This is a genomic window from Actinoplanes sp. NPDC051405, from assembly GCF_055586185.1.
Genome location: NZ_JBVJIR010000018.1, coordinates 1 through 224,941, shown reverse-complemented (window position 1 = coordinate 224,941; position 224,941 = coordinate 1). Strand labels below are relative to the sequence as shown.

The 224,941-nt window shown below is 71.6% G+C and carries 211 protein-coding genes, 2 tRNA genes and 3 pseudogenes (1 of these 216 cut by a window edge); 76 read left to right on the top strand and 140 right to left on the bottom strand.

The features are described from left to right. From ACZ6S4_RS33935 to rimP, 5 genes are all read right to left on the bottom strand, one after another. Positions 1–719, bottom strand: the 5' portion of a protein-coding gene (locus tag ACZ6S4_RS33935; protein ID WP_465478812.1) for a TRM11 family methyltransferase. 307 nt of this gene lie to the left of the window's left edge; 719 of the gene's 1,026 nt are visible here — the first part of the coding sequence; it begins with the start codon at positions 717–719; the stop codon falls past the left edge of the window. Positions 720–782: 63 nt separating this feature from the next. Continuing rightward, on the bottom strand, positions 783–3,866 hold the full coding sequence (gene infB / locus ACZ6S4_RS33930) for a translation initiation factor IF-2 (RefSeq protein WP_465478811.1): 3,084 nt from the start codon (positions 3,864–3,866) through the stop codon (positions 783–785). Between the two features lie 120 nt (positions 3,867–3,986). Then, the gene (locus tag ACZ6S4_RS33925) at positions 3,987–4,346 is read right to left on the bottom strand and encodes a YlxR family protein (RefSeq protein WP_465478810.1); all 360 of its coding nucleotides are present in this window, start codon (positions 4,344–4,346) and stop codon (positions 3,987–3,989) included. Then, a complete protein-coding gene (gene nusA / locus ACZ6S4_RS33920; RefSeq protein WP_212990454.1) occupies positions 4,324–5,343 on the bottom strand; it encodes a transcription termination factor NusA in 1,020 nt (339 codons plus the stop codon). The genes ACZ6S4_RS33925 and nusA overlap by 23 nt, the downstream gene beginning before the upstream one ends. After that, positions 5,340–6,011: a ribosome maturation factor RimP gene (gene rimP, locus ACZ6S4_RS33915; protein ID WP_465478809.1), complete on the bottom strand. Its 672-nt coding sequence runs from the start codon at positions 6,009–6,011 to the stop codon at positions 5,340–5,342. Before rimP ends, nusA begins: the two co-directional genes overlap by 4 nt. Before the next feature lie 207 nt (positions 6,012–6,218). Here rimP and ACZ6S4_RS33910 point away from each other — a divergent pair, with 207 nt between their 5' ends. The 3 genes from ACZ6S4_RS33910 to ACZ6S4_RS33900 all read left to right on the top strand — a co-directional run bounded on the left by ACZ6S4_RS33910 (position 6,219) and on the right by ACZ6S4_RS33900 (position 7,933). Next, on the top strand, positions 6,219–6,674 hold the full coding sequence (locus ACZ6S4_RS33910) for a hypothetical protein (protein ID WP_465478808.1): 456 nt from the start codon (positions 6,219–6,221) through the stop codon (positions 6,672–6,674). A gap of 85 nt (positions 6,675–6,759) precedes the next feature. After that, positions 6,760–7,182, top strand: a complete 423-nt coding sequence (locus tag ACZ6S4_RS33905; RefSeq protein ID WP_360549818.1) for a ferritin-like domain-containing protein — start codon at positions 6,760–6,762, stop codon at positions 7,180–7,182. Positions 7,183–7,222: 40 nt separating this feature from the next. Beyond that, entirely contained in the window at positions 7,223–7,933 is a 711-nt protein-coding gene (locus ACZ6S4_RS33900; RefSeq protein ID WP_465478807.1) for a nucleotidyltransferase domain-containing protein, read from the top strand. Between the two features lie 6 nt (positions 7,934–7,939). On the opposite strand, the gene ACZ6S4_RS33895 is transcribed toward ACZ6S4_RS33900, so the two are convergent. Beyond that, entirely contained in the window at positions 7,940–8,635 is a 696-nt protein-coding gene (locus ACZ6S4_RS33895; RefSeq protein WP_465478806.1) for a VIT1/CCC1 transporter family protein, read from the bottom strand. Continuing rightward, entirely contained in the window at positions 8,632–9,489 is an 858-nt protein-coding gene (gene map / locus ACZ6S4_RS33890) for a type I methionyl aminopeptidase (RefSeq protein WP_465478805.1), read from the bottom strand. The genes ACZ6S4_RS33895 and map overlap by 4 nt, the downstream gene beginning before the upstream one ends. A gap of 119 nt (positions 9,490–9,608) precedes the next feature. On the opposite strand from map, the gene ACZ6S4_RS33885 reads away from it, so the two are divergent. Next, positions 9,609–9,932 (top strand): STAS domain-containing protein, encoded by a 324-nt coding sequence (locus tag ACZ6S4_RS33885; RefSeq protein ID WP_465478804.1) that lies wholly within the window; start codon positions 9,609–9,611, stop codon positions 9,930–9,932. A gap of 33 nt (positions 9,933–9,965) precedes the next feature. Here ACZ6S4_RS33885 and ACZ6S4_RS33880 read toward each other — a convergent pair whose 3' ends face one another. Then, positions 9,966–13,607: a SpoIIE family protein phosphatase gene (locus ACZ6S4_RS33880; RefSeq protein WP_465478803.1), complete on the bottom strand. Its 3,642-nt coding sequence runs from the start codon at positions 13,605–13,607 to the stop codon at positions 9,966–9,968. A gap of 87 nt (positions 13,608–13,694) precedes the next feature. On the opposite strand from ACZ6S4_RS33880, the gene ACZ6S4_RS33875 reads away from it, so the two are divergent. Further along, the gene (locus tag ACZ6S4_RS33875; protein ID WP_465478802.1) at positions 13,695–14,267 is read left to right on the top strand and encodes an HD domain-containing protein; all 573 of its coding nucleotides are present in this window, start codon (positions 13,695–13,697) and stop codon (positions 14,265–14,267) included. Between the two features lie 3 nt (positions 14,268–14,270). On the opposite strand, the gene ACZ6S4_RS33870 is transcribed toward ACZ6S4_RS33875, so the two are convergent. The 6 genes from ACZ6S4_RS33870 to ACZ6S4_RS33845 form a co-directional block, all read right to left on the bottom strand. Next, complete coding sequence (locus tag ACZ6S4_RS33870) at positions 14,271–15,020, bottom strand: gamma-glutamyl-gamma-aminobutyrate hydrolase family protein (RefSeq protein ID WP_465478801.1); 750 nt, start codon at positions 15,018–15,020, stop codon at positions 14,271–14,273. A 58-nt stretch (positions 15,021–15,078) separates the two neighbouring features. After that, a complete protein-coding gene (locus tag ACZ6S4_RS33865; RefSeq protein ID WP_465478800.1) occupies positions 15,079–15,762 on the bottom strand; it encodes a gamma-glutamyl-gamma-aminobutyrate hydrolase family protein in 684 nt (227 codons plus the stop codon). A 240-nt stretch (positions 15,763–16,002) separates the two neighbouring features. After that, positions 16,003–16,767: a 3-oxoacyl-ACP reductase gene (locus tag ACZ6S4_RS33860; protein WP_465478799.1), complete on the bottom strand. Its 765-nt coding sequence runs from the start codon at positions 16,765–16,767 to the stop codon at positions 16,003–16,005. A gap of 10 nt (positions 16,768–16,777) precedes the next feature. Beyond that, entirely contained in the window at positions 16,778–18,133 is a 1,356-nt protein-coding gene (locus ACZ6S4_RS33855; RefSeq protein ID WP_465478798.1) for an aldehyde dehydrogenase family protein, read from the bottom strand. Then, positions 18,130–19,476: a glutamine synthetase family protein gene (locus ACZ6S4_RS33850; protein ID WP_465478797.1), complete on the bottom strand. Its 1,347-nt coding sequence runs from the start codon at positions 19,474–19,476 to the stop codon at positions 18,130–18,132. The genes ACZ6S4_RS33855 and ACZ6S4_RS33850 overlap by 4 nt, the downstream gene beginning before the upstream one ends. 60 nt (positions 19,477–19,536) lie before the next feature. Continuing rightward, positions 19,537–21,060 carry an amino acid permease gene (locus ACZ6S4_RS33845; RefSeq protein ID WP_465478796.1) on the bottom strand — a complete coding sequence of 508 codons (1,524 nt, stop codon included), beginning with the start codon at positions 21,058–21,060 and terminating at the stop codon, positions 19,537–19,539. A 649-nt stretch (positions 21,061–21,709) separates the two neighbouring features. Here ACZ6S4_RS33845 and ACZ6S4_RS33840 point away from each other — a divergent pair. After that, positions 21,710–22,108, top strand: coding sequence for a helix-turn-helix domain-containing protein (locus tag ACZ6S4_RS33840; protein ID WP_465478795.1), 399 nt, complete (start codon positions 21,710–21,712; stop codon positions 22,106–22,108). Here ACZ6S4_RS33840 and ACZ6S4_RS33835 read toward each other — a convergent pair. After that, positions 22,066–22,896, bottom strand: coding sequence for an SDR family NAD(P)-dependent oxidoreductase (locus ACZ6S4_RS33835; protein ID WP_465478832.1), 831 nt, complete (start codon positions 22,894–22,896; stop codon positions 22,066–22,068). The two genes, ACZ6S4_RS33840 and ACZ6S4_RS33835, sit on opposite strands and share 43 nt — an antisense overlap. Before the next feature lie 67 nt (positions 22,897–22,963). On the opposite strand from ACZ6S4_RS33835, the gene ACZ6S4_RS33830 reads away from it, so the two are divergent. From ACZ6S4_RS33830 to ACZ6S4_RS33810, 5 genes are all read left to right on the top strand, one after another. Further along, positions 22,964–23,626: a DUF998 domain-containing protein gene (locus ACZ6S4_RS33830; RefSeq protein ID WP_465478794.1), complete on the top strand. Its 663-nt coding sequence runs from the start codon at positions 22,964–22,966 to the stop codon at positions 23,624–23,626. Continuing rightward, positions 23,623–24,897 carry a sensor histidine kinase gene (locus ACZ6S4_RS33825; RefSeq protein WP_465478793.1) on the top strand — a complete coding sequence of 425 codons (1,275 nt, stop codon included), beginning with the start codon at positions 23,623–23,625 and terminating at the stop codon, positions 24,895–24,897. Before ACZ6S4_RS33830 ends, ACZ6S4_RS33825 begins: the two co-directional genes overlap by 4 nt. Beyond that, on the top strand, positions 24,894–25,550 hold the full coding sequence (locus ACZ6S4_RS33820) for a response regulator (protein WP_465478792.1): 657 nt from the start codon (positions 24,894–24,896) through the stop codon (positions 25,548–25,550). Before ACZ6S4_RS33825 ends, ACZ6S4_RS33820 begins: the two co-directional genes overlap by 4 nt. Before the next feature lie 67 nt (positions 25,551–25,617). After that, positions 25,618–26,511, top strand: a complete 894-nt coding sequence (locus ACZ6S4_RS33815) for an ABC transporter ATP-binding protein (protein WP_465478791.1) — start codon at positions 25,618–25,620, stop codon at positions 26,509–26,511. Then, positions 26,508–27,575, top strand: coding sequence for an ABC transporter permease (locus ACZ6S4_RS33810; RefSeq protein ID WP_465478790.1), 1,068 nt, complete (start codon positions 26,508–26,510; stop codon positions 27,573–27,575). Before ACZ6S4_RS33815 ends, ACZ6S4_RS33810 begins: the two co-directional genes overlap by 4 nt. Before the next feature lie 22 nt (positions 27,576–27,597). Here ACZ6S4_RS33810 and ACZ6S4_RS33805 read toward each other — a convergent pair whose 3' ends face one another. From ACZ6S4_RS33805 to ACZ6S4_RS33795, 3 genes are read right to left on the bottom strand one after another with little or no spacing between them, the layout of a single operon-like run. Beyond that, a complete protein-coding gene (locus ACZ6S4_RS33805) occupies positions 27,598–28,185 on the bottom strand; it encodes a TetR/AcrR family transcriptional regulator (protein WP_433732238.1) in 588 nt (195 codons plus the stop codon). 2 nt (positions 28,186–28,187) lie between these two features. Beyond that, on the bottom strand, positions 28,188–30,332 hold the full coding sequence (locus ACZ6S4_RS33800; protein WP_465478789.1) for a YhgE/Pip family protein: 2,145 nt from the start codon (positions 30,330–30,332) through the stop codon (positions 28,188–28,190). Further along, the gene (locus ACZ6S4_RS33795) at positions 30,329–30,994 is read right to left on the bottom strand and encodes an ABC transporter ATP-binding protein (RefSeq protein WP_465478788.1); all 666 of its coding nucleotides are present in this window, start codon (positions 30,992–30,994) and stop codon (positions 30,329–30,331) included. The genes ACZ6S4_RS33800 and ACZ6S4_RS33795 overlap by 4 nt, the downstream gene beginning before the upstream one ends. Before the next feature lie 111 nt (positions 30,995–31,105). Here ACZ6S4_RS33795 and ACZ6S4_RS33790 point away from each other — a divergent pair, with 111 nt between their 5' ends. Both ACZ6S4_RS33790 and ACZ6S4_RS33785 read left to right on the top strand, forming a co-directional pair. After that, entirely contained in the window at positions 31,106–32,089 is a 984-nt protein-coding gene (locus tag ACZ6S4_RS33790; RefSeq protein ID WP_465478787.1) for an LLM class F420-dependent oxidoreductase, read from the top strand. Positions 32,090–32,190: 101 nt separating this feature from the next. Beyond that, a pseudogene (locus ACZ6S4_RS33785) lies at positions 32,191–33,161 on the top strand (IS481 family transposase). On the opposite strand, the gene ACZ6S4_RS33780 reads toward ACZ6S4_RS33785, so the two are convergent. Next, complete coding sequence (locus tag ACZ6S4_RS33780; protein ID WP_465478786.1) at positions 33,158–33,997, bottom strand: GNAT family N-acetyltransferase; 840 nt, start codon at positions 33,995–33,997, stop codon at positions 33,158–33,160. The pseudogene ACZ6S4_RS33785 and the gene ACZ6S4_RS33780 sit on opposite strands and share 4 nt — an antisense overlap. 124 nt (positions 33,998–34,121) lie before the next feature. Here ACZ6S4_RS33780 and ACZ6S4_RS33775 point away from each other — a divergent pair, with 124 nt between their 5' ends. Then, complete coding sequence (locus tag ACZ6S4_RS33775) at positions 34,122–34,739, top strand: PadR family transcriptional regulator (RefSeq protein WP_465478785.1); 618 nt, start codon at positions 34,122–34,124, stop codon at positions 34,737–34,739. 224 nt (positions 34,740–34,963) lie between these two features. Here the strand turns inward: ACZ6S4_RS33775 and ACZ6S4_RS33770 are convergent, their stop codons facing one another. Together ACZ6S4_RS33770 and ACZ6S4_RS33765 are read right to left on the bottom strand one after the other, a co-directional pair. Then, positions 34,964–35,320 (bottom strand): hypothetical protein, encoded by a 357-nt coding sequence (locus ACZ6S4_RS33770; RefSeq protein ID WP_465478784.1) that lies wholly within the window; start codon positions 35,318–35,320, stop codon positions 34,964–34,966. Between the two features lie 16 nt (positions 35,321–35,336). Continuing rightward, positions 35,337–35,960, bottom strand: a complete 624-nt coding sequence (locus tag ACZ6S4_RS33765) for a class I SAM-dependent methyltransferase (RefSeq protein WP_465478783.1) — start codon at positions 35,958–35,960, stop codon at positions 35,337–35,339. A gap of 48 nt (positions 35,961–36,008) precedes the next feature. On the opposite strand from ACZ6S4_RS33765, the gene ACZ6S4_RS33760 reads away from it, so the two are divergent. After that, positions 36,009–36,998 (top strand): helix-turn-helix transcriptional regulator, encoded by a 990-nt coding sequence (locus tag ACZ6S4_RS33760; protein WP_465478782.1) that lies wholly within the window; start codon positions 36,009–36,011, stop codon positions 36,996–36,998. Positions 36,999–37,026: 28 nt separating this feature from the next. On the opposite strand, the gene ispG is transcribed toward ACZ6S4_RS33760, so the two are convergent. The 3 genes from ispG to dxr are packed head-to-tail and all read right to left on the bottom strand — an operon-like array spanning position 37,027 to position 40,677. Next, positions 37,027–38,199 carry a flavodoxin-dependent (E)-4-hydroxy-3-methylbut-2-enyl-diphosphate synthase gene (ispG, locus tag ACZ6S4_RS33755; RefSeq protein WP_465478781.1) on the bottom strand — a complete coding sequence of 391 codons (1,173 nt, stop codon included), beginning with the start codon at positions 38,197–38,199 and terminating at the stop codon, positions 37,027–37,029. Positions 38,200–38,209: 10 nt separating this feature from the next. Next, entirely contained in the window at positions 38,210–39,466 is a 1,257-nt protein-coding gene (locus tag ACZ6S4_RS33750; protein WP_465478780.1) for a M50 family metallopeptidase, read from the bottom strand. After that, a complete protein-coding gene (dxr, locus tag ACZ6S4_RS33745) occupies positions 39,466–40,677 on the bottom strand; it encodes a 1-deoxy-D-xylulose-5-phosphate reductoisomerase (RefSeq protein ID WP_465478779.1) in 1,212 nt (403 codons plus the stop codon). The genes ACZ6S4_RS33750 and dxr overlap by 1 nt, the downstream gene beginning before the upstream one ends. A gap of 64 nt (positions 40,678–40,741) precedes the next feature. On the opposite strand from dxr, the pseudogene ACZ6S4_RS33740 reads away from it, so the two are divergent. Beyond that, positions 40,742–41,557: pseudogene (locus ACZ6S4_RS33740) on the top strand (YhjD/YihY/BrkB family envelope integrity protein); the annotation flags it as partial. Here ACZ6S4_RS33740 and ACZ6S4_RS33735 read toward each other — a convergent pair. Then, positions 41,553–43,706: an MMPL family transporter gene (locus tag ACZ6S4_RS33735; protein ID WP_465478778.1), complete on the bottom strand. Its 2,154-nt coding sequence runs from the start codon at positions 43,704–43,706 to the stop codon at positions 41,553–41,555. The pseudogene ACZ6S4_RS33740 and the gene ACZ6S4_RS33735 sit on opposite strands and share 5 nt — an antisense overlap. A gap of 108 nt (positions 43,707–43,814) precedes the next feature. Between ACZ6S4_RS33735 and ACZ6S4_RS33730 the strand changes: the two genes are divergently transcribed. Further along, the gene (locus ACZ6S4_RS33730) at positions 43,815–44,483 is read left to right on the top strand and encodes a TetR/AcrR family transcriptional regulator (RefSeq protein WP_465478777.1); all 669 of its coding nucleotides are present in this window, start codon (positions 43,815–43,817) and stop codon (positions 44,481–44,483) included. A gap of 11 nt (positions 44,484–44,494) precedes the next feature. Further along, positions 44,495–46,090: a phytoene desaturase family protein gene (locus tag ACZ6S4_RS33725; RefSeq protein WP_465478776.1), complete on the top strand. Its 1,596-nt coding sequence runs from the start codon at positions 44,495–44,497 to the stop codon at positions 46,088–46,090. On the opposite strand, the gene ACZ6S4_RS33720 is transcribed toward ACZ6S4_RS33725, so the two are convergent. Both ACZ6S4_RS33720 and ACZ6S4_RS33715 read right to left on the bottom strand, forming a co-directional pair. Further along, positions 46,071–46,418, bottom strand: a complete 348-nt coding sequence (locus tag ACZ6S4_RS33720; protein ID WP_465478775.1) for an STAS domain-containing protein — start codon at positions 46,416–46,418, stop codon at positions 46,071–46,073. The two genes, ACZ6S4_RS33725 and ACZ6S4_RS33720, sit on opposite strands and share 20 nt — an antisense overlap. 65 nt (positions 46,419–46,483) lie before the next feature. Beyond that, positions 46,484–48,046, bottom strand: a complete 1,563-nt coding sequence (locus ACZ6S4_RS33715; RefSeq protein WP_465478831.1) for a Rieske 2Fe-2S domain-containing protein — start codon at positions 48,044–48,046, stop codon at positions 46,484–46,486. A 132-nt stretch (positions 48,047–48,178) separates the two neighbouring features. On the opposite strand from ACZ6S4_RS33715, the gene ACZ6S4_RS33710 reads away from it, so the two are divergent. Next, positions 48,179–48,412 (top strand): DUF2631 domain-containing protein, encoded by a 234-nt coding sequence (locus ACZ6S4_RS33710; protein WP_465478774.1) that lies wholly within the window; start codon positions 48,179–48,181, stop codon positions 48,410–48,412. A gap of 58 nt (positions 48,413–48,470) precedes the next feature. On the opposite strand, the gene ACZ6S4_RS33705 is transcribed toward ACZ6S4_RS33710, so the two are convergent. The 8 genes from ACZ6S4_RS33705 to ACZ6S4_RS33670 all read right to left on the bottom strand — a co-directional run bounded on the left by ACZ6S4_RS33705 (position 48,471) and on the right by ACZ6S4_RS33670 (position 56,369). Further along, positions 48,471–49,526: a DivIVA domain-containing protein gene (locus ACZ6S4_RS33705; protein WP_465478773.1), complete on the bottom strand. Its 1,056-nt coding sequence runs from the start codon at positions 49,524–49,526 to the stop codon at positions 48,471–48,473. A gap of 40 nt (positions 49,527–49,566) precedes the next feature. After that, the gene (gene rlmN / locus ACZ6S4_RS33700; RefSeq protein WP_465478772.1) at positions 49,567–50,745 is read right to left on the bottom strand and encodes a dual-specificity RNA methyltransferase RlmN; all 1,179 of its coding nucleotides are present in this window, start codon (positions 50,743–50,745) and stop codon (positions 49,567–49,569) included. 34 nt (positions 50,746–50,779) lie between these two features. Further along, on the bottom strand, positions 50,780–51,931 hold the full coding sequence (locus ACZ6S4_RS33695; protein ID WP_465478771.1) for a phosphatidate cytidylyltransferase: 1,152 nt from the start codon (positions 51,929–51,931) through the stop codon (positions 50,780–50,782). Further along, a complete protein-coding gene (gene frr, locus ACZ6S4_RS33690) occupies positions 51,931–52,488 on the bottom strand; it encodes a ribosome recycling factor (protein ID WP_360549888.1) in 558 nt (185 codons plus the stop codon). Before frr ends, ACZ6S4_RS33695 begins: the two co-directional genes overlap by 1 nt. 70 nt (positions 52,489–52,558) lie before the next feature. Next, positions 52,559–53,293, bottom strand: a complete 735-nt coding sequence (pyrH, locus tag ACZ6S4_RS33685) for a UMP kinase (RefSeq protein WP_465478830.1) — start codon at positions 53,291–53,293, stop codon at positions 52,559–52,561. Positions 53,294–53,426: 133 nt separating this feature from the next. Beyond that, positions 53,427–54,257 carry a translation elongation factor Ts gene (gene tsf / locus ACZ6S4_RS33680; protein ID WP_212990418.1) on the bottom strand — a complete coding sequence of 277 codons (831 nt, stop codon included), beginning with the start codon at positions 54,255–54,257 and terminating at the stop codon, positions 53,427–53,429. A gap of 79 nt (positions 54,258–54,336) precedes the next feature. Beyond that, a complete protein-coding gene (rpsB, locus tag ACZ6S4_RS33675; RefSeq protein ID WP_465478770.1) occupies positions 54,337–55,308 on the bottom strand; it encodes a 30S ribosomal protein S2 in 972 nt (323 codons plus the stop codon). Between the two features lie 290 nt (positions 55,309–55,598). After that, positions 55,599–56,369, bottom strand: coding sequence for a hypothetical protein (locus ACZ6S4_RS33670; protein ID WP_465478769.1), 771 nt, complete (start codon positions 56,367–56,369; stop codon positions 55,599–55,601). 146 nt (positions 56,370–56,515) lie between these two features. Here ACZ6S4_RS33670 and ACZ6S4_RS33665 point away from each other — a divergent pair, with 146 nt between their 5' ends. From ACZ6S4_RS33665 to dprA, 3 genes are all read left to right on the top strand, one after another. Further along, positions 56,516–56,875, top strand: a complete 360-nt coding sequence (locus tag ACZ6S4_RS33665; protein ID WP_465478768.1) for a YraN family protein — start codon at positions 56,516–56,518, stop codon at positions 56,873–56,875. Continuing rightward, positions 56,876–58,414, top strand: a complete 1,539-nt coding sequence (locus ACZ6S4_RS33660; protein WP_465478767.1) for a YifB family Mg chelatase-like AAA ATPase — start codon at positions 56,876–56,878, stop codon at positions 58,412–58,414. Positions 58,415–58,798: 384 nt separating this feature from the next. After that, complete coding sequence (gene dprA, locus ACZ6S4_RS33655) at positions 58,799–60,001, top strand: DNA-processing protein DprA (protein WP_465478766.1); 1,203 nt, start codon at positions 58,799–58,801, stop codon at positions 59,999–60,001. A 9-nt stretch (positions 60,002–60,010) separates the two neighbouring features. Here the strand turns inward: dprA and ACZ6S4_RS33650 are convergent, their stop codons facing one another. Further along, the gene (locus ACZ6S4_RS33650) at positions 60,011–60,196 is read right to left on the bottom strand and encodes a DNA-binding protein (RefSeq protein WP_360550559.1); all 186 of its coding nucleotides are present in this window, start codon (positions 60,194–60,196) and stop codon (positions 60,011–60,013) included. 883 nt (positions 60,197–61,079) lie between these two features. On the opposite strand from ACZ6S4_RS33650, the gene ACZ6S4_RS33645 reads away from it, so the two are divergent. The 6 genes from ACZ6S4_RS33645 to ACZ6S4_RS33620 all read left to right on the top strand — a co-directional run bounded on the left by ACZ6S4_RS33645 (position 61,080) and on the right by ACZ6S4_RS33620 (position 66,413). Beyond that, positions 61,080–61,889, top strand: coding sequence for a GOLPH3/VPS74 family protein (locus tag ACZ6S4_RS33645; RefSeq protein WP_465478765.1), 810 nt, complete (start codon positions 61,080–61,082; stop codon positions 61,887–61,889). Between the two features lie 51 nt (positions 61,890–61,940). Continuing rightward, on the top strand, positions 61,941–63,428 hold the full coding sequence (locus ACZ6S4_RS33640; protein ID WP_465478764.1) for an APC family permease: 1,488 nt from the start codon (positions 61,941–61,943) through the stop codon (positions 63,426–63,428). A gap of 18 nt (positions 63,429–63,446) precedes the next feature. Further along, positions 63,447–64,058, top strand: a complete 612-nt coding sequence (locus tag ACZ6S4_RS33635) for a GNAT family N-acetyltransferase (RefSeq protein WP_465478763.1) — start codon at positions 63,447–63,449, stop codon at positions 64,056–64,058. Positions 64,059–64,112: 54 nt separating this feature from the next. Then, a complete protein-coding gene (locus tag ACZ6S4_RS33630; RefSeq protein WP_465478762.1) occupies positions 64,113–65,000 on the top strand; it encodes an SAM-dependent methyltransferase in 888 nt (295 codons plus the stop codon). Positions 65,001–65,110: 110 nt separating this feature from the next. After that, on the top strand, positions 65,111–65,410 hold the full coding sequence (locus tag ACZ6S4_RS33625) for a hypothetical protein (protein ID WP_465478761.1): 300 nt from the start codon (positions 65,111–65,113) through the stop codon (positions 65,408–65,410). Positions 65,411–65,519: 109 nt separating this feature from the next. Further along, the gene (locus ACZ6S4_RS33620) at positions 65,520–66,413 is read left to right on the top strand and encodes a helix-turn-helix domain-containing protein (RefSeq protein ID WP_465478760.1); all 894 of its coding nucleotides are present in this window, start codon (positions 65,520–65,522) and stop codon (positions 66,411–66,413) included. Positions 66,414–66,462: 49 nt separating this feature from the next. Here the strand turns inward: ACZ6S4_RS33620 and ACZ6S4_RS33615 are convergent, their stop codons facing one another. Then, complete coding sequence (locus tag ACZ6S4_RS33615) at positions 66,463–66,807, bottom strand: GNAT family N-acetyltransferase (RefSeq protein WP_465478829.1); 345 nt, start codon at positions 66,805–66,807, stop codon at positions 66,463–66,465. A gap of 113 nt (positions 66,808–66,920) precedes the next feature. Between ACZ6S4_RS33615 and ACZ6S4_RS33610 the strand changes: the two genes are divergently transcribed. Then, entirely contained in the window at positions 66,921–67,325 is a 405-nt protein-coding gene (locus tag ACZ6S4_RS33610) for a winged helix-turn-helix domain-containing protein (RefSeq protein ID WP_465478759.1), read from the top strand. A 15-nt stretch (positions 67,326–67,340) separates the two neighbouring features. Here the strand turns inward: ACZ6S4_RS33610 and ACZ6S4_RS33605 are convergent, their stop codons facing one another. Both ACZ6S4_RS33605 and ACZ6S4_RS33600 read right to left on the bottom strand, forming a co-directional pair. Then, positions 67,341–67,802, bottom strand: a complete 462-nt coding sequence (locus ACZ6S4_RS33605; protein WP_465478758.1) for a pyridoxamine 5'-phosphate oxidase family protein — start codon at positions 67,800–67,802, stop codon at positions 67,341–67,343. Between the two features lie 33 nt (positions 67,803–67,835). After that, positions 67,836–68,366, bottom strand: a complete 531-nt coding sequence (locus ACZ6S4_RS33600) for a DUF6636 domain-containing protein (protein WP_465478757.1) — start codon at positions 68,364–68,366, stop codon at positions 67,836–67,838. A gap of 83 nt (positions 68,367–68,449) precedes the next feature. Here ACZ6S4_RS33600 and ACZ6S4_RS33595 point away from each other — a divergent pair, with 83 nt between their 5' ends. Together ACZ6S4_RS33595 and ACZ6S4_RS33590 are read left to right on the top strand one after the other, a co-directional pair. Then, complete coding sequence (locus tag ACZ6S4_RS33595) at positions 68,450–69,328, top strand: tyrosine recombinase XerC (protein ID WP_465478828.1); 879 nt, start codon at positions 68,450–68,452, stop codon at positions 69,326–69,328. 322 nt (positions 69,329–69,650) lie between these two features. After that, positions 69,651–70,838 (top strand): aminotransferase class V-fold PLP-dependent enzyme, encoded by a 1,188-nt coding sequence (locus ACZ6S4_RS33590; RefSeq protein WP_465478756.1) that lies wholly within the window; start codon positions 69,651–69,653, stop codon positions 70,836–70,838. 2 nt (positions 70,839–70,840) lie between these two features. On the opposite strand, the gene ACZ6S4_RS33585 is transcribed toward ACZ6S4_RS33590, so the two are convergent. The 13 genes from ACZ6S4_RS33585 to proS form a co-directional block, all read right to left on the bottom strand. Beyond that, positions 70,841–71,317, bottom strand: a complete 477-nt coding sequence (locus ACZ6S4_RS33585; RefSeq protein WP_465478755.1) for a murein hydrolase activator EnvC family protein — start codon at positions 71,315–71,317, stop codon at positions 70,841–70,843. Positions 71,318–71,383: 66 nt separating this feature from the next. Beyond that, positions 71,384–71,710 carry a DUF2469 domain-containing protein gene (locus ACZ6S4_RS33580; protein ID WP_023561849.1) on the bottom strand — a complete coding sequence of 109 codons (327 nt, stop codon included), beginning with the start codon at positions 71,708–71,710 and terminating at the stop codon, positions 71,384–71,386. Continuing rightward, positions 71,707–72,525: a ribonuclease HII gene (locus ACZ6S4_RS33575; RefSeq protein WP_360549921.1), complete on the bottom strand. Its 819-nt coding sequence runs from the start codon at positions 72,523–72,525 to the stop codon at positions 71,707–71,709. The genes ACZ6S4_RS33580 and ACZ6S4_RS33575 overlap by 4 nt, the downstream gene beginning before the upstream one ends. Continuing rightward, on the bottom strand, positions 72,525–72,971 hold the full coding sequence (locus ACZ6S4_RS33570; RefSeq protein ID WP_465478754.1) for an NUDIX hydrolase: 447 nt from the start codon (positions 72,969–72,971) through the stop codon (positions 72,525–72,527). Before ACZ6S4_RS33570 ends, ACZ6S4_RS33575 begins: the two co-directional genes overlap by 1 nt. A gap of 79 nt (positions 72,972–73,050) precedes the next feature. After that, complete coding sequence (gene lepB, locus ACZ6S4_RS33565) at positions 73,051–73,704, bottom strand: signal peptidase I (protein WP_465478753.1); 654 nt, start codon at positions 73,702–73,704, stop codon at positions 73,051–73,053. Beyond that, positions 73,701–74,585, bottom strand: a complete 885-nt coding sequence (gene lepB, locus ACZ6S4_RS33560; protein ID WP_465478752.1) for a signal peptidase I — start codon at positions 74,583–74,585, stop codon at positions 73,701–73,703. The genes lepB (ACZ6S4_RS33565) and lepB (ACZ6S4_RS33560) overlap by 4 nt, the downstream gene beginning before the upstream one ends. Positions 74,586–74,787: 202 nt before the next feature. Next, positions 74,788–75,147 carry a 50S ribosomal protein L19 gene (rplS, locus tag ACZ6S4_RS33555; protein ID WP_360549929.1) on the bottom strand — a complete coding sequence of 120 codons (360 nt, stop codon included), beginning with the start codon at positions 75,145–75,147 and terminating at the stop codon, positions 74,788–74,790. Between the two features lie 130 nt (positions 75,148–75,277). Further along, positions 75,278–76,042 carry a tRNA (guanosine(37)-N1)-methyltransferase TrmD gene (trmD, locus tag ACZ6S4_RS33550; RefSeq protein ID WP_465478751.1) on the bottom strand — a complete coding sequence of 255 codons (765 nt, stop codon included), beginning with the start codon at positions 76,040–76,042 and terminating at the stop codon, positions 75,278–75,280. Beyond that, positions 76,042–76,605, bottom strand: coding sequence for a ribosome maturation factor RimM (gene rimM, locus ACZ6S4_RS33545; RefSeq protein ID WP_465478827.1), 564 nt, complete (start codon positions 76,603–76,605; stop codon positions 76,042–76,044). Before rimM ends, trmD begins: the two co-directional genes overlap by 1 nt. A 14-nt stretch (positions 76,606–76,619) precedes the next feature. After that, positions 76,620–76,877 carry an RNA-binding protein gene (locus ACZ6S4_RS33540; protein ID WP_023561857.1) on the bottom strand — a complete coding sequence of 86 codons (258 nt, stop codon included), beginning with the start codon at positions 76,875–76,877 and terminating at the stop codon, positions 76,620–76,622. Continuing rightward, entirely contained in the window at positions 76,855–77,418 is a 564-nt protein-coding gene (gene rpsP / locus ACZ6S4_RS33535) for a 30S ribosomal protein S16 (protein ID WP_465478750.1), read from the bottom strand. Before rpsP ends, ACZ6S4_RS33540 begins: the two co-directional genes overlap by 23 nt. 632 nt (positions 77,419–78,050) lie before the next feature. Then, the gene (locus ACZ6S4_RS33530; protein WP_465478749.1) at positions 78,051–78,710 is read right to left on the bottom strand and encodes a ribonuclease FAU-1 family protein; all 660 of its coding nucleotides are present in this window, start codon (positions 78,708–78,710) and stop codon (positions 78,051–78,053) included. 2 nt (positions 78,711–78,712) lie between these two features. After that, a complete protein-coding gene (gene proS / locus ACZ6S4_RS33525) occupies positions 78,713–80,119 on the bottom strand; it encodes a proline--tRNA ligase (RefSeq protein ID WP_465478748.1) in 1,407 nt (468 codons plus the stop codon). A 76-nt stretch (positions 80,120–80,195) separates the two neighbouring features. Between proS and ACZ6S4_RS33520 the strand changes: the two genes are divergently transcribed. Together ACZ6S4_RS33520 and ACZ6S4_RS33515 are read left to right on the top strand one after the other, a co-directional pair. After that, on the top strand, positions 80,196–80,726 hold the full coding sequence (locus tag ACZ6S4_RS33520; RefSeq protein ID WP_465478747.1) for a SigE family RNA polymerase sigma factor: 531 nt from the start codon (positions 80,196–80,198) through the stop codon (positions 80,724–80,726). Next, positions 80,716–82,128, top strand: a complete 1,413-nt coding sequence (locus ACZ6S4_RS33515) for an outer membrane protein assembly factor BamB family protein (RefSeq protein ID WP_465478746.1) — start codon at positions 80,716–80,718, stop codon at positions 82,126–82,128. The genes ACZ6S4_RS33520 and ACZ6S4_RS33515 overlap by 11 nt, the downstream gene beginning before the upstream one ends. Here ACZ6S4_RS33515 and ACZ6S4_RS33510 read toward each other — a convergent pair. From ACZ6S4_RS33510 to ACZ6S4_RS33495, 4 genes are all read right to left on the bottom strand, one after another. After that, positions 82,118–83,194 (bottom strand): amidohydrolase family protein, encoded by a 1,077-nt coding sequence (locus ACZ6S4_RS33510; RefSeq protein ID WP_465478745.1) that lies wholly within the window; start codon positions 83,192–83,194, stop codon positions 82,118–82,120. The two genes, ACZ6S4_RS33515 and ACZ6S4_RS33510, sit on opposite strands and share 11 nt — an antisense overlap. A 25-nt stretch (positions 83,195–83,219) precedes the next feature. Beyond that, positions 83,220–83,513, bottom strand: coding sequence for a hypothetical protein (locus ACZ6S4_RS33505; protein ID WP_465478744.1), 294 nt, complete (start codon positions 83,511–83,513; stop codon positions 83,220–83,222). Positions 83,514–83,680: 167 nt separating this feature from the next. Continuing rightward, positions 83,681–85,240, bottom strand: a complete 1,560-nt coding sequence (gene ffh, locus ACZ6S4_RS33500; protein WP_360820868.1) for a signal recognition particle protein — start codon at positions 85,238–85,240, stop codon at positions 83,681–83,683. 64 nt (positions 85,241–85,304) lie between these two features. Next, positions 85,305–85,544 (bottom strand): hypothetical protein, encoded by a 240-nt coding sequence (locus ACZ6S4_RS33495; RefSeq protein WP_360549946.1) that lies wholly within the window; start codon positions 85,542–85,544, stop codon positions 85,305–85,307. Between the two features lie 279 nt (positions 85,545–85,823). Between ACZ6S4_RS33495 and ACZ6S4_RS33490 the strand changes: the two genes are divergently transcribed. From ACZ6S4_RS33490 to ACZ6S4_RS33475, 4 genes are all read left to right on the top strand, one after another. Beyond that, entirely contained in the window at positions 85,824–87,671 is a 1,848-nt protein-coding gene (locus ACZ6S4_RS33490) for a stealth family protein (protein WP_465478743.1), read from the top strand. Positions 87,672–87,699: 28 nt separating this feature from the next. Then, positions 87,700–88,962 (top strand): nucleotide sugar dehydrogenase, encoded by a 1,263-nt coding sequence (locus tag ACZ6S4_RS33485; protein WP_465478742.1) that lies wholly within the window; start codon positions 87,700–87,702, stop codon positions 88,960–88,962. A gap of 5 nt (positions 88,963–88,967) precedes the next feature. Further along, the gene (locus ACZ6S4_RS33480; RefSeq protein ID WP_465478741.1) at positions 88,968–91,040 is read left to right on the top strand and encodes an acyltransferase family protein; all 2,073 of its coding nucleotides are present in this window, start codon (positions 88,968–88,970) and stop codon (positions 91,038–91,040) included. Positions 91,041–91,224: 184 nt separating this feature from the next. After that, a complete protein-coding gene (locus ACZ6S4_RS33475; RefSeq protein WP_360549954.1) occupies positions 91,225–91,713 on the top strand; it encodes a CAP domain-containing protein in 489 nt (162 codons plus the stop codon). A gap of 77 nt (positions 91,714–91,790) precedes the next feature. On the opposite strand, the gene ACZ6S4_RS33470 is transcribed toward ACZ6S4_RS33475, so the two are convergent. From ACZ6S4_RS33470 to ftsY, 7 genes are all read right to left on the bottom strand, one after another. Beyond that, complete coding sequence (locus tag ACZ6S4_RS33470) at positions 91,791–92,828, bottom strand: class I SAM-dependent methyltransferase (protein WP_465478740.1); 1,038 nt, start codon at positions 92,826–92,828, stop codon at positions 91,791–91,793. 78 nt (positions 92,829–92,906) lie between these two features. Beyond that, complete coding sequence (locus tag ACZ6S4_RS33465; RefSeq protein WP_465478739.1) at positions 92,907–95,408, bottom strand: glycosyltransferase; 2,502 nt, start codon at positions 95,406–95,408, stop codon at positions 92,907–92,909. A gap of 127 nt (positions 95,409–95,535) precedes the next feature. Next, positions 95,536–97,761, bottom strand: coding sequence for a [protein-PII] uridylyltransferase (locus tag ACZ6S4_RS33460; protein WP_465478826.1), 2,226 nt, complete (start codon positions 97,759–97,761; stop codon positions 95,536–95,538). 81 nt (positions 97,762–97,842) lie between these two features. Beyond that, a complete protein-coding gene (locus ACZ6S4_RS33455; RefSeq protein WP_199752384.1) occupies positions 97,843–98,181 on the bottom strand; it encodes a P-II family nitrogen regulator in 339 nt (112 codons plus the stop codon). A 33-nt stretch (positions 98,182–98,214) separates the two neighbouring features. Then, positions 98,215–99,591 (bottom strand): ammonium transporter, encoded by a 1,377-nt coding sequence (locus ACZ6S4_RS33450; protein WP_465478738.1) that lies wholly within the window; start codon positions 99,589–99,591, stop codon positions 98,215–98,217. Positions 99,592–99,805: 214 nt separating this feature from the next. After that, positions 99,806–100,606: a phosphotransferase gene (locus ACZ6S4_RS33445; RefSeq protein ID WP_212992098.1), complete on the bottom strand. Its 801-nt coding sequence runs from the start codon at positions 100,604–100,606 to the stop codon at positions 99,806–99,808. 51 nt (positions 100,607–100,657) lie between these two features. Next, entirely contained in the window at positions 100,658–101,809 is a 1,152-nt protein-coding gene (gene ftsY, locus ACZ6S4_RS33440; RefSeq protein ID WP_465478737.1) for a signal recognition particle-docking protein FtsY, read from the bottom strand. A gap of 152 nt (positions 101,810–101,961) precedes the next feature. Here ftsY and ACZ6S4_RS33435 point away from each other — a divergent pair, with 152 nt between their 5' ends. Beyond that, positions 101,962–103,656 (top strand): alkaline phosphatase D family protein, encoded by a 1,695-nt coding sequence (locus tag ACZ6S4_RS33435; RefSeq protein ID WP_465478736.1) that lies wholly within the window; start codon positions 101,962–101,964, stop codon positions 103,654–103,656. Positions 103,657–103,726: 70 nt separating this feature from the next. Then, a complete protein-coding gene (locus ACZ6S4_RS33430; protein ID WP_465478825.1) occupies positions 103,727–104,182 on the top strand; it encodes a DinB family protein in 456 nt (151 codons plus the stop codon). A gap of 6 nt (positions 104,183–104,188) precedes the next feature. On the opposite strand, the gene ACZ6S4_RS33425 is transcribed toward ACZ6S4_RS33430, so the two are convergent. The 4 genes from ACZ6S4_RS33425 to ACZ6S4_RS33410 all read right to left on the bottom strand — a co-directional run bounded on the left by ACZ6S4_RS33425 (position 104,189) and on the right by ACZ6S4_RS33410 (position 109,538). Continuing rightward, entirely contained in the window at positions 104,189–104,830 is a 642-nt protein-coding gene (locus ACZ6S4_RS33425) for a hypothetical protein (protein WP_465478735.1), read from the bottom strand. A gap of 44 nt (positions 104,831–104,874) precedes the next feature. Further along, positions 104,875–105,498: an HAD family hydrolase gene (locus ACZ6S4_RS33420; protein WP_465478734.1), complete on the bottom strand. Its 624-nt coding sequence runs from the start codon at positions 105,496–105,498 to the stop codon at positions 104,875–104,877. A 6-nt stretch (positions 105,499–105,504) separates the two neighbouring features. After that, positions 105,505–109,086 (bottom strand): chromosome segregation protein SMC, encoded by a 3,582-nt coding sequence (gene smc, locus ACZ6S4_RS33415; protein WP_465478733.1) that lies wholly within the window; start codon positions 109,084–109,086, stop codon positions 105,505–105,507. A gap of 257 nt (positions 109,087–109,343) precedes the next feature. Continuing rightward, positions 109,344–109,538, bottom strand: a complete 195-nt coding sequence (locus tag ACZ6S4_RS33410; protein ID WP_125804837.1) for a hypothetical protein — start codon at positions 109,536–109,538, stop codon at positions 109,344–109,346. 443 nt (positions 109,539–109,981) lie between these two features. Between ACZ6S4_RS33410 and ACZ6S4_RS33405 the strand changes: the two genes are divergently transcribed. The 4 genes from ACZ6S4_RS33405 (at position 109,982) to ACZ6S4_RS33390 (ending at position 114,089) form a co-directional block, all read left to right on the top strand. Continuing rightward, a complete protein-coding gene (locus ACZ6S4_RS33405) occupies positions 109,982–110,701 on the top strand; it encodes a CAP domain-containing protein (RefSeq protein ID WP_465478732.1) in 720 nt (239 codons plus the stop codon). A 132-nt stretch (positions 110,702–110,833) separates the two neighbouring features. Then, positions 110,834–112,327, top strand: coding sequence for a DUF3492 domain-containing protein (locus tag ACZ6S4_RS33400; protein ID WP_465478731.1), 1,494 nt, complete (start codon positions 110,834–110,836; stop codon positions 112,325–112,327). Then, entirely contained in the window at positions 112,324–113,505 is a 1,182-nt protein-coding gene (locus ACZ6S4_RS33395; RefSeq protein WP_465478730.1) for a hypothetical protein, read from the top strand. Before ACZ6S4_RS33400 ends, ACZ6S4_RS33395 begins: the two co-directional genes overlap by 4 nt. Continuing rightward, positions 113,502–114,089, top strand: a complete 588-nt coding sequence (locus ACZ6S4_RS33390) for a Spherulin-4 (protein ID WP_360549979.1) — start codon at positions 113,502–113,504, stop codon at positions 114,087–114,089. Before ACZ6S4_RS33395 ends, ACZ6S4_RS33390 begins: the two co-directional genes overlap by 4 nt. Here ACZ6S4_RS33390 and mutM read toward each other — a convergent pair. The 9 genes from mutM to rsmD all read right to left on the bottom strand — a co-directional run bounded on the left by mutM (position 114,025) and on the right by rsmD (position 120,761). Continuing rightward, positions 114,025–114,879 carry a bifunctional DNA-formamidopyrimidine glycosylase/DNA-(apurinic or apyrimidinic site) lyase gene (mutM, locus tag ACZ6S4_RS33385; protein WP_360835177.1) on the bottom strand — a complete coding sequence of 285 codons (855 nt, stop codon included), beginning with the start codon at positions 114,877–114,879 and terminating at the stop codon, positions 114,025–114,027. The two genes, ACZ6S4_RS33390 and mutM, sit on opposite strands and share 65 nt — an antisense overlap. Positions 114,880–114,900: 21 nt before the next feature. Continuing rightward, positions 114,901–116,079, bottom strand: coding sequence for a hypothetical protein (locus ACZ6S4_RS33380; protein WP_465478729.1), 1,179 nt, complete (start codon positions 116,077–116,079; stop codon positions 114,901–114,903). Between the two features lie 2 nt (positions 116,080–116,081). Beyond that, positions 116,082–116,939: a ribonuclease III gene (gene rnc / locus ACZ6S4_RS33375; RefSeq protein ID WP_465478728.1), complete on the bottom strand. Its 858-nt coding sequence runs from the start codon at positions 116,937–116,939 to the stop codon at positions 116,082–116,084. Then, the gene (locus tag ACZ6S4_RS33370; protein ID WP_465478824.1) at positions 116,936–118,120 is read right to left on the bottom strand and encodes a phosphate acyltransferase PlsX; all 1,185 of its coding nucleotides are present in this window, start codon (positions 118,118–118,120) and stop codon (positions 116,936–116,938) included. Before ACZ6S4_RS33370 ends, rnc begins: the two co-directional genes overlap by 4 nt. A gap of 91 nt (positions 118,121–118,211) precedes the next feature. After that, on the bottom strand, positions 118,212–118,385 hold the full coding sequence (rpmF, locus tag ACZ6S4_RS33365) for a 50S ribosomal protein L32 (protein ID WP_097318372.1): 174 nt from the start codon (positions 118,383–118,385) through the stop codon (positions 118,212–118,214). Positions 118,386–118,435: 50 nt separating this feature from the next. After that, on the bottom strand, positions 118,436–119,029 hold the full coding sequence (locus ACZ6S4_RS33360; protein WP_465478727.1) for a YceD family protein: 594 nt from the start codon (positions 119,027–119,029) through the stop codon (positions 118,436–118,438). A 90-nt stretch (positions 119,030–119,119) separates the two neighbouring features. Continuing rightward, complete coding sequence (locus ACZ6S4_RS33355; RefSeq protein WP_212992111.1) at positions 119,120–119,617, bottom strand: SPFH domain-containing protein; 498 nt, start codon at positions 119,615–119,617, stop codon at positions 119,120–119,122. A gap of 92 nt (positions 119,618–119,709) precedes the next feature. Then, positions 119,710–120,189, bottom strand: coding sequence for a pantetheine-phosphate adenylyltransferase (gene coaD / locus ACZ6S4_RS33350; RefSeq protein ID WP_465478726.1), 480 nt, complete (start codon positions 120,187–120,189; stop codon positions 119,710–119,712). Then, positions 120,186–120,761 (bottom strand): 16S rRNA (guanine(966)-N(2))-methyltransferase RsmD, encoded by a 576-nt coding sequence (gene rsmD, locus ACZ6S4_RS33345; protein ID WP_465478725.1) that lies wholly within the window; start codon positions 120,759–120,761, stop codon positions 120,186–120,188. Before rsmD ends, coaD begins: the two co-directional genes overlap by 4 nt. A gap of 352 nt (positions 120,762–121,113) precedes the next feature. Between rsmD and ACZ6S4_RS33340 the strand changes: the two genes are divergently transcribed. From ACZ6S4_RS33340 to ACZ6S4_RS33330, 3 genes are all read left to right on the top strand, one after another. After that, positions 121,114–122,025 carry an LPXTG cell wall anchor domain-containing protein gene (locus tag ACZ6S4_RS33340; RefSeq protein WP_465478724.1) on the top strand — a complete coding sequence of 304 codons (912 nt, stop codon included), beginning with the start codon at positions 121,114–121,116 and terminating at the stop codon, positions 122,023–122,025. A 342-nt stretch (positions 122,026–122,367) separates the two neighbouring features. Further along, a complete protein-coding gene (locus ACZ6S4_RS33335; protein ID WP_465478723.1) occupies positions 122,368–123,864 on the top strand; it encodes a cupredoxin domain-containing protein in 1,497 nt (498 codons plus the stop codon). 81 nt (positions 123,865–123,945) lie between these two features. Then, positions 123,946–125,331, top strand: coding sequence for a hypothetical protein (locus ACZ6S4_RS33330; RefSeq protein ID WP_465478722.1), 1,386 nt, complete (start codon positions 123,946–123,948; stop codon positions 125,329–125,331). A gap of 428 nt (positions 125,332–125,759) precedes the next feature. Here ACZ6S4_RS33330 and ACZ6S4_RS33325 read toward each other — a convergent pair whose 3' ends face one another. The 3 genes from ACZ6S4_RS33325 to ACZ6S4_RS33315 are packed head-to-tail and all read right to left on the bottom strand — an operon-like array spanning position 125,760 to position 130,767. Then, on the bottom strand, positions 125,760–126,104 hold the full coding sequence (locus ACZ6S4_RS33325) for a DUF952 domain-containing protein (protein ID WP_465478721.1): 345 nt from the start codon (positions 126,102–126,104) through the stop codon (positions 125,760–125,762). Then, entirely contained in the window at positions 126,101–128,302 is a 2,202-nt protein-coding gene (recG, locus tag ACZ6S4_RS33320; RefSeq protein ID WP_465478720.1) for an ATP-dependent DNA helicase RecG, read from the bottom strand. Before recG ends, ACZ6S4_RS33325 begins: the two co-directional genes overlap by 4 nt. Continuing rightward, the gene (locus ACZ6S4_RS33315; protein WP_465478719.1) at positions 128,299–130,767 is read right to left on the bottom strand and encodes a DAK2 domain-containing protein; all 2,469 of its coding nucleotides are present in this window, start codon (positions 130,765–130,767) and stop codon (positions 128,299–128,301) included. Before ACZ6S4_RS33315 ends, recG begins: the two co-directional genes overlap by 4 nt. A 168-nt stretch (positions 130,768–130,935) precedes the next feature. On the opposite strand from ACZ6S4_RS33315, the gene rpmB reads away from it, so the two are divergent. After that, positions 130,936–131,127: a 50S ribosomal protein L28 gene (rpmB, locus tag ACZ6S4_RS33310; protein WP_023561910.1), complete on the top strand. Its 192-nt coding sequence runs from the start codon at positions 130,936–130,938 to the stop codon at positions 131,125–131,127. Between the two features lie 70 nt (positions 131,128–131,197). Here the strand turns inward: rpmB and ACZ6S4_RS33305 are convergent, their stop codons facing one another. After that, the gene (locus ACZ6S4_RS33305) at positions 131,198–131,725 is read right to left on the bottom strand and encodes a GNAT family N-acetyltransferase (protein WP_465478718.1); all 528 of its coding nucleotides are present in this window, start codon (positions 131,723–131,725) and stop codon (positions 131,198–131,200) included. A 21-nt stretch (positions 131,726–131,746) separates the two neighbouring features. Continuing rightward, positions 131,747–132,685, bottom strand: coding sequence for a thiamine-phosphate kinase (locus ACZ6S4_RS33300; RefSeq protein ID WP_465478717.1), 939 nt, complete (start codon positions 132,683–132,685; stop codon positions 131,747–131,749). Positions 132,686–132,795: 110 nt separating this feature from the next. Here ACZ6S4_RS33300 and ACZ6S4_RS33295 point away from each other — a divergent pair, with 110 nt between their 5' ends. Both ACZ6S4_RS33295 and ACZ6S4_RS33290 read left to right on the top strand, forming a co-directional pair. After that, positions 132,796–133,029 carry an Lrp/AsnC ligand binding domain-containing protein gene (locus ACZ6S4_RS33295; RefSeq protein ID WP_125810437.1) on the top strand — a complete coding sequence of 78 codons (234 nt, stop codon included), beginning with the start codon at positions 132,796–132,798 and terminating at the stop codon, positions 133,027–133,029. 2 nt (positions 133,030–133,031) lie between these two features. Next, the gene (locus ACZ6S4_RS33290) at positions 133,032–133,673 is read left to right on the top strand and encodes a DUF3515 family protein (RefSeq protein ID WP_465478716.1); all 642 of its coding nucleotides are present in this window, start codon (positions 133,032–133,034) and stop codon (positions 133,671–133,673) included. A gap of 8 nt (positions 133,674–133,681) precedes the next feature. Here the strand turns inward: ACZ6S4_RS33290 and ACZ6S4_RS33285 are convergent, their stop codons facing one another. Beyond that, complete coding sequence (locus ACZ6S4_RS33285) at positions 133,682–134,785, bottom strand: D-alanine--D-alanine ligase family protein (RefSeq protein WP_465478715.1); 1,104 nt, start codon at positions 134,783–134,785, stop codon at positions 133,682–133,684. A gap of 144 nt (positions 134,786–134,929) precedes the next feature. On the opposite strand from ACZ6S4_RS33285, the gene ACZ6S4_RS33280 reads away from it, so the two are divergent. Beyond that, positions 134,930–135,439, top strand: coding sequence for a protein-tyrosine phosphatase family protein (locus ACZ6S4_RS33280; protein ID WP_360550009.1), 510 nt, complete (start codon positions 134,930–134,932; stop codon positions 135,437–135,439). 49 nt (positions 135,440–135,488) lie between these two features. On the opposite strand, the gene ACZ6S4_RS33275 is transcribed toward ACZ6S4_RS33280, so the two are convergent. The 7 genes from ACZ6S4_RS33275 to ACZ6S4_RS33245 all read right to left on the bottom strand — a co-directional run bounded on the left by ACZ6S4_RS33275 (position 135,489) and on the right by ACZ6S4_RS33245 (position 140,747). Continuing rightward, on the bottom strand, positions 135,489–136,181 hold the full coding sequence (locus ACZ6S4_RS33275; protein ID WP_465478714.1) for a hypothetical protein: 693 nt from the start codon (positions 136,179–136,181) through the stop codon (positions 135,489–135,491). After that, positions 136,178–137,071, bottom strand: a complete 894-nt coding sequence (locus ACZ6S4_RS33270; protein WP_465478713.1) for an ATP-binding cassette domain-containing protein — start codon at positions 137,069–137,071, stop codon at positions 136,178–136,180. The genes ACZ6S4_RS33275 and ACZ6S4_RS33270 overlap by 4 nt, the downstream gene beginning before the upstream one ends. Beyond that, positions 137,068–137,424, bottom strand: a complete 357-nt coding sequence (locus ACZ6S4_RS33265; RefSeq protein WP_360550015.1) for a GntR family transcriptional regulator — start codon at positions 137,422–137,424, stop codon at positions 137,068–137,070. The genes ACZ6S4_RS33270 and ACZ6S4_RS33265 overlap by 4 nt, the downstream gene beginning before the upstream one ends. Before the next feature lie 83 nt (positions 137,425–137,507). After that, positions 137,508–137,867, bottom strand: a complete 360-nt coding sequence (locus tag ACZ6S4_RS33260; protein WP_465478712.1) for a hypothetical protein — start codon at positions 137,865–137,867, stop codon at positions 137,508–137,510. A gap of 5 nt (positions 137,868–137,872) precedes the next feature. Then, the gene (locus tag ACZ6S4_RS33255; RefSeq protein WP_465478711.1) at positions 137,873–138,976 is read right to left on the bottom strand and encodes a cystathionine gamma-lyase; all 1,104 of its coding nucleotides are present in this window, start codon (positions 138,974–138,976) and stop codon (positions 137,873–137,875) included. Next, on the bottom strand, positions 138,973–139,968 hold the full coding sequence (locus tag ACZ6S4_RS33250) for an NAD(P)H-dependent glycerol-3-phosphate dehydrogenase (RefSeq protein ID WP_465478710.1): 996 nt from the start codon (positions 139,966–139,968) through the stop codon (positions 138,973–138,975). The genes ACZ6S4_RS33255 and ACZ6S4_RS33250 overlap by 4 nt, the downstream gene beginning before the upstream one ends. After that, complete coding sequence (locus ACZ6S4_RS33245) at positions 139,965–140,747, bottom strand: lysophospholipid acyltransferase family protein (RefSeq protein WP_465478709.1); 783 nt, start codon at positions 140,745–140,747, stop codon at positions 139,965–139,967. The genes ACZ6S4_RS33250 and ACZ6S4_RS33245 overlap by 4 nt, the downstream gene beginning before the upstream one ends. 129 nt (positions 140,748–140,876) lie before the next feature. On the opposite strand from ACZ6S4_RS33245, the gene cofC reads away from it, so the two are divergent. From cofC to ACZ6S4_RS33225, 4 genes are read left to right on the top strand one after another with little or no spacing between them, the layout of a single operon-like run. Beyond that, positions 140,877–141,548, top strand: a complete 672-nt coding sequence (gene cofC / locus ACZ6S4_RS33240; RefSeq protein ID WP_465478708.1) for a 2-phospho-L-lactate guanylyltransferase — start codon at positions 140,877–140,879, stop codon at positions 141,546–141,548. A 10-nt stretch (positions 141,549–141,558) separates the two neighbouring features. After that, positions 141,559–141,756: a cold-shock protein gene (locus ACZ6S4_RS33235; protein WP_360823390.1), complete on the top strand. Its 198-nt coding sequence runs from the start codon at positions 141,559–141,561 to the stop codon at positions 141,754–141,756. A gap of 45 nt (positions 141,757–141,801) precedes the next feature. Then, complete coding sequence (locus tag ACZ6S4_RS33230) at positions 141,802–144,057, top strand: RNA degradosome polyphosphate kinase (protein ID WP_465478707.1); 2,256 nt, start codon at positions 141,802–141,804, stop codon at positions 144,055–144,057. Between the two features lies 1 nt (position 144,058). Continuing rightward, complete coding sequence (locus tag ACZ6S4_RS33225) at positions 144,059–144,943, top strand: NUDIX hydrolase (RefSeq protein ID WP_465478706.1); 885 nt, start codon at positions 144,059–144,061, stop codon at positions 144,941–144,943. On the opposite strand, the gene ACZ6S4_RS33220 is transcribed toward ACZ6S4_RS33225, so the two are convergent. The 4 genes from ACZ6S4_RS33220 to leuC all read right to left on the bottom strand — a co-directional run bounded on the left by ACZ6S4_RS33220 (position 144,900) and on the right by leuC (position 148,619). Further along, entirely contained in the window at positions 144,900–145,376 is a 477-nt protein-coding gene (locus ACZ6S4_RS33220; RefSeq protein WP_465478705.1) for a hypothetical protein, read from the bottom strand. The two genes, ACZ6S4_RS33225 and ACZ6S4_RS33220, sit on opposite strands and share 44 nt — an antisense overlap. Positions 145,377–145,497: 121 nt before the next feature. After that, positions 145,498–146,385, bottom strand: a complete 888-nt coding sequence (locus tag ACZ6S4_RS33215) for an HU family DNA-binding protein (protein WP_465478704.1) — start codon at positions 146,383–146,385, stop codon at positions 145,498–145,500. A 176-nt stretch (positions 146,386–146,561) separates the two neighbouring features. Next, complete coding sequence (gene leuD, locus ACZ6S4_RS33210) at positions 146,562–147,149, bottom strand: 3-isopropylmalate dehydratase small subunit (RefSeq protein ID WP_360823379.1); 588 nt, start codon at positions 147,147–147,149, stop codon at positions 146,562–146,564. 15 nt (positions 147,150–147,164) lie between these two features. Next, positions 147,165–148,619 (bottom strand): 3-isopropylmalate dehydratase large subunit, encoded by a 1,455-nt coding sequence (leuC, locus tag ACZ6S4_RS33205; RefSeq protein ID WP_465478703.1) that lies wholly within the window; start codon positions 148,617–148,619, stop codon positions 147,165–147,167. A gap of 49 nt (positions 148,620–148,668) precedes the next feature. Between leuC and ACZ6S4_RS33200 the strand changes: the two genes are divergently transcribed. After that, the gene (locus ACZ6S4_RS33200; protein WP_465478702.1) at positions 148,669–149,355 is read left to right on the top strand and encodes an IclR family transcriptional regulator; all 687 of its coding nucleotides are present in this window, start codon (positions 148,669–148,671) and stop codon (positions 149,353–149,355) included. A gap of 227 nt (positions 149,356–149,582) precedes the next feature. On the opposite strand, the gene ACZ6S4_RS33195 is transcribed toward ACZ6S4_RS33200, so the two are convergent. The 4 genes from ACZ6S4_RS33195 to ACZ6S4_RS33180 all read right to left on the bottom strand — a co-directional run bounded on the left by ACZ6S4_RS33195 (position 149,583) and on the right by ACZ6S4_RS33180 (position 151,567). Further along, a complete protein-coding gene (locus tag ACZ6S4_RS33195) occupies positions 149,583–150,275 on the bottom strand; it encodes an N-acyl homoserine lactonase family protein (protein WP_465478701.1) in 693 nt (230 codons plus the stop codon). A gap of 118 nt (positions 150,276–150,393) precedes the next feature. Beyond that, a tRNA-Glu gene (locus ACZ6S4_RS33190) sits at positions 150,394–150,466 on the bottom strand. 132 nt (positions 150,467–150,598) lie between these two features. Next, a tRNA-Gln gene (locus tag ACZ6S4_RS33185) sits at positions 150,599–150,670 on the bottom strand. Positions 150,671–150,763: 93 nt separating this feature from the next. Continuing rightward, on the bottom strand, positions 150,764–151,567 hold the full coding sequence (locus ACZ6S4_RS33180) for an SDR family oxidoreductase (protein WP_465478700.1): 804 nt from the start codon (positions 151,565–151,567) through the stop codon (positions 150,764–150,766). A 55-nt stretch (positions 151,568–151,622) separates the two neighbouring features. On the opposite strand from ACZ6S4_RS33180, the gene ACZ6S4_RS33175 reads away from it, so the two are divergent. Continuing rightward, positions 151,623–152,429, top strand: coding sequence for a TetR/AcrR family transcriptional regulator (locus ACZ6S4_RS33175; RefSeq protein WP_465478699.1), 807 nt, complete (start codon positions 151,623–151,625; stop codon positions 152,427–152,429). On the opposite strand, the gene ACZ6S4_RS33170 is transcribed toward ACZ6S4_RS33175, so the two are convergent. Genes ACZ6S4_RS33170 through ACZ6S4_RS33155 form a run of 4 tightly spaced genes read right to left on the bottom strand, consistent with a single transcriptional unit; the run spans position 152,384 to position 155,293 of the window. Continuing rightward, a complete protein-coding gene (locus ACZ6S4_RS33170; protein WP_433721573.1) occupies positions 152,384–153,187 on the bottom strand; it encodes a fumarylacetoacetate hydrolase family protein in 804 nt (267 codons plus the stop codon). The genes ACZ6S4_RS33175 and ACZ6S4_RS33170 overlap by 46 nt on opposite strands. Before the next feature lie 42 nt (positions 153,188–153,229). Then, positions 153,230–153,478, bottom strand: coding sequence for a helix-turn-helix transcriptional regulator (locus tag ACZ6S4_RS33165; RefSeq protein ID WP_465478698.1), 249 nt, complete (start codon positions 153,476–153,478; stop codon positions 153,230–153,232). A 10-nt stretch (positions 153,479–153,488) separates the two neighbouring features. Next, positions 153,489–154,337 carry an ABC transporter permease gene (locus tag ACZ6S4_RS33160; RefSeq protein WP_465478697.1) on the bottom strand — a complete coding sequence of 283 codons (849 nt, stop codon included), beginning with the start codon at positions 154,335–154,337 and terminating at the stop codon, positions 153,489–153,491. After that, entirely contained in the window at positions 154,334–155,293 is a 960-nt protein-coding gene (locus tag ACZ6S4_RS33155) for an ABC transporter ATP-binding protein (RefSeq protein ID WP_465478696.1), read from the bottom strand. Before ACZ6S4_RS33155 ends, ACZ6S4_RS33160 begins: the two co-directional genes overlap by 4 nt. 47 nt (positions 155,294–155,340) lie before the next feature. On the opposite strand from ACZ6S4_RS33155, the gene ACZ6S4_RS33150 reads away from it, so the two are divergent. Both ACZ6S4_RS33150 and ACZ6S4_RS33145 read left to right on the top strand, forming a co-directional pair. Next, a complete protein-coding gene (locus ACZ6S4_RS33150) occupies positions 155,341–156,165 on the top strand; it encodes an alpha/beta fold hydrolase (protein ID WP_465478695.1) in 825 nt (274 codons plus the stop codon). A gap of 28 nt (positions 156,166–156,193) precedes the next feature. Further along, positions 156,194–157,132 carry a 3-methyladenine DNA glycosylase gene (locus tag ACZ6S4_RS33145; protein ID WP_465478694.1) on the top strand — a complete coding sequence of 313 codons (939 nt, stop codon included), beginning with the start codon at positions 156,194–156,196 and terminating at the stop codon, positions 157,130–157,132. 4 nt (positions 157,133–157,136) lie between these two features. Here ACZ6S4_RS33145 and arfB read toward each other — a convergent pair whose 3' ends face one another. From arfB to ACZ6S4_RS33105, 8 genes are read right to left on the bottom strand one after another with little or no spacing between them, the layout of a single operon-like run. Further along, positions 157,137–157,562: an alternative ribosome rescue aminoacyl-tRNA hydrolase ArfB gene (arfB, locus tag ACZ6S4_RS33140; RefSeq protein ID WP_465478693.1), complete on the bottom strand. Its 426-nt coding sequence runs from the start codon at positions 157,560–157,562 to the stop codon at positions 157,137–157,139. 45 nt (positions 157,563–157,607) lie between these two features. Further along, positions 157,608–158,714, bottom strand: a complete 1,107-nt coding sequence (locus tag ACZ6S4_RS33135) for a hypothetical protein (protein WP_465478692.1) — start codon at positions 158,712–158,714, stop codon at positions 157,608–157,610. A gap of 39 nt (positions 158,715–158,753) precedes the next feature. Next, entirely contained in the window at positions 158,754–159,950 is a 1,197-nt protein-coding gene (locus ACZ6S4_RS33130) for a sensor histidine kinase (RefSeq protein ID WP_465478691.1), read from the bottom strand. Next, positions 159,947–160,630 (bottom strand): response regulator transcription factor, encoded by a 684-nt coding sequence (locus ACZ6S4_RS33125; protein WP_465478690.1) that lies wholly within the window; start codon positions 160,628–160,630, stop codon positions 159,947–159,949. The genes ACZ6S4_RS33130 and ACZ6S4_RS33125 overlap by 4 nt, the downstream gene beginning before the upstream one ends. 7 nt (positions 160,631–160,637) lie before the next feature. Continuing rightward, positions 160,638–161,513, bottom strand: a complete 876-nt coding sequence (locus tag ACZ6S4_RS33120) for a S1C family serine protease (protein WP_465478689.1) — start codon at positions 161,511–161,513, stop codon at positions 160,638–160,640. Positions 161,514–161,525: 12 nt separating this feature from the next. Then, positions 161,526–162,506 (bottom strand): VWA domain-containing protein, encoded by a 981-nt coding sequence (locus tag ACZ6S4_RS33115; protein ID WP_465478688.1) that lies wholly within the window; start codon positions 162,504–162,506, stop codon positions 161,526–161,528. Continuing rightward, on the bottom strand, positions 162,503–163,468 hold the full coding sequence (locus tag ACZ6S4_RS33110) for a DUF58 domain-containing protein (RefSeq protein ID WP_465478687.1): 966 nt from the start codon (positions 163,466–163,468) through the stop codon (positions 162,503–162,505). The genes ACZ6S4_RS33115 and ACZ6S4_RS33110 overlap by 4 nt, the downstream gene beginning before the upstream one ends. Further along, complete coding sequence (locus tag ACZ6S4_RS33105; RefSeq protein WP_465478686.1) at positions 163,465–164,484, bottom strand: AAA family ATPase; 1,020 nt, start codon at positions 164,482–164,484, stop codon at positions 163,465–163,467. The genes ACZ6S4_RS33110 and ACZ6S4_RS33105 overlap by 4 nt, the downstream gene beginning before the upstream one ends. Positions 164,485–164,671: 187 nt before the next feature. Between ACZ6S4_RS33105 and ACZ6S4_RS33100 the strand changes: the two genes are divergently transcribed. The 4 genes from ACZ6S4_RS33100 to ACZ6S4_RS33085 all read left to right on the top strand — a co-directional run bounded on the left by ACZ6S4_RS33100 (position 164,672) and on the right by ACZ6S4_RS33085 (position 169,968). Further along, entirely contained in the window at positions 164,672–165,988 is a 1,317-nt protein-coding gene (locus ACZ6S4_RS33100; RefSeq protein ID WP_465478685.1) for a M16 family metallopeptidase, read from the top strand. After that, positions 165,985–167,331, top strand: coding sequence for a M16 family metallopeptidase (locus ACZ6S4_RS33095; protein WP_465478684.1), 1,347 nt, complete (start codon positions 165,985–165,987; stop codon positions 167,329–167,331). Before ACZ6S4_RS33100 ends, ACZ6S4_RS33095 begins: the two co-directional genes overlap by 4 nt. A 125-nt stretch (positions 167,332–167,456) precedes the next feature. Next, complete coding sequence (locus ACZ6S4_RS33090; protein WP_465478683.1) at positions 167,457–168,911, top strand: hypothetical protein; 1,455 nt, start codon at positions 167,457–167,459, stop codon at positions 168,909–168,911. Positions 168,912–168,969: 58 nt separating this feature from the next. Next, positions 168,970–169,968, top strand: a complete 999-nt coding sequence (locus ACZ6S4_RS33085; protein WP_465478682.1) for an endonuclease/exonuclease/phosphatase family protein — start codon at positions 168,970–168,972, stop codon at positions 169,966–169,968. On the opposite strand, the gene ACZ6S4_RS33080 is transcribed toward ACZ6S4_RS33085, so the two are convergent. Then, positions 169,937–170,290, bottom strand: coding sequence for a hypothetical protein (locus ACZ6S4_RS33080; RefSeq protein ID WP_465478681.1), 354 nt, complete (start codon positions 170,288–170,290; stop codon positions 169,937–169,939). The two genes, ACZ6S4_RS33085 and ACZ6S4_RS33080, sit on opposite strands and share 32 nt — an antisense overlap. Before the next feature lie 161 nt (positions 170,291–170,451). Between ACZ6S4_RS33080 and ACZ6S4_RS33075 the strand changes: the two genes are divergently transcribed. Both ACZ6S4_RS33075 and ACZ6S4_RS33070 read left to right on the top strand, forming a co-directional pair. Next, the gene (locus ACZ6S4_RS33075) at positions 170,452–171,357 is read left to right on the top strand and encodes an ABC transporter ATP-binding protein (protein WP_465478680.1); all 906 of its coding nucleotides are present in this window, start codon (positions 170,452–170,454) and stop codon (positions 171,355–171,357) included. After that, the gene (locus ACZ6S4_RS33070; protein WP_465478679.1) at positions 171,338–172,075 is read left to right on the top strand and encodes an ABC transporter permease; all 738 of its coding nucleotides are present in this window, start codon (positions 171,338–171,340) and stop codon (positions 172,073–172,075) included. The genes ACZ6S4_RS33075 and ACZ6S4_RS33070 overlap by 20 nt, the downstream gene beginning before the upstream one ends. A gap of 5 nt (positions 172,076–172,080) precedes the next feature. Here ACZ6S4_RS33070 and cimA read toward each other — a convergent pair whose 3' ends face one another. Further along, positions 172,081–173,688 (bottom strand): citramalate synthase, encoded by a 1,608-nt coding sequence (cimA, locus tag ACZ6S4_RS33065; RefSeq protein ID WP_465478678.1) that lies wholly within the window; start codon positions 173,686–173,688, stop codon positions 172,081–172,083. Between the two features lie 232 nt (positions 173,689–173,920). On the opposite strand from cimA, the gene ACZ6S4_RS33060 reads away from it, so the two are divergent. From ACZ6S4_RS33060 to ACZ6S4_RS33050, 3 genes are read left to right on the top strand one after another with little or no spacing between them, the layout of a single operon-like run. Continuing rightward, a complete protein-coding gene (locus ACZ6S4_RS33060) occupies positions 173,921–174,157 on the top strand; it encodes a hypothetical protein (RefSeq protein WP_465478677.1) in 237 nt (78 codons plus the stop codon). A 22-nt stretch (positions 174,158–174,179) separates the two neighbouring features. Then, positions 174,180–174,926, top strand: a complete 747-nt coding sequence (locus ACZ6S4_RS33055; RefSeq protein WP_465478676.1) for a tyrosine-protein phosphatase — start codon at positions 174,180–174,182, stop codon at positions 174,924–174,926. A 37-nt stretch (positions 174,927–174,963) separates the two neighbouring features. After that, positions 174,964–176,115 (top strand): glycosyltransferase, encoded by a 1,152-nt coding sequence (locus tag ACZ6S4_RS33050; protein ID WP_465478675.1) that lies wholly within the window; start codon positions 174,964–174,966, stop codon positions 176,113–176,115. A 58-nt stretch (positions 176,116–176,173) separates the two neighbouring features. On the opposite strand, the gene ACZ6S4_RS33045 is transcribed toward ACZ6S4_RS33050, so the two are convergent. The 3 genes from ACZ6S4_RS33045 to ACZ6S4_RS33035 form a co-directional block, all read right to left on the bottom strand. Continuing rightward, positions 176,174–176,923, bottom strand: coding sequence for a P-loop NTPase (locus ACZ6S4_RS33045; protein ID WP_465478674.1), 750 nt, complete (start codon positions 176,921–176,923; stop codon positions 176,174–176,176). A gap of 58 nt (positions 176,924–176,981) precedes the next feature. Further along, a complete protein-coding gene (locus tag ACZ6S4_RS33040) occupies positions 176,982–178,079 on the bottom strand; it encodes a branched-chain amino acid aminotransferase (protein WP_360829333.1) in 1,098 nt (365 codons plus the stop codon). 194 nt (positions 178,080–178,273) lie between these two features. Then, on the bottom strand, positions 178,274–179,305 hold the full coding sequence (locus ACZ6S4_RS33035) for a 3-isopropylmalate dehydrogenase (protein WP_465478823.1): 1,032 nt from the start codon (positions 179,303–179,305) through the stop codon (positions 178,274–178,276). A gap of 382 nt (positions 179,306–179,687) precedes the next feature. Here ACZ6S4_RS33035 and ACZ6S4_RS33030 point away from each other — a divergent pair, with 382 nt between their 5' ends. Next, positions 179,688–180,023 carry a hypothetical protein gene (locus tag ACZ6S4_RS33030; RefSeq protein ID WP_451913167.1) on the top strand — a complete coding sequence of 112 codons (336 nt, stop codon included), beginning with the start codon at positions 179,688–179,690 and terminating at the stop codon, positions 180,021–180,023. Positions 180,024–180,109: 86 nt separating this feature from the next. On the opposite strand, the gene serA is transcribed toward ACZ6S4_RS33030, so the two are convergent. Further along, on the bottom strand, positions 180,110–181,711 hold the full coding sequence (gene serA, locus ACZ6S4_RS33025) for a phosphoglycerate dehydrogenase (protein ID WP_465478673.1): 1,602 nt from the start codon (positions 181,709–181,711) through the stop codon (positions 180,110–180,112). 162 nt (positions 181,712–181,873) lie between these two features. On the opposite strand from serA, the gene ACZ6S4_RS33020 reads away from it, so the two are divergent. Continuing rightward, the gene (locus ACZ6S4_RS33020; RefSeq protein WP_465478672.1) at positions 181,874–182,848 is read left to right on the top strand and encodes a hypothetical protein; all 975 of its coding nucleotides are present in this window, start codon (positions 181,874–181,876) and stop codon (positions 182,846–182,848) included. A 228-nt stretch (positions 182,849–183,076) separates the two neighbouring features. On the opposite strand, the gene mpgS is transcribed toward ACZ6S4_RS33020, so the two are convergent. From mpgS to ACZ6S4_RS32995, 5 genes are all read right to left on the bottom strand, one after another. Further along, entirely contained in the window at positions 183,077–184,327 is a 1,251-nt protein-coding gene (gene mpgS / locus ACZ6S4_RS33015) for a mannosyl-3-phosphoglycerate synthase (RefSeq protein WP_465478671.1), read from the bottom strand. A gap of 180 nt (positions 184,328–184,507) precedes the next feature. Next, positions 184,508–185,521, bottom strand: coding sequence for a ketol-acid reductoisomerase (gene ilvC / locus ACZ6S4_RS33010; protein WP_433721600.1), 1,014 nt, complete (start codon positions 185,519–185,521; stop codon positions 184,508–184,510). Positions 185,522–185,539: 18 nt separating this feature from the next. Continuing rightward, positions 185,540–186,055 carry an acetolactate synthase small subunit gene (gene ilvN / locus ACZ6S4_RS33005; protein WP_023561968.1) on the bottom strand — a complete coding sequence of 172 codons (516 nt, stop codon included), beginning with the start codon at positions 186,053–186,055 and terminating at the stop codon, positions 185,540–185,542. A 5-nt stretch (positions 186,056–186,060) separates the two neighbouring features. Next, on the bottom strand, positions 186,061–187,893 hold the full coding sequence (locus tag ACZ6S4_RS33000; RefSeq protein ID WP_465478670.1) for an acetolactate synthase large subunit: 1,833 nt from the start codon (positions 187,891–187,893) through the stop codon (positions 186,061–186,063). Between the two features lie 157 nt (positions 187,894–188,050). Next, a complete protein-coding gene (locus ACZ6S4_RS32995; RefSeq protein WP_465478669.1) occupies positions 188,051–190,435 on the bottom strand; it encodes a putative bifunctional diguanylate cyclase/phosphodiesterase in 2,385 nt (794 codons plus the stop codon). A 145-nt stretch (positions 190,436–190,580) separates the two neighbouring features. Here ACZ6S4_RS32995 and ilvD point away from each other — a divergent pair, with 145 nt between their 5' ends. Then, positions 190,581–192,428: a dihydroxy-acid dehydratase gene (gene ilvD / locus ACZ6S4_RS32990; protein ID WP_465478668.1), complete on the top strand. Its 1,848-nt coding sequence runs from the start codon at positions 190,581–190,583 to the stop codon at positions 192,426–192,428. A 97-nt stretch (positions 192,429–192,525) separates the two neighbouring features. On the opposite strand, the gene ACZ6S4_RS32985 is transcribed toward ilvD, so the two are convergent. Then, complete coding sequence (locus tag ACZ6S4_RS32985; protein ID WP_465478667.1) at positions 192,526–192,984, bottom strand: hypothetical protein; 459 nt, start codon at positions 192,982–192,984, stop codon at positions 192,526–192,528. Beyond that, on the bottom strand, positions 192,984–193,673 hold the full coding sequence (locus ACZ6S4_RS32980; RefSeq protein WP_465478666.1) for an aggregation-promoting factor C-terminal-like domain-containing protein: 690 nt from the start codon (positions 193,671–193,673) through the stop codon (positions 192,984–192,986). The genes ACZ6S4_RS32985 and ACZ6S4_RS32980 overlap by 1 nt, the downstream gene beginning before the upstream one ends. Positions 193,674–193,967: 294 nt before the next feature. Here ACZ6S4_RS32980 and ACZ6S4_RS32975 point away from each other — a divergent pair, with 294 nt between their 5' ends. Further along, positions 193,968–195,383 (top strand): methionine--tRNA ligase, encoded by a 1,416-nt coding sequence (locus ACZ6S4_RS32975; RefSeq protein ID WP_465478665.1) that lies wholly within the window; start codon positions 193,968–193,970, stop codon positions 195,381–195,383. Here ACZ6S4_RS32975 and ACZ6S4_RS32970 read toward each other — a convergent pair. Genes ACZ6S4_RS32970 through ACZ6S4_RS32955 form a run of 4 tightly spaced genes read right to left on the bottom strand, consistent with a single transcriptional unit; the run spans position 195,367 to position 201,025 of the window. Then, positions 195,367–197,769 carry a glycoside hydrolase family 2 protein gene (locus ACZ6S4_RS32970; RefSeq protein WP_465478664.1) on the bottom strand — a complete coding sequence of 801 codons (2,403 nt, stop codon included), beginning with the start codon at positions 197,767–197,769 and terminating at the stop codon, positions 195,367–195,369. The genes ACZ6S4_RS32975 and ACZ6S4_RS32970 overlap by 17 nt on opposite strands. Before the next feature lie 23 nt (positions 197,770–197,792). Beyond that, positions 197,793–198,680: a carbohydrate ABC transporter permease gene (locus ACZ6S4_RS32965; protein WP_465478663.1), complete on the bottom strand. Its 888-nt coding sequence runs from the start codon at positions 198,678–198,680 to the stop codon at positions 197,793–197,795. After that, positions 198,677–199,675 carry a carbohydrate ABC transporter permease gene (locus ACZ6S4_RS32960; protein ID WP_433721609.1) on the bottom strand — a complete coding sequence of 333 codons (999 nt, stop codon included), beginning with the start codon at positions 199,673–199,675 and terminating at the stop codon, positions 198,677–198,679. Before ACZ6S4_RS32960 ends, ACZ6S4_RS32965 begins: the two co-directional genes overlap by 4 nt. Positions 199,676–199,735: 60 nt before the next feature. Continuing rightward, positions 199,736–201,025 carry an ABC transporter substrate-binding protein gene (locus ACZ6S4_RS32955; RefSeq protein WP_465478662.1) on the bottom strand — a complete coding sequence of 430 codons (1,290 nt, stop codon included), beginning with the start codon at positions 201,023–201,025 and terminating at the stop codon, positions 199,736–199,738. Between the two features lie 304 nt (positions 201,026–201,329). Between ACZ6S4_RS32955 and ACZ6S4_RS32950 the strand changes: the two genes are divergently transcribed. Beyond that, complete coding sequence (locus tag ACZ6S4_RS32950; RefSeq protein WP_465478661.1) at positions 201,330–202,349, top strand: LacI family DNA-binding transcriptional regulator; 1,020 nt, start codon at positions 201,330–201,332, stop codon at positions 202,347–202,349. A 176-nt stretch (positions 202,350–202,525) separates the two neighbouring features. Here ACZ6S4_RS32950 and ACZ6S4_RS32945 read toward each other — a convergent pair whose 3' ends face one another. The 3 genes from ACZ6S4_RS32945 to ACZ6S4_RS32935 form a co-directional block, all read right to left on the bottom strand. After that, the gene (locus tag ACZ6S4_RS32945; RefSeq protein WP_465478660.1) at positions 202,526–205,147 is read right to left on the bottom strand and encodes a putative bifunctional diguanylate cyclase/phosphodiesterase; all 2,622 of its coding nucleotides are present in this window, start codon (positions 205,145–205,147) and stop codon (positions 202,526–202,528) included. A 442-nt stretch (positions 205,148–205,589) separates the two neighbouring features. Further along, the gene (locus tag ACZ6S4_RS32940; RefSeq protein WP_465478659.1) at positions 205,590–205,865 is read right to left on the bottom strand and encodes a ubiquitin-like small modifier protein 1; all 276 of its coding nucleotides are present in this window, start codon (positions 205,863–205,865) and stop codon (positions 205,590–205,592) included. Further along, positions 205,865–206,941: a WD40/YVTN/BNR-like repeat-containing protein gene (locus ACZ6S4_RS32935; RefSeq protein WP_465478658.1), complete on the bottom strand. Its 1,077-nt coding sequence runs from the start codon at positions 206,939–206,941 to the stop codon at positions 205,865–205,867. Before ACZ6S4_RS32935 ends, ACZ6S4_RS32940 begins: the two co-directional genes overlap by 1 nt. A gap of 64 nt (positions 206,942–207,005) precedes the next feature. Here ACZ6S4_RS32935 and ACZ6S4_RS32930 point away from each other — a divergent pair, with 64 nt between their 5' ends. Beyond that, entirely contained in the window at positions 207,006–207,428 is a 423-nt protein-coding gene (locus tag ACZ6S4_RS32930; RefSeq protein WP_465478657.1) for a PH domain-containing protein, read from the top strand. Here ACZ6S4_RS32930 and ACZ6S4_RS32925 read toward each other — a convergent pair. Further along, positions 207,372–208,298 carry a 2-hydroxyacid dehydrogenase gene (locus ACZ6S4_RS32925; RefSeq protein WP_465478656.1) on the bottom strand — a complete coding sequence of 309 codons (927 nt, stop codon included), beginning with the start codon at positions 208,296–208,298 and terminating at the stop codon, positions 207,372–207,374. The two genes, ACZ6S4_RS32930 and ACZ6S4_RS32925, sit on opposite strands and share 57 nt — an antisense overlap. Positions 208,299–208,405: 107 nt before the next feature. Here ACZ6S4_RS32925 and ACZ6S4_RS32920 point away from each other — a divergent pair, with 107 nt between their 5' ends. Continuing rightward, positions 208,406–209,575, top strand: coding sequence for a PQQ-dependent sugar dehydrogenase (locus ACZ6S4_RS32920; RefSeq protein WP_465478655.1), 1,170 nt, complete (start codon positions 208,406–208,408; stop codon positions 209,573–209,575). Between the two features lie 51 nt (positions 209,576–209,626). Continuing rightward, on the top strand, positions 209,627–211,249 hold the full coding sequence (locus ACZ6S4_RS32915) for a metallophosphoesterase family protein (protein ID WP_465478654.1): 1,623 nt from the start codon (positions 209,627–209,629) through the stop codon (positions 211,247–211,249). A 135-nt stretch (positions 211,250–211,384) separates the two neighbouring features. Here ACZ6S4_RS32915 and gatB read toward each other — a convergent pair whose 3' ends face one another. The 6 genes from gatB to ligA form a co-directional block, all read right to left on the bottom strand. Next, positions 211,385–212,878, bottom strand: a complete 1,494-nt coding sequence (gene gatB, locus ACZ6S4_RS32910; protein WP_465478822.1) for an Asp-tRNA(Asn)/Glu-tRNA(Gln) amidotransferase subunit GatB — start codon at positions 212,876–212,878, stop codon at positions 211,385–211,387. Positions 212,879–212,880: 2 nt separating this feature from the next. Beyond that, complete coding sequence (gene gatA / locus ACZ6S4_RS32905; RefSeq protein WP_465478653.1) at positions 212,881–214,362, bottom strand: Asp-tRNA(Asn)/Glu-tRNA(Gln) amidotransferase subunit GatA; 1,482 nt, start codon at positions 214,360–214,362, stop codon at positions 212,881–212,883. Positions 214,363–214,367: 5 nt separating this feature from the next. Then, positions 214,368–214,667 (bottom strand): Asp-tRNA(Asn)/Glu-tRNA(Gln) amidotransferase subunit GatC, encoded by a 300-nt coding sequence (gatC, locus tag ACZ6S4_RS32900; RefSeq protein ID WP_360550146.1) that lies wholly within the window; start codon positions 214,665–214,667, stop codon positions 214,368–214,370. Between the two features lie 183 nt (positions 214,668–214,850). After that, complete coding sequence (locus tag ACZ6S4_RS32895) at positions 214,851–215,327, bottom strand: GNAT family N-acetyltransferase (protein ID WP_465478652.1); 477 nt, start codon at positions 215,325–215,327, stop codon at positions 214,851–214,853. Between the two features lie 8 nt (positions 215,328–215,335). Continuing rightward, positions 215,336–217,249 (bottom strand): putative bifunctional diguanylate cyclase/phosphodiesterase, encoded by a 1,914-nt coding sequence (locus tag ACZ6S4_RS32890; protein ID WP_465478651.1) that lies wholly within the window; start codon positions 217,247–217,249, stop codon positions 215,336–215,338. 657 nt (positions 217,250–217,906) lie between these two features. Further along, positions 217,907–220,183, bottom strand: a complete 2,277-nt coding sequence (ligA, locus tag ACZ6S4_RS32885) for an NAD-dependent DNA ligase LigA (RefSeq protein WP_465478650.1) — start codon at positions 220,181–220,183, stop codon at positions 217,907–217,909. Positions 220,184–220,286: 103 nt separating this feature from the next. On the opposite strand from ligA, the gene ACZ6S4_RS32880 reads away from it, so the two are divergent. After that, a complete protein-coding gene (locus ACZ6S4_RS32880) occupies positions 220,287–220,688 on the top strand; it encodes a type II toxin-antitoxin system PemK/MazF family toxin (protein ID WP_465478649.1) in 402 nt (133 codons plus the stop codon). A 9-nt stretch (positions 220,689–220,697) separates the two neighbouring features. On the opposite strand, the gene ACZ6S4_RS32875 is transcribed toward ACZ6S4_RS32880, so the two are convergent. The 4 genes and pseudogenes from ACZ6S4_RS32875 to ACZ6S4_RS32860 all read right to left on the bottom strand — a co-directional run. Next, positions 220,698–221,696, bottom strand: coding sequence for a uroporphyrinogen decarboxylase/cobalamine-independent methonine synthase family protein (locus ACZ6S4_RS32875; protein WP_465478648.1), 999 nt, complete (start codon positions 221,694–221,696; stop codon positions 220,698–220,700). Continuing rightward, positions 221,689–222,909 carry a tRNA 2-thiouridine(34) synthase MnmA gene (gene mnmA / locus ACZ6S4_RS32870; RefSeq protein WP_465478647.1) on the bottom strand — a complete coding sequence of 407 codons (1,221 nt, stop codon included), beginning with the start codon at positions 222,907–222,909 and terminating at the stop codon, positions 221,689–221,691. Before mnmA ends, ACZ6S4_RS32875 begins: the two co-directional genes overlap by 8 nt. Positions 222,910–223,505: 596 nt before the next feature. Beyond that, positions 223,506–224,681 (bottom strand): cysteine desulfurase family protein, encoded by a 1,176-nt coding sequence (locus ACZ6S4_RS32865; RefSeq protein WP_465478646.1) that lies wholly within the window; start codon positions 224,679–224,681, stop codon positions 223,506–223,508. A 101-nt stretch (positions 224,682–224,782) separates the two neighbouring features. Then, a pseudogene (locus ACZ6S4_RS32860) lies at positions 224,783–224,941 on the bottom strand (electron transfer flavoprotein subunit alpha/FixB family protein); the annotation flags it as partial.

Sequence of the window (224,941 nt, the reverse complement as noted above, 5' to 3'; positions counted from 1 at the left end):
CGGAGCAGGCCGTCGAGCTGGGTGGTGTCCGCGTTCAGCATGATCACCTTCTGCACCGCACCGGCCTTGTGGTCCTCCTTGCTCGCCGCCATGGTGATCTCCATCCGGCGGGCGGCCTTGCGGCCCTGCCGGCGGACCGGGTTGAGCTCGGCGCTGTGCTTGAGGCGCTTGCGCTTGAGCCAGGTCTGCAGGAACAGCTTGTACGCCTCGACGTCCTTGCCGTCGAGCTCCACGCCGATGGCGTCGTAGCCGTACATGAGCGCCTGGTTGAGCGTGGTGCCGCGGCCGGCCAGGAAGTCACCGACGATCACGTGACCGTCGAGCATCCGGCGGGCCGAGGCCGACGCCAGCAGCGTCAGGTTGAGCAGCAGCTTGGTGAACTGCTCGTTGGTCTTGCCGGCGTACTTCGGGATGGTGATCAGGTCGCTGTCGTAGCGGGCCAGCGGGGTCAGCTCCAGCGGCCGCAGCAGGTCGTCACCGGCCCGCTCGAACAGGGCGTAGGCGGCCGACATGTTCGACAGGTAGGCGATGTCACGGGGCTGCAGGTCCGCGGTGAACGTCAGGTACTCCACGCCGCCGATCCGGGTGGCGTCGACCTCCGCCACCTCCGAGGAGAGCACGGGCCGGAAGGCAGCCAGTTCCGCGCGGGAGAGGCGTCCAGCCTGGTCGGCGTAGACGCGGTTGGCGGAGGGGGCGAGGAGCAGGGCGTAGCGAGACATTCCAGTAGTAAAGACAACGGCCCCCGGCGCCTGAGCGCCGGGGGCCGTCATCAACCGGGACTGTTACGCCCGCGGCTTCTCACGCATCTCGAAGGTCTCGATCACGTCGCCGGGCTGCGGCGAACCGAAACCGTTCAGGGTCAGACCACACTCGAAGCCCTCGCGGACCTCGGTGGCGTCGTCCTTGAACCGCTTCAGCGAGCTGATCGTGACGTTGTCCGCCACCACGGTGCCCTCGCGCAGGATGCGCGCCTTGGCGTTGCGGCGGATGAGACCCGAGCGGACCATACAGCCGGCGATGAGACCGATCTTGGACGAGCGGAACACCTCGCGGATCTCCGCCGCGCCCTGCTCGACCTCCTCGTACTCCGGCTTGAGCAGGCCCTTGAGCGCTGCCTCGATCTCCTCGATGGCCTGGTAGATCACGCTGTAGTAGCGGATCTCCACGCCGGCGCGGTCGGCCATCTCCTTGACCTTGTTGCTGGCCCGGACATTGAAGCCGATGATCGTGGCGGTCTGGTCCGAGGACGCCGACGCCAGGTTGACGTCGCTCTCGGTGATCGCACCGACGCCGCGGTGGATGACCTTGAGCTGCACCTCGTCCGGAATCTCGATCTTGAACAGCGCGTCCTCGAGAGCCTCGACGGAACCCGAGCCGTCGCCCTTGAGCACCAGGGTGAGCGAGGTCTTCTCGCCCTCCTTGAGCTGCTCCATGAGCGTCTCGAGCGTCGCCTTGCCCTTCGAGTTGGCGAAGCTCGCCGCACGACGGCGGGCCTGCCGCTGCTCGGCGATCTGCCGGACCGTGCGGTCGTCCTCGGCGGCGAGGAACGTGTCGCCCGCGCCGGGCACCGAGGTCAGACCCAGGACGAGCACCGGCCGGGCCGGACCCGCCTCGGTGACCTGCTGGCCGTTCTCGTCGAGCATGGCCCGGACGCGACCGTGCGCGCCACCCGCCACGATCGAGTCGCCGGCCCGCAGCGTGCCCCGCTGCACCAGGACGGTCGCGACAGCGCCGCGGCCCTTGTCGAGGTGGGCTTCCACCGCGACACCCTGCGCCGGCCCGTCGATCGGAGCGGTGAGCTCCAGCGACGCGTCGGCGGTCAGCAGGACGGCCTCGAGCAGGTCGTCGATGCCGAGACCCGGCTTGGCGGCCACGTTGACGAACATCGTGTCGCCGCCGTACTCCTCGGCGAGCAGGCCGTAGTCCGTCAGCTGCTGGCGGACCTTGTCCGGGTTGGCGTCCGGCTTGTCGACCTTGTTGACCGCGACCACGATCGGCACCTCGGCCGCCTTGGCGTGGTTCAACGCCTCGACCGTCTGCGGCATGACGCCGTCGTCGGCCGCGACCACCAGGATCACGATGTCGGTCACCTGGGCACCACGGGCACGCATGGCGGTGAACGCCTCGTGGCCCGGGGTGTCGATGAAGGTGATCGCGCGCTCTTCACCCTGGTGCGGGACGACGACCTGGTAGGCACCGATGTGCTGGGTGATGCCACCCGCCTCGCCGGCGACCACGTTGGTCTTGCGGATCGCGTCGAGCAGCTTCGTCTTGCCGTGGTCGACGTGACCCATGACGGTCACGACCGGCGGCCGGGTGACGAGGCGGTCCTCGGCGATCTCGGCGTCGAGGTCGATGTTGAACCGCGACAGCAGCTCGCGGTCCTCGTCCTCGGGGCTGACGATCTGCACGTCGAAGCCCAGGTGCTCGCCCAGCAGCAGCAGCGTGTCGTCGGAGCACGACTGCGTCGCCGTCACCATCTCGCCCAGGTTGAACATCTCCTGGACCAGCGAGCCGGGGTTGGCGTTGATCTTGTCGGCGAAGTCGGAGAGCGACGCACCACGCGAGAGCCGGACCTCCTGGCCCGAGCCGCGGGGCGCACCCGACGACATCTGCGGAGCCGACAGGTTGTCGAACTCCTGACGCCGCTGCTTCTTCGACTTGCGGCCCCGCGTGGGCCGGCCACCGGGACGCCCGAAGGCACCCGCGGCACCGCCGCCACGACCGCGACCGCCACCACCGGGACGACCGGGGGCACCGCCGACGGGACCGCCGCCACCGGGGCGGAAACCGCCACCGGCACCAGCGCCGCCGCCACCGGGGCCACCGCGGTAGCCACCGCCGCCACCGGCTCCGGCACCACCGCCGCGGTAACCGCCGCCACCGGCTCCGGCACCGCCACCGGGGCGGAAACCGCCACCGGCGCCGCCGCCCGGGCCGCCACGACCGCCACCGGGACCGCCGGGACGGCCGGCGCCACCGCCGGGACCGCCACGACCGCCGCCGGGACCGGCGGGACGCTGCGAGGGCATGGACGCGGGACTGGGCCGCGGCGGCATCGAGGCCGGGCTCGGCCGCGGGGGCATGCCCGGCTGGTTGGGCCGGGGCATCGCCGACGGGGTCGGCCGCTGGCTGCCACCGGAGACACCGAACGGGTTGTTACCGGGACCGCGGGCCGGCGGGCGCGGCGAGCCGCCCGGGCCGGGACGGCCGGTAGTGGGCGCGCCCGGGGCTCCGGGACGCGTTGCGGCGGGAGAGCCGGGACGCGGCGGCACCGTGCCGGGGCCCGGGGGCCGCGGACGGGTGGTGCCGTCGGCCGGAGGCTGCTGCGCCCGGCGCTCGGCGTCCCGCGTGCGGGCCGCCTGGGCAGCCTTGACGGAGGCCTCCTGCTCGGCCTTCAGCGCCGAGGCGCGGGCCTCGGCGGCCGCCACCTCGATGTCGTGGGCACTCGCCGGCTTGGCGACCGGACCGGGCACCGGGCCCGGACGGCCGGGGACCGGCGGCTTGGGCCGCACCATCGAGCCGGGCGACGGCGCCGAGGACGTCGGGGCGCCGGTGGGCGCTCCGGTCGTCGGCGCAGTGGGCCGGCGCGGCGGCTGCGGCCGCATGGCCGATGGGTTGGCCCGGGGGGCGCTGGGCGCACTCGTGGAACTCGGCGCGGCGGGCGCGGGAGCTGCCGGAGCAGCACCGCCCGGGGCGTCGAGGGCACCACGAAGTCGCCGGGCCACCGGGGCCTCGACCGTGCTGGATGCGGATTTGACGAACTCGCCCATCTCCTTGAGCTTGGCGAGAACGGTCTTGCTGTCGACCCCGAGCTCTTTGGCGAGCTCGTGAACGCGGGCCTTGCCTGGCACTGCACTCCTCATCTCGAGGTCGTACGAGCAGCGCCCGCCGACCTCACTCGTGCACTAGAAGCCTGGTCATTTCAGGGACTTCATCGTGTGCTCATCTGGGTCGTCCTACCTTGCTGGACATGGATGGGGCACTTACGCCACATCATCGGTGGTTCCGGACGGCACGGTGACCGCTCGGATGTGCTCGGCAAGCAATCCGGTGTCAGCAACACCGGTGAGTCGCAGCGCACGCCCGAAGGCGCGACGCCGCTCCGCCTGCGCGAAGCAGGCCGGATCAGGATGCACATGTGCTCCCCGGCCCGGCAGCCGGCGGCCCGGATCGGGCTGGAGCCGGAGGTGACCCTCCGCTCCGACCGCGACGAACCGCAGTAATTCGGTGGCCGGCACGCGTGAGCGACAACCAACACAGGTGCGTGTCGGACCGGCCACCCGAAAGTCTACCCCGCGTGCCTCGTGCTCGGGTATCCGGTCAGCTCCCGGTCTCGGCGGCATCGCGCTCGGAGGCCGGATCCGGCTGCTCGTTGTCCGGACGGATGTCGATGCGCCAGCCGGTCAGCCGGGCGGCCAGCCGGGCGTTCTGCCCCTCGCGACCGATCGCCAGCGACAGCTGGAAGTCGGGCACGGTGACCCGGGCGGTGCGGGTGGCCGCGTCGACCACCTCGACCCGCAGGGCCTTGGCCGGGGAGAGCGCGTTGCCGACGAACTGCGCCGGGTCGTCGGAGTAGTCGATGATGTCGATCTTCTCGCCGTGCAGCTCGCTCATCACCGCCCGGACCCGCTGGCCCATCGGGCCGATGCAGGCGCCCTTGGCGTTGACCCCGGCCACCCGCGAGTGCACCGCGATCTTCGAACGGTGACCAGCCTCACGTGCGATGGCGGCGATCTCCACCGTGCCGTCGGCGATCTCCGGCACCTCGAGCGCGAACAGCTTCTTGACCAGCGCCGGGTGGGTGCGCGACAGGGTGATCTGCGGGCCGCGGAAGCCCTTGGCCACGTGCACCACGACGCAGCGGATCCGCGAGCCGTGCTCGTACGTCTCCCCCGGCACCTGCTCGGCCTGCGGCAGGACAGCCTCGAGCTTGCCCAGGTCGACGATGACGATGCCCTTCTCGGCGCGCGCCGCGTCGGCCTGCACGATGCCGGTGACCAGGTCACCGTCGCGGCCCGCGTACTCGCCGAAGTGCACCTCGTCGGTGGCCTCGCGCAGCCGCTGCAGGATGACCTGCTTGGCGGTCATCGCGGCGATCCGGCCGAAGTCGTGCGGGGTGTCGTCCCACTCCCGGACCAGGGAACCGTCGGCGTCCAGTTCCTGGGCGAAGACCTGGGCCGCGCCGTTCTTGCGGTCGATCTGCACCCGGGCGTGGCTCTCGGCCCCGTCGGTGTGCCGGTACGCGGTCAGCAGTGCCGTCTCGATCGCCGCGAGGATCGTGTCGAACGGGATCTCCCGCTCGCGCTCCAGGGCGCGCAGCGCCGCGAGGTCGATGTTCACTTGTCCTCGCCCTCCCCATCCTCGTCGTCATCTTCATCGTCCTCGTCCTCGTCCTCGTCGCCCTCGTCGGGCTCGTCGGGGAAGACGGCTTCGTCCAGCCGCTTGAACTCGATCTGGACCTTGCCCGGCCCCAGATCGGCGTACGGGATCTCCGTGCTCTTGCCGTCGACGTCGAGCACGACGCCGGTCTCGTCGGCCGCCGTGACCCGGCCGGTCAGCGACCGGCCCGCGACGGTGACGGCGACCAGCCGGCTGACGTTGCGCCGCCAGTGCCGGGGCAGGGTCAGCGGCCGGTCCACGCCGGGCGAGCCGACCTCGAGCTGATATTCACCCGCCAGCACCTCGCCCTGGTTCTCCTCGGCCGTGTCGAGCGCCTGGGAGATCTCCCGGGAGACGACCGCGACGTCGTCGAGGCTGATGCCCCCGTCGGCGTCGACCAGGACCCGGAGAACGTGCCGGCGGCCCGCGCGGGAGAGGTTGACGTCCTCGAGGTCGAACCCCGCGGCGACCACGACCGGCTCGATCACCGCGCGCACGCGGGCCTTCGCGGCCACCAGGTCGATGCGCGGAGCAGCGGGCTGACGCGTCTCTTCGGCTGCCTCTCGGCTCCGGCCCCCGCCGGAGCGGCGGTTCGCCGGCCGGGCGCCGCCGCGACCACGCTGCGTCATCGGGCCCAACCCTTCTGCTCGAATGCGGCGCACGGCAAACGCTCCGTGCGCCGTTCGCCGGCAACACCGGCATGCCACCGGGGCTGAAAATCCCCGGCGGCTGACGCAGAGCGTAACGCGCCGGCGGCGCGGGCCGGCCGCCGCCGCTCCGATTCGGCGCCCGGTGCAGGTCAGCGACGCCTGGTGCGGATGGTGTTGACTGACCGGGTGAAAAGACGTCACCTGATCGGCGTGGCTGCCGGTGGGGCGCTGAGCGCGACGGCACTGGGCGGCTGCGGGCTCTTCTCCGATGATCCAGAGCCCGCTCCGGCGCCGGACGCCATGCAGCCCGTGCTCGACGAGGCCCTGGCCCTGGCGGCGGCTTACGACCGGGCCGTGCTGGCCGAGCCCGGCCTCGCGAAGAGGCTGGCCCCGCTCGCCGCCGACCACCGCACGCACGCGGCCGAGCTGTCGCGCGTCATCGGCAAGGCGGTCCCGTCGGGGGCGCCCGCGTCCAGCGCTCCGAGCGGCGACGCGGCCGACTCGGTGGCGGCGTTGCGCAAGGCGGAGCAGGCGGCGCAGAAGACTGCGGTCGCGGCCTGCCGCACGGCCCCCGCCGACCGGGCCGGGCTGGCCGGCTCGATCGCCGCTGCCCGGGCCGCCCACGCGGAGGCGCTGCGATGAGCGCGACGTCCGCGCCGCGCCCGGCGACGGTCGCCGCCGAGGGAATGGCCGCCGCAGAGGCGACAGTCGCCGCGGAGGGGACGGTATGAGCGCCCAGCTGGCGGCCGCGCTGGCCGCGGAGGAGGCGGCGATCTACGCGTACGGGGTCCTCGGGGTGAAGCTGACCGGTGAGGGTGACCGCGCCGAGGCCCGCGCCGCCGAGGCGATTCACCGCGGTCGCCGGGACGTGCTGGTCAGCCGGTTGTCGGCGTTGCAGGCGAGCACCGCCCCGGCGCCGGCGGGCTACGACCTGCCGTTCGACGTCACCGACCGGGCCAGTGCGCTGAAGCTGGCCATCCAGGTCGAGGACGGGGTCGCGCAGGCCTGGCGGGCCGTTTTGCCGGTGACCACCGGGGCCGATCGGGCCACCGGGCTGAACGCGCTGGTCGACGCGGCGGTCCGGGCGACCCGCTGGCGCCGGCTGGGCGAGGTGACCCCGGTGACGATGGCCTGGCCCGGGCGCGCCTGAGGACCTTTCCCGCCGCGGGTCCATGCCCGACAATGACGCAGTGTCGCAGGACGAGTACGACCTGGCCAATCCGCGCTGGCACCTGGCCACCCGGCTCCGTGACGTGATCCTGCGGCGCTGGTCGGCCGAGGTGCGCGCGATCGGTGTGCACGGCTCCCTGGCCCACGGCGACGACACCGGCAGCAGCGATCTCAACCTGCACGTGGTCACGTACCGTCCGAACGCCGGTCCCCGGGCCGCCCTGCGCCGGGTCGACGGCATCCTGGTCGATCTCAGCGTCGGCACCGCCGACGACGGTCTGCGCCGGGCCCGGGAGCTGACCCCGCGCTGGCCGCTGGAGGCCGACCGCTACCTGAGCACCCGGGATCTGTTCGATCCGGGCGGCTGGTTCGCCGGCCAGCGCGACGCCCACCTGGGCAAGCTCGCCGAGACCCGGCCGGGCGAGTTCAGCGGCCTGGCCCGGCGCAACTGGTGTGTGGCCTCGGCGGCGCACGCCCGGGCGGTCCGGCTGGCCGAGTGGTACGAGACCGACGCGGCCCTGGTCCTGCTGGCCGAGGCGAGGCTGCACGCCGCCATGGTCACCGGGCTGCTCAGCCGCACGTATTTCCGCAACCGGGCCGACGCGGTGAAACGCACGGGCCTGGCCGGGGCGGACATGACCGAGCTGGCCACGGTGCTGAAGACCCAGGCCGACGACCTCACCGCCCGGGGCCGCCCGGTCGACGGCCCGCTGAGCGCCCTCTTCGAGTGACGCCGGTCAGGAGACGCCGACGCCGATCAGCGTGCCGATGAGGTAGGTCGCCCCGGCCGCCGCCGCGCCGAGCAGGAGCTGCCAGAGGCCGCTGCGCCACCACGGGCGGGCGGTGAAGCGGGCGATGACCGCGCCGGCCGCGAACAGCCCGGCGCCGCCGACGACGAGCGCCGCGAGCAGGCTGTCGAAGCCCAGCAGATAGGTCAGCAGCGGCACGACCGCCCCGATCGCGAAGCACACGAACGAGGACACCGCCGCCGTCCACGGGCTGGGCAGCTCGTCCGGGACGACGCCGAGCTCCTCCTGGGCGTGCACCCGCAGCGCCTGCTCCGGGTGGGCCTTGAGCACGTCGGCCACCTGGCGGGCGAGCGGGACGGGCAGCCCCCGGGCGGTCCACATGGCGACCAGTTCGTCGGCCTCCCCCTCCGGGTTGAGCCTCAGCTCGCGCAGCTCCTTGGCCAGTTCGGCGGCGACCTGGTCGTTCTGGGTGCGGACGCTGGTGAACTCGCCGAGGCCCATGGAGATGGCCCCGGCGACCAGGCCGGCCACCCCGGTCAGGATCAGGGTGTGCCGGCTGACCCCGCCGCCGCCGACCCCGGCGATCAGGGCGATGTTGGTGACCAGGCCGTCCATCGCGCCGAAGGTGGCCGCGCGCAGCCAGCCGCCCGAGACGTCCGCGTGGTGGTGCTCGGGGACCGTCACGGCAGGGTCAGGATCTCGTACCCGTCCTCGGTCACCACCAGCGTGTGCTCGAACTGGGCGGTCCACTTGCGGTCCTTGGTCACGACCGTCCAGCCGTCGTCCCACATCTCGTACTCGTGGGTGCCCAGGGTGATCATCGGCTCGATGGTGAAGGTCATGCCGGGCTCCATCACCGTGTCGAGCCGCGGGTTGTCGTAGTGCGGGATGTAGAGCCCGCTGTGGAACGTCTCGCCGATGCCGTGGCCGGTGAAGTCGCGCACCACGCCGTAACCGAAGCGGCGGGCGTACGCCTCGATCACGCGGCCGATCGCGTTGATCGGCCGGCCCGGGGCGACGGCGCGGATGCCGCGCATCATCGCCTCGTGGGTGCGCTCGACCAGCAGCCGGGCCTCGTCGCTGACGTCGCCGACGCAGAACGTCGCGTCGGTGTCACCGTGCACACCGTCGAGGTACGCGGTCACGTCGACGTTGACGATGTCGCCGTCGGCCAGCACGGTCGTGTCCGGGATGCCGTGGCAGATGACCTCGTTGAGGGAGGTGCAGCAGGACTTCGGGAAGCCCTTGTAGCCCAGCGTCGACGGGTACGCCCCGTTGTCGATCAGGAACTCGTGCACCACCCGGTCGATCTCGTCGGTGCTGACGCCCGGCTTGCAGTGCTCCCCGGCGAGCTGGGTGGCCTGGGCCGCGATCCGCCCGGCGACCCGCATCCTGTCGATGGTCTCGGGGGTCTGCACGTGCGACCCGCGCCACTCTTTCGGGCGCTTCTTGCCGACGTATTCAGGACGGATGATCTGCGGCGGCACCGCCCGCCAGGGGGAGAGCTTTCCTGGAACGAGAGGGGCACGAACGCTCATCGACCCAGCTTATCGCCGCGCCCGCCGGGCACCCGCGGACCGTGACGGTAGATCACAGCTCGGTTGACCCTTACCGGCCCGTTGTTGCCGCCCCCGGGAGCCTGTGTAATCGTGTCAGCGTGGATCAAGACGGCGCCGGGACGGACTTCTCGGCCAGTTCCTCGGTGGCGGACGACCGCACCACCGTGGTGGTGCGCGGCGAGGTGGACATGTCCACCGCCGACGCGATGTACCGGGCAGCCACCGGTGACGGCGCCCGTAGCGCGACCCTGGACCTGCGCGGCGTGACGTTCTTCGATTCGGCCGCCATCCACGCGCTGATCCGGCTCGCGGAGCGCTTCCCGGACGGCTTCGAGGTGATCCCGTCGGCCCCGGTCCGCCGGGTCCTCGACATCTCCGGCCTGAGCAGCCAGCGCTGGCTGGTCCAGGGCGAGCCCGGCTGATCCTCGGCTGAGCTCCGGCGGCGCCCCGGGCGCTCAGGAGGGGCTCAGCGCCCGCCGCAGCGTCACTGCTGTGCCGGATCCGGTCCTGGCCACCGACAGCTCCGACAGCGCACCGATCAGCGCCAGGCCGCGCCCGCGGAAGCCGGCTTCACCGGCCGGACGCCAGTTCCCGGTATCGCGGACGGTCGCCAGCACCGAGCCCTCGTCCACCGCCACCTCGACGGTGATCACCGGCTCGGCCGGCTCGACGGGATGCTCGATCGCGTTCGCGGCAGCCTCGGAGATCGCCACTGTGAGGTCGAAGACGTCGTTGTCCGGCACGGCGTGGGCCGTCAGGAAGTCCTCGAGCCGCCGGCGCAGCACACTCAGCCGGGTCGGGTCGGCGGGCAGCCGCAGCTCGAACTTGCGCGGCTCGGTGGCCTGCAGAGCGAGCAGCGCGATGTCGTCGCGGCGGGTCTGCCGGGCCGCCTTGGCGAGCAGCCTGTCCAGCATGTCCTCGACGTGCTCGGCCGGCTCGGCGAGCTCCGCGCTGACCTCGGCCAGGCCGCGGTCGATGCCCACCCGGCGGTCCTCGACCAGGCCGTCGGTGTAGAGCAGCAGCCGGTGGCCGGGGTCGAGGACCGCGGTCAGCGTCGGGTACGTCACGTCCTTGAGCGCGCCGATCGGCGGGCCGAGCGCGCTGGAGTAGAGCAGGTCGCCCTTCTCCCCCGGCGCGGCGAGCATCGGGGACGGGTGCCCGGCCGACGAGTAGTGCAGCTCCCGGTTGCGGGTGTCGAAGCGGACGCAGACCACGGTGGCGAACTGACGCCGGCCCAGATTGTCGACCAGCCGGTTCAGCCGGGTCAGCGCCTCACCGCAGTCGAAGCCCTCCAGGATGTACGCCCGCAGCGCGTTCCGCAGCTGCCCCATCACCGCCGCGGCCTGCACCCCCTTGCCCACCACGTCCCCGATGACCAGCACGAGCTGGTCGTCCGGGGCGAGGATGACGTCGTACCAGTCGCCGCCGACCTCGGCCTCGGTGCTGCCCGGCAGGTAGCGGCTCGCCACGATCGCGCCGGGCACCCGGGGCAGCGACTGCGGCAGCAGGCTGTGCTGCAGCGTGCTGGCGATGCGGTGCTCGGCCTCGTAGAGCCGGGCGTTGCCCAGCCGCAGCCCGACCAGGCGGGCCAGCTGGGTGAGCAGCACCGGCTCGGCGGGACCGTCCGGTCCGGACCAGACGCTCAGCTCACCGAGGGGCGCGCCGGAGGTGTCCGGCAGCGGCAGCACGACGTCCGGGGCGGCCGAGCCGCCGGCGCCGCCGTCCACCTCGGCCCGGGCGCCGGGAGCGGTCAGCACGACCCGGCCGGCCGACGTCATCGCCTGGACGTGCCGGGCGGCGACGGCGAGCACCTCGGCGGTGGTGCTGACCGCGTTGATCGACGCGGCCGCGTCGACCAGGCCACGCAGCCGGCTGATGATCTGCCGGCGGGTCTGCCCGAGCTCCAGGTTGGACCGGACCCGGGCGGTCAGGTCGCGTACCGAGAACGGCTTGACCAGGTAGTCGTCGGCGCCCGCGGCCAGGCCTTCGACCGAGGCCTCCTCACCGGCGCGGGCGGAGAGGACCACGATCGGCACGTCCCGGGTGCGCTCGTCCGCGCGCAGCGCCCGGATCAGGCCGAAGCCGTCCATCCGCGGCATCATCATGTCGGTCAGCACGAGGTCGAACTGCTCGGTGCGGGCCAGGTCCAGCGCCTCCAGGCCGTCCGCCACGCTGGTGACGTCGAAGGACGGCCGCAGCAGCCGGGAGACGTGGTCGCGCAGGTCGGCGTTGTCGTCGGCGAGCAGCACCCGGCCCCGCCGGCCGTCCTGCACCTCGCCCGGTGCGATCGGGGCCGGCGCGGTGTCACCCATCCACCAGTGCGCTTCTTCGACGTAGAGCCGGGACTGCTCCTCGGGCCGGTCGGCCGGTCCTTCGTCGATGATCCGATCCGCGGGCAGGTGGGCCGTGCCGAGCGGGGCGGTCACCGAGAACGTGCTGCCCACGCCGAGCTCGCTGCGCGCGGTCGCCGTGCCGCCGTGCAGCTCGGCCAGCTCACGGACCAGGGCCAGGCCGATGCCGGTGCCCTCGTGGCTGCGCGCCCAGGCGCCGGTGACCCGGTGGAAGCGGTCGAAGAGGAGCCGCTGCTCCTCCTCGGACACGCCGACGCCGGTGTCGGTCACCTCCAGCACCGCGGCCCGGTCGCGTTCCCGGATGCGCACGGTGATCCCACCGGTGGGCGTGTACTTCACCGCGTTGGAGAGCAGGTTGAAGACGATCTTCTCCCACATCTCGCGGTCCACGTGGACGGGCGCCGGCAGCGGCGGGCACTGGATGTCGAGCCGCAGCCCGGCCCGTTCCGCCGCCGAGCGGAAGGTGCTGGCCAGCCGGGCGGTGTAGTCGGCCAGATCGGTCGGCCGGTAGGCGGCGCGCAGCCGGCCGGACTCCAGCCGGGAGAAGTCCAGCACCGTGTTGACGAGTTTCAGCAGCCGCAGGCCGTTGCGCTGCATCGGCACGAGCCGCTCGCGCAGGTCGCCGGCCAGCTTGTCGTCGCCGAGCAGCTCCTCCAGCGGACCGAGGATCAAGGTCAACGGGGTACGGAACTCGTGGCTGACGTTCGAGAAGAAGTTGGTCTTGGCGGTGTCCAGCGCGGCCAGCTCGGCCGCCCGGCGCCGTTCCTGCTGGTAGGCCCGCACGTTCGCCACCGCGCGGGAGATCTGGGCCGTGGCGAGCTCGAGGAAGTCGCGGTAGCCGCGATCCAGCGCGAGGAACCGGCTGACCCCCACCACCAGCGCCCCGGCACTGCTGGTGCCGGCGCCGATGGGCAGCACCAGGGCCTGGTCGGCGGCCGACGAGGGCGGCGGATCGGCCACGTCCGTCGCGGCGACGGTCTGCTCGTGGTCGGACCGCATGACGGCCGCGACGACCTCGCGGATCCCCGGGTCGAGCGGCCGGCAGGCGGTCGGCTCGAGGCCGCACACCCCGGCCAAGGCCGGCTCGCCACCGCCGGCCGGGTCGTCCAGGTAGAGAACGGCGAACGGGACGTCGGCGTCGTTCTCGCCGAGGACCTGCGCGACCTGGGTGCCGAGGGCGGCCTGGTCCGGCGAGTCGGCCAGCCGGGAGCCGAGGGCGCTGAGGGTACGGACGCGGCGGTCGGCCAGCACCCGGCCTGTGGTGTCGCTCACGATGCAGAAGATGCCGCCCACGGTGCCGTCGGCCGTCCGGATCGGGTCATAGGAGACGTCGAAGTAGGTCTCCTCGAGAAAGCCGAAGCGTTCGAGCATGAAGAGCAGGTCGGCGGCCCAGAACGACTCGTCCCGCTCCTTCACCCCGTCGAACAGCTCCTGCAGCACCGACCAGGTCTCGGGCCACATCTCCCGGCCCGGCCGGCCCAGGTGCCCGGGGTGCTTGCTGCCCATCGTCGGGATGTACGCGTCGTTGTAGAGCGCGCAGTAGTCGGCACCCCAGAAGATCACCATCTGGGCCTTGGAGGCGAGCATCGTGGCGACGACGTCGGCGAGTTCCTTGGGCCAGCCGGCCGGTGCGCCGAGCGGGGTCGCCGCCCAGTCGAGCTCGAGCATGCGCCGGCCCATCTCACCACCGCGCTCGAACGCCGTCCGCAACCGCTGCGGCAGAGCATCGTCCGCGCTGGCGCCCATACGTCCTCCCGCGGATGTCTCCGGCCCGACAGGGCTGCACCGTAACACCGACGGCCACGGCTTTCAGCCGTGGCTAACCTTGCCCGCGTGACATCGGCCGCGCTTCATCGAGCCCTGACCGAATCGACCCTGCGGCCGCTGCCCGGTCCGGCCGCTGAGCTGCTGCGGGCGCTGGACGCACCGCCGCGGCTCGGTGCGCATCTGCGGGCGGTGCACGACGTCGCCTGGTCGCTGACCGACGTGCTGGGGCGACGCCGGCCGGATCTGGAGTTCGACACCACCGCCGTGCTCTTCGGTGCGGCGACCCACGACATCGGCAAGGTCGTGCACGTGGCCGAGCTGTCCGCGCCCGGTCACCGGCACGAGGAGGCCGGCCGGGACCTGCTGCTGCGCTACGGCGTGCCCGCGCACCTGGCCCGTTTCGCGGGCAGCCACGGCAGCTGGGACGCGCCGGAGATCACCCTGGACGACCTGCTGGTCAGCCTGGCGGACAAGGTGTGGAAGGGCGCCCGGATCACCGGGCTGGAGGATCGGGTGGGCGCTCACCTGGGCGGCGCGCCCTGGGAGGCGTTCCTGGTGCTGGACGATGTGCTGCAGAGCCTGGCGGCCGGGGCGGACGAGCGGCTGGCGTTCCAGGCGGCACATCCGGTCGCGGTCTGAGCCTCAGGCGGCCAGTGCCGTCCGGCCCAGCCCGGAGCCACCCGCGGCGGCCTCCACCAGCGCGGCGAAGACCCGCAGGTCACCGGTGCGCTCGGGGTGCCACTGCACGCCCAGGGCGAACGGCCGGTCGGGGTCCTCGATGATCTCGATGACCCGGTCGTCGGGGCACCGGCCGACCACCGTGAAACTGCCCGGGTCGTCGATGGCCTGGTGGTGGAACGAGTTCACGGTGAGCCGGGGGCCGAGCAACGACCGCGCCGCCGAGCCGGAGGTGAGCACCACGTCGTGCCGCCCGAACGCCGAGGAGTCCACCGCCAGCGGATCGGTGCCCGCCGCGGCCCGGTGCCGGTCGTGGCCGACCAGGTCGGGCAGGTGCTGGTGCAGCGAACCGCCGGTGGCCACGGCCATCACCTGCAGGCCCCGGCAGACGCCGAGCACGGGCAGGTCGGCGTCGAGGGCGGCGCGCATGAGGAGCAGCTCGGAGGCGTCGCGGACCGGGTCGGAGTCGGTGGCCGGGTGCGGCTCGGCACCCCAGTTGGCCGGGTCGACGTCGCCGCCACCGGCGAAGACGATGCCGTCGAGCGACTCGAGCACGTCGGTGCCGGGATCGTCCGGGGTGATCAGGACCGCCCGTCCCCCGGTCGCGTGGACCGCCCGGACGTAGGACATCGGCAGCATCCCGACGACCTGTTCGTTGCTGCCGTACTGGACCTGTTGCGCGTACGCGGTCAGTCCGATCAAGGGCCTGCGCATGCTGGTGCGATCCTCCTTCGTTCGTAGAACCTGCGTATCGGCGGTTGCGCCGGATGTCTTAGGCCGCCGCCGCGACCAGGGCCCCGAACAGCCGTTTGTCCCTGGTCACCTCGGGGTGCCACTGCACGCCCAGCACGAACCGGTGCGCCGGGTCCTCGACCGCCTCGATGGTCCCGTCCTCGGCCCGGCCGGTGACCGTCAGCGTGCCCGGGTCGTCGACGCCCTGGTGGTGGAAGCAGTGCACCCGGGTGTCCTCGCCCATCAGGCCGGCGATCCGGCTGCCGCGGGTGAAGCCGGCCTCGTGCTCGCCGTAGACGCCGGGGGCCGGGCGGTGCCGGTCGTGTCCGAGCACTTCGGGCAGGTGCTGGTGCAGGGTGCCGCCGGCGGCGACGGCGAGCAGCTGCATGCCCCGGCAGACCCCGAGCACCGGCAGGTCCCGGGTGAGGGCCGCGCGGGCGAGCAGCATCTCGGCGGCGTCGCGCTCGGGCCGGGTGACCGTCTGCGGGGCGGTCTCGGCGCCGTACAGCTCCGGGCCGAGGTCGGCGCCGCCGCTGAGCACCAGCCCGTCCAGGATGCGCAGCACGTCGGTGTCGAGATCGTCGGGCGGCAGCAGCACCGCGCGACCCCCGGCCCCGGTGACCGCGGCGACGTAGTCGTGCGGCACCAGCGTGGTGGGCAGGTTGTGCCAGACACCCCAGGTGGCGGGCTCCACATAGGTGGTGATGCCGATGACGGGTCGCATCTTGACCACGGTATCCACGTCCTGTTCGGATGACGTCGACCGAGTGGGTGATCCGCTCGCCGTACCGGACGAGCGCCGCGAATTAGTGAGCGGCGCCGACTCGGTGAGTCGGCGCCGCGCCCGGGCCCTTCGAACCACCCGTACAGCGATCGCAGCGTGCGCGGGCGGAGATTCGACCCCTGCGTCCGGCGTGAACTGGACGTACTTGTCTTCTCTCCGCTGTCCGGGGGTGCTAAACCGCTACAGCGGAGTTACATACGCACCGGTGATGCCACCGTCGACGACGAACTGGGACGCGGTCATGAACGACGCGTCGTCGCTGGCCAGGAACGCGACCGCGGCGGCGATCTCGGCCGGCTCGGCGAAGCGGCCCATCGGCACGTGCACCAGCCGGCGCGCGGCCCGCTCCGGATCCTTGGCGAAAAGGTCCATGAGCAGCGGCGTCGCGACCGGTCCGGGGCACAGGGCGTTGATCCGGATGCCCTCGCGGGCGAACTGAACGCCCAGCTCGCGGGTCATCGCCAGCACCCCGCCCTTGCTCGCGGTGTACGCGATCTGCGAGGTCGCCGCGCCCAGCAGCGCCACGAACGACGCGGTGTTGATGATCGACCCCTTGCCCTGGCGCTGCATGTGCGGGATCGCGTACTTGCAGCAGAAGAACACGCTCGTGGTGTTCACCCGCAGCACCCGTTCCCACGCGTCCAGGCCGGTGACCAGGATCGAGTCGTCGTCGGGGGGCGAGATCCCGGCGTTGTTGAACGCGATGTCGACCCGGCCGTGCCGTTCGGCGACCCCGTCGAACAGCGCCTTGACCGCTTCCTCGTCGCTCACGTCACAGGCGATGAACTCGCCGCCCACCTCGTCGGCGGCGGCCTTGCCCGCGTCCGGCGAGACGTCGACGCAGACGACCTTGGCCCCCTCGGCCGCGAACCGCCGGGCGGTGGCCAGTCCGATCCCGCTACCGGCACCGGTGATGACGGCGACCCGATCCTGCAAACGCTCCACAGCTGACCTCTCAGGCTTCCGTCGAGATGAACACGTTCTTGACGTCGGTGAACGACAGCAGCGCGTCGGGACCGAGCTCCCGGCCCAGGCCGGACTGCTTCATCCCGCCGAACGGCGTCCAGTAGCGCACCGACGAGTGCGAGTTGACGCTCAGGTTGCCGGTCTCGACCCCTCGCGAGACCCGCAGCGCCCGGCCCAGGTCGCGGGTCCAGATCGAACCGGAGAGGCCGTACTCGGTGTCGTTGGCCAGGCGGACCGCTTCCTCCTCGTCGCGGAAGGGCAGCACCGACAGCACCGGCCCGAAGACCTCCTCGCGCCAGTGCGGGTCCCCGATCGAGTGGGCGAGCAGCACGGTCGGCGGGAACCACCAGCCGGCACCGGCGGGTGCCTCCCCGGCGAACGCGACGTCGGCGTCCGCGGTGTACGACGCCACCTTGTCCCGGTGCCCGGCGGAGATCAGCGGGCCCATCTCGGCGGTCTCCAGTGCCGGGTCCTGGACCCGGAACGCCTTGACCGCCGGTTCCAGCAGGGCGAGGAACCGGTCGTACACCGACTCCTGGACCAGCAGCCGGGACCGGGAGCAGCAGTCCTGGCCGGCGTTGTCGAAGACCCCGCCGGGGGCCGCCGCGGCGGCGCGTTCCAGGTCGGCGTCGGCGAAGACGATGTTGGCGCTCTTGCCGCCGAGCTCCAGCGTCACCCGTTTCACCTGGTCGGCACAGCCCGCCATGATCGACTTCCCGACCCCGGTGGAGCCGGTGAAGCAGACCTTGCGGACCGCCGGATGGGTGACGAAGCGCTGCCCGACCACACTGCCCTTGCCCGGCAGCACGGTGAACACGCCCTCCGGCAGGCCGGCCTCCAGGGCCAGCTCACCGAGCCGGATGGCGGTCAGCGGGGTGAGCTCGGCCGGCTTGAGCACGACGGTGTTGCCGGCCGCCAGCGCCGGGGCGAAGCCCCAGCCGGCGATCGGCATCGGGAAATTCCACGGCACGATGATGCCGACCACGCCGAGCGGCTCGTGGAACGTCACGTCGAGCCCGCCGGCCACCGGGATCTGCCGGCCGGACAGGCGCTCCGGCGCCCCCGCGTAGTAGTTGAGGACGTCCCGGACGTTGCCGGCCTCCCAGCGGGCGTTGCCGATCGTGTGACCGGCGTTGCCGACCTCCAGCGCCGCGAGCTCCTCGAGGTGGTCGTCGACGAGCGCGGCGAAGCGCCGCAGCAGCCGCGCCCGGTCCCCGGGCGCCACCTGGCGCCACGATCCGAAAGCCTGGTGGGCCCGCTCGATCGCGGCGTCGGTCTCGGCCGCACCGAGCGACGGTACGGAGGTGAGCACAGTCCCCGTAGCCGGGTTGATCACATCTGTCACAGCCGTTCGAACCCTCGCTTCAGCTCCCAGTCGGTGACCGCGGCGTCGAAGGCGGCCAGCTCAATCTTGCCCATGTTCGCGTAGTGGGCGACCACCTCGGGCCCGAACGCCTCCGCTGCCACCGGGCTGAGCTCCCACAACTCCACCGCGTCACGCAGATGCCCGGGCACCCGGGGCGCGGTGGCGTCCTCGTAGGCGTTGCCCCGGAACTCGTCCTCCAGCTCCAGCTCGTTCTCCAGCCCGTGCAGCGCGCCCGCGATCAGCGCCGCGATGGCCAGGTACGGGTTCACGTCCCCGCCCGGCACCCTGTTCTCCACGCGCATGCCCTGGCCGTGCCCCGCCATCCGCAGTGAGCAGGTGCGGTTGTCGACGCCCCAGCGCAGGGCGGTCGGCGCGAACGAGCCGGGCTGGTAGCGCTTGTAGGAGTTGATGTTCGGCGCGAAGAGCAGGCTGAACTCGCGCATGGTGGCGAGCAGGCCGGCCAGCACCCGCTGCCCGGTCACGCTCAGGTGGGCCGGGCCGTCGCCGAGCATCGCCGACCGGCCGTCCTCGCCGCGCAGCGAGAAGTGGATGTGGCAGGAGTTGCCCTCGCGCTCGTTCGGCTTGGCCATGAAGGTCAGCGCCATGCCCTCCTGGGCGGCGATCTCCTTGGCCCCGTTCTTGTAGATCACGTGGTTGTCGGCGCAGGTCAACGCGTCGGCGTAGCGGAAGGCGATCTCGTGCTGGCCGAGGTTGCACTCGCCCTTGGCGCTCTCCGGGACCAGGCCGGCGCCGTACATCTCGTTGCGGATGCGGCGCAGCAGGGGCTCGACCCGGGAGGTGCCGAGCAGCGAATAATCCACGTTGTACTGGTTCGCCGGGGTCAGGTCGCGGTAGCTCTTGCTGAACGCCTGCTCGTAGGTGTCCTTGTAGAGCACGAACTCCAGCTCGGTGCCGGCGAACGCGGTCAGGCCGTGCTCGGCGAGCCGGTCGAGCTGGCGGCGCAGGATCTGCCGGGGCGAGGCGTAGACCGGCCCGCCCTCGGTGGTCTCCAGGTCGGCGAGGACCATGGCCGTGCCGGGCAACCACGGTACGGGCCGCAGCGTGCTGAAGTCGGGACGCATGACGAAGTCGCCGTAGCCGCTGTTCCACGACGACATCTCGTACCCGTCGACGGTGTTCATGTCGACGTCGACGGCGAGCAGATAGTTGCAGCCCTCGCTCGCCCCGGAGGCGACCTCGTCCATGAAGAACCGGCCGTGCAGCCGTTTGCCCTGGAGCCGTCCCTGCATGTCGGTGAGCGCGAGCAGCACGGTGTCGATGCTGCCGTTGGTGACGGCGACGTCCAGATCTTCGAGATCCATCCCGGTTCCCTCCAGGGGGTGTGGGGGCCGGGCAGGTGCCCGGCCCCGCCTACTAATAGATCACTCCCCGGTCGGCAACGTCGGCTCTCCGTGCGCGGCTTTCTCGATCAGGTTCTGCTTCGGACCCGTGAACCACTTGCGGGCGCTGATCAGCCACCACAGCGTGGCCCCGCCGACGACCACGAGGACGGCCACGATCGTGTAGTTGAAGTTCGCCGCGCTGATCGGGCCGGCCACCGGCAGGACGAACAGCACGCAGATGAACGCCACCCAGATGATCGCGATCCAGCCGATCGGGGCACTCCACCGGCCCAGGTTCCACGGCCCCGGCCGGAAGTCCGGATTGAGCCGGCGCAGCAGCACCGGGCCGACGTAGGCGATGTAGAGCCCGATGACCGCGATGGAGGTCGCCGCCGCGTACGCCGTGGTGTTCCACAGCGACGGCAGCACCAGCAGGGTGGACAGCGTCACGCAGAGCCAGATGGAGTTGGTCGGCGTACCGGTCCGCGCGTTGACCTGCTTCCACAGCCGGGAGCCGGGCAGCGCGCCGTCGCGGGCGAACGCGTACGACATCCGGGAGTTGGCCGTCACCGACGCCATGCCGCAGAAGAACTGGGCGACCACGCAGATGAACAGCAGGAAGGCGCCCAGGTTGTCACCGGCCGCGTCGATGAAGATCTGAGCCGGCGGCAGCCCGAGCTCGGTGGTGCGTTGCGCGTCGTAGTCCTGGATCGACCAGGTGATCGCGGTCAGCAGCAGGAAGCCGGCGATCACCGAGACCACGACCGAGAGCACGATGCCGCGCGGCGCGGCCCGGGCGGCGTCGTGGGTCTCCTCGGCCACGTGCGCCGAGGCGTCGTAGCCGGTGTAGGTGTACTGGGCCATCAGCAGGCCGATCAGGACCGCGTACACGGCCGCGCCGGTGAAGGTGAAGCCGGTCTCGTTGCGAACTTCGAAGAACACCTCCGAGATCGGCTTGTGCTGGTCCGGTACGACGGCGAGGACCACGACGATCACCGCGACGCCGACCAGGTGCCACCAGGCGCTGACGTCGGAGAGCAGCCGGACCAGGCTGACCCCGAAGGTGTTCAGCAGGCCGTGCGCGACGATCAGGACCAGGAAGATCAGGAACGTGCGGCCCTTGGTGACCTCCATGTCGAAGGTCAGGCTGAGGAACGCCGACGTGGTGATGGCCGCGCCGAAGTCGATCGCCGCGGTGACGGCCACCTCGCCGAGGAAGTTGAACCAGCCGATGAACCAGGCCCACGCGGCCTTGTTGCGTTTGGCGAGCGCGGCGGCCCACCAGTAGAGGGCGCCGGCGGTGGGATAGGCCGAGCAGACCTCGGCCATCGCCAGCGCCACGAAGGTGACCATGATGCCGACGAAGAGCCAGCCGAGCGTGATGGCCATCGGGCCACCGGCGTTCATGGCGATCCCGTACGAGGTGATCGCGCCGGCCAGGATGGAGATGATCGAGAAGGAGACCGCGAAGTTCGAGAAGCCGGACAGTCGGCGGTGCAGTTCTTGCTGGTAGCCGAGCTGGGCGAGGCGTTCTTCGTCGGTGCTGGGAGGCTCAACGCTCATAACGACTCCCTGGATCCGAGGGGCAGATGTGACCTGGGCCACCGCTGTTCGGTGATGATCTCGCCCCGGTGTTACGCCCGTCAATGAACGGCGTTAATTGCGTTGCCGGGCGCCGGAAGCAACCCGCACACTCGTAGACATGTCAGGGCAACTTCCCTGATGACGCCACGCGGCGCGCGAGCCCTCGGCAGGCATCGCGAAGACCCGGGGCAGCCTCCGGCTCCCCACCAGCGGCGGCGCGGGACGCGGTCACCTCTCTCTCGACACAGCATCGCGCTGTGCCACGCGCCCGTCCCGCGTCGCCGCCCCTTTCGCCCTAAAAATCTACAGCGGCGAGACTAGAAATATGCTCGTGGCAGGCCTAACATCACAGGGGTCGGCCACGCACAGCCGGCACGCAACTGGCAATGACTCTGAGTTGGTAAGGAGGACGAGATACCGCAGCAACGCGAACTCGCCAAGTCCCCGACCCGACAAGAGGTGATCGCAGCCGATGCCCATCACTCAGGCCGTCCGCTAGCGGCACGCGAGCAGATGAGCCTCGCCGACGACGGTCGGCCACAGAATTGAACAGCCAAGGCCCCGGTAACCCGCCGGGGCCTTGGACTGTGTCCAGACCCGCCCAGTCCAGACCAGCACGGAAGGCACCATGAGCACCGCGTTCGACGACGCCGACTTCCCGGCGTACACCATGGGCCGGGCCGCCGACATGATCGGCGTGACGCCGGCCTTCCTGCGCAGCCTGGGCACCGCCGGCCTGATCGAACCGGAACGCTCGCTGGGCGGGCACCGCCGCTACTCGCGGCACCAGTTGCAGCTCGCGGTCCGGGTCCGGCAGCTGTTGGACGAGGGCATGCTGCTCAGCGCGGCCTGCCGGATCGTGACCCTGGAGGACCGGCTGGCGGCGGCACACCGGCGCATCGTCGAGCTGGGCGGCACGCTGACCGCCGGCGACGACGCGGACCTGCCCACCCAGACCCGGCCGGACATCGCGACCACGCACTACTACGGCTCGCCGCGCGGCGACCGCTCCCCCTCCGCGCCGTAGACGGCGGCCAGGCTGGCCTCCCAGAGCTGCCGCGCCCGGACCGGATCGACGGAACGCCCGGTGGCGCCGAACGGCCGGCGCCACGCGAAGTAGCCGCCCGGGACCGCGGCGGCCGGATCGTCGGCCAGCCACAGCAGCGTGTCCGCGCCCTGCTCCGGGCTGCGGAAGACCAGCTTGCCGAGGGAGAAGAGCGGACTCTGCCGGCCGAAGCGGCTGCGGATCAGGCCGGGGAAGAAACAGGTCGGCACGATCCCGTATGGGCCCCAGCGGCGAGCCGCCTCGATCGTGAAGAGCAGGTTGGCCTGTTTGCTGGCGCCGTACGCGGTCCACCGGCTGAGCTGACGCCGTCCGGGCCGCCGCACGTCCAGCGTGCCCCACGCCTCGGCCGCGGAGCCGGTTGTGACGATCCGCGCCGGCGCCGCCGCCCGCAGCCGGTCCAGCAGCAGGTGGGCGAGCAGGAAACCGCCGAAGTGGTTGATCTGGACGCACGGGTCGAACCCGTCGGCGGTCAGCCGCCGGGCCGGCGCGAGCTGCCCGGCGTTGTTGACCAGCACGTCAACCCGTTCGTGGGCCGCCGCCAGCGCGGCAGCGGCCGAGCGCACCTCGGCCAGCACCGCGAAGTCGGCCCGGTACGCCGCCGGCGTGCGCCCGCCGGCCTCCCGCACCACCTCGACCGCGTGCCGCAGCCGGCCCGGATCGCGGCCCGGCAGCACCACCTCGTCGCCACCGCGGGCGAACGCGGCCGCCGCGGCCAGCCCGATGCCCGAACTACCACCGGTGACCACGATCGTGCGCCGCTCTCCCACACCCACCATTGGATCAGTCCGGGCGCACGGCCGGGCTACGGTGGAGATCATGGTTGCGCTCGGGTACCGCCACGACCGGGTCGCTGCCCTGGCCGGCGCGGCAGTCCTGGTGGGTGCGCTCACCATGCTCGCCGGGCTGGTCGCCGCGCCCGGCCCCTGGACCGAGGGCTACGTCAGCGAGGCCGGCACGACCGGCATGCCGCTGGCGGTCGCGTACCGCTGTGGGCTCGTCGGGCTGGCTGTGGGGGTGGCGCTGCTGGGCCGGGTCCTGGGACGCGACTCGCGGCCGGTGGCGACGCTGCTCGGCATCGCGGCGCTGCTGGCCGGCACGTCGGGCGTGGTGCCGTGCACCAGTGGCTGCCCGCTCCCGCCGTACGAGCCGACGACCGTGGCCGACGTCAGCCACACCGCGGCCAGCGTCATCGGCATGGTTCTGCTGGCCGGGACCATGGCGCTGGTGGCCCTCTCCGCACCCTTCGGGCCGGTGCTGCGCCGGCTGGCCACCACCGCCGTCGCGATCATCGTGCCGCTCGGTGCCACCCTCGGACTGACCATGCTGCTGTCCGGCCGCGGACCGCTGAGCGCCGGCCTCGAACGCGCGGCCCTGGTGGTAGCGGTGAGCTGGCTGGTCGGCACATCGATCGCCGCCGCCACGGTCCGCCGCACCCACCCTGCCCCCGAGCCCGGAAGCCGTGCGATCGTCGGGGGATGACGTCCCCGACCGTCGACGACGGGCCGCGCCCCGGACCGACACCCCGCCAGCGCCGCATCGACCTCGGCATCGCCCTGGCCGTCGCCACGGTCGCGGTCCTCAACGTCTTCCTGGCCCGCAGCTTCGGCCTGCTGTCCTCCCGCTCCGCACCGTCGGTGGCCGAGCAGATCGGGTGGTCGCTGGCGGTGACACTGCCGCTGATCTGGCGGCGCAGCCATCCGGACCTCATCGCCGTGCTGGTCGCGATCTTCTTCATCGGCGGCCAGGTCCGCGGCTCGCAGGAGCAGCAGCTGGTCTCCGGGGCGCTCTTCGTCGCGATCTACACGCTCGGCGCCTGGGGCCGGGACCGGCGCCGGAGCCGCCGGCTGCGCCTGGCCATCATCGCCGCGATGTTCGTCTGGCTGGGCGTCGCATGGTTCCTCGCCCACGACGAGATCCTGGCCGACGCGCCGCCCGGCGCCTCCGGCGAGCTACCCCCACTGCTGGCCGGCCTGCTGAACAGCATCATCGTCAACGCGGCGTTCTTCGGTTTCGCGTACGCCCTGGGCGAGGCGGCCCGGCGGCAGTGGCAGCTCGAACGGCGGACGGCCGAACTGCGGGCGGCGCAGGCGGTGGCCGGTGAGCGCGCGGTCATCGGCGAGCGGGTCCGGATCGCCCGGGAGCTGCACGACGTCGTCGCCCACCACGTGTCGGTGATGGGCATCCAGGCCTCGGCCTGCCGCCGGATGCTGGACAAGAACCCCGAGCGGGCCCGCACGGCCCTGACGGCTGTCGAGGACAGCGCCCGGACCGCCGTGGAGGAGCTGCGACGGATGCTGGGCGCACTGCGCGACACCGGCGGCGCCGGCGACCAGCCGCCGGCCGAGGCCACCCTGGAACGGGTCGACGAGCTGGTGGCCCGCGCCCGGGAGGCGGGCCTCACCGCGACCTGCAACGTGTACGGCGACCCGGTGCCGCTACCCGGTTCGGTGTCGCAGGCGGCGTACCGGATCATCCAGGAGGCCGTGACGAACACCCTGAAACACGCCCACGCGTCCACGGTGGACATAAGGATCCGGTACCTGGCCGGCGAGCTGGAGGTCGACGTGGCCGACGACGGCCGCGGCGCCGTCCCCGCTCCGGCCGGCGGACTCGGCCTGATCGGCATGCGGGAACGGGTCGCGGTGCACGAGGGCGTGCTGGAGAGCGGACCGCGCACCGGCGGCGGCTACCGCATCCGCGCGCGGTTGCCCCTGTCCCGGGCCCTGACCACCGCCGGGGAGCAGCGATGATCCGGGTGCTGCTGGCCGACGACCACCAGCTGGTCCGGACCGGCTTCCGGGCCATCCTGGAGAGCGAGGACGACATCGAGGTGGTCGGTGAGGCCGCCGACGGCATCCAGGCGGTCGCCCTGGCCGGCCGGCTGCGGCCCGACGTGATCCTGATGGACGTCGAGATGCCCGGCATGGACGGGCTGACGGCCACCCGGCGGGTCACCGCCCACGACGGCCCATCGGTGCTGATCCTGACCACCTTCGACCGCGACGACTACCTGTTCGCCGCGCTGCAGGCCGGGGCCAGCGGCTTCCTGCTCAAGAACGGCACCCCGGAGGCGCTGACCGAGGCGGTCCGGGTGCTGGCGGCGGGGGACGCGTTGCTGGCGCCCGCGATCACCCGCCGGGTCATCGAGACCTTCGCCAACCCGGCCCTGCGGCAGCCCGGCGCCGGGACCCGGCTGGCCGAGCTGACCCCGCGCGAGCACGAGGTGCTGGTGCTGATGGCCGGCGGGGCGACCAACGCCGAGATCGCCGGGCGGCTGCGGCTGGGTGAGACCACCGTCAAGACGCACGTGAGCCGGGTGCTCATGAAGATCGGGGCGCGGGACCGGACGCAGGCGGTCGTGCTCGCGTACGAGCTGGGCGTGGTGCGGCCGGGGTCCTCCTAGCGGAGGACCCCGGTGATCATCCTCGGGCCGGACTCGCGGGCGGCGGAAGCGCCCTAGCGTGGTCACCATGACCAACGTGCTGAAAGTGGAGGCCGTCAGTCGCAGCTTCGGGGACCGGCGGGTGCTCGAGGACGTCTCGTTCACTGTGGAGGCCGGGCGGATGACCGGCTTCGTCGGCGCGAACGGCGCCGGCAAGACCACGACGATGCGGATCATGCTCGGCGTGCTCGCGGCGGACGCCGGCGAGGTGACCTGGCAGGGCGTCCCGCTCACCCGGGAGCTGCGGCACCGCTTCGGCTACATGCCGGAGGAACGCGGCCTCTATCCGAAGATGACCATCAGTGACCAGATCGTCTATCTGGGCCGGCTGCACGGACTGAGCGCCGAGGCGGCCCGCCGCAACACCGCCGCTCTGCTGGAACGCCTCGGGCTGAGCGACCGCGCCGGCGAGCAGGTGGAGAAGCTGTCGCTCGGCAACCAGCAGCGGGTGCAGATCGCCGCCGCGCTGGTGCACGACCCCGAGGTGCTGGTGCTGGACGAGCCGTTCTCCGGCCTCGACCCGCTGGCCGTCGACGTGGTCGTCGGCGTGCTGCGTGAGCGTGCCGCCGCGGGCGCCCCGGTGCTCTTCTCCAGCCACCAGCTCGACGTGGTCGAGCGGCTCTGCGACGACCTGGTGATCATCGCGGGCGGCCGGATCCGGGCCTCGGGCAGCCGGGCCGAGCTGCGGGCCGGTTATGCGCTGCCCCGCTTCGCCGTCGAGGTCGACACCGACGCCGGCTGGCTGCGCGACCACCCGGGAGTGACGCTGATCGACCTGGACGGCGCCCGCGCGGTCTTCGACCTCGCCTCCGGCGCCGACGACCAGGAGGTGCTGCGCGCCGCGCTGGCCCGGGGCCCGGTCCGTTCCTTCGGTCCCGTCACGCCGTCGCTCGCCGAGATCTTCCGAGAGGTGAACCAGTGACCACCCTTGCCGCCGCCCGGCTCGTCGCCGCCCGCGAGATCCGGGTCAAGCTCCGGGACAAGACCTTCCTGATCAGTACGGCCTTCTTCCTGCTGATCGCCATCGCCAGCACCGTGCTGCCGGGGCTGCTCGACGGCGGTCCGGCCAAGGTGGCCACGACCGACCGCACCGTGGCCACGGCGCTGCAGCGGGCCGGGCTGGAGGTGCGTACGGTCGCCACCGACGCCGAGGCGGAACGGCTCGTGCGCGACGGTGATGTGGAGGCGGCCGTGGTCGGCGGCCCGACCGTGCTCGCCCTGGAGGAAGCGCCCGGTGAGGTGGTCGAGGCGCTCAGCACCGCGCCGCCGGTGCGGTTGCTCGACCCGGACGCCACCGACCCGTTCCTCGCCTTCGTCGTGCCGTTCGCGCTGGCCTTCCTGTTCTTCATGACCTCGTTCACCTTCGGGCTGCAGATCGCGATGAGCGTGACCGAGGAGAAGCAGACCCGGATCGTCGAGATCCTCGTGGCCAGCGTGCCGGTACGGGCACTGCTGGCCGGCAAGGTGGCGGCGATGACGTTGCTGGCGTTCGGGCAGATCGCCCTGATCGCGGTGGTCGCCCTGGTCGGGATGCGGATCGCCGGGGTGGACGCGGACGTGACCGCCCTGGTCGGGCCGACGATCGCCTGGTTCCTGCCGTTCTTCCTGATCGGCTTCGTCATGCTGGCCACGCTGTGGGCCGGGGTGGGCGCCCTCGCCGCGCGGCAGGAGGACATCAACGGCGCCTCGGCACCCCTGCAGCTCGCGGTGATGGGCCCGTTCTTCGCGGTCCTGTTCCTGCAGGAGAACGCCGCCGCGATGACGGCGCTGTCCTACATCCCGTTCTCCGCACCGATCGCGATGCCGGTGCGCCTGTTCACCGGGGACGCGGCGGGGTGGGAGCCGGTGGTGTCCCTGCTCGTGCTCGCGGTCTCCACGGTGGTGTTCCTCGCCGTCGGCGCCCGGGTCTACGAGGGTTCGCTGCTGCGCACCAACGGGCGGACGTCCTTCGCGACCGCCTGGCGCAGCCGCTCCACGGTCGGCTGAGCCTGATGTGCCGCCGGGTCGCTCAAGCGACCCGGCGGACGATCGACAGCAGGGACTGCTCGACGTCCTCGATGGACCGTTCCGGCTGGAACACCAGCCAGTCGACCGCCACGACCAGGCCCACCCCGAACAGCGCCGACGAGGCCACCCGCACGTCCAGATCCCCGGGCAGATCGCCGGAGTCGACCCCGGCCTGGACGGTCTCCGCGATCACCCCGATCGCCTGCTCCCGCAGCAGCACCAGCGTCTGCTGCCACTCCCGGTTGGTGCGCCACATCTCCGAGAGCAGCAGCTGCGCGAAGGCCCGGTACCGGCGGATGTACTCCAGCTGGGCCCGGATCAGAGCGTCGACCGCCTCCCGGGGCGGCAGGCCGGCGACCGCCGCCCGGAACTCGTCGGTGAGCAGCCCGATCCCGTGCCGCAGCAGCTCCTCGAAGAGAGCCGTCTTGGAGGCGAAGTTGTAGTAGACGGTGCCCTTGGCGACCTTGGCCCGCAGCGCGATGTCGTCGACCGTGGTCGCCGAGAAGCCCTGCTCGGCGATGAGCTCCACCGCCGCCTCGAACAGGCGCTGCCGGGTGTCCTCGCGCCTGCGGGTCCGTCCGTCCACGATTGTCAGATCACCAGCTCCGGATGCAGGTCGGACGGGGTCAGCCGCCGCGACCGGTGGGCCACCGCCACGGTCAGGGCCAGCGCCGTGAGCCCGTAGCCGAGCAGCGCCAGTGCGCCGGTGACCACCGTACCGGCCGGGCCGTCGTCGATCGCGTGGCGCAGGGCGTCCACGACGTAGGTCATCGGCAGCAGCGGGTGCACAGCCTGGAAGAAGTCCGGCGAGGTCTGCACCGGGTAGGTGCCACCCGACGACGTCAGCTGCAGCATCAGCAGGGCCAGCGCGGCGATCCGGCCGGCCGGGCCGAGCGCGGCGCCGAGCAACTGCATGATCGCCGCGAAGGCTGTCGCCGTCAGCATCAGCAGACCCAGGGTGAGCAGCGGGTGCACCGGGTTCAGGCCGAGACCGAAGACCACCACCGCGAACAGCAGCGACGCCTGGGTCAGCCCGATCGCCACCGCCGGCAACAGCCCGGCCAGCGCCACCCGGTACGCGGGCGCCCCGGACACCACGTACCGGCGGTTCAGCGGGCGCAGCACCATGTACGTGATCATGGCACCCACCCAGAGCGCCAGGGCCAGGAAGTACGGGGCGAAACCCACGCCGTACGTGGCGGCCGGGTGGCGCACCGTACGGTTCAGGGCGATCGGGTCGCTGAGCACGTCCGCGCGCTGGGACGGGTCGTCGCCGTACCCCGGCAGTTGCTCCGCCCCGTCGGCCAGTCCGGACGCCAGCTTGGCGGTACCGCTGCGCAGGTCGCCGAGGCCGGAGGCGAGCTGATGGCCGCCGGCCGTCAGCGAGTCGAGGCCGCCGTCCAGCTCACGCGCGCCGGACGCCAGCCGGAAGATCCCCCCGCGCAGGTCGTCGGCACCGGCCGCGGCATCGGCGGCACCGCTGTTCAGCCGCTGCGCCCCGGTGGCGAGCTCGCCGAGGCCGGCGGCGAGCCGGTCGACGCTGGTGCGGGCGGCGGCGACATCGTCGGCCAGGTGCGGCGCGGCCTCGGCGACCTGGCGGGCGGTCGCGGCGACCTCGTGCAGCCGGGCGCTCAGCGCATCCAGGTCGGCGGAGCGGACCGTGGACTGCATCCGCTCGGCCGCAGTGACGAGCTGCCGCGCGAGGTCCTTCATCTCGGCCAGCTGCGGGGTGTCCTCGGGCAACGCGTTGATGTACTTCTGGAGCTCCCGGGCCTGCTGCACGGCGTCCCCGGCCGCGTCGTCCAGCTTGTCGACGTTGCGGGCGAGCAGCTCGGCACCGTCGGCGACCTGGTCGGCGGCGTCGGCGATCAGTTCGGCGTTCTGCCGCAGCAACGGCTCGACCTTGCCGGCGGCGGTGTCGACCGCGGTTGCGAGCTGCCGGCCGCCGGCCGCCGCCTGCTGCGTACCGGTGGCCAGCTGGGCCGCCCCGGCCTGCAAGGTGGCCAGGCCGTCGGCGAGGTCGTCGGCGCCCTGCGCGGCACTGCCGAGACCGTTGGACAGCCGGCCGGCGCCGCGGTCGGCGTCGGTGAGGCCGCCGGCCAACCGGTCGGCGCCGCTGCTCGCGTCGCTCACGCCGTCCTCAAGCTTCGCGGCGCCGTCGGCGGCCCGCTCGGACTCCTTCTTCGCGTCGGTGAAACCGATCAGCATCTTGTCGAAGTAGCCGGCCTGGGCGCGCTGGGCGGCGGCGGCCTGAACCTCCTGGAATGCGGTCCGGGAAAAGACCCCGGAGAGGTAGTTGGTGGCGTCGTCGTTGATGACCACGAGCCGGGAGGACGTCGGGGTGGCGTCGGGATCCGGGCCAGTCGTGAGGTCCTTGGAGAAGTCCCGCGGGATGCGCAGGGCGAGCTGGTAGCTGCCGTCGGCGAGCCCGGCCTCGGCACCGCGCTCGTCGGTGACGTGCCAGTCGAAGACCTCCCGCTTGATCAGCTCGTCGGCCAGATCCTGCCCGGCGTGCACCTTGGTGCCGTCACTGGCGGTGGCGGTGACGTCCTCGACGACGAGGGCGGCGGGAATGTGGTTGAGCCGGCCGTAGGGGTCCCAGAAGGCGTAGAGGTAGAGGGCGCCGTAGAGCAGGGGGACCACGCAGAGGACTACGAGGGCGGCTGCGGGGAGGCGGCCGCGCAGGAAGCGGCGCAGCTCGAACCCGGCGAGCCGGACGCTGGACAAATCGGTCATGACTTCTCCTCCTGCTCGTCGCCGTCCGCAACGCCGTGATCAAGCTCTGCTGTCGGCTCCTGATCAACGACGGCCGGCGCCGACTCCGGCGACTGCACCGCTCCGAGCCGTACCACTGTGGACACCCGGCCCGGGTCGACCTCGCGGGCCGTCACCAGCACGGCGATGCCGTCCTCCGTGATCGACTCCAGCAGCGTCCACAACTCCCGCGTCTCGCCCTCGTCCAGCCCCTCATCCACCGCATCCAGCGCGATCACCCGAGGCCGTTCCAGCCGGGCCAGCACGAGCCCGAGCAACTGCCGCTGGAACGGGCTCAGCTCGTACCCCTTCGTCCGCGGATCGAGGCCGAGCAGTGGCACCTGCCCGGCCTCCCGCGGGGGTCGGCCGGTCAGCAGCAACCGCTCCCGGACGTGCTCGATCACCGTGAGCACCGGCTCGGGCGACGTCACGTCAGGCACCGAGCCCAGCGCGGCCGCGCCGGTGACCCGGCCGGCCGTGAGCCTGAAGCGGTGCGACAGCGCCAGCAGCACCGTCGTGCGCCCGCTGCCCGGTGGGCCGACGATCGCCACGATCTCTCCCGGCTCGACGCTCACGTCGAGGTCTTGGAAGAGCCACCGGCGGCGGTGGCGTACGCCCGCCCCGCAAGCCGTCAGAACCGGCATCACGACACCCACTTTTCGAACTGACTGGTCAGTACAAATAGTTGCTCGTGATGCCCGTCGATGGAAGTCACAGTGGTGGACCTCACCTCGATCACAGGGCAGGATCGGGACATGCCGACGCGATGGGGAATGACCGTACCGCTGGGCGGGGTGCCGCTGGCCGAGCACGCCGCAGTTTTCGCGGCCCTGGCCGACGCGGGTTTCACCGACCTCTGGTCGTCCGAGGTGGCCGGCACCGACGCCTTCACCCCGCTGACGCTGGCCGCCGCCTGGCAGCCGCAGGCCCGGCTCGGGACCGCCATCACCCCGGTCTTCACCCGCGGCCCGGCCCTGCTCGCGATGACCGCCGCCGCGCTGGCCGAGGCAGCGCCCGGCCGGTTCCAGCTCGGCATCGGCGCGTCGTCCCCTGTTGTCGTCGGCGACTGGAACGCGGCCGACTTCACCAAGCCGTTCGCCCGCAGCCGGGACATGCTGGAGTTCCTGCGCGCGGCGCTGGCCGGTGAGGTGGTCGACCGCGAGTTCGAGACCTTCCGGGTGCGCCGTTTCAAGCTCGAACGCCCGCCCGCGACCCCGCCGGCGGTGCTGCTCGCCGCCCTGCGTCCCGGCATGCTCCGGCTGGCCGCGTCCGCCGCCGACGGCGTGATCCTCAACTGGCTGGCGGCCACCGACGTGCCCCGCGCGCTGGCCGAGGCCAAGTCCGACCGGCCGGACTTCGACGTGGTGGCGCGCATCTTCGTGTGCCCGACCGAGGACGCGACCTACGCCCGTACGGTCGGCCGCCGGATGATCGCGGCCTACCTGACCGTCCCGGCGTACGCGGAGTTCCACCGCTGGCTCGGTCGCGAGCCGGTCCTGGCTCCGATGTGGACGGCGTGGGCGGCGGGCGACCGCAAGGGCGCGCTGGCGGCGATCCCGGACGAGGTGGTGGACGAGTTGATCGTGCACGGCTCACCGGCGCAGTGCCGCGAGCACGTGGCGCGTTACGCGGCGGCCGGCGTCGACGTCCCGGTGATGGCCCTGGTGCCGACGCCGGAACTGCAGCAGGGTGGAGCGGCGGCTCTCGGTGAGCTCATCACGGGGTTGGGCCGGCCCTAGATGTAGTGCCCATGAGCGTTGTTGACGGCGTGTCGGCTTGAGATGTGAGAAGACCTCCGGCGAGGTGGAAGTTGCGACGCTTCACCGAACCGGAGGTCTCTATGGCCCACCGTAACGCCCGCCTGACCCTGCACGGCCGACGGCTGCTCATCGCGCGTGTCGTCACCGATCGACGCCCGGTCGCCCATGTCGTCAAAGAACTCGGCGTGTCCCGCGCCACCGGCTACAAATGGCTGGCCCGATGGCGCGCCGAAGGCGACGCGGGACTGCATGATCGGCCCAGCACCGCCCATCGGCTGCCCGGCAAGACCAGCACCGAGCTGGAAGCGCGGATCTGCGCCCTGCGCACCGAGCTCAAACGCGGCCCACGCCGGCTGGCGCCGCTGCTGAACATGCCGGCCTCGACGGTGCACGCGGTGTTGACCCGTCATGGCCTGCACCGCCTGGCCTGGCTGGATCGCCCTACCGGCCAGCCGATCCGCCGCTATGAACGCGACCGGCCCGCGAACTCATCCATGTCGACGTCAAGAAGATCGGCCGGTTACGCGACGGCGGCGGCTGGCGGGTCCACGGCCGCGACAGCCTCGAACACCGCCGCACCCGATACGCCGCTCGCGTCGGCTACGAATACGTGCACGCGGCGATCGACGATCACACCCGCCTGGCCTACGCCGAGATCCACCCCGACGAAAAGACCGACACGTGCGCCGGCTTTCTGCGACGCGCCGCGCAACACTTCGCCCAGCTCGGGATACCACAGATCGAGCGCGTGATGACCGACAACGCCCTGGCCTACCGACGCGGCCACGCCTGGCGCGACGCCCTGGCCGACCTCGGCGCCCAGCCCCGCTTCACCCGCCGGTACCGGCCCCAGACCAATGGCAAAGCAGAACGCTTCAACCGCACCATGTGCGACGAATGGATCTACTCCCGACCCTTCACCAGCAACCAAGACCGCGCCGACGCCCTACCCGGCTGGCTACACACCTACAACCACCACCGCGCACACACCGCACACGGAGGCCAACCACCCATCACCCGCGTCAACAACGGTCCTGGTCCCTACACCTAGAAGAGGACGGTGGCGAAGCTGCCGTTCGGCACGAAGCCGCAGCGCGCGTAGACCCGGCGGGCGGGCGCGTTGTAGTCGTTGACGTACAGGCTCACAGTGGGCGCCACCCGGCGCAACGCGTCGCGCAGCACCGCCGCCATGGCTCCCGCGGCCATTCCGTGCCCCCGGAACTCCGGGTCGACCCAGACTCCCTGCACCTGCGTGGTGCGCCGGGTGACGATGGCCAGCTCGGCCTTGAACACGACCCGGTCGCCGACGAAGCGCGCGTAGGCCCGCTTCGAGCGCACCAGCTCGGAGATCCGCCGCTTGTAGCCGCGCCCGCCGTCGTCGACCAGCGGCGAGACGCCGACCTCTTCGGTGTACATCGCCACCGCGGCCGGGAAGAGCTGGTCCACCTCGCCGGGCTGCACCAGGCGCACCTCGGGGTCGGGCGCGATCGGCGCCTCCCGGTCGGCGACCAGCAGCGGCTGGTGCGGCCGCACGTCGCGGGCCGGACCCCAGTGCCCGCCGAGGCGCTCCCAGAGGTCGAGCACGGCTTCGGCCCGCCCGATGATCGACGAACAGATGCGCGGCTCGGCGCCGAGCAGGTCGGCGTAGGCGGCCACCGCGGCCGGCGTCGTGCACACCGGCACGAGGTGGGCCCCGGACCAGCAGAGGGATTCGATGCGGCGGCCCGTGCCGTACCCGTAGATCCGGCCGTCGGAGCGCCACCAGTTGAGCCCATGCGCCGCCACACGCTCGGCGATCTGAGCGCCGGCGTACGGGTCTTGGTCGAGGATCCGCTCGACCGTCGCCCGCTCGGACTCGCCGAGCTGGCGGATGGGCACCGTCAACACAGCTACCAGATTGCCAGATGGCCGCCCGGATACACCCGCGCCGCCCCCTCGGATCGGAGAAACCCTTGCACCTGACATGTTGCCGATATATCGTCTAACTATCGACAACAGATCGGAGAAGGTCATGCGACACCACCACATGCGCGAGGGACACGTCCACCCCGGCAGCCTGCGCGAGGGCCTCATGCGCGGCTTCGGCTTCCCGCCCGGATTCCCGTTCGGCCAGGGCGGCCCGGGCTTCGGCGGTCCTGGCGGCGGGTTCGGCCCCGGAGGGCCGGGCGGACGCGGCCATCGCCGCGGCGGCCGCGGCAGCCGGCCCAACGTGCGACCGGCCCTGCTGGCGCTGCTGCTCGAACGGCCCATGCACGGCTACGAGATGATCCAGGAGCTGGAGAGCCGCACCGGCGGCATCTGGCGCCCGAGCCCCGGCTCGGTCTACCCGACCCTGCAGCTGCTGGAGGACGAAGGCCTCATCGAGGCCGAGGCGGCCGGCGGCCGCAAGCGCTTCACCCTGACCGACGCGGGCCGCGAGGAGGCCACCGTCGCGGCGGAGAACCCGCCGTGGGCCCAGTTCAGCAACGACACCATGTCGCAGGTCCAGGACTTCCGCGATGCGGCGATCGGCATCATGGACGCGCTGCGCCAGGTGGGCTTCAACGGCACCCCGGAACAGCGCGACAAAGCCCTGGAAGTCCTGAACGAAACCAAGCGCAAGCTCTACGCGATTCTCGCCGACGAGTAAGCAGCCGGGGCGCATCCATTTCGGTGGGTGCGCCCCGTTCACTTCTTTTCCGCTACGGCGCCCGGAAGCCCACAACCGCAACACCGTCGTCCACCCGCACACAGGCGAGCCAGGCGGATCTCCGGGCTGATCACCCGCTGCCGGGCGATCCCGGTGGTCGCCCGGACACCCGCCGCGTCGCGCCGGCCTTCACGCGGTCGGACGCGCCCCGCGTCGGGTGCGCTTCAGGTGGGGCTGGTCACGACGGCGTTGACCGCGACCGCCCGGATGCGCGCGAAGCTGAACGCCACGACGGCGACGGCGAACAGGGCACTCGCCACGCCGGCGGCTGTCGCTGCCATGGCCGCGCCCAGGGACGTGTCCGCCCACAAGGCCGCCACCAAGGTCAGGCCCAGACACACGTACACCCACCAGGTCCAGCCGGCGCCCTCGGACAGGTACCGCGTTCCGGAGTACCACCATTCGTACCGGGGCGTGAGGCGGAACCAGGGCAGCAGATAACCGACGTGGTCAGCAGGACGCCGGTGATGATCGCGGCGTCCGGAGCCGGCTTTCTCATCGGCCGATCTTAAGGTGGACACACCACATCCGCGGCTGTCACATCTCGGCGCGGTAGAAGGCGTAGGCGCCGAAGCGGGCCCTGTCGCGGCCGTTCTCGGTGACGCCCGTCAGGCCCGCTTCCTCCATTGCGGCCAGGACGTGCTCGGGGACGCTTGCCGCTACCAGCGGGTGGCGGTGTGTTCTACCGGGCCGGCCGGATGGCGTGCCGTCGATGTCCACCACGTGGAACTCGCCGCCCGGGCGCAGGACGCGTCGGACCTCGCTCAATGCGCGCCCGCGTTCCTCCTCGTCGAGGTGGTGCAGCATGAACGAGGACAGGACCCGGTCGAAGCTCGCGTCGGGCAGGGGCAGGTTGCCGGCGAACGCCTGCTCGTACCGGATCGGCAGTTTGCGGCGGGCTGCCTTGCGCCGGGCCCGGCGCAGCGCCGCCGGGTCCGGGTCGATGCCCACGGCCTCGATGTCGGGCGTCCGCCGCCCGAGGGCCGTCAGCAGGTTGCCCGTGCCGCAGCCGATCTCCAGGACCCGCTGGCCGGGCCGGAGGTCCGCGCGATCGAGCAGCTGTCCGTGGATGCGGCTGACCCGGGCCAGCCGGGTGAACGGGTCGTAGAGGGGCAGCAACCACTGTTTGCCCATGGCGGGCAGATAGTGCTGGTCGGTCATGTCGCGCCCCTGTCGAGTCCGACGAAATTAAGTCGTACTCTCAGCGTCATGCGGGACAGGGAAAGGAACAACGACCGATCCGTGGCCGCGATGCGACGATCTTCGGTGCCGCTGCGGGGGCGGGCCCGGCGGGTGGGGGCGACCGGGCAGGGTGTTCCGGTCATCGCCTTCGGCCATGTTCCCGGTGTCGCCCCGATCGCGATCACCCGTCTCCCCGAGGATCCTGCGGCCGGCAACCCACCCGCGGGCGCGCACACCCACGACTTCCTGGTGCTCTTCTACGCACACCGGGCCGCCGGGACGATCGTGATCGACGACCGGGAGTGGCCGGTGACCGACGGCGACCTGTTCTTCGTCGCTCCCGGGCAGGTGGTGTCCTTCACCGGCCCGCACGAGGAGGTCGCCGCCGACGGCTGGGTGGTCTGGTTCCCCGCCGACGTGATCCGTCCCGGTACGCCCGGAGCCTATTCATCGTGGCGGTCGCACCCACTGCTGTTCCCGTTCGCCCGCGGGATCGACCGCGCGCAGCGCCTCAAGGTTGCCGCCGCTGACCGGGACCGCTGGATGTCCCGTTTCGCCGTACTGGAAGCCGAACTGCGGGCCCGGCGCGACGGCTACCAGGAAGCCGCGCTCGCCCACCTGACGCTGATGCTGGTGGCCGCGTCCCGGCTGTCCACCGACGTCGCCGGCCAGCTGCGTTCGTCCGACGAGCCGTTGCTCGCGGCCGTCTTCGAGGTCATCGAGCGGCGTTTCCACGAGCCCATCTCGCTGACCGATGTCGCCGCCGAGCTGGCCCTGACCACCGGTCATCTCACCACGGTGGTACGCCGCAAGACCGGCCGTACGGTACAGCAGTGGATCGCCCAGCGGCGGATGCAACAGGCCCGCGTGTTGCTGGGCGGGACCGATCTGACGGTGGCGGCGATCAGCCACCGGGTCGGGTATCCCGATGTCAGTTACTTCATCAAGCGGTTCCGCGCCGAGCACCAGGTGACGCCGGCGCAGTGGCGGCACGCCGACCGGCCCGGCCCACGCTGAGGTGCGGCCGAGCCGGACGTCGGAATGCTCAGTGGACGGTGACGGTGGGACCGGGCAGCAGCTCGCGGAGCTCGTCCGGGAGCTCGGCGCCCATCTGGTCGGCCAGCCGCAGGGCCTCTTCGACCAGCGTCTCCACGATGATCGATTCGGGGACCGTCTTGATGACCTGGCCCCGGACGAAGATCTGGCCCTTGCCGTTGCCCGATGCCACCCCGAGGTCGGCCTCGCGGGCCTCGCCCGGGCCGTTCACGACGCAGCCCATGACCGCCACCCGCAGCGGCACCGGGAAGCCCTCGAGCGCCGCGGTCACCTGCTCGGCCAGCGTGTAGACGTCCACCTGGGCCCGGCCGCAGGACGGGCAGGAGACGATCTCCAGGCCGCGTTCGCGCAGGCCCAGCGCCTCCAGGATGCCCTGGCCGACCTTGATCTCCTCGACCGGCGGGGCCGACAGCGACACCCGGATGGTGTCGCCGATGCCCTCGGCCAGCAGCGCGCCGAACGCGACGGCGCTCTTGATCGTGCCCTGGAACGCCGGGCCGGCCTCGGTGACGCCGAGGTGCAGCGGGTAGTCGCACTGCTCCGCGAGCTGGCGGTACGCGCGGATCATCACCACCGGGTCGTTGTGCTTGACCGAGATCTTGATGTCGCGGAAGCCGTGCTCCTCGAACAGCGAGCATTCCCACAGCGCCGACTCGACCAGCGCCTCGGCGGTGGCCTTGCCGTACTTCTGCATGATCCGCTTGTCCAGCGAGCCCGCGTTCACGCCGATCCGGATCGGCACCCGGGCGTCGCCCGCGGCCTTGGCGATCTCCTTGACCTTGTCGTCGAACTGGCGGATGTTGCCGGGGTTGACCCGGACCGCCGCGCAGCCGGCGTCGATCGCGGCGAAGACGTACCGCGGCTGGAAGTGGATGTCGGCGATGACCGGGATCTGCGACTTCTTGGCGATGGCCGGCAGCGCCTCGACGTCGTCCTGCGACGGCACGGCCACCCGGACGATCTGACAGCCGGAGGCGGTGAGCTCGGCGATCTGCTGCAGGGTCGCGTTGACGTCGGCGGTCAGCGTGGTCGTCATCGACTGCACGCTCACCGGCGCGCCCCCGCCGACCGGCACGTTGCCGACCATGATCTGGCGGCTCTGCCGGCGGGGGGCCAGCGGCGGCGGCGGTACGGCCGGCATACCGAGACTGACAGCGGTCATGTGCGCACTCTCACTTAGAGAAGATGGTAATCGGGTTGATCACGTCGGCCGTGGCGGTGAGCAGCGTGAACGCCCCACCGATCAGGATGACGGCATAGGTCAGCGGCATCAGCTTGAAGTAGTCGACGCGGCCGGGGTCAGGCTTGTGCAGCTTGCCGTAGACCCACGAGCGGGCCCGCTCGTACCAGGCGATGGCGATGTGGCCACCGTCCAGGGGCAGCAGCGGCAGCAGGTTGAAGATGCCGATGAAGACGTTCAGCGAGATGAAGATCAGCAGGAAGATCTCGGGCACGCCCCGCTCGATCGCCTCGCCGCCCAGCCGGCTCGCGCCGATGACGCTGATCGGGGTGTTCGGGTCGCGCTCCGAGCCGGTGATCGAGTTCCACAGCGCCGGGATCTTCTCCGGGATCCGCTTCATCGCCACGAACGAGCCCTCGACCAGGCTCCAGTCGTAGCGCAGGCTGGCCGGGACGGCGTCGAGCGGGCCGTAGGTGACCGTGCCGGGGATGTTGATGCTCTGGCCGATGCCGACCACCGAGACCTCGGTGACCTTGCCCTCCGGGTCGTCCAGCGGCGGGCGCTGCGCGGCGATCATGGTGACCGTCGCCGTGCCGGGCCGGCCGTCGCGGGTGTATTCGAAGACCGTGGGGCCGGGCTTGCTGCCGCGGATGGCGTCGGTGAGCTGGCCGTAGCTGGTGATCGGGGTGTTGCCGACCTTGGTGATGACGTCGCCCGTCTTGAGCCCCGCGGCAGCGGCCGGGCCGGCGACGTCGGTGCCCGCGCCGACCTTGCACTCGTTCTCGCTGAGCACGATCGGCACACAGTCGGCCACGGTGATCTGGGCCGGCAGGGCGACCTGCTGCTGGACGGTCTGCGGCACGTCGGGGTTGGGCAGGCCGACGAACACCGCGGCACACCAGGCGGCGACGATCGCGAGGGCGAAGTGGGTGAGGGAGCCGGCCGACATGACGACCGTGCGCTTCCACACCGGGAAGCGCCACATGGCCCGCGGCTGGTCCTGCTCCGAGACGTCGTCGTCCTGCGGCGTCATCCCGACGATCTTGCAGAAGCCGCCGAGCGGGATGGCCTTGAGGCCGTACTCCGTCTCGCCGCGGCGGAACGAGAAGATGGTCGGGCCGAAGCCGACGAAGTACTGGGTGACCTTCATCCCATAGCGCTTCGCCGTGATCATGTGGCCCAGCTCGTGCAGGCTCACCGAGATCAAGATAGCCAGCGCGAAGGCCGCCGTCCCCAACCAGTACAGCATCAGGCTCCTTCAGCCGCCGTAGCGATCATCCGCTGGGCCTGGGCACGCGCCCAGGCCTCCGCGGTCAGCACGTCCTCGACGGTACCCGGCTCGTCGAAATCGGGTGCCGCCGCAAGCACCGCCTCGAGGGTGTCGACGATGCCCAGAAAAGGTAGCCGACCGGACACGAACGCGGCCACACACTCCTCGTTCGCGGCGTTGTATATGGCCGGCCGGCACCGGCCCGCCGTACCGGCGGCCTTGGCCAGCCGGACGGCCGGGAACGCCTCGTCGTCCAGCGGGCGCAGCTCCCAGTTGTGCGCCAGCGTCCAGTCGACGGCCGCCGCGGCGTCGGGCACCCGCTCCGGCCAGGCCAGCGCGAGCGCGATCGGCAGCCGCATGTCCGGCGGGCTGGCCTGGGCCAGCGTGGAGCCGTCGCCGAACTCCACCAGCGAGTGCAGCACCGACTGGGGGTGCACCATCACCTCGATGGCGTCGTACGGCACGTCGAACAGCTCGTGCGCCTCGATCACCTCGAGGCCCTTGTTGACCATGGTCGCGGAGTTGATCGTCACGACCGGGCCCATGTCCCACGTCGGATGCTTGAGCGCTTCCTCGGGTGTGACGTTCGTCAGCTCCGCGCGCCGGCGGTCCCGGAACGCGCCCCCGCTGGCGGTCAGGATCAGCCGCCGGACCTCGGCGGCCGACCCGCCGCGCAGGCACTGGGCCAGCGCCGAGTGCTCCGAGTCGACCGGCACGATCTGCCCCGGCCGCGTCACCGCGGCCTTGACCAGCGGGCCGCCGGCGACGAGCGACTCCTTGTTGGCGAGCGCGAGGGTACGGCCACAGCGCAGCGCGGCCAGCGTCGGCGGCAGCCCGAGACTGCCCACGACCCCGTTGAGCACCACGTCACAGGGCCACTGGGCCAGCTCGGTCATCGCGTCCGGCCCGGCGACGATCTTCGGCAGTTTGAAGTCGCCGGTGGCCCAGCCGCGTTTCTGGGCCTCGGCGTAGAAGGCGAGCTGGAGGTCCTGCACGACACTGGAGCGGGCCACCCCCACCACGTCGACGGCGAGCTCCAGGGCCTGCGCGGCGAGCACCTCGACGTTGCCACCGCCGGCGCCGAGCGCGACCACCCGGAACCGGTCCGGATTGCGCCGGACGATGTCGATGGCCTGGGTGCCGATGGATCCGGTCGAGCCGAGCAGTACCAACTCACGCATGAGGTTCATCTTCCCCTGCCGGGTCCAGGCGCCGGCGGGTGGATCGTAGCGCCGCACTGGGTATGGGTGAGCCATGAGATCCCGGGTGGCGGACGTGCGCCGAAAACTGTCGGCGCCGTTCCGGCTGCTCCGTGGGCGTGACCTCGCCCTGTACTCGGCCGCGGTGACGTTCTACGCCGGGATCGCCGTGGTGCCGGTGGCGTTGCTGGCGATCTGGATCACCGGTCTGGTCGCCGGGGCCGACCGGGTCCGCCGGCTCACCGGGCGCACGATCGACGCGCTGCCCGATGCCATCGGGGCGCCCCGCGCGCTCGCCGCACTGATCGAGGCCGGTCTGCACCTGACACCGATGCTGGCCGTGGCCAGCCTGCTGCCCGCCACCCTGTACGGCGAGGGCCTGCGCCGCGCCTTCGTGTCCCTGCGCGAGCCGGGCGAGGCCCTGGTCGGCTGGCGCGGCCGGATCCTGTGGCTGCCGCTGCTGGCCGCCTCCCCCGCCCTGCTGCTGGCGCTGTTCCTGGCCCTGCCGGTGACCAGCGGTCTCTGGGTCCGCGGCGGCTGGTACGCGGTCGCCGGCGTGGTCCTGTCCTTCTTCGCCGCCTGGCTGGTCCTGACCCCCGTGGTGATCTGGGTCTACCGCGGGGTGGCCCCGGGCCGGCCGGAGTGGCTGGCCACGACGCTGGTCGGTTCCTTCACCGCGGCCAACCTCTCGGGCTTCCTGCACGGTTTCGTGCTTTTCTGCTCGCTGCCGCTGGACCTGGGCGTGCCGTTCGGCGGCTTCACCGAGATCGGCGGCGTGGTCGCCGTCGGACTCTGGCTCTACCTCTTCCACGTCATCCTGCTGGCCGGCTTCGCCGCGACCCAGAGCGCCAGCGCCTTCCAGCGGGCTAGACGGGTGCGGGCCGGCGATCCGGCTCCGGTGCGGCCGGCGGGTTCGGCGGAGCGGGGGTCTCGTGGATCCCGTAGCGGCCGTAGAAGCGGCTCAGCGGACCCGGTGCCCACCAGTTCCAGCGGCCCAGCAGCCGCATCGTCGCGGGGACCAGCAGCGCCCGGACCAGTGTCGCGTCCACGATGATGGCCACGATCATGCCGATGCCGATGGTCTTGATGACGGTCACCCCGCCGGTGGCGAAGCCGGCCACCACGGTGATCAGCAGCACCGCGGCGGCCGTGATGATGCCGCCGGTGTGCTGCAGCCCGGAGGCGACGGCCGTGGTGTTGTCCCCGCTCGCGTCCCACTCCTCGCGCACCCGGGAGAGCAGGAACACCTCGTAGTCGGTGGCCAGGCCGAAGAGCACGGCGAGCACCAGGATCATGTTGCTCGGCTCGATGAAGCCGGTGGACTCGAAGCGCAGCAGGCCTTCCAGGTGGCCCTCCTGGAAGATCCAGACGACCACGCCGAAGGACGCGCCGATCGAGACCAGGTTCATCAGCACCGCCTTGATCGGCAGCAGGATGGAGCCGAAGGCCAGGAAGAGCAGCAGCATCGTGGCCACCGCCATGATCAGGGCCATCCACGGCAGCCCGGCGGCGAGACTCTCCAGCAGGTCGAGGTCGATCGCGGGCCGGCCGCCGACGAGCACCTCGGCCCCGGCGGGCGCGGGCAGCTCCCGGATCCGCGAGACGATCTCGCGGGACTCCGCACGGGGCAGCTCAACCGGGTAGGTCACGGTGATCAGCGACGAGGCGCCGCGCTCGGCGGTGACGGTGGCGGCGGTGACGTCGGGCAGCCCGGCGATCCGCTCGGCCAGCCCGGTGGCCGGCGCCCCGGTCACCAGTACGGTGATCGGGTCCTCGCCACCGCCGGGGAAGCCACTGTCGAGCCGTTCGCCGACGATCCGGGCTGAGGTGCCGGGAGGCAGCACGCGCTCGTCGAAGCCGCCGAACTCCACCCGCAGGAACGGTGCCGCGAAGGCGGTCAGCACGACCAGCACGCCGACGACGTACAGCACCGGGCGGCGCATCACGCTGTGCGCGATGCGGGCCCAGCCGGCGCCCGGATGGGCACTGCTCGGCAGCGGGATGCGCAACTTGTCGATGCGGTGGCCGAGCAGGACCAGCGCCGCGGGCAGCACGGTCAGCGCGGCCAGCATCGCGATCAGCACGGCGGCCATGCCGCCGATGGCCAGGCCGCCCAGGAAGGGCTGCGGGAAGATCAGCAAGCTGGACAGGGCCAGCACGATCGTGAGGCCCGAGACCGCGACGGTACGGCCGGCAGTCGCCACAGTCGTCCGGATGGCGGCGCTGACGTCCTGCCCGTTCGCCAGCTCCTCACGGAAGCGGCTCACCACGAACAGCGAGTAGTCCACGGCCATGCCCAGCCCGAGCAGCGTGATGACGTTGATCGCGAAGACCGAGATGTCGGTCAGGTAGGTCAGCAGCCGTACCGCGACGAACGCCCCGAGGATCGCGATACCGCCGATGACCAGCGGTGACAGCGCCGCGATCAACCCTCGGAAGATCAGGACGAGCAGGATGAACAGGATCGGCAGCGAGAAGATCTCGGCCCGGGTGATGTCCTGCTTGGTCTGCGTGTTCGCCTGGTCGGTGAAGGCGACCACCCCGCCGACCTGCGTGGTCAGGCCGGGCGCGGCGAAGGCCGGCTCGATCCGGTGGTACGCGTCAGCCTGGCCGTCCTCGTCGGTGTCCCGCAGGTAGACCGCCGCGTAGGTGGATCGCCGGTCGGTGCTGACCAGAGCCGGTGGCGCGTTCTCGTCGGTGTACGCGGCGACCTGGGCGACGTCCGCTTCGGCCCGGATCCTGCCGACCGCCTCGCTCACCGCCGCCCGGAAGGCCGGGTCGGTCACGGTGCCGGTGGTGCTGGACCAGAGCACGAGCAGGTCGGGATCGCGCTGACCGAGCTGCGCGGCGATGCCCGCGGCTGCCCTGTTCGACTGACTGTTCGGGTCGTCGTAACCACCGCCGGTGAGCGAGCCGAAGACGCCGGCGCCCCAGGTCGCACCCACCACGACCAGCGCGAACGCGGCAGCGATGACCCACCAGCGCAGCCGGACGACCGCCCTGCCCCACCAGCCGAACATGTGTCTGCCTCCCGCACGGCCCGTTAGAGTCGCTTCAGATCTTGGCCATTGCAGTGAACGCCGTTTACCCTCGCAAACACCGTTCATCCTCGTCAACGGAGCCCGCATATGACGACGACCACGCCCGGCCGCCGCGAACGGCTGCGCGCGGAGACCGTCACCGAGATCAAGCACGCCGCCCGCCGTCTGCTCGTCGCCGGTGGCCCGGCCGCCATCTCGCTGCGTGCCATCGCCCGTGACCTCGGCATGACCGCCCCCGCCCTGTACCGGTACTTCGCCAGCCTTGATGCCCTGATTCTGGCCATCGTCACCGATCTGTTCGCCGATCTCCGGGCCGCGGTCGCCGACGCCGCCCTGGCCCACAGCGACGAGGAGCCCCTGGTCCGCGTCGGGCACATGGCCCGGGCCTTCCGCCGCTGGTCCCTCGACCGGCCGGCCGAGTTCGCGCTGATGTTCGGCATCCCGCTCAACGACGCCGGGGCGCGGTTCGGGGAGACGTTCTTCACGGTGCTGGGTGAGCACTACGCCCGGCACCCGTTCGGTGGTGAGGCGCCCGACCTGCCCGAACCGGCACTGCGCGAGCTGTTCAAGCCGTACCTGGACACCTTCGGTGACCGTTTCCCACTGCCCGTGATCTACCTCTTCGTGGCCGCCTGGACCCGGCTGTACGGCATCGTCGCGATGGAGGTTTTCGGCCATCTCAGGTGGGCCATGACGGACGTGGAGCCACTTTTCGAGGTCGAATTGGCCCGGACCATCAGCCGATTGGCGCGCTAGGCTCCGCTGCCATGAGCTCTCTGCCCGAACGCGCGGACGTGGTGATCATCGGGGCCGGCCACAACGGCCTGGTCTCCGCCGTGCTGCTGGCCCGCGCCGGACTGGACGTCGTGGTGCTCGAGGCCGCCGACGTGCTCGGCGGGGCCACCCGCACCGAGCGGCCGTTCCCGCGGGTGCCCGGCCTGGGCCAGTCCACCGGCTCGTACCTGCTCGGGCTGATGCCGCCGGAGCTGCTGCGCACGCTCGACGTGGACATCCCGGTGCTGCGCCGCGACCCGCACTACTTCCTGCCCACCCCGGGCGGCCCCGGCTCGCCGTACCTGTTGTTCGGCACGGACCGCGAGGCGACCCGGGCGCAGATGCAACGGTTCTTCTCGCCCCGCGACGTGGCCGCCGACGAGGCGATGCAGGTGGAGATCGCCGCCCTGCGGTCCGACCTGGCGCCGGCCTGGCTGCGCGAGCCCGGCACGGTCGAGGAGGTCGCCGACCGGCACATCCGCCCCCAGCTGCAGAGCACGTTCATCGACCTGGTCCGTGGCTCGGTCGCCGACTACCTGTCCCGGTTCGGCTTCAAGAGCGAACTGCTGATGAGCATGTACGCGGTGACCGACGGCCTGTCCGGGCTGAACGCCGGCCCCGACGACCCGGGCACCGGCCACAACTTCCTGGTGCACAACATGTGCCGGCTGCCGGGCTCGGACGGCACGTGGATGATCGCGGCAGGCGGGATGGGCACGGTCTCGCGCACGTTCGCCGATGCCGCCCGCGCCGCCGGTGCGTCGATCTTCACGAGCACCCCGGTCGCCGAGGTGACGGTCTCCCAGGGCGCTGCCACGGGCGTGGTCCTGGCCGACGGGCGGGCGATCTCGTCCCGGGTGGTGCTCGGCTCCTGTGACCCGTACAGGTTGATGAGCCTGGTCCCGGAGGGCGCGCTGCCCGCCGCCCTGACCGACCGGATGGCTGCGGTCCGCCGCCCCGGCACGACCCTGAAGGTCAACCTCGCGCTCAGCGGGCTGCCGCGCTTCTCCTGCCTGCCCGAGGACGCGGCGTCGCCGTTCGGCTCGACGATCCACCTGCTGCCCGGCTCGGCGGGCCTGGCCGGCCTGGCCGAGACGGACTCGCCGATGGCCGCGCTGCGCGCGATGTGGGCGGACGTGCAGGCCGGCCGGCTGCCGGCGGAACCGACCATCGAGTGGTACCTGCACACGACCGTCGACCCGTCGCTGCAGGACGAGGCGGGCCACCACTCGTCGGCCCTGTTCGTCCAGTCGGTGCCGTACGAGCTGGCGTCGTCCTCGTGGGACGCGGAGCTGCCCGGCTATGTCGAGCGCCTGCTGGCCATCGTCGACCGCTACGCACCGGGCACGTCGCAGCTGGTGGCGGACACGATGCCGCTGACCCCGCCCGGCATCGAGCAGCACTTCGGCATCACCGGCGGCCACATCCACCACGTCGACAACACGGTGGCCTTCGACGAGCGCATGCCGTACGCCACCGGGCTGGACGGTCTCTACGCCGGCTCAGCGGGCGCGCACCCGGCCGGCAGTGTGATCGGCGCCGCCGGTCACAACGCCGCCAGGCGCATCCTCACCGACCTGGGTCGCTGACCGCCGCCCCGCCGCCGGGGGCGAGCAGCGGCATGAGCCCGGTCATCTCCAGTACCTTCAGCGGCGTCTGGTGGGCCCGGACGAGGTGCAGCTCCCGGCCGGCCTCCCGGGCGGTGTTGAAGACCCGGACCAGGACGTTGATCGCGGACGAGTCCAGGAACTCGACGGCGTCCAGATCGATCTCCACGCACGAGATGCCGGGACGCGCCACTTCGGCCAGCAGGACCTCGGCCAGCTCGTCCTCCGCGCTCATGTCGACTTCGCCGGACAGGGTGACGAGGGACATTTCGCCCTGCCGGCTGACACGGTAAGCCCAGATGTCGTCCATGGGTCCCTCCCGGAGCGCTCTGACGATCAATGCCAGAGATAAGAGCGCTCCGGGACGGCCCGGCGTTACTCCGCTCGCGCGGCCGGCTCGGCAGCCGTCTTCTCGGCGCGGATCTTGTGGCCGACGCTGGTGAGGCACCTGCCCGTCGGCAGGTCGAACTTCCAGCCGTGCAACTGGCAGGTCAGCACGTTGCCGTCGACGATGCCGAAGCGGCTCAGGTCCGCCTTCAGGTGCGGGCAGCGGCGCTGCACCGTCCAGCCGCCCAGCTCGGTGTCCTCGGCGTCGACCGACTTCTCGTGCTCGTCGTACCAGCCCTCGGCGTACTGCAGGCGCTCCTCGGACAGGCACTTGAAGAACGCGTAGACGAACTCGTTGTACTGGCCGATCCGGGCCGCCGAGAAACGGCAGGACAGGAACAGCGAGTTCACCCAGTCGCCCTCGTCGATGAAGATCAGATGCTCGATGAGCTCCCGCTGGGTCTTGAAGCGGTAGCGGACCTTCTCGTCGGCGTACGGCCGGACCTGCTTTCCGGGGAAGTCGACCACGATCGACTCGACCGACTCGCCGTCGTAGTCGAGCAGGTCGAAGCGGACCGGACCACCGACCCCCTTGGCCAGGTAGATCGACTCCTCCAGCAGCGGCTCGATGCGCTTCTTCAGCTCACCCAGCACGTCGATCTCGGGGTGCCGCCAGGACGCCTTCTCCGCGGCGATGATCGGCGCCTTGCGCTCGCGCATCTCCTCGAGGTGGGCCTTCTTGTTGGCGAAGAACTCGTCCACGTCGGTGGGGTGCGTGGTCTCGATCGTCTCGGTGGTGAGCTCGGACACGCTGCCCGGCAGCAGCACGACGCCGTTGGTGCCGCCGACCTTGGCGTACTCGCTCATGAAGACCGACTGGTCCGGGAAGATGTTGCCTTCGTCACCGTGGATGTCGTTGAACTGCCACAGCTCGTCGTCCAGGAAGCACGGCGGGCCGGCGATCGGGAAGACGTGGTCGGCCTTCAGGTCGTCGATGTAGCGCCAGGTGCGGTCGAACTGCCGGTCGCGCTTCTGCTTGCCGAACGCCGTCTTGGCCGCCTGCGGCAGCTCGTAGACCATCGGATACCAGATCGCGCCGGAGAACTGCAGCATGTGCGCGTGCACGTGGCCCAGCTCGGCGAAGGTGGACAGGTCCGTCGGGCGGGCGTCGTTCTGGTTGAGCACCCGGACGCCGTCGTGCTCGATCCACAGCGACGAGTCGCCGATCGGGCCGTCGGTGGGGCTGATCAACGCCTGGATCATGACCTTGAGGCCGCCGTCGAGCTCGTGCACCTCGTTGCTCTTGGTCTTGAAGAAGCTGGTGAAGCCCAGCTCACGCAGCTCGTCCTCGAGCTGGCTGGTCGGATACTCCGGCAGCAGGACCGTGGCCTTCTTGCTGATGAAGCGCTTCAGGTGCTCGGCGTCGAAATGGTCGCGGTGCAGGTGCGAGACGTACAGGTAGTCGACGTCACCGAGACTCTCCCAGTCGAGCTGGGAGTTGTCCGGGAACGGGAACCACGACGCGAAATACGCCGGGTTGACCCATGGGTCGCACAGAATGCTGCCCGCGGCCGTGTCGATCCGCATGCTCGCGTGGCCAGTGCCCGTGATCCGCACCGTTCAGCTCCCTCGGTTCACCCATGTCCGACGGCATCGAAGGTACCGCCGGGTTGCCCGGATGCCCGCATCGGCCCCGTGTCAGACTGGACGGCAGACGTGTCCGTGCCTGAGGAGGAACCGACAGTGGCAGCCGAGAACGAGCCGGTTTACGCGCCCGACCAGCTCAAGCCGGGCAACCGCAAGGGCGCTCAGCGCGGCGCGATCGCTTCGGCGGTCGTCCTGCTGCTGTACCTGTGGGGCAACCACGAGGGCAACACCGAGAACATCTGGATCATCGGGATCGCGGTCGGGCTGATCGCCATCGTCGTCATCGACGTCGTGCTGCGCCGCAACGGCCTGCGGCCGAACGACCAGTAACCCCGGACGCAGCAAGGCCCGCTTCCCGGAAACGGGGGCGGGCCTTTGCCGTACGTGCTCAGCGGTGGCGCAGCAGGATGTCCTTGACCTCGCGCAGGGCCGCGTCGACCTCGGCCTCGAAGTAGCCACCCGGAACCAGCCCGAACTGCAGCGTGTCGAGCTCGTTCTCGGGGACGGGCATCGGGCCGCGGCCGGTCATGGCCTGCAGGATGCTCTCGAACAACCGGTCCACCTGCACCGGGTCGTAACCGCTGCCGAACCGGCGCGGCTGGAACGTGCGGCGCAGCTGGTCCACCCGGTAGAGCTCGGGGCTGCCGCCGGGGCCGCCGCCCATCGGGGGGCCACCCATCGGCGGACCACCCATGGGCGGGCCGCTCATCGGGGGCGCGCTCATCGGCGACGGGCCGCCGAAGCCGCCACGGTCCCGGTCGGGCATGCGGATCTCGGCCGTCATGTCGGTCTTGCCGTGCCGGCCCGGCTCGAAGCCGTCGTAGCTGCCCGTGTCGTAGCCGGCCGGAGCCGGAGGCCGCTGCTGTTGCTGCGGCTGACCGTACCCGGGCTCCTCATAGCGGCCGTACGGGTCCGGAGCGGGCATCTGGGGGCGCTGCGGGAGCTGCTGCGGCTGCATCCGGTCCTCGCGGCCGTACGGGTCCTCGCGGGCGAACTGGCTCTCGCGGGCGTACTGGTCGTCGCGGGCGAACTGGTCCTCGCGGGCGTACTGACGGTCGTCGCGGACCGGTGCGGGCAGGCGCTCGGTGGGCGGCGCGGACCGGCCCAGCGCCTGGCTCATCCGATCGCCCGGCATCCCGCCCCGCATCGGCTCCGGCTGCATCCGCTCCGGGGCCATCCGGGGATCGGCGGAACGCCCGCCGCGGTCCTCGAACTCGGCGAGCTGCCGCTCCACCCGGTCCAGGTGCAGGTCCACCTGCCACTCGTCGTAGCCGCCGAAGCGCACGCGGAAGACGACGTCGTGCACCTCCTGGGCACCGACGGGCGCGCCGGACTGCTCGCCGGCCAGGGTCGCCTCGACCCGGTCCAGGAAAGCGTCGACCTCGTCGACCTTGTAACCGCGGCGCAGCGCGCGCCGCCGGAAACGCTGTCCCTGACTCGTCACAACGTCTCCCAAATCAGCGTCCGCAGGGAACTGAGCCCCGTCATCGTGCCACCTCCGCGTCGGCGACGGCGCCCCCAGCGTCCACCACCGTCAGCTCACTTGCGGCCAATTGGCCGCATGCACCGTCGATCTCCCGCCCCCGGGTGTCTCGGACCGTGGTCGCCACGCCCGCGTCGCGCAGCCGGCGGACGAACTCCCGCTCGACCGGCTTGGGGCTGGCGTCCCACTTGCTGCCCGGCGTCGGGTTGAGCGGGATGAGATTCACATGCGCCAGCTTGCCGTGCAGGAGCCGGCCAAGCAGGTCGGCACGCCAGGGTTGATCGTTTACGTCCCTGATCAGGGCGTATTCGATGGAGATCCGACGACCGGTCTGCGCCGCGTAGCCGAACGCGGCATCGAGCACCTCGGCCACCTTCCAACGCTGGTTGACGGGCACAAGCTCATCGCGCAGATCATCATCGGGGGCGTGCAGGGACAGCGCAAGAGTCACGGACAACCCTTCGGCGATCAACCGGCGCATTGCGGGCACGAGGCCCACGGTGGAGACGGTGATGTGCCGTTGTGAGAGACCCAGGCCCTCGGGGGCCGGAGCCACCAGCCGGCGCACGGCCTCGATCACCCGCGGGTAGTTGGCCAGCGGCTCGCCCATGCCCATGAACACGACCCGGGACAGCCGCGGCGGCGACCCGGTGACCGCGCCGGAGGCGGCGACGCCGGCGAGATAGACGACCTGGTCGACGATCTCCGCGACGGAGAGGTTGCGGGTCAGGCCGGCCTGGCCGGTGGCGCAGAACGGGCAGGCCATGCCGCAACCGGCCTGGCTGGACACGCACGCGGTGATCCGGTCGGGATAGCCCATCAGGACGCTCTCGACCATGGCGTTGTCGTGCAACTTCCACAGCGTCTTGCGGGTGGCGCCGTCGTCACAGGCCAGCTCTCGCTGCGGGGTGAGCAGCATGGGCAGCAGGTCTTCGGTGAGCTTGGCGCGCGACGCGGCGGGCAGGTCGGTCATCGCGGCGGGGTCACGCACCAGCCGCCCGAAGTAGTGGGTGGAGAGCTGCTGGGCACGGAACGCGGGCTCGCCGAGCTCGGCGACGGCTGCGCGGCGGCCGGCCAGGTCGAGGTCGGCGAGGTGGCGCGGCGGCATCGCGGGGCGACGGCGGGTGACCACCGCGTCGGGGGTGTCGGGGCTGGTCGGGATGACCGGAAGAATCGTCATGGCGTATCCAGTCTCCCACGTCGGGCGCACATGCCTACCCCGGCGGCGCGATGAGCCAGAGCAGCAGGAAAGCCGTCGGCACCGCGAAGAGGATCGAGTCGAGCCGGTCCATCAGGCCGCCGTGACCCGGCAACAGGTTGCTCATGTCCTTGATGCCGATGTCGCGCTTGAGCATCGACTCCGCCAGATCGCCCAGCACGGCGACCACCGAGAGCACGGCACCGAACAGCAGGCCCCAGTAGAACGGGACGTCGAGCAGGAAGTACGCCAGCGCGGAGCTGCCGACCGCCGCCGCGGCCACCGAGCCGGCGAAGCCCTCCCAGGACTTCTTGGGGCTGATGGTGGGGGCCATCGGGCGCTTGCCGAAGAAGACGCCGGCCGCGTAACCGCCGGTGTCCGACAGCACCACCGCGAGCAGGGTGATGAGCACCCGGTAGTCGCCGTCGTCGGGCTTGGCCAGCAGCACGCCGAAGCTGAGCAGGAACGGCACGTAGACGGCGATCAGCGCGGTGGCGGCGAAGTCCTTGCCGAGACCCCTGGGTCCGTCGGCCAGCCGCCACAGCAGCGTGGCCAGGACGGTGACCACCAGGCCGAGGATCAGCGCGTCCGTGCTGCCGTACCAGGCCAGGCCGGTCATCAGCACGCCGCCGGCGACCAGCGGGATCAGCGGCGGCCGGGCGCCGGTGACCTTGAGCGCCCGGACCATCTCCCAGATGCCCAGGCCGGCGGCCAGCGCGATGACCCCGAGGAAGGCCTGCTTCCAGACGAACAGGGAAGCCAGCACGACCAGGATCATGCTGACCCCGACCGCGATGGCGGCGGGCAGATTGCGGCCCGCGCGGCCGGCCGGCTTCACCGGTGGCTTACCGGCACGCCCGGCCCGGCGCCGGCCCGGTCCACGGGATCCCTCCGCTTCGGTCGCGGTCAGCTCCCACTCGGCCTGGGACGTCGAGGTGGCGGCCACCGGCGGATCCCAGTGCGGGGCGACCGGCTCGGGGCCGGGCGTGAAGGCGTTCCACACCGGGCCGGTCTCGGCCGCCTCCTGGGCGGCCTGGCGGCGGTGCGCCGCGTACGGGTCGGGCTCCTCGGCGGGCACGTCGAGGCCGTACGGGGCCGGGACGTCGGGTTGCCCGGACGCCCGGCCACCGGAAGGGGTCTGCCCACCGCGGGGCTCGAGGTACGACATCAGACCTCGAGCAGCTCTGCTTCCTTGTTCTTGACCAGCTCGTCGACCACCGCGACATAGCGGTGCGTGACGTCGTCGAGCTCCTTCTCGGCGCGGCGGCCGTCGTCCTCGCCGGCCTCGCCGTCCTTGACCAGGCGGTCGAGCTGCTCCTTGGCCTTGCGGCGCACGTTGCGGATCGCCACGCGCCCCTCCTCGGCCTTGGTGCGGGCCACCTTGATCATCTCGCGGCGGCGTTCCTCGGTCATCTGCGGCAGGTTGATCCGCAGCTGCGTACCCTCGTTGTTGGGGTTGACCCCCAGATCCGAGTCGCGGATCGCGCGCTCGATCGGGCCCAGCTGCGACGCGTCGTACGGCTTGACGATCACCATGCGCGGCTCCGGCACGCCGACCGAGGCCATCTGGGTGATCGGGGTCAGGGCGCCGTAGTAGTCGACGACGATCTTGGAGAACATCGCCGGCGTGGCACGGCCCGTACGGATCGCGGCGAACTCCTCCTTGGCGTGCTCGACCGCGCTCTCCATCTTCTCTTCGGCCTCGAAGAGGGTCTCGTCGATCACCGCTCCGTCGCCTCCTTGTTCCTCGTGGTCGTTCCTCGTGGTCGTTGCGAAAGTGTGCGGTACGCGCGGATCACGCGGTGATCAGGGTGCCGATCTTCTCGCCGCTCACGGCCCGGACGATAGTGTCGTCGCCCTGGGCGCCGAAGACGAGCATCGGCAGGCCGTTCTCCTCGCAGAGGCTGAACGCGGCCTGGTCCGCGACGCGCAGGCCCTGCTGGAGCACGCTGGCGAAGGTGATGTGGTCGATCTTGCGGGCGTCCGGGTCGGTCCGCGGGTCGGCGGTGTAGACCCCGTCGACGCCGTTCTTGCTCATCAGCACGAGGTCGGCGTGGATCTCCAGCGCGCGCTGGGCGGTGACCGTGTCCGTGGAGAAGTACGGCATGCCGGCGCCGGCGCCGAAGATGACGACGCGGCCCTTCTCGAGGTGCCGGATGGCGCGCAGCGGGATGTACGGCTCGGCGACCTGGGCCATCGTGATCGCGGTCTGCACCCGCGTCTCGATGCCCTCCTTCTCGAGGAAGTCCTGCAGGGCCAGGCAGTTCATGACCGTGCCGAGCATGCCCATGTAGTCGGCCCGGTTGCGGTCCATGCCGCGCTTCTGCAGCTCGGCGCCGCGGAAGAAGTTGCCGCCACCGACGACGACCGCGATCTGCACGCCGCGGCGGGTGGCCGTGGCGATCTGCCGGGCGATGCCCTGCACGACGTCGGGGTCGACACCCACCGCGCCGCCGCCGAAGACCTCACCGGAGAGCTTCAGCACGACCCGCCGGGGCCGCTCGGCCCGGGGCGCCGTGACCTCGTCCATCACGACAGCCTGCTCGGTCACCATCGTCATGCCGGTCCGCCCTTTCCTTCGCTGACTCCGAGACCCTATGTGACGGGGAGGCCGGGCGCTTGTCTCGCGTCCCGGCCTCCCGCGCAGTGCGCTGGTGCCTGGATTACTCCTGGCCGACCTCGAACCGGACGAAGCGGGTGACTTCGATCCCGGAATCGGCGGTGACCTGCTTGACGGTCTTCTTGTTGTCGGTGACCGACGGCTGCTCCAGCAGGACGAAGTCCTTGAAGAAGGAGTTCACCCGGCCCTCGACGATCTTGGGCAGCGCCTGCTCGGGCTTGCCCTCCTCGCGTGCGGTCTGCTCGGCGATGCGACGCTCCGACTCCACGGTCTCGGCGGGCACCTCCTCGCGGGTGAGGAACTTCGGCCGCATGGCGGCGATCTGCATGCCGACCGCGCGGGCGTCGTCGGCGCCGGCCTCGTCGGTCTTGCCGGTGAACTCGACCAGCACGCCGACCTGCGGCGGCAGGTCCTGCGCCTTGCGGTGCAGGTAGACCGCGACGTTGCCGTCGAGGATGGCGAAGCGGTTGAGCACGATCTTCTCGCCGATCTTGGCGGAGAAGTCCTGGATCACGTCGGCCACGGCGCGGCCGTCGGCCAGCGTGGAGGCCAGCAGCGCGGCGGCGTCGGCCAGCTTGGCCTGCTCGCCGTGCTCGACCAGGGTCTGACCCAGCGCGACGAAGTCGGGGGTCTTGGCGACGAAGTCGGTCTCGCAGTTGAGCTCGAGCAGCGCCTTGCCGGAGTGCGCCACGATGCCGTTGGCGGCGGTCCGGCCGGCCCGCTTGCCGACGTCCTTGGCACCCTTGATGCGCAGGAACTCGACGGCCTGGTCGAAGTCACCGTCCGACTCGTCGAGCGCCTTCTTGCAGTCCATCATGCCGGCGCCGGTGAGGTCGCGGAGCTTCTTCACGTCCGCGGCGGTGTAGTTGGCCATGACTCTCTCTCGATGCTTGAGGTCCGGGATCTTCCGGGGCCGGCCGCCGCGGGGCGGCGGCCGGCTTCCTTGAAGTTTGTTACTCCGCGGTGGCGGCGACCTTCTGAGGGGCGTCCGGTACGGCGTCGACGGCCGGGGTGGCGTCGTTGCCCGCAACGGCGGGGGCAGCCTCGCCGGCGGGCGGCGCAGCTTCTCCGGTGACCGGCGCAGCTTCTCCGGCGGCCGGCGCAGCGGCGGTCTCGGTGTCAGCGGCCTTCTTGTCGGCGCCCTCGTAGAGGTCGCGCTCCCACTCGGGCAGCGGCTCACCGGCGGCGACGGTGCCCGGCTCGGGCTTGTCGTCGGCGTTGCCGCGGTTGCGGCCGGAGCGCTTGATCAGACCGTCCGCGACGGCGGCGGCGATGACCTTGGTCAGCAGCTCGGCCGAGCGGATCGCGTCGTCGTTGCCCGGGATCGGGAAGTCGACCTCGTCCGGGTCGCAGTTGGTGTCCAGCACCGCGATGACCGGGATGCCCAGCTTGCGGGCCTCGTCGACGGCGATGTGCTCCTTCTTGGTGTCGACGACCCAGATCGCCGACGGCACCTTCGTCATGTCCCGCAGACCACCGAGGGTCTTGGTGAGCTTGGTCTGCTCACGGAACAGCTGAAGGGTCTCCTTCTTGGTGTAGCCGGCGGCGGTACCGGTGAGGTCACCGATCGCCTCGAGCTCCTTCATGCGCTGGAGCCGCTTGTACACCGTCTGGAAGTTGGTCAGCATGCCACCGAGCCAGCGGTGGTTGACGTACGGCTGGCCCACGCGGGTCGCGTGCTCCGCGATCGCCTCCTGGGCCTGCTTCTTGGTGCCGACGAAGAGGATGTGGCCACCCTCGGCGACGGTGTCACGGACGTACGCGTAGGCCTTCTCGATGTAGTCGAGGGTCTGGCGCAGGTCGATGATGTAGATGCCGTTGCGCTCCGTCATGATGAATCGCTTCATCTTCGGATTCCAGCGCCGGGTCTGGTGCCCGAAGTGGACACCGCTCTCCAGCAGCTGACGCATGGTCACGACGGCCATGGTGAATTGCTCCCTGCTATTCCCTGGTTGTCACGCTCACCGGCGGTGTGCGTCCTGGCGCCCGGTCGCCGGCCCAGGCGGGCCCGAAAGGAATCGGGACCAGGGAGGACCGTCGCTGACGGCTCATGACCCCTCGCCGGAAGGTGCAGCCGGTGAGTGATCAATCGTGGCTCGTGCAGAAGGCGCGCGAAGTCGACCGCACGGGGCGGTCGCCGTGGACAAGCATACGCCGTGGGCGACGCGGCCCGCTTCCGGGCGGACGCCGCCCGAATTCCGGGCCTTTTGTCGGATTAGGCGACGGCGAGCGCGGCGGCCAGCAGCAGGACCAGACCGATCGGAAGGTACGCGAGCGGCGGCCGCAGCCAGGCGTCACGGGCACTCGTCCGGCCGCCACCGGCCAGCGAGTACAACCCGAAACCGGTCAGCGGGAGCCCGAGGGTCAGCAGGACCGCGGGCACGACGCCCCGGGCGGTGGCGTCGTCGACGAACGCGGCCCGGATCAGCAGCAACAGCGCCGGGATCAACAGGACGACGGTGACGGCGGCGAACACGACGGCCGAAACCGGACGGCGCGAGTGGTACACCGAGTCGGGAGCGCCGCCACCCGGCTTGGCCATGGGGACCATGCTCGTCGGCTCGTTGTAGGGGGACGCCGCCGGCGGCGGGGGCTCCGGCGCGGCGCCGTACGTGGTGGTCGTGGTGACCGTGGAAACGGCCGGGGCGTCGGCGAGCGACGTCGCACCGCTGCTCGGCCGGACCGCCGGATACTCGGGCCCGCGCACGGGGATCCGGATCGAGCCGGAATCGGCGGACGACAACGCGTGGCTGCCGGAGGTCGTCACCGGATCGGGTGACGCATAACCGGCCGGTGGTGCCGAGTACGGGTCGGCGGAGCGCTGGTCCGGCAAGCGGAACGCGCCACTGGGACGCTCGTGCACAGCCGAGTCGTAGGGGTTCGTCTCGGGCGGCTGAGCTGCGTACGGGCTCGGGACCTCGGTTGCCCGCTGCCCGGTGTACCAGCTGGGTTCCGGCTCTTCGGCGTACCGGCGATGTCCTTCCACGATTTCGCACCGTAGGTGACGCGGGGTCCGGATGCCACCGCTGGGGACCTATCAGATGCCGACGATGACGCTGCGGTTATCCACAATCGCGCTCTGTCCACAACCGGCCCCGCGCGAGGACCCCCGGATGCGCGACGGTCGCCGTCATGACAACGGAGAGAAGGGCGGTCGGCGCGTACGGCGAGCGACTGGCCGAGCGGCACCTGCGCGACCAGGGCCTGGTGGTGCTCGCCCGCAACTGGCGCTGCGCCGAGGGCGAGGTCGACCTGATCCTGCGCGACGGCGACGACGTCGTCTTCTGCGAGGTCAAAACCCGCCGCGGCGCCACCTTCGGCACGCCGGCCGAGGCGATCCGCCCGGCCAAGGTCCGCCGCCTGCGCCGGCTGGCGGCCCGCTGGCTCGAGCAGGCGGGAGTACGCCCCAGGGAGGTCCGTTTCGACGTCGTGGCGGTGCTCCCCCAGCCGCGCGGAGCGACCGTGGTCGAGCACGTCCGAGCGGCGTTCTAGGTGAGCTACGCACGGGTGCTGTGCGTCGGTCTCGTCGGCGTCGAAGGACACCTCGTCGAGGTGGAGGCGGACCTGTCGCCCGGCCTGCCGGCGGTGGTGCTCACCGGCCTGCCGGACACGGCGCTGCACGAGGCCCGCGACCGGGTGCGGGCCGCGGTGGTGAATTCAGGCCAGAGCTGGCCCAACCGGCGCATCACGGTGAACCTGCTGCCGGCCACAGTGCCCAAGCACGGCAGCGCGTTCGACCTGTCGATCGCATGCGCGCTGCTGGCCGGGGCGGGCGAGCTGCCACCGGCGCCGCTGGAGGGCGTGGTGGTGCTGGGCGAGCTAGGCCTCGACGGGGCAGTGCGACCGATCCGCGGGGTGCTGCCGATGGTGGCGGCTGCGGCGCGGGCGGGGATCAGCCGGGTGATCGTGCCGCTGGGCAACGCCCGCGAGGCATCGGTGGTGCCCGGGCTGACGGTGCGGGGGGTCGACTCGCTGCACCGGCTGGTCGCGTACGTCCGGGGCGAGGACCGCCTGCTGGAGCCGCCACCCGCCCAGCCACCGCAGGCATCCGGCGGACCGGACCTGGCCGACGTGGCCGGTCAGGAGCTGGGTCGCTATGCCCTCGAGGTGGCGGCGGCCGGCGGGCACCACCTCGCGCTGATCGGCCCGCCCGGCGCGGGAAAGACGATGCTGGCCGAACGCCTGCCATCACTCCTGCCCGAGCTGGACGACACGTCGGCCCTGGAAGTGACGGCACTGCAGTCGATCGCCGGCGTGCTCCCACCGGACGGCGGCCTGGTACGCCGCCCGCCGTTCCAGGCACCCCACCACAGCGCGAGCCTGGCGGCACTGGTCGGCGGAGGATCGGGCCTGGCCCGCCCGGGCGCGCTGTCGCTGGCGCACCGCGGAGTCCTGTTCCTGGACGAGGCACCGGAGTTCGCCAACGCGACTCTGCAGGCGCTGCGGCAGCCACTGGAGAGCGGGCGGGTGCGGCTGGCCCGGGCCCGGGGCAGCACCGAATATCCGGCCCGGGTCCAGGTGGTGCTGGCGGCGAACCCGTGCCCGTGCGCGAACCCGGCGGGAGACCAGTTCTGCGTGTGCCCGGCGACGGCCCGGCGCCGGTACCTGGCCAAGCTGTCCGGTCCCCTGCTGGACCGGATCGACATCCAGATCCGGATCCAGCCGTTGAGCGCCGCCCAGCTGATGACGACCGCCGGGCCGGCCGAGTCGTCCGCCGTGGTGGCGGAACGGGTGGCCGAGGCGCGGGCGGCGGCAGCTGAACGGTGGTCGGAGGCGGGATGGCGGGTGAACGCGGAGGTGCCGGGGTCGCACCTGCGGCGGCCGCCGTGGCGACTGGCGGCGCGGGACACGGCGGCGTTGCGGGCCGGGCTGGACCGGGGGTCGCTGTCGGCGCGGGGATTCGACCGGATCTTGCGGCTGGCGTGGTCGATCGCGGATCTGGACGGGCGGGGCCGGCCGACGGGCTCAGATGTCCACGAGGCGGCACAACTACGAATGGGAGAGGCCCATGACCAGAGAGACCAGACCTGACCAGCAGATCTCGCCGCGGGTTGCGCCTTTCCCGCAACGCGATGCCCTGCTGACCCCTCCGCCATCCTCGCCACGCGATGCTCTGCGATCCGCGGCGCCGGCCCCGCCGCGCGATGCCCTGCAATCTCCTTCGCTGTCCTTGCGGGGGGATGCCTTGCAATCCGCGGCGGTGGCCTCGCCGCGGGTTGTTGTGGAGTCTGTTGCGGCGCCGGATCCGGCGGCGGTGGGCGCGGAGCTGGCGCCGGTTGTCCCGCTGTGGCCGGATGGCCGCTCGGGTGCCGTGACCAGATGGCCGCTCGGCGGGCGGCACCGCCGCAGACGCCGGCCCTGGCCGGCCCTCACCTCACTGATCCCGTCCGGGGACGACGACGGCGGGAGGGCGGCATGAGCGGGTCGCAGCCCGGTGACGATGCCGACCGGATGGCGCGGGTGGCTCTCACCTGGCTGGCCGAGCCGGGCAACCGGGCCGTGTGGCAGCTCGTAGAGGCGGCAGGCGCCGAGGCCACTCTGAACCGGCTGCTGGACGGGGACGTCCCGGAGTCGACATTGCGCGCCGCGGTCATCTCCCGGTCGAGCGTCGGCGACCCGCGCAGGCTGGCCGAGGCGGCGCTACGTCGCGCCGACCGGCTGGGCGCTCGCGTGGTGGTCCCCGCCGATCCGGAGTGGCCGGCCGGAGTGGACACGCTCAGCACCCTCGAACTCGACGGCGGCGACCGGATCAACCGTGACGTCCGCCCGCCGCTGTGCCTGTGGGTCCGGGGTGCGCGGCGGCTCGATGAGGCGTTCGCTCGATCGGTCGCGGTGGTGGGTGCCCGCGCTGCGACCAGCTATGGCCTGCACGTGACGAACGAGCTCGCGTACGGGCTGGCCGAGCACGGCTGGACGGTGGTGTCCGGCGGGGCGTTCGGCATCGACGCGGCGGCGCACGGGGCGGCGCTGACGGCGGACGGGCTGACGGTTGCTGTGCTGGCGTGCGGGGTCGACCGGCCGTACCCGGTGGGGAACTCCGCCATGTTCGAGCAGATAGCCGAGAGCGGTCTGCTGATGAGCGAGTGGCCGCCGGGCTCGGACCCACTGAGGCACAGGTTCCTGATCCGCAACCGGGTCATCGCGGCGGCGACAGCGGGAACGGTCATCGTCGAGGCGGCCGCCCGCAGCGGCGCGGTGCAGACCTTGAGCAGGACGGTGGCGCTGGGGCGGCGGGCCATGGTCGTACCGGGGCCGGTGACGTCAGCGATGTCGGTGGGCTGTCATGAGCTGCTGCGCCGGCATCCCGAGACGGTCGTCGTGACCGGTACGGCCCAGGTGCTCGAAGAGGTCGGCCGGATCGGCGAATACCTGGCGGAGATACCGCGGGGCCGGGATCACGTCCGGGACGACCTGGACGAGGACTCCGCGCTGGTGCTGGAGGCGATCCCCCGCCGCGGAACGGTGGGCCCGGAGGAACTGGCGGCAAGGGCAGGGCTGGGCGTACGCACGGTGCTGCGCCGGCTCTCGCTGCTCGAGATGGCCGGCCTGGTGGTACGCCGGAGCGACGGCGTGGCACTGGCCCGCCCGACCAGGCGAGCGCCGCCCGGTCCGGTGTAGACGGCGGCGTCAGGCCTCGACGTCGTCGACGTCCCGCCGGTGCGCCTTCATCCAGGCCTCGACGTCCTCGGTCGCCCACACCTTGCCCTGGGCCAGATCAGCGACAGGCGCGGGAAAGTCCGCCCTGCTGGTGATCTGGTACGCGCGCTGACGACTGACCCCACCCAGGCGAAGGCGGATCTCGTGCGCGCCCATCAATCGAATCGGCTTGCTTCCCACATGATCGACCGTAGACGTATGACTATTAGTCATGGGTCAACTTCACGAACGACAGCTAGTCGCTGGTCAACTACGGTGGCCGCATGACTCCCCGGCCCCGCACGAGTTCCCGGCCGCGCACGGGCGCAGCCTCGAAAGCCAGTAGCCGGATGACCCTCCCCGACAAGCGGTCCCCGGAAAGGCGGCCGGATGAGTATTCGTCGCAGGCGGCGTCTTGACCCGGTCCCGCACGAGCCGTCCCACAGACGCCTCTGGCAGTCGTGGTGGCGACGTTGCTCGTGCGGACTCCGAGCCCCCTGCGTGGACCGCCTGGTCCCCGCACCGCGACTACCGTTCCCTCCCGCCCGGAACGAACGAAACGCACCGGGCACCGACCCGCGGCCGGACGGCGACACCAGAGACAGTGCCCGGCACCACCAGGCGGGCCGGCCAGCCGGCGCAAGGTCCGGGCGCGACGCCGCTCGGGAGTTCATCCGCCGCGCGCCGGCCTACCTGGCGCACCAGGGTGCCGGGCACGAGATCGCCCAGGCGGCGCGCAGGGCGAATGTCGAGGCACCCGCGCCCGGCAGTTGTGACAGCCGACCACAAGCGATCGGCGCCGCGGCTTCCGCAAACCCGGGTGTCACCACGCCGCTGCCCCACCCCGCCGCGCAGATCGGCGGGTTGTTCGACGGCCTGCTGCTGGTCGATCCCGGACCGGTGTCCCCGACGTGGTGGCGACCAGAACCGGACCTCGACCCAGGCGAGGACACCCGGCGGATGTGCGTCGCCCACTGAGCACTCGGCCCCGGTGCCGGCTCGGCCGGCATCGGTCGCGACTCCGCTACCGCGAACACCTCACGGAGGAAGGACCATCGTCATGCCGTCAGCGGAGCCGACGCGGCTCACCGACGACCTGTGGCTCGCCGCGCACGACGGCGTCAAAGGCGCTCGCTTGATCGGTGACTGGCCGCTCGGGGTCGGGCTGGCCACCGGGCTGCTGGCCGAGCTGATCCACGGCGGGTTTCTGGAACTGCGCGAGGGCGAACTGTTCCGCGCCCAGGATGCCGCGGCCGCCCTGCCGAGTGATCCTGCGCTGCGCCCGGTGCTGGTCACGATGCAGGCCGAAGAGCAGACCTGGCCTGCCCCGCCGGCTCCGGTGCAGGCGCGGGCGACAGCGCACGAGGAGCAGTGGGGGCCACGCGCCTGGGAGCGTGGTGCCTGGCCACCGCCGGTGCAGCAGGAGACCCGGCACCGCCGGCCCGGCCACCCGCTCAACGCGTGGATCTCCTACCTGGCTTACGACAGTCGCGCGGAGGCACGAGTTCTCGACCGGCTGTCCCGCACCGGCCTGGTCCAGCGCGAAGAGCACCGCCGGCTCTTCGGCGGCACCACGGTGCGATACCTGCCCTTCGACTCCTACGCCTCCGGGACACCGGCGAACACCATCACCCACGCCGTGCAGACCGGGCGAACGCTGCCCTGGGCCGACGTCATTCTCGCGGGTCTGTTCCTGGCTACCGGGCTGCACCACCACGCGCTGGCCACGCTGTCGCCGTACGAGCGGTCCTTGCTCACCCAGCAGATCCAGACCGGTCTGACCGACCCGGGCGGGTCCGGCATCAAGGCGATGTTGCGAGAGCTGCTGCACGCGGCGGACGCCGCGATCGGCGAGGCCGCCATGCGCTGATCACCCCATGCATTCCCTACCCCTCAACCCCTTTTGCAGGAGGAACCCCCGGTGTCCGCACCTCCCTCTGTCGTCCGGACCAGCGTCTCGTACGCGCTCGCGCGCAACCGGCTCGGCCCGTTCGCGATCGGCTCAGCCATCGCCTCGTCCGTGGCGCCGCTGACCGTCATCACCCTGGTTGTGCCCCTCGCCTTGGCGGCGACCGGCCTGCTCGGCTTCCCGATCGCGATCATCGCCGTCGCCGCGATCCTGATGATCTACGCCGTCGGTTACCTGGCGATGGCCCGGCACATCCCCAACGCCGGCGCGTTCTACGCCTACGTCGCCCACGGCATCGGCCGCCCGTTCGGCGTCGGCACCTCCTGGTTCGCCCTGGCCACCTACACCAGCTTCCAACTGTGCTGCTACGGCGCGTTCGGTGCCGCGATCGGCGCCCCGCTGCTCGGCGACTGGCTCGGTTTCGACGTGCACTGGTTCATCCCCGCTGTCCTCGCCTGGGCCCTGGTTGCCCTGCTCGGCGCGAACGAGGTCAAACTCTCCGGCTACGTCCTTGTCTTCCTGGTCGTCGCCGAAACCGTCCTGGTCGTGCTCTACAGCCTGGCGATCATGCTCGCCTCCGGCTTCGCGTTCTCCGGCGCCGCGATGAACATGAGCGACCTGTCCGGACCCAGCCTCGGCGTGCTGATCGTGCTCGGCGCCACCTCGTTCGCCGGTGTCGAACAGTCGGTGGTCTACATCGAGGAAAGCAAAGACCCACGACGCACCATCCCGACCGCCACCTACGTCACCATCGCCGTCATCGGCGCCGCCTACGCGCTCGCGTCGTGGGTGCAGATCTCCGCCGCCGGCCCCCAACCGATCGACCGGGCCGCCGCCGAGGGCGCTGATCTGTTCTTCAACGAAGCCACCGTCATGCTCGGCCACGCCGCGGTCACCGTCGGGAAGATCCTGCTCGGCACCGGCCTGATCGCCGCACTGCTGGCCTTCCACAACGCCATCGCCCGCTACACCTTCGCCCTCGGCCGCGAAGGCGTCCTCCCGCGACTGTTCGGCCGCACCACCATCAAAGGCGCACCCCGCAACGCCTCCCTCGCCCAGACCACCCTCGCCCTGGCCGTGCTGATCCTCTACGCCATCGCCGGCTGGGACCCGCTGGTGCAGTTGTTCTACTGGGGCTCCACCACCGGTGGCCTCGGCATCCTGCTGCTCTACACCCTGACCAGCATCGCCGTCATCGGCTTCTTCACCGGCAACACCCACGGCGAAAACCTGTGGCAACGCCGCATCGCACCCCTGCTCGCCACCGCCATCCTGCTGATCGTCGCCTACCTCGCGATCGACAACCTCGCCGGCCTCTACGGCGTCGCCCCCGGCACCGGCCCCGCCCGGACAGTGCCCATCGCCCTGCTGCTGATCTTCGCCGCCGGCACCGCCTGGGGACTGATCCTGCGACGCACCCGACCCGACGTCTACGAAGGCATCGGTCGCGGAGCCCGCAGCGCCACCGCCTCGACCTCCGGCCTGTCCGCCATCCTCTGACCGAAAGGGCCCACCCGCATGACCAGCACCGACACCACCCCGACGCTGCGCCTCGCCGGCCCGGACGACGTAGACACCGTGGCTGACATCGTCGCCGACGCGTTCGACCATCTGAAGGTCATCCACTATCTCGTCCCCGATGCGTCCCGCCGCCGGACGATCACCCGCGACTGGTACCGGCTCTCCATCGCCCACGCCATCAGCGGCGCAGGACAGGTCGTCGTGACCACAGACGCCGGCGCCGCCGCCGTCTGGTTCGACCGCACCCACGAGGCGCGCGAACCCGAGGGGTACGAGAAACACCTCGCAGATCTCGCCGATGAATATCTGCCCCGGTTCCAGCACCTTGATCTGCAGATGGAAGCCCACCACCCCACCGACCCGCACTGGCACCTGCTGTTCCTCGCCGTACGCCCGGAACGGTGGAGCCAAGGACTGGGCAGCCGGCTGATGGACCACACCCACAGCCGGCTCGACGCCGACGGCATCCCCGCCTACCTGGAGGCCACCGGCCTGCAGAACCGGGCCCTGTACCGGCGACACCGCTACCAGGACATGAACCCACCCACCATCACGGTCACCGGCGACACGGTGCTGTACCGCATGTGGAGACCTGCGCAGAACGGCTGACAACCCCCGGAACCCAGGCCCACGACCCACGTTCAACCAAGGACCCCGATCGCCATGACGAAACCCTCACCCGACTCGCGCGACCCTGACGCCCCGATCGCGGAGCGGCGACGTGACCTCGAACGTCACGTCGCCGCCTACGGCGAGAATCCGATCGACGTATCCCGCCCGTCGCCGGCCCGCCGCTACAACGACCTGCAGGGCGGCAAGGACAACTTCCAGGCCGACCGTGACTCCGCCGCGAAGTTGCAGAAAGCCTTGCCCAGCATCCGCCTGGCCGCCAAGGAACTTCGCCGGTGCATGGAGCGTCAGGTCGCCTACCTCGCCGAGCGGGGCGTACGGCAGTTCCTCGACCTCGGATGCGGGTTGCCGCAGGAACCGAACGTGCACGAGATCGCCCAGGCCGTCGACCCCAGCAGCCGCATCCTGTACGTCGACTGCGACGAGCTGGTCGGCTCCCACGCCCGCGCGTTGCTCATCGGTACGCCGGAGGGCACGATCCAGTTCCTGGACGGCGACCTGACCGACATCGGCACGCTCCTGGCTCACCCGATCACCCGTGAGGTGCTCGACTTCGACCAGCCGATCGCGGTGCTACTCCTGGCCGTGCTGCATTTCATCGTCGACGACGGGCAGGCCTACGCCGCCGTCGACCAGATCAAAGCCGCCCTGGCTCCCGGCTCATACGTAGCCCTGACCCATGTCACCTACGACCCGCTCGACCCCGGGACGGCCGCGCATCTCGCCGAGCTGGCGGCGAGCATGGAGCACGGACCGTTCAAGGCACGCACTCGCCAGGAGGTCGCAGCGTTCCTCACCGGATTGGAGCTCGTCGAGCCGGGCCTGGTGTCGACCGTCGAGTGGCTCCCGGAGCGCGACCCGAAGCCACAGGCCGCTCCGAACCAGGCCGTCGCGTATGCCGCGATCGGCCGCCTGCCGTGATCATCACCCCGCCACGCCGCGACCGCGGGACGGCATAGCCGGCAAGCACGCCGCAGTTAACCGTCATAGTCGGCCAAAGCGGACCAAGGGCGCCGCCCTACAGAGGAACCTTGCATCTGCACGTGCATGCACGCGTGCAGATGGCATTGCAGGGAGGCTTCCCGGACGGCACGATAACCGGCGTGGTCATGCCAGCAAACCGTTGTCGGCACCGGCCGGAGCGCCGACGCCAACTCATCACAAGGCGTCGCTCCGGCCGGCGTCTTGCCCTTCCGCTGCTCGTCAACCTTCTGCTGCTGGGCTTCTCGATCGTCGCTGCGCTCCTCGGGGAGTCCGCACTCGCGCTGGTCGCCGGAACCGGTGGCGTCGGCCTGTCCCGCGAGATAGCCCGGCGCATCCTGTCCACATAGGCCTGTCGGCGTCCACGAAGTCACTCGTCCAGGTGACAAAAGCTGTGCCGGTCATGCCCGGCCCCGGCCACCAACCGGCCGGCCCATCACCTCGAACCCGGAGAATCGAATGTCCACGATCCTGACGTCGCAACCCAGCGCCAAAGGACGTCCCGACGATGCACGCGAGGTGCTGGGCCGCCGGTTGCGGTCCCTGCGCGAGGCCAAGGACCTGACCCCGATCGAGGCGGGCCGGCACATCGGCGGCTCAGGATCGAAGATCAGCCGCATCGAATGGGGCCGGATCAAGGTCAAAGCCGACGACGTCTACCAACTGCTGATCCTGTACGGCGTCACGGACTCCCACGAACGCAAGGCCCTCCTCGAACTCGCCCGCCGGCTGGAGACCCGCCAGTGGTGGGACGCCTACGGCGATCTTCTCGACGGCTGGTTCTGCTCGTACCTCGTGCTGGAATCGATCGCCCAGCACATCCGCACCTACGAAGTGCGCTTCATCCCCGGCCTCCTGCAAACGCCCGCGTACGCCGAAGCGGTCATCCGACTCCACCACACCGACCCGGACCAGGTCCGCCGACGGGTCGACGTGCGTATGCAACGACAGCACGCCCTGCTCAACAACAAGACCCCGCAGCTGTGGGCGGTGATCGACAAAGCCGCCCTGGACGAAGCGGCCCTGCCGGACGGCATCGCCGGCCCGAAGGTCATGCGGGACCAGATCGCCTTTCTGCAAAAAGCGATCCAGCACCGCAACGTGAACATCCAGATCCTGCCGCCCGGCGCCGGCGGACGCGTCGGCGTCGCCACGTCGTTCTCCCTGCTGCGAAACAGGGGCCTACCGGACGTCGCCTACCTGGAACACATCGGTAGCGCCTTCTTCCTCGACGACCCGACGGTTTCGGAACCCTACGAGATCGCCATGAGCAGACTCGCCGTCGCGGCCGGCCACCCGGGAGACACCCCGCAAACCCTCACCGAGGCACTGAAGGCCATCAGCGGCGACTGACAACGGCGGCAGCGGGCGCGGCGGATTTCTGCCATCCGCGCGTACCGAGCTACCCGCCGTGCCGAGCCGAAGCCGCTCCCTGATCACGTCGGTAGTTGTCAACGATGAAGCCGCTGTACTCCGCCACGGTGTCGTACAGCGCCCGCCCCTCACTGTTGTCCAGAGTGGTGTTCCAGTACAAACGGGGCGCGTCGTGTGCTTCCGCGTCTCGCGCAACCCAGTGCAGAACGGCCGTCGCGACGCCCTGCCGCCGGGCCCGCGGAGCCACGAACAAATCGGCCAGATAACACCGGCCGGCTCCCCAAAGGCTGGTGTGGAAGTAGTAGTGGGCCAGCCCCACCATCACCCCATCAAGCCGGGCGGCGGCCCCGCGGATCTCATCGCGGGCGACCAGCCGTCGCCAGGTCCGGTCGTAGAGGGCATCGCTGATCTACATCTCCACCATCCCGCCCATCCTCACCGCAACCAACCGTCTGAACGTAAATACAATGACGTACCGTGGAAGTCATGATCGACCCCTCGGCCGACCGCGCGGTTTTCCGCCAGCTCGCCGATCTTCTGCGCGACCAGATCCAGTCGGGCGCGCTCGCGCCCGGCGAGCCGCTGCCCAGCGAGCTGCGGCTGGCCCAGGAGTACGGCATCAGCCGCACCACCGTGCGCCAGGCGATCGGTCAGCTCCGCACTGAGGGCCTGGTCACGGTCGACCGGCCACGAGGGACGTTCGTCCGCGTCCCGGAGCCGACCGAGCTCATCACCCTGCGCCGCGGCGATAAGGCCGGCGCCCGCATGCCGACCGACGCGGAACGCCGCGCCCACCGCCTCGCCGAAGGTGTCCCGGTCCTGGTGATCACGGCACCCGACGGCACCACAACCGTGCACCCGGCTGACCGGGTCCGGCTGACCCGTCCCTGAGCCCGGCGCAGCCCCCTACTTCCGGACCCGGCGGCGAAATCCGTGGGCCGCGTCCCACGACTCGATGACCAGGTGATCCGCGGGCACCCCGAGATACGTGAGGGACACCTCCGTCACGTCAATGCGGAAGTAGCCGGCCCCGGGCACCGACTCCTCCCCCGGCGCCGGCATCTCCACAGCTTTGCCGGCCAGCTTCGCATCGCCGGGCCACTGCTCCGGTGCGTCCGCCGGCGGCTCCAGGGTCGGGCTGTGCACCGCTATCCGTGGATCGCGCCGCACGTCGAGCAGCTTCATCGAGCCGCCCATCATGCCGAACGTCACTTCGCCGTCGGAGAACTTCAGCTCCGTCGCACTGATCCGCGGCGCACCGTCCCGGCGCAACGTCGCGATCGTCTTGTTGGTCCCCGCGTCGAACCGGGCCCGCACCTTCGCCGCGAACTCGGCGAACTCGTCTTCGATCTCCTGCCACCTCGCCATGGACCGACCCTATGAGCCGGGTCTGACAAAAACTCAGAACAGGTTGTACTGCTCGATCGCCACCGTGAATCCGTGACCGGACTCGGTGTTCTCGCAGCGCATCGCCTTGCTGTCGCTGCTGCACAGGAAGTCCCCGGCCCGCAGCGACTTGCCGTAGGCGAGCATCTCTTTTCCACCCAGCACAGTGTCACCGGCACACGTGAATGTCGCCTCTTCCGTCTGGTGCACGGAGATGCCCGACCCCCAGTCGAGGTCACAGTCAGCCGGTGCCGGCGGTGGCTGCCAGTTCTTGCGGACGATGTCGCAGCGGGCTCCCGACTTGTCCAGGTAGCAGCCGATGTTCCCGGACGGCGACACGAAGTTCGCCTCGCTGACCTCGTCCGGCGGCTCCGGGGACGGGGACGCCGCGCCGGGCGGCGGCGCGTCACCCAGCGCCGCATTCGTGGCCAAGGCCTGGGTGGTCGGTCGCGGCTCCACCGGATCCGGCGACGCCGAACATGCCGTCAGGGCCACCACCAGCGTGATCACCCCGCCCAGCCCGGCCCATCCGCGCGCTGCTGACACGTCACCTCCCAAAGGCGGAATGATAAGGGCGTGGAGCAAGAACAGTGAGCACCCGCGACGTCCACGCATCGCTGCCGCCCGCGATGCGTTCCGCGGTCGACGACTTCGCCGTGCACCTGGCCCGCGTCGACAACCGCTCCGCGCACACTGTGCGGGCATATGTCGGAGATGTCGTCTCGCTGCTCGACCATGCGGCGACTGCCGGCTGCGCCGCCCCGGCCGATCTGGACATCACGGTGCTGCGGGGCTGGCTCGCGCAGCGGATGACCGACGGCGCCGCGCGTACCTCTCAGGCACGTCGGGCCGCCGCGGCCCGGACCTTCACCGCCTGGGCGCACCGGTCCGGGCTCTGCCCGGCCGACGCCGGCGCGCAGCTGGCCAGCCCGCGGGCGCACCGCGACCTGCCGTCGGTGCTGCGCGCCGACCAGGCGGCGGACCTGGTCGTCACCACGGCCGACCCCCATGCGGTACGCGACCGAGCGGTCCTGGAACTGCTCTACGCAACCGGCGTACGGATCAGCGAGCTCTGCGGCCTCGACACAGCTGACATCGACGAGGGGCGCCGGGTGATCCGGGTCTTCGGCAAGGGCGCCAAGGAACGCATGGTCCCGTACGGCATCCCGGCCGAGAAGGCCCTCGACGACTGGCTGCGTCACGGCCGCCCGACCTTGGTCCGTCCCGGCAGCGGCGATGCCCTGTTCCTGGGCGCACGCGGCGGCCGGCTCCAGCAGACTGTGGTCCGCCGGATCGTGGCCGCGGCCGCCCAGGCCGCGGGCCTGCCCCACACCAGCCCGCACGACCTGCGCCACTCAGCGGCCACCCACCTGCTGGACGGTGGCGCGGACCTGCGCGCGGTCCAGGACCTCCTGGGCCACTCGTCACTGTCGAGCACCCAGATCTACACCCACGTCTCCACCGAACGCCTCCGCGCCGCCTTCAAACAAGCCCACCCCCGAGCGTGACCCCGGCCGGCGACGACCGCGAGCCCGGCAGCGACCCGGCGGCCGGCGCAGGCCGGCAGCGACCCGGCGGCCGGCGCAGGCCGGCAGCGACCCGGCGGCCGGCGCAGGCCGGCCGCGACGCGGCGACAACCACAGGCCCGGCGGCCAAGCCGGCGGCCGCAGGCGGGCCGCGACCCGGCGACAACCGCAGGGCCGCCGCAACCAAGCGGCCACCGCAGGCCCGCCCGCGACCCGGCAGTCACCGCAGCCGCGCCGCGACCGCCCGTCGCCCCGTCTGAGGAACGACCGCGACGGACCCGCTGGCACCACGTACGATCAGGGCGTGAGCGTCGGAGATCCGCCCCCGCCCATCCCGGGAGCGCGGCTCCTCTTCTCGCTCGACCCGGCCACCGCCTACCTCAACCATGGTTCGTTCGGTGCCGTCCCGATCGGCGTACAGCGCACCCAGCAGCGGCTGCGGGACGAGGTCGAGCGCAATCCGATGTCGTTCTTCGCTTCGCCGGGGCTGACCGACCGGATCGTCCATACCCGACGGCATCTGGCCGATTTTCTCGGCGCCGACCCGGACGGCAGCGCTCTGGTGCCGAACGCCACCGCCGCCGTCTCGCTGGTGCTGCAGTCGATCCGGCTGACCTCCGGTGACGAGGTGCTGCTCACCGACCACGGCTACGGCGCCAACGCGATCGCTGTGCGGCGGCAGTGCCGGCGGGACGGGGCCAGTGCGCGGACCGTCGCGCTGCCGCTTGATGCTTCCGATGCCGAGGTGGTGTCGCGGATTCGCGGGGCGTTGCGGCCGGGCAAGACCAAGCTGCTGATCATCGACCAGCTGACCTCGCCGACCGCGAAGGTGCTGCCGGTGCGCGCGATCGCCGCTGCCGCCCGGGAACACGAGATTCCGGTGCTGGTCGACGCCGCGCACGTGCCCGGCATGCTGCCCGTCCGGGTCGACCGGCTCGGCGCCGACTTCTGGGTGGGCAACCTGCACAAGTGGGCCTTCGCCCCGCGGGGCACCGCCCTGCTCGCCGTGGCCCCGGGCTGGCGCCGGCGGATCGAGCCGCTCGTCGTGTCCTGGGAGCATGACTCGGGCTTCCCGTTGTCGGTGGAGTCGCAGGGCACCATGGACTACTCGCCCTGGCTGGCCGCTCCCGCCGGGCTCTTCACCCTGCGCACGCTGGGCGTCGAGGCTGTGCGCCGGCACAACGCGGCGCTCGCGGCGTACGGTCAGCGGCTTGTCGGGGCGAGTCTCGGCCTGGCGCCCTCCGACCTGCCGGACCCCGGCGTGGCCGAGGCGGCCATGCGGATCCTGCCGCTGCCGTCGGGGGTCGCCACGACGCAGCCGGAGGCGCACGCCCTGCGTCAGCAGATCGCCGACAAGCTGGCGACCGAGGTCGCGGTGAACGCGTGGGGCGGCCGCGGCTGGCTGCGGCTCAGCGCCCAGGTCTACAACCGCCCGGAGGAATACGAGAACCTGGCGGAACGCCTGCCACCCCTGCTGGCATCCCTGCGCTGACATCACAGCGGCAGCAGCCGGACGCGCCCGAGACCGAGCAGCGTCAGCGGGTCCAGGTAGTCCGCGCCGCGGCGCAACCCCCAGTGCAGACAGGCCGCCGCCGGGCAGCCGGGATGATCAGCCGCCAGCGTGCCGAGCGCCTCCCCGGCCGCAACGGCGTCACCGGGCCGGCGCGTCCGGACATCCACCGGCTCATAGGTGGTCCGCAGGCCGCCGGGATGCGCCACGCTGACGACCCCGCGCCCCGCGACCTGCCCGGCGAACACGATCGTGCCCGCTCCGGCGGCCCGCACCACGGAGCCGCGAGCGGCAGCCAGATCCGTTCCGCGATGACCGGGCAGCCAGGGGCGCGGCGGCGGATCAAAACGCCGCACGACCCGGGCACCGTCGACCGGCCAGCCGAACCCCCCACCGGCCCGCTCAGGAGCCGCAACCGGAAGACCGGACAGGACCATGAGGGCTGAAAGCAAGAGCACCATGCCAGGCATGGTGCTCTTCTCCGAGATGAGCCGCGACCCGCCCTGTGGACAACCGCCGCCGCCCGGTCAGCTCCCGCCGAAACCGGCCTCGTCCGGCAGGGAGATGTCCGGCTTCTCCAGCTCCTCCACGTTGACGTCCTTGAACGTCATCACGCGGACGTTCTTGACGAAGCGGGCCGGCCGGTACATGTCCCAGACCCACGCGTCGTGCATCTCGACCTCGAAGTAGACCTCGCCGTCGGAGTTGCGGACATGCAGGTCCACCTGGTTCGCCAGGTAGAACCGGCGTTCCGTCTCCACCACGTACGAGAACTGTCGGACGATGTCGCGGTACTCCCGGTAGAGCTGCAGCTCCATCTCGGTCTCGTACTTCTCGAGATCCTCTGCGCTCATCGCTTCTCGCCCTCCATGGCCTCATCTTCCCCCACCGGCACCGGCGGCCGAGGCTGCTCGCCCGACGCCACGCCGACGGTACCCTCCACTGCTGGCCAGAGCATCAGCGGCTCGGCGTTGACCGGGGGCAGAACCGCGGGACGGCGGGCCCGAGGGGGCCGGTTGCCGCGCCCGGAGACGGCCGCCACGTTCACGTACGAGAAGCGGTGCTCCGCGCAGGGGCCGTGCCTGGTCAGCGCCGCGCTGTGCTCGTCGGTGATGTAGCCCTTGTGCACCGCGAAGCCGTAGTCCGGGAACCTGCCGTCCAGCTCCACCATCAGCCGGTCCCGGGTGACCTTGGCGAGCACGCTGGCCGCCGCCACACAGGCCGCCACCCGGTCGCCTTTCCACACCGCGAGGCCCGGTGCCCCCAGCCCGTCGACCGGGAAACCGTCGGTCAGGACGTACTCGGGGCGGGTCGTGAGCGACGCGAGCGCGCGGCGCATCGCGGCCAGGTTGCAGACGTGCAGGCCGCGGCCGTCCACCTCGGCCGGCGGGACGATCACCACCGACCAGGCCAGCGCCCGCGTGACCACCTCGTCGTAGACGCGTTCGCGGGCGGCCGCGGTGAGCAGCTTGGAGTCGGCCAGCTCGTCGATCTCGCCGCGCTTGCCCTCGGGCAGGATCGCCGCGGCGGCGACCAGCGGCCCCGCACAGGCGCCCCGGCCGGCCTCGTCGGCCCCGGCGACGTGCCGGAAGCCACGGCGCTGCAGCGCGCGCTCAAGGGCGTAGAGGCCGCCTTCGCGGCGCACCACCGTCCGGGGCGGACTGAGCATCAGAGGACCTTACGCAGCAGGTCGGCGAGCCCGATCGGGAAGATCTGCTCGGTCGAGGTGTCGAGCTCGGCCACGGACCACCAGCGGTGCGCGGTGATCGTGCGCTGCTCCTCGGGGTCGAAGCCGGTGGTGTCGACCTGCCACGAGTCCACCCGCAGCAGGAAGAAGTCCTGGTCCTGGCGGTACTGGCGGTTGTCGTAGCTGAACTCGGTGGTCTCGTGGTGCACCGGCTGGCCCAGCTCGGCGGGATCGACCCGCAGGCCGGTCTCCTCCAGCAGCTCGCGGGCCGCGCCCAGGGCGGGCGTCTCGCCCTCGTTCAGCCCACCGCCGGGCGTGAACCACCAGTGCTGGTCCGCGCGTGCCGGGTCACCGCCGTGCAGCAGCAGAACGCGCTCCGCGGCATCGATGAGAAGCACCCGGGCGGCCCGGCGGTCGATGAACGTCACGCCCCCAGCCTATTGCGCCAATGGTCGATCTTGACGCCGGGTCAGTCGCCCGGCGCCGCGTCAGTTGGCCGGTGCCGCGTCACTTGGCCGGTGCCGCGTCCGGGACGTCGTCGAACTCCTTGGGCACGGAGAGCCAGGTGGCCCGGGACACCGGCCAGAAGATCGTGAACGCCCGGCCGACGATCGAGTCGGTCTTGATCGTGGCGGCCTGAATGTCCTTGGTCTGCTCCCAGTGCTCCAGGGAGTCCCCGGACGCGGATCGGTGGTCACCCATGACCCAGAGCCGGCCGGCCGGCACGGTGATGTCGAACTTCTCGTCCGCCGCCGGGTCCTGCTGGCCGTCCGCGTCGGTGTAGATGAACGGCTCGTCCAGCGAGTGGCCGTTGATCATCAGGCGTTCCTGGTCGTCGCAGCAGACCACGTGGTCGCCGCTGACGCCGATGATGCGCTTGATGAAGTCCTCGCCCTCGGTGCCGCTCTGCCAGTCGGTCGGGGCCTTGAAGACCACGATCTCGCCCCGGCGCGGCTCGCGGAAGTCGTACACGAGCTTGTTGACCAGCACTCTGTCCCAGACGTTGAGCGTGTGCTCCATCGAGGGCGACGGGATGTAGAAGGTCTGCAGCACGAAGAAGCGCACCAGGACGGCGACGAGGATCGCCACTCCCAGCAAGATCGGTAGCTCGCGCCAGAACGAACCGCTGCGCTTGGTGGGCTCGGTGTGCTCGTCAATCACGATCGGAGCCTACGTCCCCGGGGCCGCAACCACAGTCCGGAACGCGCGGATACGCCGACACTTAAGAGGAACGGCAGCATAACGGCCGCGGTGGCGGGATCGGGGGCATGCCGGGGAGATTCACCGGCCGGGCCGGCCGCGATCGGGTGCGCCGCCGCGTACGACTTCCAGTTGTCCGGCACGGAAAGGCTGGTGAAGTGGCTGGTCGGCCACACCACCACGAAGGCCCGGCCGATGATGTTGTCGATGGGTACCGGACCCTGGCAGCGCGCGTCCTGCGACACCAGGCGGTGGTCGCCCATGACGAACATCTCACCCGCGGGGACGGTCACCTCGGCGAACCGGCGGCTGGTGCACTGCCGCGGATTCGGCGGCGCGTCCAGCGGCGAGTCCTCGAAGATGTACGGCTCGTCGATCGGCTCGCCGTTGACGGTGATCCGGCCCTGGTCGTCGCAGCAGGCGATCTTGTCGCCGGGCAGGCCGATCACCCGTTTGATGAAGTCGCGTTCGCCCGGACGACTGACCCCGACGAGGTCGCCGATGGTGCGGCCGAGCTTGGCGCCGAAGGTGTTGCTGATCGGCTCGGCCGGCTGCTCGGGCGCCCAGTTGTCGGTGCCGCGGAAGACCACGATCTCACCGCGCAGCGGGTCACGCATGTCGTAGACGACCTTGTTGACCAGGACGCGGTCCTTGATCGCGAGGGTGTTCTCCATCGAGCCGGACGGGATGTAGAACGCCTGCACGAGGAAGGTGCGGATCAGCACGGCCAGGCAGAAGGCCACCACCAGCAGCAGCGGCAACTCCTGCCAGAGGGGCATCTCCTTGCGCCGGATCACCCGCCCGCGGCGACGTCCGGAGGAGGAGGGTCGATACCCCTGCATCGGTTCCACGCTACGCATCTCCCGCCGCCGTCCGGTTGAACCGCCCCGGATACAGCACTACCGCCCGAGTTCCCCCGGTGGGGACATGACGGGCGGTAGTGCGAATGGTCCTGCTGAATTCCCATCCGTCACTCACGCAAGCGTAGTGCGCTGGCGCAGTAAACGTCAGTCCGAGTGAATACGGCCCGGACCGGTAGGGGGTTCAGCTGACCGTCTGCTTCTCGCGCAGCTCCTTGATCTTGGCCTTCTTGCCCCGGAGCTCACGCAGGTAGTAGAGCTTGGCGCGACGCACGTCACCGCGGGTCACGACCTCGATGCGGTCGAGCTGCGGGCTGTTGACCGGGTAGGTCCGCTCGACGCCGACGCCGAAGCTGATCTTCCGGACCTTGAAGGTCTCGCGGAGCCCGCCGCCCTGGCGGCTGATGACGACGCCCTGGAAGATCTGGACGCGGGAACGGTTGCCCTCGACGACCCGGACGTGCACCTTGACGGTGTCACCGGCCCGGAAGTCGGGGATGTCCGTGCGCCGCGACTGGGCGTCGAGCTGGTCCAGCGTGTTCATCGCTGCATCCTCGTCGTACTCAAAGCGCACCGGGAGTTCGATGCGCGATTGGGTGATTCTGACCCGCTGACATCGGTGCAGGGGGTCCTCGTCCGGCCGGCCACGGCGTGGGGCGCGAACGGCAACCTCACTACTTTGCCACACCCGGGGGCGGGATCTGAAATCCGGCCTCGTCCAGGGCGGCCCGGTCCTTCTTGTCCAGAAGATCAACCGGATAGGCGGCCAGCAGGTCCGGCCGCCGGGCTGCGGTGCGCAGCAACGATTCGGTACGCCGCCAGCGCGCGATCCGGCCATGATCACCGGACCGGAGCACCTCGGGCACCGCCCTGTCCCGCCAGACGGCCGGCTTGGTGTACACCGGCGCCTCCAGCAGGCCGGCGGCGTGTGACTCCTCGGTCAGCGAATCGGCGTTGCCCAGCACGCCGGGCAGCAGCCGGGTGACCGCTTCCATGATCACGATGACCGCGACCTCACCACCGAACAGCACGTAGTCACCGAGCGAGACCTCACGGACCGGCATCCGCGCGGCCGCGTCATCGAGGACGCGCTGGTCGATGCCCTCGTACCGGCCGCAGGCGAAAATCAGGTGATCCAGGGCGGCGAGCTCGTGGGCGTCCGCCTGGGTGAACGGCTTACCCACCGGCGACGGCACCACGAGAACGGACGAAGGACCGGCAACCGCATCCAGCGCCGCCGCCCACGGCTCCGGGCGCATGACCATGCCGGGACCACCGCCGTACGGGGAGTCGTCCACCGTGCGATGCACATCCGAGGTCCAGGTGCGCAGATCATGCACAGCGAGCTCGAGAATCCCGGCGCCGCGGGCCTTCCCGATCAGCGACAGCTCCAGCGGAGCGAAATACTCGGGGAAGATGGAAACGACGTCAACGCGCATCAGAGGTCGAGCAGACCCTCGGGCAGGTCGACGACGATCCGACCGCCGGCCAGATCGACCGTCGGCACCATCCGGCTGACGAACGGGATGAGCGCCGTGCCCCCGGCAGCCTTCTTCAAGACGATGAGATCAGAAGCAGGCGCGTGGTCGATCCGGTCGACCGTGCCCAGCACAGTGCCGTCGACCGACTCCACGGACAGGCCGGTGAGCTGATGATCGTTGAACTCGTCCGGATCGTCCGGCTCGGTGATCTCCGAGCTGTCGACCTGCAACAACACGCCACGCAGAGCCTCAGCGGTGTTGCGGTCGAGGACGCCCTCGAACTGGGCGATGCCCTTGCCCTGATGCCAGCGGATCGCCTCGAGGACAAGCTTCGCGGGCACCTGATAAGGCACCCCGGGGGCGGCGACCGCCGGGCCGGCACTCACCCGGCGGTCCCGAGGGACCTCCGTGGTGAACGCCGACCCGGCGGCGAATCTCGCCTCTGGATCATCGGTCCGCACCGTCACCAGCACTTCCCCACGAATCCCATGGGGCTTCCCGATCTGACCGACGACCAGCAACATCAGGCAGCAGCTCAGTACGCGTCGACGATGTCGACGCGGATGCCGCGCCCACCGATCGAACCGATGACCTGACGCAGCGCCTTGGCCGTACGCCCGCCCCGCCCGATGACCGTACCCAGGTCCTCAGGGTGCACGCGCACCTCGAGCCGCTTGCCGCGGCGCGAGTCGACCAGCCGGACCCGGACATCGTCCGGGTTGTCGACGATGCCCTTGACGAGGTGCTCCAGCGCAGGCCGGAGCGCCCCGTCAGTTCGCGTCGGCGCCGGCACCGGCCGGGTCCTTCGCGTCCGCGGCAACAGCCTCGCGGTTCGGCTCGGCCGGGTCGACAGCCTTGGTGTCACTCGGCCGCGTCTCGGCAACCTCCGGCGCGGCCGGGGTCTTGTCGGCAGCCTTGTCAGCGGACTTGTCGGCCGCCTTCTCGGTCGCGCGAGCCTTCTTGGCTGGCTTGGCAGCCGGAGTCTCGGCGACACCGGCGGCAGCCTTCGCCTCGGCCTCGTAGGTCGCCAGGCGGCTGACCTTCTCCGCCTTCATCAGCAGCGGCGGCGGGGCCGGCAGGCCCTTGAACTGCTGCCAGTCGCCGGTCTTCTCGAGCAGACGCTGCACGGCCTCGCTCGGCTGCGCGCCGACCGAGAGCCAGTACTGCACCCGCTCCGACTTCACCTCGATGATCGAGGGGTCTTCCTTGGGCTGGTAGATACCGACGTACTCGATGGCGCGGCCGTCACGCTTGGTGCGCGAGTCGGCGACGACGATGCGGTACTGCGGGTTGCGGATCTTGCCCATCCGCAGGAGCCGGATCTTTACGGCCACGGTCTTGTTCGCTCCTGTTGCGATGACGACCGGCCCGCCTGGGAGCCGGTACGTGGGTGAGAGAACGGAACCCACGTGGGGATATGGGACCGATGCCTCGAGGACTGGCGGTGCGTGGAGGAGTTAGAGGGCACCTCTACGCACGCCGGACCCGTCCATTCTGCCAGAGCTCCTCGGCTCGTCCCAATCGGGTCTGGTTTCCCTCGCTCTTGGAGATCTTTCCTGTCGTGCCTGGTTGCATGGCACTGACCGTCGCTCCCGCCGATTGCCTGGTGGTTGCATGGTTTTATCCGGCTGCGGCTGGGTGCTTGCTTGGTGGGGCTTTGGTTCCGCTGAGGGATATTCCGCGTGGCCCTGCCGACCCGGTCGGCCTTGGCGATCCCGGCATGCCCCCGGACGGCAGGCCCTCCGAATAAGCCGGGCCCGCGACGGCCGCTACCCGCTCTCTCAGCAGAATCGGCCCGTATCGCACCTCCTGCGTCATTCGCCCAGCCTCGGACCGCAGGCGAAGCGTCGAGGCACCGGTCTGCGAGGTCGCGGGTCACGGATTCGGGTCGGGGGTTTGGTTGGAGGTGGCGGGGTGGCAGGTGAGTGAGTTGCGCGGGCATGCAACCAGCAGAAGCAGAAGCACCTCAGGGCCGAGGCGCAGCGGCCCGATCCCAACCGGAAGGCAAAGAGGTGGGGACGGGCCAGGACGGGTCCGGCTGGTAGGTGGTCCAGGTGCCGTCGAAAGGGAAGTCGCCGGCCTCGATGGACTTGATTACGCGGAGGCCTTCGGCCCGGACCGCTGCGGAGTTGTGGACCCAGTAGTGGTCCGGGAAGGCGAGACGCTCGGAGAATTCGTCTTCGTCTTTCCACTGCCACGTACGGTCCGGGGCCACCACCACGTCCAGGTCCTGGTCGATCACGTCCACGCCTGCCACGTCGCCGTCGTCCCAGCGGATTGCTCGTTCTTCCAGGTTCACGTACCAGCCTGTGAAGTGGCCGGCGTCGTCGCGGAAGAACCAGATCGAGTGGTCGGCGTCCGGGGGGATGAATTTGAGCAGGCCGGGGCCTTGCCATGTGTCGGCGACGATCTTGGTGCGCAGGCCCGTCCATTCGGCGAACGGCATGTCGCGGATGCCTCGGCCGTCCTCCGCCACCTCGATCACCACCGCCGAGCCGCGGGCCAGCCAGAGCAGCAGCCCGCGGTCGTCGTCGGAGACCACGCGGCACGGGCGTACGGAGGCCAGCCGCGGCCCGTCGATGTTGCGGTAGAGGACCTCGCGGCCGGGCGTGAAACGGGCGGGCACGGTCAGTACGACCGGGCCAGGATCGCGATCAGGTCGGGCTCGTCGTCGCTGTCCGGCATCGAGCCGTCCGCGCGGAACAGGCAGCGCACGGTCACCGCCTTGCCGTTGGCCTCGGCCTCACCCTCGGTGCCCACCGCCGACCACGGCACCCGCGCCCAGCCGGTCTGCGCTGCTTCGATCGCGTCGCCCAGCGTCTTCACGTCGACCGTGTTGCTCTCGCGGAAGGCCAGCGCGTCGTCGTACATCCGCTGCTGGTCGGCCTGCAGGGCGGCCGTCACGGTCGCCGCCACCTCGGCCAGGGCCACCGGCGTCTTGGTGCCGTCGATGCGGCGGGCCACCACGGCGTTGCCCGCGCCCAGGTCGCGGGGGCCCACCTCGATGCGTACCGGAATGCCCTGGAGCTCGGCGTCGACGGCCCGGCGGCCGAACGGGATGTCGGCCCGGGCGTCGAGCTTGACGCGTACGCCGGCCGCCTTGAGCTCGTCGGTCAGCTTGGTGGCCGCTTCCAGGACGCCTTCGCCGGCCTTGACCACCATGACCTGCGCCTGGATCGGCGCGATGCGCGGCGGCAGCCGCAGGCCGTTGTCGTCGCCGTGCACCATGATCAGGCCGCCCATCATCCGGGTGGAGGTGCCCCAGGACGTGGTCCAGGCGTGCTCGACCTTGCCGGCCGCGGACGAGTAGGTGATGTCGAAGGCCTTGGCGAAGTTCTGCCCCAGCTCGTGCGACGTGCCCATCTGCAGGGCCTTCATGTCGCCCATCATGGCCTCGACGGTCATCGTGTTGGTCGCGCCGGCGAACCGCTCGCCCTTGGTCTTGCGACCGGGTACGACCGGGATGGCCAGCATGTTGACCATGAAGTCCTCGTACACGTGCTTGTGGATCTCCCGCGCGTGCTCGCGGGCGTCCTCCTCGGTCGCGTGCGCGGTGTGGCCCTCCTGCCAGAGGAACTCGGTGGTGCGCAGGAACGTGCGCGGGCGCAGCTCCCAGCGCACGACGTTGGCCCACTGGTTGAGCAGCAGCGGCAGGTCGCGGTACGAGTCGACCCACTTGGCCATGAACTCGCCGATGACGGTCTCGCTGGTCGGCCGCACGACCAGCGGCTCGGCGAGCTCCTTGCCGCCGGCGTGGGTGACCACGGCCAGTTCGGGCGAGAAGCCCTCGACGTGGTTGGCCTCGCGGCGCAGGTAGCTCTCCGGGATGAACAGCGGGAAGTACGCGTTCTGCACGCCCGCTTCCTTGATCCGGCGGTCCATGTCCGCCTGCATGTGCTCCCAGATGGCGTAGCCGGCCGGCCGGATCACCATCGTCCCGCGCACCGGGCCGTTGTCGGCGAGTTGCGCCTTGGCGATGAGGTCCTGGTACCAGCGGGGGAAGTCCTCCGCACGGGGAGTGAGCACGCGAGCCATGAGGCAGCATCCTAGCGAGACCCGTGCGCAACCGACCGGGCGGCCGTCCCGTGTCCTTCTGCGAGGGGCGGTGGAGATGACCGACGACTTCGACGCGTTCTACCGGGACACGTCCCGCAGGCTGGTCCGCTACGCCTACGGGCTCACCGGCGACCCGGCCGAGGCGCAGGACCTGGTGCAGGAGGCGTACGCCCGGGCGTGGCAGCGGTGGCGGCGGTTGTCCGGCTACGAGGAGCCGGAGGCGTGGTTGCGCCTGGTCGTCAGCCGGCTCTCCGCGGACCGGTGGCGCCGTCTGGGCGTACGCCGGTCGCGGGCCGCAGCCGATCCCCCGCCCGCACCTGCGGCACCACCGTCGGAGGACACGGTCCTGCTGGTCCGCGCGATGCGGACGCTGCCGGCGGCGCATCGCCGGGCACTGACCCTGTACTACCTGCTCGACCGGTCCGTCGGCGAGATCGCCGCCGAGACCGGGGCCTCCACCGGCACGGTGAAGTCCTGGCTGTCGCGGGGCCGGGCCGGTCTGGCCGCCACGCTCGGCACCCTGGAGCCCGCCGCCGACCCGGCGCTGGACGCGGGAGCCCGGAAAGGAGCCGGCCATGCCCATTGATCTCGACGACCTGTTCACCTCGCTGGGCCGGCACGCGGACGGCATACCGCTGGCCCAGGCCGAGCAGGCCCGGCACCGGGGGCGGCAGCGCACGCGGAACCGGGCCATGGTCGCAGCGGCTGCCGCGGTGTGCCTGATCGCCGCCGGCGTGGGTGTTGTCCTGGTGCGGCACGAGCGGCAGTCCGCGCCGGTGACGTCGAAGCGCACGTTGCCCGCGGTGGGGGCGCCGGTCGAGTTCGGTGACCAGGCCCGAGCCTCGACTGTGGCCGGCACGGACGGCCGGCTCTACACCGCCTGGCAGACCCTCAACGGCCAGATCAGCATGATCGCGGTGGAGCTGCGCACCGGCGCGGTCGCCTGGCCGGCCCGGCCGCTGGGCAGCCGCACCGATGAACTGCTCGCCGTCAACTTGCTGCCGCGGGCACTGGTGGTCACCCTGCGCCACGGTTCCGCCAACACGATGCACATCCTTGATCCCGCCGACGGCCGGGAGCGGTGGGCGTTGCCCTTCGAGGCCGGGGACGAGGTGGTCCGGCACGAGTCCGTGGTGGTCCGGGCTTCGGCGAACGGCCGTACGGAGGCGTTCGACTGGGTGAGCGGGGTCCGTCGCTGGCAGCAGCCGGCCCCGGCCGACCGGCCGGTGTACACCACGGGCACCTATCTGGACCGCAACGAGGACTTGTGGCTGGGCCGGCCGTTCTACTTCATCGACGACCGGCTGGTGCAGGTCACCCGCGCGGGCAAGGTCCAGGTGCGGGACATCACGACCGGCGAGCTGAAACGTACGGTCACAGCCGCGCCGCCGGACACCGATCCCCGCACCTACTTCGCGTACGACGGGTGGCTCTACAACGACGAGCACGAGTGCTGCGAGCAGAACGGCTTCCGGGTGCGGGCAACGGACCTGCGCTCCGCTCAGGGCAGTTCCAAGGTGGTGTTCACCCGCGGTCCCGGACATCAGCTCGACATGCTGCAGATGTGCGGTGAGCTGCGGGTCTGCGTGAGCGACCAGGACCGGAACGCCACGGGTACGGTCTCGATGCTTCAGGGGGCGACCGGCCGGCAGCTGTGGCAGGTGCCGGGGGCGAAGAACGGCAGTTCGGTCTCCACCGTGCACGGCTACACGCTGGTCGGCGGGTCCGGCGGTGAGCGGGTGGTCTACGACCGGGACGGCAAGCGGATCTTCTCGACGCCGGACGGCTCGGTGTCCTGGCTCGACACGGACGCTCTGCTGCTGCTGCCGAGCTTCGTCGCCGGTCCGGCCAGCAAGGTCACGCTGCCGGACGGGAAGGTAACCGTGCTGGGTGAGGTGCCGCCGGCATCCGACGCGTGCGCCTGGACGCCGGAGCGGCTGGCCTGCCCGGTCGGCACCAGCCTGCGGATCTGGGACATCAGCGGATGACCGCGCCGCGCAGCACGATCCGGCTCGGGGCGCGGACCACCCGCAGGTCCCGGCGGGGGTCGGCCTCGTAGACGACCAGGTCGGCGAGGCCACCCTCGTTCAGGCCGGGGAAGCCGAGCCAGGCCCGGGCCTTCCAGGAGGCGGCGGCCAGCACATCGGCGGCGGGGATGCCGGCCTCGTGCAGCAGCAGCATCTCCTCGGCGGCGAGGCCGTGCCGGATGCTGCCACCCGCGTCGGTGCCCACATAGATCGGCACGCCGGCCTCGTGGGCGGACACCACCACCTCGGGGAAGCCGTCGCGCAGGGCGAGCATGTGGTCGGCGTACCCGGGGAACTTGGCCCGGGCCTGATCGGCGATGCCACCGAAGGTCCGGATGTTGATCATCGTGGGGACCAGGGCGGTGCCGCGGCGGGCCATCTCGTCGATCAGCTCCAGCGACAGGCCGGTGCCGTGCTCGACCGAGTCGACGCCGGCCCGGACCATCTGCGCGACGCCCTCCTCGGAGAACGTGTGCACGGCGGCCCGGACGCCGGCGGCGTGGGCGGCCTCGACAGCGGCGGCCATGGTGGCGGGATCCCAGGACGGGGCGAGGTCGCCGACGGACCGGTCGATCCAGTCCCCGACCAGCTTCACCCAGCCGGTGCCGGCCTTGGCCTGCGCGGTGACGGTGGCGACCACGTCGGCGGCGTCGACCTCGACGCCGATGTCGCGCAGATAGCGCCGGGTGGGCGCGACGTGCCGGCCGGCGCGGACCAGGCGGGGGATGCCGGGCTCGTCGTCGAGCTCGGGATACGGGTACGGCGAACCGGCGTCCCGCAACGCGAGCACGCCGGCGTCACGGTCGGTGTGGGCGAGCTCGCGGGCCTGGTCGAGGCTCTCGATGGGCTTGGCGCCGTACTGGATGCCGAGGTGACAGTGGGCGTCGACCAGCCCGGGAACGACGTAGCCACCGTCACTGATGGTCTCGGCGCCGGCGACGGGCTCGAGGGTGATGCGGTCCCCCACCAGCCAGAGATCGCGGACCTCGTCATCGGGCAGCAGAACCCCACGCACATGCAACGCCATGCGTATGTCCTACCCGATGGGACCCTCAGGCCGACTGGCGGGCGTGCTTCCAGAAGGACTCACGACGCTTCCACAGCTGCGGTAGGTCGATCGTCACGGGGAACGGGGAGTCCGTGTGGAAGACCTTGTCGGTGCTCTCCGCGATTTCGTAACAGCCGCCGGGACCGAGCATCAACCGGGTGAGAACCATGCGTCCGTCATACCAAGGATCGATGATCCAGTACTCCGGGACGCCCGCGGCCGCATAGATCGTGGTCTTGGCGCAGCTGGCTGTGCTCGTCGACAGCCAGCGGAACGTAGTGCACCGCGAGATAGTCATCCGGACATCTCGACCCGAGGGCGTTCGTCACCGAGATGACGAGCTCGCTCTGCAGGGGAACGGTCCATCTGCGTGCGCTCGGCCCCTCCGGCCATGGGGTCATCGGCATCCTCCTCGACGGGATGCCGATGACCTTACTTTACGAGCGACTAGTTGTCATTGCGCTATCAGCGCTTGTCGTCGCCGGGCTTCTTGGGGTTGTTGAGCTTGTTGAAGTCGATCTTCGGGAGCTTGAAGCCCGGCGGCAGCCCCTGTGCCCCGCCCAGCGCGTTCGGGTCCAGGCCCGGGGGCAGCTGCGGCATTCCGCCCGGGAAGCCGCCCGGCATCCCGCCGCCCACGCGCGGCCGGTTGCCGCCCTTGGTGCCCTTGCGCTTGTTCTTCGGGCTCTTGGTGGCCTTGCGGCGCCCGCCGCCCGGCAGGCCCATCATGCCGCCCATCTGCTTCATCATCTTCTGCGCGTCGGTGAAGCGGTTGAGCAGCTGGTTGACGTCCATCACCGTCACGCCGGAGCCGTTGGCGATGCGGACGCGGCGGGAGCCGTTGATGATCTTCGGGTTGGTGCGCTCGCCCGGGGTCATCGAGCGGATGATCGCCGTGACGCGGTCGAAGTGGCTGTCGTCGAGCTCGGCGATCTGGTCCTTCATCTGGCCCATGCCGGGCATCATCGCCAGCACGTTGGCGATCGGGCCCATCCGCCGCACCGCGATCAGCTGGTCGAGGAAGTCCTCCAGGGTGAACTGCTCGCCACCGAGCAGCTTGGAGGTCATCTTCTCCTTCTGATCCTCGTCGAAGGCCTGCTCGGCCTGCTCGATGAGGGTCAGCACGTCGCCCATGCCGAGGATGCGGCTGGCCATCCGGTCGGGGTGGAAGACGTCGAAGTCCTCGAGCTTCTCGCCCGTGGACGCGAACAGGATCGGCTCGCCGGTGACGTGCCGCACCGACAGCGCCGCGCCGCCGCGGGCGTCGCCGTCGAGCTTGGAGAGGACCACGCCGGTGATGCCCACGCCGTCGCGGAACGCCTCGGCCGTGGTGACCGCGTCCTGGCCGACCATCGCGTCGATGACGAAGATGACCTCGTCCGGGTCGACGGCGTCGCGGATGTCGCGGGCCTGCTGCATCATCTCGGTGTCGATGCCGAGGCGACCGGCGGTGTCGACGATGACGATGTCCTTCGCCGTCCGCTTCGCGTGCTCGATCGAGTCCTTGGCCACCTGCACCGGGTTGCCGACGCCGTTGCCGGGCTCGGGGGCGTACACGTCGACGCCGGCCCGGCCGCCGAGGACCTGGAGCTGGTTGACCGCGTTGGGGCGCTGGAGGTCGGCCGCGACCAGCAGGACCTGGTGGTTCTGGCCCTTGAGCCAGCGGGACAGCTTGCCGGCCAGCGTGGTCTTACCGGAGCCCTGCAGACCGGCCAGCATGATCACCGTGGGCGGCTGCTTGGCGAACTGCAGCCGCCGGCCCTCGCCGCCGAGGACGGTGATGAGCTCCTCGTGGACGATCTTGATGATCTGCTGGGCCGGGTTGAGCGCCTGGGACACCTCGGCGCCGCGGGCCCGCTCCTTCAGATTGGCGATGAACGACTTGACCACCGGCAGCGCGACGTCCGCCTCGAGCAGCGCGAGACGGATCTCGCGCGCGGTGGCGTCGATGTCGGCGTCGGTGAGCTTGCCCTTGCCGCGGAGCTTGGTGAAGATCCCGGAGAGGCGGTCGCTCAAGGTGTCAAACACGGCGCAACTTCCCGTTGGTCAGAGGTGAGGAGATGACCGCAAGCCTAGCCGCCCGCTCGCACGCTCACCGGTTGCGCATCCGGTACGTCTTCGCCGCCGCCTCGATCCGCCGCTGGTTACGGGTGCCCGGGGCCAGCGAGCGCTTCGCCCGGCCGTACAGATAGACCCCGCCGCCGACCACGACCGCGCCGACGATCAGGTAGGCCAGCGCACCGACCAGCACCTGCAACAGCTGGATCGCGATCCAGCCCACCACGATGACGCCGGCGATCGTCGCCACCAGGTACGCGATTGCTTTGCCCATCTCAGCCTCCCGAAGTGATACCCACCCGTTGTCCACCATGCCTCGCCCACGCAAGCGGGCGCATCGGGGCGGACCCGTAGGGGTGGCCGGGCGGCGTTCGGCCCCGCCACCTGCATAAATCACGTATACCGCAGGTAACAGGCGCAACTTCTGACATAGCACAGATGTCCGAAAAGCCGACATCGACCGCAACCTTCTGATGAATCGGGCCGTTGAGGCACGAGGAACCGGGCGGCTGATCGATCGGCCCCGACGAACATCCGGCGGAAGGACTACGGCGTGCCCCTGCGGCGGATCCTGCGACTGGCGCCCTGGGGAGTCCGGGCGCGCATCCTGAGCACGGTCCAGCACCGGGTCCTGCCCCACGTCGCGCCGGAGCAGCGCCTCGGCATGGCGCGCCGGATCGTGCACCTGTCCGCGCCGCCCCGGCTGCCGCTGATGCGGACCGCGACCGACGCCCCGACGATGCGGGTCCGGGCCGGCCGCGGCTGGGTCACCGCACGCCGGGACCCGGCGGCCAGCCCCGCCGAGGTACGGCGGCAGAACCTCGACCGCGTCATCGCCGCCCTGGACGCGGCCGGCGTCGACTGGTTCCGGGTGCCCACCCGCGCGCTGCTGCACACCGCTGTGGCCGTACCGGTGCAGCACCGGGCCCTGGTGGTCCGCACGCTGGAGGAACTCACCGGGGGCGGCACCGGGATCCTGCAGGTCGTGCGGCCGCGCGGGCACCAGGGCCGCCGGGCCCGGCGCACCGCGGAGATCCTGCGGGTGTGCTGGCCGGTCACCGATCCGGGCGGCAGCCTGCTGCTCGGCCTCGACGTGGGCTGCGACATCGAGTTCTGGCGGCAGCAGGACGGCGTGCTGTCCGGGCCGCGGGCGAACCCGATCGCCGACGTGATCCCGGCCGACGAGCCGGTGGTCCGCGCCGGCGAGCCCGCGTTCGGCGCGTTCAGCGCACCGGACGATCCCGCCCGCTACCGCACCCGGGAGATCTTCACGACGCCGAGCCTGGACCGGATCAGCTTCCCGATCGACGCCGTCTACACCTGGGTCGACGGCGGCGACCCGGCCTGGCAGGCCCGCAAGGCCGCCGCGCTGGCCACCAACACCTGGCTGCACGGGGCCAGCAAGCTCGCCAACAACGACTCCCGGTACGCCTCCCGCGACGAGCTGCGGTACTCGCTGCGCGCCCTGCACTGCTTCGCCCCCTGGATCCGGCACGTCTTCCTGGTCACCGACGACCAGGTGCCGGCCTGGCTGGACACCACCCATCCGCGGATCACCGTGGTCAGCCACAAGGAGATCTTCGGCGAGACCGGCACCCTGCCGACGTTCAACTCGCAGGCCATCGAGTCCCGGCTGCACCGCATCCCCGGGCTCAGCGAGCACTTCCTCTACCTCAACGACGACGTGTTCCTGGGCCGGCCGGTCGGGCCCGAGCTGTTCTTCACGCCCGGCGGGCTGACCCGCTTCTTCCCGTCCACCGCGCTGGTCGACGCGGCGCCGCGCAGCCCGACCGACCCGCCGGCCGACTCGGCCGGCAAGAACAACCGGGAGCTGATCCGGGCCGCCTTCGGCCGGGTGCTGACCCGCAAGATGAAGCACACCCCGCACCCGTCGCGGCGCAGCGTCATCGCCGAGATCGAGGAACGCTTCGCCGAGTACGTCGAGGCCACCGCCAACCACCAGTTCCGCCACCCGGACGACATCTCGCTGCTGTCGTCCTTGCAGCAGTACTACGCCTACCTCACCGGGCGGGCGGTGCCGGGCACGATCCGGTTCCGCTACACCGACCTGGCCGCGCCGGTGACCCCGTTCAAGCTCGCCGACCTGCTGCGGCACCGCAACCTGGACGCGTTCTGCCTCAACGACATCGACTCCGACCCGGCCGTGGCGGCCGACCAGGAGGCGATGCTGGCCGACTTCCTGCCCGCGTACCTGCCGTTCGTCTCGCCGTACGAGCTGAACTCGCCGCGGCCCGCCACCGCCGCGCCGCCGGCCCCGCCCGCACTGCCGGGCCGTCAGGTCGGCCGCGCCATCACGGCGGTCACGGGCGCACTGCCCGCGCAGCACGACCGCAACCGCGGCACCGGAGAACAGACCTCCACCAACACGCCCGTCGCCTGACCGGCGCTCGATCAAGGAGAAGCATCCCGTGAGGTACGACGCCGTCATCCTCGGTCTCGGTTACGTCGGCCTGCCGCTGGCCCAGCAGGCCATCCGGTCGGGCCTGTCCGTGCTCGGCTTCGACGTCAACGCCGCGGTGGTCGACGCGCTCGGCGCGGGCCGCTCGCACGTCGACGACCTGTCCGAGGCCGACGTGGCCGAGATGCTCGCCGGCGGCTTCCGGACCACTGTGGACGAGAGCCTGATCGCCACCGCGGACGTCGCGGTGATCTGCGTGCCGACGCCGCTGTCCGACGGCGACGGGCCGGACCTGCGCGCGGTCACCGGCGCGACCGAGGCCATCGGGCGCAACCTGCGCCCGGGCATGCTGGTGGTGCTGGAGTCCACGACCTATCCCGGCACCACCGACGACGTGGTCCGGCCACTGCTGGAACGGCTCTCCGGCCTGGTCGCCGGGCGTGACTTCCACCTCGCGTTCTCGCCGGAGCGCATCGACCCGGGCAACGAGCAGTTCGGCCCGCGCAACACTCCGAAGGTGGTCGGTGGCTACACCGCCGGCTGCACCGAGCGGGTCGCGCAGTTCTACGGGCGGTTCATCGACACGGTGGTGCGCACCCGGGGCACCCGTGAGGCCGAGACGGCGAAGCTGCTGGAGAACACGTACCGGCACGTCAACATCGCGCTGGTCAACGAGATGGCGCGGTTCTGCCACGAGCTGGACATCGACCTGTGGGACGTCATCCACGCCGCATCGACCAAGCCGTTCGGCTTCCAGGCGTTCTACCCCGGGCCGGGCGTCGGCGGGCACTGCATCCCGATCGACCCGAACTACCTGAGCCACAACGTGCGCAGCAAGCTGGGTTACCCGTTCCGGTTCGTGGAGCTGGCCCAGGAGATCAACGCGACGATGCCGGCGTACGTGGCCCGGCGGGCGCAGAACCTGCTCAACGCCGACGGGCAGGCGGTGCACGGGGCGCGGGTGCTGCTGCTCGGGGTCACGTACAAGGCGAACATCGCCGACCAGCGAGAGTCGCCCGCCACCCCGCTGGCCCGGCAGCTCGCCGCGCTCGGCGCCAAACTCAGCTATCACGACCCGCACGTGCTGCGGTGGAGCGTCGGCGACGTGGAGGTGCCGCGCACGGACGACCTGGAGGGCGCCGCCGCGGCCGCCGATCTGGTGATCCTCGTGCAGCACCACCGCGAGTACGACGCCGACCACCTGGCCGGCATCGCCAAGCGGTTCTTCGACACCCGGGGCGTGACCCACGGCGCGGAGGCGCACCGACTGTGACCGAGATGAGCACCGCGCCGGTCACACCCGCGCCCCGGCGGCACCGGCCCGCCGGCTCCGGACCGAGCGTCACGCCGGCCCCGGAACCGGCCCGGCACCGGCGGGACATCGAGGGGCTGCGGGCGGTCGCGGTGCTGCTCGTGGTCGCGTACCACTGCGGTCTGCCGTTCATCGGCGGCGGTTACGTCGGCGTCGACGTCTTCTTCGTCATCTCCGGCTTCCTGATCACCGGGCTGCTGCTGCGCGAGGCGCAGCGCACCGGCCGGGTCTCGATCCCCCGGTTCTACGCCCGGCGGGCGCTGCGGCTGCTGCCGGCCTCGACCGTGGTGGTCGTCGCGACGGTGGCCGCGTCGGCGCTGTGGCTGCCGCCGCTGCGCTTGTCGGAGATCGTCTCGGACGCGCTGCACACCTCGATCTACGCGATGAACTGGCGGCTGGCCGCGATCGGCACCGACTACCTGAGCGCGGAGTCGGCCCCGTCGCCGTTGCAGCACTTCTGGTCGCTCGCCGTGGAGGAGCAGTTCTACCTGGTCTGGCCGCTGCTGCTGCTCCTCGTGGTGCGGCGCGGCGGACGCGGGCTGACCACGGTGCTGGCCGTGCTGACCGCCGGTTCGCTGGCGGTGTCGATCTGGCAGACGCGGCACAACGCCGGGTGGGCGTACTTCGGGGCGCACACCCGGGCCTGGGAGCTCGGCGCCGGTGCGCTGCTCGCCGTCGGGGCCGACCGGCTGCGGCGGCTGCCCCCACTGCCCGCGAAGCTGCTGATCGGCAGCGGGCTGGGCGCCGTGGTGGTCGCGGCGCTGAGCTTCACCGCGGCGACGCCGTTCCCCGGGTACGCCGCCCTGCTGCCCGTGCTCGGCACCGCGGCCGTCATCGCCGGTGGTTGCGCCCGCCCGGCCGGCCTGCTCGGCGTACCGGTGCTCCAGGTCATCGGCCGGCTCTCCTACTCCTGGTACCTGTGGCACTGGCCGGTGCTGCTCATTGCCCCGTTCGCCCTCGGCCGCCAGCTCACCGCCGCGGAGAACGTGCTGGTCGCCCTCGGCGCCCTGGTGCTCGCCGCGCTGACGTACGCGCTGGTGGAGAACCCGGTGCGGCACCTCGCCGCCCTGCGCGACCGGCCGTGGCGCGGCCTGACCGCCGGCGCGGCCGTCTCCCTGCTCGCCGCCGGGCTGTGTGTGCTGATCACTGTGCTCGTGGGCAGCACAGGCGGCACGGGTTACCGCGCCCCCGCCTTGACCGGCGTCGCCAAGCTCCAGCAGAACCTGGCCCTGGCCGCCGGGATGCCGGCGGTCCCGGCCAACCTCACCCCGGCGCTGGCCGCCGCGGCCAAGGACAAGCCCCGCCTGTACGCGGACAAGTGCTCCCCGGCGTTCGCGGACCCCGAGGTGAAGACCCCGTGCGCCTACGGTGACCTGTCCTCGCCCACCACGGTCGTGCTGTTCGGCGACTCGCACGCCGGCCACTGGTTCCCGGCGCTGGAGGCGATCGCCCGGCAGCGGCACTGGAAGCTCGTCGTGGTCACCAAGAGCGCCTGCTCGGCCGCGGACGTGGTCATCTACGAGGACGCGCTCAAGCGGCGCTTCACCGAGTGTGTGCAGTGGCGCCGGGCGGCCTGGCGCCACATCCGGTCGCTGCGGCCGGCGAAGGTCATCATGGCCTCGACCCTGCCGAACGCCCCGCTGCTGGACGTGACCGGCTCGCTGGACGACGCCTGGTCGGCCGCGTGGCGGCGCTCGCTCGACGCGGTCAAGGGCCCGGGCACCGAGGTGTATTACGTCAACGACACCCCGTGGCAGGCCCGCAACGTGCCCGACTGCCTGTCGGCGCATCTGGACAATCCCGCGGCGTGCGCCCGCAGCCGGGCCGACGCGGTCCAGTTCCGCAAGCGCCGGGCGCTGGTCGCCGGAGTGGCCCGGGCCGAGGGTGCGACAGTCATCGACCCGCTGCCGTGGTTCTGCACCGCGACGACGTGTCCGGTCATCGTGGGCAACCTGCTGGTCTACAAGGACCAGCACCACATCACCACGGCGTACAGCCGGTTGCTCGTACCGCTGCTCGCGGAGGCCTTGCGCCGATAAGGCTCCCGTCCCGCAACCGGCCGGCGCCGCGCGCGCAACCGCGGTACGGCAGGCAACTCGGCGGCAACTGAGCACTCACACCAAGGCACCTGAGGAGGCATCAGCGAACCCTGCGGGACTTCCGAAGGGAATGGCGTACCTGGCGAACAAGACGTCCAGGCGGTGTTCCTCGAAAGGTTGACCCGTGCAGAAGACCCTGGTCCGTCGCCTCGCCACCCTCGCGATGATCCCCGCCGCACTGCTCGGCATGGTCGCGATCGCCACCCCGGCGGAGGCCGCCACCGTCTCCTTCACCACGCTGCAGACCCAGGTCGTCAGCCTGTCGAACAAGGAGCGGGTCAAGGCCGGCTGCAAGGGCCTGCGGGTCAACGCGGAGCTGCTCTGGGCGGCCCGCGGCCACAGCAAGTACATGGCCACGACCGGCAAGTTCAGCCACACCGGCTCGGCCAGCTCGACGTTCGTCGCCCGGGCCAAGGCCGCCGGCTACACCGCCGCGCGCAGCGAGAACATCGCGTGGGGCTACCGCAGCGCCGCCGAGGTCGTCAACGCGTGGATGAAGAGCCCGGGCCACCGCCGCAACCTGCTCGACTGTGGCGCCAAGACGTTCGCCGTCGGCGTCGTGTACTCCGCCAACGGCACGCCGTACTACACCCAGGACTTCGGCAGCCGCTGACCGCGGCGCCACCCAGGCTTCACCCACCCCCCGAAAAGACCGGCCGGCATGCCCCCGCATGCCGGCCGGTCCCATCTTCAGACGGTGACGGGTGCCCCGGTACGCGAGTACGCCAGCACCGCATGCCGCCCGAGCAGCACCCGCTCCTCGGTCAGCCCCGGCACTTCCTCGGTCCACCGCCGTACGGCGGCCCGCTCGTCCTCACGGTTGGCGTCGTCCAGCACCACGGTGGCCGTACCCGCGAGCCGCCCGGCGAGCACCGACAGCGCCGGGTAGCGCGCGTCCGGGCCGGTGGCCGCGGGCGGGCCGTCGACCAGCAACAGGTCGATGCCGGTGAGGTCGGTCAGCTTGTCCGCGTCGTACCACTGGTAGGTCTTGCCGTTGACCGTGAGCTCACGCAGCGGGGCGTCGCGGACCTCGGCGACGGCGTTGAGGCCGTGGGCGGCGAGCATCGTGCGGGTCTGCCGGGCGTAGTCGGGGTCGTGGTCGAGGGAGACGAGCTTGCCGCCGTACTGTTCCAGGGCGTAGGCCAGCCACACCGACGAGGTGCCGCTGCCCAGCTCGACCACCAGCCGGGGCTGGCGCAGCCGGACCAGGTGCAGCAGTTCCAGCAGGTCGGTCGGGTTGAGCGCGAAGTCACCCGAGGACGGCATCGGCGCCCGCGGGGTGAACTGCTGGAAGAGCTGGACCAGCGCCTCGATCTCCCGGCTCTGCGCGCGCAGCAGCAGGTCGGTGCCGTGCCCGCTCTGCCGCAGGCCCCGGGTGACGGTCCGGGTCAGCTCCTGGTGGCGGTCGCCGGCGGTGAGCCGTTCCTTCTCCACCGTAGCGACGACCCGCCGCTGCAGCTGCTCCACGACCGTGCGCAGCTCGCGGTGCGCGTTCTGGTTGGCCCGGTAGACCCCGCCGATCCAGCGGGACAGGTGCAGGATCCCGAGCAGGACGGCCAGCAGCAGACCGGCCACGAACGACAGCGCGAGACCCTGGTTGCCCGACCCGGCCGACCACCAGACCCCGGCGCAGAGCGCCAGGATCACCATGAGGACCACTGCCTGGGGGCGTGTCAGGCTGCGCAGGCGCACCGCCAGCCGACCGCCGAACCGGACCAGGCTGCTCATCGAAGGACCTCCAGAGTCATGCGCGCCGGGCCCGGCGCGGGTCAACACGATCGCCTAACGCCCGCGACGACACCGCCGTTACGGTCGGGCGATCAACGCGCCGCGCTGGGCCGGGGCGACCGGGTGCGGCGCGGTGACGATTCCCGCGATGCGGTCGACGAACAGCTGCGGGTCGTGCGCCTTGGCGACGACGGCCCGGGCCCGGCGGCTCTGCTCGGCGTAGAGCTCACGGTCGGCGTGGTACCGCTGGATCGTCGCCTCGGCCTCGCCAGGTCCGCAGTAGACAGCGGCGTCGCCGAACACCGCCGCGTGCCGTTCGGGCATCACCACGACGCAGCCCAGGGCCGCCGCCTCCAGAGCCGGCCGGGAGAACGTCTCGATCCGGTCCGCGCTCGGGAAGTGCAGGTAGAAGTCGAGCTGATGGACGAAGGTCCGCAGGTCAAGATCACCGGCGTCGTAGACCAGCCGGGACCGCGGACCGCCGGGGTGATATCCGGTACGCGGCCAGTCCGGCAGCCGCAACCGCACGTCCCACTCGCCGACCTCGTCGTAGACGGTCAGCGCCGCCCGCACGTCCCCGGGCCAGACCCCCTCGTCGCTGAGGTCGGTGCCGACCACGGCAGGCCACTTGCCGGCCCCGTCCCGGGCGGCCGACCACCGCTCCCCGTCCACCACAGCCGGCAGGTCGTACGGCGTCAGCTCGACGGTCTCGCTGCGCAGCACGGCCCGTACCTGCGGGTCCTGCGGGCACCAGAGCGGCTCGGTGCCGAACATCCGCAGCGCCGCCCGGGAGCAGTCGGCGGGCACGTACCGGCGGTCGGCGTCGGCCAGCCGTCCGGGTGCCTCGTCGGCGACGATCAGCACCTGCCGGCCGCGCAGCAGGCACGGGTCGTCGGGCGGGAACTGCAGCACCGCGGCGTGCCGCACGATGATCAGCTCCGCGCGGTTCTCGTCACCGGGCAGCAGCTGGTCCACCCGGCCGTCGTTGACCAGCTGCTGCAGCGGTGCGCAGAGCGGCCAGCGGCGCCGGGCCGGCGGGCGCAGCGACTCGATCTGCATCACGGCGACCCGCAGGCCGCGCGCGATCAGCGCCCGGATCTCCTGCAGTCCCGACTGCTGCGCGCCCTGCAGGAAACGCCAGTCGGCGACCAGCACGACGTCGTACTCGGGCCGCCCGGCCGCCTCACCCCGGGCCAGCCGCAGATGGTCGGGGGCGGCGAAGGGCCGGCGGCTGCCGTCGCGCGGGCGCAGCGGATCGGCGGCCCGGGCAGCGATCCGCGCATGCCAGCGCTGGTACGCCGACATGTACGCGGTCCGCGCCGGGTGCATCCAGTACGGCCGGATCTCGGCCCGCGACAGCGAACCCAGCGCCAGCCGGATCAGCGCGAGCGGCCGCGAGTCGAGGTGCCGTACGGCGGCCACACCGAAGACCGCCACCATCCGCCCGATGTACTCGGAGTCGGCGGCCTTGCGCACCGGATCGAAGTAGCCCAGCCGGTCCATCACCTGGCCGCGGCGGAACAGCAACGACGACGGGTTGAACCGGCTGCGGCGCACCCCGGGCCGGGTGACCAGCAGCTCCTCGGAGACGCCGAGGCCGTCGGAGGTGGTGGCGACCAGCCGGCGGTCCTCCAGCAACAGCTTGACCTGCAACTCCAGCCGACGCGGATGGGACCAGTCGTCGGAGTCCTGGAACGCCACGAACTCGCCCTCGGCCGCGTCCAGGCCGGCGTTGCGGGCCGCGTAGGTGCCCCTGTTCTCCGGCTGCTTGACCAGCCGGATCCGACCGCCCAGCGCAACCGCCCGGGCCAGCACGGCGTCGTACTCCGGCGGCGAGGCGTCATCGACGATGATCACCTCGACGTTGCGCCAGGACTGGTCCAGGATCGAGCGTACGGCCGTGATCAGGCCCTCGTCGGGGTGGAACGCGGTGACGATGACCGAGATCCGCTGCGGCTCGTCGATGCCGGCGACCGAGGTGGCCACGGTCAGCCGGTCGAACGGCGGCACCCCGGCCTTGTGCTCCAGCGCCAGCGGCGGCTCCGGCAGCAGCTTGCGGAAGGCGGTCAGCCAGCCGATCACCGGCCCGGTGCCGGCGAACGGATTGGCCAGGTCGAGGTCGAGATCCGCGCGCACGCTGTCGGTGATCCGCCGGTACGCCGCGAGCAACGGCCGGGCCCGGTTCGCCCCCTGCCAGGCCAGGGCGAGCTGGACGTGCAGGCCCTGGTGGGCGGCGGGCAGCGCGTCGGCGCCCAGCGCGGTGCGAATCAGCTCGTACAGGGCCAGTGCGTCGGTGCGGTCCTCCGGCAGCATGTCCTGCTGGGCCAGGGTCTGCGCCAGTCCGGCCAGGACAGCGGGCTTGACCGCGCGCCGGCGCTGCTTGAGCCAGCGGGTGTCCCCGGCGCGGGCCGCGGCGAGCAGGTCGGCGTAGGACGCGTCGGACTCACCGAGCCCCGAGCGGGCGAGCAGCTGCCGCGCCCCGAGCGAACGGATCCGGACCGCGGTCGGCGGGACTGCCATCCGGACGTGGTAGCGGGCGACTCGCAGGTAGTCGTCGAGCAGACCGGGTGTCTCCCCCATGCGGCAACAGACCTCTTCACGTACGCCCTGGATGTCGCTAGGCGCAACGTCGGCAAGCCGATCGAGGTGACGGCCTCAGACCGCGGCGGCACATACGCCCTGGATGCCGATCGAGGTGACGGGTTGGTCAGACGGCCGCGAGGACGGCTGCTTCCACGCGTTCGCGCTCGGACGCCTCGGCCCACGCGCCGACCAGGTAGAACGCGTCCACCACATCGCTGCCCAGGGTGGAGATGCGGGCCGCGCGCACCTCGGCGCCGGCCTCGTCGAGCGCGCTGGCCACCCGGAAGAGCAGGCCCGCGGAGTCAGCCGCGCGCAGCTCCAGCACGACCGCGTCGGTGGCCGCCGCGCGGTGCCAGACCACCCGGGGAGCCGCGCCGCCGCGGGCCGACATCGCCCGGGCCCGCAGCCGCTGGGTCACCGACACGTCCCCGGCGGCGACCCGGCGCAGGTCGGCGGCGAGCGCCACCGGATCCGCCGGGGAGCCGTAGCGCGGCTGGGTGCGGAACTCGACGATCGCCCGGCCGTCCACCGTGCTGGCGTCGGCCCCGATCACGTCGAGGCGGTGCATGGCCAGGCACGCGGCCACCGAGCCGAGCAGGCCCCGGCGGTCGGCCGCGGCCACCGCGACCACGTCCCCGTCCAGGTGTACGGCGGGCAGCTCACCCACGAGCAGTTCCGCGTCCGGCTCGGGCGGCCCGGGCAGCGCCCCCGTGTCCAGCGCGGTGTGCACCCGGCGGACCAGCTCGGCGATCAGCCGGCCCTTCCAGTCCGACCAGGCGGCCGGGCCGGTGGCGTGCGAGTCGGCCCGGGCCAGGGCGTGCAGCAGGTCCAGGGTGGCCGGGTCGCCGACCGCTTCGGCGACGGTGGTGATGGTGACCGGGTCGCTGAGATCCCGGCGGGTGGCGGCGTCGGGCAGCAGCAGGTGCAGCCGGACCAGCTTCTCCACCGTGGCGACGTCCGCCGGCGGCAGCCCGATCCGGGTGGCGATCTCGGCGGCGATCGGGGCCCCGACGACACTGTGGTCGCCCGGCAGGCCCTTGCCGACGTCGTGCAGAAAGGCGCCGATCAGCAGCAGGTCGGGGCGGTCCACCTCGCGGGTGTAGGCGCTGGCCTCGTACGCCGCCTGGACGAGGTGCCGGTCCAGGGTGAAGCGGTGGATCGGGTGGTGCTGCGGGAGGCTGCGCAGCCGGGCCCACTCCGGCAGCCAGGCGTCGATCAGGCCGTACCGGTCGCAGGCCTCCCAGGTCGGCAGCAGCCCCGGGCCGGAACCGAGCAGCGAGACCAGGGCGGCGCGGGCCGCGGGCGGCCACGGTGTCGGCAGCGGCGGGCAGAAGGCCGCGAGCCATTCGCAGGTCGCGCGGGCGATGGGCAGCCGCACGGTCGCGGCCGCGGCGGCGACCCGCAACGACAGGCTGGGATCGGGCACCGGGCCGATGGCCGTACGGGCGAGCACCAGCTCACCGTCCTGCTCCACCACGTCCCGGGCCACCGGGCGGCGTACGGACGCACCGGCCGGGGCGCCCCGGCGGCGGCCGTTGCGCAGCCGGTCCGCCGCGCGCCAGGCGTCGTCCAGGGCGTGCGCGATGGTCCGGGCGTCGCCGGCCACCCGGCGCAGCACGGCGTCCCCGTCGTCGACCTCCAGCAGCTCGGCGACCGCGGCTCGTTCCTGGGCGACCAGCCGGTCCACCCGGCGGCCGACGGCGAGGTGCAGGGCGTCGCGGGTGTCGAGCAGCCGCAGGTTGGCGGCGCGGACGGCGGGACGCATGGTGTCGGCCACACCGGCCCGGCCGATGCCGCGCAGGATGGTCAGGTCACGCAGGCCGCCGGCGGCCTCCTTGAGGTCGCCCTCGAGCAGGAAGGCCAGCTCACCGTGGGTGGCCCAGCGGCTGGCGGTGAGCTCTTTGAGCTGGGGCAGCAGCCGTACGGCGGTGCGCCGCCACTGGTCCGAGGTGGCGGCGATCAGCTCGGCGGAGAGGGCGGCGTCACCGGCGATGTGCCGGGCGTCCAGCAGGCCGAGCGAGACTTTGACGTCGTCGTGGGCGACGGAGAGCGCCTCGGGCAGGGTACGCACGGAGTGGTCCAGGCCCAGCCGCGCGTCCCAGATGGGATACCAGAGGGCCGAGGCGATCCGGTCGATGCCGGCCGTCCCGTTGTGCAGCAGCACCAGGTCGAGGTCGCTGTAGGGGGCGCAGTCCCGGCGGCCCAGGCCACCCACGGCGACCAGGCTGACGCCCGGCAGGTGGGCCGGGAACATCGAGGCCAGCCACGCATCGAGCGCCGAGGCCCGGTCGGCCCGGGCGGCAGCGCCGATGTGTTCGCGAAGGGTGTCCAGCGAGCCGCCGGACGGCACCTGAGGTGGCGCCGACGGCTCGCTGACCACGTAGCTCACGATCTGCTTTCTTTTGAAGGTCAAACCCGCAAGAACAATGGGTCAGAGCGCGTCTAGGCCGCGCTCGCCGGTGCGGACCCGGACGACGTCCTCGACGGACGTCACCCAGACCTTGCCGTCGCCGATCTTGCCGGTCCGGGCCGAGGTGACCACCGCGTCGACGACCTTCTCGACGTCGATCTCGTCGGTCAGCACCTCAACCTTGATCTTGGGCAGGAACTCCACCGTGTACTCGGCACCCCGGTACACCTCGGTGTGGCCCTTCTGCCGCCCGTACCCCTGTACCTCGCTCACGGTCAGACCCGCCACGCCGAGCGCGTGCAGAGCCTCCTTCACCGCGTCGAGCTGGTACGGCTTGATGACCGCGGTCACCAGCTTCATGCTCAGTCCCTCCATCGCAGCCATCAGGGGAATTTAACCGGAGACCTTTTCACCGACGGCAGCCTTGCCGTCAGTGCTGGCCGAAGGGGTGAGACCGGCCATCGCGAACGCGCCGGCCGAGCCCGTGGAAGGCGAGTTGTCGTACGCGCTCTCGGCGTGCTCCGCCACGTCGATGCCGGTGACCTCAGCCTCGTCGCTGACCCGCAGGCCCTTGGCCGCCTTGATCACGAAGGCGATGATCGCCGCGATGACCAGGGAGTAGACGGTGACCGCAGCGCTGCCGACGAACTGCCGGCCGAGCTGGGCCAGGCCGCCGCCGTAGAACAGGCCCTCGCTGGCGCCCAGGCCCGGGTCGCCGTTGATGGCGGCGTTGACCTGCGCGGTGGCGAAGAAGCCGAGCGACAGCGAGCCGATCCAGCCGCCGACGAAGTGCACGCCGACCACGTCGAGCGAGTCGTCGTAGCCCAGCTTGTACTTCAGGCCCACGGCCAGCGCGCAGACGGCACCGGCGATGAGGCCGACGATGACGGCGGGCAGCGGGGCGATGAAGCCACAGGCCGGGGTGATGGCGACCAGGCCGGCGACCGCACCGGACGAGGCACCGACCAGGGTCGGCTTGCCGTCGCGGATCCACTCCACGACGACCCAGCCGAGCAGGGCCGCGGCCGTGGCGACCTGGGTGTTGATGAACGCGAAGACCGTGGTGCCGTCGACGGTGAGCTCGGAGCCGGCGTTGAAGCCGAACCAGCCGAACCACAGCAGGCCGGCGCCGAGCGCGACGAACGGCACGTTGTGCGGCTTGAAGCTCTCCCGCGGCCAGCCGGCCCGCTTGCCGAGCACCAGGATCAGGCCGAGCGCGGCGGCACCGGCGTTGATGTGCACCGCCGTACCACCGGCGAAGTCGAGCGCGTGCAGCTTGCCGCCGATCCAGCCGCCACCCCACACCCAGTGCGCGACCGGGACGTAGACCAGGGTGAACCAGGCCAGCGCGAAGATGACCCAGCCGCCGAACTTCATCCGGTCGGAGACCGCGCCGCTGATCAGCGCGACGGTGATGATGGCGAACATCATCTGGAAGACCATGAAGGCGTACGTGGGGATGCCCGTGCCGGCCCCCAGGAACAGCCACTCCTCGGAGATGCCGGAGGTGCCGGTGCCGAAGTACTGGCTGAAGTTGCCGATCACGTTGTTCAGGCCGGCGCTGTCGTTGGTGCCGAACGCCAGGGTGAAGCCGTAGATGACCCACAGAACGGAGATGAGCCCGATGCACGAGAAGCTCATCATCATCATGTTCAGTACGCCTTTGGACCGGTTGAGGCCACCGTAGAACAGCGCCAGGCCCGGAGTCATAAGCAGAACGAGCGCAGACGACAGGAGCAACCAGGCGGTATTGCCGGTGTTGATCTCCACGCTGCCTCCTCTCGGATAAAGGTGTCCTCCCACACGGCCCAGAGAGCAGCGTCGCCCTGCTGGCCGGTTCGGGCGGAAGCCTTTCGCTCCGCTGTTTCGCGCACGGTCTACGCGCGATTTCCGACGCGTGACGGGTTGTTTCCGACGTGTGAAGAAACTCTCACAGGGCACCGGAGGAATGCCCCTGAACTGGGGCAATCGACCCAAGCGGGGGTTACCGCAACGCGTATTCGAGGGTATGCCGCTCGTAATCGAGCAGCCGGAGGTCACGCATCGGGCGGCGCAGGTGGCCCTTGTGCACGATCCGCACGAACGCCGGATCACCGGCGGCGGCCATCCGGCGGATGCCCTCGACGTGGTCCACGATCCGCTTGCGGATGGTGCGGACCAGGCGGTGCCGGTCGCGCGGGATCAACCCGTACGCGTCCGCGAACAACCGCAGCCGGCGCGGCCTGTTCGGCCTCTTCCAGCCCAGCGTGTAGGAGTCGCGGTCGCTGAACAGCGGCACCCAGGTCCAGGCCGCGTAGGCGACGTCGTAGATCCGGGCGCCGGGCGAGGCCAGATCGAAGTCGATCAGGGCCAGCGTGCCGTCCGGGCGCCAGACCACGTTGTGCGGGGCGGCGTCGTGGTGGCAGATCACCTCGGTGTCCGGCGGCGGCGGGCCGAACGAGCGCCAGACCGCCCCGGGCGGGGGCTGGAAGCCGTACTGCGCGTCGTGGAACATGCGCAGCATCGTGGCCACCGTGACCAGCGCTTCCTCGGTCGTCCAGTGCGGGGCCAGCGGATACTCACCGCACTCGCCGTCGAGGTACGACAGGACCTCACGGCCGCGGTCGTCCATCCCCAGGGCGTGCGGCGAGCCGGTGAAGCCCACCCGCTGCAGATGGTTGAGCAGCGAGTGCACGGCCGGGGTCCACGGTCCCGCGTTGCGGCGGACGGTGTCGCCCACCTTCGACACCGTGCTGACGTTGCCGCCGTGGAGCGGGATCTCGCGAAGGTCGCGTTCCTGCGTCACCCACGACCTCCCCTAGAAGTGCCCCGCGGTACGGGCCTGCCGCCCCCGAGACTACGCGTCGGTGCCAAGCAGGGCCTCGACGAAGGCAGCGGGCTCGAACGGGGCCAGATCGTCCGGGCCCTCGCCCAGACCGACCAGCTTGACGGGAATTCCCAGCTTGTTCTGCACGGCGATGACGATGCCGCCCTTGGCCGTGCCGTCCAGCTTGGTGAGCACCACGCCCGTGACATCCACCACGTCGGTGAAGACCCGGGCCTGCTCGAGACCGTTCTGACCGGTGGTCGCGTCCAGGATGAGCAGCGTCTCGTCGACCGGCCCGTGCTTCTCCACGACCCGCTTGACCTTGCCCAGCTCGTCCATCAGGCCGACCTTGTTCTGCAGGCGGCCGGCGGTGTCGATCAGCACGGTGTCGATGCCCGTGTCGATGCCGCGCTTGACCGCGTCGAACGCAACGCTGGCGGGGTCGCCGCCCTCGGGACCGCGGACCGTCTCGGCGCCGACCCGCTCACCCCAGGTGGCGAGCTGCTCGGCGGCCGCGGCGCGGAAGGTGTCGGCCGCGCCCAGCAGCACCGTACGGCCGTCGGCGATCAGCACCCGGGCCACCTTGCCGCAGGTGGTGGTCTTGCCGGCGCCGTTGACCCCGACGACCAGCACGACCGCGGGCCGGCCGTCGTGCGGGGCGGTGCGCAGACTGCGGTCCATGCCGGGCTCGAGGGCGGCGGTGAGCTCCTCGGCGAGCTGCTCGCGTACCTCGGCGACGGTCCGGGTGCCCAGCACCCGGACCCGCTCGCGCAGCCGCTCGACCAGCGCCTGGGTGGCCTCGACGCCGACGTCGGCGGAGATCAGGCTGTCCTCGATCTCCTCCCAGGCGTCCTCGTCGAGATGATCGCGGGAGAGCACGCTGAGCAGGCCCTTGCCGAAGACGTTCTGCGACCGGCTGAGCCGGGCCCGCAGCCGCACCAGGCGGCCGGCGGTCGGCTCCGGCTTCTCGATCGTCGGTGCCTGCACCAGCGGCGGCAGCTCGTCCGGCAGCGGCGGGAGCGTCGGCTCCTCCACCGGCGCGGTCGGCGGGCGCTCGAGCGTGGTGGTGGCGGAGCCACCGGTCGGCGGCAACTCGCGCCTGCGGCGCCGGGGCACGACCAGACCGATGGCCCCGACCACCAGCACCGCCAGCAGGATGAGGGAGGCGACCACGTATTCCATTCCGAAATCCTGACAGATGTCCGCGGGGCCCGTGGCGCCACCCGTCCGTGTCCCCCGCCACGCCCTGTGACCTCCCGCTGTCCGAACGCACGCTGGCGGAAGCCGGGACCGCTCGGGGAGGATGGCAGCATGTCGCGCCCCCCGGTGAACCGTTGACCGCCCACCTGCTGATCGGGCCCGTGCTGCGCCGCGTCGTCGGCGACCAGGCGACGATCTGGGTCGAGACCACCGCACCGGCCGAGGTACGCGTCGAGGTAGCGACCGGCGGCGCCGGCACCGCCCAGACCTTCTCCTGTTACGGCCACCACTACGCGATCGTGATCGTGGAAGGGCTGGTCCCGGGCAGCGCCGGCGAATATCAGGTGTGGCTCGGCGACCGGCAGGTGTGGCCGCAGCCGGAGTCGCCGTACCCGCCGAGCGTGATCGTCACCCGCGAGGCCGAGGACGCGGGTCAGCCGGTCAGCATGATCTTCGGCTCCTGCCGCGAGGCCACCCCGCACGCCACCGGGCGCAAGCTGCCGCCGGACGCGCTGGACGCGTACGCCCGGCGGTTGATGACCGATCCGCGCTCGCCGGAGCTGCGCGCCGACCTGATCGTGCTGCTCGGCGACCAGGTCTACGCCGACAAGACCTCGGCCAAGGTGCGCCGCTTCCTGCGCCGGCGCCGCTCGGCCGGCCACCACGGCCCGGCCGACGAAGTGGTCTCCTTCGACGAGTACACCAAGCTCTACCTGGAGTCCTGGCGTGACCCCGAGGTGCGCTGGCTGCTGGCCACCGTGCCGTGCGTGATGATCTTCGACGATCACGAGATCATCGACGACTGGAACACCTCGGCGTCCTGGCGGGCGGACATGTCGTCGCAGCAGTGGTGGTCCGAGCGGATCGCCAGCGGACTGGCCTCGTACTGGGTCTACCAGCACCTGGGCAACATGAGCCCGGACGAGCTGCGCGCCGACCCGTTGCTGGCCAAGATCGCCGCGGTCGAGGACGCGACGTCGCTGCTGCACGACTTCGGCATCTCGGTCGACAAGCCGTCGTCGGCCGAGAACACCGACCGGCCGTACCAGTGGAGTTTCGCCCTGGATGTGGGCCGGACCCGGCTGATCATGCTGGACAACCGCTGCAACCGCGTGCTCACGCCGGGCCGGCGGGAGATGCTGCCCGCGGCCGAGTGGGGCTGGTTCGTCGACCAGGCCCACGGCGACTACGACCACCTGGTGGTCGGCTCGTCCCTGCCGTGGCTGATGCCACCGGCGATCCACCACCTGGAAGCCTGGAACGAACGGCTCGCGGACTCGTCCGGGGCCCGGCGCGCGGCCCTGGCCGAACGGGTCCGCCGGGCCTTCGACCTGGAGCACTGGGCGGCGTTCACCCGCTCGTTCGACGCGCTGACCGAGGTGTTCCGCCGCCTCGGCGAAGGCGGCCCGGACGCCCCGGGTCACCGTGTCGGAGCCGGCGGCGCGTACGCGGCACCGGCCTCGATCAGCGTGCTCTCCGGCGACGTGCACCACTCCTACGTCGCCCGCGCCGACCTCGGGCCGGCCGTGGCGACGCCGGTGCACCAGCTCACGTGCTCCCCGATCCACAACCAGGTGCCGACGGTCATGCGGCCGTTGATGCGCTTCAGCTGGTCACGGCTGGCCGCGAAGGGCGTCCGCGGGGTGGCCCGCAGCGCCGGGGTACGCCGGCCCTCGGTGCGCTGGCGGCGGCTGGCCGGGCCGTACTTCGGCAACGCGGTGAGCACGCTGCGGCACGCCGGCGCAGAGGCCGACGTACGGGTGGAGGGAACGACCAGGGACGGCCACCTGTTCACGGTGGCGGATGTCCACCTGCACGGTCCAGGATGACCTTGTGACTTCCTGGACCGCGCCCGCGGCGCACCGCGTCGAAGAGCCCTTCACCGGCGACGAACGAGCCATGCTCGAGGGCTGGCTCGACCTGCACCGGCAGACGCTGCTCACCAAGTGCGCCGGGCTGACCGCCGAGCAGCTCAAGCTGCGCTCGGTCGAGCCGTCGCAGCTGTCGCTGCTGGGCCTGCTCCGCCACCTGGCCGAGGTCGAACGCGGCTGGTTCCGGATCAACGCGGCGGGCGAGAAGGTCTCCTCCATCTACTGCTCGGACACCAACGAGGACGGCGACTTCGACGACATCGAGCAGGCGGACGCGGCGGCCGACCACGCCACGCTCCTCGCCGAGATCGAGGCGGCCAAGGCGGCGGTCGCGGAGCTGCCGCTGGAGCACGAGTTCTCGACCGAGCGGCGGTCGCAGGTGAGTCTCCGCTGGGTCTACCTGCACATGATCGAGGAGTACGCACGCCACAACGGCCACGCGGACCTGCTCCGCGAACGCATCGACGGCGTCACCGGCGACTGAGCCGGCTCAGTCGCCCTTCGGCAGGGCGGCGGCGCCCTGGTCCTGCAGGGAGAAGGTCGTCTCCATCTGGCTGTCGTCGACCTTCTCGGCGACCAGCCCGGCCGCGCCCAGCGGATGCCACTGCAGGAAGGCGTCCCGGTTGCGCACGGCGTAGGTGGTGCGGCCCTCGTCGTCCTTACCGGCCGGCTCGAAGGTGAAGAGCTGCTTCGGCTCGCCGGCGTCGCACGCCGCCGTGACGACGGTGAGCGGGTCGGACCCGCTGCCTTGCACCTGCAGGCAGAAGGGCTCGCCGCCGGCCCGCAGTGTGCCCGTCTTGATCAGGCGTTCCTTGGCCCCGCGGGCCTTGGGCACCGGCACGAAGAGCGCCCGGTCGGCGTAGTCGTCGGTCACCTGGATCCGGCCGGCGGCGGTCACCGCCAGCACCGAGTCCGGCAGTTCGTTGTCGTCGAGCCGGGGCAGGAAGAAGACCTGCCGCTTGCCGTCCAGCGCGCCGGCCGGTGGGGGCGCGCTGCCGATGCCCGAGCTGGCGCTCGGCTGCGCGGAGGGAGCGGCGCTTGACGGGGCCGGCGCCGCCGGGTTGCCGCCGTCCGCGGAGCAGCCCTGCAGGGCGAGCACGAGAACAACCGCCCCGAGCAGAGTCTTACGCATCGACATCCTCTCAGCCGCGGCCAGCCTACGTCGCCGCGAGAAGATCAGCCGGGCGCGGGCAGAGCGAGCGCCTTGCGCAGATAAGGAAGGTCCTGCGGCCCGGTCCAGCGCAACGCGGGCATCCTCGCCGCGCGGGCGCCGCGAACCGCCCGGTCGTCGTCGTCCACGAACAGCACCCACGGCGGTTCGACGTTCAGAGCCGCGCAGGCCTGGGTGAAGAACTCCGGCGCCGGCTTGTGCACCTTCAGCTCCCACGAGCTGACCACCGTGTCGAATTCCCCGGTCAGGCCGAGCTCCGCCAGGTCGCCCCGGAGCAGATCGGTCGCGTTCGTCGCCAGGCCCACCGGACGTCCCGCCGCGCGCACCGAGCGGACGAAGGCGAGCACCTCCTGGTCGATCGTGCCCCGGTGCTCCTGCCACTGCGCGACCGCCGCCTTGGCGTCGGCCTCCGGCAACGGCAGGCGCATCGCCACCAGGCGCATCCACTCGGCGTCCGTGATCTCGCCGGCCACCGCGGGGCGCAGCAGTTCCCAGGCCATCGCCGTCTCGATCAGGGTGCCCGGCGCCAGCCCGTACGACTTCTCCACCGCCGCCGGCACCGCGGGGTCCCAGCGGCGCAGTACGCCGTCCAGGTCGATGAGCATGGCCTGGGCCGGTTGGCGGAGCATCGGGGGTCAGTCCTCCGGTTCTCGGTTCAGCCGCTGGCTGATGACCTGGGTGACGCCGGCACGCATCGTGACGCCGTAGAGGGCGTCGGCGACCTCCATCGTGCGCTTCTGGTGCGTGATGATGAGCAGCTGGCTCTTTTCCCGCAGCTGCGCGAAGAGCGTAATCAACCGGCCCAGGTTGACGTCGTCGAGGGCGGCCTCGACCTCGTCCATGATGTAGAAGGGGCTGGGCCGGGCCCGGAAGATCGCGACGAGCATGGCGACCGAGGTCAGCGAGCGCTCGCCGCCGGAGAGCAGCGACAGCCGCTTGATCTTCTTGCCCGGCGGGCGGGCCTCGACCTCGACGCCGGTTGTCAGCATGTCCTCGGGGTCGGTGAGCACCAGCCGGCCCTCGCCGCCCGGGAAGAGCACCTGGAACACGGCCTGGAACTCGCGCGCGGTGTCCTCGAACGCCGACGTGAAGACCTCGAGAATCCGGTCGTCGACGTCCTTGACCACGGTGAGCAGGTCCTTGCGGGTGGCCTTCAGGTCCTCGAGCTGGTCGGAGAGGAACTTGAAGCGTTCCTCCAGCGCGGCGAACTCCTCCAGCGCCAGCGGGTTGACCTTGCCCAGCAGGGCCAGGTCGCGTTCGGCCTTGTTGGCCCGCTTCTCCTGGGTCGGCCGGTGGAACGGCACGGGCTCGGGGAGCTCCTTGCCGTCCTTCTCCGCCTGCGCGGCCTCGGCCTGGGTGGGCGGGACGAGCTGGTCGGGGCCGTACTCGGCGACCAGGGTGTCGACGTCGAGGGAGAAGTCCTCGGCCGCCTTGGCTTCGAGCTGCTCGATGCGCAGCCGCTGCTCGGCCCGGGCCACCTCGTCGCGGTGCACCTCGTTGGTGAGCCGTTCCAGCTCGGCGACCAGGCGCTTGGCGCTGGCGCGTACCTCTTGGAGCTCGGCCTCGCGTGCGGTCCGCGCGCGGGCCAGCTCGTCACGCGCCTCCACCGCGGTGGCCAGCGAGACCGCGACCCGCGACATCGCGGCAGCCGCGCCCAGGGCGACGGCCTTGGCGATCTCCGCCCCGCGGGCCCGGGCGGCCCGGCGGGCGGCCGCACGCTCGCGGGCCTGGCGTTCCTGCGTGGCCTGGCGCAGCAGCGAGTCGGCCCGGCCGGCGATCGAGGAGACCCGCTCCTCGGCCGTCCGGACGGCCAGCCGGACCTCCATCTCGTTCTGCCGGGCCTGCGGCACCAGTGCCGAGAGGGTGTCGCGTTCCTCGGTGGACGGTTCCTCGTCGATCGGGGTGGCCTCGGCCAGTCGCAGCCGCTCCTCCAGCTCGGCCAGCCCGGCCAGGTCGCGGTCACGGTTGGCCTCGGCCTTCTGCCGGGAGGCGCCCAGGCGCTCCGACTCGGCCTTGGCGGAACGGGCGGCGGCACCGAGCTCGGCGAGGCGGCGGGCGGCCGCGTTGCGTTCGCCCTCGGCGGCACGCTTGGCGGCGGCCGCGACGGCCACGGCCTCCTTGAGCTCGGCGACCTCGGCGCGGGCGTCGGCGAGCTGGCCCTTCAGGACGCCGATGGACTCCTCGGCGGTCTCCCGCCTGGCCCGCGCCTCGTCGACGGCGGCCTGGACCTCGATGTAGCTGGTCGCCTTGCCGGAACCGCCGGCGGCCGCGTGCGCCCCCAGCACGTCGCCGTCGGGGGTGACCGCGCGCAGCTCGGCGTTCTGCGCGACCAGGCGGGTCGCGGCAGCCAGGTCGGGGACCAGCACGACGTCGCGCAGCGCCTTGTTCAGCGCCGGGCGGATGGTGTCGGGGCAGTCGATGACGTCGGGCGCCCACTCGGCGCCCTCCGGCAGAGCCGGGCGCAGGCTGTCGAGCGAGCCCTGCATGCCCGGCGCGGCCGGGGCGGCGACCACGAGCGCGGCCCGGCCGGCGTCCGCGATCTTCAGCGTGCGCATGGCCTCGACGGCCTCGTCGATGCCGGTCAGCGCGACCGCGTCGGCCAGCACGCCCAGGGCCGCGGCCAGTGCGGCCTCGTGACCGGGCCGGACGGTGAGCATCGAGGCGAGGCTGCCGAGCAGGCCGGGGATCTGGTCGGCCTTGCCGAGCAGCGCGCCGGCGCCGTCCTTGCGGCGCAGGCCGAGGGCGAGCGCCTCCTCGCGGGCCTTCCAGCTGGCGGCGTCCTTCTCGGCCGCCCGCTCGGCGTCGGAGAGCTCCTTGACGACCGCGGCCGCCCGGTCGTGCGCGGCGACGGCCTCGGCGTGCCGCTCGTCGAGCTCGGCGTTGTCGCGATCGGCCTCGGTGGACTCCGCGGACACCGCGTCGACCTCGGCCTGGGCGGCCTCGGCCCGCATCAGCGCGTCGTTGTGGGCGACCGCGAGCCGCTCGATCTCCTCGGCGGCACTTCCGGTACGGGCCCGAGCCGCGTTCACGTTGCCGGTGAGCTTGGCCAGTCCCTCGCGGCGGTCGGCGATCGCCTTCGCGGCGGCCCGCAGCGCACCCTCGGCCTGCAGCAGTTGCCGTTCCAGCTCCTGGCGGTGCTCGACCGCCTCGGCCAGCCGCATCTGGTCCTCGGTGAGGGCCTCGCGCAGCTCCTCCTCCTGCTCGCGGACCCGTTCCGCCTCGGCCTCGAGCTGATCCGGGTCGCGGCCCGTACGCTCGTCGTCCGGCGCCGCGGCGAGGTGCCGCAACCGCTCGGAGGCCAGCTGCTCGGTGGAGCGGAAGCGTTCCTGCAGGGCGGAGAGTTTGTACCAGGTGTCCTGGGCGGCGGCCAGCAGCGGCGCGTCCTCGGCGTGCGCGGCCTCGAGGTCGGCGAGCCAGCGCTGGACCTCGCGGTTCTCCTCCTCGACCTGTTGGCGGCGCTCGCGCATCGCCGACTCGTCGGCGATCTCCTTGTCCAGCGTGGTGCGCAGGGTGTGCAGGTCGTCGGCGAGCAGCCGCAGCCGGGCGTCGCGCAGGTCGGCCTGGATGCCGGCCGCGCGGCGGGCCACCTCGGCCTGCTTGCCCAGCGGCTTGAGCTGGCGGCGCAGCTCGGCGGTGAGGTCGTTGAGCCGGTTGAGGTTGGTCTGCATCGCGTCGAGCTTGCGGATCGCCTTCTCTTTGCGCTTGCGATGCTTGAGGACGCCGGCCGCCTCCTCGATGAAGGAGCGGCGGTCCTCGGGCTTGGCGTGCAGCATCGCGTCGAGCCGGCCCTGGCCGACGATGATGTGCATCTCGCGGCCGATGCCGGAGTCGCTGAGCAGCTCCTGGATGTCGAGCAGGCGGCAGGAGCTGCCGTTGATCTCGTACTCACTCTCGCCGGAGCGGAACATCCGGCGGGTGATGGAGACCTCGGTGTAGTCGATGGGCAGGGCGCCGTCGCCGTTGTCGATGGTCAGGGTCACCTCGGCGCGGCCGAGCGGGGCCCGCCCGGCGGTGCCCGCGAAGATGACGTCCTCCATCTTGCCGCCGCGCAGCGCCTTGGCGCCCTGCTCGCCCAGGACCCACGCGATGGCGTCGACGACGTTGGACTTGCCGGAGCCGTTGGGGCCCACCACACAGGTGATGCCCGGCTCCAGCCGCAGCGTCGTAGCGGAGGCGAAGGACTTGAAACCCTTCACCGTCAGGCTCTTGAGGTGCACGGATCTCCGGGGGTCGGCGGTGGTCTGCTGGTCAGCAGGTTACCCGCAGGCGCACGCCATGTCCGTGCACGCCGCGCGTCCTGGATCGTGCCGGTCTCGACCCGACCCGACGCGTTTGTCGGAATTGGCTCTACGGGCGCGGCGCAGAAGGAGCAAAAAGATGCGCGCCGCCACTTGTTGCTGTGGAGGCGCGCTTTGCGGGGTGCGTCACGTGGTGCGAGGGGATGTGGGCGCCGGGTCACGACGCCCGGTGAAGCTCAGGTCAGCGCCGGCTCGGTCAGCCGCAGAAGATCGTCTGCCTCCGCGGCGGCGGCCGCGAGACGATCGTTCTCCGCCCGGAGGCGGGTGATCTCGAACTCCAGAGCCTGCACCCTGGAACGCAGTCGGGTGACCTCGTCGAGCAGGCGCCGGTCGGGCGCCGCACCTACGTGGCCGTAGAGGGCCTTCGCCATTTCGTCTCCTTGTAAAGCGCTGCCGGAAAGGCCGGCCAAACGCGCGCCCAGTGGTACCGCACACCTTTGTGCCCACGGACACGCGTGAGCACAAACTCCTGCACCCGGGGACGTGCTGTGGATGCAGATTTCCCATGCCCAGGACTCGACTGGACACAGATGGGCGCGACTGGCGACACCTCCATGGTGCGCTGATACCCACAGTCCGTCAAGCCGTGTGAACCGCGTGGCACCCGCCTGACCAGTGAATCACGCCACCCCGCGGGCCTTATCCAGGACTTATTTCTTTCTTAGCCGGTTTGCCCGGGCCGCGCGCGGCTGCTTACCGTCACCCGGGTCGAAACCTCTCGATCCCTCGAGGACCACGGAGGCACGACGTGCAGGGGCCAGCCGACCAGAGACCGACCGGGCGACACCGCGATCGGCAGACGATGCCGTCGCCCGTGACCTTCGGCCTCTCCGTGACCGCCCTGCTCGCCGTGGTCGGCGCCGGCGCCGCACTGCTGCCCTCGAGCTTCACCGGCTCGGGCACCGCGGCCGAGCAACCCGAAGCCGCCGTCGCCGCCCTGGTGCCGGGTGCCGGTGGCGGGGCACCCGGCACCGGGGTGGCACGGCCGTCGGCCCCGCCGCCCTCGTCGCCGGCGGTGACCCCGTCCACCGCGGCGCCCAAGCCGAGCAGGACCGCCACGAAGAAGCCGGCCACCAAGAAACCGGTGGTCAAGAAGACGCCGACCCGCAAGCCGACCACCAGCGCACCCGAGGTCGGTGCCGGGCTGGCCGCCCAGGAGACCGAGGTCATCCGGCTGGTCAACGTGGAGCGGGACCGGGCCGGCTGCGGCTCGGTGCAGCTCAACACCAAGCTCCGGGCGGCCATGCGGTTGCACGTCCAGGAGCTCGGCACCCACGGTGACCTCTACATCAGCCACGTGAGTGACGACGGCCGGGACTTCGTCACCCGGGCCAAGGCGCAGGGCTACAACGACCCGGGCGGCGAGAACGTGGCCCGGGGCCAGCGCGACGCCGCCGACGTCATGACGAGCTGGATGAACAGTGACGGGCACCGCGCCAACATCCTGAACTGCGACTTCAAGGCGCTCGGGGTGGGTGCGGTCAAGGGCGTGGACGGCACGATCGTCTGGGGCCAGCTTTTCGGACGTTCCTGAGCAAATAACTCCGAAAAACAGACAAATAGTGCGACCGACTGTCGCCTAGGTGACACGCTCCCGTTACTTTTCGCCGCTGCGTCGTTGCAGCCATCGTGATAACACCCCCGTCGCGCCCGTGGTGCTGACCGCATGCGCATCTGTCTGCTCACCGGGGGCGGCTACCCGTTCCGCCGGGACGCCCTCGGCGGCTGGTGCCGCACGCTCGTCGACGGCCTCGGCCGGTACACCTTCGACCTGCTGACCGTCACCGACCGCGAACCACCCGGCGGGCCGGCGTACCCGCTGCCCCGCCATGTAGCGTCCGCCCGGGCCGTGCCGTTGAGCCGCGAGATCCGGCGGCGGCCGGGCAGCGACGACAACGCCACCGCCGCGGCCGTCCTGCTGTGCCGGGGGCTGCTCAGCGAGGCCGAGCCCAAGACTGCGGACGACCTGTTCGCCAAGGGGCTGCTCGGGCTCTCGGTGCTGGCCGAGGCGGCCGGCCACCCCCTGAACTCGGTACCGCTGACCGACGTGCTGCTCGACGCCTGGCGGACCGGGCGGACGTCGGCGAGTGAGGACCGGCTGCCGCGGCTCAGCCTGCGTGATGCCCGCACCGCCGCCACGCTCCTGCGCCACGCGGCCCGGGCGTTGTCCGTACCGGTGCCCGCCGTTGACCTGGTGCACTGCGTCGGCGGCACGACGCCGCTGCTGGCCGCCCTGGCCGGACGCTGGCGGACCGGGATGCCACTGCTGCTGACCGAGGCGCGGGCCCCGGTGGCCCGGCCGCGGGCCGGCGAGGAGCGGCTCTCCCCCGCGGTGCGCACGGTGCTGCGCCGCTTCCGCCGGTCGGTCGCCCGCACCGGGTACGCCGAAGCCGGCCTCATCGCCCCGTTGAGCGCCTACCACCACTCGTGGGCGCTGGGGCACGGTGCCGAACCGAGCCGGCTCGTCCCGGTGCCCGCCGGGGTGGACCCGGTCGACTTCCCGTCCGCCCCCGAGGCGAGGACCCAGCCGGCCATCGTCTGGGCCGGTAACGGCGGCCCGGACAGCGGTCTGCGCGGGCTGCTGGAGGCGTTCGCGATCGTGGCGACCGCCGTGCCCGGGACCGTCCTGCACCTCGTCGGGGTCACCGCCACGCACGAGGACCACTGCGCCGAGCAGGTCGAACGCACCGGGCTGGGCCGGGCGATCCGGTTGCACCCGCTGCCCGCCGACCCGCGCGACCGGTACGCCACCGGCCATCTCGTCGTGCACGTCCCGGGACCGGCCGACCCGCCGTACCGGTTGATCGAGGCCATGATGTCCGGCCGGGCCGTGATCGGGATCGACGTGGGCCCGGTCGCCGAGACCCTCGGCGACGCGGGCACGCTCGTCGCCGAGAACGATCCGGCGGCCCTCGCTGACGCCTGCATCAGTCTGCTGCGGGCCCCGGCCCGCCGCCGGGCGCTGGGTGATGCCGCCCGCCGCCGGGCGCTCGCCTGCTTCACCGCCGACCGGGTGGTCCGCGTCTACGGCGCCCTCTACACCGATCTGGCCGGACCGCCGCCGGCCCCTTCCTACGAGCTCGCGCTGGCCGTGCCCGCCCCGCGCGAAGCCCGGCCGGCTACCGTGCGCTGGCTCGCCGAGGCCGGTGAGGACCGATGACCGGCCTGGCGCTGGAACCCGGCCTGCGGCGGGCGCCCGCCCTGGGCGTCACGCTGCTGCTGCGCTGCGCCCTCTACCTCGGGCCGCTCAGCGTCGCGATCGCCGCGGCCGGCCTGCTCGGCAGCCTGCCCTGGCCGGTGCCCGCCGGCACGCTGGTGCTCGGCTGGAGCGTCACGCAGATCCTCACCGGCACGGGCGCTGTCGTCGCCAGGCGGGGCGGTTCGGGCGCCGGGGCGCGGCTCGTCGGGCTCGGCTTCCTGGCGGCGGCCGCCCTGTGGTGCGCGTTCGTGCTGCTCGCACCGGCCTCCGTGGCCGGCGCCGAGCCCGGACGGGCGATCGCCGTCGGCGTCTGCGGGCTCGGGAGCCTGGCCTCGGTCACCGCGGCGCTGGTGAGCCGCAACGAGGCGGCGGTCGTGCGGTGGAGCCTGCCGTGCTGGCTGCTCGCCGCCGTCGCCGTCGCCGGGGCGATCGGTGACACCTGGGCCGCCCGGGTGCCGGTCACGATGCTGCTGCCGATCGCCGTCGCCGCCGCTGCCCTGCGTGCGTTCCGGCCCGCGTTCCGGCGTACGGCCACCCTCGTGTTGCGGGGTGACGACCTGCGCGGCGCGGTCGGGCGGGCGGTGCTCGGGGCGGGTCAGGCGGCCTCGGCCGTGCTGCTCTGGCGGGCCGGGCCACCGGCGGCGACATCACCGGCCGTGCTGCCGCTGCTGGCCGCCGCCCCCGTTCTGGAGGCGCTGATCGGCTGGCACCGGCGGCAGGTCGAGAGCAGCCTCGACGTGGCCGAGAGCGACGAGGAGCACCGCGAGCACGTCGGTGGCGTGACCGTGGTGACCGTTGCCGCGCTGCTGCCGCCGCTGGCCGCCGGGATCGCTCTCGCGCTGGCCGCGTACCGGTTGCCGGGCGGGGTGGTGGGCGCGCGGGAGGGAGTGCTCGCCGTGGCCGGCGGGATCCTGCTCAGCGGCGTACTGGCCATCACCCTGCTGCTCGCCGCGCGGGGCCGGACCTTCATCGCCGCCCTGCTCGCCGTCGCGCCGCCGCTCGCCGCGGTCGCGGCACCGCTGCTCCCGGTGCTGCCGCCGGACCCGCTCCGCACCGTCGTCGCCATCCTGGCGGCGACCCACCTCGTCGGACTGCTGACCGTCGCACACACCGCCGCAGACCCCCGGAGGACGTCGTGAAGACCCTTTTCCCCCCGTACGCCCAGCCCTCGCCCGACCTCGCGCCCGACCAGGACACCTGGGTCGTGCAGGAACGGCCCGGCGCCCGCCGCTCGGCGCACCGGATCCTCGGCCGCATCGACCTGGACTGGGGCGGACGCTCGCTGGCCGACGTGCTCGCCGACGTGGACGAATGGCGCGCGGACGGCGCCGAGGGGCTCTTCCTGGACCGGGCGCCGGCCGGCTCGGGCGGCGTCGGGCCGGTGGCGCTGACCGTACGGCTCGCCGCCCGGCGCGGGCTGCACCGGATCGTGCTCAACCCGGGCGTGCCCACCCACCCGCTCTACCGCGACCTGGGCGTACGGATCTGCACCTTCGACGGGCCCTGGTCGGCCTACCAGGGCTGGGCCGGCGACGGGGTGCGGCCCGGCGACGGTCACCTGGTGCACGGGGTGCCGACGCCGCTGCTGACCGCCGCCCGCCGGCTGATGGGCCGCCGTGGCGCGGGCTTCGGGCTGGCCACCGACACCAGCCCCTACGTCAGCGCAGCGGCAGGCGGGGGCGCGGCTGGCAACGCGGACAGCTGTAGGACGAGCGGTTCATGAACTGCTCGCGGCGCATGATCGAGCCGCACCGGTGGCAAGGCTGCCCCTCGCGCCCGTACGCGTTCAGCGAACGGTCGAAGTAGCCGCTCTCCCCGTTGACGTTGACGTAGAGCGCGTCGAAGGTGGTGCCGCCCGCGACGATCGCCTCGCTGAGCACGTCGCGGACATGGGCGAGCAGCCGGCGTACGGCGGGGCGGGTGAGCGCGTCGGTGGGGCGGGCGCCGTGCAGCTGGGCCCGCCACAGCGCCTCGTCGGCGTAGATGTTGCCGACGCCGGAGATCAGCGTCTGGTCCAGCAGGGCCCGCTTGATCTCGGTGTGCTTGCCGCGCAGCCGCGCCACGAACAGCTCGTCGTCGAACAGCGGGTCCAGCGGGTCGCGGGCGATGTGGGCGATCTCGTCGGGCAGCTCGGCACCGCCCTCGGAGACGGACAGGCCGCCGAACGTGCGCTGGTCCACGAAGCGCAGCTGCGGGCCGTCGTCGGCGAAGGTGACCCGGACCCGCAGGTGCACCTCGTCCTCGGCCCCGGCCGGCTGCATCAGCAGCTGCCCGCTCATGCCGAGGTGCGCGATGATCGCGTCGCCGGAGTCCAGCGGGAGCCACAGGTATTTGCCGCGCCGGGCGACGTCGGTGACGGTCCGCCCCTTGAGGACGGCGGCGAAGTGCACGTCGCCGGGCACGTGGCGGCGGATCGCCCGGGGGTGGCGCACCTCGACGGTGTCGATGCGCCGGCCGGTCACCCACTTGGCCAGTCCCTGGCGGACGGTCTCGACCTCGGGAAGCTCGGGCACGGGGGTCCTTCGGGGGTGGGGTCAGATCGTGTAGGGCCAGACGGCGACCAGGTAGGCGCCGTACCAGAGGCCGAACGCCGCCCAGGCGGCGATCGCGAGGACCGCGACCCGGGGGCGGGCGCGGGCGGCGGCGACGACCGAAGGCAGCAACGTCAAGAGTACGGGCAGCAGCAGGCGCGGCTTGGAGTGGTAGAAACCCGCCTGCCCGTAGGCCAGCACCATCGCGACGAGCCCGTAGACGGCCAGCGGCAGCCAGGGCCGGCCGGCCAGCGCGACCCCGGCCGCGGCCAGGGCGGCGAGCAGGATCAGCGCGACGCTCATCGGCACCCAGCCCTCGCCGACGGTCAGCGTGCTGCCCAGGAAGTCGATCGTGCTGGCCCCGAAGTCGAACGACGTGCCCCAGCCCGCGGTCTGGATCTTGAACCAGGCGTCGAGGTCACCGACCCGCCACGCGACCCAGCCCAGATAGGCGGGCACCCCGGCGAGGGCGACGGCGGCCGCGGCCAGCGGTGGCCACTTACGGCCGGGATCACGGCGCACCGCGATGACCGCGGCGACGGCCAGGGCCACCGCGGCGGCCGCGCCGGTCGGCCGGGTCAGGGCGGCGCCGAGGCCGAGCAGCCCGGCGGCCCACCAGACCTGGCGGTGCGCGGCGACGAACATGCCGGCCACCAGGGCCAGGAACAAACTCTCCGAGTACGCCATCGACAGCACCACCGACATGGGGGCGCCGCAGCAGATGGCGACCAGGGCCCAGCCGGCCCGGCGGCCGTAGAGCGAGGTGCCGAGCAGGTGCAGGGCGACCGCCGCGCCGACCGAGGCGAGCCAGCTCACCGTGAGCGCCGCCGTGCCGGAGTCGAGGCCGAGCACGGACAGCAACCGGATCAGCATTGGGTAGAGCGGGAAGAACGCCAGCTCGTTGCCCTGCAGCGCACCGTCGGCGCCGTACGTGTAGCCGCTCGGATAGCCCTCGGCGACCCGCTGGAACCAGCCGCCGTCCCAGATCAGCAGATTGCTGCGCAGCCCGGCCGGCTCCGCGGTGGCGTGGTCCAGCACGACCAGGAAAAGCAGCTGCACCAGCCGGGTCAGGGCCAGGATGCCGACCGCGATCCCGGCGCCACGCCACCGGCCGGCCTTGTCCCAGAGCCGCTCCGCGACGCCGGCCACCTCCGGGCCGGACTCCCGCACCGTCACGCTCACCGCTAGGAGGCCTCGGGCAGCTCGGTGTGCCCGCCGCTCTCCGCCTCGGGCTTGGTCCCCGCGTTCCTCGCGTCCCCCGCGGTCTCTGCCTCGGGCAGTTCGGTGTGGCCGCCGCCGGCCACGGCGGGTGGTGGGGTCTGTGCCTCGGTCCGCTCGGTCAGGGTGCGCCAGGCGGCCGCGGCGGCGCGCTGCTCGGCCTGCTTCTTGCTGCGCCCGTCCGAGCCGCCGTACCGCTCGCCGGCCACCACGACCCAGGCCGTGAACGTCTTCGCGTGGTCCGGGCCGGCGTCGTCGATCACGTAGTCCGGCACGCCCAGGCCCAGCGCCGCGGTCAGCTCCTGCAGGCTGGTCTTCCAGTCCAGCGCCGCGCCGCGCCCGGCCGACTCGGCCATCAGCGGGTCGAACAGCCGGTGGATCACGTCGCCGGCCACGCTCAGGCCGTGCTCCAGGTAGATCGCGCCGAGCAGCGCCTCCAGCGTGTCGGCCAGGATGCTGGCCTTGTCGCGGCCACCGGTGGTCTCCTCACCCTTGCCGAGCAGCAGGTGCGGGCCGAGACCCTGGGGGCCGAGGGTACGGGCCACGTCGGCGAGCGCGTGCATGTTGACCACGCTGGCGCGCAGCTTGGCCAGCTGACCCTCGGGCAGGTCCGGGTGGTTGTGGAAGAGCGCCGAGGTGATCACCACCCCCAGCACCGAGTCGCCGAGGAACTCCAGGCGCTCGTTGGTCGGCAGACCGCCGTTCTCGTACGCGTACGAGCGGTGGGTCAGCGCGCGTTCGAGCAGGCCCGGCTCGATGGGGATGCCGAACGCCTCCTCCAGTGGCTCGGTGGAGGGCCGCCGGCGCTTGTCGTTACTGCTCATGAACCACCTCTGGAGTCTTCGTGCGCCGCGGGGCTCGGATGCCCCGCCGGGAACTGGATCAGGTCGGCGATGACCGGCACCGCGGCCCGCCGGTGCAGGTCGGCGGCGAGCGCGATGCCCGCGGCGATGTCGTCGGCGCTCGCGGCGCCGTGGCAGACGACGACTGTGCCGCCGACGCCGAGCAGGATGGCCGCCCGGGGCGGTACGTCGTCGGTGCCGGGGGGCCGGATCAGCGCGTACGCCGTCTCGAGGCCCTTGAGCAGCACGTTGCCGGTGAAGCCGTCGGTCACCACCACGTCGGCGGCGGTCCCGGTCACCACGTCGTTGCCCTCGACCAGCCCGATGTAGTGACCGCCGGCAGGCAGATCGAGCGCGGCCAGCACGGCGGGCGCGGCCCGGCGCAGACGATCGCCTTTGCCGCGCTCGGTGCCGATGGTGAGCAGGCCGACGCGGGGGGCGGCGAGGCCGTGCACAACCGCGGCGTACGCGGCGCCGAGCCGGGCGTGCATGGCGAGAGTGTGTTCGTCCGGGTCGACGGAGGAACCCACGTCGAGCAGGACCAGCCGGCCGGCGACCGTGGGCAGCACGGCGGCCAGGGCGGGACGGCGCACGCCAGCCCAGCGGCCGAGACCGAGGGCGGCGGAGGTGACGGTGGCGCCGGTGTTGCCGGCGGAGACGACCGCGTCGGCGTGACCTTGAGCGACGGCCAGTATGGCGGTGCGGACGCCGGATTCGACGCGGCTGAGTGCCTGGTCGGGGGCGGCGGCACGGCTCAAGGCCCGGTCCGGGCGGATGGACGGCCCGGCGTCGCGGTCTCGGCCGGTCAGCGGCCGGTTCGGGCCGGCGTCGCGGTCTGGGCCGGCTTGGTGGCCGGCGCTGCGGCCGACGGCTTGGTGGGCGGCCGGGCCGGCGGGATGGCCGGCGCTGCGGCCGGCGGCTTCGTGGTCGGCCGGGCCGGCGGGGGCGGTGATGCTGCTCACGCGGTCGCGGTCGGCCGGTGCCAGGGCACGCCGAAGGGCGTCGGCAGCCTCAGGGGGGCCGACGAGAAGCAGCTGGAGGGACGGATCGGCCTGGCAAGCGCGCAGAGCGCCGTCAACCACGACGGCGGGAGCATGGTCCCCGCCGAGGAGGTCGACGGCGATCCGCGCGGTGCCCGGCTCCGGTGCAGTCGCGGCCGAGATGACTCGGCCGGACTGTCCCGGAGCCTGAGCACCGGACGTTCGCCGCTCAGGTGCGACCCGCCCGAAGATCGGGCTTGTCACTCCGTGGTGCTCAGACCTCGAGGACCTGACGACCGTTGTAGGTGCCGCAGACCCCGCACGCAGTGTGCGGCAGGTGCGGCGACTTGCACTGGGGGCACGCCACGGTCTGGACCGCGGTCGCCTTCCAGTTCGCCCGGCGGGACCGGGTGTTGCTGCGCGACATCTTGCGCTTGGGGACGGCCACGGTACCTACTCCTCGATCAGATCTTCGGGGTCTTGCTCAGTTCAGGTTCTTCAGTTCTTCGGGTCGTGCGGTGACGCCACCGTCGGCAGGTCGGCTGACAGGTCGCGCAGGGCGGCCCAGCGGGGATCGACCTCGTCATGGCTGTGGTCAGCCGGGACGTCGTCGAGATGCACCCCGCACTCCGGGCACAACCCGGGGCAGTCCGGCCGGCAGACCGGGTTGGTCGGCAGTGTGAGCACCACCGCGTCCCGTACCGCCGGCTCCAGGTCGAGCAGGTCGCCGTGCATCCGGCCCACCTCGTCCTCGTCCGTCGTCTCCTCCGTGGTGCTGTCCGCGTAGGCGTACAGCTCCGCGATGTGGACGTCGAACGGCTCCGAGATGTCGTTGAGGCAGCGACCGCACTCGCCGGAGAGCGAGCCACGGACGTTGCCGCTGACGTAGACACCCTCGGAGACCGACGTCAGGCTCAGATCGAGCTCGAGGTCGGAACCCGTGGGCACCGAGATCAGTTCCACACCGAGGTCCGGCGGTGCCGGCACCACCCGTTTCAGGGCGCGCGTCGCCCCGGGCTGGCGCGGGAGCTTCGTCGTGTCGACGACCAGCGGCTGCCTGGGATCGAGGTGGTTCTGCGTGTGCTTGGGCATCATGATTCCTCAGCCTGTGGGTAGGCCGACAGGAAAGGTTACCTGAGCAGCGGGCTCAGCGTCGAATCGGGTCGGCGGGCCCGGGCCGGCTCAGAACGGCAGCGGCCGCTCGTTCTCCTCACCCTGGAAGGTGCCGATCTCGCGCAGCGCGTGCATCTTGTCGCGGCCCCGCTCTATCGACGACAAAGCCCTGGTCAGGAACTGTTCGAAGTTGGCCAGCGCGGTGTCGACGTAGTCGTCGACCTCCTCGCGCAGCCGCTGCGCCTCGGAACGGGCCTCCGCGACGATCCGGGCACCCTCGTGCTCGGCCGACACGGTGATCTCGTTGACCGAGACCAGCCGGGCGTGCTCCGTCTCACCCTCGCCGATGATCCGGTCCGCTTCCCGCTTGCCCGCGTCGATGATCTTGTCGCGTTCCTCGAGCAGCGCCACCGCCCGGCGCAGGTCGCTCGGCAGCTCAGCGCGCAGCTCTTCCAGCAGCGCGATCATCTCGCCGCGGTCGAACATGAAGTTGGTCCGGGACATCGGCACCGAGCGTGCCGCCTCCACCATGGAGATGATCTCGTCGATGCGGTCGAGCGGATCCACCGGCGCCTCACTCCTGTCATCTCACACTCACGCTGAGTGGGTGCGATCACGTTACTGCCGTACCCGATGATGCATCCGCGAAGGGCACGCCGTCAGTTTTGCCGCAGTCTGGTCACGAGCCGCTCGCCGACGAAGTCCGGGACGTAGGACGAGGCGTCCCCACCCCACTTGACCACGTCCTTGACCAGACTGGAGGACAGGAACGAGTACAGCGGATTGGTCGGCATGAACAACGTCTCCACGCCGGAGAGACCGATGTTCATCTGCGCCATCTGCAACTCGTAGTCGAAGTCGCTGACCGCGCGCAGGCCCTTGATGACCACCGCGGCGCCCTGGGCCTTGCAGAAGTCGACCAGCAGACCATGGAAGGACTCGACCCGCACGTTGTCGTACGCGGCCGTGGCCTGCCGCAGCATGCTGATGCGTTCCTCGACGGCGAACAGCCCGGTCTTCGAGTGGTTGATCAGGACGCCCACGATGACCTCGTCGAAGAGCCGGCTGGCCCGTCCGATGATGTCGAGGTGGCCGTTGGTGACCGGATCGAAGGACCCGGGACAGACCGCGCGTCTCATGATCGGCGACCGTACCAAAGAGTGGTCTCGCCGTAGCGCCTGTTGCGCTCCTCGATGATGCCGTCCACCCAGCTCAACGGCTCACCCCGGACCGCCGTACGGCTGGACCGCTCGAAGGTCACGACGGCGTCGTCCGCGAGCCAGCCGTGCTCGACCAGCGCCTGCTGCACCTCGGCCACCTCGTCGTCGCTCACCGCGTACGGGGGATCGGCGAAGACGACGTCGAACGGACCGCCCTCGGGCGGGCCGGCGAGCACCTGGCTGACCTTGCCCGTGATCAGCCGGGCGGCACTGCCGACGCGGAGCGTGACGATGTTGTCGCGGATGGCCCGCGACGCCTTGGCGTCGGCCTCAATGAGCAGGGCGTAGGCGGCACCCCGGGACAGGGCCTCCAGACCGACCGCTCCCGAACCGGCGTACAGGTCGGCGAACCGGGCGCCGGCCAGGTCCGTCATGGTGCCGAGGGCGCTGAAGTAGGCCTCCCGCACCCGATCGGCGGTGGGCCGGGTCTGCGCGCCGACCGGTGCGGCCAGCCGTCGGCCGCCGTGTGCACCGGCGATGATCCTGGTCATACGGCCTCGCGAGGGTCTGCAGATAGCACGATGTGACGCTACGCCACCACCGGTGACCGGCCACTGCGGAGTGAACTTTTACCCATCGGGATCGGCTCCGGGATCACTCAACGCATCGATCCGGAAGCTGACGGCTCAACGAAGATCTCGAATGAGTATCAACCCGGTTAGCGGAGCTTTCGGTGTTACTCAAGTTCGCCGACTTGGCTATGGTCGGTCGGCCGCCGACGAAACGCTGTCGGCTCGACGATGCGGGGAGGCGTCGTCGCTGGCTCTCGCCGCACCCATTGCCTGGCGATTGCCGCCCTTGCTTTCCCGCGCCGTACCCCTCGATCTCTGTACAGGAGTAGGCGTGAATCTGAAGTCCCCCCTGCGCCGCACCGCGGTTCTGGCCGCCGGCGCGCTCATCGGCCTGAGCGGTGCGTTCGCGCTCGCCGGCCCGGCCAGCGCCCACCACAACATCGTCACCGGCAACGTGGACTGCGACAAGGTCGCCGGCGAGTGGGTCGTGAACTGGACGGTCCAGGCCGTCGGTAACGCTCCGACCTACAAGTGGACCGAGGTCACGCTCACGCCCGCGGGCACCACGATCGACAACGATGACCTCAAGGTCAACGGCAAGGACCTCGACAACAACAAGCCGCTGACCGGCAAGCAGCGCGTGCCCGGCAAGGAGCTCAGCTCCTCGCTGACCGTCGCGGCCCACTGGAGCACCGGCGACGCGAAGGAGACCGGCACGGTCACCTTCGAGGGCAAGTGCGAGAAGACCCCGACCGAGGAGCCGTCGACCCCCACCGAGGAGCCGTCGACCCCGACCGAGGAGCCCTCGACCCCGCCGGTCATCCCGTCGGACCTGCCGGGCGAGCCCGAGCCGATCTTCGAGGCCGACTGCGACACGATCACGATCGGCCTGGACAACCCGGCCGACGGCATCGAGTTCACGCTGAAGTTCAAGACCAGCAAGGGTGAGACCCGCACGCTGGTCATCAAGCCGGGCGAGAAGAAGACCGAGACCTTCAGCGCCACGACGGGCTTCAAGATCGACCTGACCATCTCGGCCACGGTCGACGGCAAGGCCTTCTCGGAGACCATCCCGGTCGAGTACGAGCAGCCCGAGGACTGTGACAACAGCGGCAGCGGTGGTGGCCTGCCGCTGACCGGTGCCGCCGCGGGCAGCATCGCGGGTGGCGCGGGTGCCCTCCTGGCCGTCGGCGCCGGCCTGTTCTTCATGGCCCGCCGTCGCAAGGTGAAGTTCACCGCCTGATCCACCGGCTAGCAGCTCCACACGAGGGGCGCGTCGACCGTCACGGTCGGCGCGCCCTTTCGCTGTCCACTTGCGACAGAAAGTCCCCATTGATCAACACTTAACGCATTGATGAAGTACCGCTCAGTAGATCGTTTGTCTCGGCTGGGCCTCAACAGTCTTAAGCCGTCCTGAGCTGTTTCCCAGGAACCTTCCAGTGGCTATCGTCAGGCCGCATCACCGACGAAACGCTGTCGGTTCGACGGCGCGGGGAGGCGCTGTCGCTAGCCCCGCTGTCCCCCGGCGGTGGCGCACTGTCTCCCTGTGCCGTGCCCCCTCGTTCCGCCGTCACATGGAGTACGCGTGAAGTTGAACTCCCCGCTCCGGCGCGCTGCGACCGTCCTCGCAGGTGCTGTCCTCGGCCTGACCGGACTCACGGTCGCCACGTCCCCCGCCAGCGCCCACGACACCGGCATCACCGGGGTCGCGAAGTGCGACACCGCTACCGGCACCCGGATCGTCACCTGGACCATCACCAACGACTGGCCCGCCGATGCCACGGTCAGCGAGCTCACGACGACGCCCACCGCTGTCGAGGGGCTGCAGAACGGCACGGTCATCCCGGCCGAGAGCGACGGCAAGCTCGGCGAGCTGGTCCTGACTCAGCAGGTGGGCGACAGCGCGGCCAAGAAGGCCACCGTGTCGTTCAAGGCCCGCTGGTCCAAGGGCGGCTATGTGAACGACGGCAGGACCGGCACGGTGGACTTCACCGAGCCGTGCGTGAAGGACGAGGCCCCCTGCGTCACCGCGGACAAGGCCAGCTTCCACCACACCTTCGGTGTCAAGGAGGACGGTTCGACCGCGACCGTCTCCCTCGACGACGGCATCACCCTCTGCGAGGGCGAGCCGGTCACGCTGGTCTCCTACTTCGCGCCGAAGCCGCAGTTCTCGGTGCCGCAGTACAAGTTCGACTCCGACACGGGCACGATCACCAACGAGAAGCGCTCGGTCGACCTGAGCGTCGACGTGCCGAAGTGCAACACCCAGGTCGACCTGTTCTTCGGCGGCGAGGACGACATCATCGGTGAGATCACCGAGGGTGGTAAGCGCTACGACAACCTCAAGCTGGGCAGCGGCAACGGCCTCGGCAGCCGCTCGAAGGGCCCGCAAGGCTGGTTCAACGGCGGCTCCAAGGGCTGCCAGACCCCCGCGGTCGAGCCGCTGTCGCAGTGTGACGGCACCGTGGCGATCAACCTGAGCAACGACGGCCTGACCGACAAGTACCCGATCGAGTTCACGGTCAAGGCGGGCGAGTTCACCAAGAAGGTCACCGTGACCAAGGGCAAGGGCGAGACCGTCGTGGTCCCGGCCGGCTCCGGCTCGATCACGGTCTCGGCACCGGACATGAAGGACGTCGTCTACGACTGGACGCCGCCGGCCGACTGCGAGCTGCCGAGCGTCATCGTCGAGAACGACTGCAAGACCGTCACGATCACCGTCGAGAACCCCAAGGGCGTCCAGCCGGCGACCGCGCGGGTCACCTACGGCAACGACGTCAAGGACGTCACCGTGGCGGCCGGCAAGAGCGAGAAGATCACCTTCAAGCGCGGCGACGACACGTACGCCACGGTCGAGTTCCCCGACCTGGGCGTGGAGCCGATCAAGGCCACGCTCGGCGAGGTCGACTGTGACAACGGCGGCGGTGCCGGCGGCGGTGGCGGCGACGACACCGACGAGCCCGGCCTGCCCGTCACCGGCCCGGTGGCCGGCGGCATCGCGGGTGTCGCGGTCCTGCTGCTCGTCGCGGGCGGCGTGTTCTTCTTCATGGCCCGGCGGCGCAAGGTGACCTTCACCGCCTGATCCACCAGCAAGGCATCACAGGGGGTGCGTCGGCCGGAAGCGGCCGGCGCACCCCGCTTCTCTCTCCCGAAGTGAGCGGACGTGCTGAAGAACCTGCTCCCCCGCGCCGCGGCGATCACCGCCGGCGCGCTCCTCGGCCTCACCACCCTGATGGCCGCCGCCCCCACCCAGGCCGCCCCTACCCAGGCCGTCTCAGCCCAGGCCGTGACCCCCGCCCAGGCACCCGTACCGCCTCGGACCGATGGGCCTACGGCCCAGACCGACATCACGGGGGTCGCCGCGTGCGACACAGCCGCCGGTGAGTGGACCGTCACCTGGACGATCACTAACAACTGGACCGAAATGGCCAAGGTGGACAAACTGACCACCGCGCCGGCTCCGGTCCCCGGCCTGGAGAACGGCGGTTTCCTCAACCGCCGCCAGGAGAGCGGAACCGTCGGCAAGACGATCTTCACTCAGGCGCTGCGGAACAGCCCCGCCGAGGCCTCGGTCTCATTCGTGGCCGTCTGGGCGAAGACCAAGGACGCCGACAACAAAGCCACGGTCAAGCTCGGCGCGTGCGAGAAGCCCGAGCCGCCGTGCGTGGAGCAGGCGCAGGCGCGCTTCCACCACGAGTTCGCCATCAAGGACGGCCAGGCCACGGCCTCGGTGACGCTGGACGACGACGTCAAGCTCTGCACGGCCGAGCCGGTGACGCTGGTGACCTACTTCGCGCCGAAGCCGCAGTTCTCGGTGCCGCAGTACGTCTTCGCGCACCAGACCGCGACGATCAGCAACGAGCAGCGCACGGTCACCCTGGCCGCGCAGCTGCCGGCCTGCAACACCCAGGCCGACCTGTTCTTCGGCGGCGAGGACGACATCATCGGTGAGATCACCGAGGGTGGTGAGCGCTACGACAACCTCAAGCTGGGCAGCGGCAACGGCCTCGGCAGCCGCTCGAAGGGCCCGCAGGGCTGGTACAACGGCGGCTCCAAGGGCTGCCACCAGCCGGCCGTGCAGCCGGTGTCCCAGTGCGACGGCACGGTCGACGTGAACCTGAGCAACACCGGCGAGCAGACGAAGTACCCGGTCGACTTCACGGTGCGGGCCGGCGACTTCACCACGACGGTGACCGTCGCACCCGGCAAGGGCGAGACGGTACGGGTGCCGGCCCGCAGCGGCCCGATCACGGTGACCGCGGACGGCATGAAGGACGTCGCCTACGAATGGCAGCGGCCGGAGAACTGCCCGCCCCCGGGTGACGGCGGCGGCAACCCGGGCGGCGGCGGCGGCCCGGGCGGCGGCGGCCCTGGTAACGGCGACGGCGACGGATCCGGCAGTGGAGGTGGCGCCGGCGAGGACGACGGTGGCCTCCCGGTGACCGGCGCGGCGGCCGGCACGATCGCGGCCGGCGCGGCAGTCCTGCTGATCGGCGGCGGCGTGCTCTTCGTGGTGGCCCGGCGCCGCCGCGTCACCTTCACCCCGTGATTGCGGCCGCGACGTGATGGGGCGAGCCGACCACCCGGCCGGCGCCCCACGCTGCACCCCGTGCGCTGAGCCGTGACGTAATAAGGGCGCGCCGACCACCCGGTCGGCGCGCCCTTGTCGTGTTCGCCCGAGCCCGGCCCCGGCCAGGCCCAGAGGCCGGCGGGCCGCAAGAAAAGGCCGGGCGGGCCAAAGATCCGCGGGCAGCCGGAAGGCCGGGCGAGCGAGAGACGCGGGCAGCCGGAAGCCCGGGTGAGCGAGAGACGCGGGCAGCCGGAAGTTCCCGGGCGGACCAGAACCCTGCGGACAGCCGGAGGGTGCCAGCGGGCCAAAGGCGGCGGGCGTCGAAACGTGCCGCGGGCCAAAGGCCGGCGGGCCGCCGACGGTACCGCGCGGCTAGGGCCAGCGAGCCACCGAAGGTGCCGCACGGGCTAGAAGCCGGCGGGCCGCCCAAAGGTGCCGTCCGGCTCAGGCAGGTACTCATGCACCCCGACGACCGCCGCAACCGGGATCGGCTCGTACACGTGCGGGAAGAGCATGCCCCCCGGATCCGGCGGATCGCCCTGCTCCCAGACCACCGGCCGGCTCAGTCTGCTCTCGTCGATCTCCAGCAGCACGATGTCCTGCCGCCCCCGGGCCAGCGCCGTCGCCGGCACCGCCACCTGCTCCGGCGTCGAGCAGTGGATGAAGCCTTGAATTTCCAGCGTGTCCGCCGCATACCTGCCGGCCGCTACCGCCGCTTCCCACTCTGCGCGGGGACAGAAGTGCAGGATCATCCCTTCTCCAGATACTCGGCGCGTTCCTCGTCCACCAGGGCTGCGACCGAGGCCAGCAGCGCCGGGTGCTTCGCCAGCGTGGGGTCTTCGGCCACGAGTTGCTGGGCCTCCGCCCGGGCGTCGGTGATCAGCTTGCTGTCCCGCAGCAGGGAGAGCAGCCGCAGGTGGCTGTGTTTGCCGGACTGCGACGCGCCCAGCACGTCACCTTCGCGGCGTTGTTCCAGGTCCAGCTCCGCGAGGCGGAATCCGTCCGTTGTGGATGCGACCGCGTCGAGGCGTTCGCGGGCCGGGGTGCCCTCCGCCGCCTCGGTCACCAGCAGGCAGATGCCCGGGGCCGAGCCCCGGCCGACCCGGCCGCGCAGCTGGTGCAGCTGGGAGACGCCGAAGCGGTCGGCGTCCAAGATGATCATGACGGTGGAGTTGGGCACGTCGACGCCCACCTCGATCACCGTCGTGGCGATCAGCACGTCCAGGTCACCGGCCGCGAACCGGCGCATGACCGCGTCCTTCTCGTCCGCCGGCAGCTTGCCGTGCAGGATGCCGAGGCGCAGCCCGTGCAGCGGACCCTCCTCGAGGATCGGCGCGACCTCCATCACAGCCAGGGGTGGACGGCGGGCGGGCTCGTTGTCGCTCGGTGGCTCCTCGTCCTCTTCGGCCTCCGACGAGCCGATCCGCGGGCACACCACGTACGCCTGGTGGCCGGCCTGGACCTCCTCGCGCACCCGCCGCCAGGCCCGGTCCAGGAAGGCCGGACGCTCGGGCGGCACGACGTGCGACGCGATCGGGGAACGACCGCGCGGCAGCTGCGACAAAGTGGACGTTTCCAGGTCGCCGTACACGGTCATCGCGACCGTGCGGGGAATCGGCGTCGCCGTCATCACCAGCACGTGCGGCGGCTGCGCGGCCTTGGCCCGCAGCGCGTCGCGTTGCTCCACACCGAAGCGGTGCTGCTCGTCCACGACCACCAGGCCGAGATCGTGGAAGTCGACCCCCTCGTACAGCAAGGCGTGAGTGCCCACCACGATGCCGGCGGTCCCGTCGGCGACCTTGGCCAGCGCGGCCCGCCGGGCCGCCGCACCGAGCGAACCGGTCACCAGGGTGAGCTGCGTGCCGTTCGGATCACCGTCGAGCTCCCCGGCCCGGCCCAATGCGCCCAACTGCGCGCTGATGCTGCGGTGATGCTGGGTGGCGAGCACCTCCGTCGGCGCGAGCAGCGCGGCCTGCCCGCCCGCGTCGACGACCTGCAACATCGCCCGGACCGCCACCAGTGTCTTGCCGGAACCGACCTCACCCTGCAACAACCGGTGCATCGGATGGGCACGGGCCAGATCCGCCGCGATCTCCTCACCGACCCGGGCCTGCCCCTCGGTCAGCTCATAGGGCAGCGCCGCGTCGAAAGCGGCGAGCAACCCGGCCTCGGTGCGCGGCCGCGACCTGCCGGGCGCGGCGGCCGCCCGCGCCTTGCGCTGCACAAGCGTCAGCTGTACGGCGAAAGCCTCGTCCCACTTCAACCTGTACCGGGCCAGTTGCAGATCCTTGTCGGAGCTGGGCCGGTGGATCTCCCGCAGGGCCTTACCGATACCGATCAGGTTGCGGCTGGCGCGCACCGTACCCGGCAACGGATCATCCGGCGGCTGGAAGGTCTCCAGCACCTCGCGCACGTACCGGGCGATGGTCCACGTCGGCACGGCGGCCGCGGCGGGATAGACCGGGATCAGCGCTCCGGCGAACTCCTCGATCTCCTCGGCCGCCTCGTCCTGCGTCGCATCCGCCTTGAGCAGTTGGTACGCCGGGCCGTTGAGCTGGCGCTTGCCGCGGAAGTCGGTCACCTTGCCGGCGAACAGCCCCCACCGGCCGGTGCGCAACTCCCGCTCCCGCCACGCCTGATTGAAGAACGTGCACGTCAGCGTCGCCCCGGAACCGTCCCCGATGGTGATCTCCAGCATGTTGCCGCGGCGCTGACGCATCGGCCGTACCGTCGTGCTCTTGACCTGGGCCAGCAGGGTGACCTGTTCGCCGACCTCGAGCTTGCGCATGTCGGTGTGCTCACCCCGCTCGTCGTAACGACGCGGGAAGTGATAGATCAGATCACCGGCGGTGTGCAGGTCAAGATGGGTGGCGAGCGCCTTGGCCTTGGCGGCGCCCAGCACCTTCTCCAACGGGGTGTCGGTGGTGGTGACGGTCTTGGTGTCGGTCATTCCACTCCTACCAACAGGTGGTAGCGGGGCTGGCCGCCCGCGTAGCTTTGCAGCTCGACGAAGCGCCACTCGCTGGTGACGTGGGCCCGCAACCGCTCCGCGAGCTCGGGCGGGGCGTCCGCGCCGAGCACCAGGGTGACGAGCTCGCCGCCGCCGCCGAGCAGCCGGTCGAGCAGGCGCAGGCAGACCTGTTCGAGATCGTCACCGATGACGTGCACCTCGCCGTCGACGAGACCGAGCAGGTCGCCGGGATGACAGCGGCCGGCGACGGTGAGGGCTTCGCGGCTGGCGGTGCAGACCTCGCCGTACCGGCAGGCGCCGGCGGCCTCGGCCATCGCGATGACATCGTCATCGAACGGCCGCCCCGGATCACGGACGGCCAGGGCGGCGAGGGCCTGCACCGGCGAGCGGGTGGGGACGACACTTACCCGTACGCCGTCAGCGGCGGCTTCCTGAGCGGCAGAGCGAGCGACGGCGTGGGTGTTGGCGTCGTTGGGCAGGAGCACGATGTGGCCGGCGCCGGTGGATGCGATGGCGGCGAGCATCTCGGCTGTGGAGGGATTGCGGCCGACGACGGTGGCCCCCTCGGCGGCGAAGATGGCGGTGAGCCCGTCCCCGGCGGCGACGACAACTGTTGCCCGAGCGCCGGGATCCGGCGCATCGGACCGGAGCGGCTGCTCCTGGGACGGATCCTCTGACCAGCCGATCGTCAGCCGGTTGTCCTGGTGCCGATCTTGGCCGCTGCGGCCTTCCGGGAGCCGGTCCTGGGCATGTCGATCTTCCTTGCGCCGGTTGGGTTCGGGTCCGGCGTTTTCGTGCCGGCTGATCCTCGACCGGTCGCTCGTCGCCTGGTCGCTTGCGGACCGGCCGTCCTCGGGCTGGGTATTCGAGGGCTGGGTATTCGAGGGCTGGCCGTTCGCGGGCTGGCCGTTCGCGGGCTGGGCGTTCGGGGGCTGGCCGTTCGCGGGCTGGGCGTTCGGGGGCTGGCCGTTCGCGGGCTGGGCGTTCGGCGACTGGCCGCTCGCGGGCTGGCCGCTCGCGGGCCGGCCGCTCGCGGGCGGGGCGTTCGGGGGCTGGGTGCTCTCGTGCCGGTGGTCTTCGAGGCGGGTGACGGTGATGCGGTGCGGCCGGCCCGCGACGACGCCGGCCTCGATCGCGGCGCCGACGTCGGCGACCGCTACATGGACGTGGACGTTCCAGGTGGGCGGGTCACCGTCGCCGGTCCCGACGATCACCAACGAGTCGCCCATCTCCCCCAGCGCGCCACGCAGCGATTCGACACTCTCGGGCGCCGCGTCCAGCAGGTACTGCACCTCATATCCGAAGTCCTCATGGCCGCCGCCCTGCCTGGCGGGGTCCCCAGGGCCCGCCGGGGCCACCAGGCCGACGCCGGTTGTCGAGCCCGAAGCCAATGCGGGGACCGAGCCCAGGTCCGGGAATCGGTCGGCGGAGCCCGGGTCCAAAGATCGGTCGGCCGAGCCCGGGTCCGGGAATCGGTCGGCCAAGACCGGGTCCGGGAATCGGTCGGCCAAGACCGAGTCCGGGAATCGGTCGGCCAAGACCGGGTCCGGAGATCGGTCGGCCAAGACCGAGTCCGGAGATCGGTCGGCCAAGACCGAGTCCGGGAATCGGTCGGCCAAGACCGAGTCCGGAGATCGGTCGGCCAAGACCGAGTCCGGGAATCGGTCGGCCAAGACCGAGTCCGGAGATCGGTCGACCGAGGCCGGGTCCGTGGGCGCGAGTGGAGAGTGCGGCCCAGTTTTGGGCGGTGTTGAGGAGATCGGCGGGGCCGGATCGGCCGGAGCCGGGGAGGCCGAGGTATCCGGCAGGGCGCTGGTGTTGTTCAGGGCTTCGACGAGGGCTTCCAGGAGCAGGACCAGCCCGCGACCCCCGGCATCGACCACGCCGGCGCGGGCCAGAATCGGGAGTTGCTGGGGCGTGCGGGCCAGGGCTTCCGCCGCCGCTCGGGCCGCCGCCCGCGCCACCGCCACCAGATCGTCCGACGCGGTCTTGCGTGCCCCCTCGGCCGCCGCCGCCACCACCGACAGCACAGTGCCCTCGACCGGCTTGGCCACCGCCGCGTAGGCCGCCTCGCTGGCCGTGCGCAGCGCCCTGGTCAGCTCGCCGCCTCGCACAGCCACCGCCGTGGCGAAGGTGTCGGCCATGCCGCGCAGGATCTGCGACACGATCACGCCGGAGTTGCCTCGGGCGCCCAGCAGCGCGCCCCGGGCCATCAGGCGCATGGTGCCGCTCAGCGCGGTCGAGCCCGCGGTGGGCTGCTGGTCGGGGGCGTCGTCCAGGGCCTGCTGGGCCGACGTGAGAGTCAGCACAAGGTTGGTGCCGGTGTCGCCGTCCGGCACCGGGTAGACGTTCAGCTCGTCGATCTCGTGCTGATGCGCCCGGAGCGCGGCCAGCCCACCACCGCACCAGCGGCGGACCGCGGCGGCGTCCAGGGAGTCCAGCACGCGAAAAGCGTACTAACCAGCACCGACAATTGCCGGGTGCCGGGCTTCACCGCGGGTACGGCCAGGGGCGATTGGCTGTCCCGGCCGACCATCGGGTAATCTGGCCAGGTTGCCCGGATGTCCGCTGTCCGGGGCACCCTCAGTTGCTTTCAATCCCAGGAGTACCCCGTGGCTAGCGTGTGCGACGTCTGTGGCAAGGGACCGGGCTTCGGCCACAACGTGTCCCACTCGCACCGGCGGACCAACCGCCGCTGGAACCCGAACATCCAGTCGGTGCGCACCCCTGCCGGTGGTGGCAACACCAAGAAGCTCAAGGTCTGCACCTCGTGCATCAAGGCCGGCAAGGTCGTCCGCGCCTGACCTCAGCAGTGCGACAGCCCGCCAGGTCCCGATGACCCGGCGGGCTTTTCGCGTGCCTCAAAAGCGCAGGTCAGAGGATCCGGGCGAAAGACAGCACACCTTCCTCGCCCGCGTAGTAGCCGAAATCCTCGATGCGCTCATAGCCGCACTTCAGGTACAACGCGATCGCTTCCGGCTGCTTGTCGCCCGTCTCCAGGATCACCCGCTTGCAGCCTCGCTCGCGGGCTGAGTCTTCAATTGCCGTCACGACTCGGCGGGCCACTCCGCGACCTCGGGCCGCCGGCACCGTGAACATCCGCTTGAGTTCCGCGTCCTCGCCGTGCGCCCGCCAGCCGGCACACCCGAGCAGCACTTCGGCGGCCTCCGAGCCGGCGGCCGATTCGGCGCCCGAGCCAGCACCCGGGCCGGCAGCGGAGCCGGAACCGTCGGTGTAGGCGACGAAAAACGCCCCCGTCGGCGGGGCGAAGTCCGTCGCTGCCACGGGCGTGTCGTCGCCCGTCCCGCCGTACCGCCGGCTCAGCTCGGTCATTGCCTCAGCTATCAGTCGCTGCACCGCGGGCTCGTCGAATCGGGCCTCGCGGACCTTGATCTCGTCCACGCCGACCAACATTAACCATCGTCAGCGGAAGTGGTCCCAGCCCGTGCCGCCCTGCCACGGCCGGCGGTCGACCGTGACGCCGGTGCCTTCGTGCACGCTGCCGACCGCGCGCCAGCCCGGCGGCAGCGGCGTCCCGGCCGGGAAGGTCGCCGCCAGGGCGTGGTCGTCGCCGCCGGCGAGCAGCCACACGTACGGGTCCACGCCGAGCGCCGAGGCCGCGTCGCGCATCTGGTCGGGCACTTCGAAGGCCGCCCGGTCGATGTCGATGCCGACCACGCTGGCCGCCGCCACGTGACCGAGGTCCTGCAGCAGCCCGTCGGAGATGTCGATCATCGAGGTGGCTCCCAGCCGCGCCGCGGTCGGACCGGCGGCGTACTCGACCTCGGGGCGCCGGTACGCCTCGACCAGCAGTTTCGGTGTCCGGAAGCCACGGGAGAGCACGGTGTAGCCGGCCGCCGCGTGCCCGGTGCGGCCGGCCAGCGCGACCACGTCCCCCGGCTGGGCCCCGCTTCTCAGGACCGGCTCGCGGCCTTCCAGGTCGCCCAGGGCGGTGACGGCGATGGTCAGGGTGGGACTGGACGACATGTCGCCGCCGACCACCGCCGCGCCGACCCGGCCCGCCTCGGTCGAGAGGCCGCCGGCCAGTTCCTCGGCCCATTGCACCGGCAGGTCCGTCGGCACGCAGAGGGCCACCAGCAGGGCGGTCGGGGTCGCGCCCATGGCCGCGATGTCGGCCAGGTTCGCCGCAGCCGCGCGGTGCCCCACGTCGGCCGCGCTGGACCAGTCGCGGCGGAAGTGCCGGCCTTCGACCAGGACGTCCGTGCTGGCCACGACCCGCCTGTCCGGTGCCGCCACGACCGCGGCGTCGTCGCCCGGACCGAGCAGACTCGCGGCGCCGGTCTCGAGCCGCGCGACGATCCGGGTGATGAGCCCGAACTCCCCCGTCTCCGCGATGCTCAACGTCCCACCGTTCCTCTCGAGTTCGGCCTGCCCCGCAAGTGCGCTGCCGACCGGTTTCGTACTGTAGTTTCACGTTCGGGTCGCCGGCGGCGGCGGATAGGAGTCTGATCGTGGTCCAGGCGTACATCCTCATCCAGACGGAGGTCGGAAAGGCCCGTGACGTGGCCGCCGCGATCGACAAAATCAATGGAGTGGTACGTGTCGACGCGGTCACGGGGCCCTACGACGTCGTGGTACTGGGCGAGGCGCACAGTGTCGACGAGCTCGGCCGGATGATTGTGAGCAAAATCCAGTACGTGCCGGGCATCACCCGGACCGTGACGTGCTCCGTGGTAAATCTCTGACCATGGTCGACGTGCGCACCCGCCCCGAATCCCAGCCCCCCGCACCGGACCGCACGATGCGCAGCGCCGCCCTGTGGGCGACCGTGATCGCCGTGCCGGTCGCGGTGCTGGCCGGCCTGCTGATCTTCACGAAGATCGTCCCGGATGCCGGCAGTGCGGCGCCCAGCCCGTCGGCCACCCAGCCGGCGGTCGTCCCGGCGACCCCGGTGCAGATGGCCGCGCCGAAGCTGGCAACCCGCCCGGCCGAGGTGTGCCTCGCGGTGACGTCGCAACTGCCCGTCAAGGTGCGCGACCTGGCCGCTCGCAAGGTCAGCGCCGGCCCGGAGCAGAACGCCGCCTACGGCGAGCCGCCGCTGACGGTGGCCTGCGGGGTGGCCCAGCCGAAGATGTGCGCGTCGCTGGACGACACCGGCACGGGTTGTGTGCCGCTCGACACCGAACTGCTCAACATGAACAAGGTCTGCTGGTACGCCTCCCAGCAGGGCGACGCGGCCGTCTTCACGACCATGGACCGTGAGGTCCCCGTCCAGGTCACCGTTCCGAAGCAGTACGCGCAGCCGGCCCAGTGGGCCAACGAGTTCTCCGACATCGTGGTGAAGACCGACAAGTCGATCACCGCCGGAGTCCCCAGCGGCTGCGTGTAGAACGGGCGCTAGTGCAGGCCGGTGCCGCGGCGTAGCGCGGTGCGGATCAGGCGGTCGACGACCTTGGGGTATTCCAGGCCGGTGGCCGCCCACATCAGCGGGAACATCGACGTCGGGGTGAAGCCCGGCATCGTGTTGATCTCGTTGAGGAAGATCTCGTTGTCGGCGGTCACGAAGAAGTCGACCCGGCCCAGGCCGGCGCAGTCCAGCGCGGTGAAGGTGCGGCAGGCGTACTCCTGGACCTGGCGGGCGACATCCGGCTCCAGGCCCGCGGGGATCTGGTACGGCGTGCCGTCGCCCAGATACTTGGCGTCGAAGTCGTAGAAGTCACCGCCCTCGGTGGAGACGAGGATCTCGGCGAGCAGCGACGCCTCGGGCACCCCGCCGGCCTCGCCTTCCAGCACGCCGCACTCGATCTCGCGGCCCACGATCCCGGCCTCGACGAGCACCTTGGGGTCGATCTGACGGGCCTTGGCGACGGCCGCGTCCAGCTGCGCCCAGTCGGTGACCTTGCTGATGCCGTGCGACGAGCCGGCCCGTGACGGCTTGACGAAGACCGGCAGGCCCAGGCGTTCCTTGTCGGCCTCCGACAGGGAGCTGCCGGCGCGCAGGACCGCGTACGGCCCGACCGGGATGCCCTCGGCGGCGGCGAGCTTCTTGGTGAACTCCTTGTCCATGCCGGCCGCGGAGGCGAAGACGTTGGCGCCCACGTACGGGATGCCGGCCATCTCGAGCATGCCCTGGATGGTGCCGTCCTCGCCGTACGCGCCGTGCAGGGCCGGGAAGACGACGTCGACGTTGGCGAGCACGGCCACGCCGTCCGCCGGGTCGAGCACCATCAGGCCGGACGAGGTCGGGTCGGCCGGCAGCACCACGGCCCGGCCCGAGTCGGCGGTGATCTCCGGCAGGGTCTGGCCGCTGATGGCCAGTGCCGCGGGGTCGCCGCTGCTGAGCACCCAGGCGCCCGCGCGGGTGATCCCGACCGGGACGACCTCGTACTCGTCGGGGTCCAGGGCGCCCAGGATGCTGCCCGCGCTGACGCAGGAGATGGCGTGCTCGGTGCTGCGCCCGCCGAACACGATCGCCACGCGGGTTTTGCGAGGGGTCGTCATGGAAATGGCCTCTCGTTGCCGGACATAGCTAGGCTGCCTGCGCGCGGGAGGGTGGCGGCGGGCACGCCGGGGGTGACCCTACTCTGCGTACACCACTTTCTGATGACGGCGGGCGCTGGCACGGCAGACGGGGACGGGGAGTCGATGAGACCAGCACTGCACGTGATCGCCTGGCACGGTCCGGGGCGATTGGCGACGATGGCGCATCCGCGCGGCGGCGACTGGCTGGCCGATGAGATGGCCGGCCTGGCCCGGGCCGGCGTCGATGTCTTCGTCTCCGCGCTGACCTGGGAGGAGGACCGCCGGCTGGGCCTGACCGAGGCAGCCGCGGCCGCCGCTGCGGTGGGCATCGACTTCCTCTCCTTTCCGATCGCGGACCGGGGCATCCCCCGCGCGCGGGACATGGCCGACAGTGACGTGGTGGCTCTCGGCGTACGGCTGGCCGCGCACGTGCGGGCCGGCCGTTTCGTGGTGACACAGTGTTTCGCCGGCATCGGCCGCTCGACGCTGCTGGCCTGCGCGACGCTGGTGATGCTGGGTGTCGGCCCGGAGCGGGCGCTGGAGATGGTGGCGCAGGCCCGGGGTCTGCCGGTGCCCGACACCGAGGCTCAGCGCGACTGGCTCTACGAGTTCGCGCTGAACCACGGCGGTTGAGCGGACGGCCGCGCCCCCGTGACCGGCCGGCCGCTCGTCGGGGGCCCGGTCAGCCGGCGGGCCGGATGGTGACGTCGCGCAGCAACCGCTCATAGAGCAGGACGCCGACGGCAGTCACCGCCAGGGTGATGAGCACGGCCGCCGCGTACGGCACGAACCGCACGGAGAAGCCGAGGTTGGCGTCGAGACCGTAGAAGGTCTCCGATGCCGCCACCGGGAGCAGGGCGATCGGGAGCACCGCGAGTCCGCCCAACGCACCGAAGCGGTAGAAGCCCGCGGTGGCTGCCGCTCCGGCCACCAGGAAGGCGAGCGCGGACAGCAGGATCTGACCGAACTCGCGCAGCCCCGATCCGGGCGTCAGCCTCGGATACCCCGTGGGCAGCGGACCGTCGATGCCCAGCAGCAGTTGCTCGACCCCGTGCCCGGCCACCACGGCGACGGCGAAGACCACCGTGGCGAGCAGGCCGAAGATCGCCGCACCGCCCAGAAATTCGCGCCGGGTGATGCCGTTGGCGACGAACTGCCGCAGGTTGAGGCTGACCAGCGTGGCGCCGACCACGCCGAGCCAGTACTTCGCGGCCGAGCCGGCCATCAACACCCAGAGGCTGAACGACGCCTCGCTGCGCCAGGCGATCGCGGTCACCCCGACCACGGCGCAGACGGTCATCGTGGCCCAGAACCACAGCACGACGGGACGGTAGATGCTGACCAGGGTCGCTGCCACGAGCCGCCGGGTGGTCATCGCAGGGCCTCCGTTCGGTGGGTGCCGCCGGCGGCACCCGAGGTGAGGTGGACAAAGAGGTCCTGGACCCCTACCGGGGCCAGCGAGAGCCCGGAAGTGCCGGCCCGCTCGACGTCGTCGGGGTCCAGCGCGCCGTAGAGGGTGGCCTGCCGGACGCCGCCCAGGCTCCGCTCGCTGAGCACCGTACGTCCGGCGACGAACGCGTCGACCGCCGCGGCCGGGCCGGTGACGGCGACGCCGCGGGCCTTGAAGGTGTCGGTGTCCTCGTGCACGAGCAGCCGGCCCCGGTCGATGACGATCACCTGTTCGAACAGGTCGGCGACCTCCTCGATGAGGTGCGTGGAGAGGATGATCGTGCGCGGGTGGGCCAGGTAGTCGGCGAGCAGCTCGCGGTAGAAGGCCGTCCGGGCGGCGGCGTCCATGCCGAGGTAGACCTCGTCGAGGATGGTCAGCGGGGCACGGGCGGCCAGGCCGAGCACGACGCCGAGGCTCGAACGCTGCCCCCGCGACAGTGCCGAGACGCGCTTGCGCCGGTCGAGTTCGAAGACGTCGGTCAGGTGCTCGGCGTAACCGGCGTCCCAGGTCGGGCGCAGCCGGGCGGCGAAGTCGAGGACCCGGTCGACCCGGTCCTGCGTGGTGACGTCCAGCTGGTCGCGGATGAACGCGGTGCCCCGCATGAGGGCCGGGTTCTCGAAGGGGTCGACCCCGTCGACGGTGACCGTGCCGGCCGCGGCCCGCCGGTACGACGCGAGCACGCTGAGCAGGCTGGTCTTGCCCGAACCGTTGCGCCCGAGCAGCCCGTAGATCTTGTCCGGGGCCAGGTCGAGGGTGATGCCGTCGACGGCGACCGTGGCGCCGTACCGGACGGTGAGCTCGCGCAGGGAGATCATCGCGGACCCTCCTTGAGGTAGGCCACGATCTCGTCGACGTCGACGCCGAGCATCCTGGCCTCGGCGAGCATCGGGTCGACGACGTCGGTGAAGAACCGCTCGCGGCGCTGACCGCGGAGCCGGGCCCGGGCGTCCGGGCTGACGAACATGCCGATGCCGCGCTTCTTGTAGAGCACGCCCTCGTCGACCAGCTGGGCGAAGCCCTTGGCGGCCGTGGCCGGGTTGATCTGGTAGAACGCCGCGTACTGGTTGGTGGACATGACCTGTTCGTCCTCCTTGAGGGTCCCGCTCAGGACGTCGTCCTTGATGCCGTTGGCGATCTGCTGATAGATGGGGCTGCGGTCGTCGAACACGACAGCCTCCCTACTTCTGCGGTTCATTACTCATGCAACGAACCATAGAGCCGAAACTGCCGGGACGCAACGTCGGATCAGCGTCAGGCCGTGGCGAAGGTCTGCGGCAACGCCCCGGCGTCCCACAGCTCGTCCAGGTGCGCGAGGAAGCCGACCAGGCTGCGCTCCAGCTCACGCCGCTCGGTGGCCGACAGCGTGGCCAGCGGGTCGGAGAAGACCAGGCCCGCCGGGTGCTTCGCCCGGGTGCCGACGAACTTGCGGCAGGCGGTGCACCAGACGTAACTGACCAGGGTCGGGCGCCGGGCGTTCTCGGGCGCGTTCACGTACGCCCGGACGCTGCGCCGGCCACAGGCCGGACACTCCCGCTCACCCGGCCGGGCGAACAAGCTTTCGCCCTGCGCCAGCGCCGCCACCTGATCGCCGGTGAAGCTGCTCCAAGACATGGGACTCAGGCGGCGTCGAGCGCGGCCGTCAGATCCCTGACCAGATCCGGCGCGTCCTCGATGCCGCAGGAGAGCCGGACGAAGCCGGGCGCGGTGTCGTCGCCCCACTGGGCCCGCCGGTCGGCGGTCGTGTGCAGGCCGCCGAACGAGGTGGCCGCGAAGACCAGCTCGGAGGCGGCCAGGAACCGCGCCACCCGCTCGGCGCTGCCCAGATCGAACGAGATGATGCCCGGGATGCGGCGCATCTGCGCCTGGGCGATCTCGTACGACGGATCGGCGGCGAGCCCCGGGAAACGCACCTGGAGCACGTCGTCGCGGCCGGCCAGGAACTCGGCCAGCACCACGGCGTTCTCGCTCTGCCGGGCCAGCCGCAGGTCCAGGGTGGCCAGCGACCGGTGGGCCAGCCAGGCGTCGAACGCGCCCGGCACCGCGCCGGTCTGCGCCCGCCAGACGGTCACCTTGGCCAGCAGCTCCTCGTCGTTGGTGGCCACGTAGCCCAGCAGCACGTCGGAGTGCCCGGTCAGGGCCTTCGTGCCGGACGCGACCACCAGGTCGGCGCCGAGCTCCAGGGGGCGCTGGCCGAGCGGCGTCGGCGTGGTGTTGTCCACCGCCACGAGCGCGCCCGCGGCGTGCGCGGCGGCGGCGACAGTACGGATGTCACAGACGTCCAGTCCGGGATTGGCCGGTGTCTCCAGCAACACCAGCCGGACGCCCTCGAACGACGGGTACGGCCCCGCGGTCGGCACCTGCACCGTCCGCACGCCGAGGTCGCGCAGGGTCCCCTCGGCGAACGCCCGCACGGTGAAGTAGCCGTCCGAGGGCAGCGCCACCGTGTCGCCGCTGCGCAGGGTCGAGAGCAGCAGCGCGGTGATCGCGGCCTGCCCGCTCGCGAAGGCCAGCACGGCGCCACCCTCGAGCTCACCGATCGCGCCCTCGAGCGCCCGGCGGGTCGGGTTGTCCGGGCGCCCGTACCCGTTGGCGCCGGGACCCTCGACCGGGTCCAGGTGGTACGGCGCCGCGAACACCGGGCCCGGCAGGAAAGGCTGTCCCGGCACCGGCTCGGGCAGCCCGGCGTGCACGACCCGGGTCCCGTCTCCCTCGAAGCTCATTCCGGCTTCATCTCCCGTCCCATGAGCAGCTTGACCGCCACCCGCGGGTCGATACCCTCGTGGCACACCCGCTCGACCTGTTCGGTGATCGGCATCTCGACGTGCTGCGCGCGGGCCAGGTCGCGGATGGCCAGGCAGCTCTTGACCCCCTCGGCGGTCTGCCGGGTGGCGCGCTGCGCCTCCTCCAGCGACTCGCCGCGGCCCAGGTGCTCGCCGAAGGTGCGGTTGCGCGACAGCGGCGAGGAGCAGGTGGCGACCAGGTCACCGAGCCCGGCCAGCCCGGCGAAGGTCATCGGGTCGGCGCCGAGCGCCACCCCGAGCCGGGCCGTCTCGGCCAGCCCGCGGGTGATCAGCGAGGCCTTGGTGTTGTCACCCATGCCCATCGCGGAGGCCATCCCGTACGCGAGCGCGATGACGTTCTTCACGGCCCCGCCCAGCTCGCACCCGATCACGTCGTCACTCGTGTACGGCCGCAGGTACGGCAGCGCGATGGCCTGCTGCACGAGTTGCGCGCGAGCGGGGTCCGTCCCGGCCACCACGGTCGCGGCCGGCTGCTCGGCGGCGATCTCGGGAGCCAGGTTGGGCCCGGAGACCACCACCACCCGGTCCCTGTCGACCCGGGCCGTCTCGACGATGACCTGGCTCATCCGCTTGGTCGTGCCGAGCTCGATGCCCTTCATCAGCGAGACCAGCGTCGAGTCGGCCGGCAGGTGGCCGGCCCAGTCGGCGAGGTTGCCGCGCAGCGTCTGGGACGGGACCGCCAGGAAGACCAGGCCGGCGCCGGACAGGGCGGCGGCGAGGTCGCTGGTGGCGGTGACCCGCTCGGGCAGCTTGACGCCGGGCAGGGAGGCCTCGTTGACCCGGTCCGCCCGGATGGCCGCGGCCACCGACTCGCGGCGGGCCCACATGGTCACCTCCGACCCCGCCTCGGCGAGGATCTTCGCGAACGCCGTACCCCAGGCGCCCGCGCCCAGCACCGCCGCTCGCCTCATGCTCCACCGCCCCGCATGTCGTCCTGCCCCTCGCTCTGCCTGCCCTGCTCGCCCGAGTCGTCGGCGCCGGGCCGCCACGCCCGCCGCGACACTTCATAGAGCGGGGGTGGTGCTTCGTCGCGCAGCTCGGCCAGCAGGTTCCGGGTGGACAGCTGGATCGCCTCGGTCATCTGCTCCAGCACCGCGCGGGTGGGCGCCTCGCCCTGCCAGCGGCTCAGGTCCACCGGTTTGCCGACGGTCACCTGCACCGGCACCCGCCGGCCCACCCTGACCCGGCCGGTCCGTACGTCGTGCACCGCCTGTGCGCCCCACGTCGCCATCGGCACCACCGGGGCGCCGGTGACCAGCGCCAGCCGGGCCGCGCCGGTCTTGCCCCGCATCGGCCACAGATCCGGCTCGCGGGTGGTCGTGCCCTCGGGATAGATCACCACGACCCCGCCCTCGTGCAGGGCCTCGATGAGCGAGTCGAGGGACTTCACCGCCTCCACACTGCCGCGTTCGACCGGGATCTGCTGGGTCTTGCGCAGCATGAAGCCGACGAACGGGACCCGCCAGATGCTGGCCTTGGCCAGGAACCGCGGCCACCGCCCCGACTCGTAGATGTAGTGCGCGACCACCAGCGGGTCGAACTGCGACATGTGGTTGGGCGTGATGATGAAGCCGCCGCCGGGCGGCAGGTTCTCCATGCCGGTCCAGGTGCGCTTCGTCCAGAGGCTCATCGCGGGCAGCACGAGCAGGACCGCCAACCGTCGCCAGAATCCGAGCTTGCGCCCCGCCACGGTGCCTCCCTGCTCCCCGCGGCGGGCCCCCGCGCCGCCGTCGCCCACACCTGGGACGAAATCATGCCTGCTCATCCTCGCCGTAGCCAGGCCGGGGCCCGGCGGTGGGACGGTGGCAGGATTGGCGGCGTGTCAGGAGCGGACTGGACGGTGGTCATCCCCGTCAAGAGCCTCAGCGCGGCCAAGAGCCGGCTGCGCGGCGCTGTCGCCGATTCCCGGCACGAGGAGCTCGCGCTCGCGATGGTCCGGGACACGGTCGCCGCGGTCCGGGCGTGCGCGGCGGTGGGCGATGTGCTGGTCGTCACCGACGACCCGGCCGCGGTCGCCGCGGTGACGGCCCTGGGTGCCCGGGCGGTGCCGGACCCACCAGCGACCGGCCTGAACGCCGCCATGCGCTTCGGCGCCGACGTGGTGGCCGGTCTCGGACATCGCCGGGCCGTGCTCACCGGCGACCTGCCCGCGCTGCGCCCCGCCGAACTGGGCGAGGCCCTCGCCGCCGCCGGACCCGGCCGCAGCTTCGTGGCCGACGCCGCCGGCACCGGCACGGTCCTGCTCGCCGCGGCGGCCGGCGCCGCGCTCGATCCGCACTTCGGGGTGGGCTCGGCCGCGGCGCACGCCGCCACGCTGGCTCAGCCGCTGCTCGGGGCGTGGCCCGGATTGCGTCAGGACGTGGACACCGCCGACGACCTGCGGACGGTCCTGACCCTCGGCGCGGGTGAGTACACCTGCGCGCTGCTGCGTGATCTCGGACTCATCGCCGAGTGCGGCACCTCGGGTGTGGCCGGGCGCTCGCACCGGTAGCGTCTGGGGCATGCAGGGGACCGTTGCGACGTTCGACGCTCAGAGCCGCAGCGGCACGCTGCTGCTGGACGACGGCAGTGAGCTGTCCTTCCCGGCCGCGGCGTTCGAGGCGTCGGGGTTGCGGCTGCTGCGCCTCGGGCAGCGCCTGACGATCTCCGCCGGGCCGGACGGCACCGTCACCAAGGTCGAACTTCCCGGAATCAGGTGAGCTTCGTTCATTTCCCGTTCACCCTGGACGGGCAATGATGGAGCAATGACCACCCCGCCCCGGACACCCGACACGACCGTGCCCCTCGCGGCTCGCCGCCGCGGCTCCGACGGGCGGTTCCTCCCCCGCGCCGAGCAGACCGACGCCGAGCAGACCGACATCGAGCCGACGGAGCCCGCTGTGACCACCGCCGACATCGCGCAGGACCCCACCGAGACCGGTCCCGGCCTCCCCGAGCTGCCGGAGGACCGCTTCCTCAACCGGGAGCTGTCCTGGCTCGACTTCAACGCCCGGGTGCTGGCCCTGGCCGAGGACCCCGGCACCCCGCTGCTCGAACGCGCCAAGTTCCTGGCCATCTTCGCCGGCAACCTGGACGAGTTCTACATGGTCCGGGTGGCCGGGCTCAAGCGCCGGCTCAAGGCCGGGCTGCCGATGCGCGGCGGCGACCGTTCATCGCTGCGCCACCAGCTCGAAATGATCACCGAGCGGGCCGCCGACCTGGTCACCCGGCACGCCGCCTGCTTCGGCGAGGAGGTCCGGCCCAAGCTGTCGGCCGAGGGCATCGAGCTGGTCAGCTGGAGCGAGCTGGACGCGCCGGAACGCGAGCGGCTGCGGACGTACTTCCGCGAGCAGGTCTTCCCGGTGCTGACCCCGCTCGCGGTCGACCCGGCGCACCCGTTCCCGTACATCTCCAGCCGTTCGCTCAATCTCGCCGTCGCCCTGCGCGACCCGGCCGGCAGCGGCAACGAGTTGTTCGCCCGGATCAAGGTGCCCAACAACGTGCCGCGCTTCGTCACGGTGCAGAACGACAGCCGCGGCGCGCGCTTCCTGCCCGTCGAGGAGCTCATCGCCGCGCACCTGGACCAGCTCTTCTCCGGCATGCGGATCCTGGAGTGGCACCTGTTCCGGGTCACCCGCAACGCCGAGCTGGAGGTCGACGAGGACCGCGACGAGGACCTGTTGCAGGCCCTGGAGCGCGAGCTGGCCCAGCGCCGCTTCGGCCCGCCGGTGCGCCTGGAGGTGGCCGCCTCGATCAGCGACCACGTGCTCGACCTGCTCACCCGCGAGATGGAGATGGACAGCCAGGACGTGCTCCGGGTGCCCGGCCTGCTCGACCTGTCCGGGCTGTGGCAGGTCTTCGGCGAGTGCGACCGCGACGATCTCAAGGACCGGCCGTTCGTCCCGTCGACCCACCCCCAGCTGGCCGACGGCGAGGTGCCGCGCAGCGTCTTCAACCGGCTGCGCGAGTGCGACATCCTGGTGCACCACCCGTACCACTCGTTCTCGACCAGCGTGCAGCGTTTCATCGAGCAGGCCGCCGCCGATCCCAACGTGCTGGCCATCAAGCAGACGCTGTACCGCACCAGCGGTGACTCGCCGATAGTGGACGCCCTGGTCGACGCCGCGGCCGCCGGCAAGCAGGTGGTGGTGCTGGTGGAGGTGAAGGCCCGCTTCGACGAGGTGGCCAACATCGCCTGGGCACGCACCCTGGAGCGGGCCGGCTGTCACGTGGTCTACGGCCTGGTCGGTCTCAAGACGCACTGCAAGACCTCCCTGGTGGTACGCCAGGAGGGCAACCAGATCCGCCGCTACTGCCACATCGGCACCGGCAACTACCACCCGAAGACGGCCCGGCTCTACGAGGACTTCGGCATGCTCACCGCGGACCCGGAGATCGGCGCGGACGTCACGGACCTGTTCAACGTGCTCACCGGCTACAGCCGGCAGACCGCGTTCCGGCGGCTGCTGGTGGCCCCGCACGGGGTCCGGGCCGGTCTCATCGAACGGATCGAGCAGCAGGCCGAGATCGCCCGCGCGGGCGGCGACGCCCTGGTCCAGTTCAAGGTGAACTCGCTGGTCGACGAGGAGACCTGCGACGCGCTCTACCGCGCCTCGCAGGCCGGGGTCCGCATCGATCTGGTCATCCGGGGCATGTGCGCGCTGCGCCCGGGCGTGGCGGGGCTGTCGGACAACATCCGGGTCCGCTCGATCGTCGGCCGGTTCCTGGAGCACTCCCGGGTCTTCCGGTTCGGCGTGGGCGACGACGCGGAGTACTGGATCGGCTCGGCCGACCTCATGCACCGCAACCTGGACCGCCGGGTCGAGGCGCTGGTCCGGGTGACCCTGCCCTCCGCGCAGGAGGATCTGCGCAATGTGCTGGAGTTGTCCATGAGCGACGAGAGCGAGGGCTGGGACCTGGCCGGTGACGGCACCTGGCACCGCCGCGCGTTCTCGCCGTCGGAGCACCACATCCACCTGCAGGAGGCGCTGTTGCGCCGGGTCATCGGCAAGGCGGGCTGAATTGACGACTGGACCGGTCCGGGCCGCCGGCGGCGTCCTCTGGCGACCGGCCGGGGACGGCATCGAGATCTGTGTCGTGCACCGGCCGTACCGCACCGACTGGAGCCTGCCCAAGGGCAAGCTCGACGGCGACGAGCACCCGCTGGCGGCGGCGGTGCGCGAGGTGCAGGAGGAGACTGGCGTGCAGGGGGAGCCGCAGCTGCGGTTGCCCGAGGTGAGCTACACGCTGCCCGACGGCACGCCCAAGACGGTCGAGTTCTGGCTGATGCGCGCCGCCGAGGGCCCTGTCGACGACCCGATGGACCCCACCGAGGTGGACACCGTGCTGTGGCTGTCGCCGGCCGGCGCGCTGGCGAAGCTGACCTATCCGGACGACCGCCGGCTGGTCGAGCACGTCGCCGCGCTGCCACGGGTCACCGCCGTGACGGCGCTGGTCCGGCACGCGCACGCCGGTAAGCGCAGCGAGTTCCAGGGCAACGACGCGCTGCGGCCGATCGACGAGCAGGGCCGGGGCGAGGCGCGGACGCTGGGTCTGGTGGTGTCGCTCGTCGGGCCGCGCCGGCTCTTCGCGGCCACCCCGTTGCGCTGCAAGCAGACTCTCGAGCCGCTGGCCGAACGGCTGGGCCTGCCGATCGTGGTGGACGCGGCGTTCGCCGAGCCCGCCGACGTGCCGGACGTGCCGGCCCGGGCCAAGGTGGCCGCGGCCCGGCTGACCGAGCTGCGCGACGGCCCCCGGGCGGCGGTGTGCAGCCAGGGCAAGGTGATCCCGTCGATCCTGGCGTTGCTGGACGGTGCCGAGGACCGCGAGCCCTACAAGACGCCGAAGGGCACCGGCTGGATCCTCACCTGGTCCGGCGAGCGGCTCCTGGCACTGAGCCGGATCTAGGCCGGCCGGATTCAGGCCGGCCGGTGGCGCGCGGGCGACGCTCGACGTCCTCCGGCAGCGGGTCCGTTCGCCAGTAGCCGACCTGGTCACCGGGGAGCCAGCGGGCCCGCCACAGCTCGTCGGCGCGCGGCTCCCAGTCCCGCAGCGGCAGCAACGCGACCCGCCAGGACAGCACGCTGGCGACGTACCAGCCGTAGAGCGGCAGCATCCCGAGCAGCACATCACGGCGGCGGTAGGACCCGTACGGGCCGAGCGCGAACACGGCCAGGCCGCACCACCCACAGGTGATGAGCCAGTCCAGCAGCCCCCAGCCGGTCCAGTGCTCGGCCAGGTCGCCGAGGGTCCAGCCGGGCACGACAGCGCCGGCGAAGACGGCCGCGGCGATCAGCGACCTGCTCACGAGACCACGAGGGCTGACGAGTCTGCGCTCCATGGAGCGGACCGTAGGCCGCGAGGCCGCTGTGGCGCCGGAACACGCGAAGGGCGTCCACCGTACGGGTGGACGCCCTTCGTACCTCAGCGTGCCGCTGAGCGGGCCGGAACGGCCCCTTGGATCAGCGGGTCTTACGAGCCGTGCTGGTGCGCGCGGTCGTGGCCTTGCTGGCCGGGGTGGCCTGGACGGCTGCCGTCGTCTTCTTGGCGGCGGTCGTCTTCTTGGCCGCCGTCGACTTGGTGGCCGCGGCCTTGGTCGGCGCCGTCTTGGTCGCCGCCTTCTTGGCCGGTGCCGCCTTGGCGGTGGTGGCGGCCGACTTCGTGGCCGACTTGGCCGGAGCCGACTTGGTGGCGGTCGCCGACTTGGTGGCGGCCGTCTTGCGGGCCGGCGTGGCCTTCGCGGTGGTCGCCGACTTGGTCGCCGTCGACTTGGCCGCCGTGGTCTTGGCCGGGGTGCTCTTGGCGGCGGCCGACTTGGTCGCCGTTGCCTTGGTGGCCGTCGCCTTGCTGGCGGTCGACTTCGCAGCCGTCGCCTTGGTGGCGGTGGCCTTCGTGGCCGGGGCCGCCTTGGTGGCGGTCTTGGCCGGGGTGGCCTTGGAGGCGGTCGTCTTCTTGGCGGCCGCCGTCTTGGTTGCCGCCGCCGTCTTCGTGGCGGTCGACTTGGCCGGAGCGGCCTTGGTGGCGGTGGACTTCACTGCCGCCGTGGTCTTCTTCGCGGTGGTCGCCTTGGCCACCTTGCCGCTCGCGACCATCTCCCGGAATCCGGTTCCGGGCTTGAAAGCGGGGACGGACGTCTTCTTCACCTTCACCGGTTCACCGGTGCGCGGATTGCGCGCGGTCCGCGCATTGCGCGCCCGCTTCTCGAAGACTCCGAAACCGGTAATGGCAACGCGATCGCCCTTGGTAACGGCGTTCTGCACCTCGCTGATGACCGCATCCAGCGCCGCTGTCGCCGTCTTCCGGTCCCCCAGTCGGGCGGCGAGCGCCTCGACGAGCTCTGCCTTGTTCACTGGTTTCCTCCCGAACGTGAGAACTGGCCCAATGCGAGCCATTCTGCGCGCACCGTATGCCCTCTGACCAGCAGACACAAACATCTGCATAAAAAAAAACCGTTGTGTCGCAACGATTTTGCCCCCGCCGGGAACCCGGCGGGGCAAAAAAGCCTGCAAGAGCAAGGAAATCGGCCTCAGACGACCACCGGCTTGAAGCCGGGGCGATCCTTCTCGTACGAGGTAATCATCTGCTCGTGGCGCAGCGTCAGTCCGATGTCGTCGAGGCCCTCCATGAGCCGCCACCGGCTGAAATCGTCGATCGGGAAGGTCCAGACGGCGTCGTCCACGCGCACCTGGCGCTCGCCGAGGTCCACGGTGATCCGCTTGTCCGGTTCGCTGTCGGCCATGTCCCAGAGCGCCTCGACGGCTTTCTGGTCGAGCTGCACCGGCAGCAGACCCTCCTTGAGGGCGTTGCCGCGGAAGATGTCGCCGAAGCGGGCCGCGATGACGACCTTGAAGCCGAAGTCGCGCAGGGCCCAGACGGCGTGCTGGCGGGAGGAGCCGGTGCCGAAGTTGGGTCCGGCCACCAGGATCGTCGCGCCCGCGTGCGCGGGGTTGTTGAGCACGAAGGCCGGGTCGTCGCGCCAGGCGCTGAACAGCCCGTCCTCGAAACCGGTCCGGGTGACCCGCTTGAGATAGACAGCCGGGATGATCTGGTCGGTGTCCACATCGGAGCGGCGCAGCGGCATCACGGTGCCGGCGTGGGTGGTGAACTTGTCCATGGTTGCTGCTCCCCCTCAGAGGTCGGCCGGGGCGGCCAGCTTGCCGACCACGGCGGTGGCGGCGGCGACCTGCGGCGAGACCAGGTGGGTACGCCCACCGCGGCCCTGCCGGCCCTCGAAGTTGCGGTTGGACGTGGACGCGGCGCGCTGACCGGGGCTCAGGGTGTCCGGGTTCATGCCCAGGCACATCGAGCACCCGGCGAAGCGCCACTCGGCGCCCGCGTCGGTGAAGACCTTGTCCAGCCCCTCGGCCTCGGCGGCGGCGCGCACCTGGAATGAACCGGGCACGATCATCATCCGTACGCCGTCGGCCACCCGGTGCCCGCGCAGCACGTCGGCGGCGGCCCGCAGGTCCTCCAGGCGCCCGTTGGTACAGGAACCCACGAAGACCACGTCCACCGCGACGTCCTTGAGCGGGGTGCCGGCGGCCAGGTCCATGTATTCCAGGGCGCGGCGGGCGGCGTTGCGGTCGGACTCCTCGACGAACTCCTCGGGATCCGGAACCACACTGTCGAGCGCGGCACCCTGTCCCGGGTTGGTGCCCCAGGTGACGAACGGGCTGATCGTGGAGGCGTCGATGTGGATCTCGGTGTCGTACTCGGCGCCCTCGTCGCTGGGCAGGGTCTTCCAGTACTCGACCGCGGCGTCCCAGTCGGCGCCCTGCGGCGCGTGCTCGCGCCCCTTCAGGTACGCGAACGTGGTCTCGTCCGGCGCGATCATGCCGGCCTTGGCGCCCCACTCGATACTCATGTTGCAGATGGTCATCCGGCCCTCCATGGAGAGCTTGCGGATGGCGTCGCCGCGGTACTCCACGATGTGGCCGTTGCCGCCGCCGGTGCCGGTCTGCGTGATCAGCGCAAGGATGAGGTCCTTGGCCGAGACGCCCGGACGCAGCTCGCCACTGACCACGACCGCCATCGTCTTCGGCTTGGCCTGCGGCAGCGTCTGGGTGGCCAGCACGTGCTCGACCTCGCTGGTGCCGATGCCGAAGGCCAGCGCGCCGAACGCGCCGTGGGTCGCGGTGTGCGAGTCACCGCAGACGATCGTGGTGCCCGGCTGGGTGAGCCCCAGCTGCGGGCCGATCACGTGCACGATGCCCTGGTCCTGGTCGCCGAGCGAGCGGATCTGCACGCCGAACTCGGCGCAGTTCTTGCGCAGCGTCTCGATCTGGGTGCGCGAGACGGTGTCGAGGATGGTCATCAGGTCGCCGCGGCGGGTGTTGAAGGCCGGATCGGCATAGCCCGTCGGGGTGTTGTGGTCCTCGGTCGCCAGCGTGAGATCGGTGCGGCGGACCTTGCGCCCGGCCAGGCGCAGGCCGTCGAAGGCCTGCGGGCTGGTCACCTCGTGCAGCAGGTGCAGGTCGATGTAGAGCAGATCAGGCTCACCGTCGGCGGACCGCACCACATGGTCGTCCCAGACCTTTTCGGCCAGGGTCCTGGGTTTCCCCTGTTCGGGAGTGACTCCCACCATCTGGACATCCTAAATTCTGGGAGGTATGTTTCGGCTTGTGGGACACAGTATGAGCGGTGTCGGCGTTCTCGACAAGGCGGTGGTCATCCTCGCCGCCTGTGTCGACGGCGCCAGCCTGGCCGAATTAGTCGACCGGACCAAGCTGCCCCGGGCGACCGCGCACCGGCTGGCCCAGGCCCTGGAGATCCACCGGATGCTGGTCCGGGACACCCAGGGCCGGTGGCGGCCCGGGCCGCGCCTGGGCGAGCTGGCCAACGCGGCCCCGGACGTGCTGCTGACAGCGGCCGAGCCGCTGCTGTCGGCGTTGCGCGACGCGACCGGGGAGAGCGCCCAACTCTACTTGCGGCGGGCGGACGAGCGGATCTGCGTCGCCGCCACCGAACGCGCGAGCGGGTTGCGCGACACGGTGCCGGTCGGGTCGGTGCTGCCGATGGTGGCCGGATCCGCGGCCCAGATCCTGCTGGCCTGGGAGCCGCCCGAGGCGGTCATGCCGCTGCTGCCGCGGTGCAAGTTCACCGGTCGCACGCTGGCCGAGGTGCGCCGGCGCGGCTGGGCGCAGAGCGTCGCGGAACGCGAGCCCGGTGTGGCCAGCGTCTCCGCGCCGATCCGGGACCGGACGGGCCGGGTCATCGCGTCCATCTCGATAAGCGGTCCGATCGAACGACTCGGCCGCCGCCCCGGCGAACGCCACGCGATGGCGGTCGTCCGCGCGGGACAACGCCTCAGCGGTCTCTGACCCCCGCCAGAATCAGCGACCACGGCGGTTCAGCCAGGGCGCGATCCGAGGCGTGGCAACGATCAGGCCGGCGGCGAGCGCCGTGATCGCCTGCCCGACCCGCCCGGCGTGACGGCGCCGGGCCGGTCAGGTGCACGACGGTGCCGTAGGCGAACAGGACCACCGGCACCGCGACGATGACCCGGATCCCGCGGGGCACACCGGCCCAGCGACCACCCCGCACCGCGTCAGGGCGTCCACACGGCGTTGTCGTGGGCGAAGACCACGCGCGCCGGGTCGAAGCTCAGCAGCCGTTCGACCCAGGCCGGCGGGAACGGCAGTGGCGCCTCGGCACCGTCCAGCCCGGCCCGCCGGGCGAGCACGTCCGCGGTGAAGCCGACCGCGTGATCGTGACTCTGCCCCGCGACGATGACCGTGCCGTCCCCGCGGCGGACCACCAGGGACTGGTGGCCGGCGGTGTGCCCGGGCGTGGGCACGATCACCACCCCGGGCAGGATCTCGGCTTCGCCGTCGAGCTCGACGTAGACGGCGCCCGGGTGGTCGATGAGCCAGGGCAGCGTGTGGTCCTCGACGGTACGGGCGATGTCGAGCTCGAGCCGCTGGGTGTAGACAGGCCGGCCGGGCAGCGCCGGGTTGCCGCCGCTGTGGTCGAAGTGCAGGTGGCAGTTGACGATGTGCCGGATGTCCTCGGGCCGCGCACCGACGGCGGCGAGCGCCTCGGGCAGCGGCACGCGGTGGGGCCGGTAGTGCGCGTCCACGTCCGGGTCCGCGCCCATGCCGGTGTCGACCAGCAGCAGGCCGGCGGGATGCTCGACGAGGTAACCGAGGCACGGCTCGACCCGGGGTGAGCCCGTGCCCGTCTCCTCGGCGGGCCGGATGAAGTAGCCGAAGTCGACGCGTCGCACGTTGATGTCCGTCACAGAAGCCAGTCTGCCGTCTGCACCGGCTGGAGAACGGCCCGGGGAATACGCCCAGAGCAGACAAAGCCGGGCAGACAAAAGCGGCCCGTGTCTCTCGACACGAGCCGCTTGCTGCTTGTAGCCCCGAAGGGATTCGAACCCTCGCTACCGCCTTGAGAGGGCGGCGTCCTAGGCCGCTAGACGACGGGGCCAGAACACGCTGTACTGCAGAAACGCTGCACTTCTGTGGTGCCTTACCTGCTGCTTCCGGCTCTTTGGCGTGAGCAACGGTGCGGAACTCTATCAGAAGTCCAGCACCACCGCCCTTGCGGGAGTCGGTCGCGCTGGGGTACCAGGACTCGAACCTAGACTAACTGAACCAGAATCAGTCGGGCTGCCAATTACCCCATACCCCATTGGTACGGCTTGCCGTACCGAGTGGAAACTCTACCCGAGCCCATGGTGGCGAACAAATCGGGTTACCACCCGGCGTTTCCGTGACCGCGTGACTACCGGAACATGTCCGTGTTGTCCCGCGCCCAGGCGGCGAAGGTGATCCCCGGACGGCCGGTCAGCTCGGCCACCGTCTGCACCGCCACCTGCGGATGTCCGACCATCTGGCGCAGGCCGTCGGCGTACCAGCCGCCGTACTCGCCCATGGCCAGGGTCAGCTGCTCGACCAGTTCGTCGTGCGGGAGGTCGACGTAGGTCAGCTCGCGGCCCAGCGCCGCCCCGATGCTCAGCACCCGTTCGCGGCGGGTCAGGGACTCCGGACCGGTCAGCTCGTACGAGTGGCCCTCGTGACCCTCCTCCAGCAGGCACCGGGCCGCGACGGCCGCGATGTCCTCCAGCGCGATGGGCGCGTTCGCGACGTCGCCGTAGCCGTCGCGGACCACGTCCCCCGCGGCGATCTGGGCCGACCAGATCCCCGAGTTGGTCATGAACTCTCCCGGCTCCAGGTGCACGAACGGCACCCCGCACGCCTCGACGCCGTCCTCGATGACCTGCCAATGGTCACCCTTGGCGCCGGCCATGTCGACGATCCGGCGTACCCCCGCGGCCGCGGCCAGCCGGCACACCTGCTCGTTGGTCTCCACCAGCGGGGCCAGATACATCCGGTCCACGCCCGCCAGGGCGGCCGGCAGCGTCTCAGGCCGGCCCAGATAGCCCCGGACGGCCTCGACCTGCGGCGGCAGGCCGGCCTTGGCCGGGTTGACGGTCAGCGCCCGCACGTCGGTCGCGCCGAGCGCCAGCAGCTCGTCCACGACCAGCCGGCCCACGCCGCCCGTCGCACCGGTAACGAGGATCTTCATGTGCCCTCCCAGTTCTCGTATGCCCTACGGAAACTCTTCTCGTAGGGTATACGAGATGACCGAGTACAGCGGGGCCACCGATCCCGACCGGATCCTGCCGCTGCTGTGGCGGCACAAGCAGGTGCGCAAAGCGACCACCGGGCGCCCGCCCCGGCTCACCCTGGATCAGGTGGTGGCGGCCGGCATCGCCGTGGCCGACGAGGAAGCACTGGCCGCGGCCTCGATGGCCCAGGTCGCCACCCGGCTCGGAGTGGCGACGATGACGCTCTACACCTACGTGCCGTCAAGGGCCGAGCTGGTGGAGCTGATGGTCGACGAGGTCCTCGGCAGCCGCCGGCTGCCCGGACCGGGCGAGGAACGGCCGGCGCACTGGCGCGAGCAGATCCAGCTGTACGCCGACCGCACGATCACGATGTACCGGGAGCATCCGTGGCTGTGCCAGGTCTCCCGGATCCGCCCGCCGCTGGGCCCCGGCACGCTGCGCGAGAGCGAGTACGTGCTGTCCACGCTGGGCGGCCTGCCGGCGTCGCGCCGCAACACGGCCGCCGTGACGATCACCATGTTCGTGACCGCCGCGGCCCGGCAGGAGGGCGAGAACGCCCAGCTGCGCCGAGCCAGCGGCGAATCGAACGACAGCTGGTGGGGCCGGCGGGGTCAGCTCTGGGAGGACTGGTTCGACGTCGAGCAGCATCCCGCGATGACCGCGCTGTGGAACGCCGGCGGCTTCGACCGGGGCCCGGACCAGCAGGCCACGGACGCCTTCGCCTATGGCCTGGGGCTGCTGCTCGACGGCATCGAACGTCAGGCTGACGCGGCTCAGTCCAGCGAGACGACCGGGTTGCGCAGCTCGCCGATGCCCTGAACGCTGACCATCACGGTCTCGCCGGAGACGATCTGGCTCACCCCGGCCGGGGTGCCGGTCAGGATGATGTCGCCGGGCAGCAGGGTCATCACGTGCGAGACGTACGACACCAGGGTCGGCACGTCGAAGACCATGTCCTTGGTCCGGCCGAGCTGGCGCACCTCCATCTCATCCGGGTTGCGGCCCACCTCGCAGCGCACCTCGAGGTCACTGACGTCGAGGTCGGTCTCGATCCACGGCCCGATCGGGCAGAACGAGTCGAAGCCCTTGGCCCGGGTCCACTGCGGGTCGGTGCGCTGCAGGTCGCGGGCGGTCACGTCGTTGCCGACCGTGTAGCCGAAGATGGCCCGCTGGGCACCGGCCCGGTCCACTCGGCGGGCGCCGGTGGCGCCGATCACCACGGCCAGCTCGGCCTCGTGCTCGACCTGCTGGGACTGCGGCGGAATCCGGATGGCGTCGTTCGGGCCGATCACCGAGGTGGACGGCTTGATGAAGATCAGCGGCTCCTTGGGCACCTCGTTGCCGAGCTCGGCCGCGTGGTCGGCGTAGTTGCGGCCGACCCCGATCACCTTGCTGGAGAAGATCGGCGCGAGCAGCCGGACGTCGGCCAGGGCCCAGCGCTGCCCGGTGAAGCGCACCTGCTCGAAGGGGAGGCTGCCGATCTCGGCGATGGTCAGGCCCTTGGCCCCGGCCCCGGACTCACCCTCGACGACCCCGAAGGACACGCCACCGGCATGAACAAAACGAGCGAAACGCACGGATAACCCCATCCATTGAGCGATGAAAACGCAGGATCGAGGCTACGCGCTGCGCGGCACGGGCTCGGTGCCCAGCCGGGGGAACGGGCTGAGCGAGAACACCACCTCGACGGGCACCTCGAAGTAGTCACAGATCCGCAGGGCCAGGTGCAGGGACGGGCTGAACTCACCCCGTTCGAGATAGCCCACGGTCTGGTAGTGCACGCCGAGGGCGTCGGCGAGCTGGCGCCGCGAGATGCCGCGCTCGGCGCGCAGCATCGCGATGCGGTTGTACGTGATCTCACTGCTCATGCGTCGTCCGTCACCCGATCCGCGTCATGGCCTTCTCGCGCCGGGCGGCGACCGCCGAGCCCGACTCCCGGCGGGCCATCCGGCGCAGCACGACCGGCGCGAGCACCAGGCCGAGAACCGCCCACAGGCCCAGCACGCCGAATGTCTCCGCGTGCCGCCAGGAGTGACCCAGCTCGACCGAAGCCAGCGCGTCGGGCAGGAACACGGAGCGCATGCCCAACCCTAGCCAGTAGACCGGGAAGGCCTGCGCGACCCCGTGCAGCCAGCCCGGCATGGCGCTGATCGGGTAGAAGATGCCGGAGATGGCGACCAGACCGCCCAGCGGCAGCAGGAGCAGTCCGATGTTGCGCGGATTCTCCAGCAGCGAGCCGAAGACCGCGCCCAGCGGGATGGTGGCGGCGAAGCCGAGGGGCAGCAGCCAGCACAGGGTGAGCCACCCGCCCGCGTCGATCTCCAGCCCGTCGACGATGAACAGACTCGGCACCATCTGCAGCCCGAAGCTGATCGCCGACATGCCGCCGACCAGGACCAGCTTGCCGACCAGGTAGCCGGCCATCCCGTTCGGTGTGGCCTTGGCCCGCAGCAGGGTGCCGTCCTCGCGGTCGGTCACCAGCAGCGTGGCCACCGTGAGCAGTCCCGCGAAGGCCAGGCCCATGCCCACCGTGCTCGGGAGCGTGCGGGCGCCCAGCGACAGGTCGGTGCCCGGCACGGTGGCGTCGCGCATGAAGTAGACGGTGCCGACCAGCAGGGCCGCCGGGAAGAAATAGGTCCACAGGTCCAGCACGTTGGTCAGGGTCTGCCGCAGCTCGATGCCGCCGCGGGCCAGCCCGGTGCGGGCGGCGGTGGAGACGGCGCTCATCGGACCACCTCGAAGGCGGAGGTGGCGGCCGCCCGGCCGGCCTCGGAGTCGCGGACCAGGGTCATGTAGGTGTCCTCCAGACTGGCGCGGCGCACTTCCAGGTCGGTGATGTCGTCGCCGTACTGCTGGAAGAGCTCCCGGACGAAGCGGGTGGCGTCGGCGGCGCTGTGCACGTAGCGGGAGCCGGCGCGGGTCCACCGGATCTCGGACTCCCCCGCGACCCGGCGGGAGAGCTGGTCGGCCGAGCCGTCCGCGATGATCCGGCCGCCGGCCAGGATGACGATCCGGTCGGCCAGCTTCTCCGCCTCGTCCAGGTCGTGGGTGGTGAGCAGGACGGTGGTGTCGTCCACATCGGTCAGCCGGTGCACGAGGTCGTGGAACTCGCGGCGGGCCGCGGGGTCGAAGCCGACCGTCGGCTCGTCGAGGAAGAGCACCTCCGGCCGGCCCACGATGCCGATCGCCACGTCCAGCCGGCGGCGCTGGCCGCCGGAGAGCCGGTTGATCCGGGTGCCGCCCTGCGCGCCGAGGCCGACGAGCTCGATCAGCTCGTCGGCCGGCCACGGGCGGCTGACGGCGGGCGTGGAGTAGTCGGCGTAGTAGCTGCCGAGGTGGTTCAGCAGCTCGCGGACGCGCCACTTGCCGTGGTCGCGCCAGGACTGCAGCACCACGCCGAGGCGGGCCCGCCACTGCTCACCGCCGGTGGCCGGGTCGACGCCGAGCACCCGGACCGTGCCGGCCGAGCGCATCCGGAAGCCCTCGAGGATCTCGATGGTGGTGGTCTTGCCGGCCCCGTTGGGCCCGAGCAGGGCGAGCACCTCGCCGCGCCGGGCCGTGAACGACACCCCGTGCAGGACGTCCGTGCTGCCGTATCGCATGCGCAGGTCGCGGACGTCGAGCACGGTCTCGTCCGGCACCATGCCCGCTCCCGTCACCTGCGCCCCCGTCATGGTCTCCATGTCGAGCACACTATCAAGGATGTAGTAGATGTACTACATTCGCTCGCATGCCAACTATCACCAGCGCCGACGGCACCCGGCTCGACGTGACGAGCACCGGATCGGGCCCCGGCCTGGTCGTCATCCCCGGCGGTCTGCGCCGTTCGCACCACTACCGCCGGCTCGCCGAGTCCCTCGCGGACTCCCGCACCGTGCACGTCATCGAGCGCCGCGGCCGCGGCGGCAGCGGCCCACCGGGCCCGGCGTACTCGATCGAGCGGGAGGTCGAGGACGCGCTCGCGGTGCTGGCCGCCACCGGCTCCGGCGAGCTGTTCGGGCACAGCTACGGCGGCCTGGCCGCGCTGCACGTCGCGCTCCGCCGCGACTTGACCAGGCTGGTGGTCCACGAGCCCGCGGTCAGCCTCGACGGCTCGATCGACACGACGTTCCTGCCCGAGTTCGAGCGCCGGCTGGCGCGCGGACGGTCCGCCGGGGCGATGGCCACCTTCCTCACCGGGCTGGGCTTCGCCCCGGTCGGTGTCGTACCGATGCCGGTCTACACCGCCTTCGCCTGGTTCCTGTTGCAGACGCCCGAGGGCCGGGAGAACCGTGAGCTGCTGCCGACGCTGCCGGCCGAGTGCCGGGTCACCGCCGGCCTGGACTCGGACGGCAGCCGGTACGCGGCCATCACCTCACCGACCCTGATCATCGCGGGCGGCCGCAGCCCGGAATGGCTGCGCCGGGTCCAACCACGGCTCGCGGAGCTCGTCCCGCACGCCCGCTACGCCCTGCTTCCGGAACTCGACCACAACGCTCCCGACCAGAGCGCACCCGCGGCGGTGGCGGACCTCGTTCGGGCGTTCCTCACCACAGACGACGCCGAGGCTCGATAGGAGTGGACTTGCTGGATACGCTGGTGCGATGCGGATCAGCGAAACTCACGCGCTGACCACTGTGCTGCCCTCGGTCAGCTGGATCCCGCTGGCCCGCGCCCACGCCGAGCGGGCGGACGAGATGACGGCCGGGCACCGCGCGCGCAAGGCGGCGGGCGAGAAGCACGCCATAGAGGATTTCCTGTACGACTACTACGGCACCCGCCCGGCCCAGCTCCGCCGCTGGCACCCTGGAGTGGGCACCGGGCTGGCCGCGGCGCCGACCGGGCTGGCCGAGCACGCCGCCTGGAAGTGGTACAAGGCGCATCCGGACGGCGTCGTGACCCTCGACACAGAGGCCTACATGCACGCCCGCGGCGAGAGCGTCCGCTACATCCACGGTCTGCTCACGGCCACGGCATCGCGGCCCGCGTTCTCCGGCTGCTTCGGCCTGCACGAGTGGGCGATGGTCTACCGCCAGCCGGAGCACCGGCACTCGCTGCCACTGCGGCTGGGCCAGGCCGAGACGGACAAGGTGGTCGAGGAGCACCCGATCCGCTGCACCCACTTCGACGCCTTCCGCTTCTTCACCCCCGAGGCGGTGGGGCTCAACCGCCTCCAGCCCACCCGGGCCACCCAGGTCGACCTGGACCAGCCGGGCTGCCTGCACGCGGCGATGGACTGCCACAAGTGGGCGAGCAAGCTCGGCCCCGCGGTGCCCGGCGCCCTCGCGCTGGACTGCTTCGCCCTGGCCGGCGACATCCGCCTGCTGGACATGCAGGCCAGCCCGTACGACCTGACGTCGTACGGGCAAGACCCGGTGAAGATCGAGACAGCCGAGGGCAAGGCGGAGTACGTCGCCCGCCAGCGCGAGTTCGCCCGCCGCGCGTCGGCGTTGCGGGCCCGGCTGATCCGGGTCTGCGAGGAGTTGCTGGGCCCGGCGCTGGCGGCGGAGAACCGCGAAGCCGTGGCCCCGCACAACAGCTGAGCCGTCAGTCGGTGTCGGCCCGCCGGTTGCGCTTGGTCTGACCGCGCCGCTTCTTCTCGGCGATCCGCCGCTCGACGGAGCCCCGCGACGGCCGGGTGGCCCGCCGGGCCCGCGGCGGCGGCGCGATGGCCCCGGCGACGAGGGCGGCCAGCCGGGCGGCGGCCGCCTCGCGGTTACGCAGCTGCGAGCGATGCTCCGAGGCGGTGATCGTCAGCACCCCGTTGACCAGCCGGCCGCCGAGCTGCTCGAGGGCGCGCTCCCGCAACGTGGGCGGCAGCAGCTCGGAGCCGGCCAGATCCCAGGACAGCTCCACCCGCGAGTCGGTGGTGTTGACGCCCTGGCCGCCGGGCCCGCTGGAGCGGGAGAACCGCCAGGAGAGCTCAGCAGCCGGGATCGTCAACCGGTCACTGACCCGTACGTCGTCCGCCACGCGCCCAGCATCGCACCGCGCGCACCCGGCCCGCCATCGCGGGTCTCACTTGCCGGCGACGGTGAATTCGCGGGTCACGTTGTAGACGTGCAGAGCATCGCTCGCCTTGTACACGCGGTAGCGGTACGTGCCCTTGCCGGGCGGCTGCACGGCCAGGGTGAACCGTCCCGAGCTGCGGATCTTCGCGCTGCTCACGATCTTCCAGGCGCCGCCGCTGTACCGCTGGAGATAAGCGTTCTGCCCGGCGTGGGTGGCCGGGACGACGTTTCCGTCGACGTAGCCGACGGTGCCGGCGGGCAGGCTCGACGGCTTGGATCTGATGCCGAGGCCCACCTTGACGTCGACCCGCCCGGTCCAGGTGGTGTTGTCCATGTAGCGGAAGCCGTCGGTGGTCGTGCCCGGGTCCATCATCAGGTACAGCCGGAAGGCTTTGCGCTCCGGTTTGACGGTGACAGTGAGCGTCCCGTCCGCCGCAGTGGTCACGGTGGTCAGCAACCGCTCGTCACCGTCGATGATCGGCTCGGTCTGGTCCTCCTGCATGACCCGGACCTGCCGGTTGCCGATCGGGTGCCGCTTGACGAGCTCGTCGATCCAGAACGCGCGGGCGCGCAGGGTCACGGTGCCGCCGTACGGGATGGTGGTGTTCTCGTTGGTCAGCGGCGACTGGCGGTCGAAGAACGCGCCGAAACGGCCGATCGTGTGGAAGATCCGGTTGTACGGCAACGGCCTCAGGTCGATCCGCTGGCGGGTGCCGTCGAGCCGCATGACCTGCAGGGTCCAGACCTCGAAGCCGCCGTGGGCCCGCTGCTCGCGGATCGGGTCGAACTCCCATTCCCCGTCCTGAGGGGTGCCGCTGATCAGGTGGCCCTGCACGATGCCGCAGGCGTTGTATTTCGGGGGGTTCGCGTCCATCAGGCAGAGGTACGTGGCGCCGTCGTCATGCTCGCTCGTCTCGCCGGCGATCACCCCGACCGAGTCGACGATGTGGGCCCGGATGATCACACCGGGCGAGGCTTCGAGGTCGACCGGTTCGGACGGCACGGTCAAGGAGGTGATGGTTGTGGTTGCCGCAGCCAGGCCGGCGGTGGGACTCACGGTACCGGCGAGGAGCAGACCCGCTGAGCAGGCAGCGAGCACCTTCCAAGTACGCATGGTCGTGAGTATGCGCGTCGCTCGGCGTACAGCAGGCGGTTACGGCCAGGGACTGACCGCCGGCGGTGCTTCGTTGTCCGTTCGGTCGGCCGCCGGCAGCCACAGCACGAAGGTGCTGCCCTTGCCGAGCTCGGAGAACGCCGCGACGTGGCCGCCGTGCGACTCCACGATCTGCCGGACGATCGCCAGGCCCAGCCCGGTGCGGCGCTGCCGGGAGCGTTCCGCGCCGGATTCCGGTTTCCCGCGCCAGAAACGGTCGAAGACCCGGGGCAGGTCCTCCGGGGCGATCCCCGGACCCTCGTCGGCCACGGCCAGCCACAACCATGATCCGGTACGGCCGGTCGCGACCGTCACGGTGGAGGACCCCGGGGCCAGCCGTACGGCGTTGGACAGCAGGTTGCCGACGGCCCGGCGCAGCCCGTCGGCGTCCCCGATCAGGTGCAGCTCCCCGGGCAGGTGGTAGCGCAGTCGCAGGCCGCGGTCGGTGATGAAGGACTCCTCGCCGGCCTCGCGGGCGATCGTGGTCAGCTCCACGTCGGCGTCCGACAGCCCGTGCGCGTCCCGGCGGGCGGTGGCCAGCAGGTCCTCCACCAGCCGCGACATCCGCGTCGTGGCCCGGTCCACCACGGCCACCGCCCGTTCGCGTTCCTCCGGGGTCGCCTCCGCCGGGGTGAGCGAGGCGTCGAGGTTCGTCCGGATGATGGCCAGCGGGCTGCGCAGCTCGTGCGAGGCGTCGTCGATCAGCTGGCGTTGTGACTGGAAGGCCTCGTCCAGCCTGTCCAACATGGAGTCGATGGTGTCGGCGAGGTCCCGCAGCTCGTCGCGGGGACCGCTGAGCCGGATGCGCCGGGAGAGGTCCGTGGCCTGGATCTCCCGGGCGGTCCGGGCGATCGCGCCCACCGGGCGCAGCGCCCGGCCGGAGAGCACCCAGCCGATCCCCAGGCTGGCGACGAAGAGCCCACCCAGCACGATCAACGAATAGGTGCGCAGAGTCTGCAGGGTGTTGTAGTTGATCGCCGCCTCGATCTCGCTGACCTCCGCGACGGTGACCTGATCGATGATCACCCGACCTTGCTTGAGGTACGCCACCTGCTCGGTGATCGGCCGCGGGTCGGTGGTCATCGCCACCGCGAAGTAGGTGATCGCCAGGGCCGCCCCGGCCAGCGCGAAGAGCAGCGTGGAGTAGATCACCGTGAGCCGGAACCGGATCGACCGGAACAGCTCCGGGCGCTTCACGCCGCCCCGTCCCGCAGCCGGTAGCCCCGCCCGACCACCGTCTCGATCGAGCCCTCGCCGAGCTTGCGCCGCAACGTGCCCACCGTGACCCGTACGGTCTGGGTGAACGGGTCGGCGTTGGCGTCCCACACGTGCTCGAGCAGTTCCTCGCTCGACACCACGTGCCCGGGCCGGGTCATCAGATACTCCAGGACGCCGAACTCCTTGGGCGTCAACGTCAGCCGCTCACCGCGCAGCGTCGCGACGTGCCGGGCCACGTCCAGCACCACGTCGCCGACGGTCAGCACCGACGACGTGCCGGCCGTGTCGCGGCGCAGCAGGGCGCGGACCCGGGCCAGCAGCTCGGCCAGGGCGAACGGCTTCACCAGGTAGTCGTCCGCGCCCTCGTCCAGCCCGCGGACCCGGTCCTCGAGGCCGCCGCGGGCGGTGAGCATGAGCACCCGCAGGTCGGTTTCGCCTGGGGTATCCACCTCGCCGCTGCGCAACGAGCGGCACAGGGTGAATCCGTCACCGTCGGGCAGGTTCACGTCGAGCAGCATCAGGTCGTACTCGTTCACGGTCAGCCGGTCGTACGCCTCGGCGGCGTCGAGCGCGACGTCGACCGCGTACCCCGTCCGGGCGAGACCGACCCGCAGGCCCTCCGCCAGGTCTTCCTCGTCCTCCACCACCAGCAGCCGCATCTGTCGACTATCCACGGCCGATGAGGGTCGTGGCCACCTGAGCGGCCCGGTCGATCGGCACGGCGAAGCCGATCCCGATGGAACCGCCGCCCTCCAGGGTGGCGATCGCGGTGTTTACGCCGACCACCTCACCGCGCGCGTTCACCAGCGGCCCGCCCGAATTGCCGGGGTTGATGGACGCGTCGGTCTGCACCGCGGTCTGCCGCACGGTTCCGCCCAGCCGCACCTGCCGGTCCAGCGCGCTGATGATGCCGGCGGTGACCGTGCCGGAGAGACCGAGCGGTGAGCCGACCGCCAGCACCGGCTCCCCCACCCTGGTGGCCCTGAGGTCGGCGCGGTCCAGCGGGCGCAGCGCGGCTGACGGGGTGACCCGCAGCACCGCAATGTCGCTGCTCGGGTCGGTGCCGACGACCTCGGCGGTGAGCCGGCGCCCGTCCGAGCCGACCACGCTGACCGCTCCCCCGCCCCGGGCCGCGACCACGTGGTTGTTGGTGACGATGTGACCGCGGTCGTCGAAGACGAACCCGGAGCCGGACGCGCCACCCGAGCCGGTGCGCACCTGCACGGACACAACGCCGGGCAGGGCCCGGGCGGCGGCGCCGACGAGATCGGACGGCACGCCGGGAGCGGCCGGCGGCGGCGCGGACGCCGGGTCGGTGGGAGTGGCTTCCGGCGCGGCCAGGTAGCCGGCCGCTCCGCCGGTGCCGGCGGAGATCGCCACCACGGTCAATCCGGCCGCGGCGACCAGCGGCCAGCGCCGGGCGGCGCGCGCGGGCGCCCCACCAGCGGTGGCCGGCGGTACGCCCGCAGCCCGCTCGTCGATGCCGGGTGAGAGGAACTCGGGTCCCCGGGGCGACCCGCCCAGCCCAGTGGTCATTGTCATCAGAGAACTCCTCTACGGGAGGCGGGCGAACCAGAACATGGAGGCCAGTGCGGCCAGCGCCGCGAACAGCAGGCCGATACCGATGAAGCGCGCCGACACGTCCTGCGTCTCGGTCTCGTAGCCGACCGAGCTGCCGATGTCGGCGTACGCGGACCGCAGCTCCTCGGCGCTGCCGGCCTCGAAGTAGTTGCCGCCGGTGGCGTCCGCGACCGCCTGCAGCGTCTGCCCGTCGACCGGCACGGGCTGGTTGCCGCCCCCGCCACCACCGCCGAGGGCGCTGCCGCCGATGGTCCCGTTCTCGGTGCCGAAGGAGATCGCGTCGACGGGCACACCGAGCTCGGTGGCCTGGGCCGCCGCCTCGGCCGGATCCTGCCCGGCGGTGTTGGCGCCGTCGGAGAGCACAACGACCCGGGCCGGTGGCACGTCCTCACCGGCCGCGGCGTCCAGCGTGCGGATCGCCTCCAGCGAGGTGGCGATGGCGTCACCGATGGCGGTACCGGCCCGGCCGGCGGTGCCCTCGGCGAGCCGGTCGATCCCGGTCTCGACGGCGGCCCGGTCGGTCACCGGCGGCACGAACACCGAGGCGGTGCCGGCGAAACCGACCAGGCCGACGTTGAACTGCTCGGGCAGTTCGGCCACGAACTCGCGCGCCGCGGCCTTGGCCGCGGTGAGCCGGTCCGGGTCGACGTCGGTGGCCAGCATCGACCGGGAGACGTCCACCGCGACCAGCACGGTGGCCCGTTCCCGGGGCACCTGCACCTCGGACTGCGGCCGGGCGAAGCCGACCACGAGCAGGGCCAGCATCGCCAGGAACAGCCCGGCGGGGACGTGCCGGCGCCACTGCGGCCGGGCCGGTGCGACCCGGTCGAGCAACTTGAGGTTGGTGAAGCGGACGGCGTACCGGCTGCGGCGGCGTTGCAGCACGACGTACGCGACGGCCAGCGCCGCGACGGCGGCCAGCAGCCACAGCCGTTCCGGGGAAAGCCACGTCATGGTCTTGCTCCTGTTCGCGAGGCTCGGCCCAGGCGGCGCTGGGCGTACACGTGCCGGACGATGTCCGCGACCCAGTCGCGGTCGGTGCGCAGGCTGAGGTGGGCGGCACCGGCCCGTTTCAGGCCGGTCTCGATGGACGCCTGCTGTCGTCGAGCTGCCTCGGCGTACCGCTCGCGCAGCTTGCGGCTGGCGGTCGGCACCTCCCGCCGGCGCCCGGTCTCCGGGTCCACCAGCGTCAGCAGTCCCACGTCCGGCAGTTCCTGCTCGCGCGGATCACGGATCTGCACGGCGAGCACCTGGTGCCGGGCGGCGAGCCGGCGCAACGGCAGTTCCCAGGCGGGGGCGCCGGGCCCGAGCCCGTCCTCGTCGAGACCGTCGAGGAAGTCCGAGACCACCACCGCCAGCCCGCGGCGGTTGACCGCGCGGTGCATGCCGTCGATGGCCTCGGCCAGCGGCACGGGCTCGGTCGTCGGCGCGGAACGGGGCACGGCCAGCAAGGTGCGCAACATGCCGAGCAGATGGGTGCGGCCGCCCCGGGCCGGGAACCGGCGTACCCCGTCGGGGCCGAGCAGGTGCGCGCCCAGCCGGTTGCCGGCGCCGGTGGTGAGGAAGCCCACCGCGGCGACCGACGCGACGGCCAGTTCCCGCTTCTCGAACTCGGCGGTGCCGAAGTCCATGCTCGCGGTGGCGTCGACCAGCACCCAGGTGGCCAGTTCCCGGTCCGCGTCGACCTGGCGGACGTGGGCGACCGAGGTCCGCGCGGTGACCGCCCAGTCCATCCGGCGGACCTCGTCCTCGCCGGGCCGGTACTCCCGGCTGCCGGCCGGCTCGCTGCCGATGCCGGGCAGCAACCCGAGGTACGAGCCGTGCAGCATCCCGTCGAGCCGGCGCGTGACCATGAGCTCGAGCCGCCGCAGCCGCCGTTCCGGGGCGAGTTCGTTGATGGAAGCGCCCTCGTTCATGCGGCGATGCCCAGGCCGGGGCCGTGTTGCTCCTGCGCCGGAGCGATCACCGGCAGCGGTACGGAGTCCACGATGCGCTGGACGATCGACTCGGGGGCGACCCCGTCGGCGACCGCGTCGAAGGAGAGCACCAGCCGGTGGGCGAGGACGTCGGGTGCGATGTCGAGCAGGTCGCCCGGCAGGACGTAGTCCCGTCCGCGCAACAGCGCCAGCGCCCGCCCGGCCGCCACCAGCCCGAGCGTGGCCCGCGGGCTGGCCCCGTACGCGAGCTGCCCGGCCACCTCCGGCAGGCCGAAGCGGGCCGGGTCGCGGGTGGCCAGCACCAGCCGGACCACGTACTCGGCCAGCGCGTGGTGCACGAACACCTCGCGGGCCCGGGCCTGCAGCCGCAGCAGCATGCTGGTGTCCAGCACCGGCCGGGCGACCGGGCGCACGCCGCCCATCCGGTAGAGGATGCCGAGCTCGTCCTGGTCGCTGGGGTAGCCGACGACCACCCGCATCAGGAACCGGTCGCGCTGCGCCTCGGGCAGCTGGTAGACGCCCTCGCTCTCGATCGGGTTCTGGGTCGCCAGCACCAGGAACGGCCGCGGCACCGGATTCCTCCGGCCGCCGATCGACACGTGCCCCTCGGCCATCACCTCCAGCAGCGCCGACTGCACCTTGGCGGGCGCCCGGTTGATCTCGTCGGCCAGCACCAGGTTCGCCATCACCGGGCCCAGCTCGACGTCGAAGTCCTCCCGCGACGCCCGGTAGATGCGGGTGCCGATGATGTCGGAGGGCACCAGGTCCGGCGTGAACTGGATGCGGTGGAAACTGCCACCGACCGCCACGGCGAGCGTCTCCGCGGCCAGCGTCTTGGCCACCCCCGGCACGCCTTCGAGCAGGCAGTGCCCACCGGCGAGCAGCGCGGTCAGCAGCCGCTCGATGAGCCGGTCCTGCCCCACGATCACCTTCTTGACCTCGAACAACGTCTGCTCCAGCAGCCGCGCGTCGGTGTCGGATGCGATGTCTGTCATGGGTCCCCTTCTCGGCAACGGTGCGGGGGGCGGGCGCCGCGGACCTGGGGGTTACGCCGGACGCCCGCCCTTGGTATCGATGACACCAAGCGGGGCCGAAAGCGAAGCGAAGGAGCGCGCGGGCCTGCTCAGCCGCGATACTGGTGGCGGCGCCGGCGGAAGCCGGCCGCCGCTACAGGGAGGTTGCGTGTCTGCTCAGCCCGCGCCGGTCGCCGAGACCGGCTATCCGTGGCCCATCGAAACCGCGCGCCTGGACAACGGGTTGCGCGTGGTCGTCAGCGAGGATCACACCGCGCCGGTGGTGTGCGTGAACCTCTGGTACGACGTCGGCTCGAGGCATGAGCCGGCCGGCCAGACCGGCTTCGCGCATCTCTTCGAGCACCTGATGTTCGAGGGGTCGGTGCACGTCGCCAAGACCGAGCACATGCGCCTGATCCAGGGCTCCGGTGGCTCGCTCAACGCGACCACCAACCCGGACCGGACCAACTATTTCGAGACGCTGCCGGTCGAGCACCTGGAGCTGGGGCTCTGGCTGGAGGCGGACCGGATGGGCGGTCTGGTCCCGGCGCTGACCCAGGAGACGCTCGACAACCAGCGCGAGGTCGTCAAGAACGAACGGCGCCAGCGTTACGACAACGTCCCGTACGGCGACGCGTGGCTGCGCCTGTTGCCGCTGCTGTATCCGCCGGGGCACCCGTACCACCACGCGACGATCGGGTCGATGGAAGACCTGAACGCTGCCGGTCTGGACACGTTCAAGGCGTTCCACCAGCAGTACTACGCGCCGAACAACGCGGTGCTGACCGTCGCCGGTGACGTCACCCCGGCCGAGGTCTTCGCCCTGGCGGAGAAGTACTTCGGCGCGCTGGAGTCGGTCTCGGACATCCCGCCGGCGCCGCGCGGGCACATCAGCGGGGCGGCCACCGAGCCGGTCCGCGAGACGGTCACCGGCAAGGTCCCGGCCCCGCGGGTCTACCTGTCGCACCGCACCCACCCGTTCGGCACGGCCGGCTACGACGCCATCACCGTCCTGGCCACAGTGCTCGGCAGTGGCCGGGGCAGCCGGCTCTACCAGCGGCTGGCCGACGGTGCCCGAATCGCCCAGCCGGACTACGTCGGCGCGTACGGCGTCGACCTGGCCCACGCCCCGGCCCCGCTGATCGTCACGGCCACAGCCAAGGACGGCGTCGACGCCGAGCGGCTGGAGGCCGGCGTCGCCGAGGTGCTGGACAGCATGGCCACCGAGCCGGTGACCGAGGCCGAGCTGGAACGGGCCAAGGCCCTGCTCACCACCTCGTGGTGGCGGCAGATGTCCACAGTCGGCGGTCGCGCCGACACCCTGAGCCGGTACGCCACCCAGTTCGGCGACGCCACCAGCGCGGCCTACCGGTTGCCGCAGTGGCAGTCGGTCACGGCCGGCGACATCCTCGACGCCGCCCGCACGCTGAACCCGGAGTCCCGGGCCACCCTCACCTACCTGCCCGACGAAGGGACCGACCAGTGAGTCTCGTTGCCACCCAGCCCGGCCCCGGCGACTCCCGGCCGTACACGTTCCCGGACATCCAGCGGGTCTCGGTGGCCGGTGGTGAGGTCGTCGCCGCGCACATGCCGGGTCAGCACCTGGCCACAGCCGCGCTGCTGCTCGACGCCGGTGGCGCGCGGGAGTCCCCGGGCCGCGAGGGCACGGCCACCGTGCTCGCCAAGTGCCTGGAGGAGGGCACCACGACCCGGGACTCCGCCGCGTTCGCGCTGGCGCTGGAGGGGCTCGGTGCCGAGTTGTCCACCTCGGTCGACTGGGACTCGTTCCGGGTCGGTGTGTCCGTACCGGTGGCGCTGCTGTCCCGGGCCGTGACCCTGCTCGCCGAGGCCGCCCGCACCCCGCGCCTGGATCCGGCCGATGTCGCGCGGGTGCGCGACGACGAGGTGACCGCGCTGCGGATGGACTGGGCGCAGCCCGGCCCGCGGGCGGACGCGGCCCTGCGGATGGATCTCTTCGGGGCGGCCGAGCGGTACGGCCGGCCGCTGCACGGTGATCCCACGTCGGTCGCGGCCGTCACCGTCGAGGACGTGACCGCGTTCCACGAGTCCTGGCTGAAGCGGCCGGGCGTGCTGCTGGTCGCCGGTGATCTGGACCAGCTGGATCTGGCCGAGCTGGGGGCGGCCGCGTTCGCCGGGGCGACCGGGGAGCCGACCGCACCGGCCGGACCGCTGGGGGTGCCGATCGCCGCCGGCCGCCGGGTGCTGCTGGTGGACCGCCCGGGCTCGGTGCAGTCGACGCTGCGGCTCGGGCACCGCGCGCCGGAACGCGCAAACCCGGACTATGTGGCAATGACGCTGGTGGCGACGGTGCTGGGCGGGGCGTTCACGTCCCGGCTCAACCACCTGATCCGCGAGGTGAAGGGCTACACGTACGGCATCCGCTCCGATTTCGCGATGACCCGCCGGTTCGGCCGTTTCGGCATCAGCACCTCGGTGCAGACCGCGGTGACCGCGCCGGCGCTGACCGACACCATCGGCGAGGTGACCCGCACCCGGCTGGACGGCGTCACCGAGGAGGAGCTGGAGGTGGCCCGCACGTGGCGGGCCGGTCAGCTCACGGTCGACATGCAGACGTCGGGTTCGATCGCCGGTGCGCTGGCCACGCTGGTCGTGCACGGGCTGCCCGACGACTACTACGCGACCCTGCGGCGCAGCCTGCTCGACGCGACGGTGGCCGAGGTATCCGCCGCCGCGGCGAAGCACCTGCACCCGGACGGGCTGACAGTCGTCGTCGAGGGTGACGCCGCGGTGATCCGCGACGAGCTGGTGGCCGGTGGCCTGGGCGAGGTCGTCGACGCCGAGGTCTGAGGTGTTCCGCGGGCCGCCGGCGATGTCGCCGGCGGCCCGCGGCTTGCCAGGCGAGGCGCGACAGGTTTCAATGGCGCCCAGCGCTCGTCGTGAGAGCGCTCTCACACCTGTTGGAGTTCCGCGACATGCCCACCAACCTCAGCTCCACCTCAGGAGCGTTCTCCCGCCGGCGCCTGCTCACCCTGCCCGCCGCGGCGGCCGCCGCCACTGTGGCCGCCCCGCTGCTCGCCCCGGACTCCGCCGCCGCCGGCACCTGCGCGCCGCGGCACCTGGTGGACCGGACGCTGGCCGAGCCGGTGAGCCGCGCCTACCACTACCTCGACGTGGTGCAGGACGCCTACGTCAAGGGCGGCGAACCGCGGCTGCTGCAGAGCTACAACAACGAGAGCGAGCTGATGACGACCGCGTTCGTCTACGACAACGCGCTCGCGGCGCTGGCCTACCTGGCCAACCCGACGGTGGCCAACGTGCGCCGGGCCCGGCTCATCGGCGACGCCCTGCTGTGGATCCAGGCCAACGACGAGAAGTACACCGACGGGCGGGTCCGGCAGGCGTACGCGGCCGGGCCGATGCTCTTCTACGGCGGCGGCCCGTACTTCCCCGGCCTCAAGCGCGAGGACGGCAAGGCGGCGTTCCTGTGGCCGTACGGCTTCGGTGGCTCCTCGACCGGCGACATGGCCTGGGTGGCGCTCGCCCTGGCCCAGCTCTACGTCGACACCCGGATCACCAAGTACCTCGACGGCGCAGTGGCCCTGGGCCAGTGGATCGCGGACAAGAAGTCGCCGTACCGTTTCGGCGGCTACCACGGCGGCCTGCAGGGCGACGGTGAGACGCCGCAGCCGTGGGCCTCGACCGAGCACAACATCGACGCGTACGGGCTCTTCACGCTGCTGGCCAAGCTGACCAGGGACCGGCGCTGGACGGCCCGCGCCGACGTGGCCGAGGACTTCGTCCGGGCCATGTGGAACCGTTCCGAGCGCTTCCTCTGGACCGGCACGCTCGGCGGCGTACCGGGCGAGGACCCGAACCTGATCAACATCGGCAACATCCCCGAGGACGTGCAGACCTGGGCGTTGCTGAGCCTCGACGACCGGCGCTACGACGACGCCGTCGACTGGGTCACCGAGAACCTCTGGAACACCGACGGTGCCGTCTCCGGCGTGACGTACAGCAGCCAGGCCAAGATCCGTACCGGGCCGGTCTCCGGCAGCACCGTGGAGAACAACCGCGACGCCGTCTGGCTGGAGGGCAACGGGCACACGGCCCTGGCTCTGCTCAAGCGCGACGACCGCGGCGACACGGCGCTGGCCAAGCGGCTGCTGCGGCAGACCGCCGTGGCCCAGCGGACCCTCGGCGCCGGGCAGACCGTGGGCCTGACCGCCGACGCCGACCACGGCAAGCTGTCCAACCCGGGCGAGGGCGGCACCTGGACCGGCACCCCGCTGCCCGCCGCGGCCGGCATCGTGGCCGCCACCAGCACGTTCGACACCGGGTTCGCGTTCGGCTACTTCCCGCGCCAGCACGTCGGCGCGACCGCCTGGTTCCTGATGGCGGGGCAGAACTTCAACCCCTACCGATGATGTGACGTGCCCCGGGATCGCTCGGTGATGGTGGCCCCGGCCGGATACCGTCGCCGCCATGACGATCACCAGCTCGGCGCCCGTGGCGAAACCGGTCCGGGTCCGGCGGGCGGTCTGGCACGTGCTGCTGTGGCTGCTCGTGCTGCCGGGCGCGGCCTGGGTGCTGCTCCGGCTCGGCGGCTGGGAGCGGGGCGCGCTGGTGCAGCTCCTCGCGTTCACGCCGTACGTCGCGGCGTGGTCGGTGGTGCCGCTGATCGCGGCGCTGGCGACCCGGCGCTGGCTGGCGGCGGCGGTCGCGACGGTCACCTTCGCGCTCTTCGCGGTGGCGGTGCTGCCGCGCGCCTTCGCCGACAGTGACCGGGGCCCCCAGGGTGGCGTGGCGCTGCACGTGATGACGTCGAACATGCTCTTCGGCAACGCCGACGCGGCCACAATCGTCAAGCTGGTCCGCGACAACGACGTGGCGGTGCTGGCCGTGCAGGAGTTCAGCCCGAACGGCCAGCGCAATCTCGCCGCGGCCGGGCTGGGCGAGCTGCTGCCGTACTCGTCGCTGGGCGGGGAGTACGGGGCGAGCGGCTCGGGGCTCTACTCCCGCTACCCGATCACCGACCCGGGCGTACGGCGCAACGACGGTGGCTTCAACCAGGCGTACGGGACGGTCCAGCCGCCGGGCGCGGTCGCCGTCACGGTCGAGTCGGCCCATCCGCTCGCGCCGGCCTCGCTGGAGATGCTCGACGGCTGGCGCGACGACCTGGACGCCGAGCCGCGCCCGGACCCGAACGGCGCGCCCCGGATCCTGCTCGGCGACTTCAACGCGACGCTGGACCACGCGGCGATGCGGGACCTGATCGGCGATGGCTACCGGGACGCCGCCGACGCCGCGGGACAGGGTCTGATCGGCACGTGGGGCCCGTACGACGGCGACCCGCTGCCGCCGGTGACCATCGACCACGTGCTGGCCGACCGCCGCCTGGGGGTGGGCGCGGTCAGCGTGCACGGCATCCCGGACAGCGACCACCGCGCGATCATCGCGACGCTGCGTCTCCCGGCGGCCTGAGCTCCCGGCCGAAGACGGCCCGCAGCCCGGCCCGGTAGGTGTCCGCCGGCACCGCCTCCGGGTCCAGCCAGTGCTGCAGCCCGACCCCGATGTCCAGGGCCAGCACCAGGGCGGCCAGCTGGTCGGCGGGCATCGGCAGATCGTCGCCGGCCAGCTCGGTGAGCTCCTCCGCACTCGACGCGCGCACCGTCCGCAGCCAGTGGCCGACCGGTTCCCGGCCGGACTCCTCGCGCATGCCGTAGAGCCACAGCTCGACGAAAGCCATCGCGAAGCGCTGGATCTCCGGGCGGCCGACGTTCCGCTCGTAACTGGCGCCGAGCACGTCCGCCCAGGCGGGCAGCTTCTCACCGGGCGGCCGGTCGCCGGCGCCGTCGTCGGCGGCCAGCTTGCGCTCCAGGATCGCGGTGATCAGGTCCTTCTTGCTGCCGAAGTTGGCGTAGATGGCGCCCTTGGTCAGACCGGCGATTGGTATGTGAGGCGACGGTGCTGCACATCAACACCCTGACCAAGGTCTACCGCCGCGACGTGCGGGCCAACGACGGCATCAGCCTCGACGTGGCCCCGGGCGAGGTGCTCGGCCTGCTCGGGCACAACGGCGCCGGCAAGACCACCCTGCTCAGCCAGATCGTCGGGCTGGTCCGGCCGACCTCCGGCCGGATCACCCTGCTCGGCCGCGACCCGGTCGCCGAGCCGGCCTGGGCCCGCACGGTCTGCTCGTTCCAGCCGCAGGCGCAGGCGCCGCTCAACGGCGTCACCACCCGGCAGGCGATCGAGATCGTCGGCCGGCTCCGCGGTGGCGACCGCCGGGCGGTCCGCCGGCGCACCGATGAACTGCTGGCCGCACTGGACCTCGGTGAGTGGGCCGACCAGGCCGGCGAGCGGTTGTCGGGCGGCGTGCGCCGGCTCACCGCGTTCTGCATGGCGATCGTCGAGCCCGGCCGCCTGGTGATGCTCGACGAACCGACCAACGACGTCGACCCGGTGCGCCGCCGGCTGCTCTGGGAGCAGGTGCGCGCGCTGGCCGCCGCCGGGCACGGCGTCGTGCTGGTCACCCACAACATCACCGAGGCGGAACGCGCGATCGACCGCGTCGTGGTGCTGGACCACGGCCGGGTGGCCGCCGCGGGCACCCCGGCCACCCTCGCCGCCGGCCGCGAGATGCGGCTCGAGTTCACCGGCGCGGACGACCACCCCGCACCGAGCTGGTCGCTGGCCGAGCACCGGGAGGGCGGCCGGCGCACGTTGACGGTCGCCGCGGCCGACGCGCACCTCGCGGTCGCGTGGGCGCAGAGCCGGACGACACGCTTCTCCCTCAACCCCGTCAGCCTCGAGGACGTCTACGTCCGCCTGACCGAGGAGGTCACCGGCGATGCGGCACTGGCTGCGTAGTTACCTGCTCCTGCTGCGCTGGTCGGCGATCCGGCTGCGCTACCTGCTGCCGATGATCCTGGTCATCCAGACCATGATGTCGATCGGCATCGTCCTCGGCTTCGCGTTCCTGCTGCCGTCGGTCGACCCGGCGACCGCGCTGCACCTCACCACCGGCGCGCCCACGCTGGCCCTCATCACGATCGGCATGGTGCTGGCCCCGCAACTGGTGGCCGAGGCCAAGACCGCGGGCACGTTCGCATACAACCGCACGCTGCCGGTGCCGCGCACCGCGGTGCTCGGTGCGGACATCACCACCTGGCTGGTGGCCGGCACTCCGGGACTGCTGCTGGGACTGCTGGTCGCGGTGCTGCGCTTCGACCTCACCCTGCGGGTGAGCTGGCTGGTCGTCCCGGCGGTGCTGCTGGTCGCGCTGACCGCGACCACCGTGGGCTTCGCGATCGCGTACGCGGCCACGCCACCGGTGACGAACATGGTCAGCCAGTTGATCGTCTTCATCGCGCTGATGTTCTCGCCGATCAACTTCCCGGCCGACCGGCTTCCGCAGTGGCTGCAGGACGTCCACCGGGTGCTGCCGTTCGAGTCCATGGCGCGGGCCGTCCGCGAAACGCTCGCCACGCCACCGGACGGCGTGTCGATGCCGCCGTTCCTGGTGCTGGCGGCCTGGGGCGCGGCCGGCCTGGCCATCACGTTGCGGGTGATGGCCAGGCGCGACTGAGCCGGTCAGGCGGCGGTGCTGGTGCTCGTGCTGGCCGCGGCGGCGCGGGCCAGGCCGTAGGTGAGCGCGTCGGTGAGGGCCTTCCAGCTCGCCTCGACCACGTTCTCGTGCACGCCCACCGTGGTCCAGTCGCGGGCGCCGTCGCTGGTCTCCACCAGGACCCGGGTGATCGCGTTCGAGCCGTGCGAGCCCTCCAGGATGCGGACCTTGAAGTCGGCCAGCTCGAAGGACTTCAGCTCCGGGTAGTGCTTGGACAGCGCCACTCGCAGCGCCTCGTCGAGGGCGTTGACCGGGCCGTTGCCCTCGGCGGTGGCGATGACGCGCTCGCCGCGTACGCGGACCTTGACGGTGGCCTCGGAGACCACCGAGCCGTCCTCGCGGTGCTCGACCTGCACCCGGTACGACTCCAGCGCGAACGGGCGCACGAAGTCGGCACCGGGCAGCTCACCCCGTACGAGAAGCTCGAAGGACGCGTCCGCGGCCTCGAAGGACCAGCCACCCGCCTCCAGTTCCTTGACCTTGCGGGTCACCGCCGTGAGGGTCTCGGGGTGGCCGGCCAGGTCCAGTCCGAGCTCGCGACTCTTGAGCTCGATGCTGGCCCGGCCGGCCATCTCGGTCACCAGGATCCGCATGTCGTTGCCCACCACCGACGGGTCGACGTGGTTGTAGAGCAGCGGATCCACCTTGATCGCGCTCGCGTGCAGCCCCGCCTTGTGAGCGAATGCCGCGGCCCCGACGTAGGCCTGGTGGGTGTCGGGGGCGATGTTGGCGATCTCGGCGAGCGCGGTGGACACCCGCGTCGCCTTCTCGAGGCATCCGTCCGGTAGGACCTTCAGCCCGAGCTTGAGTTGCAGGTTGCTGACCACGGCGAACAGGTCGGCGTTGCCGGGCCGCTCGCCGTAGCCGTTGGCCGTGCACTGGAAGTGTTCGACGCCCGCCTCGACGGCGGCGACGGTGTTGGCGACCGCGCAGGACGTGTCGTTCTGGCAGTGGATGCCGAGCTGGTCCGGGGCGACCCCGGTGCGCGCCACCACGTCGTTGATCGCGGCGGTGATCATCGACGGAAGCATGCCGCCGTTGGTGTCACACATGACGACGCGCTCGGCGCCGGCCTCGAACGCGGCCGTGACCACGGAGGCGGTGTAATCGGGGTCGTAGCGGAAGCCGTCGAAGAAGTGCTCGCAGTCGACGAACGCGCGGCGGCCGTTGGCGACCAGGTGCGCGACGGTGTCGCGGACCATCGCCAGGTTCTCCTCGCCGGTGGTGCGCAGGGCCCGCTCGACGTGCCGGATGTCCGACTTGGCGACCACGCAGACGACCGGCGTCTCGGCGTCCAGCAGCGCCTGCACCTGCGGGTCCTGCGCCACGTCGACGTTGGCCTTGCGGGTCGCCCCGAACGCCACGAGCACCGCGTTCTTCAGCTGGAGCTCGGTGCGCGCCCGGGCGAAGAACTCGGTGTCCTTGGGCATGGCACCGGGCCACCCGCCCTCGATGAAGCCGACACCGAACTCGTCCAGCAACCGCGCGACTGCGAGTTTGTCGACGACCGAGTAGCTGATGCCCTCGCGCTGCCCGCCGTCGCGCAGCGTCGTGTCGAACACCTGGTAGGTCATGGGGGTTCCTTTCCGAGACTGACGACCCAACAAAAAGACCCCCCGCGGATGCGGGAGGTCTGCACGTCGGCGGAGATTCAGCCGGCGCGCTAGGTGCGAATAATCAGCACGGAGTGGGTCACGCCCCGAAGCATGCCACGCGCCGCCACGATGGGACCGCAGAATCCACAAGCTGAGACGGAAGGTCCACCATCACGGTGTCGAGGTCGCCCGCCCGGGGTACCCCGGGTCCATGAGCGAACGTTTCCTGCAGAACGATCCCGACCGGGCGGGCGGCCTCATCCCCGACGCACAGGGGGAGTTCGTCGAAGAGGAGCCGGGTGGCGCCTTCGACCCGCGCACGTTCCGCGCCACCCCGGCTGCCGCCTCCCCGGCCGCGCCGGACGACGGCGACGACCCGCAGCCGCCGCCGATGGACGACGAGCGCATGGTCGGGCCGGGTGAGGAAATCGACAAGGCCCACCGGTGACGGTGGCGGTTAGGTTGGACGGGTGGCCGTCGACAATCACCCCCGCAGCCTGACCTTCTCCACCAGCTACAACTTCCGCGACGTCGGTGGCTATCCCGGCCTCGACGGGCGCACGGTGAGCTGGCGGCGGTTGTTCCGCGCCGACTCCCTGCACCGGCTCAAGGGCACCGACCTCGAGACCTTCCAGGCGCTGGGCGTGCGCACCGTCGTCGACCTGCGCCGGCCGTTCGAGGTGGAGCAGCACGGGCGGGTGCCGCACTCCGAGGGGCTGGACTACCGCAACCTGGTGCTGGAGCACGTCGACTGGGAGTCGGTCGAGCACTCCGGGGACATCCCGCACGAGCGCTGGCTCGCCGACCGTTACCTCAACTTCGCCGAGGACGGGCGGGCCGGGCTGGCCGCGGCGCTGGGCGTGATCGCGGATCCGGCGGCGGCCCCGGTGGTCGTGCACTGCATGGCCGGCAAGGACCGCACCGGCGTGGTGTGCGCGCTGACGCTGTCCCTGCTCGGAGTGTCCGATACGGACATCGCGCAGGACTATGCGCTGACCGAGGCGGCGATGGAGTCGCTGACGGCGTACCTGTTGCGGACCAAGCCGGAGCTCGTGCACGACAAGTACCACATGTTCGACTGTCCGCAGGACGCCATGCTGCTGTTCCTGCGGGACCTGCGCGAGCGCCACGGCTCGGTGGAGAAGTACGTCCGCGAGATCGGCCTCACCACCGGGCAGCTGGCGAGCATGCGCGAGCACCTGCTGACGCCCGCCTGACAGACAAGGCGGCGCGGCGGGTGTCTACTTGCCGTCCATGCGAGTCCTCGTCAGCACCTGGCCGGCCCATGGGCACCTGCTCCCCCTGCTTCCCCTGATCCGGGCGGCCCAGCAGGCGGGCCACGACGTCCTCGTCGCCTCCGGCGCCGAGGGTGTCGCGGAGGCGCGCCGGCGCGGGTTGACGACCTGGGACATCGGCCCGAGCCGTACGGAATCCGACGCGGCCTTCCGCTCACGCGTGCCGGACCTGGGGGCGGTCCCGCCGGAACGCCGGATGGCCACGGTGATCGGCGGCATGTTCGGCGCGGCGGCGTTCGAACGGGCCGCCGCCCTGGTGCCCCGCGCCGAGGAGTGGAAGCCCGACCTGGTGGTGCACCCGATCACCGAACTCGCCGGGGCGGTGGCCGCGGCCCGCACCGGCGCCCGGCACGCGGTGCACGGCCTCGGTCCCCTGCCGGCCGAGGCCTGGGACTGGTTCGGTGCCCGGCTCGGCGACCTGAGCAGCCAATGGGAGGTGCCGGACCTGCCGGCCACCATCCTCGACACTCCGTACCTGGACAACTGCCCACCGGCTCTGCAGGCGGACGCCGTCCGCGCCTTCCGCAACCGCCGGCCGCTGCGCCCGACCTCGGGCGAAGTCCTGCCCGGCGAACGCCTGCCGTGGAACGCGGACGAGCTGCCTTACGAACGCAGCCTGCACCTGACCCTGGGCACATTGTTCTTCGGCGCGACCGACGTCTTCCAGACGGCGCTGGCCGGCCTCCGCGACCTGCCGGTCAACGTACTGGTCACGGCCGGCCCCGGCAGCGACCCGGAACGGTTCGGACCGCAGCCGGCGAACGTCCGCATCGCCGACTTCGCACCGCACGCCCTGCTGCTGCCGCACTGCGCGGGTCTGGTCACCCAGGGCGGCGCGAGCACGATCGTCGCCGCGCTCTGCCACGGCCTGCCGCACCTGATCCTGCCGCAGGGCGCGGACCAGTTCGCCAACAGCGCGACAGCCGTGGAGGCCGGTGTGGCCCTGGTGGTGCCGCCGGCGGAGCTCTCTGTGGAGACGGTCGCGCACACCGCGACCAAGCTGCTGGAGGACACGGCTCTGACCCGCCGGGCCCGGGTCGTTCAGGCCGAGATCAACGGCATGCCGGCCGCCGAGGAGGTCCTGCAGACGCTCCTGGACACCCCGCGCTGAGCACGGCCGGTCACCCCGCCGGTGTGCGCGGGCGGGTCACCCGCGATGTGGGCGGGCGTCACCCCGCGATGTGGGCTGCTGCGGCGTGCACGACGGGGGCGAGCTCGGCGGCGTCGATCGCCGCGTCGGGCCGGAACGGAAGCCGCGCGAGCCGTTCGACCCCACCGGCCCAGATGGTGCGGTCGTCAGGCGCCGGCGCGTGCAGCTCGGTCTTCTCACCGCAGCAGGGGCACCGGAAGTACGCCATGTTCTCCACCCCGCCCAGCACCGGCGTCCGCACCTCGCGCAGTGTGGCGAGGGCCCGGCCGGTGTCCAGATGGGAGACCTCGGCCGGCGTGACCACCAGAATCGTCGCCACCCGGCCGGCTCCGGACAGCATGCCCTGCTGGGTGAAGCTGATGCCGGGCGGCAAATCAACGACGAGAACCTCGACGTCACCCCAGGCCGTTTCCCCGATGAGCCGGCCGAGCATGAGGTCGGCCAGGTCGGACCCGAGCGCCAGACCCTGGCCGCCGGCCATCAGAAACCCCGCGGACGCGACCTTGAGGCCGTTCACCTCCATGGCTTCCAGCCCGGAACCGCCGCGGGTCCACCGCGCGAGAGTGACCGACCGGGCCGGCACATCACGGCGCAGGCCGAGCATCCGTGGCACGTCGGGACCGGCAATGTCGGCATCGACCAGCCCGGTCCGATATCCGGCCCGGACCAGCTCCCGCCCGAGCGCGACGGCGATGCTCGACTTGCCCACTCCGCCTTTGCCACTGGCGACGGTGATGATCGGCAGTTGCGCCCGGCCCGGCATGTCCATGCGGCAACGGTACTGACGCCCGGGCGGGGACCGCGTCGCGATCCCCGCCACCAGCAATTCAGAGAACTCGGTGCACCCAGCCGAACGGATCCTCGGCCCGGCCCCGCTGGATGTCCACGAGCTGCTGACGCAGCCCCATGGTCACCTCTCCCGAACCGCCGTCGGCCACGGTGAACTCGCCCTCCGGCGACCGCACGGTGCCGATCGGGGTGATGACAGCCGCGGTGCCACAGGCGAAGGCCTCGCGGATCCGGCCCGAGGCCGCCCCGGAACGCCATTCCTCGAAGCTGACCGGCCGCTCCTCGACCCGGCGCCCGTCCCGCTCGGCCAGCTTGATGACCGAGTCGCGGGTGATGCCGGGCAGGATCGTGCCGGTCAGCGGCGGCGTCGCCAGCGAGCCGTCGTCCAGCACGAAGAAGACGTTCATGCCGCCGAGCTCGTCGACGTACTTGCGCTCGACGGCGTCCAGGTAGACCACCTGGTCGCAGCCGTGCTCGATCGCCTCGGCCTGGGCGGAGAGGCCGGCCGCGTAGTTGCCGCCGCACTTCGCCGCGCCCGTGCCGCCGGGCGCCGCCCGGGTGTAGTCGGGCGTGATCCAGACCGTCACCGGCTTGACCCCGCCGCTGAAGTAGGCGCCCACCGGCGAGGCGATCACCAGGTAGAGGTATTCCATCGACGGGCGCACACCGAGGAAGACCTCGCTGGCGTACGCGAACGGGCGCAGGTACAGGCTGCCCTCGTCGCTCTCCGGGATCCAGCCCCGGTCGATCTTGATCAGCTGGCGCAGGGACTCCAGGAACATCGACTGCGGCAGCACCGGCATGGCCATCCGCTGGGCGGACTGCCCGAAGCGGGCGGCGTTGGCGTCCGGGCGGAACATCGTCACGCCGCCGTCCGCAGTCGTGTAGGCCTTCAGGCCCTCGAAGATCTCCTGCGCGTAGTGCAGCACCGCGGACGCGGGGTCCATCGGGATGGGGGCGCGGGCTTCCACCCGGGGCTCGTACCAGCCTTTGCCCTCCGCATACCGGACGGTGACCATGTGATCGGTGAAGATCCGGCCGAAGCCCGGGTTGGCCAGCAGTGTGGTCCTGTCCGCGTCGCTTACGGGCGCCGGGTTCGGACGGATCTCGAAGTCGAGGTTGTCACCACCACTCATGGCAGTTGACCTGCTTTCTGTCACAAAGAATGAAGAGGTAGCACCCGTAGTGCTCCATGAACTTACCCCGAACGGTCGTTCAAAGCCGACAGCCGGGCAGCCCTTCCGGCCACCCCGCCACGGCCCTTGGCCGGGCTGGAGGCAGCCTTCATCGACCGCCGGCGGGCCGGCGGGATGACGGGGAGAGGGTGAGGTCAGGCGGCCGCGGTGGCGGCGACCCGGTCTCCTACTTCGGCGGTACGCAGCGGCGCGCCCGGTGTGCGGGACGCGACCTCGGCCGCGACCGCCTCGGATACTCGGCGGGCCTCGTCGGGGTGCCCGAGATGCTCCAGCAGCAGCGAAGCGGACAGGATGGCGGCCGCCGGGTCGGCGATGCCCTGGCCGGCGATGTCCGGCGCGGAGCCGTGCACCGGCTCGAAGGTCGAGGGGTACTTGCGCTCCGGGTTGACGGAGCCGCTGGCTGCCATGCCGATGCCGCCGGTCACGGCAGCGGCGATGTCGGTGAGGATGTCACCGAAGAGGTTGTCGGTCACCACCACGTCGTAGCGCTGCGGGTTGCTCACCATGAACATGCTCGCGGCGTCGATGTGCTGGTATTCCGTGGTGACGTCGGGGAACTCGGCGGCGACCGCGGCGAAGGTGCGCGCCCAGAGCCCGCCCGCGTGGGTGAGCACGTTCGTCTTGTGCACGAGGGTCAGGTGGCGCCGCTCGCGGCGCTGCGCCCGGCCGAACGCGTCGCGCACGACCCGCTCGACGCCGTGCCGGGTGTTCAGGCTCTCCTCGGTGGCGATCTCGGCGGGGGTGCCCTTGTGCAGGACGCCGCCGGCGCCGACGTAGAGACCCTCGGTGCCCTCGCGGACCACGACCATGTCGATCTCGCCGGGCTTGAGGCCGGCGAGCGGGCTGACCGTGCCGGGCCAGAGCCGGGACGGGCGCAGGTTCACGTACTGGTCGAAGTCGAAGCGGAGCTTGAGCAACAGGCCACGCTCGAGGACGCCGGGCGGGACGCTGGGGTCACCGATGGCGCCGAGCAGGATGGCGTCGTGCGCGGCCAGCTCGTCCTGGATGGCCTGCGGGAGAACCTCTTTGGTGCGGTTGTAGAAGCGCGCGCCCAGGTCGTAGTCGTCGAACTCCGCATCCGGGAGGACGGCCTCGATCACCTTGCGCGCCTGCGCGGTCACCTCGGTCCCGATGCCGTCGCCGGCCACCACCGCGATCCGCGCCACCGTCACGTCCACTCCCTCAGTCGGTCCGACCGCTCGACCTTAGTCCGCCGTCCCGCTCACTGACACGGCGGTCCCAGAGTATGGGTGAAGATTCGTTAAGGACCCGGACGCGAACAACCCCCGTCGATCGCGGCAACGATCGCGGGGGCTGTCACGACAGGTACGCGTGGCTCGCGCCCGCCGGGGGTGCATCCTCCACGCGGAGCGACACGACAGCATCACCCGAAGACACGGCCATGGAGCCCGCGCGGCAGGACCAACGCTAGCGATGCGGACTAATGTCGCGCAAGACGCATCCCCCGCGTGTCGGGGCGACAACCGACTTCACCGCCCGGCGGTATGGCACCATGCGCCGGTGAGTTTCGACCTCGTGGTGTGGGCCATGGACAACACGGCCATGCCGGATGACGTGCGTGCCGCGAACGCCCGGTGCGCCCGCGGCGAGCACCCACAGCGCCCCGCCGATCCGCGCGTCGTTGCCTTCTATGACGCCCTGACCAGCAACTACCCCGACCGCGGGCCGCGCGCGACGCTGCCCGGCACGCCCTGGGCGAGCGCCCCGCTGCACGCCGCGGCGGACCACATCCAGATGCGGCTGGACGAGCAGTGCCCGGACGCGGTGCTCGAGACGATCGAGAAACTCGCCGGCGAGCTCAATCTCGACCTGCTCGACCTCCAGGACGGCACGGTGTATCCGCCCCCGGTAAAAACTCGCTAATCCGCGCCGGCCCGGCCAATCCGCGCCGGCCCGGCCAATCCGCGCCGGCCCGGCCAGCCCGCGTCGGCCCGGCCAGCCCGCGCCGGTCAGTCCTCGTCGCGCAGGTCGACGATGCTGCCCTTGGCGGAGCCGATCGAGGCCGCGACCGCGGAGAGCAGCTCGGCGTCCACCGAGGAGTCGACGGTCAGCGCCATCAGCGCCTCGCCGCCCAGCTGACGGCGGGCCACCTGCATCGCCGCGATGTTGACGCCGGCCTCGCCCAGGATGGAACCGATCGCGCCGACCACGCCCGGGCGGTCCGCGTAACGGAAGAACAGCAGCACGCCGCCCGCGCCGAGCTCCAGATCGAACTCGTCGACCTGGGTGAGCTTGCGCGCCTCGCGGGTGCCCGTACCGGTGACTGTGCCGGCCACGCTGACCGTGCGCCCGTCCGGCAGCGCGCCGCGTACCGTGACCAGGTTCTGGTGGTCGGAGACCTCGCGGTCGACGACCAGCTCGACCTCGACGCCGCGGTCCGCCGCGAGCTGCGGGGCATTGACGTAGGTGACCTGCTCCTCCACCACCGAGGCGAAGAGGCCCTTGGTCGCGGCCAGCTTGAGCACCGCCACGTCGTGCGACACGATCTCGCCGCGCACCTCCACGGTCACGCTGGCCGCGATGCCGCCCGCGACCGCGGTGAAGACCTTGCCGAGCCGCTCGGCGAGCCCGAGCAGCGGGCGGACGTCCTCGTCGACCACGCCGCCGGCCTGCACGTTCACCGCGTCCGGCACGAACTCGCCCTGCAACGCCAGCTTGACGCTGCGGGCGACCGACAGCCCGGCCTTGTCCTGTGCCTCGGCGGTGGAGGCACCCAGGTGCGGGGTGACCACGACGTTGTCGAAGGCGAACAGCGGGGAATCGGTGGTCGGCTCGGTGACGAAGACGTCGATGCCGGCGCCGCCGACGCGGCCCTCGGCGAGCGCGTCGGCCAGCGCGCGCTCGTCGACCAGGCCGCCGCGGGCGGCATTGATGATGCGCACCCCCGGCTTGACCGTGGCCAGCTCCTTCTCCCCGATCAGGCCCAACGTCTCCGGGGTACGCGGCAAGTGGATCGAGATGAAGTCGCTCTCCCGCAGCAACTCGTCCAACCCGACCAGGCGCACGCCCAGCTGCGCGGCCCGGGCCGGCTGGATGTACGGGTCGTACGCGATCAGCCGGGTCCCGAACGCGGCCATGCGTTGCGCGAACAGCACCCCGATGCGCCCGAGCCCGACCACCCCGACGGTCTTGCCCTGCACCTCGACACCGGTGTACTTCGCGCGCTTCCACTCGCCCCGTTTGAGCGCGGCACTGGCGGCGGCGGTGTTCCGGGCCACGGAGAGCAGCAGGGCGATCGCCTGCTCGGCGGCGGAGACGATGTTGGAGGTCGGCGCGTTGACGACCATGACGCCCCGCGCGGTGGCGGCGGGCACGTCGACGTTGTCGAGGCCCACACCGGCCCGGGCCACCACCTTGAGCCGCGGCGCGGCGGCAACCGCCTCCGCGTCGATCTTGGTGGCACTGCGCACGATGACCGCGTCGGCCTCGGCCAGCGCGGCGAGCAGGGCGGCCCGGTCGGTGCCGTCCACGTGGCGGACGTCGAAGTCGTAGGCCAGCACGTCGATTGCGGCGGGGGCCAGTTCCTCAGCGATCAGTACCACGGGAGTCATGCGTCTCCACCTGTTTGTCTCGCAGGCGGCCGGCCGCCGACCTTTCCGCGATCGTAGGGTGTGCCGGGACCATTACGGCATGTCATCTCATGGTGACCGGCCTCACACGTACGAAATACCCGGAGCACTTTTCTGTCGCACCGGACCGCTAGCCTCCTCGGCATGTCCCAAGCACCGGCCGACGCCGAGGAAATCGACGACGATCACGGCTCGGCGATCCCCGAGCCGCCCCGGCGGGTGCCGTTCGCAGTGGCCGTCACCGCGGCGCTGCTCGGCCTGCTGTCAGTGCTGCTGCTGGTTACGGCGCTGGTGGCGTTGTCGGCCGGCTCGTTCCGGCAGGGTGTGGGCGAGGCCACCGCGCAGGGGCTGGCTGCCGCGCTCGTCGCCGTCTGCGCGGCTCTGGTGGCCGCGGTCGCCTGGTCCTTCGTGCGCGACGGCGTCACAGCCGGCGCGATGATCGTCGGCGGCCTGACGCTGGTGGCCGGTCTGATCCTCCTGGTCGCCGGGGTGGCCGGGAGCGACCCCGAGACCGAGGTGCTGCGGTTGGGCGTGCTGGCCCTGGTGGTCGGTCTGGGTGTGCTGCTGGTGCCGCTGCTCGGACAGGCCCCGGCCTACCTGGCGGCCCGCCGGGTGTGGTCGCGCGCCGAGCGGGACTGGCTGCACGAGCTGACGACGCCGGAGGCTCCGACGCAGCAGCCGTGGGGGCCGGGGCACTACCCGCCGCCTCAGCAGCCGCAGCAGTGGGGCGCGGTGCCGCAGCCGCACTATGTTCCGCCGCCCGGCTATCCGGGGCAGGCCGGGTTCGCGGCACAGCCGGGTTACCCGGCGCAGTACCAATATCCGCCGCAGCAGGCGCAGGGCTGGGGCGCTCAGCAGCATCAGGCCTGGCCGGAGGCGGCGGTGCCGCCGTGGTCCGGGCAGCAGCCGCCGGTGCAGCCCGCCTCGGGCCCACCGGCGCCGGTCGTGACGGCGCAGCCTGAGACCGGCAGCGTTTCCGGGCAGACGACGGCTTCAGGGGATGGGGGTCAGTCGCAGCCGCAGCCGATACCGCTGGCCGCGGCTCAGCAGGCGCCGACTGAGCAGATCAGGCCGGCCGATCCGACCGCACCGCAGCACCCGGCTGCGCCGCCGCAGTAGGCGCCCCGCAGTGAGGCCGCGCCCGCGCGGTGGGGCCGCGCCCGCGCGGTGGGGCCGCGCCCGCGCGGTGGGGCCGCGCCCGCGCGGTGAGGCCGCGCCCGCGCGGTGAGGCCGCGCCCGCGCGGTGAGGCCGCGCCCGCGCGGTGAGGCCGCGCCCGCGCGGTGAGGCCGCGCCCCCGCAGTGAGGCCGCGCCGGCCCAGGCCCAGCACCGGCAGGCCGAGCGCGGCTTAGACCGTCGGGCGCGGAATGCTGTGCCGCTCGATCGGCGGCGCCGCCGCATAACCCGCCGACGCCCGCCCATCAAACTGCCGGAAGGTCAGCGCCTCCGCATCCAGCCCGTCGTACAGCAGCTCCAGATCCAAACTCCCCACCGGCGGATAAACCCGCTCCCGCGGCGGCTCCTGACCCACCTCGAGAGCCCCCTGCGCCACCATGAATTCGATGATCGCCTGGCGGACCGACGGCAGCGTCACCGGCGAGTGGTAGACCACGTTCAGGGCCTGCATCCGCATCCCCTGCACGTGTTCCTCGCCCTTGTTGTCGTGGAAGTGCGGGTTGCGGGTCTCGATCTGCAGCACCGGCACCGAGCTGGCCATCACGTCCGGGCTGGCGCTCTCCAGGATTCCGCCGAACTGCTCGAACAGGTCCATGTACTCGTACGGTTCGACGGCGAAGCCGCCCGCCAGCCGCAGTTTCAGGCCCAGGTCCAGGGTCATCGCGTGCTCGCCCGCGTTGCCGGTGGCGATCACCTCGGTGCCGAAGCCCGAGTATTCGGCGAGGAAGCGGTTGAGCCACTCGTTGGTGATCTCGGAGCTGCGGCCGCGCCGGCTGAAGAACAGTCTTCCCTCGCGCAGTTTCGGCTTGGAGTGCCAGGAGATGCGGACCATCGAGTACGGGCTGTCGGCCAGGTGCAGCCCGGCCGCGTAGGCCTTGCAGTATTCGTGGACCGCGCCGGGGACGTAGTTGTCGGCGTCGACGTAGCCGAGGTAGCGGCGGCCCGTCATCGCGGCCAGCGCCATCCCGATCAGCATGGCCTCGCCCTTGCCGGCCCGGACCAGCCCGTCCTCGCCGATCAGCTCCTCCATCCCGGCCGCCTTGAACGCGGCGGCCAGTCCGGGGTCTTTCTGGTGCACGCTGATCGCCGAGCGGCCGGCCAGCCGGCAGAACTGCTCGAGGGTCTGCGCCTCGATCTCGTATCGGTCCACCGGCAGCTTGTCGCTGTTGGAGACCAGCACAATGAGACAGTCGTGCGGAATTCCGGAGAGCACGCCCTCGATGACGCTTCGTGACTCATTCATGCAGGGCACGACGATTACCATTTGCGACTCGACCGCGCGTAAAGCTTCGAAGGACACGACTCGGCTGCCCGCCGAAAAGGCGTCGCCCAGGGCGCCCGAGTCCAGCTCGATGACCCTCTGAAGCTCGTGGATCCGGACCGCGCCGAAGCGCTCGCTCCGAAAAGAATCAGCCAGTCGCATGCGGCGAATCTACCCGCTGCTGTCTAGTCCGCCGCGCCCGAACAGTACACAATTCGATGACGACGCCGCTTTGGTAAGCGGGACGTAACGCCCATGTTTCAGGTAGTCGAATGGTTACGCAAAAACGCCGGATCGCGGCACCTGGCGGCACTGCGATCCGGCGTTCGCCGGGCGGAAAGGTCAGGCTGTTTCGGTGATCGGCCGGTCGACCCAGCTCATCATGTCGCGCAGCTTCTTGCCGGTGACCTCGATGGGGTGCTCGGCGCCTTCCTTGCGGTACTGCTGCAGGCGGGTGCCGCCGGCCTCGTCGTCGGCGATGAGCGCCTTGGTGAACTCGCCGGACTGGATCTCGGCCAGGATCTTCTTCATCTCCTGCTTCACCCCGGCGTTGATGACGCGGGGGCCGCTGACGTAGTCACCGAACTCGGCGGTGTCCGAGACGCTGTAGCGCATCCGGGAGATGCCGCCCTCGTACATGAGGTCGACGATCAGCTTGAGCTCGTGCAGGCACTCGAAGTAGGCGATCTCCGGGGCGTAGCCGGCCTCGGTGAGCACCTCGAAGCCCGTCTGCACGAGCGCGGCCGTACCGCCGCAGAGGACCGCCTGCTCGCCGAAGAGGTCGGTCTCCGTCTCCTCCTTGAAGGTGGTCTTGATGACGCCGGCCCGGGTGCCGCCGATCGCCTTCGCGTACGACAGCGCGAGCGCCTGGGCGCCACCGCTGGCGTCCTGCTCCACCGCGATGAGCGCGGGCACGCCCTTGCCGTCCACGTACTGGCGGCGGACCAGGTGGCCGGGGCCCTTGGGGGCGACCATCGCCACGTCCACGTTCGCCGGCGGCTTGATCAGCTCGAACCGGATGTTGAGGCCGTGGCCGAAGAAGAGCGCCTTGCCGGCGGTCAGGTTCGGCTCGATCGACTCGGCGTAGATCTTCCGCTGGGCGGTGTCCGGCGCCAGCACCATGATCACGTCGGCCCAGGCGGACGCCTCGGCCGGCGTGAGCACCTTGAGGCCCTGCTCCTCGGCCTTGGCGCGGCTCTTCGAGCCTTCCTTCAGGCCGACCACCACGTCGACGCCCGAGTCGCGCAGCGACAGCGAGTGCGCGTGGCCCTGGCTGCCGTACCCGATAACGGCGACCTTGCGTCCCTGGATGATGGACAGGTCGGCGTCGTCGTCGTAGAACACTTCGGCGGTCATTGATAAATCCTCTGGGAATCAGGCGGCGCGGAGCGCCGGGCCGGTGGTGATGGAACGGGATCCGCGGCCGATCGCGACCAGGCCGGACTGGACCATTTCCTTGATGCCGTACGGCTCGAGGTCGCGCAGCAACGCATCGAGTTTGTCGGGGTTGCCGGTCGCCTCGATCGTGAGGGTGTCCGGTGCGACGTCGATCACCTTTGCCCTGAACAGCTCGACCGTCTCGAGCACCTGGCCGCGCACGGTGCGGTCGGCGCGCACCTTGACCAGCAGGAGCTCGCGCTGGACCGACTGCTGCGGGTCCAGCTCGACGATCTTCAGGACGTTCACCAGCTTGTTGAGCTGCTTGGTCACCTGCTCCAGGGGTGAGGAGTCGGCGTTGACCACGATCGTGATGCGGGAGACGTCCGGGTTCTCCGTCTCGCCCACCGCGAGCGAATCGATGTTGAAGCTGCGCCTCGAGAACAGTCCGGACACCCGGGCCAGCACACCGGGCTTGTTCTCCACGAGCACGGACAGGGTGTGCTTGTTCATACTGGTCACAGGTCGTCCTCGTCGAAGGCCGGGCGCACGTCCCGGGCGAACATGATCTCGTCGTTGCTGGTGCCGGCCGCGACCATCGGCCAGACCATGGCGTCCTTGCCGACGGTGAAGTCGATGACCACCGGGCGGTCGTTGATCTCCATGGCCGCCTTGATGGTGGCGTCCACGTCCGCCTTGGACTCGCAGCGCAGGCCCACGCAGCCCAGCGCCTCGGCCAGCTTCACGAAGTCGGGGATGCGGTGCTTGTGGGTGCCCAGCTCGGTGTTGGAGTAGCGGCCCTCGTAGAACAGGGTCTGCCACTGCCGGACCATGCCCAGGTTGCCGTTGTTGATGACGGCGATCTTGACCGGGATGCCCTCCAGCGCGCAGGTGGCCAGCTCCTGGTTGGTCATCTGGAAGCAGCCGTCGCCGTCGATCGCCCACACCGCGGTGTCCGGGCGGCCGACCTTGGCCCCCATCGCGGCCGGCACCGCGTAGCCCATCGTGCCGGCGCCGCCGGAGTTGAGCCAGGTGCCCGGCTTCTCGTAGCTGATGAACTGCGAGGCCCACATCTGGTGCTGGCCGACCCCGGCCACGTAGATCGCCTCCGGGCCGACCAGCTCGCCGATCCGCTGGATCACGTACTGCGGGGCGAGGGTGCCGTCGGTGGGCTCGTCGTAGCCCAGCGGGTACCGCTCGCGCAGGTCGTTGAGCTGCGCCCACCACGGCTCGTACGCCGCGGTGCCGCCCGCCGTGGCGGAGACCGCCGCGATCAGCTCGTCGATGACGTGCCGGGCGTCGCCCACGATCGGGACGTCGGCGTGCCGGTTCTTGCCGATCTCGGCCGGGTCGATGTCGGCGTGCACGACCTTGGCGTCCGGGGCGAACGAGTCCAGCTTGCCGGTGACCCGGTCGTCGAAGCGGGCGCCCAGGGTGACCAGCAGGTCGGCCTTCTGCAGCGCGTACACCGCCGGGACCGTGCCGTGCATGCCGGGCATGCCCAGGTGCTGCGGGTGCGAGTCGGGGAACGCGCCCAGGGCCATCAGCGTGGTGACCACCGGGATGCCGGTCAGCTCGGCGAGCTTGCGCAGCCCGTCGGTGGCGCCGGCCTTGAGCACACCGCCGCCGACGTACAGCACCGGGCGCTTGGCCTGGGCGATCAGCCGGGCCGCCTCGCGGATCTGCTTGCCGTGCGGGTGCAGCGTGGGGCGGTAGCCGGGCAGGTCCAGGGTGGGCGGCCAGGCGAAGGTGGTCGCCGCCTGCAGCACGTCCTTGGGCACGTCGACGAGCACCGGGCCGGGACGGCCGCTCAGGGCGAGGTGGAACGCCTCCGCCATGATCCGCGGGATCTCCTCGGGCGTCTGGATCAGGAAGTTGTGCTTCGTGATCGGCAGCGTGATGCCCTGGATGTCCGCCTCCTGGAAGGCGTCCGTGCCGATCGCGGGCCGGGCCACCTGGCCGGTGATCGCGACGATCGGCACCGAGTCCATGTAGGCGTCGGCGATCGGGGTGACCAGGTTGGTCGCGCCCGGGCCGGAGGTGGCGATGCAGACGCCGACCTTGCCGGTGGCCTGCGCGTAGCCGGTCGCGGCGTGACCCGCGCCCTGCTCGTGGCGGACCAGGATGTGCCGGACCTTGGAGTCGTACAGCGGGTCGTAGGCGGGCAGGATCGCCCCGCCGGGGATCCCGAACGCCACCTCGACGCCGAGCGCCTCGAGCGACCGCACGAGCGAGCCGGCCCCGGTGACAGGGGTCGGGGACACTGTGACTACGGCCGGGGTGCCGGCTGCCGCGGCGACGGTGGCCGGGGTGGCGCGGTGGGCGAGGGTCTCGGGTGTGGGTCTTGTCATGGCGATTCAGACCTTCGTTCGGGATGGGTGAGCCTGGACAGTCCCGGAGCAACAAAAAAGGTCCTCGTGCCGAAGCACGGGACCTAGCGCACTGTCATCTCTCGTGATCGAGGGACAGTGCGCTCACATAAGTACTCGGGACGACAAGCACATGCGGCTAAGACTGCCCCATCTCACGGGGTGCGTCAACTGATCTCACATCTTGGTCACCCGTTCGCGAGCCGTCCTCCGTCACGAAGGCCGGGTCGGTGGGCAGGAGCGCCCTGACCTGCCGCATTCCCGGGCCCAGCATGATCACCTGACTGCGTGCGGGCTGGCTGGACGGCACCGGCGGACGCGCCCGCTGGACCGGAACCAGGCGGGCGCCGGACGACCGTACGGTCTCCAGCTGGGCCTGCAGGTGCTCGGCGGGCACGCCCCAGCCGAACAGCGAACCCTGGCCGAGCCGGCAGCCGGCCTCCTCGACGATCGCCCGCTGCGCCGGGGTGCCGATGCCCTCGGCCAGCACCTCCAGGCCGAGGCGGTGGCCCAGCCGGACGACCACGTCGACCAGCGGCGCCGCCGTGCCGGTGCGTGACTCCGGCTCGGCGACCAGCGCGTGGTCGATCTTCAGGATGTCCACCGGGAGGTTGCGCAGCTGCCCGAGCGAGGAGTAGCCCGCGCCGAAGTCGTCCAGCGCGATCCGTACGCCGGTGGACCGCAGCTCGCACAGCCGGCGGATCAGCTCGTCCATGTCGGTGGCCACCGCGTGCTCGGTCACTTCGAGGACCAGCCGCTGCGGTGGCACGTGGTAGCGCTCCAGCACCTCGGCGACCTGCGCGGCGTAGTCGGCGGCGTGCAGCTCCTTGGGTGACATGTTGACCGACACCCAGACGTCGTGGCCGCCGGCCAGCCACTGGGCGAGCTGGCGGCAGGCCTGGTCCAGCACCCAGGAGCCGATCATGCTGATCAACCCGGACTCCTCGGCCACCGGGATGAACTCGTCGGGCCGTACCGCGCCCAGCTCCGGGTGCTGCCAGCGGAGCAGGGCCTCGGCGCCGACCGGCCGCATCGACGGCAGAGCGACGACCGGCTGGAAGACCAGGCGCAGCTGCTCCCGTTCGATGGCGTGACGCAGCTCGTTCTCCAGGACGCTGTGCCGGCGCAGCAGCTCGTCGTAGCGCTTCTGGTAGCGCTCGACGCGGTTCTTGCCGCGCTGTTTCGCGTACCGCAAGGCCAGGTCGGCGTCGCGCATCAGCTCGCCGGTGTCCCCCGGTGCGGGCGAGTCGGCGACGCCGACGCTCGCGGAGAGGAAGACCGAACCGTCGTCGGTCTCGTAGGGCTCGCTGAGCACCGCCAGCAGCCGCTTGCCGGCGACCATCGCCTCCTCGGGCGTGGCCCACATCAGCACCGCGAACTCGTCGCCGCCGAGGCGGGCGGCGACGTCGCCCTCGCGCAGGTTGGCCCCGAGCCGCCGGCCCACCTCGGTGAGCACGGCGTCACCGACGTCGTGCCCGCGCATGTCGTTGACGTTCTTGAAACCGTCCAGGTCGAGGCCGACCAGGACCCGGGCGCGCTCGCGGACCGGCGGTTCGCGCAGCGCCCGGACCAGGCCGCGCCGGTTGGCCAGCCCGGTCAGCGGGTCGGTGTGGGCGAGCTCGCGGAAGTGCGTCTCCCGCTGGCGCAGCCGCAGGGTGTGCCGCTTGACGTCGGCCAGGGCCAGATACTGGCGGGCCACCAGCGCGAAGCCCTCGATGCTCACGCCGAGGAAGCCGAAGACGTCGAGGCGGCCGCCGACGGCCAGGTGGTAGCCGAGCGCGGCGACCAGGGCGGACATCGGCACGAAGGCGTACCCGGTGTTGCGCTGGGTGACGTCGCCGACCACCTCGACCGGCCGGTCGGCGATCTTGACGGCGCGCGCCACCACGACCAGCCCGCCGGGCAGCAGCACGGCGCCGAGCAGCACGACCCCGGCCCAGCCGCGGCAGATGCCGCCGGACAGCGCGGTGGCGGCCAGGGAGACCAGACTGACTCCGGCGGCCACCCGGACCGTGACGTGCCGCGGCCGGTGGGCGTGCATGGCGAGCACCGCGGTCAGACCGAGAGCGATCACCGCGACACCCGCGGGCAGCAGCATCGACAGGCACCGCGCGGGGGTCTGATCGCCGAGCAGCCGGGTCGGCTGGGAGACCAGCACCCAGCCCACGAACCACAGCGCGGCCGCGACGACGAAACCGTCGAGCAGGTGCCGGACCGCCGCGCCCGGGCTCTCCGCCGCGCCCGGCAACATCAGCGTGCCGACCAGCAGTGTCAGAGTGCCCAGGGCCATCGCCACGGCGACGGCCGAGGCCAGCCGCATCGGGGCGTGCACCAGGAACAGGCTGCTGAGCAACCCGGCGAGCGCGGCGGCCGTGGCTATCGCGGCGCCCGCGGCGAGGAGCAGATGGGCCCGGCGGGCAGCACCGGTGTGCTTACGGCCGGAGTTGGCCAGGAGGGCGACAGCCGGGACCGCGACCACGAGGCTCGCCAGCCCGGCCAGCTCCACGCCGGACGGTGAGTGCACGGGAACACTCTGCCGTACCGGAGCGCGTTTCGGGAGCTGACCGATCGACCGGTTTCGAACCGCAACACATGATCGCGTCCCGCGCAGTGGACTGGGTGTCGCCCGGCACAGGCGCGGTCCTTACCCGCGGTGGCAGTATGTAGTAATGCCTGAGCTGCGCTCCCGGACCTCGACCCACGGTCGGACGATGGCCGGCGCGCGCGCCCTGTGGCGCGCCACCGGCATGACCGACGACGATTTCGGCAAGCCGATCGTCGCCATTGCCAACAGCTTCACCCAGTTCGTGCCCGGTCACGTCCATCTCAAGGACATGGGCGGTCTGGTCGCCGACGCGGTGTTCGAGGCCGGGGGTATCGGGCGCGAGTTCAACACCATCGCGGTGGACGACGGCATCGCCATGGGCCACGGCGGCATGCTCTACTCGCTGCCCAGCCGCGAGCTGATCGCCGACGCGGTGGAGTACATGGTGAACGCGCACTGCGCCGACGCCCTGGTCTGCATCTCGAACTGCGACAAGATCACCCCGGGCATGCTGATCGCCGCCCTGCGGCTCAACATCCCGACGGTCTTCGTCTCCGGCGGCCCGATGGAGGCCGGCAAGACCGTCGCCATCGAGGGCGTGGTGCACGAGAAGCTCGACCTGGTCGACGCCATGAGCGCCAGCGCCAACGAGAACGTCACCGACGCCCAGCTCGACACCATCGAGCGTTCGGCCTGCCCGACCTGCGGCTCCTGTTCCGGCATGTTCACCGCCAACTCGATGAACTGCCTGACCGAGGCGATCGGCCTGGCCCTGCCGGGCAACGGCTCGACGCTGGCCACCCACGCCGCCCGCAAGGCCCTGTTCGAGCGGGCCGGTTCGCTGATCGTCGACATCGCGAAGCAGTACTACGAGAACGACGACGAGAGCGTGCTGCCGCGGGCCATCGCCAGCCGCGACGCCTTCGAGAACGCGGTCGCCCTGGACGTGGCGATGGGCGGCTCGACCAACACGGTGCTGCACCTGCTGGCCGCGGCCCGCGAGGCCGAGCTGGACTTCAGCGTGGCCGACATCGACGCGGTGTCGCGCCGGGTGCCGTGCCTGTCCAAGGTCGCGCCGAACAGCCCGAAGTACCACATGGAGGACGTGCACCGCGCGGGTGGCATCCCGGCGCTGCTCGGCGAGCTGAACCGCGGCGGCGCCCTGCGGCAGAACGTGCGCTCGGTGCATTCCCCCGACCTGACCAGCTGGCTGGAGACCTGGGACATCCGCAGCGGCAACGCGAGCGAGGAAGCGCTGGAGCTCTTCCACGCCGCGCCGGGCGGCGTGCGCACCACCCAGCCGTTCTCCACGACCAACCGCTGGGCGACGCTCGACACGGACGCGGCCGGGGGCTGCATCCGCTCGGTCGAGCACGCGTACACGGTCGACGGCGGCCTGGCGATCCTGTTCGGCAACCTGGCGCCCGACGGCTGCGTCGTCAAGACCGCCGGCGTGGCCGAGGAGCTGTGGAAGTTCAGCGGCCCGGCGCGCGTCTTCGAGAGCCAGGACGCGGCGGTCGACGGCATCCTCGGCAAGAAGGTCCTGGCCGGTGACGTCGTGGTGATCCGCTACGAGGGACCCCGCGGCGGCCCGGGCATGCAGGAGATGCTCTACCCGACCTCGTTCCTGAAGGGCCGCGGCCTGGGCAAGGCGTGCGCGCTGATCACGGACGGCCGGTTCTCCGGCGGCACCTCGGGCCTGTCCATCGGGCACGTCTCCCCGGAGGCGGCGTCCGGCGGCCTGATCGCCCTGGTCGAGACCGGCGACGAGATCACCATCGACATCCCCGGCCGCACGATCACCCTGAACGTCTCGGACGAGGAGCTGGCCCAGCGCCGGCACGTCCAGGAGCGCCGGCCGAAGCCGTACACCCCGGCCGACCGGCAGCGCCCGGTCTCGGCGGCGCTGCGCGCCTACGCCTCGATGGCGACCAGCGCGAGCGACGGCGCCTACCGCAAGGTTCCCGAATAATCCCGTACGCAGTCAGAGAACAGCAGAAGCAGCACCGGCCGACCGGCCGCCACGCACGGAGCTTCGTGCGTGGCCGGCCGGTCGACCGGCTTCCGGGCTAAGCCGGTTTGATACCGAGAGCCGCGAGCAGTTCGTCGAAGGTCTCCTCGGCGAAGACGTTCGTGGCGTCCAGAGCCGTCCGCACCGCCTCGCCGTCCGCCGTGAGACCGGCCTCGGCGGCCCAGGCCAGCGCCGGCTCCGTCACCTCGGCCGGGGTCGTCCCGAGCTCGGGAGCGCCGTAATCGGCGGCCTTCTTCGGATGCAGGTAGACATGCCAGTAGCCACCGGCCGGCGTCGCCGCTTCGACATCGGCGACGTCGCTGTCGAGGATGAAGGCGGTGATGACCGGTGCTCCGGTCTCCGCCACCAGCATCCGCAGGGCGTTGCGCAGGTCGCCGTCCAACTGCGCTGCCCGCCACCCGCCCGCGTAGGACGACTCGTCAAGCACGTCGGCGTCGGCCAGCGCGGTGAGGGGCTCTTCCGATCGCGCGACCACGATCCGGCCGGTGTAGCCCATCAGTAGGACCCGGTGCTCTCGGAGCGGGACCAGGCCCCGCACGGCGTCTTGTACCGGCCCTTGATGTAGCCGAGACCCCACTTGATCTGCGTCGCCGGGTTGTTCTGCCAGTCCGAGCCGGCCGAGCTCATCTTGGTGCCCGGGTAGGCCTGCGGGATGCCGTACGCACCAGAGCTCGGATTCTTGGCCCGGTGGTTCCAGCCGCTCTCTTTGTTCCACAGCTTGTTGAGGCAGCCGAACTGGCTGATCGGGAAGCCGGCGTCGATCATCAACGCGCACCCGATGGCCCGGTTGCCCTTGAACTCGTTGCACGAGGAGGGAATCGGCCCGTCGAAGCCCACGGTCCCGTTCTTCTTGGCCTCGGCCCGGCGCTTCTCGTCGGCCTTCTTCTCGATGGCCCGGCGGTCCAGCATGCGCGCCTGGCCGGCAGCAGCTTTGGCCGCCGTGCCGGCCTTGGCCGCGGCCTCCTCCTCGGCTTGCCGCCGCTGCGCCCGAGCCGCCGCGTGCTCACCGTGCCGCTCCTTGAGCAACCGCAGATCCGCGGCGTCGGCCTGCACGACGAGGCCGGCCTGATCGCCGGCGAGCTGGTCGGTCTGATGCTCACCGAGATACACACCGCCGACGAGGCCGCTCACGAGCAGACCCACCGAGCCCACCCGGATGCCGATCCGGCTCCAGAGCCGATCCACGAAAATCCTCCGTCGCTTCGATGACGCGACGACCACCTTGGCCCAACCAACGCCGGAAGGGAATAGCGATCACCGCCGATGACCGAAATCACATAGGTTGTCGCCGCCGCTCTCTGATCACCGGTAAACCGTTGGCTGCGGGTGCGGCGCGCTGCCAGCATGAGGTTCATGCAGCTGCCTCGTTCGTCGATGACGCGCCCCCTCGCGGGGCCGTTCGGCGTGCGGTAGTCAGCACCGGACAAGTCCTCGCCTCGGGCGGGGACGGCGTGCTCGGGGCGGGGCGGAAGAGGGAGCATGACCTGCTACGTCACCACCGCCATTCCGTACGTGAACGCGCCGCCGCATCTCGGTCACGCGCTTGAGCTCGTGCAGGCCGATGTGCTTGCCCGGCACCGCCGGCAGCGCGGTGAGCGCGTCCGGTTCCTCACCGGGACCGACGACAACGCGCTCAAGAACGTCGCTGCCGCCCGCGCTGCCGGGGTCGAGGTCGGCGCGTTCGTCCGCACCAACGCCGACCGGTTCGCCGCCTTGCGGGAGCCGCTGGAGTTGTCGTTCGACGACTTCATCCGGACCGGGTCCGATCCGCGGCACGCGCCCGGCGTGGCCGCGCTGTGGCGGCGGTCCGCGCGGGATTTCTACCGGCACAGCTACACCGGTCTCTACTGCGCCGGTTGTGAGCAGTTTCTGGACGGCACCGGCTGTGCGGAGCATCCGGCCGTCCCGGAACGGGTGGAGGAGACGAACTGGTTCTTCCGGTTGTCCCGCTACCAGGGGCAGATCCTGGAGTTGCTGGAGTCCGGGCAGGTGCGCGTCGAGCCCGCGGCCCGGCGCAACGAGGCGTTGGCCTTCGTCCGGGCCGGGCTGCGCGACATCAGCGTCTCTCGGCCCGCCGCGCGCGCCGGCGGCTGGGGCATCCCGGTGCCGGACGATCCCGGCCAGACCGTCTACGTCTGGTGGGACGCGCTGGCGAACTACGTCACCGCGCTGGGCGACGGGGATGAGCTGCGCACCTGGTGGCTCGGCTCGGACGAACGCGTCCACGTCATCGGCAAGGGCATCGTGCGCTTCCACGCCGTGTACTGGCTGGCGTTGCTGCTGTCCGCCGGGTTGCCGCTACCCACCACGATCCTGGTGCACGACTACCTGACCGTGGACGGCGCGAAGCTGGCCAAGAGCGCCGGCAACGCCGTGGATCCGGTCGCGCTGATCGGCCGCTTCGGCGTGGACGCGGTGCGCTGGTGGCTGCTCAGCGAGGTCGCGCCGGTCGGGGACACGGACTTCACCGTCGAGCGGCTGGTAGCGCGGGCCGATCGGGATCTCGCCAACGGCCTCGGCAATCTGGTCAACCGGACGCTGACCCTGGCTCGCCGGCACGGGCGGATCCGGCCGGCCGGTGTGGAATCGGGACTGCCGGGGCGCGTTGATGCCGCGCTGCGCGCCGGTGACTTCCGGGCGGCCACCGGCGCACTGTGGGCCGAGGTCGACCGCGGCAACCGGCTCATCGAGGCCACGCAACCCTGGAAGCTGGCCGACCCCGGGCCGGTGCTGGCCGAGGTGCTCGGCCTGTGCCACCTGCTGGCCGGCGAGCTACGGCCGTTCCTGCCCTCCGGCGCCGATCGGCTGGCCGGACAACTGCGCTGCGACGGGCCGCCGCGCCCGGTGTTCCCGAGGCTGGGCGCGGCGGCGCCGGCGGTCAGACCAGGTCGTTGACGCAGCGCAGCACCGGACGGGTGGACAGGGCCGTCGGTTCCAGCCCCGCCCCGCCGCGGATGATGAACGTCGCCGACTCACCCGGCAGCAACGTCACGCCCACCTCGTCGGCTTCGGCCGCCGGGTCGAGGCGATCCGGCGACAGGGTCAGGTCCCGCAGGATGCGATGCGCGGTGATCTTGACCCGCGCGTCCGGGCCCACCGCCTCGAAAACGGCGTCGAACTTCGCCGGTGGCCAGGCGATGTCCTTGTCCTCGGCGAAGAACCACCAGGCCCGGTGCTCCTCGGCCACGGCGACCAGCACCTCCCCCGTGGGGTCGGCGGCTGCGCCGACCTCCGCGGGCAACGGCAGCGTCGTGGCCGCGCCGGGTGCGACGGTCGCGTCGAGCGTCACCTCGGCCAGCACGAGCCCGTCGAGGGTACGGCGGGAGACGACCGCCGACACCGTCCACGGCTCGACCGAGTCGTTGACCGCCACCAGGGCCGGACCGCCGTCGCGCGGCTGCACGGTCAGCAGTCGCGGGGCGAAGGAGCGGCGCAGGGCGTACCAGAGCGGCTTCTTGCGGCCGTCGCCGTCCACGGCCGCCCAGGAGGTGACCGGCCAGCAGTCGTTGAGCTGCCACATGATCGTGCCCATACAGTGCGGGCGCAACGACCGGAAGTGCTCGATCCCCAGCGACAGCGCCCTGGCCTGGTTCAGCTGGGTCAGGTAGTGCCAGTCGTCGAAGTCGCGGGGCGCGGGCAGGTGGGCGTCGAGGCCGCGCTGCAGTTTGGCGTCGCCGTCCGCTGCCTTCTGGTGCGCCTGCATCCCCGGTGAGTCGTGGGTCAGCGGCTCGTCGGCGATGGCCCGGCGCAGGGTCGCGTACGCCGGGGGTGCCTGGTAACCGAACTCGGCGACGAACCGCGGCCGGTACTCGCGGTACTTGGTGTAGTCGTCGGTGTTCCACACGTCCCAGATGTGCATGGTGCCGTACGCGGGATCGTTGGGATGCTTGTCGTCCCGGCCCGAGTACGGGCTGCCGGGCCAGTACGGCCGGCTCGGGTCCTCGGCGGCGACGATGCCCGGGAGCAGGTCGAAGTAGAAGCCCGCGCCCCACGTCCTGTCGCCGAGCGCCGGCTTCCACTCCCAGTCCTCGTGGCCCCAGATGTTCTCGTTGTTGCCGGTCCACATCATCAGGCTGGGATGCGACGCCAGGCGCACCACCTGCTCGCGGGCCTCCGCCGCCAGCTCCGAGGCGAAAGGCTCCTCCTCCGGGTACGCCGCGCAGGCGAACAGGAAGTCCTGCCCCACCATCAGCCCGAGCTCGTCGGCGAGGTCGTAGAAGTCCTCGGACTCGTACCGGCCGCCGCCCCAGATTCGCAGGAAGTTGACGTTCGCGTCGATCGCCTGGGTGAAGCGGGCGGCGAGGCGCTCGCGGGTTACCCGGTTGGCGAAGACGTCGTCGGGGATCCAGTTGACGCCACGCACGAAAACGGGGACGTCGTTGACGATCAGGGTGAACGCGCTGCCGTCGGCGTCCGGTGCGGTGTCGATGCGCACGTCACGGAAGCCGACCTTGCGGGACCAGCTGTCCAGGTCACCGTCCGGCCCCGACGCCGTCACCTCGAGGTCGTAGCGCGGCTGGTCCCCGTACCCGATGGGCCACCAGAGCTCGGGATCGCGCACGGTGAGCGAGAGGACAGCCTCGTCGCCCTCGGTCGTGGTCTCCACGCGCTCGCCGGCGACGGTCGCGGTGAGCGTGACCGGTCCGGGGGTCTCCCGTTCGAGGCGCACGCGCACCTCGACCGTGCCCACCCCGCCGGCCACGGTGGCCTGCGGGCGGACCTCGGCCAGCCGGGCCAGCGACCAGCTCTGCAGGCCGATCTCCTGCCAGATGCCGGCGGTGACCAGCGTCGGACCCCAGTCCCAGCCGAAGTTGCAGGCCGTCTTGCGGATGAAGTTGAACGGCTCGGGATAGGCGTTGGGCCGGTCGCCGAGCCGGTCCCGCTGCGCCTCGGCATAGCTGTACGCCGAGGTGAAGTGGATCCGCAGCTGGTTCTCACCGTCGCGCAGCGCATCCCGCACGTCGAAGCGGTAGCCGCGATGCTGGTTGGCGGTGCGGCCCAGCTCGACGCCGTTGAGCACGACGGTGGCGACGGTGTCGAGCCCGGCACAGACCAGGTCCGTGCGGCCGGGGCCGGGCTCGTGCTGAAACACGGTGTCGTAGACCCAGTCGGTGCGCCCGATCCAGGCGAGCTTCTTCTCGTTCTCGTCCAAGTACGGGTCGTCGATCAGGCCCGCGGCGAGCAGGTCGGTGTGCACACAGCCGGGCACGGTGGCGGCGACGCTGTCCACGTCGCCGCCGCTGAGCGCCCAACCCTCGTGCAGAGGTCGGTACGAGGTCACGCTTCTCCTTATACGTCCTGTGGTCAGGACTTGACGGCGCCTTCCATGATCCCTCGCACGATCTGCCGCCCACCCAGTACCAGCAGCACGAGCAGCGGAACCGTGGCCGCGAACGCGCCCGCGAGCACCCGGCGGTAGATGACGTAGTTACCACTGGCGAGGTCGGACAGGGCCACCATCGAGGTGGGGAACTCGGTGCCGTTGAGCTGGATCAGCGGCCACTGGAACTCGTTCCAGGTGGCCACGAAGGTCAGCAGGCCGAGCACCGCCAGCGCGGGCCGGATGGCCGGCAGCACGATGCTCCAGTACACCCGCATGGTCAGCGCGCCGTCCATGCGCGCCGACTCGATCAGCTCGTCCGGCACCGCGTGCATGATGAACTGCCGCATGTAGAACACGCCGAACGCGCTGACCAGGAACGGCGCGATGACCGACAGCAGGGTCCCGTTCCAGCCCAGCTTGCCCATCAGGATGTACAGCGCCACGATGCCGAGCTGGTTGGGCACGGTCAGGGTCAGGATCACCACGATCATGAGCTTGTCCCGGCCCGGGAACCGCAGCTTGGCGAACGCGAAGCCGGCCAGCGAACAGAAGAACAGCGTGGACGCCGTCACCACGAGGGCGACGATGAAGCTGTTGATCAGCGAGGCGGCGAAGTACACCTGCTGCAGGGTGAAGACCTCGCGCAGGTTGTTGACGAACTCGCCGCCGGGGATCACCGAGGGCGGGATCTGCGCGACCGCCTCGTCGGTGCTGGTGGCGATGACGAACATCCAGTACAGCGGGAACGCCGACAGCGCCAGTACCGCCACCAGGGCGATGTACGTGCGCCAGTTCCCGCCGGTGTCCTGCGGTGCGCGGCCGATCTCGGCCCGGCGGCGTGGCTTCAACCGCGGTGCGGTGGCGGTCATCGGCGTCCTCCTCCGAGGCGGTTCGTCGCCAGGGCGTTCAGGGCGGCGACGATGAGGATGATCACGAACAGCGCCCACGACATGGCGGCCGCGTATCCGAGGTTGAGGTCCTTCCAGCCGACCTTGTAGATCAGCTGGGCGATGGTCTGCCACTGCCCGTTCGAGCCGCCGGACGCGGCCGCGGGGTTCTCCTCGAAGAGCATCGGCTCGTTGAAGAGCTGCAGACCGCCGATGGTCGACAGGACCACTGTGAAGATCAGCACCGGCTGGATCATCGGCACGGTGATGCGCCACAACTGCCGCCACGGCCCGGCGCCGTCGACGGCCGCCGCCTCGTAGACGTCCTTCGGGATGGACTGCATCGCCGACAGGTACAGCAGGGCGTTGTAGCCGATCCACTTCCAGTTGACCATCGTGGCGATGGCGATCCAGGAGCTCCACTTGTACGCCCGCCAGTCCAGCGGCGTGTCCTGACCGAAGCCGACGAGCGACAGCAGCCAGTTGGCCATGCCGTTGTCACGGGAGAAGAACACGGCGAAGACCAGCGTCGACGCGGCCACCGGGGTCACGTACGGCAGCAGCACGCCGACCCGCCACCAGGTGTTGCCGCGCAGCTTGCGGTTGAGCAGGTTGGCCACCATCAGCGCGATCAGCAGCTGCGGCACGGTGGCCAGGATGAAGATGCCGAACGTGTTGCCCAGGGCGTTCCAGAAGGCCTCGTCGTGGATGAGCTTCTCGAAGTTGGCCAGGCCCGCCCAGCCGGTCAGAGTCGGGTCGTCGAGCCGCCAGTTGCGCAGCGCGACGATGCCGTTGAAGACGATCGGGAACAACCCGAAAATCGCGAAGAGCAGGAAGAACGGCGAGATCAACAGGTACGGGACGCGCTTGTTGTCGAAGCGGTGGAGCCAGTTGCGTTGCTTGGGCGCAGACTCGGAGGCGCGGCGGTGCGCCGGTTCGGGATTCGCGGTCGGCGGCGCGCTACGGGTGAGGGACACGGCCACTCCTTCCAGGGAGCAGCGGGGCGGCCACCCGGGCCCCCCCGCCGTCGTTTCGCTTTAAGAAGTGGCTGCCTTCTGGGCCGCCTTGACCGCCTCGGGCCAGGCCGCGTTCGACTTGAGCGAGCCCTGCTGGACGCGGGTGATCACGTTCTCCACCGCGACCCGGGTCGGGCCGTTCTTCTTGCCCAGGTACTGCGGCTTCAGGCCCTCCGCGGTGGACGCGAAGATCTGCCCGGTGGGCGCGTTGCTCATGAACTCCTTCTTGTAGTCCAGCACCGCGGGGTCCTTGTAGAGCGCGGGCTGCGACGGCAGGTTGCCGACGGTCTTGAAGACCTCGATCTGCTGCGCCGGCTGGACCATCCACTCGACGAACTTGTAGGCCTCGTCGGCGTTCTTGCCCTGCTTCGGGATGGTCCACCAGGAACCGCCCCAGTTACCGCCGCCGCCGGGGATCGTGGCGATGTCCCACTTGCCCTTCTGGTCGGGCGCGGTGTCCTGGATGTGGCCGAGCATCCACGCCGGGCAGGCCAGCACGGCGAACTGGTCCTTCTTGAAACCCTGGTCCCAGTTGGGCTGGAAGCTGGCGAGGTTGGCCGAGAGCCCGGCGTCGATCGTCTTCATGGCGACGTCGAACGCGACCTTGGGGCCGCCCTCCATCTGCAGCTGCTCCGACTCGTCGTAGAAGCCCTGCGGCTGCTGCGCGAGCACCGGGTTGAACATGTTGGTGCCGGAGTCCACGAACTTCTTGCCGGTGGCCTTGGTGTACTTCTGGCCGGTGGCGATGAAGTCGTCCCAGGTCGTCCAGAGCTTCGAGACCGACTCGCGGTCGGTCGGCAGGCCGGCCTTCTTGAACAGGTCGGAGCGGTAGCACATGGCCAGGCCGCCGACGTCGGTGCCGAGACCGATCTGGGCCTTCTTGTCGGTGGACATCGACTGCTGCCACTTCCATGGCAGGTACTTCGCCTCGTAGCTCGCCGCACCCTTGTCGAGCAGGTTGACGAACTTGTCGCTCTGCCCGCGGAACTGGACGATGAAGCCCTCGTCGACCGCGGAGATGTCCGGGGCGCCGCTACCGGCGACCAGCTTCTTCTGCAGGTCCTCGTGCTGGGCGTTGTACTCGCCCGAGTTCAGCACGATCTTGACGTTCGGGTGGTCCTTCTCGTACGCGGCCTTGAGCTTGTCAAGACCCATGTCACCCCAGAAGTTGACCTTCAGGGTGACCTGCCCTTCGGCGGCCTTGTTGTCGCTGCCACCCTCCAGGTCCTGGCCACTGCAGCCCGCAAGAACCAGGCTTCCGGCAAGGCCGGCGGCGATCAGCGCCACGCCCCGCTTGGCGAACCGTTCCATTACTCCTCCACCCAGGGAAAGTGCTGTAAGAATTTACTGAACCGGATAAGTGACGCGACCGTATGACGCGGCTCACGTGGTGTCAAGAGTGTGTTTCATATTGATGTCCTCGCCCGTTACCAACCGCTGTAAGCACCCGTAAAGCTGGTCAAAACCACCACTATGCTTCCGTGGGGTTACGCGATCGGTTGTGGTCTGCAACACTTAACCGATCAAGTGCCCTGCCCCCACCAGGGGCATGGTGGAGCGAGGTAGCGTGAGAGCGCTCCACTGGCGATGTTCCTGGAAGAGAGAGGCGACCCGAGTGAAGCGGCCGACGATCGCCGACATCGCGCGCAGAGCCGGCGTGTCCAAAGGGGCGGTGTCGTACGCGCTGAACGGGCAACCGGGCGTCTCCGACGCGACCCGGCAGCGGATCGTGGCCATCGCCCAGGAGATCGGCTTCAACCCCAACAGCGCGGCCCGCGCCCTCTCCGGGGCCAGCGCCCGCGCGGTCGGCCTCACCCTGTGCCGGCCCGCCCGCATACTGAGCATCGAGCCGTTCTTCATGGGCCTGATCAGCGGTTTCGAGCAGGAGCTGGCCGCCCGGTCGTACGCGCTGACACTGCAGGTGGTGGCCACCCCGCAGACCGAGACCGAGGTCTACCGCCGGTGGTGGGGCGAACGCCGGGTCGACGGCGTGTTCGTGACCGACCTGCGGGAGAACGACATCCGCATCCCGGTGCTGAACGAGCTCCAGCTACCGGCGGTGGTGATCGGCGGCCCCGGCGACACCGGGAAGCTGGCCCAGCTCTGGTCCGACGACGCCGGCGCGATCACCGAGGCGGTGGGCTACCTGATGGCGCTCGGGCACCGGCGCATCGCCCGCGTCGGCGGTCTGCCGGACCTGCTGCACACGCAGACCCGCACCCGGGCGTTCACCGAGGTCTGCGCGAAACTGGGCCTGAGCGAGGCGATCACGGTGCCGTCGGACTACACCGGCGAGGAGGGCGGCCGGGCGACCCGCCGCCTGCTGATCAACGCGGAACGCCCGACGGCGATCATCTACGACAACGACGTGATGGCCGTGGCGGGCCTGTCCGTGGCGCAGGAGATGGGCCTGTCGGTGCCGGGCGACCTGTCGATCGTGGCCTGGGACGACTCCCCGCTGTGCTCCCTGGTCCACCCGCCGCTGACCGCCCTGACCAGGGACATCGCGGCGTACGGGGCACACGCGGCCCGCCAGCTCCTGGCCGCGATAGCCGGCGAACCGGTGGACGACGTCGAAGAAGGAACCGCCCATCTGACCCCTCGGGGAAGCACCGCCCCACCCCGCGAGCACTGACGGTCCGCCCTGCCCGGTCCTGGATTTTGCCACGCACGGACCTGGCAGGGCGGGGGTGGCCGCTCATGAGCCGCCAGGCGATTGGCCGCCCCCGCCCGGTCTCGGCGGGAGCGACGGCCGGTGCCATGCAATCAGGCACGACAGGATCTTGCCCTTGATCTGCCCGATCCGCGTGCTCAGGACGCTCGGTGCGTGTCCAGATAGGCTTCCATGCGTTCCGCCGGCGCCGGTCTGGCCAGCGCGAATCCCTGCCCGTAGAGGCAGCCCGCGCGCCGGGCGCGCTCGATCTGCTCCGCCGTCTCCAGGCCCTTGGCCACCGTCTCCAGGCCCAGCCGGCGACCCAGGCTGACCACCACGTCGATCACCGCCGGGCCGACCGCCGGCTCCGGTGGGGTGTTCACCAGGACCTGGTCCAGCTTGAGCATGTCGACCGGCAGCCGGCGCAGGTGCGACAGCGACGCCTGGCCCGCACCGAAGTCGTCCAGCGCGGCCCGGACGCCCAGCTTGCGCAGGCTGGTCAGGGACGCCACCACCGCCGGCAGGTCCTCGGCGACCCAGGTTTCCTGGACCTCCACGACCAGGCGTTCCGGTTCCAGGTCGTGACGGTCGAGGATCTCCGCCACCCGTTCCGGGAAGCGGGCCGTCAGCAGCTCGCGGGGCGACACGTTCACCGACAGCCAGAAGTCGCTGCCGCCGGCGCTCCAGCCGGCCAGGTGGCGGCAGGCCGCGTCGAGGACCCATTCGTCCAGTTCGGCGGCGCAGCCGACCGCGCGGGCGATCGGCAGCAGCTCGGCCGGCATGATCGTGCCCAGCTTCGGGTGCCGCCAGCGCAGCAGCGCCTCGACGCCGACCGGCTGCTCGTCGCGCAGCGAGACGACCGGCTGGAAGACCAGGTCGAGCTCGCCGCGCTCGACCGCGCCGAGCAGCTCGCGTTCCAGGTCCATCCGGCGGTGCAGCTGCATCTCGATGTCGGTGTCGTACCACTCGACGCGGTCGTGGCCGAGCTGCCGGGCCCGGCTGCGGGCCAGGTCGGCGTGGCGCAGCACCTCCTCGGAGTCGCTGCCGCCGGTCAGCTCGGCCAGGCCGACGCTGGTGTGCAGCTCGACGATCGTGCCGGGCAGCTGGTACGGCTCCATCAGCAGCGTCACGATCCGGGTGGCCAGCGCGTAGGCCAGCACCGCACCGTCGGTGGTCAGCACCGCGAACTCGTCACCGCCGAGGCGGGCCGCCACGTCGTCCTCGGCGAGCAGGCTGCGGATCCGCCGGCCCACCTGGATCAGGACGGCGTCGCCGATCTCGCGGCCCTTGCTGTCGTTGATCTCCGCAAGCCCGTGCAGGTCGATCACCAGCAGGGTGCCGTGCTGCCCGGCGCGGCGCCGGTGCTCGAGCAGGTCCCGCATCAGCGCCCGCCGGTTGGCCAGGCCGGTGAGCTGGTCGGTGTACGACAGCTTGTGCAGGGTGCGTTCCAGGTGCCGGCGCTCGCCGACGTCACGGACGTGCACAACCAGGGCGGCGACCTCGGGCACCGACCGCTGGTCGGCCACGGTGGACTCGGTGTCGCGCCACATCCCGTGCCCGTCGCGGATCCGGGCGTTCAGCAGGGCGGGCGGGCCGTCGTCGTGCTCGCCGGAAAGCAGCGTCTCTAGGCCGGCCTGCGCACCGGGGACGTCCTCAGGGTGGATGAGCTGCAGGAATGTGCGGCCGATGACCTCGGAGTCGGCGAGACCGAAGAGCCGGGCCGCGGCCGGTGACTGCCACCGGACGGTCAGCTTGTCGTCGAGCACCAGCGTCAGATCGGTGGCCCCGGCGACCAGCGAACGGAAGTGCGCCTCCTTGGTCCGCAGCTGCCCGGTGTAGCGGCGGATGTCGCTGACGACCAGCAGCTCACGCATGGTCAGCACGGCGACCATCGAGATGCCGAGCAGCACGGCGGTCCTGTCGAACTGCCCGAGGAAGGCCAGGTGGTACAGCGCGGCGACGACCCCGATGCCGGCGGGCACCGCGAGCAGCGGATAACCGGAGAGGTACTGGTCCTGCTCACGGGGCGCGGTGGCATCAGGCAGGTTGCGCCGGGAGCCACCCTCGGCGGTGAGACCCAGCCCGGCCACGATCGGCAGGCCCAGGATCGTCACCACCCAGCCGGCGCGGTCCGACAGGATCAGGTTGGCCGCGGCGCAGAGGGAGAGCAGCACGAGAATGGCGCCACCCCCGCACCGCAGGGCGGCCGGTCGGTGCAACCGGGCCCGCAGCACGATGACGGTGACGATCGAGATCCCCGCCGCGGCGAGCAGGACACAGATCAGCGCCGCGGCCGGGGTGTTCTTCATCGGCGTGACCAGGTACGCCGCGAAGCCCAGGGCGACGCCGAGCCCCAGCCCGTCAAACGCGCGCCGCAGCCGGACCGCGACCGTAGAGGCCGCGCCGGGCAGCAGCATGGTGCCGAGAATGTAGAGAACCGCGGCCGCGCCCACCCCGGCGGAGGCGAAGATGCCCCGGCCGGGTGGGTCGGCGACGAGCACGGCGGTGGTCGCACCGGTGGCCAGGGCGCCCATCCCGATGTAGCCGGCGCCGCGACAGGCCGCGAACGTGCCGTCCCGGTGGTGGATCGCCAGGGCGGTGTGCACGAGCACCACGGTGGCCCAGACGGCGACGCCGCCGACGCCGGCGGTCAGCGCGGCCGGGTGGGAGATCAGGCCGATCAGGCCCGCGACCAGCACAAGGGCGCCCGCCGCCGGGGCGGCCAGGAAGGCCACCCGGTGGCGCCAGGTGCCTATACGCGCGGTGGGCTGCACTGCCACGTGGGGGGTGATCCTCTGCGGACGGTGAGGGCTGGGCGGAACAGGCGGCGGTGACCAGGGGAAGTCACTGCACCCACACCGGGTAACGAGTGTCCCCCGGACAGGTTACGTGCGCGCGGTATCGCTTCGCACGTCGAGATCGTCGGGTATGGACAGCCGCAGGGCAATCCAGCCGAAAGATTCCACGAGCGTTTCCCGGCGGCCCGGCGGCCCGGCGGCACAGCGGCCCGGCGACCCGGCGGCACAGCGGCACAGCGGCCCGGCGGCACAGCGGCCCGGCGACCCGGCGGCACAGCGGCCCGGCGACCCGGCGGCCCGGCGGCCCGGCGGCACAGCGGCCCGGCGGCACAGCGGCACAGCGGCACAGCGGCACAGCGGCACAGCGGCCGCCTGGCCGCGCGGATCACCTGCCGGGCGGCCGGAGGCGGCCGCCTTAGTGCCGTCAGCCGCCGGCGACCGACGGGAGCACCTGGATCTCGGCGCCGGCCGGAACCGGGGTATCCAGGCCGCCGGAGCGGCGGCAGTCCTCCCCGTCCACATAGACGTTCACGTACCGCCGCAGCGCACCGCTCTCGTCGCGGATCCTCCGTTCCAGCCGGGGCCACCGCTCCTGGATCTCATCCAGGATCGCGCCCAGCGTCCCGCCGTCTCCCACCTCGAGGTGCGCCGCGCCGCCGGCCTCGGCACGCAGCACTCCCGGGACCAGCACTGTCGGCATCAGAGACTCGCCGCCCGCACGCACAGCACGTCAGGCAGGTGCGCCGCCACGGACGTCCAGCTCTCGCCCTCGTCCCGGCTGGCGAACACCTCGCCCGAGCGGGTGCCGAAGTAGACACCGGCCGGCTCCGCGTCGTCGGCGCACATCGCGTCGCGCAGCACCACCTGATAGAACGGCTCCTCGGGCAGACCCGCCTGCTGCGGCTCCCAGTGCTCGCCCGCATCGGTGGAACGGAACACCCGGCAGCGCAGATCGACCGGCTCCCGCTGCCCGTCGCTGACCAGCGGGAAGCTCCAGATCGTGCCGCCGCGCCGGGGATGCGCGACGATCGGGAAGCCGAAGTCGGCCGGCAGCGTCCCGGCGATCGACTCCCAGGTGTCACCACCGTCCACCGTGCGGTAGACGCCGTGGTGGTTCTGCGCGTAGTAGCGCTCCGGGTCGGCGCCGTCGCGGGCCACCTTGTGCACGCACTGGCCGAACTCGGGCCACGGGTCGGGCAGGAAGTAGGCCTTGATGCCGGTGTTGGCCGGCGCCCAGGACGCGCCGCCGTCGGTGGTGCGATAGACGCCGCCGGTGGACATGGCGACCAGCACCCGGTCGGGGTCCTCGGGGTGCGGCAGCACCGTGTGCACCGCCTGCCCGCCGAAGCCGGCGCCCCACTCGGGCCGGTGCGGGTGGTCCCACAGGGCGCGGACCAGCTCGTACGTCCGGCCGCCGTCCTCGGAGCGGAACAGCGCGGACGGCTGGACCCCGGCGTAGACGACGCCGGACGCGGCCGGCGTGATCTGCCAGACCCGCTCGACCGCCACGCCGGCGTCGGCCGGGAAGGCCAGCGGGGCGACGTCGGGCTCCTCCCAGGTGGCGCCCAGGTCGTCGCTGATGGCGACGCTCGGGCCGAAGTGGGAGCTGTCCACCCCGGCCAGCAGGCGGGGCCGCGGTCCGCGGTTGTCGATGGCGACGGCATAGATGGACATGCCGGGGAAGTGCGCGGAGCTCAGCTGCCAGCTCCGCCGGTCGTCCTCACTCGTGGCCAGGAAGAGGCCTTTCTTGGTGCCGATGGCTATCAGCTCGGTCATGGCCAGCAGTATCCCCGCCCGGTCCGACAAAAACGCCGCATCCGGCGGGTGCGAGGATGAGAACGTGAGTCGACCCGCCCTGCGCGTCCGCAAGTCCGGCGCCCTCGTCGTCGCCGCGCTGATCGCGTTCGTGGGCACCGCCCCGTTCGCCGGAGCGACCTGGCAGCTGACCCCGTTGCTGCTGATCCCGCTGGCCGTGCTGATCTGGGCGGTGCGGGCCGGCACCGACGTGGGTCCCGCCGGCCTGCGGGTGCGGGCGCTCTTCGGCAGCGTCGACATCCCGTGGTCCCGGGTCGACCAGCTCGGGCCGGACGACCGCGGCCGGGTGTCCGCCCTGCTCACCGACGGCACGGTGATCCGGCTGACCGGGGTCACCACCGCGAATCTGCCCGCGGTGATCGCGGCCGGCGGGCAGGAGTTGCGGGACGACTCAGTAGCCGTCGACGACCCGGTTGACGAGCGGCTCCCCGGCGGCGAACCGACGTAGCTGCTCCCCCGCCAGGCGGTAGGCCCGGGGCAGCAGACCCACGACGGCCCCGCCGACGTGCGGGGTGATGAAGACGTTGGGCAGCTCCCACAGCGGGTGCCCCACGGGCAGGGGCTCCGGATCGGTCACGTCGAGCGCCGCGCCGATCCGCCCGGAGGCCACCTCGGTGAGCAGCGCCGCGGTGTCGACGACCGGCCCGCGTGCCGCGTTGACCAGCAGTGCCCCGTCGGGCAGCGCCGCCAGGAAGGAACCGTCGACCAGCCCGCGGGTCTGCTCGGTCAGCGGCACGAGCAGCACCACGATCTCGGCCTGCGGCAGCAGGCCGGGCAACTCGCCGACCCCGTGCACGTCCTGGTCGGGACGCGCGGTGCGGGCCACCCGGGTCACGGTGACCTCGAACGGCGTCAGCCGCTGCTCGACGGCCCGGCCGATGGAACCGGCTCCCACGATGAGCACCCGCTTGCCGGTGAGCTCCTCGGTGGGCGTGAACGCCGCCGGGGCCCACTCGCGCCGCTGCTGGGCGCGGGCGAAGGCCGGGAACTGCCGCAGCGAGCCGATCGTGGCGCCCAGCACCCATTCCGCGACCGCCGCGTCGTGCACCCCGGCCGCGTCGCACAGCTGCACGCCGGCGGGCACGTGGCCGACCCAGTTGTCCGCGCCCGCCGAGAGCAGCTGCACGACCCGCAGGCCGGTGAGCTTCGGCAGCAGGTCGGAGGCGCGCACGGTGGAGCTGAACGGCGGCACCCAGAACCGGACGTCCGTGGGGTCCGACGGCAGCGTGGCCGCGTCGGCGCAGACCTCGACCGCGACGCCGGCCGGCACGTCGCCGAGCAGCTCGCGGCCCTTCTCATGGGCGATCCAGACCTTCACCGTGCCAACCTAGCCGCGCCGGGCGCCGGCTGCCCGGCCGGAGATCCAGGTGTGCCGGACGTCCCAGCCGGCCCCGCTACCCTGGACCGGGGAAACGAGGAGGTCGTGTGATCGAGCGCAGTCGCCGGTTCCGAGCGGGCGCCGTGACACTTGGTGCCGTGCTGGCTCTGACCACCGCGTGCAGTTTCGGCCCGCCGGAGCCCGACGTGGCCGGGGAACCGCCGAACCTGCCGGCCCCGTCCGTCTCCGCCGACCCGGACAGCAGCAGTGCCGGCGAGGCCACGGCAGCGGCCACGGTCCTGGCCAAGGACCTCGAGGTGCCGTGGGGCCTGGCCTTTTTGCCCGACGGCGCCGCCCTGGTGACCGAGCGTGACACCGCCCGCATCCTGCAGGTCGGCCCGGAGTCGGACGCCGAGGGGCTCAAGGTGACCGAGGTGCAGCGGCTCACCGAGCCGGAGCCGGGCGGCGACGGCGGCCTGCTGGGCATCGCAATCTCCCCGAAATACGAGACCGACGCGACCGTCTTCGTCTACTACTCGACGGCGAAGGACAACCGCGTCGCCAAGCTCAAGCTCAAGGGCAAGCCGGAGCCGATCCTCACCGGCATCCCGCGCTCGGCGAACGACAACGGCGGTCAGCTCGCGTTCGGCCCGGACGGCATGCTCTACGTCACCACGGGCGACGGCTCGGCGACCGGCAACCAGGCGCCGAACCCGAAGAGCCTCGGCGGCAAGATCCTGCGGATCACCACCGCCGGCAAACCCGCACCGGGGAATCCGGCCAAGAACTCGCCGGTCTGGTCGTCCGGTCACCGTAACGTGCAGGGCATAGCTTGGGACGCGGCCAAGAAGATGTACGCGAGTGAGTCGGACCAGAAGAAGTCCGGCGAGCTGAACGTGATCCAGAAAGGCAAGAACTACGGGTGGCCCAAGGCGGACGGTGCCAGCTCGGACGCCAAGCTCACCGCCCCGGTGGTGAGCTGGCCGATCGGCGACTCGTCCTGCGCGGGTGTGGCGGTGCTGGAGCGCATGGTCGCGACGGCCTGCCTGCTGGGCCAGCGGGTGTGGATGGTCGACATGACCGAGAACGGCACCCTGCTGGGGCAGCCCAAGTCGGTGCTCGCCGGTGAGTACGGCCGGCTGCGCGGGCTGGTCGCCGCCCCGGACGGCTCGTTCTGGGTCACCACGTCCAACCGGGAGAAAGGCGCCGAGCCGGGACCGGACGACGACCAGATCATCCGGCTGGTGTTCTCCGACGGCGGAGCCGGCCGGAGCTGACCGTCGTCACTGTTTGACGACCAGCGTACGGGGGCAGGTGAGCCGGCGACCATGAACGAGAAGATCTTGCGGGCCCGCGACGCGGTGAAACGTACCTGGCAGCGGCCGTGGGCCCGGCGCCTGAGCGTCTGGGCGGCGGTTGTGGCCGTCAGCCTGACCGGCGTCGTCGTCGGCACGATGTTGTTCGCCCAGTCGGAGATCGCGGTGGGCCCGTTCCGGGCCGACATGTCGATCAGCCCGTCGATCGAGGGCGGCACCGAGGTGCAGATCCCGCCGCTGGGGTCGCTACATCTGGACAGCCACGACGGCCCGATCCACCTGAAGGTGGACCTGGGCTCGCTGGACCAGGAACGCACCGAGGCGCTGATCGACGACCCGACGGCGATCAGCGCGGCCGGGCAGTCGGCGGTGGACGACGTGACCAAGGGCGTGCTGCAGCTGGGCCTGCGGGCACTGGGCGCGGCGATCGTGTGCGCGCTGATCCTGTCGGCGCTGATCTTCCGCAACGTCCGGCGGGTGGCGGCGGCCGGGGTGCTGGCGCTGGTGGTGACCGGCGGCAGCCTGGGGCTGGCCGCGGGCACGATCCGGCCGGACTCGATCAGCGAGCCGAGGTACGAGGGCCTGCTGGTCAACGCGCCCGCGGTGGTCGGTGACGCGCGGCGCATCGCGGACAACTACGGCCGGTACGCCGACCAGCTCCAGCAACTGGTCAGCAACGTCAGCCGGATCTACACGACGGTGTCGGCGCTGCCGGTCTTCGAGCCGTCCGGTAACACCACCCGCGTCCTGCACGTGTCCGACCTGCACCTGAACCCGACGTCGTGGGGCGTGATCCGTACGGTCGTGAAGCAGTGGGACATCGACGCCGTGGTGGACACCGGCGACATCGTGGACTGGGGCAGCAACGCCGAGACCTCGTACGTGAGCAACATCGGCCAGCTCGGGGTGCCGTACGTGTACGTGCGCGGCAACCACGACTCGCTGGCGATCCAGGAGGCCGTGGCCCGGCAGAAGAACGCGATCGTGCTCGACGACACCACGGTGACGATCGACGGCCTGACTTTCGCGGGCATCGGCGACCCGGAGTTCACACCGGACAAGAGCGAGAACCCGCCGGCCGATGCGGACGAGCCGGTCACGTCCCCCCTGCTGACCAGCGGCGAACGCCTGGCGGCAACGATCCGCGCGGCGCAGACGAAGGTGGACGTGGCGCTGGTGCACGACCCGGCGATGGCGCCACCGCTGTCGGGGGTGGTGCCGGTGGTCCTGGCCGGCCACACCCACAAGCGGGAGGTGAGTGTGCTGGCGGCGCCGTCCCCGGCACCCTCGTCGTCGGTGACCCCGAGCGTGCCGGTGCCGAGCGCGTCGGCCGGGGTGACGGCGCCGCCGCAGCAGACGCGACTGCTGGTGGAGGGGTCGAGCGGTGGCGCGGGCCTGCGCGGGCTGGAGAAGGAGGAACCGACGCCGCTGATGATGTCGGTGCTGTACTTCGACGAGACGCACGCGCTGAAGGCCTACGACGACATCCAGCTGGGCGGCACGGGCGAGCAGAACGTGACGATGCAGCGCAAGGTCGTCGGCAAGGACGAACCGGAACCGACCACGGACCCGTCGGCGATCAGCGGCGTGACCCCCGAGATCCGCCCCAACGGCAGCGTGCCCCCCGGCCGCTGACCCACCCGGCGCGGGAGTGGCCAGAGCTCAACCACCACTCTCAGCCCGGACCGGCGGCGTCACGAGGCCGGGACGGCAGCGCCCGGCCCTGTGTGTCACAGGACCGGGCGCCGACCGTAAGAAATATCGCGAAGATCAGGAGAGCCGGGAGAGGATCAGCTCCCGGACGGTCTTGGCGTCCGCCTGGCCGCGGGTCGTCTTCATGACCGCGCCGACCAGCGCGCCCGCCGCTGCGACCTTGCCGTCGCGGATCTTCGCCGCGATGTCCGGGTTGGCGGCGATGGCCTCGTCGACCGCCGCCGTGAGCGCGCCCGTGTCGGAGACGACGCCCAGGCCGCGGGCCTCGATCACCGCTGCCGGGTCGCCCTCGCCGGCCACGACGCCCTCGAGCACCTGGCGGGCCAGCTTGTCGTTGAGCTTGCCCTCGTCGACCAGGCCCTGCAGCTGCGCGACCTGGGCCGGCGTCACGCCGACCGCGGCGAGCTCGACGCCCGTCTCGTTCGCGCGGCGGGCCAGCTCGCCCATCCACCACTTGCGGGCACCGGCCGGGGTGGTGCCCGCGGCGATGGTCTCCTCGATCAGCTCGATCGCGCCGGCGTTGGCCACCGACTGCATATCGAGCGTGGAGATGCCCCACTCCTCGGCGAGCCGGGCGCGCTTGACGCTGGGCAGCTCGGGCAGGGCCGCCTTGAGGTCGGCCACCCACGCCGTGTCGGGCGCGATCGGCACCAGGTCGGGCTCGGGGAAGTAGCGGTAGTCGGTCGCGGTCTCCTTGGAGCGGCCCGGCCGGGTGTCGCCGGTGGTCTCCTGGAAGTGCCGGGTCTCCTGGAAGATCCGGGTGCCCTGGCTGAGCAGGCTGGCCTGGCGGATGATCTCGGAACGGACCGCACGCTCGACCGAACGCAGCGAGTTGACGTTCTTCGTCTCGGTCCGGGTGCCCCACTCCTCGCCCGGCAGGTTCAGCGAGGTGTTCACGTCGCAGCGCATCGAGCCCTGCTCCATGCGCACGTCGGAGACGTTGAGCGAGCGGATGATGTCGCGCAGCTCCGTCACGTACGCCTTGGCGACCTCGGGGGCCTTGGCGCCGATGCCGGGTACGGGCTTGGTGACGATCTCGACCAGCGGGATGCCGGCCCGGTTGTAGTCCACCAGCGACTCGGTCGCGCCGTGGATGCGCCCGGTGGCCCCGCCGACGTGCAGCGACTTGCCGGTGTCCTCCTCGAGGTGGACCCGCTCGATCTCGATGCGCACCGTCTCGCCGTCGACCAGCACGTCGACGTAGCCGTCCACGCAGAGCGGCTCGTCGTACTGGCTGGTCTGGAAGTTCTTCGGCATGTCCGGGTAGAAGTAGTTCTTCCGGGCCATCCGGCACCACGACGCGATGTCGCAGTTGAGGGCGAGCCCGATCCGGATGGTGGCCTCGATCGCGGCGCGGTTGGCCACCGGCAGCGCGCCGGGCAGGCCGAGACAGACCGGGCAGACCTGGGTGTTGGGCTCCGCGCCGAACTCGGTCGGGCAGCCGCAGAACATCTTGGTGTTCGTGCCCAGCTCGACGTGCGTCTCCAGGCCGATGACCGGCTCGTAGCGGGCGATCGCGTCCTCGTAGGAGGGCAACGCGGTGGTGGTCATGCTCACGCCTCCAGCGTCGGTGGGGTCAGGGTGCCGACCGCGGACTCGAGCGCGGCGGCGACCCTGTACATCCGGTCGTCGGCCATCGTCGGCGCCATCACCTGGAAACCGACCGGCAGTCCCTCGGAGAGCCCGCACGGCACCGAGATCGCCGGGCCGCCGTAGAGGTTGGTCGGGATGGTGTAGAGGTCGGCCAGATACATCTGGTAGGGGTCGCTCGTACGCGAGCCGAACGGGAACGCCACGAACGGCGTGGTCGGCGAGACCAGCACGTCGACCTGCTCGAAGGCGGTGGTGAAGTCGCGCGTGATGAGCGTGCGGACCTTCTGCGCCTGGCCGTAGTACGCGTCGTAGTAGCCGCTGGACAGCGCGTACGTGCCGAGGATGATCCGGCGCTTGACCTCGGGACCGAAACCGGCGTCCCGGGTCAGCGACATGACCTCTTCGAGCGAACGGTTGCCGTCGTCGCCGACCCGCAGGCCGTAGCGCACGCCGTCGAAGCGGGCCAGGTTGGACGAGGCCTCGCTGGGCGCGATGAGGTAGTAGGCCGGCAGCGCGTACGCGAAGTGCGGGCAGGACACCTCGACGACCTCGGCACCCAGCTTGACCAGCGCTTCGACCGACTCGCGGAAGGCCGCCAGCACGCCGGGCTCGGCGCCGTCGCCCGCGAACTCCTTGACCAGGCCGAGCTTGACCCCGGTGAGGTCGCCGGTGGCACCGAGCCGGGCGGCGGCGACGACGTCGGGCACGGGCTGTGGGATGGAGGTCGAGTCGCGCACGTCGTGGCCGGCGATGACCGAGTGCAGCAGCGCCGCGTCCTCCACGTTGCGGGCGCAGGGCCCGGGGGTGTCGAGCGAGGACGAGAAGGCGATCAGGCCGTAACGGGACGTGCCGCCGTACGTCGGCTTGGCGCCGACCGTGCCGGTGACCGCGCCGGGCTGCCGGATGGAGCCACCGGTGTCCGTGCCGATCGCCAGCGGCGCCTCGTAGGCGGCCAGCGACGCGGCACTGCCGCCGCCGGAGCCGCCGGGGATGCGCCCGAGGTCCCACGGGTTGTTGGTGGGGCCGTAGGCCGAATACTCGGTGGAGGAGCCCATCGCGAACTCGTCCATGTTGGTCTTGCCGAGCATGACCGTGCCGGCAGCGCGCAGCCGCTCGACAACCGTCGCGTCGTAAGGCGGCCTCCAGCCTTCGAGGATCTTGGAGGCGGCGGTGGTCGGGATGCCACGCGTGGCGATCACGTCCTTGACCGCGACCGGCACCCCGGCCAGCGGTCCGAGCTCCTCGCCCCGGGCCCGCTGCTCGTCGACGGCGCGGGCCGCGGCCAGCGCGCCGTCGCGGTCCACGTGCAGGAAGGCGTGCACCTGCCCGTCGACGGCGGCGATCCGGTCGAGGTGCGCGGTCGCAACCTCGACGGCGGAGGCGTCGCCGCCGCTGATCAGGCCTGCGACCTGCGCAGCGGTCATCCTGGTGACGTCAGTCACGGCGCTCAGTCCTCCTCGTCCAGGATGCGCGGCACGCGGAACCGGCCCTCGGCGGAATCGGGCGCGCCGGAGAGCGCCTCCTCCTGCGTGAGGCACGGTGTCACGACGTCGTCGCGGTAGATGTTGGTCAGCGGCACGGAGTGCGAGGTCGGCGGGATGTCCTCGGCGGCCACATCACCGATCCGGGCGACCGACTGCAGGATGACGTCGAGCTGACCGGCGAACTGGTCGAGCTCCTGCTCGGTCACGGCGAGCCGCGACAGGCGCGCCAGATGCGCGACCTCTTCGCGGGAGATGGCGGCCATCGTGCCCCCTTGGTATGGATGTCGCTGACCGGGGAAGTCTATTTCTTTCGCCGCGGGCGGCGGGCGGCGGCTCCCCGGTCTGTGGATAACCCGGCAATCCGGAGATCAAATTCCGGATGACGTGCGTGGTTGCCTGGCTCTGACCGTCGCTCCCGCCGATCGCCGGCTGCGGGAGCCAAGACCTCAGAACCGAACTTCCAATTCGATCTCGTGGCGCAACGGAATCCCGTCCAGCTCGCGCGGAATGGCCGGCTTCAGGGCGCGGGCCCGGGTCACCGCGTCCCGGTGCACGGCGACCAGGTCGAAGCCGTGCCGCTGGTAGAAACGCAGGGCCCTGACGTTGTCATTCGTGGTGACCAGCCAGACGCGGGCGGCCCCCGACCTGGCCGCCACGTCGAAGATCCAGGCGAGCAGAGCTCCACCGGCGCCTGCCCCTGGACGGTCCGCCGCGATCGAGACGATCTCCCAATCCGTCCCGACGGCGCGGTAGGTGAGCAGCCCCACGGGTTCGTCGTCCTCCCAGGCGATCCCGCCGGGAAGATCACTGGCGTCGATCAGTTCGCCGTGGACGGCGACCACCGTGCCATGGAACGCGGCGGTCAGCGACTGCCGCACGTACGCGATGTCGGCGGGCGTGACGGGACGCACCTCGATCGCCATGGCACTCCTCAGGACGTCGGCACCGCCAGGGCGCCGGGTTCACGGCCGGGTCGCAGAGGACGATAGCGGGACAGCCAGACCGCCAGATCCGGTGCGGGCATCGGCCGTGCGTGGAACCAGCCCTGCGCCGCGTGACAGCCGGCCGCGGCGAGCAACCGCCAGGTCCGCTCGTCCTCGACGCCCTCCGCGACGACCCGCAGCCCCAGCGAGTCGCCCAGCGCGATCACCGACCGCACGATCGCGGCGTCACCCCGGTCGGCGGCCATCCCCAGCACGAACGAGCGGTCGATCTTGACCTCGGCGAACGGCAGCCGGCGCAGATGCTGCAACGACGAGTAGCCGGTGCCGAAGTCGTCCAGGGAGATCGCCACCCCCATCCGGTCCAGCCGGGTGATCGTGTCGAGCACCCGGTGCGGGTCGGCCATCAGCGCACTCTCGGTGATCTCGAGCTGCAGCAGGTCGGGCGGTACGTCGTACCGGTGCAACAGGGTGTCGATCTCCACCACGATGTCCGCCGCATGCAGGTCCCGGACGCTGACGTTGACGGACGCGCGCAGCGGCCGGCCGGCCGCGCGCCAGGCGCCGAGCTGAGCGATCACCTCGCGCAGCACCCGGCTGGTGAGCAGCCGCATGACGGGCGTCTGCTCGGCGACCCGCAGCAGCTCGCTCGGCCCGACCATGCCGCGCACGGGATGCCGCCAGCGCAGCAGCGCCTCGACACCGACCAGCTCACCGGTCGCGATGGCGATCTGCGGCTGGTAGTAGAGGGTGATCCCGTCGGCAGCGGGGTCGCTGCCCGGCTCGGCCTGCACAGCGCGGCGCAGATCGGCGAGCAGGGTCAGGTCGGGCGTGTGGTGCTCGGAGTCGCGCGCATAGACGGCGACGTGATCGCCGCGCTCCTTGGCGTCGTACATGGCCGCCTCGGCCTGGCGCAGCAGGGATGCGCCGTCGCCGCCGCGCTCGCCCTGCAGGGCGATGCCGATGGAGGCGCTGACGTCGATCGGCAGGCCGTCGAGGGCGAACGGCCGGCCGAGCTCCTCGGCCAGATGCGCCGCGAGCCGCCGGGCCGCGGCCGGCCCGTCGACCCGGGTGGCCAGCACAGCGAACTCGTCACCGCCGAGCCGGACCACAAGATCATGCGACGGTACGACCGCAGCCAGCCGGCGAGCGACCTCGACGAGCAGTCGGTCCCCGGTCGTGTGCCCCAGGGCGTCATTGACGGTACGGAACCGGTCGAGGTCAAGAAGGAGGAGGGCGAGCCCGCGCTCGGAGCGGTGCAGTCCGCGCGCGGCTCCCCGCTCAGCGACTGAGGTCTGCAGGGCGCGCCGGTTGGGCAGCCCGGTGAGGGAGTCGACCCGGGCGGCCCGCTCGTACTCACCGGCGGAACGCACCATCCGATGCACGGCATGCAGAGCAAGAAGTACCAGTGGCACAAGGGCGATGCCGACCTGGGCCGCGGCCAGCACCACGGGCCCGAGCAGCAGAAGCGCGGCGGTGGCGAACAACTCCATTCCCCAGCGCTGCACCCGGCGACGGCGGCGGCCGGCACTCGCGCAGCGGGCGGAGAGCACGTCGAGGCCGGTGCGGGCGGCGATCCACGCGGCCGCGGCCGCGACGGTGAGCAGGGCGTCGTCCCAGTGCGGCTGGGCGCCGACGTGGAGACCGGCCAGCGCGGCGACGGCGGCGGCTCCGGCCAGGGCCACGGCGTGCTGCACGGCCAGGTGCAGGGCGCGGCGGGGAGACTGGCGCATCCGTACGCCGGCGACGGCCATGGCCGCCAGTTGTACGGCCAGCGCGGGCACGAAACCCCAGGCGAGCACGATGCCGAAGGTGAAGCAGATGGACGGCAGGATCACGGAACTGGCCCGCCGGTTGGCGACGACGTAGGGCCGCGCGTCGACGGCCAGGGCGAGGGCGGCCATGACCCAGAAGGCGGTGGGCAGGGCCTCGAAGGTGCGCGGCGAAGTGAGCCAGAGGACAAGGTCGACCAGGAGGGCGCCGCCGACGGCTGTGACCGCGCCCCGCCGGGCGGTAACCGGGCTGGGCCCGGCCGGTGACGACTCGAACGGCGCTCCGAGTAGCGCCGATGCCGGCGTTTCCGGCGGCGCCGCGGACTTCCCGGCGCCGGCCCGCCTGGACCGCCAGCCAACTGCCCCCCAGCCGCGCGACCTCCAGCCCCGCGGCCATCCACCCCGTGCCCCTCGGCCGCCTGGCTCTCGCCCGCGCGACTCCCGACCGCGGGCCGCGCGGTCGTCAGACCGCCGGCCGGCCGTTCCCCCGCCGGGCGATGCATGATCCAGCGAACCGCTATCCGCGCGCACGTCGGTGATCGGCTCGCCGGCCGGCTGTTCTGCACCCGGCATGGAGCTGCGCTGTTCTGCGGCACCCATGCGACCTCCACGGTGGCGTCGACCGAACGATCTTCCTCACCATAGATCCGCATGGACAAAACTACGCGAAACAGACTCGCCGTTACCAAATTGCCGTATCGACCTGAACGTGGAACCTCCCCGGATTCACCCGTTCGTGGATCTTCGCCGTCGGCACGCCGAGCGCCGCGGCCGCCTGCTCGGCGTGTCCTATTCGGCCGGCTCAGCCGCCTTCTTCCTCGGCTTCCGGGCCGCCGCGGCCTTCTTCGGCTCGCCGTCCGCCGCCTCCTTGGGCGCGTCCTCGGCGATCTCGGCCACCGCCCGAGCCGCCTCCGGCCCGTCAGCCAGCAGCACCGCGAACCCGTCCTCGTTGAGCACCGGCACCTTCAGCGACAACGCCTTGTCGTACTTGCTGCCCGGGTTGTCCCCCACCACCACGAACGCCGTCTTCTTGGAGACCGAGCCGCTGACCTTGCCGCCCCGGGCCAGCACCGCCTCGGAGGCCTCGTCGCGGGTGTGGGTCGACAGGGTGCCGGTCACCACCAGGGTCATGCCCGCCAGCGGCCGCAGTCCCGTGTCGGTGCGTTCCTCGGCCATCTTGACGCCGGCCTCGCGCCACTTGCGGACGATCTCCCGGTGCCAGTCGACGGCGAACCACTCCCGCAGGCTTTCGGCGATCGTGGGCCCGACGCCGTCGACCGCCGACAACTCCTCGATCCGGCCTTCCTCGATCGCGGCCTCGATGGCCGCCATCGAGCCGAACTCCAGCGCCAGCGCCCGGGAGGCGGTCGGGCCGACGTGCCGGATCGACAACGCCACCAGGACCCGCCACAGTGGCCGGCTCTTGGCCTCCTCGAGCTTTTCCAGCAGCTTGACCGCGTTGGTGCCCAGAGTGCCGTCCATGTTGACGAAGAACGGCGAGCGCAGCAGGTCGTCGGCGGTCAGGCCGAACAGGTCGCTCTCGTCGGTCAGCACCGAGGACTCGTAGAGCGCGCGGGCGGCCTTGTAGCCGAGAACCTCGATGTCCAGCGCGTTGCGGCTGGCCAGGTAGAAGAGCCGTTCGCGAAGCTGCCCCGGGCAGTAGTGCTGGTTGGGGCAGCGGATGTCGATGTCGCTCTCCTTGGCGGGAGCGAGCGGGGTGTCGCACTCGGGGCACCGGGTCGGCATCACGAACGGGTGCGCGTCCTCGGGACGCAGGTCCATGACCGGCCCGAGGACCTCGGGGATCACGTCGCCGGCCTTGCGCAGCACCACGGTGTCGCCGATCCAGACGCCCTTGCGCTCGACCTCGCGGGCGTTGTGCAGCGTCGCCTGGGCCACCGTGGAACCGGCCACCAGCACGGGCTGCAGCACCGCGTACGGCGTGACCCGCCCGGTGCGTCCCACGTTGACCAAGATGTCGAGGAGCTCGGTGGTGACCTCCTCGGGCGGATATTTGAAGGCGATCGCCCAGCGGGGCGCCCGGCTGGTCGAGCCGAGCCGGCCCTGGATGGCGACCGAGTCCACCTTGACCACCACGCCGTCGATCTCGTGCTCGACGTCGTGCCGGTGCTGGCCGTAGTAGGCGATGTAGTCGCGTACCTCGGCCATCCCGTCGACGAGCCGCCAGCGGTCACTGGTGGGCAGCCCCCAGGAGCGCAGGGCCTCGTACGCGTGGGACTGCGAATCCGGCCGGAAGCCTTTCCGGGCGCCGATGCCGTGCACGACCATCCGCAGGCCGCGGGACGCGGTGATCCGCGGGTCCTTCTGCCGCAGGCTGCCGGCGGCAGCGTTGCGCGGGTTGGCGAACGGGGCCTTGCCCTGCTCGACCAGCGAGGCGTTGAGGTCGGCGAACGCGGACGCCGGAAAGTAGATCTCGCCGCGCACCTCGAGCAGCTCGGGCGGGTTGTCGTCGGCCAGCCGGTCGGGGATCTCGCGGATGGTGCGGACGTTGGAGGTCACGTCCTCGCCGGTGCGCCCGTCGCCGCGGGTGGCGCCCCGCACCAGGCGGCCCTTCTCATAGGTCAGGTTGATGGCGAGGCCGTCGACCTTGAGCTCGCAGATGAACTGCACCGGACCGCCCGCGTCCCGCTCGGTGCGCTCGGCCCAGGCGCCCAGCTCGGCGTCGTCGAAGACGTTGTCGAGGGACAGCATGCGCTCGGCGTGCTCGACCGGGGTGAACAGGGTGGAGAAGGTGCCCCCGACATTCTGCGTCGGGGAATCGGGGGTGCGCAGCGCCGGGAACTGCTCCTCCAACGCCTCCAGCTCGTGCAGGAGCTTGTCGAACTCGGCGTCGGAGACCGTCGGGGAGTCGAGGACGTAGTAGCGGTACTGATGGCCGCGGACCTCGTCGCTCAGCTCGGCGTGCCGGGCGCTGGCCTCCGGGGTCGGCTCGGCGCCGGCGGCGGCGACCTGCTCGGCGGTCGGCCGGCCCTCCGCGAGCTGCTCGGCGACCGCAGCCGCCTCGGCACCGTCGGCGGGCGTATCGACAGGCTGCTTTTCCGGCACCGGGAGACCTCCGTGGTTCGTTCTTCTCTACCGGCACGTTAGTCGCCCGGTCCGACAAAACCATCGACATGCGCGGCCGGCGGCGCCCGGGTACGTTCTGCCGGTGGCGGACTGGTGGCTGTGGGCGGGTGGAGCTGCGGCGCTGGTCGCGGCCGGATGGTGGCTGCGCCGGCGGTGGCGGGCCGGGCGGCCGAGCAGCGGCGACATCTGGTGGGCCGACGTGCCCTATGCCCGCGGGCAGGGCTCGAAGCTGCGCCCGTGCCTGGTGCTGCGCCGCCGTAGGGATGGCATCGTGGTCCTGAAGATCACCAGTCAGGACAAGAGCCATCGCCGCGACCACGTGCTGATCCCGACCCGACGCTGGGACGCGCGGGCGAGCCATGACTCGTACCTGAATCTGGGTGAACCGATCGTCGTCCGCCCGGCGGCCTTCCAGCGCCGCGCGGGCGCGGCGGACCTGCGCACCCGCCGCCAGGTCGCCCGCTTCCGCAGCCGGTCCCGGTGAAGCCGGGGGTCAGACCTCGGTCAGCCGCCGGCCGGCGTCTCGGCAGGCCTTGAGCACCTCACGCACGTAGGACTGCGAAGCGCCGGCGAGCCCGCAGGCAGGCGTGATGACGACCTGCTGCGGCAGCCGGGCCGCCGGGAAGCCGAGCCGGCTCCACAGCTTCCGCGCCCGGTCGGCGACCTGCGCCGACGTCAACGCCCGGCCGTCGGCCGGCAGCCGGGTGGGTGCCGCACCGGCGAAGAGGCCGAGACCGGCCTCCAGGGCCTCCCCCAGCGGATCAAGATCCTTGATCAGCGACAGGTCGAGCGCGACGGCGGCGGCCCGCGCATCCCGGACCACCTGCAGCGGTACGGCCGGAGCACAGCAGTGCACGATGACCGGCACCCCGACAGCCTCGACCACCGTCCGCAGCCCCGTTGCGGCATCGGGCCCGTCGACGACCTTGTACGCCCCCAGTCCACTCTCCGTAGGGATGCGTCCGGCGAGAACGGCCGGCAGCGAAGGCTCGTCGAGCTGGAGCAGCACCGACGCCTGCGGAAGCCGCTTCTGCACGTCGGCCACGTGCCGGCGCAGCCCCTCGGCCAGCGACTCGGTCAGGTGACGCACGGCACCGGAATCGCGCAGCATGCGGCCGCCGATCGGCAGATCCAGGCTCGCCGCCAACGTCCACGGGCCCGCGGCCTGAAGCTTGACAGGGCCGGTGAACCGGTCGGCCTGCTCGGAGAGCTGATCGAGGTCACGTTCCATCAGGTCGGCGATGCGGCGCTGGTCCCGGCCGGGGCGGGGAGCCATCTGCCAGCGGCCGACGTAGATCTGCACCGGCAGCTCGACCAGCAGGCCGGCGGTGCGCCCGATCATGTCGGCGCCGGGACCGCGGTCGGGCAGCTCGGCCAGGTGTGGGAACTCGGGCAACTCGCCCATGATCAGGCGCTGGGCCTCGGCGATGTCGGTCCCGGGCAGCGAGCCGACCCCGGTGGCCGCACCGGCCGGCCAGGGAAAATCAGGCACGACGCGCCGGCCCGACCCCGTCGGAGCCCGCCGACACCCGGTCAGCCGAACCGTCTCCGGATCCGCCGCCACTGCCCGCGCCCGAACCGCCGGCGCCCGAAAGACCCGCACCCGAAGCGGCCGAGCCCGGGCCGCCCGTGCTCAAGGTGCCGGAAGCGATCGTCGCGGAGCCGAGAACGATGTCACCAGCCGGATCCGGCCGATAGGCGACGATGGCCTGACCAGCCGCAACCCCCCGAGCCGGCGCACGCAGGTGAGCCACCAGCCCGTCCGGACCGACGCTCACCACGGCCGGGACCACCTCGCCGTGGGCACGCAGCTGCACGTCGCACTCCACCGGAGTCTGCTCTCCGTGCCAGATCGGCCGGGTCGCTGTCACAGTGTCGACGGCAAGATCCTCCCGCGGCCCGACCGTCACTGTGTTGGTCTTCGGGGTGATCGAAAGCACATATCGAGGACGCCCGTCCGGCGCCGGAACCCGCAGGTCGAGACCCTTACGCTGACCGATCGTGTACGAGTAAGCCCCGTCGTGCTGCCCGAGCACAGCCCCGGTGCGACCGTCCACGATGTCGCCCGGTGTCGCACCCAGGCGCTCGGCGAGGAATCCCTTGGTGTCACCGTCGGCGATGAAGCAGATGTCATGCGAGTCGGGCTTGTCGGCGACGGCGAGCCCACGCTCGGCCGCCTCCTGCCGGACCCGCTCCTTGGTCGAATCCCCCAGCGGGAACACAGCCCGATCGAGCTGCGCGCGGGTCAGCACAGCCAGCACGTACGACTGGTCCTTGGCGATGTCGACACTGCGCCGCAGCAGACCGTCCGCCCCCAGCCGGGCGTGATGCCCGGTGACCACGGCGTCGAAGCCCAGCGCAACCGCCCGATCCAGCACCGCGGTGAACTTGATCTTCTCGTTGCACCGCAGACACGGGTTCGGGGTGCGCCCGGCCGCATACTCCGCGACGAAGTCGTCAACCACGTTGTCGTGGAACTGCTCAGCCATGTCCCACACGTAGAACGGGATCCCGATGACATCGGCGGCCCGCCGCGCGTCCCGCGAATCCTCGAGCGTGCAGCACCCCCGCGCCCCGGTCCGGTAGGTCTGAGGATTCCGCGCCAGCGCCAGGTGCACCCCGGTCACATCGTGGCCGGCATCCCGAGCGCGCGCGGCAGCGACAGCGGAGTCGACCCCGCCGGACATAGCTGCAAGAACTCGCACCCGTTCAGCCTATCCGCCCCCACCGACATCCCCCATTGCCGCCTCAACCCCCATCTCAACCGCCGAACCTTTTCCCGTACGCGCACCGCAAAGTCCAGTGGCACACAGGCCCAGGCTCTGCCGTCCCGGCCTCGCCGCGCCACCATCCGGGCTGAGAGCGGTGGAGGGCTGCTCCGCAGCCGCCCGGCAGCGGGCAGCGGGCGCGGGGCGGCCGGCGGGCGGCGGGCGGCGGGCGGCAGCGGCAGCGGCAGCGGGCGGCAGGCGGCCAGCGGCCGGCGGCAGGCGGCCGGCGGCCGGCGGCAGGCGGGCGGCAGCGGCAGCGGCAGCGGCAGCGGCGGGCCGAGCTGCGCGAAGCGCAGAGCGGCAGCGGCGGGCGGCGGGCAGCGGCAGCGGCCAGCAGCGGCGGGCAGCGGCAGCGGGCGGCCGGCGGCGGGCAGCGGCGGGCAGCGGGCGGCCGGCGGCAGGCGGCCGGCAGCAGGCGGGCAGCGGGCGCCCGGCAGCGGCGGCGGGCAGCGGCAGCGGCGGCGGGCAGCGGCAGCGGCGGGCGGCGGGCGGCGGCAGGTCGCAGCGGGGCGGTTGGGCGGTTGTCCGCTGGGTCAGCGGGGTGTTTTCCAGGCCGTCGCCCGGCGGGCGCGCTCGACCGCCCCCGGCAACGCCGCCAGCAGTGTGTCCACGTCCTCGGTCGTCGACGTGTGGCCCAGGGTGAAGCGCAGCGACGATCGGGCCCGGTCGTTGTCCGCGCCCATGGCCAGCAGGACGTGCGACGGCTGCGCCACCCCGGCCGAGCACGCCGACCCCGTCGAGCACGCGATCCCCTGAGCGTCCAGGAGCAGCAGCAACGCGTCCCCCTCGCATCCCGGGAAGGAGAAGTGGGCGTTGCCCGGCAGGCGGTCGGTGGCGTGGCCGTTGAAGACCGCGTCCGGGATCGCCTTGTGGACCCGTTCCACCAGTTCGTCGCGGAGGGCGGCCACCCGCTGGGCGTACTCCTCGCGGGTTTTGACCGCGGCCTCGACCGCCACCGCGAACGCCACCACTCCCGGGGTGTCCAGGGTCCCCGAGCGCACGTCGCGCTCCTGGCCGCCGCCGTGCAGCAGCGGGGTCGCGGCGATGTCGCGGCCCAGCAGCAGCGCGCCGACGCCGATCGGGCCGCCCAGCTTGTGGCCGGTCACCGTGAGGGCGGCCACGCCGCTGGCGGCGAAGTCGACCGGGACCTGGCCCACCGCCTGCACCGCGTCGGTGTGGAAGGGGATTCCGGCTGCTGTCGCCAGGCGGGACAGCTCGTCGACCGGCTGGATCGTGCCGACCTCGTTGTTCGCCCACTGGGTGCTGATCACCGCGATCTCGTCGCCGTGCTCGGCCAGCAGGGTCGCCAGTGATTCCGGGTCGACCCGGCCCGCCGCGTCGACCGGCAGCCAGCTCACCTCGGCGCCCTCGTGGGTGGCCAGCCATTCGACCGCGTCCAGGACCGCGTGGTGCTCGACGGCCGAGGCCACCACCCGGTTGCGGCGGCGGTCGGCGCCTCGGCGGGCCCAGTAGATGCCCTTGGTCGCGAGGTTGTCGCTCTCCGTCCCGCCGCTGGTGAAGATCACCTCGGACGGGCGGGCGCCGAGCACCGCGGCGATGCGTTCGCGGGACTCCTCGACCTGGCGGCGGGCCCAGCGGCCGGCCGCGTGCAGGGACGACGGATTGCCGACCTCGCGGGCGGCCGCGACGTAGGCGTCGAGCGCTTCGGCGAGCATCGGCGTGGTCGCCGCGTGATCCAGGTAGGCCATCAAGTGAAGCTTATGCCTTGAGCCGTCAACCGAAACGATCCGGATGGTCGGAGCGCGCAACGGCCCGGCGGAGGACCCGCCGGGCCGCTTCTTCGCGCTGGTTACTTACGCTTGCGGATTTCGTCGTTGGCCTGGGGTACGACCTTGAACAGGTCGCCGACCACGCCGAAGTCGGCCAGCTCGAAGATCGGCGCCTCGGGGTCCTTGTTGACCGCGACGATGGTCTTCGAGGTCTGCATGCCGGCCCGGTGCTGGATCGC

What these genes read in the sequence shown, in the direction of transcription:
- infB (WP_465478811.1), bottom strand. Translation starts at nt 3,866, where the DNA reads ATGAGGAGTGCAGTGCCAGGCAAGGCCCGCGTTCACGAGCTCGCCAAA.
- ACZ6S4_RS33925 (WP_465478810.1), bottom strand. Translation starts at nt 4,346, where the DNA reads ATGCCGCCGAGACCGGGAGCTGACCGGATACCCGAGCACGAGGCACGC.
- rimP (WP_465478809.1), bottom strand. Translation starts at nt 6,011, where the DNA reads ATGACGCAGCGTGGTCGCGGCGGCGCCCGGCCGGCGAACCGCCGCTCC.
- ACZ6S4_RS33905 (WP_360549818.1), top strand. Translation starts at nt 6,760, where the DNA reads ATGAGCGCCCAGCTGGCGGCCGCGCTGGCCGCGGAGGAGGCGGCGATC.
- map (WP_465478805.1), bottom strand. Translation starts at nt 9,489, where the DNA reads ATGAGCGTTCGTGCCCCTCTCGTTCCAGGAAAGCTCTCCCCCTGGCGG.
- ACZ6S4_RS33880 (WP_465478803.1), bottom strand. Translation starts at nt 13,607, where the DNA reads ATGGGCGCCAGCGCGGACGATGCTCTGCCGCAGCGGTTGCGGACGGCG.
- ACZ6S4_RS33870 (WP_465478801.1), bottom strand. Translation starts at nt 15,020, where the DNA reads ATGCGCAGGCCCTTGATCGGACTGACCGCGTACGCGCAACAGGTCCAG.
- ACZ6S4_RS33865 (WP_465478800.1), bottom strand. Translation starts at nt 15,762, where the DNA reads ATGCGACCCGTCATCGGCATCACCACCTATGTGGAGCCCGCCACCTGG.
- ACZ6S4_RS33850 (WP_465478797.1), bottom strand. Translation starts at nt 19,476, where the DNA reads ATGGATCTCGAAGATCTGGACGTCGCCGTCACCAACGGCAGCATCGAC.
- ACZ6S4_RS33845 (WP_465478796.1), bottom strand. Translation starts at nt 21,060, where the DNA reads ATGAGCGTTGAGCCTCCCAGCACCGACGAAGAACGCCTCGCCCAGCTC.
- ACZ6S4_RS33840 (WP_465478795.1), top strand. Translation starts at nt 21,710, where the DNA reads ATGAGCACCGCGTTCGACGACGCCGACTTCCCGGCGTACACCATGGGC.
- ACZ6S4_RS33830 (WP_465478794.1), top strand. Translation starts at nt 22,964, where the DNA reads ATGGTTGCGCTCGGGTACCGCCACGACCGGGTCGCTGCCCTGGCCGGC.
- ACZ6S4_RS33825 (WP_465478793.1), top strand. Translation starts at nt 23,623, where the DNA reads ATGACGTCCCCGACCGTCGACGACGGGCCGCGCCCCGGACCGACACCC.
- ACZ6S4_RS33820 (WP_465478792.1), top strand. Translation starts at nt 24,894, where the DNA reads ATGATCCGGGTGCTGCTGGCCGACGACCACCAGCTGGTCCGGACCGGC.
- ACZ6S4_RS33815 (WP_465478791.1), top strand. Translation starts at nt 25,618, where the DNA reads ATGACCAACGTGCTGAAAGTGGAGGCCGTCAGTCGCAGCTTCGGGGAC.
- ACZ6S4_RS33800 (WP_465478789.1), bottom strand. Translation starts at nt 30,332, where the DNA reads ATGACCGATTTGTCCAGCGTCCGGCTCGCCGGGTTCGAGCTGCGCCGC.
- ACZ6S4_RS33795 (WP_465478788.1), bottom strand. Translation starts at nt 30,994, where the DNA reads ATGCCGGTTCTGACGGCTTGCGGGGCGGGCGTACGCCACCGCCGCCGG.
- ACZ6S4_RS33790 (WP_465478787.1), top strand. Translation starts at nt 31,106, where the DNA reads ATGCCGACGCGATGGGGAATGACCGTACCGCTGGGCGGGGTGCCGCTG.
- ACZ6S4_RS33775 (WP_465478785.1), top strand. Translation starts at nt 34,122, where the DNA reads ATGCGACACCACCACATGCGCGAGGGACACGTCCACCCCGGCAGCCTG.
- ACZ6S4_RS33765 (WP_465478783.1), bottom strand. Translation starts at nt 35,960, where the DNA reads ATGACCGACCAGCACTATCTGCCCGCCATGGGCAAACAGTGGTTGCTG.
- ACZ6S4_RS33760 (WP_465478782.1), top strand. Translation starts at nt 36,009, where the DNA reads ATGCGGGACAGGGAAAGGAACAACGACCGATCCGTGGCCGCGATGCGA.
- ispG (WP_465478781.1), bottom strand. Translation starts at nt 38,199, where the DNA reads ATGACCGCTGTCAGTCTCGGTATGCCGGCCGTACCGCCGCCGCCGCTG.
- ACZ6S4_RS33750 (WP_465478780.1), bottom strand. Translation starts at nt 39,466, where the DNA reads ATGCTGTACTGGTTGGGGACGGCGGCCTTCGCGCTGGCTATCTTGATC.
- dxr (WP_465478779.1), bottom strand. Translation starts at nt 40,677, where the DNA reads ATGAACCTCATGCGTGAGTTGGTACTGCTCGGCTCGACCGGATCCATC.
- ACZ6S4_RS33735 (WP_465478778.1), bottom strand. Translation starts at nt 43,706, where the DNA reads ATGTTCGGCTGGTGGGGCAGGGCGGTCGTCCGGCTGCGCTGGTGGGTC.
- ACZ6S4_RS33730 (WP_465478777.1), top strand. Translation starts at nt 43,815, where the DNA reads ATGACGACGACCACGCCCGGCCGCCGCGAACGGCTGCGCGCGGAGACC.
- ACZ6S4_RS33725 (WP_465478776.1), top strand. Translation starts at nt 44,495, where the DNA reads ATGAGCTCTCTGCCCGAACGCGCGGACGTGGTGATCATCGGGGCCGGC.
- ACZ6S4_RS33720 (WP_465478775.1), bottom strand. Translation starts at nt 46,418, where the DNA reads ATGGACGACATCTGGGCTTACCGTGTCAGCCGGCAGGGCGAAATGTCC.
- rlmN (WP_465478772.1), bottom strand. Translation starts at nt 50,745, where the DNA reads ATGACGATTCTTCCGGTCATCCCGACCAGCCCCGACACCCCCGACGCG.
- ACZ6S4_RS33695 (WP_465478771.1), bottom strand. Translation starts at nt 51,931, where the DNA reads ATGTCGTACCTCGAGCCCCGCGGTGGGCAGACCCCTTCCGGTGGCCGG.
- pyrH (WP_465478830.1), bottom strand. Translation starts at nt 53,293, where the DNA reads ATGGACGAGGTCACGGCGCCCCGGGCCGAGCGGCCCCGGCGGGTCGTG.
- tsf (WP_212990418.1), bottom strand. Translation starts at nt 54,257, where the DNA reads ATGGCCAACTACACCGCCGCGGACGTGAAGAAGCTCCGCGACCTCACC.
- rpsB (WP_465478770.1), bottom strand. Translation starts at nt 55,308, where the DNA reads ATGGCCGTCGTGACCATGCGTCAGCTGCTGGAGAGCGGTGTCCACTTC.
- ACZ6S4_RS33665 (WP_465478768.1), top strand. Translation starts at nt 56,516, where the DNA reads ATGACAACGGAGAGAAGGGCGGTCGGCGCGTACGGCGAGCGACTGGCC.
- dprA (WP_465478766.1), top strand. Translation starts at nt 58,799, where the DNA reads ATGAGCGGGTCGCAGCCCGGTGACGATGCCGACCGGATGGCGCGGGTG.
- ACZ6S4_RS33650 (WP_360550559.1), bottom strand. Translation starts at nt 60,196, where the DNA reads ATGGGCGCGCACGAGATCCGCCTTCGCCTGGGTGGGGTCAGTCGTCAG.
- ACZ6S4_RS33645 (WP_465478765.1), top strand. Translation starts at nt 61,080, where the DNA reads ATGCCGTCAGCGGAGCCGACGCGGCTCACCGACGACCTGTGGCTCGCC.
- ACZ6S4_RS33635 (WP_465478763.1), top strand. Translation starts at nt 63,447, where the DNA reads ATGACCAGCACCGACACCACCCCGACGCTGCGCCTCGCCGGCCCGGAC.
- ACZ6S4_RS33630 (WP_465478762.1), top strand. Translation starts at nt 64,113, where the DNA reads ATGACGAAACCCTCACCCGACTCGCGCGACCCTGACGCCCCGATCGCG.
- ACZ6S4_RS33620 (WP_465478760.1), top strand. Translation starts at nt 65,520, where the DNA reads ATGTCCACGATCCTGACGTCGCAACCCAGCGCCAAAGGACGTCCCGAC.
- ACZ6S4_RS33610 (WP_465478759.1), top strand. Translation starts at nt 66,921, where the DNA reads ATGATCGACCCCTCGGCCGACCGCGCGGTTTTCCGCCAGCTCGCCGAT.
- ACZ6S4_RS33605 (WP_465478758.1), bottom strand. Translation starts at nt 67,802, where the DNA reads ATGGCGAGGTGGCAGGAGATCGAAGACGAGTTCGCCGAGTTCGCGGCG.
- ACZ6S4_RS33595 (WP_465478828.1), top strand. Translation starts at nt 68,450, where the DNA reads ATGCGTTCCGCGGTCGACGACTTCGCCGTGCACCTGGCCCGCGTCGAC.
- ACZ6S4_RS33585 (WP_465478755.1), bottom strand. Translation starts at nt 71,317, where the DNA reads ATGGTGCTCTTGCTTTCAGCCCTCATGGTCCTGTCCGGTCTTCCGGTT.
- ACZ6S4_RS33580 (WP_023561849.1), bottom strand. Translation starts at nt 71,710, where the DNA reads ATGAGCGCAGAGGATCTCGAGAAGTACGAGACCGAGATGGAGCTGCAG.
- ACZ6S4_RS33575 (WP_360549921.1), bottom strand. Translation starts at nt 72,525, where the DNA reads ATGCTCAGTCCGCCCCGGACGGTGGTGCGCCGCGAAGGCGGCCTCTAC.
- lepB (WP_465478752.1), bottom strand. Translation starts at nt 74,585, where the DNA reads ATGCAGGGGTATCGACCCTCCTCCTCCGGACGTCGCCGCGGGCGGGTG.
- rplS (WP_360549929.1), bottom strand. Translation starts at nt 75,147, where the DNA reads ATGAACACGCTGGACCAGCTCGACGCCCAGTCGCGGCGCACGGACATC.
- trmD (WP_465478751.1), bottom strand. Translation starts at nt 76,042, where the DNA reads ATGCGCGTTGACGTCGTTTCCATCTTCCCCGAGTATTTCGCTCCGCTG.
- proS (WP_465478748.1), bottom strand. Translation starts at nt 80,119, where the DNA reads ATGGCTCGCGTGCTCACTCCCCGTGCGGAGGACTTCCCCCGCTGGTAC.
- ACZ6S4_RS33520 (WP_465478747.1), top strand. Translation starts at nt 80,196, where the DNA reads ATGACCGACGACTTCGACGCGTTCTACCGGGACACGTCCCGCAGGCTG.
- ACZ6S4_RS33515 (WP_465478746.1), top strand. Translation starts at nt 80,716, where the DNA reads ATGCCCATTGATCTCGACGACCTGTTCACCTCGCTGGGCCGGCACGCG.
- ACZ6S4_RS33510 (WP_465478745.1), bottom strand. Translation starts at nt 83,194, where the DNA reads ATGGCGTTGCATGTGCGTGGGGTTCTGCTGCCCGATGACGAGGTCCGC.
- ACZ6S4_RS33505 (WP_465478744.1), bottom strand. Translation starts at nt 83,513, where the DNA reads ATGACTATCTCGCGGTGCACTACGTTCCGCTGGCTGTCGACGAGCACA.
- ACZ6S4_RS33495 (WP_360549946.1), bottom strand. Translation starts at nt 85,544, where the DNA reads ATGGGCAAAGCAATCGCGTACCTGGTGGCGACGATCGCCGGCGTCATC.
- ACZ6S4_RS33480 (WP_465478741.1), top strand. Translation starts at nt 88,968, where the DNA reads ATGAGCACCGCGCCGGTCACACCCGCGCCCCGGCGGCACCGGCCCGCC.
- ACZ6S4_RS33470 (WP_465478740.1), bottom strand. Translation starts at nt 92,828, where the DNA reads ATGAGCAGCCTGGTCCGGTTCGGCGGTCGGCTGGCGGTGCGCCTGCGC.
- ACZ6S4_RS33465 (WP_465478739.1), bottom strand. Translation starts at nt 95,408, where the DNA reads ATGGGGGAGACACCCGGTCTGCTCGACGACTACCTGCGAGTCGCCCGC.
- ACZ6S4_RS33455 (WP_199752384.1), bottom strand. Translation starts at nt 98,181, where the DNA reads ATGAAGCTGGTGACCGCGGTCATCAAGCCGTACCAGCTCGACGCGGTG.
- ftsY (WP_465478737.1), bottom strand. Translation starts at nt 101,809, where the DNA reads ATGGAATACGTGGTCGCCTCCCTCATCCTGCTGGCGGTGCTGGTGGTC.
- ACZ6S4_RS33430 (WP_465478825.1), top strand. Translation starts at nt 103,727, where the DNA reads ATGCTCGAGGGCTGGCTCGACCTGCACCGGCAGACGCTGCTCACCAAG.
- ACZ6S4_RS33425 (WP_465478735.1), bottom strand. Translation starts at nt 104,830, where the DNA reads ATGCGTAAGACTCTGCTCGGGGCGGTTGTTCTCGTGCTCGCCCTGCAG.
- ACZ6S4_RS33420 (WP_465478734.1), bottom strand. Translation starts at nt 105,498, where the DNA reads ATGCTCCGCCAACCGGCCCAGGCCATGCTCATCGACCTGGACGGCGTA.
- ACZ6S4_RS33410 (WP_125804837.1), bottom strand. Translation starts at nt 109,538, where the DNA reads ATGGCGAAGGCCCTCTACGGCCACGTAGGTGCGGCGCCCGACCGGCGC.
- ACZ6S4_RS33400 (WP_465478731.1), top strand. Translation starts at nt 110,834, where the DNA reads ATGCGCATCTGTCTGCTCACCGGGGGCGGCTACCCGTTCCGCCGGGAC.
- ACZ6S4_RS33395 (WP_465478730.1), top strand. Translation starts at nt 112,324, where the DNA reads ATGACCGGCCTGGCGCTGGAACCCGGCCTGCGGCGGGCGCCCGCCCTG.
- rnc (WP_465478728.1), bottom strand. Translation starts at nt 116,939, where the DNA reads ATGAGCAGTAACGACAAGCGCCGGCGGCCCTCCACCGAGCCACTGGAG.
- ACZ6S4_RS33360 (WP_465478727.1), bottom strand. Translation starts at nt 119,029, where the DNA reads ATGCCCAAGCACACGCAGAACCACCTCGATCCCAGGCAGCCGCTGGTC.
- coaD (WP_465478726.1), bottom strand. Translation starts at nt 120,189, where the DNA reads ATGAGACGCGCGGTCTGTCCCGGGTCCTTCGATCCGGTCACCAACGGC.
- rsmD (WP_465478725.1), bottom strand. Translation starts at nt 120,761, where the DNA reads ATGACCAGGATCATCGCCGGTGCACACGGCGGCCGACGGCTGGCCGCA.
- ACZ6S4_RS33325 (WP_465478721.1), bottom strand. Translation starts at nt 126,104, where the DNA reads ATGATCCTGCACTTCTGTCCCCGCGCAGAGTGGGAAGCGGCGGTAGCG.
- recG (WP_465478720.1), bottom strand. Translation starts at nt 128,302, where the DNA reads ATGACCGACACCAAGACCGTCACCACCACCGACACCCCGTTGGAGAAG.
- ACZ6S4_RS33290 (WP_465478716.1), top strand. Translation starts at nt 133,032, where the DNA reads ATGGTCGACGTGCGCACCCGCCCCGAATCCCAGCCCCCCGCACCGGAC.
- ACZ6S4_RS33285 (WP_465478715.1), bottom strand. Translation starts at nt 134,785, where the DNA reads ATGACGACCCCTCGCAAAACCCGCGTGGCGATCGTGTTCGGCGGGCGC.
- ACZ6S4_RS33280 (WP_360550009.1), top strand. Translation starts at nt 134,930, where the DNA reads ATGAGACCAGCACTGCACGTGATCGCCTGGCACGGTCCGGGGCGATTG.
- ACZ6S4_RS33275 (WP_465478714.1), bottom strand. Translation starts at nt 136,181, where the DNA reads ATGACCACCCGGCGGCTCGTGGCAGCGACCCTGGTCAGCATCTACCGT.
- ACZ6S4_RS33270 (WP_465478713.1), bottom strand. Translation starts at nt 137,071, where the DNA reads ATGATCTCCCTGCGCGAGCTCACCGTCCGGTACGGCGCCACGGTCGCC.
- ACZ6S4_RS33260 (WP_465478712.1), bottom strand. Translation starts at nt 137,867, where the DNA reads ATGTCTTGGAGCAGCTTCACCGGCGATCAGGTGGCGGCGCTGGCGCAG.
- ACZ6S4_RS33255 (WP_465478711.1), bottom strand. Translation starts at nt 138,976, where the DNA reads ATGAGCTTCGAGGGAGACGGGACCCGGGTCGTGCACGCCGGGCTGCCC.
- ACZ6S4_RS33250 (WP_465478710.1), bottom strand. Translation starts at nt 139,968, where the DNA reads ATGAGGCGAGCGGCGGTGCTGGGCGCGGGCGCCTGGGGTACGGCGTTC.
- ACZ6S4_RS33235 (WP_360823390.1), top strand. Translation starts at nt 141,559, where the DNA reads ATGCAGGGGACCGTTGCGACGTTCGACGCTCAGAGCCGCAGCGGCACG.
- ACZ6S4_RS33230 (WP_465478707.1), top strand. Translation starts at nt 141,802, where the DNA reads ATGACCACCCCGCCCCGGACACCCGACACGACCGTGCCCCTCGCGGCT.
- ACZ6S4_RS33220 (WP_465478705.1), bottom strand. Translation starts at nt 145,376, where the DNA reads ATGGAGCGCAGACTCGTCAGCCCTCGTGGTCTCGTGAGCAGGTCGCTG.
- leuD (WP_360823379.1), bottom strand. Translation starts at nt 147,149, where the DNA reads ATGGACAAGTTCACCACCCACGCCGGCACCGTGATGCCGCTGCGCCGC.
- leuC (WP_465478703.1), bottom strand. Translation starts at nt 148,619, where the DNA reads ATGGTGGGAGTCACTCCCGAACAGGGGAAACCCAGGACCCTGGCCGAA.
- ACZ6S4_RS33200 (WP_465478702.1), top strand. Translation starts at nt 148,669, where the DNA reads ATGAGCGGTGTCGGCGTTCTCGACAAGGCGGTGGTCATCCTCGCCGCC.
- ACZ6S4_RS33180 (WP_465478700.1), bottom strand. Translation starts at nt 151,567, where the DNA reads ATGAAGATCCTCGTTACCGGTGCGACGGGCGGCGTGGGCCGGCTGGTC.
- ACZ6S4_RS33175 (WP_465478699.1), top strand. Translation starts at nt 151,623, where the DNA reads ATGACCGAGTACAGCGGGGCCACCGATCCCGACCGGATCCTGCCGCTG.
- ACZ6S4_RS33165 (WP_465478698.1), bottom strand. Translation starts at nt 153,478, where the DNA reads ATGAGCAGTGAGATCACGTACAACCGCATCGCGATGCTGCGCGCCGAG.
- ACZ6S4_RS33160 (WP_465478697.1), bottom strand. Translation starts at nt 154,337, where the DNA reads ATGAGCGCCGTCTCCACCGCCGCCCGCACCGGGCTGGCCCGCGGCGGC.
- ACZ6S4_RS33155 (WP_465478696.1), bottom strand. Translation starts at nt 155,293, where the DNA reads ATGGAGACCATGACGGGGGCGCAGGTGACGGGAGCGGGCATGGTGCCG.
- ACZ6S4_RS33150 (WP_465478695.1), top strand. Translation starts at nt 155,341, where the DNA reads ATGCCAACTATCACCAGCGCCGACGGCACCCGGCTCGACGTGACGAGC.
- ACZ6S4_RS33145 (WP_465478694.1), top strand. Translation starts at nt 156,194, where the DNA reads ATGCGGATCAGCGAAACTCACGCGCTGACCACTGTGCTGCCCTCGGTC.
- ACZ6S4_RS33135 (WP_465478692.1), bottom strand. Translation starts at nt 158,714, where the DNA reads ATGCGTACTTGGAAGGTGCTCGCTGCCTGCTCAGCGGGTCTGCTCCTC.
- ACZ6S4_RS33125 (WP_465478690.1), bottom strand. Translation starts at nt 160,630, where the DNA reads ATGCGGCTGCTGGTGGTGGAGGACGAGGAAGACCTGGCGGAGGGCCTG.
- ACZ6S4_RS33120 (WP_465478689.1), bottom strand. Translation starts at nt 161,513, where the DNA reads ATGACAATGACCACTGGGCTGGGCGGGTCGCCCCGGGGACCCGAGTTC.
- ACZ6S4_RS33115 (WP_465478688.1), bottom strand. Translation starts at nt 162,506, where the DNA reads ATGACGTGGCTTTCCCCGGAACGGCTGTGGCTGCTGGCCGCCGTCGCG.
- ACZ6S4_RS33110 (WP_465478687.1), bottom strand. Translation starts at nt 163,468, where the DNA reads ATGAACGAGGGCGCTTCCATCAACGAACTCGCCCCGGAACGGCGGCTG.
- ACZ6S4_RS33105 (WP_465478686.1), bottom strand. Translation starts at nt 164,484, where the DNA reads ATGACAGACATCGCATCCGACACCGACGCGCGGCTGCTGGAGCAGACG.
- ACZ6S4_RS33090 (WP_465478683.1), top strand. Translation starts at nt 167,457, where the DNA reads ATGCCCACCAACCTCAGCTCCACCTCAGGAGCGTTCTCCCGCCGGCGC.
- ACZ6S4_RS33085 (WP_465478682.1), top strand. Translation starts at nt 168,970, where the DNA reads ATGACGATCACCAGCTCGGCGCCCGTGGCGAAACCGGTCCGGGTCCGG.
- ACZ6S4_RS33070 (WP_465478679.1), top strand. Translation starts at nt 171,338, where the DNA reads ATGCGGCACTGGCTGCGTAGTTACCTGCTCCTGCTGCGCTGGTCGGCG.
- cimA (WP_465478678.1), bottom strand. Translation starts at nt 173,688, where the DNA reads ATGACCTACCAGGTGTTCGACACGACGCTGCGCGACGGCGGGCAGCGC.
- ACZ6S4_RS33060 (WP_465478677.1), top strand. Translation starts at nt 173,921, where the DNA reads ATGAGCGAACGTTTCCTGCAGAACGATCCCGACCGGGCGGGCGGCCTC.
- ACZ6S4_RS33050 (WP_465478675.1), top strand. Translation starts at nt 174,964, where the DNA reads ATGCGAGTCCTCGTCAGCACCTGGCCGGCCCATGGGCACCTGCTCCCC.
- ACZ6S4_RS33045 (WP_465478674.1), bottom strand. Translation starts at nt 176,923, where the DNA reads ATGGACATGCCGGGCCGGGCGCAACTGCCGATCATCACCGTCGCCAGT.
- ACZ6S4_RS33040 (WP_360829333.1), bottom strand. Translation starts at nt 178,079, where the DNA reads ATGAGTGGTGGTGACAACCTCGACTTCGAGATCCGTCCGAACCCGGCG.
- ACZ6S4_RS33030 (WP_451913167.1), top strand. Translation starts at nt 179,688, where the DNA reads ATGGACAACACGGCCATGCCGGATGACGTGCGTGCCGCGAACGCCCGG.
- serA (WP_465478673.1), bottom strand. Translation starts at nt 181,711, where the DNA reads ATGACTCCCGTGGTACTGATCGCTGAGGAACTGGCCCCCGCCGCAATC.
- ACZ6S4_RS33020 (WP_465478672.1), top strand. Translation starts at nt 181,874, where the DNA reads ATGTCCCAAGCACCGGCCGACGCCGAGGAAATCGACGACGATCACGGC.
- mpgS (WP_465478671.1), bottom strand. Translation starts at nt 184,327, where the DNA reads ATGCGACTGGCTGATTCTTTTCGGAGCGAGCGCTTCGGCGCGGTCCGG.
- ilvC (WP_433721600.1), bottom strand. Translation starts at nt 185,521, where the DNA reads ATGACCGCCGAAGTGTTCTACGACGACGACGCCGACCTGTCCATCATC.
- ilvN (WP_023561968.1), bottom strand. Translation starts at nt 186,055, where the DNA reads ATGAACAAGCACACCCTGTCCGTGCTCGTGGAGAACAAGCCCGGTGTG.
- ACZ6S4_RS33000 (WP_465478670.1), bottom strand. Translation starts at nt 187,893, where the DNA reads ATGACAAGACCCACACCCGAGACCCTCGCCCACCGCGCCACCCCGGCC.
- ilvD (WP_465478668.1), top strand. Translation starts at nt 190,581, where the DNA reads ATGCCTGAGCTGCGCTCCCGGACCTCGACCCACGGTCGGACGATGGCC.
- ACZ6S4_RS32985 (WP_465478667.1), bottom strand. Translation starts at nt 192,984, where the DNA reads ATGGGCTACACCGGCCGGATCGTGGTCGCGCGATCGGAAGAGCCCCTC.
- ACZ6S4_RS32975 (WP_465478665.1), top strand. Translation starts at nt 193,968, where the DNA reads ATGACCTGCTACGTCACCACCGCCATTCCGTACGTGAACGCGCCGCCG.
- ACZ6S4_RS32965 (WP_465478663.1), bottom strand. Translation starts at nt 198,680, where the DNA reads ATGACCGCCACCGCACCGCGGTTGAAGCCACGCCGCCGGGCCGAGATC.
- ACZ6S4_RS32955 (WP_465478662.1), bottom strand. Translation starts at nt 201,025, where the DNA reads ATGGAACGGTTCGCCAAGCGGGGCGTGGCGCTGATCGCCGCCGGCCTT.
- ACZ6S4_RS32940 (WP_465478659.1), bottom strand. Translation starts at nt 205,865, where the DNA reads ATGCCGACAGTGCTGGTCCCGGGAGTGCTGCGTGCCGAGGCCGGCGGC.
- ACZ6S4_RS32935 (WP_465478658.1), bottom strand. Translation starts at nt 206,941, where the DNA reads ATGACCGAGCTGATAGCCATCGGCACCAAGAAAGGCCTCTTCCTGGCC.
- ACZ6S4_RS32915 (WP_465478654.1), top strand. Translation starts at nt 209,627, where the DNA reads ATGAACGAGAAGATCTTGCGGGCCCGCGACGCGGTGAAACGTACCTGG.
- gatB (WP_465478822.1), bottom strand. Translation starts at nt 212,878, where the DNA reads ATGACCACCACCGCGTTGCCCTCCTACGAGGACGCGATCGCCCGCTAC.
- gatC (WP_360550146.1), bottom strand. Translation starts at nt 214,667, where the DNA reads ATGGCCGCCATCTCCCGCGAAGAGGTCGCGCATCTGGCGCGCCTGTCG.
- ACZ6S4_RS32895 (WP_465478652.1), bottom strand. Translation starts at nt 215,327, where the DNA reads ATGGCGATCGAGGTGCGTCCCGTCACGCCCGCCGACATCGCGTACGTG.
- ACZ6S4_RS32890 (WP_465478651.1), bottom strand. Translation starts at nt 217,249, where the DNA reads ATGGCCGCCCTCGCCCTGGCCGTCGACGCGCGGCCCTACGTCGTCGCC.
- ACZ6S4_RS32865 (WP_465478646.1), bottom strand. Translation starts at nt 224,681, where the DNA reads ATGGCCTACCTGGATCACGCGGCGACCACGCCGATGCTCGCCGAAGCG.